The following is a 230686-nucleotide window of genomic DNA, read 5'->3' on the forward strand; positions in this document are numbered from 1 at the left end:
CATCGGCATCCACCGGGCGAGCTGAAGAAAACCCGATGGCGCGTACATGGGTTTTAAACCAGCTAAAAGAAGGCTTCGACTGGGAAACAACCGGCATATCCATAATATATTCCAGCGTTGAACGGGTACGCGACTGGGATAGTTCCATATTATGAAAATACGCATCTTTATCGTTGATGCCGGTACGCCATACGGTTGAGGTGTGGCCTTCAATACGAATTTCTTCAATATTCTCGATGTATTTCGGGTCGGTCATTATTTTCAGGTAACGGGGAATAAACTCATCAAGAATGGTTTTGAATTCAGGCTTCAGTTCCGCCGAGCTGGTGGTAAACAGAATATTCGGCTCCTGAAATCGTACCGTCAGATCCTGATCGATAGTGGCGTGCCATCGTTTTAAATCATCTTTAAACTCATGCTGCAAGGCTTGCCCTAACCCCTGTAGCGTATTTTTATACACCGAAGGGATTTTTACCATTTCCTGAACTTTTATCATGTATATCAGTGAAATGAGTAAGAAAATCATCATCAGTGAAGTCATTAAATCGCTGAGGCTTATCCAGAAATCTTCTTTGGCATGTTTCGGTCGTGCTAACAGGGGATTGGCCATCGTTTTATGCCCTCAGCGCTTCAGATAACCGCACCACCTCTTTTAACCGCTCGGTGAGTGGCGTGTAATCCTGCGTGAACTTACTGGAGAGCGAGGCCAATTGTTGCCCTAACGAATCAAGCGATTTTTTCAGCGCATCGGATAATGCCGCATCCAGTGCCGTGACTTGCTGCGCGGTTTTGTCGCTCATCTGGCTGATGTTCTCGGTAATCAATCCATTATGGCGTTGAATATATTGTGTCATCTCCTGTGACATGCTGGTCATTAATTGATGTAATTCGGAACCAGCTTTTTGTATTATTTCGCTGGTTTTTGCATTCTGCTCGCTGGCGCTTCGTGCCATATTGTCTGCGCTGAGAGTCATCTGCGCGGTGAAATGGCCGACCGATGATTGCAATGTTTGTGTGGTACTCAGTAAATGCTCAGTTATCAGATTCGCAGAGGTCTGGGCGCCATGCTGAATATGGGTAATCATATCTGCTACCCGGCGTTCAATTTCAGGAATACCGCTTTTGGTCACATCGATAACGTGTGCCAGCTCGCTGAGGTTCGCTTCCAATGCTTGCTCAAGCACAGAGAATGCGCCAATAGTGCGTTCAATATTTGTTGCTGTCTGACTGAATGACTCCGAATGCTCAACAACTTGTGAGAAGCTTTCGCTCGCCTTCTGCATATTGGCTGCCGTCTGGGTTTGTTGTGCAATCATCTCCTGCATTTGCTGGCGATATTGCTCTTGCCAGTCATTAATTTTCCCCACGGCGGCGTTGAGTTGTTTAAAATTTTCACCAAACTGGTCGCTGATTTTTTCATTGAAATCACGAATCACTACTTTTAGTGCATCGATCAGTGTATTAGAGTTATTTTCTGCCTGCGTTTTTGCAAATTCGACAAACGCTTTATGCAAATGGCCTAATTGGTCATTTTGGTCGCTACGAATTAATTTGAGTTGGGTTAACAGTGAGGCTTCTTCATTACCGACCAGCGAGTAATGTAGTTTATCCAGCGCTTTGCCAGAGAGTTGCAGTTGCCTGATGATATCGTCAATGGTGGCATCCTGCACCGGTGCATCGGCCGCATGGGCTTTAGCCCCCCAAAAGGTATAGCGGAATTTTATCGTCAACGCGAAGAAAACGCCGGTGACTGATGCCCAGAACGCAGTTTTTATGCCATTTATTAAATCAGGTAAACTTTTTTCAACATCATTAATATCAAATGCTAGTAAACCCATGGTTATGCCAAAGAATGTTGCACATATACCAATTGTTATCAAAATTCCTGGCGCTTCATTAGCGTTTTTATCTGTGAATTTGATGTGAAAAAAAATAGTAGAAATAATGATAAGTCCGATAAAAAATACAGTATCGTAAGGATGTATAGTAGTCATGACAATCAGCATTGTTGTGTTAGTTGCAGCATGGATAATTATTTAAAGCCATGTCATAAATTTTCATGGCTGATAGATATACCCAAATGGGGTTATCAATAATACTTATTGCAACGTAATTGAGTTACATAAATGATAACGTGATTGCTAGAAATATGAAAGTGTTTCTAAAATAGATTATTACCTTGTTAATGATTTTAATTTTAATAAATGAAGTGAATTTTTTAACAACATCACTGCTATTCCTGGTGGTGATGTTGTTAAGAGTTTATATTAAATTTATTTATAACTATTTTTTCATAATCTCAAAAATTACATTTTTTACCCAAGCAGATAGCGTGTACTGATGATAGATAGGTTCCGGTACGGGTTGGTAAGGGGTATGGATAAAACCTTGTGGAAGGTATCCATCCTGATCCAGCACACATACATTCTGTGGGTTATAAAAATCGTAGCTGGTGATGTGTGGATTCGTCGTAATCAACTTACGCTGATAAGCCATCGATTCATAGGCACGAAACGATAGCCCTGTCTGTTGGCCCTGAAGAATATCTAAAATTGCCCGCGAGTTGCTAATTTCATGGGCTAATTCAGCACCCAACAATAATTTATATGAGGTTTTTATTCTGTTATCTTTTATATATTTTGGTTTCCTGTAGTCCCCAAAATAGAAAATAATATTGGATTTGAGGTCAGGGTTTTTATCAAGGAAATGGGTGACTTGCTGGTATCTCTCCGGCGTGAAACTCATAATGGAGAAAATATCGTACTCACATGCTTGATAAGGAATCGTGCTTTTCCATTCAGAATCAATGTAATTGGTGATTTTGGTGAAGTGGAATTTTTCGCAATCTTCACTATCGAAACTGAGCACGTGATCGAATCGATGCAGGTACAAACCATTTTCTGGGGCTTTTTTCAAACCATCCCACAATGTGGCGACGAGCTTTCTCGCGTGTTGGCGTAATATTGCCAGGTGCTGTTCATTAAACAGCTTAGGTTCTGTCATAATAATGGCATCAAATGGTTCTCTGCCAATAAAGAAATTATGCAAACCTAATTTTATTTGGTTATCAAGAGCAAGGCGTTTGTAGTTTTTCCCGGTTAGCGTTTTATAGATCTTCGAAACGATTCGGTGAGGTGAGTCAAAGTAGCTAAACGTTGACAGATCACAATGATCGATATGGGTAACGTCGTGGCCCTGGCGTTTCATCTCCATCACGATAGGTGTAGCCAAATTAGCCCAATCCGGGCAAATAAATAACAATCGCATTATGCGTTAACCTCGGAATCGTTTTTATTATTCGTTCTGATGCAGTTGGCGTGGCCCTATTCTGCATAAGATTAATACTAAATTCATAAACTCTATGAAAATATAGCACTAAATGTCACGACGAATCTACCAGCCTTATTGGCTGCCGCCGCTTTCCCCTGATATGACTTCCCGCAAACCGTTGCCCTGTTGCGCCAGTCTGAATCCCATCGCCGGACGTCGTTAACGTCATTGCGCGTAAAAATACCCGGCTGACATGGGCCAGCCAGGTGAAGGACAAAATAACGATATCAGGCGTCAGCCGGTTCGATCACCATCAGTAACTGCCCGGCTTGCACCTGATGTCCTGCCTGACGGTGCAACGTATGAATGACACCGGCGACCGGTGCGGTAATGGGGATTTCCATTTTCATCGATTCCAGAATACCGACGATTTGCCCGGCGCTGACGCTGTCACCGGGGGCGGCAAGCCATTGCCACACACTCCCTGCCACCTGACTTTCCACCGCGTAACCGTTAGCCGGAATCACCTCATCGTCGCTGGCCGTCTCTTGCAGGCTGCTGTCGAAGGTGAACTGGCCGTCGGCGCGCCAGCGTGCCAGCTCTTCGTCGAAGGCCTGTTGGCGCTGTTGCTGGAAGGTATCGATAGAGGGTTGCTGTTCAACCAGCATGTGCTGGTAGTCGGCGAGGCGAAACTCCCCCTCTTCAATGCGCAACGGATAATCTCCCCACGGGAAGCGCTCGCGGATAGCCAGCAATTCCTGGGCGCTGACCGGATAAAAGCGAATCTGATCGAAAAAGCGCAGCAGCCATGGCTGGCGAAAGACATCGGTTTGCCGATCGCGATTCCACATCTGTAACGTGCGGCCCACAAACTGATAGCCGCCGGGGCCTTCCATACCGTATACACACAGATACGCGCCGCCGATGCCGACCGAGTTTTCCGCCGTCCAGGTGCGGGCCGGGTTGTACTTGGTGGTGACCAGCCGGTGGCGTGGGTCGAGTGGGGTGGCGACGGGTGCGCCGAGGTAGACATCGCCCAACCCCATCACCAGATAATGGGCGCTGAAGACAGTCTCTTTGACCTGCTCTACCGACGCCAGCCCGTTGATACGGCGAATGAATTCGATGTTGCTGGGGCACCAGGGCGCACCGGGTCTGACCGATTGGGTATAGCGGGTGATGGCTTCGCGGCAGGCGTCGTCATCCCAACTGAGTGGCAGCCAGACGGTACGGGAGGGCACGGCGGCGTGCTGCTGCAGGTCGCCGAGGGCGTCGTCCGCCTGTTGCAGGTGCCTCAGCAGCGCGTTGCGCGGGCAGCGCAGGCTGTCGAAATGGATTTGCAGCGAACGAATGCCCGGTGTCAGTTCCTGCACACCCGGTAACGGGTGCTGTTCCAGCCACTGCATCAGCGCGTGTACGCGAAAACGCAACGCGATATCCAGCCGGTGCTCGCCGTATTCCAGCAACAGGAAACGATCGCCTGCGGCGAGGCAGGTCACCGAAGGTCGCTCGTCCCGTGCCGCTCGGTGGTACAGCACCGGCGACGGGCAACAGGGGACGGGAGCGGGCTCTGCGGCAGGGAGACCGGCGGCGATGGCGCATTCCGCTGCGCGTGCCAGCTCGTCCGCCTGTTCCAGCGTGACCGGAATAAAATGAATGCTGTCGCCTGCTTTGAGCTGGCCCAGTTTCCACAAGTCAGCGTGGATCACCGTAGCCGGGCAGACGAAGCCGCCCAGTGACGGCCCATCCGGCCCCAGAATCACCGGCATATCGCCGGTAAAGTCGACGGTGCCGAAGGCATAGGCATTGTCGTGAATATTGGACGGGTGCATACCGGCTTCGCCGCCGTCGGTTCTCGCCCATTCGGGTTTGGGGCCAATCAGTCGGATACCGGTGCGGCTGGAATTGTAATGCACCTGCCAGTCAGCGGCGAAAAAGGTGTCGATGTCTTGCGCGGTAAAATAGTCCGGTGCGCCGTGGGGGCCATAAATCACTCGCAGCGACCAGTGGGTATTCCAGTCAGGCGCAGGCAATACGGCGTCTGACATGGGGAGCGCCGGCGCGGCCAGATGCAGTACGTCACCTGCGCGCAAGGCCCGTCCGGCATGGCCGCCGAACTTGCCGAGCGTGAAGGTGCTGCGGCTGCCCAGGTAGGTCGGGCAGGCCAGGCCGCCAGCCAGCAACAGGTAGCTGCGGCAACCGGCACCCTGAATATCACCGAGTGTGAGCGTTTGTCCGGCGCGGGCGTGATGAACGCGTCCGCCGTCGAGGGAGGCATTATCCAGCCGGATGTCGATGACAGCACCGGTCACCACGAACGCGCAGTCATGGTTGAAACGCAGGGTTGGCCCACGCAGGGTGATCTCCAGTCCGGCGGCATCGGGTGCGTTGCCCAGCAACTGATTGCCGAGCCGGAATGAGTGGGTATCGAAGGGGCCGGAAGGCGGTACACCGACGTGCCAATAGCCGATGCGGCCGGGGGCATCCTGCACGGTCGTCAGTGTGCCGCCGCTGAGCACATCCAGCGTCGCAGGCTGCCAGACCACGTCGCCCAGAGTCGCGGTGATGATTTCTCCGCGTCTGACCGCAGGCAGGGTCAGCAGGTGGCGTAGCCAGCCGAGGTTGGTTTCGATGCCGTACAGCGATGTGGCTGCCAGCGCCTGCGCCATACCGTCGAGGGCGGCATCCCGGTTGTCGCCGTGTACGAGGATTTTTGCCAGCATCGGGTCATAGAATGGCGATACTTCGCTGCCGCTGTCCAGCCAGTGGTCGATGCGCAGGGTAAGCCCGGGCAAGGCGTTTGGAAAATCGACATGACTGAGCAAGCCAGCACAGGGTTGGAACTGTTTGGCCGGGTCTTCGGCGTATAACCGCACCTGAATGGCGTGACCGCGAGGTGTGGTGATGAGCGTATCAAGCGGCGGCAGGCAACCTGCGCCCAGTTCTACCATCCACTGCACGATGTCGACGCCGTACACCAGTTCGGTGACGCCGTGCTCGACCTGCAGGCGGGTGTTGACTTCCAGAAACCAGAACTGCTTGCTGCCTTCGTCATACACATACTCGACCGTGCCTGCACTGCGGTAATTGACCGCCTGGCACAGCCGAATGGCGGTAGCCTGCAGTTCAGCGCGCACGCTGTCACTTAGATGGGGGGCCGGGGTTTCTTCAATCACTTTCTGGTTGCGGCGCTGGGCGGAGCAGTCGCGCTCGCCAAGGGCTATCACGTTGCCCTGACCGTCGCCGAAGACCTGCACTTCGATGTGGCGGGCCTGAGCGATGAATTTTTCCAGAAATACGCCGTCGTCGGCGAAATTGTTACCCGCCAGTCGCTTGACGCGGGTAAACGCATCAACCAGTTGGGCGTGGTCATTGCAGCGCTGCATGCCGATGCCGCCGCCGCCCGCGGTGCTCTTTAACATCACCGGATAACCGATGCGCTGTGCCTGTTCGCAGGCGCTGTCCAGCGAGGTGAGCAGGCCGCTGCCGGGCAGCAGGGGGACGTCGTTCTGTTGTGCCAGTGCCCGGGCCTGATGCTTGAGGCCGAACGCGGTCATCTGTGCCACGGTCGGGCCGAGGAACACCAGGCCTGCTTGTTCGCAGCGGGTCACAAAACCGGCGTTTTCACTCAGAAAACCATAACCGGGGTGGATCGCCTGCGCGCCACATTGGGCGGCGATATGCAGTAATTTGTCCTGATTCAGGTAGGTATCGCGCACCGGGCCGTCGCCCAGCGACCAGGCTTCATCAGCCTGACGCACATGCTGTGAATGGCGGTCCGCTTCGGCGTAAACCGCGATGGCTTTTACGCCCATTTTTTTCAGGGTGCGGATGATACGCACCGCAATAGCGCCACGGTTGGCAATCAATACACGCTCAAACATGACCGAGTCTCTTACGGGCAGGTCGTCCTGCGCTGTTCTGGACGCGTGTTGCGGGTCGTCCCGCGCGTCACTGTTCCCGATGTGTGCCGTGTCGCTCTGTTTACCAGATAGCGATATCGACAGGTGTGGGGTTGTAGCCATTGCAGGGGTTGTTCAACTGCGGACAATTGGAGATCAGCACCAGTACGTTCATTTTCGCTACCATTTCCACGTATTTTCCCGGTGCGGAGATACCGTCGGCAAAGGTCAGCCCACCGTCCGGTGTGACCGGCACGTTCATAAAGAAATTGATGTTGTGGGTGATGTCGCGTTTGGTCAGCTGGTACTCCGGGTGTTGCGCTACCGCCAGCATCCAGCTGTCGCGGCAGGCATGCATGTGGCGTTTTTCCAGATCGTAGCGCACTGTGTTGCTCTCGGTGGCGCACGCGCCACCGAGCGTGTCATGACGGCCGCAGGTATCCGCCACGATTTCCAGCATCGGGCGGTCTTCATTGGAACGCAGCACGCTGCCGGTAGTGAGGAAGACATTACCCTGGCCGCGCAGGGTGTCGCTCATGCTGTAGCGTTCAGCGGTATCGTCAGCATTGTAGAACAGGGTATCGGCGGCCTGATTGCCTTCGAGGTCGGTAATGCGCAGCGTCTGACCGGCTTCGAGGCGGTGTAACCAGTAGTCGCCAGCCTGAACGGTGGCGCGGTAAACCGCCGAGGCGGGGTCGCGTTGACTGGTCTTTATCATGTTCAGACTCCTTGTGGCTGTTCAGCCAGATAATAAAGTGTGTTGTTGCGAAGGCCACGCTGGTTTTCCGGGCGCTCCAGACAGATAGCCGGTAGCGGCGCGCGCTGATAATCCAGTGTCAGACGCACCGGGTGACGTGGATAATCGGTGGCGGTACTGAGCGGGTGCGGGCAGGTGTGCAGAATCACCAGCGTGTCCATGGCGAAGCGCAGCGTGACGCTGGCACCGGCTTTACCCTGTTGCTCAAGCCGCAGGTTTCCGTTGTCATCGCTGCCGACATGGGCGAAAAAGTTGACGCACGCTGCCATGTCGCGCTTGCCGAGACCGTATTTGGCCAGTTCCACCAGAAAACTGTCGTAGCCGTTTTGGTGACGTTCATTGCGGGCTTGCTGGTAGTTCAGCTCGCCAAACTGACGCGCCACCTGCTGGGCATTGGCGGTGCCGCACACGGTGTCATGCCAGCCGAAACCATCGGCTTCGATACCGCAGAAAATGCGGCCCATATCCGAATACAGGCAGTGCCCGGTCGTCAGGCGAAACGTGTGCTGGCATTTGAGCGTATCCGGGGCGTTGTAGCGCTCCAGCGTGTTTTCCGGGTTGTAGAACAGCATACCGACGTTGGCACCGCCTTCGATGTCGGTCAGACGCAGCGCGGTACCGCGGCGCATCAGCAGCGACCAGTGCGACCCGGCGGGCAGCTCAGTGAGATAATGTTCATTCATGGTGTTCATGGTGTTCATGGTGTTCATGGTGTTCATGGTGTTCATGGTGTTGTGCATAGTGTGATTCCTCCTGGTCAGGCGACATGCCGCTGCCTGTCAATCAGTTCTCCCACTGAAGCCCGCACACCGGCTGGTGCGCGCTCCAATGGCAGGTCATAGGTGATGCTGGCACCAAAGGCGTCTGGTGCTTGTGGGTCCTGACGGAGCTTGTCGAACACCCACAGGCGTGACCCGAGTGAGAATCCCTCTTTAAGGTCATGGGTGATCATGAAAATGGTCAGGCGGTGTTCCTGCCATAACTGGCTGATCAACTGGTGCATTTCGGCACGGATGCCGGGGTCGAGCGCACCGAACGGTTCATCCAACAGCAAAATGCGTGGGCGCTTAATCAACGCCTGCGCCAGCGCCAGCCGTTGTTGCATGCCACCGGATAACTGATGCGGATACTTCTGGGCGGATTGCTCCAGCCCGACCTGACGCAGCATTGCCATCGCCTGATCACGAAGCGCCTGGCGGCGCTTGCCCCATACCCGGCCGAGCCAACGCGCTTCGGCAAACTCCGCGCCAATCATCACGTTTTCTACCACCCGCAGATGAGGGAACACCGAGTAGCGCTGGAATACCACACCGCGATGTTCATCTGGCTCTTGCGGCATTGGCTCGCCGTCGAGTAGCAACTGACCGCTACTGGGGCTTTCGGTGCCGAGCAGCATCTTGAGAAACGTGGTTTTGCCGCAGCCGGAGGCACCGACAATAGAAACGAATTCACCCTCCTCAACGGAGATGTTGAGCCGTTCCAGCACCACCTGACCGTCGTACTCTTTTTTGAGGTTTTTTAGCGTTAATAACGACATAGGTTCTCCTGCATTCTGGCTGGTGGCTTATTTCGCGTAATACCAGGGCCAGCTGCGACGGCTGATGACCCGCAACAGCACATCAAGCAAAAACGCCAGCACGGTTATCCAGGCGACGTAGGGCAAAATGACGTCCATCGCCAGATAGCGGCGCATCAGGAAGATGCGGTAACCCAGCCCTTCGGTGGCGGCGATAGCTTCGGCGGCGATCAGAAACAGCCAGGCGGAGCTGAGCGACAGGCGCACCGCGTCCAGTAAGCGTGGCATCAGCTGTGGCAGGATCACCCGCCACAGGATTTGTCCGCTGTGGCCACCGAGGGTTTGCGCTTTTACCAGTTGTTCCTGCGGCAGGCTCTGGATATAGAGTTGCAGGTCCCGCACGATGAATGGCGTGATGCCCACCATGATCAGCACCACCTTGGATACCTCGCCCAGCCCGAAAACGATGAACAGGATCGGTAGCACCGCCAACGGTGGGATCAGCGCAAACAGGGTGATCAGCGGCGACAGGGTGGCGCGCACCGCCGGGAGTGCGCCACATAGCAGCCCGAAGACCAGCGCCAGCACGGCGCTTAAGCCCACGCCGGTCAACAACCGCAGCAGGCTGGCGGCGGTGTCGACCCATAGCAGGTATTCGCCGGTGCGCTCGTTGGGTTCAAACGCCATACGGTGCATGGCTTGCGCCATCGCTCCCAGGCCTGGCAGCAGTTTGTCAGCGGCGTTCACCGCCAGCCGGGCGTCGGACGCCATCAGGTAGACGAGCAACAGCGCCAGTAGCGGCAGAAACCCCATCATCCCGCGTGTCAGCGGCAACGGCTGGTAGTTAATCAATTTGCGCATCCGGCGTTCTCCTGTATTACAGCTTGTTGTCGACGGCCAGTTTCAGGAACTCGTCGCTAAAACGCAGTTTGACGTTGTTGGTATTACCCCACAGACCAGCCGGAGTTGAGACACCGACCACGTCTGCGCTGGGGGCGCTGTCACCCAGCAGGCCATGACGGAAGGAGAACTCCGCGACTGACTGCATGGTGGTTTTCAACTGCGGCTTCTGAACGAACTCCAGCGTCTGTTTCGGGGTAGCGAACAGGTGGGTAGCGGCCAGTTGGGCGTCAAACCCGGCCAGATCGGTACCGGCGGCTTGCCCCATGGCGGTGCGGGCTTCACGGGCGGTAGCGCTATCGCCTGACATGGTTTGCAGGGTTTCATACCATGCACCAGTCAGCGCTTTGCCTAACTCCGGGTGTTTTTTCAGCGTCGCGGTGTTGACCACCAGCAGATCGAGGATTTCGCCGGGGATTTGCGCGGAAGAAAACGCCAACTGGCTACCCGGCTGTTTTTTGGCTTCCGCCAGCAGTGGGTTCCAGGTGACGATGGCCTGTACGTCAGGCGTACCAAAGGCGGCGACGAGATCAGCATCGGCGGTGTTCACCACCTTGATGTCTTTCTCGCTCATACCGTTCTTTTCCAGCGCTCGTGCCAGCAGGTAGTGAGAGACCGACAGTTGCACCAGATTAATCGGTTTGCCTTTGAGCGACGCCAGGCTGTTGGTCCCTTTGATCAGAATGCCGTCGTTGCCGTTTGAGTAGTCGCCGACGATAAGTGCGGTGCTGTCCACGCCGCCTGCGGCAGGAATAGTCAGCGCGTCCATGTTGGTCATGGCGCAGCCGTCAAAACCACCAGAGGTGTATTGGTTAACGGATTCAATGTAATCGTTGACCTGTACAAACTGGATATCAATGCCGTACTTGTCGGCCCATTTTTTGATAATGCCGTGCTGTTGGGCGTAATCCCAAGGCATCCAGCCGGCATAAATAGACCAGCAGAGTTTAAACGCGGGTTTGTCCGCGGCCTGTACGCCGAGGCTGCACAGTGCCAGTGCGCAAACAAGGAGTAATCGTTGAATCGTTTTCATGGTGAATGTCCTCTGACGTTGGGCGCAATCATTAAAGAAAGAAAAAAGCAGGAGGGCGGCGAGCATGCATCTCGCTGTATCCTCCCGGGCTTTTTTCCCGCCGTGTAACCGCCAGAGGGCGGTCGGTAACTCTCGGACCTGCGCAGTAAAGCCGGAACCCTAGTCACCCATTTCCAAATTGTCTGGCGACACCGGTTGCCCGCTATCGCTCCTGCTGTCGATGATATAAAGCAAAATGCTTGCCAGCTTGTGTGGCAACCTGCGTACCTTTGAAGGGCAATAACCGTGTTTTGATTTATCTATCAAGCTATTAATGGGTGATGTCATCGGGCCAGATGGCAAGCCGGTAAGGGGAGGGATGAGCGATAATGGTTAGCGCGCCTTGTCGGGTTGCACTGTTTATGTGCAAGATGGCACGGTGTTGGTGTGAAAGAGACCAGTGGTGTGCAAGTTCATGCGTACACTGCCCGTTGCGGGAGCGTGCCTGGGTAACAGAACAGACAATTCTGCAGGTGGCATGGCATTTTTCCGGCGTAGAATAGCGATTCTTAACGGCTGAACTGGCGGTTGGGTGAAAAAAACAGGCGTGGTATGTGCCATGCGGCGGCTGGTTCGGTTACGCTTAGGGCGATATGACTGTCGGGTGACGGCTCGTTGGTGAGCCAACAAGGTCGCCGGGTCACGGTAGTGAAAATAAACAGGAGTAGTAATGATGTTGGCGGATTACCGTTCGCGCTGGCTGCTGCCAGTGGTTATGTTGGTTGTGGCATTGCAACTGTCGGCCTGCGGCGACAAGGATAAGGATGCTCGTCAGGCGTTCATCACTTTCCTGCAGGGAATTTCACAACAGGAAGGGCGTCAGTTGCCAGCGTTGACCGAACAGCAGAAACAGAGCTTCGGGCGCTTTACCCAGGATTACGCGGTGATGACCGATTTCAACCAGCAGTTGGATCAGGCATTAGCGGGCAGCCTGACACCGGTGCTGGATGTGATATCCCACATTCGTGTACCGCAGGATTACATGACGCAACGCGATAACCTACGTCAGACGCTTGGTGGCCTGAATATGCTAAGCCCACAGGTGCAGAATGCCAAAACACTGGCGGATAACGCCCGCCGGGCGCTCAAGCAGACGGAAGAATTGCAGTCGGTGTATGACAAGGTCTACAACCGCGCGGTTTCTTTGCCTGCAAACGCGATGGTGACCGTGGTGCCAGCCAGCACGTCATTTGCGCAGAGCGTTGTGCAGGTAGGGGAGTATCTCCAGGCACAGGGCAACCAGGTGGTATTTGGTAACAACGGCGTACAGTTCCACACCCAGCAGCAGGTGGATCAGTACAACAGCCTGATGACGGACATTGCTAACCAACAGCAAAAACTGTTCACCACCCTCAAGTCTCAGAATTTCCTGCCCCACTAAGGTGGTTCGCGATATGGGCCGGTTTTCGCGAAAAGGCCGGCCCACGGCGAAATTTATTGTGATTTAAATCACATTTTACATACAAAACCGATATGCAAAATTGTGATGCAAATCACTATTTTTTGCGGCCAGATTGTTTTTTTTCTAACCATTTCCCCATTTTTATTATTTTTTTGTGAATTATGTCACTCATTTGTGGCTTATTTTCGGGTGTTGTATGTGATTTTGATCACGTTTTTGTCGTGAGTTGCGGTCTGAAAACCACGTGCTAGAGTCCGCTGTGATAACGGAGTTTTTTGGGGCCACGCTATTGCGATTTTTCACCGTCACGCGGCGTCGTCATGGTGAAGCGCTGTAAGCGGCAATAGCAGTATGCACACGGTGCGGTACGCGACCTCATGATACCGACGGAAGTCATCACGCTGTCTAACAATCAATAATTACCGCGCACGCTTTCCGCCGCGCGTTTCAAAGGGGTGTATCTCTATGCTCTCACCAGATACCAAGGTCAAAGTGCAGAATTTTGGCCGTTTCCTGAGCAATATGGTGATGCCGAATATCGGCGCCTTTATTGCCTGGGGGATTATCACAGCACTGTTTATTCCTACCGGATGGATCCCTAACGCGACGCTGGCCAAACTGGTCGGCCCGATGATCACCTACCTGCTGCCGCTGCTGATTGGTTTTACCGGCGGACGTCTGGTCGGGGGAGAGCGTGGCGGCGTGGTCGGCGCGATTACCACCATGGGTGTGGTGGTCGGCTCCGATATTCCCATGTTCCTCGGTGCCATGATTGCCGGTCCGCTGGGTGGCTGGGCTATCAAACACTTTGACGCTGCCGTTGACGGCAAAATCAAAAGCGGCTTTGAGATGCTGGTTAACAACTTCTCCGCCGGTATCATCGGCATGCTGCTGGCGATTCTGTCTTTCCTGGCGATTGGTCCGCTGGTTGAGGCGTTGTCGCACGTTCTGGCTGCCGGTGTGCACCTGATGGTGCAAAACAATCTGTTGCCGCTGGCGTCGATTTTCGTTGAACCGGCGAAGATCCTGTTCCTGAATAACGCCATTAACCACGGTATCTTCTCGCCGCTGGGCATCCAGCAGGCGACAGAAGCCGGGAAATCTATCTTCTTCCTGATTGAAGCCAACCCTGGGCCGGGTATGGGTGTGCTGGTGGCCTACATGCTGTTTGGACGTGGCAACGCCAAACAGTCTGCACCGGGCGCGGCTATTATCCACTTCCTCGGCGGGATCCATGAAATCTACTTCCCGTATGTACTGATGAACCCGCGTTTGATCCTCGCTGTGATTCTCGGCGGGATGACCGGTGTGTTCACGCTGGGCGTGCTGAACGGCGGCCTGGTTTCTCCGGCATCACCGGGCTCTATCCTGGCAGTGCTGGCGATGACGCCGAAAGGCGCGTACTTCGCCAATATTACGGCGATCGCCGCCGCGTTTGCGGTCTCGTTTGTGGTGTCGTCTATCCTGCTGAAAAGCAGCAAGGTGAAGGATGATGAAGAACTGGAGCAGGCTACCCGTCGCATGCAGGAGATGAAATCGGCGTCCAAAGGTCAGGCTGTCGGCGGTGTGAGCGGCGATCTGAGCACTGTGCGTAAAATCATCGTCGCCTGTGACGCCGGTATGGGGTCCAGTGCTATGGGTGCCGGGGTGCTGCGCAAGAAAGTACAGGATGCGGGTTTGCAGACGATTTCTGTGACCAACTGCGCTATCAATAACTTGCCGGATGATGTGGATCTGGTGATTACGCACCGTGATCTGACCGAGCGCGCCATGCGTCACGCACCGCAGGCTCAGCATATTTCACTGACCAACTTCCTGGATAGCCATCTGTACAGCGACCTGGTCGCTCGTTTACAGGCAGCACAAGCGGGCAATGTTAAGCCGGTTCAGGCGGCTCCTGCTGCTGTGCAGGCGGCAGCCCCGCAGACACTGTTTCAACTGACGGAGAAAAACGTCTTTCTGAACCTGCAGGCGGCAGATAAAGAACAGGCTATCCGTTTTGCTGGTGAACAACTGGTAAAAGGGGGTTACGTTGAGCCTGCGTATGTCGATGCGATGCAGGAACGTGAGAAACTGACCTCGACGTATTTGGGTGAGTCTATCGCCGTACCGCACGGGACGATTGAAGCCAAAGACCGGGTACTGAAAACCGGCGTGGTGTTCTGCCAGTACCCGCAAGGGGTGCGTTTTGGCGACGATGAAGACGATGTGGCCCGTCTGGTGATTGGTATTGCCGCCCGTAATAACGAACATGTGCAGGTCATCACTAACCTCACCAGTGCGTTGGATGACGAGTCGGTGATAGAACGGCTGGCTCAAACGCAGAATGTGCAGGATGTCCTCGACCTGCTCGGTGGCAAGTCCCCTGCCTGACAGATAAAAAAGTAAGTGCCGCCTTCGGGCGGCGCTTTCTTTCACAGACAGTTTTTCACAGATAGTTTTTCACAGATTGTTAAATCTCAGTAGTAAGGTCATGCATGATGAAAGCATTACATTTTGGGGCCGGTAACATTGGCCGTGGTTTTATCGGCAAGCTGCTGGCGGATGCAGGCGTTGGCCTGACGTTTGCGGATGTGAACCAGCCGTTGCTGGATGCCATCAATCAGCACGGTAGTTATCCGGTGCGGATTGTCGGTGAACAGCAGCGTGTGGAAACGGTCAGCCAGGTTAGCGCGGTACACAGCGGTGGGACGCAGGCGGTCACGCTGATTGCCGAGGTGGATTTGGTGACAACGGCGGTGGGGCCGCAGATCCTGGCGAAGATTGCCGGTACTATTGCTCAGGGGTTGATAAAGCGTCAGGAAAACGGCAATACCGCGCCGCTGAATATCATCGCCTGTGAGAACATGGTGCGTGGTACCAGCCAGCTCAAACAGCATGTGCTGGCGCAACTGCCGGAAGAGACGCAGGCGTGGGTGGCACAGCACGTCGGCTTTGTGGATTCGGCGGTAGACCGTATTGTACCTCCTGCCGATGCGGGCGAATCCAACCCGCTGGCGGTGACGGTGGAAACCTTCAGTGAATGGATCGTGGATAAAACCCAGTTCAACGGTGAGCCACCGGCGATAACCGGTATGGAACTGACCGATAACCTGATGGCTTTTGTTGAGCGTAAGCTGTTCACCCTGAATACCGGCCATGCGATTACCGCCTATCTTGGTCAGCGTGCCGGGCACGGTACCATTCGTGACGCCATTCTGGACCCGGCCATCCGCCGTGTGGTGCAAGGGGCGATGGAAGAGAGCGGTGCCGTATTGATTCGCCGCTATGGTTTTGATGCCGAGAAACATCAGGCTTATATCCGCAAAATTCTTACCCGGTTCGAAAACCCGTGGTTGCACGATGAAGTCGAGCGTGTTGGCCGTCAGCCGCTGCGTAAACTCAGCGCAGGTGATCGCCTGATCAAGCCGTTGCTGGGTACGCTGGAATATGGCTTGCCCCATGACAACCTGATTCAGGGGATTGCCGCTGCGATGCATTACCGTAGCGAGCAGGACTCGCAGGCGCAGGAACTGGCGACGTTGATAGCCACACAAGGGCCACAGGTTGCGCTGGCGCAGATTTCTGGTCTGGATGCTGATAGCGAGGTTGTCGGAAAAGCGGTGAGTGTGTATAACGCCATGCAGTAATCGGCGCGTCTCGGCACAGGTCAGGCTGTGTCCCTGCTTTTCAATCGAGTGCGTTGGATAGGACGGGAGCGTTGACGATGAGAAGCCATGCTCCCGTGGAGTCAGCCGCTCCACCGCGCAGGGGCAGTACTGTGCGCAGAATTAATGTACGAGAAGCGACGATGGACGATACGCAGGCATTTGAAAACCGGGTACTGGAATCCCTGAATGCATCGAAAACGGTCAGAAGTTTTATGCTGATGGCCGTCGAGTTATTGTCGGAAGCGGTCAGCCTGTTGATGTTGCAGGTATTCCGCAAGGACGACTATGCCGTAAAGTACGCCGTCGAACCCTTGTTATCCGGTAGTGGGCCGCTGGGTGAGTTGTCCGTACGGCTGAAGCTGATTTACGGGCTGGGCATGATTAGCCGTAAAGAGTATGAAGACACCGAACTGTTGATGGCGTTGGGTGAGGAATTGACTCACGATGAGCATGAGTACCGGTTTACGGATGATGAAATCCTGGGGCCGGTTAGTGAATTGCACTGCGTGAGCAGCTTACCCCAGCCGATGCCGTCGCCGGGTGTTGAACCCGATGATGCATTACTGGCGGCGATGCAGCAGCAGCGTTACCAACAGATGGTGCGCTCCACACTGGTGCTATCGCTGACGGAACTTATCGCGGGCATCAGCCTGAAAAAAGCCTTCTGATTTCAGTGTGCGGTTGGCGTCTGCCATTACCATCCACCATAAACACCCGCCATAAAAAAGGGCAACCCAGCCGGGTAATGCCAGTCACTTAAGGTGACTGGCATTGTTTTTAAAAGGGTATTTGGGCTTTTTTTGCCTCACTTCTCTTTCATACTCCCGCTCCCGTCTCGGCGGCAGTTTCAGCATCGCGGCATTGCTGTAGAAGTGTTTCAGGTGTCCCGGTACTGCTCCCGGTGAGGACCATGGCAGCCCGATTAACAGCCGCATTATTTCTGCCACCGAACCGCTGAAGCTCAGCTGATACGGCAGATAATCTCCTTTCAGGCTGAACGCCATTTTCACCATCTGATACCGCACCAGGTTGTATGTCAGCAGTATCCCCCACAGCTCCTGTCTCACCATCTCCGGTAATTTACTTCTCAGCGTCCAGCGGTTGCCGCACAGGAACTGCTTCGCCTCACGATACCCCAGTTCGATTTCCCACCGGTGTTTGTAGAGTTCTGCTATGTCTGCCGCCGGGTAACGCATCGCGTCCGTCATCGATGTGACAACCTGACGTTCCACACCGTTAACCTTCCTGCTGATTAACCGGACAGTGAGCTCATCCGGCAGACCTTCCCACTGTTTTCTTGCCTGTGGCGAGGTCTTCAGCGTTATCAGTTCATCCTGCCTGCCCAGTCTGCGTATCACCTCATACTGCGTGCCCTTTTTCAGCGGCAACAACCAGTGGCGGTTCTCTCCTGCCCTGTGCCAGTCATGCAGCAGGCCTGTTGACCAGAAGCCCCTGTCAAACAACGTCACGCTATTATCCGGTGCCTGCTTTGCCAGTCCTGCCGCCAGCCGCATCTCATTAACGTCATACCGGCCCATCACGCTGGCGCGCAGCAGGTGACTGCTCAGTTCCATCAGACACACCATGCGGACCTGCGGGAAGCCTTTTTCACCGTACTGATTTTCCGCTTTCGCGAAGGCAGCGGCATTTTCCGGTGTGTCGGGCGTTCGCCAGACCACGCCATCAACGGCGTTCAGCGTCAGCCCGTTCCAGAGCGGATGCCGGGATTCCTCATGCCAGTGCTGTTGTGTCAGTTCGAACAGAACTCTAATGGCATCCTCACCCAGCGTTTTGCGGCGGGCAATGACGGAGCTGGGTGCGGTAAAAGGTCTGCCAGTCCGGTCAGCGATGTCCATCAGATTGACGATATGGGACACAGGCTTGTTGTTGAAAATAGCCATACCTATAACCAGCCAGACCATGGATTCGAGGGGAAGCTTACGCTTACGTAGCGTCACGGTATCCGTGAGGGTAAAGGCCTGCTGAATAAGGTCGGGGGAAAGGAGGTCGGCAAGACTCTGAACTTCATCGGGAGCAGTAAGATTGATAATGCCGAGGGCCTGTGAAAGTTCCATTAAAAAGGGTCCATGTGAAGACATGAACCCTTTTTACATCAGCCACCGGATCGGTCAACCGATCCTTAAACGATCGGCATTAACCCAGCCGGGTTGCCCTTTTCTGTGCTGCTTTATCGCTTCCCCTTTTTACCGGTTTTGCTGTGGTAAAAAGGGGCGGTCGTTTGATGACGGATTAACGCTTATAAGACAGCTGTTGTTGGTGACTGGCGAATGGCAAACCGTGACTCGCGGGTGCCAGCTCATGCGTGGATGAGAGGCGGAAAACCGATACGGCGTTGGAGAGCACCATAGCCTGTTCTTCCAGCGAGCTGGCGGCAGCGGACGACTGCTGCACCAGTGCGGCGTTTTGCTGGGTGGTGCTGTCCATCTCGACAATTGCCTGGTTCACCTGCGCGATGCCGCGACTTTGCTCATCGGACGCGACGGTAATTTCCCCCATGATGTCGTGTACATGCGTCACTGCTGTCACGATCTCCTGCATGGTTTTACCCGCCGAGTGGACCAGATGCGCCCCTTTCGATACCTGCTCGACCGAGGTGGAAATCAAGCCTTCAATCTCTTTGGCTGCCTGCGAACTGCGCTGTGCCAGGTTACGCACTTCATTGGCGACCACGGCGAAACCGCGACCCTGCTCACCTGCACGGGCCGCCTCTACCGCAGCGTTAAGCGCCAGAATATTCGTCTGGAACGCAATGCCGTTGATAACAGAGGTGATTTCCGCGATGCGTTTGGAACTGCCTTCGATATCGGACATGGTTTGCACCACATCGGCGACCAGTTTGCCGCCTTCCTGCGCGGTGTGCGTGGCGTCCAGCACCAGTTTGTTGGCCTGATGGGCGTTAGCGGCGTTCTGTTTCACAGTAGCGGTGAGCTGTTCCATGCTGGCGGCGGTTTCTTCTACCGATGCCGCCTGAGATTCGGTGCGGGCGGCCAGATCGTTATTGCCGGTGACGATTTCGCTGGCGGCAGTGGTTATCTGAGTGACCCCCATCCGAATATCATCGATCATGTTATGCAGGTTGGCCTTCATTTTTGCCATTGCACCAAACAGCATACCCAGCTCGTCATGGCGTGTGGTTTCAATCGCGACAGTCAGATCGCCAGTGGCGATACTTTCAGCAATAGCCACTGTACTGTTTAATGGACGGGTAATCAGGTGCGAGATATACCAGGCAATCAGCGCGCCGAGTATCAGGGTAATCAGCGAGGTAATGGCAATCTGCCATTCGGCACTGGTGATATCGCTCTGGGTAGCGGCGGTTTCCTCTGCGACCATCTTATCGACCGTGTCGAGCAATTGATTGGCGGTTTCGCCCAGCAGTTTGGCCTGTTCCATCTCTACCGTATAAGCCGGAAGGTAAGCCAGAATCTGTGTTTTATAGGTCGACAGCGTAGAGACAACCGGTGCCATGATCTCTTGCTGTTCCGGCGTCAGCGCCTGAATAAATTGGTTGAGCCCTTTTTGTGCATCGTCCAGAGCGGTAATCAGCGGTTTTTCCGCCTCGCTATTTAATGACAACAGCAAGCCACGCACCAGGTAGCGCACGTTCACCAGCTTTTGGTGCAATAAGGTGAGTTGTAACTGCAGTGGTATGTTGCCAGCGACCTGTTGTTCTATTTGTTTGAGCGGCTTTTCAGAGTCGGACAGGTTCCAGCTTTTTCTGACGGCATCTTTTTTGGCTACGGCGTCCGTGTAATTCTTCTGACGCTCTTTATATTGGGCAATCAGCTTGCTGATATTATCCAGACGCTCATTATAATCGCCACGCCAGGGTTTATCCTGAATAGAAGAAATTAATTTAACAATATTATCAATATGTTTACTATTCTCTTTGATACTATCTGGGCTATAGCTGGCACTATACAGTGCGCGATAATAACGGGCTTCAGTCACTTCATCATTGATTTGGTTGCTGAAGATAACTTTTTCAAAACGCCCTTTCAGTGTTTCAATATAGCGGACACTCACGGCCGCAATAACGACAGTCAGTAATAGGATCAAGGAGAAGCCTAATCCTAACTTCTTGCCTACTTTGATATTTTCGAATTTTATAGCCATTGGTTTTCTTCCATCATTAATAGGCTCTTAATCACCGGGGATTTAGCTGTTCACTATCAGGTTACCCTGCATCACCTGGCTTTTTCCGATGCGGGGAGCAGGGGTATTGCCCCTCGTGGTTGCGTACCCCATCTGATATCAGGAACGCTGCCTGGTTGTTGCTTTTCTTGCTGTGCCTTTAAATCTATTGGGTAATTGTGTGAATATAAAATTGCCATGCTGGCGGCCATATACCGACTATGACGAGAGCACGCTGAGTCTATCGGCGTACCCTACTAAAACTTTATACCCACCATACTTCAAGTTGCCGGTGTGTGAGGCTTTCCTGCAACCCCAATGATTTAAGGTATACACTGTTTTTCCTGTTCATGATTCGAAAAACACAATAAAAAAAACCCGGTATAACGAAAGTTATTCCGGGTTTGTGGGTTTAATTTCCTGTTCGGAAATTAATTGTTACTTTCTGTATTATTTCTTCGCTTCGGCAAAACGCTTAGCGGCTTCGTCCCAGTTTACAACGCTCCAGAAGGCTTTGATGTAATCCGGGCGACGGTTCTGATATTTCAGGTAGTAGGCGTGTTCCCACACGTCCAGCGCGATGAGCGGGTAGCCGGAGGCACCGGAAATCGCTTCACCCATCAGCGGGCTGTCCTGGTTGGCGGTGGAAACCACAGCCAGCTTGCCGTCATCTTTCAGTACCAGCCACGCCCAGCCTGAACCGAAACGGGTTGCGGCAGCCTGCTCGAATTTTGCTTTGAACTCGTCAACGCTGCCGAAATCACGCTCAATCGCAGCTTTCAGTTCACCTTCCAGCGTGGTGCCCAGTTTCAGCCCTTTCCAGAACAGGCTGTGGTTGGCATGGCCACCGGCGTTATTACGCAGCGGGCCTTTCTTGTCAGCAGGCAGTTGATCCAGCTTGGTGATCAACTCTTCGGCAGACAGGCTGGCAAATTCAGGCAGGGACTCCAGCGCTGCGTTAGCGTTATTGACGTAGGCCTGGTGGTGTTTGGAGTGATGGATTTCCATCGTCTGCGCGTCGAAATGCGGCTCCAGTGCGTCATAAGCATAAGGCAGGGATGGCAGTGAATAACTCATGTTTAGCATCTCCATTGTTGTGGTGCGCAAATTCTTGTCATGTACAAATCGTTATCATGCACAAGGCGTTTGTGTAACCGGTCTGTGCGGCACCGTCGTTTGTTAGCACCGCGTAAGCATTAAGTTCATTATAGTTAATTAAATGATCTTGAAAACGATTATTCGCGGTGAAAGCCAGATTAATGTGGGGTTTTATCCTATTATTACAATTGGTTATGCCGTAATTAGACTAGCTAACAACAAATCGATCTAAGCTATACCCGGCGCAGCCGTTATGGCCGCAACCGTTGCGGATGGGTATAGATGGTGGCGCGCCCGGGGCGGCAAAAGCCAACCAGCGTGAGATTGCAACGCTCAGCGACCTCTACGGCCAGTGAGGTGGCGGCAGAAACCGCAAACAGGATTTCCACACCACACATCGCGGATTTCTGCACCATTTCATAGCTGGCGCGACTGGAGACCAGCGCGGCACCTTGTTGCCAGGGCTGGCGTGCCCGTGTTCCCAATAGTTTATCCAGCGCTACGTGGCGACCGACGTCTTCACAACCGCCCAGTAACTCGCCTTGCGGCGATAGCCAGGCCGCCGCATGGGTCGCACCGGTCAGCGCGCCGGCCTGTTGCACGTTTTTTAGTGCCTGTAATGCGCCTTCCAGACAAGACAACGAGAAGTGCTGTGTAAATGGCAGTGGCGCTACCGGTTTACCAATTTCCGCCAGTTGCTCCACACCACACACACCACAGCCAGTGCGCCCATCCATCGCCCGCCGACGTGCTTTTAGCCCGGCAAAACGGCGGCTGGACAGTTCTATTTGTACTTCGATACCGTTACATACCGGCACAACATCCATGCCGTAAATATCCTGCGCTGACGCAATGATGCCTTCTGATAAAGAAAAGCCGAGCGCAAACGGTTCGAGATCTTTTGGCGATGCCATCATCACGACGTGTGAAATACCGTTGTAAACCAGCGCCACCGGCACTTCTTCCGCCAGCCAGTCCTGCTGCGGTAAATCCAGCGCACCCTGACGCCAGACATGACGCTGGCAGGCGCCAGAACGCGCTGCAACGTCCTGAGAATCATCACTGTTCACTGTGTTGTGCCTGTTGTTGGTGAATCTATTCCGACATTATTTCACCGCCGTGGCGACGATGCGAATTTTTATCCTGCCACAGTGCGGCTATCCCATTGAGTGTAAAAGCACTGGCATCAATGCGGGGATAACAAACTGTGCGCTGTGTCGAAGAGTGATATTTTTTACTGCTACAGGGCTTTTACAACCCGGCAACACTGTATACGATTTAATCATTACTTTCTGTGAGGACTAATCAGCCAGATAGGGTCTATCCTTGCCGACGTTTGCGCCGACGAGGTCTGGCTGCCGCACGCAGGGGCACCGGCATGAGGCCGCGTATCTTCCTGCAATGACACGTTGTGTTACCAAAGGAGAAAGGAATGGACATCGATAACGCAAGCCGGGTGAAACCTGGTGAATACGGCCCTGCCCTTACGCTGAAAAAGCGTTATGACAACTTTATCGGCGGCGCGTGGGTCCCGCCCTCCGGTGGAGAATATTATGTCAACCTGACGCCGGTGACCGGACAACCCCTGTGCGAAGTCGCCAGCTCCAGCAGCCGTGATGTTGATCATGCGCTGGATGCCGCTCACAAGGCCAGCGCGGAGTGGGGTGCCCTCTCTACCCGCGAGCGTGCGCAAATCCTCAACCGGATAGCCGATCGTATGGAGGCGAATCTGGAACTGTTAGCCAGCGCGGAAACCTGGGATAACGGAAAGCCGATCCGTGAAACCATGAATGCCGATGTGCCGTTGGGCATCGATCATTTCCGTTATTTTGCCGCCTGTATCCGCGCGCAGGAAGGGTCGATCAGCGAAATCGATCATGACACTGTCGCCTACCATTTCCATGAACCGCTGGGCGTTGTCGGGCAAATTATCCCCTGGAACTTCCCGCTGCTGATGGCGTGCTGGAAGCTGGCACCGGCGCTGGCTGCCGGTAACTGCATCGTACTGAAACCGGCCAAACTGACCCCGCTGTCGGTGCTGCTGCTGATGGAATTGATTCAGGATATTCTGCCGCCGGGCGTACTGAACGTGGTGAACGGGGCGGGCGGGCAGATTGGTGAATATCTGGCGACATCGCCGCGCATCGCCAAAGTCGCCTTTACCGGCTCGACCGAAGTGGGCCAGCAGATCATGGGGTATGCGGCGAAGAACGTTATCCCGGTTACGCTGGAACTGGGCGGCAAATCGCCGAACATTTTCTTTGCCGACGTAATGGACCAGGAAGACAGTTTCTTTGACAAAGTGCTCGAAGGGTTCGCGCTGTTTGCCTTCAACCAGGGCGAAGTCTGTACCTGCCCGAGCCGGGCATTGATTCAGGAGTCTATCTACGAGCGGTTTATGGAACGTGCCATCAAACGCGTCGAGTCTATTCGGGTCGGTAACCCGCTCGATAGCCAGACCATGATGGGTGCGCAGGTCTCAGCCGGTCAGTTGGATACCATCCTCAACTACATTGATATCGGTAAGAAAGAAGGGGCGGAAGTTCTGACGGGTGGGCACCGTAAAGTGCTGCCGGGAGAACTGGCGCAAGGCTACTATCTGGAACCGACTATCCTGTTCGGCCAGAATAGCATGCGCGTGTTCCAGGAAGAGATCTTTGGACCGGTACTGGCGGTCACCACCTTCAAAACACCGGAAGAAGCGCTGGCGATTGCCAACGATACGCCTTACGGTCTGGGGGCGGGTGTGTGGAGCCGCAATACTAACATTGCGTACCGTATGGGGCGCGGCATTCAGGCAGGCCGTGTCTGGACCAACTGTTACCATGCTTACCCGGCCCATGCCGCGTTCGGTGGTTATAAACAGTCCGGTATCGGGCGTGAAACCCACAAGATGATGCTGGAACATTACCAGCAGACCAAATGCTTGCTGGTGAGCTACTCCGAAAAACCGCTCGGTTTGTTCTAACCCGACAACCGTGCGTTATCACCTGACAGACGATACAGGGGCTGCATCTGCAGCCCCTTTCTTCTACTTTCTTCATAACGGCATAACGGCATAACGGCATAACGGCATGTCATGCCCGTAACCGGGTGAATGCAATTCAGGTCATCAGGGACGCTGGCGTAGCTGGGCCCGTCGAAGCTGACGACTGGAGGAGAAGCCAGCCATCAGCGCAGCTTTCTCTACCCCCAGGCCTTGCTGAAGACGTTGTTGCGCGACAGTAACGCGTAACTGCTCATGGAACTCGCGTACGCTGATACCCGCCTGCTCGCGAAACAGGCGGCTGAGGTGGCGACTGCTGACGTGAACGCGTTCGGCCAGTGCGGCTAATGACCAGTTTGCTTCCGGCTCCGCTGACATTAAATCCTGTGCCCGATGGACAACCGGGTGGATATGGTTGCGGTATTGCAGCCAGGGTGACAACTGCGGGTCACTCCCTGTTCGTCGGAAATACACCACCATCTCTCGCGCTACCTGTAATGAACAAGCGGTATCTAGCAGACGGGCGATGAGGTGCAGGGCCAGATCGATACCGGCGGTAATACCCGCACTGGTGTAAATTCCCCGGTCTTCTACAAAGATGTGGTTTTCTTTGACCTGCGCCAGCGGTGCCTGCTGTGTCAGCTGGTCGAGCACATCATGGTGTGTGGTGCACTGATAACCATCGAGTAGCCCGGCCTGTGCCGCCAGCAGACTACCGGAGCAGATGCAGGCCAGCGTTAATTGCTGTGCTCGCAACGCCGGTTGTAATCGGGACAACCAACGCCGAGCCTGTTGGGCAAGAGAGGTGGCAAACCCCTGCTGTGAATTCACCACGCCCGGAATAATCAGGAGGCTGCCTTGCGGCAGGTTCTCCGGCAAGGTCTCCAGGTGGCTTAAGCTCATGCCGGTTGAACAGGGCACCTCGGTCTGGGGGCTGATGTAATGCAGTGAAAACTGGCCGCTCAGACGCAAGGCTTCTGCCGGGCCTGCGACATCAAGCAACAATACGCCGGGAAGCATTAAGAAATAGGCTGACTGGCTCATGATTGTCGCACTCCTGGGCGGCAGGTAACTGTCAGGCGTCAGGTTAGGTGTTCCGGGCGACCCACACGCGATTATTGCGCCTCTGAGGCGGCGTTTCTGAGTTCTGCCAGACAGTCCTCGACACTTCGGATCGCCGCAAAACGATGAGTAAGCACGGTTTCCGTCCGATGTTTTAATTCGGCGCTGCTTAGTGTGATCCCGTTGTGTGTCATGGGGAACGTCAGGGTCGCTTCTGTAACAAACGTTACCTGATAGCCAAGATCGCTGGCAACCCGCGCGGTGGTTTCACAGCACTGTTCGGTGCGAATGCCCGAAATAATCAGGTGATCAATCCCTTGCTGCTGTAGCCAGTCCTGCAAGCCGGATTCCGTTAACGCATTGTGTACGTGCTTGACGAACTGAATGTCCGGCTGATGCGTCAGGAATGCCTGACGAGTGACATAACCGGACTCCAATGAGAATGCCCCTTGGGAGACATGAAAAATATCCACAATCGCGACGCCCTGTTGCCGACAGCCTTCAATCAACTGTAAGAGGGCACATTGAAAGGCTGGCACATCCGTTTCCTGCCAGAAAGGACGGTGCAAAAAAGAGTTTTGTACATCGATAACTAACAGGGCTGTTTTTGTCATGGCGGACTCCGATAAGTGGGCGTGACACCATCATGAAACAGCGTTCAGTGCCAATGAAGGCCAAATCGGGACATGATAGGGCGATATCTGGACGAGTTGCATTAACACCTCGTCCAGAGGGAAAGAGAAAAGATTAGGACATCAGCGGCAACAGAGACTGGTAAAGCTGGCGGAATACGGTGCGTTGTTGTGCGTACTGCGCATGGCGCGTGGCATCAGGCTGGTGAACCTGCTCCAGTGGTAAGGCGGGCAGTAACTGCGCCAGTGGTATGGTCGGATTTAGCGCGATTTGTGCCAGCCTTGCTGCACCCAGTGCTGGGCCCACATCGCCGCCGGTGCGGTATTCCAGCGTCTTGCCGCTGATATCGGCCAGCATTTGCCGCCAGTAAGCGCTGCGCGCACCGCCGCCAATCAGCGTGATCCGCTGAGGTTCCAGCCCGGTTGCGTGCAGGGCGTCCATACCGTCCGCCAGGGCAAATCCCACCCCTTCCAGCACCGCGCGTGCCAGCGCGGCACGCCCGTGCGAGTGCGTCAGCCCCCAGAAAGCGCCTTTGGCCTGTGGGTTGTTGTGCGGCGTGCGTTCACCAGACAGATAAGGTAGGAACCACACGGGCGTCGTGGTTTCTTCGGTGCTGGCCTGCTCAGCTTCGTTTAGCAGCGCCGCTACGCTGTCGGCATGGGTCAGTCGGGCGGCCCAGTCGAGGCAGGATGCCGCGCTCAGCATCACGGACATCAGATGCCAACTGTTAGGCAACGCATGGCAAAAGCTGTGAACCGCGCGTTGAGGATTGCTAAGAAAGCCGTTGCTAACCGCGAAATAGACCCCGGATGTACCGAGCGACAACATGGCCTGACCCGCCTGATAAAGACCGACGCCGATGGCACCGGCAGCGTTGTCGCCGCCACCCGCCACGACCGGCACTGATGTCATGCCCCAGCGCTCGGCGAGGTCGGCACGCAACTGCCCGGTAATCTGGTTACCTTCGAACAGTGCAGGCATCTGGTCGCGGTTAAGCCCGCAGGCCGCGAGCAAAGGATCGTTCCAGTCGCGCCGGGCGACATCCATCCACAGTGTACCGGCGGCATCGGACATGTCGCTGGCAAAATCCCCCGTCAGCCGCCAGCGCAGATAGTCTTTTGGCAACAACACCTTGTCGATACGTTGAAAAATATCCGGTTCGTATTGCTGTACCCATTTCAGCTTCGGTGCGGTAAAACCGGGCATCATCAGATTACCGGTGATGCGGCGGGCATCCGGCACTTGTTGTTCCAATTGCTGGCATTGTGCAGCGCTGCGCCCGTCATTCCACAAAATGGCTGGTCGCAGTACCCGTTGCTGTGCATCCAGTAGCGTTGCGCCGTGCATCTGGCCGGTGAGCCCAATGGCGCGAACCGTTTTTAGCGTCTGCTGTGCTGCCAGAGCACTTAAGGCAGCGTCGGTAGCCTGCCACCACATTTCTGGGGCCTGTTCTGACCAGAGCGGATGGGGGCGAGAGACACTCAACGGTGCGCTATGACTGGCGGCGACCTCGCCGTTTTCCCGCAATAAAATGGCTTTCACGCCGGATGTGCCAAGATCGATGCCGATGTACATAATGCCTCACTGTGACTCATGTGCGGTTATCAGGTTGCACCCTGATGCGGTGTACCCTGTGGTGATATCCGTACTGCTGGCGCAGAACCCAAAAACCGTGTGGGGTGATGGGGTGTGCGCCAGCTTACATCAATTCAACCGAGCAGATAGCGATTCAACCGAACAGATAACGATTCACCAGATTTTCCAGCCGTTCCTGTTGCCCGCTGTGGTGCTGCGGATTCAACTGGTGGCGGGTGGCGTAGCTTGCCAGCATGTCCAGCGAAGCGTTGCCTTGCAGGATTTGCTGGCCCAGCTCGCTATTCCAGCCTGCGTAGCGGTTGGCGACATGCTGATTGAGTTCGCCGTCTTCCACCATGCGGGCCGCCACTTTGAGCGACAGCGCCATCGTATCCATCGCGCCGATGTGGGCGTGGAACAGGTCGTAGCGATCGGTGCTTTGGCGGCGGACTTTGGCATCGAAATTGAGGCCACCGGTGGTGAAACCGCCTGCTTTGAGGATTTCATAAAGCACCAGCGCGTTTTCCTCTACGCTGTTGGGGAACTGGTCGGTATCCCAGCCGAGTTGTGCATCGCCACGGTTGGTGTCCACCGAGCCAAAGATACCGAGGGCAATCGCGGTGGCTATTTCATGATGGAAGGTATGCCCAGCCAGTGTGGCGTGATTGGCTTCGATATTGACCTTAATTTCCTTCTCCAGCCCAAATTGTTTGAGGAAGCCATAAACCGTGGCGACATCATAGTCGTACTGATGTTTGGTCGGCTCCTGGGGTTTGGGTTCGATCAGCAATGTACCGTTGAAGCCAATTTTGTGTTTGTGCTCCACCACCATTTGCATGAAGCGGCCAATTTGTTCGCGTTCCTGACGCAAGTCGGTGTTCAACAGGGTTTCATAACCTTCACGGCCACCCCATAACACGTAGTTTTCACCGCCCAGCGTTTTGGTGGCATTCATCGCGCTAAACACTTGTGTCGCCGCCCAGGCGAACACGTCCGGGTCGGGGTTGGTGGCGGCACCGGCGGCATAACGCGGGTTGGTAAAGCAGTTGGCGGTACCCCAGAGTAACTTCACCCCGGTTTCTTGCTGTTTGGCGGCCAGAATCTCGGTCATGGCGGCAAAATTGTTCAGATACTCCTGAAGAGAACCCCCTTCCGGTGCGACATCGATATCATGGAAGCAGTAGTAGGGTGCCCCCAGTTTGTGCAGGAATTCAAAGGCGATATCGGCTTTACGTTTTGCCAGCGCCAGTGCGTCGCCGGACTGCTGCCAGGGACGGGCAAAGGCACCCGCACCAAACATATCGGAACCGTTCCAGCAGAAGGTATGCCAATAGCAGACCGCAAAACGCAAGTGGTCAGCCATACGTTTGCCGAGGACGAGCTCGTCAGGGTTGTAATGGCGGAAGGCAAACGGATTGCGGCTGCCCTGACCTTCAAAGCGAACTTTTTCTATCTGATCAAAATAAGCGTGCATTGTTATCTCCTTGCAAACCACCGAAATAGCGGTATTCAGCCCTGTTTCAATATTCCGTTCGCCTTGCGATTTCCTCAATTACGTTATTTCACACTGAAATTCAGATAATTATTAAATGTGCGTTTGATCGCAAAAAATAACCGGAATAATCTGCAAAACCGCTCGCATGCTGATGTGTTAAGAAAAGGATTAACAAGATGAAAATATGACCGCTATCATAAAATAACAATTAAACCAAAAAACGTAAGTCAGAGATAAAAATCAGCAATTGCTGAGCCTGACTTTTCTTGTCAACAATTCCATGCAACGTAGCCGTAAGTGAAGTGACGTTTTTATCCCGCCTTCCTATAACAAAGGTACTCTACGATGAAAATGAAACACGTATTACTGTCAGTCTGTGCTGCACTGGCCATGCTAGGCCAGCCGGGGTTTGCCAAAGAAGTGAAAATCGGTATGGCTATCGATGACTTACGCCTTGAACGCTGGCAGAAAGACAGGGATATTTTTGTGAAAAATGCCGAAGAAAAAGGGGCGAAAGTGTTTGTGCAGTCCGCCAACGGCAATGAAGAAACACAGATTTCCCAGATAGAAAATATGATTAATCGCGGTGTCGATGTGCTGGTGATTATCCCTTATAACGGTCAGGTTTTAAGTAACGTGATTGCTGAAGCAAAACGAGAGGGAATAAAGGTACTGGCCTATGACCGTATGATTAATAATGCAGATATTGATTTTTACATTTCTTTTGATAATGAAAAGGTCGGAGAGCTTCAGGCACAATATCTGATAAATAAGGTGCCACAAGGAAATTATTTTTTGATGGGTGGTTCACCGGTTGATAATAATGCCAAGTTGTTCCGTCAGGGGCAGATGAAAGTGTTAAAACCCTTGATTGATAGCGGCAAAATTAAGGTTGTCGGTGACCAGTGGGTGGATGCCTGGTTACCGGAAAATGCGCTGAAAATCATGGAGAACGCGCTGACCGCCAACAACAACAAAATTGATGCGGTAGTGGCCTCGAACGATGCCACGGCCGGTGGTGCGATTCAGGCGCTTTCCGCTCAGGGGCTGGCGGGTAAGGTCGCTATCTCCGGTCAGGATGCCGACCTGGCGGCCATCAAACGGATTGTGGCTGGGACCCAGACCATGACCGTTTACAAACCTATCAGCAAACTGGCGCAAGAGGCGGCGACTATCGCGGTATCGCTGGGACAGGGGAAAAAACCGCAGTCCAACGCCACGCTCAATAACGGCAAGAAAGACGTTCCTGCCTTCCTGCTGACGCCGATTCCGGTCGACAAGATGAACATCGACAGTACGGTCGTCGCCGACGGGTTCCACAAGAAAGCGGATATCTATTGATTGACGCGTTCGCCTGCCGTCCGGCCGCCGCCACTGCGGTCGTGCCGGGCGAGCGGCATCGGCCAGGTGGAGGGGGTATGCCGTATCTGTTGGAAATGAAAAACATCACCAAGGCGTTTGGGGCGGTGAAGGCCGTGGACAATGTCAGTCTGCAACTGGAGGCAGGGCAGGTGTTGTCGCTGTGCGGTGAGAACGGCTCCGGCAAGTCGACGTTGATGAAAGTGCTGTGTGCGGTTTATCCGTACGGCAGTTATGAGGGCAGCATCAGCTTTGCGGGCGATGAGCTGCGGGCCGGACATATCCGCGACACCGAGCAAAAAGGGATCGCCATCATTCATCAGGAGCTGGCGCTGGTCAAAAACATGACGGTGCTGGAAAACATCTTTCTTGGCAATGAGTGGACGCGCGGTGGCGTCATGGATTACGACGCCATGTACCTGCGCTGTCAGACCATGCTGGAGCAGGTACGTTTGAGTATTGACCCGCATACCCGCGTCGGTGAACTGGGGTTAGGCCAACAGCAACTGGTGGAGATAGCCAAGGCACTGAACAAGCAGGTCAGGCTGCTGATTCTCGATGAGCCGACGGCATCGCTGACAGAAAAAGAAACCGCGGTATTACTGGATATCGTGCGTGACCTGCGTCATCACGGTATCGCTTGTATCTACATCTCCCACAAGCTCAACGAGGTCAAAGCGATTTCTGATGTGATCTGTGTTATCCGCGACGGCAGGCACATTGGCACCTGCCCGGCGGACTCGCTCAGCGAAGATCAGATTATCGCCATGATGGTGGGGCGCGAACTGACGGAGCTGTATCCAAACGAACCACATGAGATAGGCGAAGAGGTACTACGGGTCGAGCACCTGACCGCCTGGCATCCGGTTAATCGCCATATTCGTCGGGTGGATGATGTCTCGTTCAGCCTACGCCGGGGGGAAGTATTGGGGATTGCCGGGCTGGTGGGGGCGGGTCGTACCGAGACGGTTCAATGCTTGTTCGGTGCCTATCCGGGGCGCTGGCAAGGGGATATCCAGGTGGAAGGCAAACCAGTGACTATCCGCCATTGTCGACAGGCGATGGCGCTAGGGATCGCCATGGTGCCGGAAGACCGTAAAAAAGACGGCATTATTCCGGTGATGAGCGTAGCCCAGAACATCACACTGGCAGCGCTCGATCAGTTCACTGGCGCATTGTCAGTCCTGCGGGATGCCGACGAGCAGCACAGCCTGCGGGAGTCGATAGCTCATCTGAAAGTCAAAACCGCCTCGCCGGAACTGGCGATTGCCCGTCTTAGCGGCGGCAACCAGCAAAAGGCCATTCTAGCGAAGTGCCTGTTGTTGCGCCCGAAAATCCTGATTCTGGATGAACCGACTCGTGGGATAGATATCGGTGCAAAATACGAAATCTATAAATTGATCAATCAGTTGGTGAAGCAACAGATCGCCGTCATCGTGATTTCCTCTGAACTGCCTGAGGTTTTGGGCTTGAGTGACCGGGTGCTGGTGATGCATCAGGGGCGGCTCAAGGCGGATTTACCCAACCGTGGGCTAACGCAGGAGCAGGTGATGGAAGCTGCATTAAGGAGTGAGCATCATGCTGAAAACCTGGCTGTCTGACCGTGCGCCTGTACAGGCGGCGTCTTCCGGTGACGCCACGCGTCGCCGTTCTTTCAACTTACAGGTGTTGGTGATGATCGCGGCGATCATCGCGATCATGCTGTTTTTCACCGTTATGACCGAGGGGGCCTATCTTAGCGCCCGTAACATTTCCAACCTGCTGCGCCAGACCGCGATTACCGGCATTCTGGCGGTGGGCATGGTGTTTGTGATTATTTCCGCTGAAATTGACCTGTCGGTGGGGTCCATGATGGGGCTACTGGGCGGCGTGGCGGCGATTCTGGATGTCTGGTACGGCTGGCCGTTACCCCTGACGGTGGCGGTGACCTTGTTATTGGGGTTACTGCTCGGGGCCTGGAATGGCTGGTGGGTGGCGTATCGCCGTGTGCCGTCGTTCATTGTTACGTTGGCGGGCATGCTGGCGTTTCGCGGTGTACTGATTGGTATCACCAACGGTACCACGGTATCGCCTACCAGCCCGGCGATGTCGCAGATTGGTCAGAGTTATTTGCCGGACGGGGTGGGATTCTTATTCGGCGTTATTGGGTTGATGCTGTTTGTGGCGTGGCGCTGGCGTCAGCGGTGGCGTCGTCAGCATCTGGGATTGCCGGTGGCGTCGGCGTCAGGCGATGTGACTCGCCAGTCGCTCATGGCCGTCCTGGTGTTGGGTGCTATCTATCTGCTCAATGACTATCGCGGCGTGCCGACACCGGTGCTGTTGCTAACGCTCATCATGCTGGGCGGCATGTTTATGGCATTGCGCACCGCCTTTGGCCGACGTATCTACGCGGTAGGCGGTAATATCGACGCCGCCCGGCTGTCAGGGGTGAATGTCGAACGCACCAAACTGGTGGTGTTTGCCATCAACGGCCTGATGGTGGCGGTGGCAGGGCTGGTACTGAGCTCCCGACTGGGGGCCGGGTCGCCGTCTGCGGGGAATATCGCGGAACTGGATGCTATCGCCGCCTGTGTTATTGGCGGTACCAGTCTGGCCGGTGGTGTCGGTAGTGTGGCCGGTGCGGTGATGGGGGCGTTTATTATGGCATCGCTGGATAACGGTATGAGCATGCTCGATGTGCCGACCTTCTGGCAGTACATCGTCAAGGGCGGCATTTTGCTGCTGGCGGTGTGGATGGATACCGCCACTAAACACAAAGCCTGAAAAACGTACGCTCTGAAAAATATAAGCTCTGAACACTGTGGATAGCCGGGATGACGGCGCATCTTTGCAAAATGAGCGAGACAGTTCGCAAAGTCAGTAAACGGGTTTGGGGTTGTCGGCCGACCGTGCTATGTAGGCGGAAGGTCGGCTTTCCGCGCCGGATGTTGTCCAGAAAGCCATGATGCTGCCGCCGCACGTATCCGAAGAGAACATATCGCCATGTTTGAGAAACGCTACCGTATTACGTTGCTGTTTAATGCCAACAAAGTATACGACCGGCAGGTGGTTGAAGGCGTCGGAGAATACCTGCAGGCCTCTCAGTGTGACTGGGATATTTTCATCGAAGAGGATTTCCGTTGCCGTATCGATAATATTCGCGACTGGTTGGGGGATGGGGTTATCGCGGATTTTGATGACCCGGCGATTATCGCCTTGCTGGCCGGGGTGCGGGTGCCGTTGGTGGGGGTCGGTGGCTCTTATCACAATCCACAGGATTACCCGCCGGTGCACTACATTGCCACCGATAATTACGCACTGGTGGAAAGTGCGTTTTTGCATCTGAAGAACAAGGGGTTAAACCGGTTTGCGTTTTACGGCCTGCCGACATCGGTGGGCAAAGGGTGGGCGCAGGAGCGGGAGTACGCTTTTCGCCAACTGGTGGCGGCCGAGCAGTATCAGGGCGTGGTGTATCAGGGCATGGAGACATCACCGGACAACTGGCAGTATGCCCAGAATCGGCTGGCGGACTGGATTCAGACGCTGCCGCCCCAAACCGGCATTATCGCGGTGACGGATGCCCGCGCCCGTCATTTGTTGCAGGTTTGCGAGCACCTCAACATCGCGGTACCGGAAAAGCTGTGTGTGATTGGTATCGACAATGAAGAACTGACCCGTTATCTGTCACGTGTCGCGTTATCATCGGTGGCGCAGGGCACACGACAAATGGGGTATCGGGCCGCCAAACTGTTGCATCAGTTGTTGTTGACGCCCAATGCGCTGCCGTTGCAGCGTATTTTGGTGCCGCCGCTTCGGGTCGTGGAACGCAGCTCGACGGATTACCGTTCAGTGCGCGACCCGGCGGTGATTCAGGCAATGCATTTTATTCGCCATCACGCCTGCAAAGGCATCAAGGTTGAGCAGGTACTGGATGCGGTGGGGCTGTCACGTTCCAACCTTGAAAAGCGCTTCAAGGATGAAACCGGGCAGACGATTCATGGCATGATCCATGCCGAGAAGCTGGAGCGGGCAAGAAATCTGCTGGTCTCTACATCGTTGTCGATTAACGAGATTTCATCCATGTGCGGCTATCCCTCGTTACCGTATTTTTATTCGGTGTTTCGCAAGGATTATAATCTGACGCCGCGTGAGTATCGCGAGCGCTATGGCGAAGGGGGTTACGACGGTAATCGTTACGACAATCATCTCTGTGACAATCACCTTTACGACCATCATCAGGCGGTATTTTGTCGCTACCGATGACGGCACTGGTGCGCCGTCATCGTCGTCATGATGTGACTCAGGCAGGTACGCGCCAGTAGTCGTAATAGATATGCTCGACCTGGAAATTTACATCGTCTTTGTCGTCGCTCAGTTGATTGGCAAGGGTGAAGGCGAAGTCAAATGCGACGCCCAGCCCTTTGCCACTGATAAGGTTACCGTCCACCACGACTTTTTGGTCGACATACACACCGTCGGTAACATCCTTCCAGAGGTCGCCGGAGCAGACGTAATGGCGTCCTTTGAGCAAATGGTTACCGCCCAGCACTCTGGCTGCCGCTGAGCATAACGGGCAAATTAGCTTACCGGCGTCATCATGGCGGCGAATAAATTCTGTCACCATCGGGTTGGCGGCCAGATTCACCGTGCCTTGCGGCCCGCCTGGGATCACCACGGCGTCAAACAGCCGGTCCATATTTCTTTCCAGCAGGGCATCGGCAAACATGCGGATATTGTGGTAGCTATGCAGCTCCAGCCGGTCGTGACAGGAAAGCAGGGTGACGTTGATTTTTGTACGATGTAGCACATCGATCACCATAATTGCTTCCGCTTCTTCGAATCCGGGAGCCAACAGAATGGCGACGTTCTTCATGGTATCTCCAGCAGTCATCAAGGGGAGTAACATCTGTGCCGCCGAGAATAGCAAAGAAATGGATTTCAATTGAAACGTCGTTTTAATATTGAGCGGTGGGTCGCGTAATCGATGTTTACTCATCCGTGCAGGTGGTAATTAGCGTTATACTCGCTCCCTTCACGCTGTGATCACCACCCGACAAGGCAGGAATGTGATTCAGTGACGACGTTGCTTTATGCAACCGATTTTCGCGCCTGTTTTCCTTGGCGCGACTTCATCATACTGTTACTTCATATAGGAGCGAATCACCGTCACGATCGCTTCCAAATCGGTGGCGCGTTCTGCCGGGTCTGCGTCTTCATTCATCAGGTGGTCACGGATGTGGCCTTCCAGCACTTCGCCCATCAGCCCGTTCACCGCACCCCGAATGGCGGCAATTTGCTGCAGAATTTCCAGACATGAACGTCCTCCACCATCCAGGGCTTTTTCCAGTGCTTCTGCCTGACCTTTGATGCGTCTGACGCGAGTCAGCAGTTTCTTTTTTTCATGAATAGTATGCGGCATGGCGACTCCCGTCTTGTCTGACTCTATACTGGGGTATAGTATGATTATATCATTTTACCTTCAGGCTTACCCCTCGATCGCCTGATTCGGATGCTAACTATGACGGATTTTTCCTTACTTTTGCAGCAGGGCGTAACCAACGCCTGGTTGTTTATCCCTAGCGCCGTATTGTTAGGCGCGTTGCATGGCCTGGAGCCGGGGCATTCCAAGACGATGATGGCGGCATTTATCGTCGCGATCCGGGGAACGGTGAAGCAGGCTGTCATGCTGGGGATTGCTGCTACCTTGTCTCATACCGTTGTAGTCTGGTTGATTGCATTAGGGGGGATGTATTTGAGCCAGCAGTTTACCGCTGACTCCGCCGAACCCTGGTTGCAGTTTGTTTCCGGTGTGATCATCCTTGGGACGGCGAGCTGGATGTTTTGGCGCACCTGGCGTGATGAACGGGCGTGGAAACACCATCAGCATCACCATGATCACACGCATCACGACCATCATCATGACCATGATGAGCATGCCCATCATCACCATCATAGCCATCCCCACCACAGTCATCATGGCGTTGCTCATGAGGTTACTGAGTCTGGCCATTCGCATGACCCGCTACAGGAACAGGGTGAATATCAGGATGCGCATGAACGGGCGCATGCTAACGAGATACGTCAGCGTTTCGCCAACCGGGAAGCAACCAATGGACAGATCCTGCTGTTTGGGTTGACCGGCGGGTTGATTCCCTGTCCTGCCGCGATTACGGTATTACTACTGTGTATTCAGGTAAAAGCGTTTACGCTGGGTGCCGCACTGGTGGTGTGTTTCAGTAGCGGGCTTGCGTTAACGCTGGTGGCAGTGGGCGTGGGGGCCGCGTTGAGCGTGCAGCATGCCAGTCGTCGCTGGCCAGGGTTTGCGGCGCTGGCGCGTCGGGCTCCTTATTTTTCCAGCCTGCTGATCGCGGTGGTGGGGGGATATATGCTGCTGCATGGCTGGGTACGTTTGCCGCTATAACCGTATTCATACCGAAATTCATACCGACAGGATGCGCGGGTGGGGGTGAAAAATGGTGATTTTCTGGTCTTGTCTTGAGTCCGGCGGTTGCCGTAGTGAATTTTTTTCCTGAAAACCCGCCTCTTCTCTTCCGGTCTGCTGGAAAAGATGTTTAAATTATCAATCATAAATTTTGCATAAATATGCATTGATGCGCGGTGATTTAAGGGCATCGATTCTGAGGGTACCGCGTCGTGCGCGTTTCAATGCATAACCAGATATTGCGTAACCCGGCGGCAGGGCTGCTAAGCTTAACGCCATCGAAATCAAGCAGGGACTAATAGTTATGACGACGATTTTGAAACATCTTCCGGTGGGCCAGCGGATTGGGATTGCTTTCTCCGGTGGTCTGGATACCAGCGCCGCCTTATTGTGGATGCGTCAGAAAGGCGCGGTACCGTATGCCTATACCGCGAATCTGGGGCAGCCGGATGAAGACGACTACGACGCCATTCCGCGTCGCGCCAAAGAGTATGGTGCAGAAAATGCTCGTCTGATCGATTGCCGTAAGCAGCTGGTGGCAGAAGGGATTGCCGCGATTCAGTGCGGAGCGTTCCACAACACGACTGGCGGTATGACCTATTTCAATACGACCCCGCTGGGTCGTGCGGTGACCGGTACGATGCTGGTTGCAGCAATGAAAGAAGATGGCGTGAATATCTGGGGCGATGGCAGCACGTACAAAGGTAACGACATCGAGCGTTTCTATCGCTACGGTCTGCTGACCAATGCCGAATTGAAAATCTACAAACCCTGGCTGGATACCGATTTTATCGACGAACTGGGCGGCCGTCAGGAGATGTCCGAGTTTATGACGAAGTCGGGCTTTGACTACAAAATGTCGGCGGAAAAAGCTTACTCTACCGACTCCAACATGCTCGGTGCCACGCACGAAGCGAAGGACCTGGAGTTCCTGAATTCCAGCGTGAAAATCGTCAATCCGATCATGGGCGTGAAGTTTTGGGACGAAAACGTCCGCATTCCGGCAGAAGAAGTGACCGTGCGCTTTGAGCGCGGCCACCCGGTAGCGTTAAATGGCCAGACATTCTCTGATGACGTGGAACTGATGCTGGAAGCCAACCGCATTGGCGGTCGTCACGGTCTGGGCATGAGCGACCAGATCGAAAACCGTATCATTGAAGCGAAAAGTCGCGGTATTTATGAAGCACCGGGGATGGCGCTGTTGCATATCGCCTACGAGCGTCTGGTCACCGGTATTCATAACGAAGATACCATCGAGCAGTACCATGCTCATGGTCGCCAACTGGGACGTCTGTTGTATCAAGGCCGTTGGTTTGACCCGCAGGCACTGATGCTGCGTGATGCGTTGCAGCGTTGGGTTGCCAGCGAAATCACCGGTGAGGTGACGCTTGAACTGCGTCGCGGCAACGATTACTCGATTCTGAATACTGTTTCGAACAACCTGACATATAAACCGGAACGTCTGACGATGGAAAAAGGCGAATCCGTGTTCTCGCCGGATGATCGTATCGGTCAGTTGACGATGCGTAATCTGGATATTACCGATACCCGTGAGAAGCTGTTCAACTACGTTGAAAGTGGCCTGATTTCTTCCGGCAATGCCGGGCTGCCGCAAGTCGCGCCTCAGTCTCTGCCGGATAAGTCCGCGAAATAAGCGCGTCCTGAAGGCCATGTAATCTTTACAGCAATCATCTCTACAACATAACTTCTGCAACAACAAGGGCATCCTGTCGGATGCCCTTTTTTGTGTGTGTTATTTTTCGCTACTTATTCGTAATTGCATGTTCGTGCTTGCATCAGCGCATTAGCGGTTGTTCACTAAGTGTTTTTCAACGCGCCCGAGTAACGTACGCAGCTGATTTTTTTCTTCTTCGCTGAATGGAGAGAGGATGTCGCGTTCATTCTCCACGTGTTCTTCCACCACCCGATTGATGAGCGCGAGACCTTCGTCGGTCAGTTGGATGTTGACTGAACGGCGATCGCCTTCAATCGGCATCCGTCGCAACCAGCCCGCTTGTTCCAGCCTGTCCAGGCGGCTGGTCAGGGTGCTGTTGTTGATCATCAGTGCGCTGACAATTTGGGATGGGCTGATGGCATAGGGGGCACCGCGTCTACGCAGTGTCGCCAGAATGTCGAATTCGCGGGCGCTGAGTTTGTACTTACCAAAAACCTTATCCAACGCGCGGTCAATCAACAGACTGGCACGAGAAAGGGTGCCAATGACCAACATCGGCTCAACGTCGAGGTCGGGGCGTTCGTTGCGCCATTGCTGAACAATATCTGAGACTTCCAGGTAGCGTGCCATAGAGTAAATATCCTTAATTAATATAAAACCTATTCCTTTATTGAAGCGTAGGCCAATACCGTTACGCGATCAACACTACTGTAATATTCCTTAAGGAAATGTTCAATCACATATGTTGTTGACACGTTATTTACGGTTATGTATATTACGAAATCGTAATATACAGTGTTACTTATCAATATCACAGGATGTGATGTGTCAGGATACAGGAAGATCGCCAGTAAGTAAGTCAGGAGAACTGCACATGGATGTGCGCCTTCTGTACGGCCAGGGAGGCGGTACATGCCTCAGGCTGAGCCGGTTCAAACCGAATCGTGCTTTTTGACAGGAACAGTTTGAGGAAGGTCCATTCCGTGAAATTAAAAGATTTCGCCTTTTATGCTCCCTGTGTCTGGGGAACCACCTATTTTGTCACCACCCAGTTTCTTCCTGCCGACAAACCGTTGTTGGCTGCATTGATTCGTGCGTTACCTGCCGGTCTTATTCTTATTTTTGGTAAAAAACTGCCGCCAGTCAGTTGGTTATGGCGCTTGTTCGTGTTGGGCGCGCTCAATATCGGTGTGTTTTTTGTGATGTTGTTTTTCGCGGCCTATCGTCTGCCCGGCGGCGTTGTCGCTCTGGTGGGGTCGCTTCAGCCGCTGATCGTCATCCTGCTGTCTTTCCTGCTACTGATGCAGCCGGTGCTGAAGAAACAAATGGTGGCCGCCATTATCGGCGGCATTGGCATTGTGTTGCTGATTTCCTTACCGCAAGAACCGTTGGATCCGGCCGGGTTGGTGGCATCGGTAGTGGCGACGATAAGTATGGCGTCTGGTCTGGTGCTGACCAAGAAATGGGGTCGCCCGGCAGGGATGGCGATGCTGACATTTACCGGCTGGCAGCTGTTTTGCGGCGGGTTAGTGATTCTGCCGGTACAGATGTTTCTGGAGCCGCTGCCGCATGCCTTCACTTTGACCAATCTCGCTGGCTATTTCTATCTGGCGATCCCCGGTTCCCTGCTGGCCTATTTCATGTGGTTCTCTGGTCTTGAGGCCAATTCCCCGGTGATCATGTCCATGCTGGGTTTCCTCAGCCCAATGGTTGCTCTGTTACTGGGTTTTTTATTCCTTCATCAGGGGCTGTCCAGCCCACAATTAATTGGCGTGATATTAATTTTCTCAGCAATTATTATCGTGCAGGATATTTCATTCTTTGGCAGAAGAAAAAAATCGACACAATTAAAACAATCCAAACTGATTTCTAAATGACATAATGTCATCAGCAGGTAAAAGTAATTTGTGTTCATGACAATATGGCTGATGTGTTGAAAACGCAACACATCAGCCTTTTATAGCGTCTGCAACCTGCATAATGGAAAAATAGTGAGTTCATACATTTGAGTAATTGGATTAATCGTTTATATCTGGCAGACAAGAAAACATTTTTTTAATTTAATAAGTAGGTAATACGCCAATGGTTGAGCTTAACCACTGGTGATTAATATGAATCGATAGTAACTCAGGATGTATTATTATCGAAAATGCCATGTAACTAATGATTGCTATGTCATTGATGCCAGACGTGAGTCATACCTGCGTCTGCGGGAAAGACATCGTCCGGATATAACCTGACATAATCACCCCCAGGATGAGAGAATATTATGTCTAAAACGGATTTTGAGCATGAATTGCTGCGGTTTAGCGACGAAGTAAAAGACGCGCTGCATACCGGGAAACCGGTCGTAGCGTTGGAGTCGACCGTGATTGCTCACGGTCTGCCTTACCCTGACAATGTTGCTACCGCCAGAAATATTGAAGCGGCTGTTCGCGCTGAAGGGGCGATTCCTGCGACGATTGGCATCGAAAACGGTCGGTTTTTAATTGGCATGTCGGATGCCGACCTCGAGCGTTTTGGGGCGACGAAAGGAATTGTGAAAACCAGTAGCCGTGATATCCCGGTGATCCTGGCGCAAGGCGGCAAAGGTGCGACCACCGTGGCGTCATCGCTGGTGGCAGCGGACCTGGCGGGGATTCCTTTCTTCGCGTCGGCAGGGATTGGCGGTGTGCACCGGGGGGCGGAAAAGTCGATGGATATCTCCGCTGACTTGATCCAGTTCACCCGCTCCCGGGTGGCGGTGGTCTGCGCCGGTGCCAAGAGTATTCTCGACCTGGGTCTGACGCTCGAGTATCTGGAAACCCAGTGCGTACCTATCATTTCCTATCAATCTGACGATTTCCCTGCGTTTTACTGCCGCTCCAGCGGCTTCCCCAGCCCTCACCGGCTGGATGATCCGCACGTTGTTGCCCGCGCCATTGACATGCACTGGAAGCTGGGTAACCGCAGTTCGGTGTTGATTACCCACCCGATTCATGACAGCGACGCCATTGATAAGGACGAGGTCGAGTCGATTATCCGTGAGGCGGCAATTCAGGCAGAGCATGAAGGTATTCGCGGGCCGGGTGCCACGCCGTATCTGATGCGAGCCGTCGCCAAAGCGACGCAAGGACGAACAGTGAAAGCGAACATGTCGGTGTTGATCAGTACTGCGGTGCTGGCGGGCCGTCTGGCCTGCGCTCATACCGACTACCTGCGGCAGCAAAATCAGGCATAAGGATATGTCTCATGAAGCCTCTTATTATTTTTGATCTGGACGGTACGCTGGTTGATACACCGAGCGGCATTGTCAGTGCGTTTGTAACGGCATTACGTGACTTAGGTATGCCCGTTGAGGACCGCAGCGCCATTCGCGCCACTATTGGTTTGCCGCTGGAAAAGGCATTTAGTCAACTCTTGTCGCTACCGGTTGAGGATGAACGGATAGCGCAGGCCATCAGGCAATATCAGGCGGTTTTCCGTGAGCAGGTGTTGCCGCAGGCTCCGGGGCTGGTCTTTCCCGGCGTAGTGGATGGCCTGTCTTTGCTCAAGCGTCAGGGGTATATGCTGGCGGTCGCTACCAGCAAGGTGTTTGCCAGCGCCAGCGCGTTGCTGGATGCGGCAGGGCTGGCACCGTTCTTCGATCTGGTGCTGGGTGCTGACATGGTGACGCATCCTAAACCCCATCCTGAAATGGGGCTGCTGGCGATGTCGCGTCTGGGGGCTGAGGCTGCTACCACCGCGATGGTTGGGGATACCACCCATGATTTGTTAATGGCAAAACAGGCGGGCATTGCCGCCATCGCGGTCACCTGGGGTATTCACCATGCCGGTCAGCTTAAATCGGCGGAGCCACAGGTCATTGTCGATACATTTGGCGAGGTAGTCGGGGCTGCCCACGCGTTATTAAAGTCGTCTTCTTCCCCGGTGTCTTATTGTTGATATTGTCTGATTTTTTTAGTCGTTAATGTGTTCCGAACATGCACTTGGCCTGAGAACAGGAATCTGGGCCAGGTGCTTCGTACGGCGTCTCACCCCTGCAATAAAACCGCTCAATATATTTTTACTGATTCATAAATGAGGATTGTAATGGATAACATCTCGAATCACGCGCTCAATTATCCGGTGTTAGTATTAAATAAAGGATTATTACCGAATTATGACGATGTTTCTTTAGCTCGTTACCTCTTTTCTGCCATGACGCTGGCAATATCACGTATTAGCAGAAATGAAGAAATGGTAGTGGGTTTTCATTTGCATCCACAAGAAATAGCGGACTGGGAAAATGACCCACGTATTTGTAAAAATATTATTGCATTAAATATTCAACTTAATAGTGCGACGCCGATTGCCGGTTTTATTCAGAATATGATGGAGTGGATAAGACCGGATGCGATTCAGCAAGAAAATAACCGTGGTGTCAGAGTGCTTACGCTGGGGGCACAACAAACGCTCCATGATGTCTTTGACCTGGAATTAACGTGGCAGCCGCCAACCGATAATGAGCCGGTGCGGTCGCTGGTCTGCCATGTCGACAACCGGGACGAGACGGTGATGTTGACGCTGCGATTTAACCCGGACCGTTTCAGCGCCGCCTTGGTTCAAAAGCTCCCTGCGGTATGGCGTCAGATAACAGATTATGCCGGGAGTGATGGTGCTGAGACGCTGCGGGATATCGGTCTGCTTGATGAGGCCGAGAGCGAGCACGTATTGCATGTTTTTAACCAGACCGAACATGTCTGGTCGGGAGAGAAAAATGTCGTTGAGCGGCTGAAAAGCCAGGTGCTGAGTCAGCCGGAGCAGACTGCGGTAGTGTTTCGTGATCAGCGCTTGAGTTATCGGCAGCTCTACCATCAGGCAAGTACACTGGCGCATTACCTGAATGCGCAGAGTACGGAGCATGAGCGTTGTGTGGGGGTGTTTGTCGAGCCATCGTTAACGCTGATGGTAGGAGTGTGGGGGATTTTGCTGTCTGGCAATGCCTACCTGCCGTTATCGCCGGAGTACCCGGAAGATCGGCTGGCTTATATGCTGGAAAATAGCCAGACACGTATCGTGGTTACCCAACCTCATTTGCGTGAGCGGCTGCTGGCGCTGGCACCACCAGGCATACACGTGGTCACGCCGGATGACGTTGAGGCGTTTGTGCGCCAACACCCCTCGGCGCAGTCTGACGCGCCTGCCATCCATATCGCGCCGCATCACCTGGCTTATGTCATTTATACCTCCGGCAGCACCGGCAAGCCGAAAGGCGTGATGATAGAACATCATAGCGTGCTAAATCAGATGAACTGGCTGGCGCACACGTTCGCATTAAATAACGAAACGGTGATTTTGCAGAAAACGCCGATGAGCTTTGATGCGGCGCAGTGGGAGATTCTATCGCCCGCTTGTGGTTGCCAGGTCGTGATGGGCGAGCCGGGGGTGTATCGCAATCCGGAGCAACTGGTGGACATGCTGGCGGAATACCAGGTGACCACGTTGCAGTGCGTACCGACATTATTGCAGGCGTTGCTGGATACCGAGCGTCTGAGCGCGTGTCCGGCGCTGCGGCACGTGTTCAGCGGCGGCGAAGCGTTGCAAAAGCATCTGGCGCTGGAATGTCTGGAGACACTGCCTGATTGTGAGCTCGTCAATTTGTATGGCCCGACCGAGTGCACGATCAACAGCTCCGCGTTTCGTGTCGACTCAGCGGTGACCCGACAAGGGCCGGATACGCTGTCCATCGGCTCTCCTGTGGCGAATACCCGCTATTACATTCTGGATAACTGCCTGACGCCGGTGGCGGTGGGTGAAATTGGGGAGCTGTACATTGGTGGTGATGGGGTGGCGCGAGGGTACCTGAATCGCGATGACCTGACCGCTGAGCGTTTTATTGCCGATCCGTTCGCGCCAGCCGACGCGGGCCGACGTTTGTATAAAACCGGCGATATCGCCAGTTGGAATCCCGATGGTACGGTCCAGTATGTCGGCCGTGCTGACAATCAGGTGAAATTACGTGGTTACCGTGTTGAGCTGGATGAGATTCGTTCGGCTATCGAAACCCATGAATGGGTGAAAGCGGCGGCGGTGATCGTCAAGCATGATCCTTTCACCGGTTATCAGAACCTGATTTCGTTTATCGAACTGAATGCCCGCGAAGCGGCGCTGATGGATCAGGGTAACCACGGTTCGCATCATCAGTCCAAAGCCAATAAAGCGCAGGTGATGTTGCAGCTGGCCAACAAAGGGTGCCGGGAATTTCCGGAAGATAGCCCCCCCTATACCCTTGACCTGCCGGGCAAAGACGCCGATGAAAAACAGCGACGTACTGCGTTTTCCCGCAAAACCTACCGGTTTTACGACGGGGGGGCCGTCGGGCGCGACGATGTGTTGTCGCTGTTGCGCGAGCCGTTATTGACGGCCGCTTCCCGGCAGCCAGGCGACCTGACGCTGGACGAACTGGGGCACGGATTGCGTTATCTCGGCCAGTTCACCAGTGAAGAGCGGTTGTTGCCCAAATACACCTATGCTTCACCGGGGGCGCTGTACGCAACCCAGGTGTTTCTAGAGTTGAACGGCATAGCCGGATTAGCCGCGGGGTACTACTACTATCAGCCAGTTCACCACCAGTTGATCCGGGTCAGTGAGCTGACGTCGCTGCCGTCGGGTGGTTTGCGACTGCACTTTGTCGGCAAGCAAAGCGCGATCGAACCGATTTACAAGAACAATATCCGGGAAGTGCTGCAAATCGAAATGGGGCACATTATCGGTATGCTGGATAACGTCCTGCCGGATTATGGCTTGGGTGTGGCGTTGTGTGACGCCGCCGTGCCGGACCCAACACCACTGGCGATTGACCCGGATGATGATTATCTGGGGGCGTGCGATGTGCTGTGCGGGCCCCGTTTGCCTGCGGACGATGGTCTGGAGATTTACGTGCAGACCGCCGGGACGCGTATTGCCAATCTGCCCGTCGGGACCTACCGCTATATCCGTGGCGACCTGGAGCATATTGCCGATGAGGTGATCGATAAGAAACATGTTATCGCCATCAATCAGGCCGTTTATGAGCGTTCATCGTTTGGCATCAGTATCGCCAGCCTGACTGAAGGCTGGGAAGGGTATGTGCATGTGGGGCGCAAACTGCAGCATTTGCAAATGAACGACATGAACATTGGGCTGATGTCTTCCGGCTATAGCTCGGAAACCGGCCATGACCTGCCAGCCGCTCGTCGTTTCTGGCAGATACTCGGTCGCCGAACCGGGCCGTACTATTTCTTCATCGGTGGACGCATCAGCGATGAGCAGAAATACAGCGAAGGCATGAAAGAAGACGCGGTACACATGAAAGGGCCGGCGGAGATGATTCGTGATGATCTGGCGGCGTTCATGCCGGACTACATGATGCCGAACAAGGTGTTGATTCTGGATGCGTTACCGTTGACGGTAAACGGCAAAATCGACATGAAAGCGCTGGCGAACGTCGATGTTGAATTAAAGCATAAGACGATCGTGGCCCCCCGCACCCCGCTGGAGCAGCAAATTCTGGCTATCTGGCAGGCAAAGCTCAAGCGTGAGGAGATGTCGGTCGATGACAATTTCTTTGAATCGGGCGGCAATTCGCTGATCGCGGTCAGCCTGATTAATGAGTTGAACACCTCGCTAAATGCCAGCCTGCCGCTTCAGGTGCTGTTTCAGGCACCCACCGTTGAAAAGCTGGCGGCGTGGCTGAGCCGTGCGCGTCAGGAGCCGGTGTCCCGCCTTGTGCCGTTACAACCCAAAGGGCGTCAGGCCCCCATCTACTGCTGGCCTGGGCTGGGTGGCTACTGTATGAACCTGCGTTTACTGGCGCGCCAAATGGGGACGGCGCGACCGTTCTTTGGCATTCAGGCGCACGGCATCAATCCAGGTGAGGAACCTTACGCCACCATCAGCGAGATGGCCGCTAAAGATATTGAACTGATTCGTCAGCATCAGCCGCACGGTCCTTATACGCTGTGGGGATATTCTTTCGGCGCTCGTGTCGCGTTCGAAACGGCCTGGCAACTGGAGCAGGCGGGCGAGGTGGTGGAATGTCTGTATTTGCTGGCTCCCGGGTCGCCGAAATTACGCGATGAACGGGTCGTTGCCATGCACCGGACAGCAGATTTTGATAACCCCGGTTACCTGACCATTCTGTTTTCGGTATTTATCGGCAGCATTACCGACCCAGCGCTGACGCGTTGTCTGGAAACGGTACGCGACGAAGAGGGGTTTGTGGCGTTTATTACGGCGCTTAATCCGGCATTGGATGACGGTCTGGTCAGGCGGATTACCCGCATTGTGTCGCAGACCTTCGAGTTCAGCTACACCTTTAGCGAGTTACAACAGCGGCAACTGAAGGCACCTGTCACCATCATCAAGGCTCAGGGGGATGATTATTCGTTCATTGAGGACCACGGTGGGTTCTCTGCCCTGCCGCCGACCGTGATGGAACTGATGGCAGATCACTACAGCATGCTGAAAGCGGCGGGGATAGCCGAGCTGGCAAGCGTTATCCAGTATCAACAAGTGCCTTCCAGCCAGGTGGGGTGAGGCGACGACAGGCATAACACGCGCGGGAGCTTCCCGCGCGTTTTTTCCAGCCTTGTCCCGCTATTGAACCGACTTTTTCGCTATTTTGCGATGAAAATCCCATATTTTGGCGTGTAAATCCCATTTTTGAGACGAAAAGTGTGCTGAAACGTGGGGGGTGGCAACTGCGGACAAAAACAAAATTTGTTTGTTGGCAAAGTGTTCCATGCTGACTGCGATTGCAAGCAAGTCATGAGCGGTGCTGCTGGGACACAGCTTCACTCTGTGCATCTGTCTATGACGGGTCTGTACTTGAGCCTCGGTACGATAAGGGGACGATAGCCGTGCGAGCGTCATCAGAAACCGACATGTTTTGCCTGAATGCCATCCATCATGAGGCACCGGAGCGCATTCGACGTTTTCCTCTGGCGGAACTGGGCGACTCGCACCAGCTGCGGGAAGGGCAGCGTCGCATGATGGAAAAGCTATACCAGTTAAGGTCGGTACCGATGCGCCCGGACAGCCATCAGGCGATGCTGGAGTCTGTGGTGGCTGGCGTGGTTGATGACTGGCCGACATTGTCCTCGCGCGAGGGGCTGTTGATTTATGCCAAGACGCAGACGCATAACACCTTCTTTGATAGCCACTGGCTGGATGACATTCTGCAGCACCAGCGACTGGGGCACTGGGATGTCGCGACACTGAGTCTGAATCACTGCGCCAGCGCGTTATCGGCTTTACACCTGGTGCGCCGTAGTGCGGTCCGTGACAACAGACCGGTGTTGCTGTTGACGGGAGAAAAAGCGTTTCACCCCGAAATCAACCGTTTTACGGTCGGTGTACAAGGCGAGTTACCGGTAGCCGCGCTCTTTAATGCCGCGAGTAGCCCGTGGCAGGTGACATTTACGGCCGTCCGGCACCTGAGCCGTTTTTATAACAACCCAGATAATATGACCCGGCAGGAAAAAGCGGCGCTTAATGGCTGCCTGCTGGATGAGTTATGCCGTTTCATTGTTGATGCCGTGAGGGATAGCGGCATGAGCATGGACGATATGGACTATTTTGTTCCCTGCAACCTGAATGTTCCGTTATTACGTCAGATGGCGCAGTGCCTGAATATGGGCGAGCGCTTATTTAGCCAACAGGTTTCTGATTATGGGCATCTGTATTGTTCGGACGTGTTATTTAATTTTTCTTCACTCATGAAAACTACAACCGGCCGCGCGAAAAATTATTTTTGTTTTTCAATGGGAATGGGCGTCACCCTTTCCTGCGCGCTGATACAGCAAATTGATATGTAAAGGAGACAGACATGTCTGCGCTATTAATCACTATTCAACAGGCGTTACGTGAAGTCATGGAGAATGACGACATCGAGATTAATGAAAAAACGGACTTTGATAACGATCTCGATCTGGACTCAGTGATGTTTGTGCAATTTTTGTTGACGCTTGAAGATAGCATCGACGGACTGCTGTTCGATCCTGACCAAATCAATATGGATGCCTTCACCACGGTAGGAAGCCTGATAGGCTGGCTGAATGCCAATGTGTTGTCGGAGGTGCGACATGTCAGTTGAACGCATAAAACAGGTCTGGGAGGCCTTTCGCGAGCAACCGTTATCCGATGCGCTGACGGTGTTGTTGCAGCCGCCGTCAGAAGAGGCGCAATACGTTCATCCAATCCGATATCAGATTCAGGACATCAGCAGCCTGCCTGACGAGAGCCAGTCTCAGCGCCTGTTTGATCGGGTGCTGACCCATCTCGGTCTGGACGCGGTGCGTGGTACGCAGACCATCGTGCTGCCAGCCAGTTTTCCGATACTGGTCTGCGCCGCCCGCCTGGGGGTGCTGGCTCGCATACAAACCATGAGCTGGCAGCATTTATCCGGCCGTTACAGCTTTGGCGCTAAAACGACCCGCCATCAATTGATCAAAGCCAGTTTTGCCGATGTGGCGGGAAAGGCGTCGCTGTTGTTGGAGCAGCAGTATCAACGCATGCGGGATGGTGACGTCGTTGGGCTGGAGGATGACCACTACCAGATTACCCAGCTTAATAATGAAGCGGAAAAGATGATGGGTGGACACGGTTTCCTGTTAGGCAATACCCATAGTCTGTCCTATTTCTCCATGATGCTTTACAGCATTTATGGCAAGGCGAGCAGCCTGGCAGCGGCCTAAGACGATACGAGGGTGGGGAACCATGAGCCTGATCTCGCGTGTGATGTCCAGAGCTGCCCCGGCTGCGAGCGGGGATATACGGCAGATAGTGGCGTTAGCATGGCCGATGATGGTGACAGCGGTGGTGGTGTCGTTGTCTCAGAATATGCAGATTGCGATTTTGGGCAATGGCGCGGAAAGCCAGACGTTGCTGACGCTCTCTTTTTTACAGCCGTTCAACTTTCTGTTTATCGCTATTCTGGAATGTCTGGCTATCACTAATCAGGTGTTCAGTGCCCGCTCACGCCATGACTGGCCGCGACAGCGCATCTGGCATAGTACGTTGCTGTTAGGTGCGCTTGGCGTAGTGGTGACGGCACTGGCGGCGCTGGTATGCCGTGTGTTGGCGTTGCCCTTGTCTGACTGGATGAATAGCCCGGATATGGCGTTGATGCGAACCGCCGCACCGGCGTATCTGCTATCCATGATGCCATTTCTGGCGCTGGAGATGTGTAACGCCGCGTTGCGTGGGCAGGGGCGCACCGTGTCGGCCATGACGCTGATGTGCAGCTATGTGCTGCTGAGCGCGGCGGGATGCTATCTGGGATTTCATGTCTACCAGCTTGGTTTCGAGTCGGTATTACTGGCCAATAGCCTGCCGGCACTGGTGTTGCTGCCAGCGGCACTGTGGTCGTTGCGTCAGGCGGCGACACCGGTACCGGATGATCGGCCGCGGGCGTTTGCACCGCGTTTATTGGCGTTGCTGGCGAATGCGGGGCTGCCGGTCGGGTTTTCCATGCTGGTGGTATTCTTTAGCTCAATGGTTATCTTTCCGCTGGTGGCGGCACTGGGGGCGGGTTTTCTGCCAGCCTTCCTGATCGTGATAAAACTGCGGGCTTTTTTCATCATTCCTGCGGTGGCGACTGGATCCGCGATTGCGATTTTGCTCAATCAGCGCCGCCACACCCACCCGGCATCACAGTTGGTAGCGTTGCTGAATAATGGTGTCTGGCTGATTGTTTTGGCCTATCTGGCGCTGACCCTCGGTGTATGCTGGGCGCGCAACGGCATTCTGGCCGGTTTTTCCAACGACGAGGCCATTCGGCAATCCAGTCAAATACTGTTGTGGTTGCTATTGCCGACGTTTTTTCTCACCTCACTGGTGGCGGCATTACAGACGCTGTTGGAGCAGGTGGATAGGGGACGACGGGTATTGCTGTTCACGCTGGTGCTGGAGTTGCTGATGGTGGCGGTGGCGTTGGGTGCTCACCGTTATTTTAGCGATATACAGGCGATTGCCGGTTTGATCGTCGCGTTTAGCCTGGTGTATGCGGTGGTGTTCCTGCGTGAGTATCGGTTGCTGGCTTGCGCGCTGGGAGAACAGGATGCTGCTGTATAACCTGTGCTACCCGCTGATGTGGCTGGCGACGTTGGTGCAATACAATTATTACCGCGTGCTGGTGAGGCTAAAGCGCCGCCCGTCTCTGCTGCTTAAAGTGCACATCAAGCCGGAAACCCATTATGTCCGCCTGTGTCGTGCATTGCGTCTGGCGGATTTATGGCTGCTGGAGCGCTTGTCGTTGCACCTGGCGGCGCGCTATCTGTTGTGCTTGTTTGAGACGACGCGTTATATCGCCTACAAACAGGTCGATCATGAGTATCTGGCCGGTTTTCTGCAGGAAAAAATCGGTTTCCGGCACCAGACGGTGTATGTGTTTCGCTGGGTACCGCCCCCGATGGAGACGCCGACAAAAACCGTGCTGCTGGTGCACGGCTGGGAAGGGCGCGGCATCATGTTCCGACCGCTGTGCGAGGCGCTAAAAGCACAGGGATACGCGGTGATCATGCCGGATCTGCTGGCGCATGGGTTGTCTGACGGAAAGCGGGTGTCCAATTATGAGCTGGCCAGTCTGATCATTGAGATGGAGCGGCGTTATGGGCCGTTTTATGCGGTGGTTGGGCATTCCAGCGGTGGTTTGGTGTGTAGCCTGGCACTGGCACAAGGGCTGGCGGCGCAGCGCCTGGTGCTGCTGGCCAGTCCGGACAATTTTGGCAGCATGATCGACAGGTTTCTGGCGGGGGCATCGGTATCGGCATCGCTGGCCGCCCCCATGAAAGCCATTTATGCGCAGCGTTTTGGCTTTCATCCCGACTGGGTGGGTGACGCGTTGTACCGCACGCTGGATTGCCCGACGCTGATTTGTCATGACTGGCAGGACGCACGGGTTCGCCCTGATGTGGCTGATGCTATTCATCAGGCACTTGCCTACAGCGAACTTTTCTACACCCGCGGGCTGGGGCATTTGGGCATTTTACGCAGCCCGCTGGTACACCAGCGTATTCTGGCATTTTTCGCGGAAGCGAATGCTGGAACCGACACGCAGGTAAAGCCACTTATTGATCGCGTCGCGTCATAATGCGGTAACGCGCGGCATTGATGGTATCGAAGCCCGTGCTTTGCCGGTGTGAAAACGCGGGCCCGCCATGCGTCATCTCATGGCGGGCTTCGGGTTAATTACAGAGATTATGAATGTTGTCCAGCAGCACATGGCGAGAAAACAGATGACGCTGTTTGCCGAAAATGATGTCGAAGCTCATGTTTTGCAGGGTGCGCGGTGAATCGTTTTCCCGCTCCAGCGACACGGTTTTACGGTATTTCAGCGGTGCAATGTTGTACGTCTTGGTAAAGCAACGCGAGAAGTGTGGCAGCGAGGAAAATCCGCATGCATAACAAATATCGGTGAGCGACCAATTAGGCGAAATGTGAATAATCTCTTTGGCCAGTGTCAGCCTGACACGCCAAATCCAGCGCATCGGCGTAATGTTATACACCTGGTTGAAGAGACGACAGATATCGAATTTTGATTTACCGCTGACCGCTTCAAGATCTTCCAGCGTAATATTGTTGCCGATATTGTCGATGATATAGTCAATAATTCCCGCCAGGCTGGTCGCTTTATTGTTCGCTGCGAGTGTTTTGCGCAGGTTAGGGTGACGACGATACATGTCCTGAATCAGGTTATTGTTAAAAATATCGTTATCTACGGTATGGGCAAAGGTGTTCTGTAAGCTCATGGTGTCATCCCAAAAAAATAGATTCCCCGTGTCTGGTCCAGCTAAATCCAAAAATCCTTACAGCGGCGAATTCAGTGGTTGATTATTGTCCCTTGGTCAGACGTACGATCTGTCTAAGGCAAATTGTGTGCCATGTTGTTATTGCTTGTTTTTAAAGGGAAATGCTTACGCCTACCTATAATTGATCCCATTAATGGGACGATGACGTATCGAACATGGGATTTTTCGTCTCGCAATTGGTCTATAGGCAACGCGAGCCCGTGGTGTAGCGGGTGTATGGGTGTGGCAACGGCGAGAGAGTGGCTCCGGTAGCCGTGGATAGATATCCGTGGTTCGCCTGCCTGCCGGGATAAAGCGGGATAGAAATGGCGTTCGGGAACGGTGCCTGGGGAATAGTTGGTATGATTTGTGCTGCTAAATTCAGAAAAGGTGAAGTCAGTTTTGCGGATAACCTGTGTATTTTGGACGCATTTTTAAAACCAGAGATAAAAGTGAGTGGTCGACAGCCTGTAAGATACCCTCGGTCTCAGGAAGGCTGACTCTATTTATACACTGAGGATTTCCCATGACGGTGCTGGTTCAACTTGATAATGTGCATAAAATTTTTCTTACCGATGAAATTGAAACGCATGCCCTTAGCAAGATAAACCTTTCTATTCACTCGGGAGAGTACGTCTCCATCGCGGGGCCGTCCGGCTGCGGGAAATCGACACTGCTGTCCATCATGGGATTGTTGGATACGCCCACAGAGGGGCAGTACCGGTTGAATGGGACTGATGTTGAACGCATCAGCCGCCGGGAAATGGCCCGACTGCGCAATCGTGAAATTGGCTTCATTTTTCAGTCATTTAATCTGATAAGCGATTTGACCATCGCGGAAAACGTCGCGTTGCCGCTCACTTACCGTAATGACTTGTCGCGTGCGGAACAGAAAGCGCGGGTGATTCAGGCACTGGAGAAAGTCAACATGTCGCATCGGGTGCGGCATTATCCCTCGCAACTCTCCGGTGGTCAGCAACAGCGGGTTGCCGTAGCGCGGGCGATTGTTGGCAAACCGTCACTGCTGCTGGCGGATGAGCCCACCGGCAACCTGGATTCCGCCAATGCCGAGGCGGTGATGAATATTCTGGATGAATTGCATCGGGACGGCGCGACCATCTGCATTGTCACCCATGACCCCCGTTCAGCCATGCGCGCTCAGCGTACCATTGTCCTGTCTGACGGCCAGGTCGTGGCAGATGGTGAGAATGGACAATTGCGTCAGGCGGTATAGTACGATGAATTTCTGGTTTGATATCCGTTACGCCTTGCGCCTGCTGCTTAAAAGCCCGGGATTTAGTGTGCTGACCATTACCGTTATGGCTTGCGGGTTGGGGCTGGCGCTTTATATGTATTCCGTCATCAATACCATCATGTACAAGACGCTGCCGTACCCTAGAGGGGAAGGTATGGTGATGGTGACGCCGAACGTTGGTGGGGTCAGTCTGGATGACTCCGGCTTGAATTTTCTCGACTATACCGAGCTCTCCCATCAGTTAACCAAGATAAATGATATCGGCTATTTTTACGCCGAGTATTTAGATCTCAATGATGGAAAAAACTCTGCCCGTTATATAGGGATTCTTAGCACACCTCAGATGTTCAGTTATACGGGTGTGTCACCCTTGATGGGGCGTATTTTTAATGAAAACGATATGTTATCCGGTGCATTACCGGTAACGGTGATTAGCTATGATCTGTGGCAGAATTATTTTAACGGTAGGAATGATATTCTTAGCCAGTCAGTACAGATAAACGGTATACGCACTCATATTGTTGGCGTTATGCCTAAAGGCTTCGAGTTTCCATTTTTCCACGATCTCTGGCTGCCATCAAAAATAGAGCAACAATCATTTTCCCTGAGAAGTCAGGCACCTGAAGTTTATGTGTATGCACATGTAAACCCTCGCTATTCCCTGGATGAAGCCAATCAAGAAATTGCATCCGTCATGAAGCGGCTGGCTGATAAATATCCAGAGAGCAATAAAGGCGTATCGGCGATAGCCCTGTCTTTTCAGGTTAGCTTCATGGGAGATGATACCGCGCAGGTATTCTTAATAACCCTATCCGCCGTGGCTTTTGTCCTATTGTTAGCGTGTTGTAATGTGGGAAATCTGCTTTTAGCGCGCTCTCACCAGCGTACAAGAGAGATCGCTGTTCGTGTTGCGTTAGGCTCACCCATGATGCGTTTGATTATGCAGATGTTATGGGAAAGCCTGATCATCTGTATCCTGGCAGGGATTGTTGGGGTATTACTGGCTGCCTGGGGATTAGATCTGACAAATACCATCTTCCCCCGATTTGTTCCTAATCGTGTTCCATCCTGGTGGCATTTGTCACTTGATGCCAATATGATTTTTAATGCGAGTGTTCTGGTTGTCGTGACGGCATTTATTACGGGGGCGTTGCCTGCATGGAAGATTGCCAATGGGCAATTTTTTCAGGCATTGAGAGATGGCGCTCGCGGTATTCCCGGCTATCGAACCAGTAAGGCTGGGCGTTCGCTCGTCATTATAGAAGTAGCCCTTTCTTTCTCAATATTATGCATCAGCATTCTATTATTGATTTTAGTGACCAAGGCGAAAAATGCAGACTACGGGGTTGCCACTGATGGCTATCAGATATCCCGTCTTAATCTTAATAAAGATGTGTATCCCACGCCGCAAAGCAGACGTGATTTTTACCTGAGCTTATCCAGGCAATTACAGGCTATTCCAGATGTTACCGCCGAATCTATTACTACCAGTGCGCCGGGGGAGTTTACCGCTGCTCATCAGCTCATTATTGAAAACAGAGAGGACGGGAAGAATAGCGATGAATCTGATCCGATGGTGAATGATGTGCAGGTTATGCCCGGCAGTCTGGTTGGAATGGGCGCGACAATGATTTATGGCCGGGAATTTTCAGCGGCAGATAATGAAAAGTCCACCCCTGTTGCGGTAATCAGCGAGTCGCTGGCTAAAAAGTATTGGTCGGATGAAAAAAGTGCGATAGGGAAGCGCATCCGCTTCAGAAATGAGGAGGAATCAGGTTGGTATACCATTATTGGTGTGACCACGCATATTGTGCATGGCCGGCCGTTTAGTGCGTTTAAAAACCGTGCAACCGTGTATCGCTCGTTATTACAACGACCCACACCGATCATGACGATTATGCTCAAGTCTGGCAGGCCTTCTATGCTGCCTGAGCGGCTTAAACTCGCACTCTATAACGTCGACAGCATGATGCCGGTGGCACCCCCTCAAACACTAAATAACATGCTTGAAAAGAATACCCTCGGCGTCAGATTCGTTGCCAACCTGTTCATGTTGTTTGGGGTTATTGCGATTGTACTGTCATCTAGCGGCATTTATGCCGTGACGCAAAATGCAATCAGTCAGCGAACTCAGGAAATAGGCATTCGCCAGGTACTGGGGGCGACACCTAACCATTTACTTAGAATGCTGATGTTACAAGGGGCAAACCAACTCATTCTGGGTTTGATTCTGGGGTTGCCCTTGGCTTTATTAGCCGCACCCGGAATTAACCGCGCTTTAGGTGATGGCCGAGGCAATTTTGTTTTGCTATTCGTTTGTGTCGCGTTGTTTATCATGACCATTGTCGCACTTGCCACCTGGATCCCATCCCGACGTGTCATCATGATGAAACCGGGTGATGCGATACGCTATGAATAAACTGGGCAGGCGGTATGCTGCCTGTAGCACCGGCATGTGCGCTCGTGGCAGGATACCGGCTGGCACTCCAGTTTCCCGCAACAGAGCCGTTAATAGTTACCACAGATCGATTATGCTGTAAGGGCATCGCCGCAGGGGTTGCCTGCGGTGGTGACTGTCAGTGTAAATTTCAGTATGAACCAGAGTGATAAGGACCCGTATGGCGGATAAGCAACATATCCTCATTGTTGATGACGACGCACATATTCTGGCCAGCTTGCAGATGTTACTGTCCATGGAAGGGTATCAGGTCACACTGTGTTCTGCCGTTGAGCAGGTGCCTGTTCAGCTATCCCAGCATGATTTCGATTTGATCCTGATGGATATGAACTATCAGCGTGATACCACTTCCGGGCAGGAAGGGCTGGTATTGCTCGAAGAGATCAAGCGGTATGACGAGTATCTGCCGGTTGTCGCGATGACGGGCTGGGGAAGTGTCGATATTGCCGTCAGCGCCATGCGGGCGGGTGCGGTCGATTTCATCCAGAAACCCTGGGACAACGAGCGGCTGTTGAATGTTATTCGCCAGCAAATCTCTTTTAGCCTCAGCCAGCGTTCTGGTAAACGGCTGAAAGAAGAAAACAAACTGCTCAAGCTGGAGCTGGAAGACAATTTCAATGGCGAGTGGGTTGTGGAATCCGCGCCAATGAAGCAGTTAATGCGGGTGGTGGAGCAGGTGGCCGCAACCGAGACCAACATCCTGATTCTGGGCGAAAACGGTACAGGCAAAAGCCTGCTGGCTCGGGTGATTCATCAGCTGTCTTCACGCCGTGACGAGAACATGGTGTCGGTGAACATGGGGTGTATCAACGAGAACCTGTTCGAAAGCGAGATGTTCGGCCATGTGAAAGGCGCGTTTACCGATGCGCGGGAAAGTCGTGTCGGGCGCTTTGAGTTGGCGGACAAAGGAACACTGTTTCTGGATGAGGTAGGTAACCTGCCGCTGACCCAGCAAAGCAAGTTGTTACGTATTCTTGAGGAACGGTGCTTTGAACGGGTTGGGTCATCCCGCACACTGAAGACCAACTGCCGGATCATTGCCGCGACTAACGCCGACCTCGGTGCCAGAGTGGTTGAAGGAACGTTCCGACAGGATCTGTATTACCGTCTCAATACCATTGAGCTACGTGTGCCGTCACTGGCGGAACGGCAGCAAGACATCATGCCACTGGCGTTGAACTTCATTGACCGATATGCCAGAAAATACAATAAATCGGCGCCGGGACTCAGTTCGTCCGGACAGGCGGCGTTATATGGATACCACTGGCCGGGAAATATCCGTGAACTGAGTCATTTGCTGGAACGGGCGGTACTGCTGTGCGGATCGTCACGGCTAAACAGTGACGATATTTTTCCGTCACTCCCCACTGCGCCGCAAAAAATGGTGACAGCGGAGCCGGAGTTCTCTTCCGATGCGACGCTGGCCGATATTGAAGAACGTCTGCTATGTCAGCGTATGGCGAAATTTGACGGCAATGCCATCAAGGCGGCCCGCTCGCTGGGGCTGAGTCGCAGTGCGTTCTACCGACGACTGGAAAAGTACAAAATTAACCATGAGTAAACTCGACTCCTCTTTTGAGCCTCCTCACCTGTTGTCATTCAATGTCGCAGCGATTGCGGGTTTGCTGGGGTATTTTCTGCTATGGGTGTTCCCCGATCAGTCGGTATATCTTAAAGTACTGACGGTATTTATTATTTTTCTTTGCCTGATCTACAGCAGCTTTACGTTTTCCGAACGTCTGAATGGCAAAATTCATGTTGTGTCTAACCTGCTGGAAGCGCTGGAGCAGGAGAATTTCAGCCTGCGCGGTGTGACCAAGGGGAACGGAGGGTTTGATAATCTGATCCGCCAGATTAACCAGCTCTCTGGTGCAATGGCGCGCAGCCGTCAGCAGCAAAAAGAAACCTACTATGTGCTGCATAAGGTGATCTCCAATATCAACATCAGCGTCTTTGCGCTGGATGCCGAGCGCCGCATCATCTGGTGCAACGACGCGGCGGCGGCGTTGATCAACAAACCGTTGTCGTTATTGGTTGGGCAACCTGCGGCGGAGTTCGGTCTGGAGGGGTTGTTGCAGCAACCATCCGATGCCGAGCCTGTTGACTGGCGTTTTCCTGGTACTCGCGGCATGTTCCAGATTCGCCACGATTCCTTTATTGAGGATGGCCGACAAAACCACCTGCTATTTATCAGTGACGTGAGCAAACTGCTGCGTAACGAAGAGCAGAAAACCTGGCAGAACCTGTTGCGGGTGATTAGCCATGAGATTAATAACTCGCTGACGCCGATCGCCTCCATCAGTCAGACGTTGTTACAGGTATTCCGTAAGGATAACTCGCACCCGTCAGCGCCGGATCTGGTCAATGGGATGGAGATCATCAACAATCGTGCCCGCGAATTGATCACGTTTGTTGGCAGTTATCGTCAGTTAAATCGCCTGCCACCGGCGAACAAGCAGCCGTGTGATATCGCCGGGTTAATGATGCAAATGACGATGCTGTTCCCCCAGCGTAAGCTGGTTTTTGCCGGTGAAGCACCGCAGCAGGTGATGGTTGATGCCAACCAAATGCAGCAGATGTTCATCAACCTGTTAAAAAATGCCGATGAGGCGATGCCGCCGGGGCAGGGAGAAATTGTACTGCGCTGGAAAGCGGTCGCCCGACAGTTGCACATCGAGATTATCGATCAGGGCAAAGGGGTGGCGAATATCGAAAACCTGTTCGTACCGTTTTATACCACCAAGACGCATGGCAGCGGCATTGGTCTGATTTTGTGTCGGCAGATTGTTGAAGGGCATGACGGACACCTGACGTTGGAGAACCGTAAGGATGCAGAAGGCTGTGTCGTCAATATCTTCCTGCCATTGGGATGACCTGACGGCAAGAACATGGCCGTACCCCCATTGTGTGGTGGTATCGCGTGCGCGAGAACCGAACCCGATGATCGTGATGCAAGCGCGTCAGGCCTGCGGTCTCGCGACTGATGCGCCGTTAACATCGCGTCAACTGGCAGAAGGCATACTGCGTCTTTTGCTGGCGCCATTATGCCAGCAGGATGCTTCTGCACTGTGTTTTGCGCGCAACCAGTATGGCAAACCGTTCTTACCACAGTACCCGGCTATTCAGTTCAATCTATCCCATACCCATAGCGCCTTTGCGTTTGCTTTTGCGCGTTACAGTCAGGTCGGGGTGGATGTCGAACGTTGTCAGGGACAGGTGGACCGCAAACGGGCAGTCGCGAAACGCTTTTTTCACCCCGATGAAATCCGCTGGCTGGAGTCGCTTGATGACATGCAATTTTTGTCGGCGTTTACCCGTTTGTGGAGCCGTAAAGAAGCCTATATCAAAGCGCTGGGGATGGGGTTACACAAGTCGCTGGAATCATTTAGCTGCCTGACTGACCATCAGGGCGCACTCCAGGTGGTCGATTCCGGAAGTGTGGTCACGTGCCGATTGAGTGAGGAATGGGTCGAAGGGGAACCGGCGGTTGCGCTAAGCTGTTGCCTGTTACCCAACGCATCGACCGACGCAGATACGTGGCGCTTATTGCTCTTACAGGATGAAACAGTACAGGATGAAACACCACAAGATGAAGCGACCACAAGATAGCAGGGCTACAAGGTGAACTGAGCACTGGATGCGTGCAGGCACAGTCACAGGCACAGTGAGATGCTGTCGGTTACCTCAGTAGCTAGCAACCATCATGCTCGACCAGACCCGCGATACCGTTGTTGGTCTGAACCCGTGTGTCTGGCGCGACCCGGACTCTGGCTCCTGTCGTGATAGTGCCGCTTAACTGCCGTACGTGGCATAACCGAGCATCAACACCCATCGCGATATTCACGACAGCTTCCTGGGCTGAAAATGCCTTTTCATGGGATGCTTTTTCATGAGCGTTAAACGAGGCTCCCATCGCCAGCGACAGGTCGAGCCGACGCGTTGTCCCCGCAACGTTGACCGCTGTTCCCATACTCCCGTTGACCGCGAAGGCATCGGGTGAAACCGCACAGGCGGGAATGGACATCGTGACACCAGCCTGCGCTTTAACAACCGTGATCGGCGCGCTGACCGTTATCCTGACGGTCGCGTCATGATCACGCAGAATGCTGTCATCGCTGGCGTGGTTTTCTATGACTAAACTCTGACCCTGGGGGCGGATGACCAGCTTTTCCAGAACATCCTGTCTGGCGCTGGTCTCCACGCGGTATCCATTACCGCAAACCAGTGTGACATTCAGGCCACGGCTGACATCCAATGTCGTAAAGGAGGGCACATCCACATTTTGCTGATTCGTTGGTGAACAGGCCACCGTCAATGGCAGCAGTACCAACGCGGAACAAAGCAGCGCTTTCATTCCTCTCTCCTTTTCCGTCGCTATCCTTATCTGCCAGCCTGATATCCTTATCAGGAGGGAACCCGCGGCCAGCCAATCCTTGTCTGGCCAATCCGCCCGATGATGCATCCCTGGTACCGGGCGGTGCGGGGCAGTTACGTCCTTGTCTCTTATCGTTGGCAAGCCAACGAAAGCTTTCCCTGATTGCTATTATGCATAGCAGAATTATCCATTGTTGTCTGAGATTGAGAGTTTCCCTAATAAATAGGATTAAATGTTGTTCTAAGCCATCCGGCTAAAACCCGGCTAATAGCACCGGGCTAAATCGCAAGGCATTAAACCGGCGCGCTGGTATAGATTATCCGACAACTGCCGATCCAGGCTCCCAGACCGACGGATAGCATGACATGCGGTTTACCGCAACGGATGGCGGGCAGCGCCGCATCCAATAACAACAGCGGGTCGGTGGTGTAGCAATGGCCGATATCCGGCATGAGGCCCAGTGCGATATTTTCCAGCGGGTGGTGGTGACGACGGGAATAATTGAGCCAGCTTAATCGATTGATGTTGTGGGGGAGCAGATGAAAAGGCTCCGAACTACCGGAAGTGATTGGTTGTAGTGCGTCGAGAACCAGTTCATCGTGAGCCTGGAAAAACGCTTTTCTGGCCTGTTCACTGCCGTGGATCCCTTCATGAAACTCTGGTCGTTGCCCAAGATAAACTGGACCGATTTGAAGACCCGATGGCTGATTTTCCAGTAGCAAGGCTGCAAAGGCATCGCCTGCGAGCGTACAGCCGGGAAAGTAGCGCTCCTCAGTGGCTAATGCTGATAGGGTATCGCCAGCAATAATCACCACCCGCTCTGCTCGTTGTTGCGATAACAGCCGTTGTGCCAGATCCAGTGCCCAGAATAGCGTCGCGCAGTTTTGCTGGTCCAGTTCGTAGCAAGGCGCATGTGCATGAATAAACGGGTGTTCACGACCAAGCTGCGCCAGCCAGTGGGATTGTTCTGGCGACTGAACCGGCATGCCGTGCGCGTAAATCAGCACATCAGCCGGGCGTTCGGGGTGTGCAGACTGGTGTTGTAATTCACTGATCAGCCGATGGAATACCGACGCCAGCGGTATGTCATTATCGAGAGCGGCGACGTGTCGGAAGCCGAACAACTGCGAGAAGACCCGGGCTTCCGATGCGCTGGCACCCGCTGCCTGGATGATGTCGCTGGCACTGAGCCGACGCTCTGGTATCCAGGTAACAAAATGGGTCAGACGCACTATTCCAATCCTTGCAGAGCGACAGCGCTGAGCATGTTCTGATAGTGAACCAACAGCAGATAATCGCAGCCTGGCTGGTAATTTTCCGCCAACGCGACAAACGGTGCCGCACAGACCAAATGCGGATTGGTGGCGATGCCGTTCATGGATGGCGGTAAGGTCGCCAGCAATAGCGGCTCTGCCACCACGCATAAGCGGTTGCGCTGTAGATCAAAACGCTGGCATAAGGCCGTGACGGTTTGCGGTAATGTTTGCGCTGTGGGCTGGGGGTGACGACAGAAGCCCCGATAATGCAGCGCGCGCTCATGACAACAGACGGAAAACAGGCAGGCGTTATTTTCCGGGGCGATCGAGTCGAGCAAATCAGAATGGTATGGCAGGCTGCTTTGGTCGGCTACCAACAACAGCGAGTCGTGGTTATCTTCACGCTGACAGTTGGCAATGCTGGAGAGTGCAAACAGCGCCGCATCCGGTCCGCGATCGCTGATAGTCAGTGCCAGACAAGCCGGTAATCCTAGCGACTCAATAACATAGTTAATCACCGAACTGCCAAGGTGCAGGTCCGGCGTCCAGTGTGCCATCAGCACGCTATCAATATGCGATAGATCGTTTCTGGCCCGGTAAACCGGCAGCAACTGGTTGATCATACTGATAAACGCGGTCATGTCGCTGGTCTGGCTACGGTGTTGCAAATTGACCAGCCGTTCATGCCAGTCAAGGCCGTTGCTGGCGAAAAACCGGGAGGCATAGCTGTGCCAATAGTACTCCTGCGCCGGGCTTATCGCCTGTCGCGGCATACTGATGGGTGCCGTAAAGCTGCGGTGCAGTATTGACCGTGGGTCAAGATACGTGGGCACAGACGCCTCCCCTGGCGGTATAGCAGCGGAAACTGTTCATCAGGTGAATATTGGCGGTGCCTTCCATGTATTCAAATGCCAAGGCATCACGACAACGACGGCGTAACGGCGTGTCTTCCAGCCAGGCTTGTTCGCTCAACAGGTGTGGCATACGGTGTGCAACCGTTTCCACGAACAGCGTGCAGTGTCGTTTGAGCTGGCTGGTGGTGTGATAGTGCGACTGACCTGACTGGTAGCGCACGGCAATGTCCGACAATTGCCGACGCAGCAGGTGGTAAGTCCGCCACTGCTGGGCGTGCCAGCGCTGTTGGTCGGCCGTTAAAGGGGTGTTATCCAGCACCTGCAGCAATCCATAGGCGGTGCCGAGTGCCATTGCGCTGACCATCGGGCGGTGGCGTTCAAACACTTGTCCGAGTGCGGCCAACCCTTGATTGAGCCCTTTGCGGTCGTGACCCAGAATGCGGTCCGGCGTCACGGCGAGTCCGTTAATCTCGAGTTCTGTCAGATTGGAGCCCTGTAATCCGAACTGTTGCAGCGGCGTGATGGTCATATGGGGCGCAGCCTGTTCCGGCTCGACCATGACCAGCAGTTGGCGGTTATCTTCACGGGCGAAAACCAGCCCGACGGACGCCAGCTGCGCACCACCGATAAATTTCTTACGGGCATTCAGTAGATAACCGTTTTCTGTCGGCGTCAGTTGCGAGGCGATCGATTGTGTATCGGAGCCGACATCTGGCTCGGTAACGGCAAAAAACGCCCAGCAGGGCGGTTTATTAAAGCGGGAAAAGAAGAACGCCTGTTGCTCCGGCGTACCGAGAGTCGTCACCGCTCGCGCTGACAATGAAGCCCCAGGCAACATCATCAAACCGCTGGCATCAAAGCGGCTCAGGTATTCCAGCATATCGATGTGATCGCTGTAGTGGCAGGCCTGATAGTCCCACTGTCGAAAGGGAATAAACTCGGATGGGATGCCGATATAGGCGATGGTATAAAGCAGTTCATCCTCAAGACAGGACAGTGCCTGCTGACGATCGGATTCTACCTGACTGGCGGCGTGCCGTAATTTTTCGCCCAGTGCATCCAATTCTTTTAATACATTATTGAACGTAAGCGCTTTCATGAGCTGTCCTGTTAGTCGAGTCGCAAAACATACCATTCGCACGATAACTCTGTACCTTATCGGGAATAACGGCGTTGTATTGTCCGGTATTGCAATTAGGTCAAATTTCAATCAGTAGCGAGGAGTAGGTGGCACCCAACCCGACGCTGACCAGCAATACGGCATCGCCTTTGTGCAGACGTTGCTGTTGCTGCAACTGGTGCAAATTAATAAACGGATCCGCGCCAAAGCAGTGACCATATCGCGGGACATTTTCCAGAAAGATTTTTTCCCGTGGAAAATGCATTAATTGCGCCAGACGATGCCATGACGCCAGGTTGACGTTATGTGGCGCTATCCAGTCGACACGGTCCATGGTGATCCCAGCCTTGTCGAGTGCCGCCTGCAGGTGCTGGCGGGTAAAATCGACATAATGTTGCCCAAAGTCTGATGTTTCATGTTCATCAGCGCCTTGCTGGATACTGAAGCGGCCATCCTGCCCAGTGTAGCGGCTGAGGATGGCTGGTCCGTTACCGTTACGGGTCAGTAATACTGCACAGGCGGCTTCACCCATCAGCGTCGTGTCTTTGATCAGTTTGACCCTGGGGTGAAACGCTTTCTCGCCGATCAGCATCAAACCAAACGCACCAGGCGAGAGCTGTTTGAGTAACCATTCTGCCGCCGTTAGTGGGGTCGCGCAGTGGCCCATGGTCAGGCTGGCAAACTCGGTCTGGCGTGGGAAGCGCTTCAGCCATGAAGGGGTCAGGCTGGCGGTGTCGAACACCCGTACACAGGGAACGGTATGACAGTGCACAACATGGCTGATGGCGGCGAACGCCTGCGGTTGGTTATGTTGTATCTGGTCGACAACCGGTGTGAGCAGATCGTCCAGCGTGCCGGGGCCACCATGAAAACGGCGCAGTCCGTAAAAGCGGTCAAACATGCGGATATCAAGCCGACTCAGGCCGACTTCCTGTGCGACATCGTCCAGCGACTGAATGTCGGGGGGGAATGCGATTTCTATCGCTTCAATGTGTCCCAACACAAGTGCGCTCCTGACAGTGGGCAAGGAAGAGAAACGTGATCAGCGAGTCTGGTGTCGTGGTAACGGGAATTATCATGATAGCGGCTGATAACGTTAGTGCGGGTAAAACCGGCAGTAGCGATAGGTGACCGGTTGCGCGTCAGCGCATGGGCTGACACGACGCAACGGATCGCTCAGGTAGAGTACGGTGCCATCATGATCCAGCAATGTGCAGGCGAGGTCACGCTCGGCCAGTGTCCGCCCCTGAGCTTTGATCCCCAGACTGCGATGAAAGCCCGGTGCTGCATAAAGCAGGCTTTGCAACAGTGGTGTGCGAAACTGGGGCGGCACGCCATGATACTCATAGAGCAGGACGCTGTTGGCATGGTGGGCACAAAAATGGCGGCAGAGTGCGATCACCTCGGCGGCGTGCAGGCCGGATTCATCACGGTGAACCGGCTCATGCAGAAACCAGGGCATGTCAGGGTTGGCGTCATTCAGGGCAAACCAGGGTAACAACAAGGCATGTTGTTCAGCGCTAAGCGGTGTGGCGCGCGTCTCCACCGTCAGACTTCCGGCTTCCTGTGCTATCGCGTGGTTGATGGGGGAGATAACGGGAGACTCCACACTATGCCCCCCGATAACCGTGATTAATCAGGTGGATGAACGTGGTACCTTCGGTATATTCAAAGGCTTTCACATCGCGCCAGGCTTTTGCCAGACGAGGATACTCGCCCAGCGCGGCTGGTGGCGCATGATGAATCGCGGCCATCACCACGTGCTCGGCCACCCGGGTGGCGGTAATTTTGGCAAGCCCGGCGTCGCGCCCACAGTTTTCGCCTTGCTCAAAACGCTCACAGACCATGCGTACCTGCGCCATCGCGGCCTGCAACTGACGCCGGGCTTTCAGTAACCAGGCAGCACGTGGCGTAGACCAACGCTGTTGCAAGGTGAGATCAAGTACGGAACGGGCGACACCCAGCGCAATAGCACCGACACAAGGGCGTAATGAGTCGAACGTTACCATCGCGGAACGGGCAAAACGCTCGGTCGGTTTCAGGTGTTGTCCCAGCAATGCACTGTCCGGTACGAACACATCACGAAGCCTCAGATGCGATACGTTGCAGCCGGGTATACCGTTGATGGGGATGCGTTCGGCGAACACGCCATCCTGATGACGTGGTGAAAACGTGAAGACATTAATGCCAAGCGGACCGGATGCGGTACGGGCGAACAATACGCCGGTATCGGCGATGACACCGTTACCAATCAGATACTTCTCGCCGTTTATCAGCCAGCCGCCATCCACCTTGACGGCGCTGGTCTGGATTTGTTGTGCGTCGCTGCCAACTTCCGGTTCGGTCATGGCAAAACAGCTCCAGGTCAGTTCGCGATTAAACTGGGAGAAGAACGCATCTCGCTGCGCCTGGTCGCCCATATTATCGACGACCAACGCCGCCATACCGGGGCCAGGTGCTGCGAATAGCAGGTTAGGGTCGATATAACCGAACGACTCATAGGCCTCGCAGCGCAAAGGTAACGGCAATACCCGCAGGGCGTCGCCCTGTTCCTCTAGCCAGCTCGTTGGCTGGTAATCCGCGGGGACACCCAGTGTATTGAGCATGGGAGCCAGTGAGTACTGCGCCGTCAGGCGCGCTTTCTCTGGGGCAACGTCGATTTGCCCGCCAAGGTGGCGTCCTTCAGACACGGTGTCTTCAATCAGACGCTTTAAGGGCAAAAGGAAGCGAGCGTAATCATTCACGCGGTTTCTCCTTGCGCGATCAGGCTGGTACTGCCGGACATGATCTCCATGATGCCTGCCTCCGGTTTGTACAGATGACTGGCCAGCGGTCCTTGTGGGTAGGCATGGAATGGACGCGTCAGCGCCAGCCAGCCATCTGCACGTAACTGCTGGTATTTCTGGTTGAAGTCATCGACTTCAAAGCAAATATGGTACGGCAGGCAATCTTTGCGTTCTTTGTCCAGCATGCCGCTTAACAGCCGGTTTTCCGGCAGCGGTTCCACCAGTTCTATCTGCATATCCTGACGGGTGGTATTCATGAAGGTAACGTAAATCTGCTGGGCGCTGACTTTCTTGCGATACACCGTGATCTGGGGGAAAAAAGTTGCCATCGCAGCGATAGTCGCATCACTATCTTTGACGATATATCCAAGATGGCTGAATTTCATGACTTTTCTCCCATCAATGCCGTTTGTAACAGACTACCGGCAACAGCGGTTTTTTTTTATGCCTGCTTGCAGGTCGTACCGCTATTTTGGTGGGCTATAGAGCGTTGTGCTATTGCCCCGCTCTGGTAGCACATCGGTTTCGCATTGCTGCATCAATGCCTGACGGTCGGTCTTGCCATGTAGCGTCAGGGGAAACGGGCCGGTGAAGCGGATGATGCGCGGCATCATGTAAGCGGGGAGCCGTTGTGCCAGAGAGCGCCGAAAGCTATCGCGGTAGGCGGCGGTATCGAGACCGAGATGGACGCATAACACCAGTTCAGTCACAACATTGTTGCTTTTCTTGATAAGTACAACGGATTGTTTTACCTGCTCGCACTGACTGGCGGCCTTTTCAATTTCAGCCAGATCAATACGATTACCATGCCATTTTATTTGGCTATCGGTACGTCCCTGAATAAACAAGTGCCCTTGCTCATCCTGGTAACCAATATCGCCGGTACGGTAATAGCGTTCGTTGCCATCCCGAGTGCCAAATGCCCGGTTAGCCGGTAGATCATGTGGTAAGTAACCCGCACCAACCTGTGGTCCCAGAATGACGATTTCACCGTAATGGCCAGCCGGCAGCGGTTTTCCCTCCTCATCCCAAATCTCAATGTCGTTTGCACCATGCGGGCGTCCCAATGGTAAGGCGCCTGCCTTTTTGGCATCCACAGGGGGTAAACATAACGCATGGGTCACACAGGTAGTTTCGGTAGGGCCGTAGGCATGCCTTATTTCTGTTTGTGGGAAGCGGGTTTGGAGCGTTTGTACCAATAATGCAGACACCGGCTCTCCGCCGACGAAAAGCACGCGCAGCGCAGGCAGGTTCTTCGCGTTGAACTGACGGTCGATGCACATAATGTCCAAAAAGCTGGGTGTGGAAAACCAACTGCTGGCTTTTACAGCGGACTCGGTGAGTAACTGTAGGTTCTTACGGGGTCGGATATTATTAACGTGATTGAGCATCAACACCGGTTTACCTGCCGCCAGTGAAGGGAATAGATCCATGACGCCCATATCGAAAGACAAGCACGCGTGATTCACGTGGCCACCGGGAAATTCCTCCGCCTGAAGGCTGGGAATGTACCAGTCAGAAAAGGCCGCGAAATTCCCATAACTGATTTTGACCCCTTTCGGTTCGCCGGTGCTGCCGGAGGTGGTCAAAATATAAAATATCTGCTCAGGTGCCGCCCTGACCGGCACGGTGTGCGATGGGGTATCCGGCAGCGAGGCGGTAGTACAGAGCGGGATGGATAGCGACGGTAACGCGGTGCGTGGCGGGCAGGCCAGCAATAGCAAGTCCGCCTGTGTCACCGCGACAATATGTGCGATACGGGCAGACGGATTGGCGATATCGACAAAGGTGAACGTGATGGCCTCAAACGCGCAGGCCAGCATGGCGGCGGCGGCGTCCAGTTGCTTGTGGCCGTAAATCATCACGCAACGCGGTTGGTGCTGCTGTAGCGCCTGACGTATGGCTCCCACCCGCACGCCTAGCTGCGCAAAGGTATAGCTACCTTCATCGTTGACGATAGCGAGATGCTGTGGGGTTTCCCGTATCCGGGCCTGAATCGGATTAAGAACTGACGAAAACATAGCGTTTACCCTTATCAAGCGCCTGTTGCGCGATACGCTGGCGGTCTAGCTTGCTGTTGTGGTTGAGCGCGGCCTGGTCTACCGGATACCAGAATTTGGGCACCATATAGAGCGGAAAGTAGCGGCGTAAATAGTCCGCCAGCGCTGGCAAAATATCCGGCTGACTGGACAGGATAAACGCCTGTAGCCCCTGAGGGGTGTTGTGTAAGAGCCACGGGGTGACAATCACATCCTGCACGTGCGGGTGCTCCCGCAGTGCATTTTCGATGTCATCGAGGGCGATGCGGTAGCCCTGTATTTTTAACTCGCTGTCTTCCCGACCGTGAAAATAGAGCAGGTTATGGCGTAGTGAGCCCAGGTCGCCGGTGCGGTAGTGACGCGTACCGTCGGGATGAACAACAAAGCGTGATGCCTGAATCGGCGATGCGTTCAGGTAGCCTTCGCTCACTGCCGGGCCGCTGATAACGATCTCTCCACGTTCGCTGTCCGCCGGGGCATCAATGTGCACAATGACGCCCGGGCGGACATAGCCCAGCGGCAGCGGTGTATCGTCATTGAGCATATCGGGGGTGATGTCGCAGGCGGTAATGGCGACCGTGCACTCTGTCGGGCCGTAGGTATTGACGATGCGGCAACCGGGAAAGGTGTGCCACAGCGAGCTGACGACCTCTTTCGTCAGCACTTCGCCGCAAAAGATAAAGGTTTTCAGGTGCGGCAGATTGTCCTGACAAAATGCCCGATCCCGCAGATAGTTGCGGGTGAGCGACGGTGTGCTTACCCAGGTCTGGATACCTGCATCGGCATGGCGGGCGATCATTTTGCGGGTATTGATGAAATCGCGGTAATCCAGCACTGAAATTGGCTGGCGATAATGCCACGCCAGCCACAGCTCGTACTGGGCGACGTCAAAGCAGTAACGAATATTGCCGCTGATTGCGCCGGATAGGTGAAAGGCCTCGACTGCCCAGCGAACGAAGTGCGCCAGATTAGCGTAACTCACCTGAATGCCTTTGGGGGCGCCGGTGGTACCGGAAGAAAACATAATGTAGGCGATGCCGCTGACCGCGTGTTGGCCGAACGCCTGCCCCATCTGATGGCAAAAATCAGCCAGTTGGGCGGCGGGCTGACGGGGTGCGGCGTCTGTGGCGTCATCGCCTGCTGTCAGTGACACCGTCAGCGTCGGGATACCACTCTGCGGCGCGGCCTGACTGGTGGCGTTAAGTATCAGCCCGGCCTGAATACTGTTGGCGATAAAACGCAGGCGCTCGTCGGTGTTATCGGTTTCGACCGGGACCACCGGGTGGCCGGTTAACAGGCAGGCCCACCAGGCTACCAGACAGGCCGGGTGCTTGTGCCCGTAGAGGATAACCGGTGCCGGTTGCGGGCGGCCACTGGCGGCATGATGTGTGCGCAGGTGTTCCGCCAGCGCCAGCGCGCCGTGGTACAACTGGTGGTAGGTCAGCTCACCGTCAATGTGATGGCAGGCCGGGGTGTGGACACCATCGAAGCGCGCCAGCAGGGAAGTCAGGTATTGCCACGATGCGATCATACACAAGAGACGCCATGCTCCCGTTGTGAGTGAATGAAGCGGCTGAGCGAATCGATGGTGCTGAGCTGCTGGCTATCCAGTGTTACCGGGTCTATCGATAGCCCTTCGATCATCTCTTCCAGATACATCATCAGTTCGATGAAAATACCGCTCTCAAACCCTAAATCTCGCTCCAGATCGGTGTGCGGATGCAATTCCGACAGGTCATCGGTTTCCAGCACCATACCGATCGCCGTGACGATCTTCTGGTAATAAAAATCCGGGTTGTAGTCGGTGGTGGCGGGGCAATCAGTATCATGTGACATCGCGGTTACTCCATCAAACCGGGTTGTGGGCAGGCGGCTAGCGTTGTCCCTGCCATCAGTTGTTCCTGCAGCAACGTACGGTTGACCTTACCATTCTGATTCAGCGGTAATTGCGGCATTAGCAGGAAACGGTGCGGCACCATATACGATTCCATCTGGGTTTTGCTCCAGCGCGACAAGGCCTTTTCGTTCAGATCGCCACGGGTAACGACACAGGCGATGATTTCATCGCCGTAAATCGCATGCGGTATACCGACAACGGCTACCTGCACTACTTGCGGATGACGGTTGAGCACAGTTTCCACTTCTTTGGGCGCGACTTTCTCACCGCAGCTTTTCAGCATTTCGTCCCGACGGCCGATGAAATAGAGCAGGCCCTGATCATCCAGCCGACAGATATCGCCGGTGTAGAGGACGTTTTCGCCCGGCAACAGGCCGGGGCGCAGTTTCTCGGCGCTCTTCTCGTCATTGCGCCAGTAGCCACACATCACCGTCGCGCCGCGGATCACCAGTTCGCCGGTGGCATTGCGGGTATGGCGCTGACCATTGTCGTCCACCACCCACAGTTCGGTATTCGGAATCGCGATGCCGACGCTTTGCGGATGGGTGGCAAGGTACTCTGGTGGCAGATAGGTGCAGCGGTGGCACTCGGTCAGCCCGTACATCGAGTAGATGCGTGCGTGTGGAAAGATATGGCGTAATTGGTCGATATCGCCGGTATGCAGTGCGGCGGCGGTGTTGGTGACGGTACGAATCGAAGCGAAGTTGTAGCGCGAGGCCAACGGTGCTATCAGACGCAGCATGGTCGGCACGATAGGCAGCACTGTCGCGCGCAGGGTGACCATACGTTGCAGCGCTAACAGGGGCCGACGGAAATCCGGCTCCACGATTAACGTACACTGCGCCAGCGCAGACATAATGACCTGATATAACCCGTAGTCGAAGCTCATCGGAATGAACGACATGATGCGGTCATCGTCGCGCAGTTGCAGGTAACCGGCTACTGAGCTGGCGGCGGTAATCATATTGCGGCGGCTGAGCATCACCCCCTTGGGGTGACCGGTAGAACCGGACGTGTAGATAATGCACGCCAGATCAAGGTCAATACCTGTAGCGAGCCGCTCGCACTCAACGGAGATGCGGTACGGTTCGTTCGCCAGGGCCGCAGCCACCTCGTGGCTAAAACAGACCCGGGTGTGGCGATTAAACTGCTGCCAGTGCTCACTGACCTGAGCGATGGTGATTTCATCGTTAAGGGCTGGGTCGGCTATCAGCAGGCGACATCCGGCGTTATCTACCAGCCAGCTGAGTTTACCGGCCTTGGTTTCCGGGTTCAGCGGAATGAAGATCGCGCCCAGATATTGCAACGCCCAGAAATAGAGCACGAACGTCAGTGAGTTTGGCATGTAGACGATCACCCGGTCACCTTTCTCCACCCCTTTTTCCCGCAAATAATCCGCCAGTTGTCGGGCTTGCAGGCGCAACATAAACCAGCTGATTTCGCGATCGGTATCGATGACGGCGGTTTTATTGGCCGCTTCTTTGGCGGCCCGGTCAAGCCAGTGAGTCAGATGGGTAATGTTCGTCATGGAGCATCCTTAATGGGGACAGGAAGAGCGGGTGAACATTCCGGTGTGGTGCGGCTGATAACGCAACACACAGGTGGTGAGATGACGTGCTTCTGGCACCGCCAGCAAGTAACGGTGACCCGGTTGTGCCTGTTGTTTCAGGTAGACAAAGGGGGCTGCACACAGTAATGACTCTGGCACGCTTACCCGTTGGCAGTGAGGAACGCCGCCTTGCAGCGCCTCAATCAGCGCCGGGCTACCCAGTAGCGTCAGCGGTAGCGTCTCTTGCATCGGCAAGCGTGCGAGCAGGTGGCGCAGGGTCACCGTCAGGTCGCCGTTATCGGCGTAAGGCTGGCGATAGTAGCCTTCAAATACCAGTCCGCTGGCTTGCCCGGCTGGCCGTTTTTCTATCCGCATCAGGCAGCAGTTTTTCTGGGGTCGCAACTGTGCCAGTCGTTCGCTGGGATAAGGCGCGATCTCCTGATCGGCAATCATCAACAAGGCTTCATGCCGGTCATCTTCGCAGGCCAGATAATCATCGATGGCGTGCAGGGCGAACAACGGAGCCGCCAGGCCGCGATCCGAAATCGAAAACCCGAACGCATGGTGAGCCTCGCACGCGTTGATCAGGGCATTAGAAACGGCGCAGCCGAGGTCGCTATCCGGGGTCCAGTGGGCGAATACCACCACATCAAGCGGCTGTAATGTATGACGCGCCTGCAATTCAGGTAACAGCGCTTGCATCATCGCGGTAAAGGAGTGGCTGCTATTCAGCCAGCGGTTCAGCACCGCGCTGTCCGGCTCGGCTGTTTCGCCGTGAGAGCGAAAAAAAGCCCGCAGGTAATCCGCCATCAGTGCCTGACTCGGGTGCGGCACCCGTGATGCGTCATCACATTCAGGTGCGCTTGCCGATGAGAACGTACGCCAGACCAGGTCATCCGGCTGGATACACAACGTCATGATGCCTCTCCGTGCCAGAGCTCAACCGGCTGTTGGCGAGCCAGTAACTGTGCCGTGGTCTCCGGCTGGCGAATCTGAATCAGCCGGTGTCCATCCACCATCACTTCCGCCGGGTAACCGAAGCTCAGGAACAAACCGGGTGAGGCGGTTAACCCATAAGCGCCGGAATGAGTGATACCGATCAGGTCGTCGACCGCCAGCGTCGGCAGCAGCACGTTGTCGCCCAGCAGGTCGGTAGGGGTGCAAAGCGGTCCGCTGACCTGATAAGGCTGCACCGGCCGGGAGTGATTATCACCCAGTCGTAACAGCGGAAAGTTTTTACGCAACATGCTGTTCAACCCTGCCGCCGCACTGTGGCAATTGGCTCCGCCATCGCAAATGGCGAATGTCTTTCCACCCGCGGTTTTCAGGGTGTTGACTCGGGTGACGAACAGACCCGCTTCCGCTACCAGATAACGCCCCAGCTCAATGATGATTTGCGTATCGGCGGCCTGGCGGCGGAAATCCGCCACAATGGGGGCGATCGCATCACCCAGTGCCGGTAAATCCAGCGCTGTTTCTTTGGGGAAATAAGGAACGCCAAAACCACCACCGATATCGACAAAATCCAGCGTTAGCTGGTGTTGATCGCGCAGGTTTAGTGCCAGTTGCAGGATATTTTGAGTATTGTTGGCGATAGCCTGGGCGTTGAGGATTCGCGTTCCCAGATAGACATGAAAACCGCGCACGGCAAGCGAAGGCCAGCGGGACAGACAAGCCAGCACGGTTTGCAACGTATCCAGCGTCATCCCGAACTGGGTAGGTTTTCCGCTCATCACCAGTCTGGCGTGTTCACTGCTAAAATTCGGGTTGATGCGTAGCGCCACCGTCTGTACGGTGCCAGCCTGTGCCGCCAACTGGTTGATATTATCCAGCTCGGTGACGGATTCCACCACAATCGCCCGGATACCACAATTCATGGCGTGCGCCAGCGCCGGTAGCGACTTGCCCGGCCCGACATACAGAATATTTTGCGGTAAGACACCGGCTGCCAGCGCGGTATCCAGTTCCGCGGGTGAACACACCTCGCACCCCGTCCCTTGCTCCACCAGCGTTTTCACTACCGACAGGTTCGGGTTCGCCTTCAGAGAATAGTACACCGCTGTTCCGGCTGGCAGTTGCTGATAGAGCTGCTGAAGCTGGCGACGTAGCTGGCGGGCGCTGTAGACATAAAAAGGCGTGCCGACATGCCGGGCGATCGTCGCAACCGGTATCTCTTCTACATAGCCGTTGGCAAACAGACCATCGTTAGCAAACAGCGCGTCAGGCTGGGTGGCGGGGTGAGCAGGGTCAGCCATGATGAAGCCGCTCACGCAGGAACGTTGTCAGACTGGTCAGATTCTGGAAGGCATCGAACACGCGGTCGTCTGTCAGATCAAACAGGTCACCGGTCAGATGATAAGCCGCTTCGCAGTGATCGCTGAGTACGGCAATCAGGCTGACGATATTGATGGAATCCAGCAGCCCTTCGGCACCGAACAGCGCAGCGCCTTGAAAGATCTCGGTGATACGACCGTTATCGATGCCGATCGCGGTGAGTTTATCACGCAGAAGGGCATGCAATGTGTCATCATCGTGATGAGTCACTACCGTATAATCCATTCTACTCCCCCTTATCGTTGTTTTTTGGGAGTATAACCAGCGTTGTCTTCGGGCGTTTTGTTTGAGATTGCATGCCCGTTGATGTACCGGTAGGCATATCGTCAGTTAGGAGGCAAAAGGCCCATAATGTATTCGGATGGCGGTATTTCGCGGCGTTTACGGGTGATTTATGTCAGAAGCCTGCGGTGGGAAGAGAGTGGAATTGGCGTGATGGCATCATGGTGGCGGATAAAATGACCTTTCCCCCTCCTGCGAACGGTAACAGGAGGGAGAAGGGTTAAGAATAAAATAGCACTACTGACCCGCTATACTTCAGGTAACCAGCAAGATTGGCGACCACAATCATCACTCATTACTGGCTTAACGCCCGCTGTTGGCGATGAATCTGGCTGCGATCTTGCGGCAACTCGAATTATTTTGGGTATAATTAATAGACTAATAAATATTTCCCTGGTGTGCGCCAAATTGGCTTTCCGATCGCTAATAGTGATCAGAGTTTTTTATTTTCATATTTGATGTTATTTTTTGAAAATTCTAAGGATTTTGAACCGGGAAAGATAGTTAGACTTAGGTATAGGTTGATACTATACTTTCGTGCCGTCATGATCAGATTGCACTGTCGTACACGATTTTGGGAGAGTTAGATGTCTATATCATTCTCTAACGTTGACTTCATTAATAGCACAATACAAAACTATCTTAACCGAAAGTTAAAGAGCTATGGCGACCTGAAATACGCCTATTTGATCATGAATAAGAAAAAGCCGACGGATGTGGTCATTATTTCTAATTATCCATCGGAATGGGTTGAGATTTATCGAAGTAATAATTATCAACACATTGACCCGGTTATTCTGACGGCGATTAATAAAATCTCTCCCTTCTCCTGGGATGATGATCTGGTTATCAGCTCAAAATTAAAATTCTCCAGAATATTCAATCTCTCCAAAGAATACGACATTGTTAACGGTTATACCTTTGTGTTACATGATCCGGGCAATAATCTGGCTACATTGTCTTTCATGTTTGAAGAAAATCGCAGCGGAGAACTGGAAGAGATTGTTCAGAATAATAAAGAAAAACTGCAAATGCTGTTGATTTCCGCTCACGAAAAGCTCACCTCCCTTTACCGGGAGATGAGCAAAAACAAAAACAACAGCAAGTCGCAGGAACCTAATCTTTTCTCACAACGAGAAAATGAAATTCTCTACTGGGCAAGTATGGGAAAAACGTATCAGGAAATTGCACTTATTCTTGGTATTACCACCAGCACCGTTAAATTTCATATTGGCAATGTTGTCAAAAAGCTGGGTGTACTGAATGCTAAACACGCCATCCGGCTTGGGGTTGAAATGAACCTGATCAAGCCAGTGGAACCAGTAAAGGCAAGGTCTTAAGCTGCTCGGACTCGGCCTGTGTCATTTGGGTAATGCGCTCAATCAGCGCGTGTCGGCTGCCGTCATCTGTGGGTAGATGTAGCAAATAAATGCGCTCCTGTTTTTCCGAGAGCCCTTGCTGGATGATGGAAATGCGCCAGCCTGAACGTTTTAACAAGGTCAACATCGGGTGGCTGACAATCGTGAGGATACCGTCGTAATGGTATTTTCTGGCGTAATTAATCATAGCGAGGAATAACGTCAGACATGCCGGATTGCGGGTGCCAATTAAATTTCTTACCCGATCACGGTCAACAAAAAAACGGCTGGATTCAATATAGTTCCCTTCGGGGATCTTGAGGTTATCGAAATAAGAGTAAAACGTGCCGGTAATCATATTGGGGTATTTTATTTCTATAAACCGGACGCTACAAATCACCTTCCCCTCTTTGACGCCTAAAAGGTAGGTGGTGTGCTCATTATCATACTCGTCGAACTCCATCCCATTAATACAGTTGACGGCCCAGTCAAGACGGTCCTTAAATGTATCTTTGCGTAGTGTAAACACCTCATCCAGCTTGTTATTTGACATTAAGCTAAAACTCACATCAAATATTTCTAACATATTTCCCCCTGTCCTTAACTTCATGTCTTTTTTGCGCAGGAACTTACCTGGTGGGGAGATATTTTAACGTTTTTATTGCTTGATTTTCCAGCGTGATTATTTGAGGTCATTTAAGGAAAACTGATTTTAATTAGTTGACATATTATTTCCATATCCACGTTCATGGCGTACGCCAGAAGTGAGATAACTCCCGGTTAGCAGTGTGATAATACCCACAAATGAAATAATTATTATTTGGAATAATATGCAGGAGTATTTAACAACGCATGTACTTGCCTCTACAGAATGCGCTTGATGAATGGCGCAGAATAACGCCGTGAACTCGTCGTGAGAGAGGCTCGTACCCGGTGCCTGAGTCCCCATTCTGTATACCTGGCAGATTTTCTTTATTTCCCGACCGCTCAAAAAAACATCCGATCAGTTCTGGCAGTAATCGACTGAATACACGGTGGTTTCATATTTCTGACATAGGATTGTGATATGGATCGCACTTTTTGTGAAGTTGGGTATAGTTACCATAGTGATAATTGACTTGTCATTTACGAATACCCTTAACAACGAAGACGCAAAAAAGGAAACCATCATGAACATGAAAACTGTCTTTACTGCCATCGCATTGAGCACTCTGTCCGTCGGCGCTTTTGCTGCAACTGAAATCCAGTACCCACAAGGCCAGGAAGTCGGCAGCATCTCCGCCAGCGCCAACACGCTCGATGGTCTGCAGGCTAAACTTGCTGCCAAAGCGGATGCCGCTGGCGCTAAATCATTCCAGATCACGTCCGTTCAGGGTGACGACACGCTGCACGGCAACGCGGTTCTGTATAAATAATGTGATTGACGAGGTGGGAAGGGCTCGCTCTCCCCATCCTCACCTGTTGTGATAACCCCCTCCCCTCTTCTGTGTTTATTTTTTAGGTTTTTATTAACCGGGCTCTGCCCGGTTTTTTTATGGCTGATGGGGTGGGGTATAGGTTGTTTGACATACCCGTCGGCTGTTACAAGCGTTGTTTGCCAATAAATATCTGGCTCAAACACGTTATATATCAGTGGGGGATACTGTGGGGAAGATGAAGGACTCGGTAAGGATTGACATCGGCACCGCTCTGCACAAGCAGGAACCTCGATGGCGATTTCTATTGGTCTGCTTGGCAGGTTCGGCTAAGGCGGTAACTGTGAGTTCGGGTTTGTGCACCTGTGAACAGTTAACCAGGCTATTCCCATCGCGACAAACGGCGGTGTTTAGCGAGTTGGGATAAGGTTATCTACTAAATCTCGCAAAGACTGTGCTAACTGGTCAACGGTTTTCTCGCCTGTCGCTGCTTCTACCGTTAAGTTTTCCAGCGTATTGTCGGTATCACGAATGCGGATGCCGTTGCGGTAGAGAAACGTTATAGCTACAAAGAACGCCGTGCGTTTATTGCCATCATTAAAAATGTGCCCACGAGCAATAGCAACCCAGTAGGTAGAGGCGAGCTCAAAAATATCTGTAACGCCTTCGTCGTGCGTGCGGTTTTGTACCCGATAGATGAGTGCTTCGGCTCTATCCGGGTCGGGCATGCCAGCAACGCCGGGAAGTCGTTGTAAAATACGGGCATGGAAAGCGATAACTTCCTGTGCGCTGACCCATATCATCGGTTTGTCAGTGCCTCTACGGTATGCCCATGACGCTGCATAATCACATCAAACTCGGCATCGAGTTTAGCGTTTTGGTATGCCTCGAAGTCAGCCTTGCTGATAACCACCGCTGAACTGCCATCTCTACGAGTGATTTCAACCGGTTCACCTTGAGTAGCGGCATCCAATACTGCTGAGATATTGGCACGGGCTTGAGTTGAGGTGAATGTACGCATAATGTGTCTCCTGAAATGTACACTTAGATCGTACGTGTAATCTCATTTTGATTCAATCCCCAAAAAACAATATTAATTAGGTTGTTATGATCTCTTTCCTTTGCTCATTGTCGTAATAAAGCAGCGTTTTCGGTTCTTCTTTTCCTTACAAAACCATCCGGCATGAAAAATGTGGCGTTATAAAGAAGAGTAAACCGCTTGTGCCCTGAGGCAAGCGAAACGGAACACGGTGGAGTAAGTTTGCAGAAAAATTGAGGTTTCTGAGATCACCTTTATAACTATGTACACGGTAAATATGTGCTGTATTGGGATCGTTAGAGATTCTATGGCATCAAAAAGCCCGTTATTACACGGGCTTGGTAGTATGTATGAGATGTTGCCAGATTTGATGAGTTAGATTTGGACTTTACTCAATATTCTGAATCTGTTCCCGCATCTGCTCAATCAGCACTTTCAGTTCGATGGCGGAGGCGGTGACGTCGGCGTTGATGGATTTGGAACCCAGCGTGTTCGATTCGCGGTTGAATTCCTGCATCATAAAGTCCAGACGGCGGCCGACGGCTTCCTGCTTGTTGAGGATTTTGTAGGTTTCCCGCACGTGGGCTTCCAGCCGGTCGAGTTCTTCGGCCACGTCGATGCGTTGCGCCATCAGCACCAGCTCTTGTTCCAGCCGGTTGCCGTCGAGCTGCACCTGCGCTTCTTCCAGCTTGCTTTGCAGCTTTTCCCGTTGCCACTGCAGAATGTTCGGCATGTGGGCGCGGACTTTGGCGACTTCGGCGCTGACGCCGACCAGGCGCTGTTCAATCAACGCTTTAAGCGCGTTGCCTTCGCTTTCGCGGGCGAGGATAAAGTCGTCCAGCGCGGTTTCCAGCGCCTGCATTAGCTCTGTGCTGATGGCGTCCAGATCCTGCTCCTGTGCCGACATCACTCCCGGCCAGCGCAGCACGTCGAGTGGGTTGACCTCGCCTTCGTCGCTTTGCATTTTCACCCAATTCGCCGCCGCGACCAGTTGTTTGGCCAGTGGCTCATTGAGGATCAGTTGCCCCTGTGAGCGCGGGTCCAGATCAAAACGCAGGCCACACTCGATTTTGCCTCGGGTCAGACGGTTGCGGATGCGTTCGCGGATTACCGGCTCCAGGCTTCGGAATTGTTCGGGTAAACGGATGTAGGTTTCCAGATAACGCTGGTTTACGGAGCGCAGCTCCCAGGCGGCGCTGCCCCATTCACCCTTGATTTCTCGCCGGGCGTAAGCGGTCATGCTACGAATCATCGGTGCATACCTGTTAAGAAGTGATGAGGTAATTATAACGGGCGCTTTGCCAAAAGCGACAGCGGTAACGGGCTGACAAATCACGGCTTCCGGCCGGGCAGTGCCGTGGCCGGAAACGTAAGAAGGGAATCAGGCGGCGTCCAGCAGCGGCTGGCACTGGCTGGCGAGTTCACGGCACTTACTTTTCAGCACCTGTTTGAGTTGCAGGATCTCGCGGGATTGCGGGATATCGCGGCGGCTTATCAGCATCACTTCGAACGGCAGTGGCTGGCTGATGGGCACGATTTTGAGCTGGTCAGCGTAACGACGGGCGGTGAACAGGTCGACAATACCGGTGCCACCACCGGCCAGCACCATGTCGGCTATCACCGAATAGGTTTTGATGTATAGCGACGCGGCGGGTTTAAGGCGGCGATCATGCAGTGCGCGGTGTACCACCTGGCCCAGCGGGTCTTGCTGTTGCATCATCAACAGGTTGTTGTGGCACAGCCATTCCAGCGATACCGGCCCTTGTTGCGGGCTGTCTTTCGGCAGGATCGCCACCATCCGTGACTGGCACAGCGGTTCGGCCAGTAAATCCGGCGGCACCTGCTGGCCGAATACCAGTGCCAGGTCGAGCTGGTGCTGCTGGATGTTCTGGCACAGGGTGCTGAAGTGCTCGGTGACCAGTTCGATGTTCATGAGCGGCACCTGCTGCTGGAACTCGACCATCGCCGGGGCGACAATCATCTGGCCGAAGGCGTGAGCCGCACCCAGCCGCATGGTTTCACACTGGCCTTTGCGAATGTTCTCGGTCAGGCGGGAAATCGCCTGCAACTGGCTGTAAAGCTGTTCTATCTCCGGCATCAGCCGTTGCCCTTCCACCGTGGGGACCAGGCCTTGTGAACGCCGTTCGAACAGCGCGAATCCCAATTGCTGTTCGGCGTGATTCAGCACCCGGCTGACGTTGGGTTGGGAAACGTTGAGTAGCCGCGCTGCACCGCTGATGGTGCCGGCCTGAACGATCGCCTGAAAGACTTCGATGTGGCGTAAACGCATAACCTGAGTCCTGTATATGGTGTGTTCCCGACCGGCCCGATGGAGCACGATCCAACGTATAAACATGCAAAATTCACGCCAGATAATTGAAAAACGCGGTGCAACCGCCGCAGGCCGCGCCCGCTGGCTATTCGCCCCAGGTGGCTTCCAGCACGCGCAACCAGTTGCCGTAACAGATTTTCTCCAGAAGAGTGCGTGAGTAGCCCCGCCCGGCCAGTGCCTGCACCAAAATGGGGAAACCGGCCACGTCCTTCATGTCTCCGGGGATGGTGGTACCATCCAGATCGGAACCGAAGCCGACGCCATTTTCTCCCAGTTTTTCCAGCAGATACTCCACATGACGGACGATCTCCTGCACCGTGGCAGCCGGGTCTTTACGGCCGTCGGCACGCAGGAAGGAGGTACCAAAATTGACGCCGACAAACCCGTCGCGTTCGCGAATCGCCGCCAGTTGGCTGTCCGTCAGGTTGCGCGACTGGGCGCACAAGGCGTGGGCATTGGAGTGGCTGGCTACCAGTGGTGCATCGGAAACCGCTGCCGTTTGCCAGAAGCCTTTTTCATCCATGTGGGAGAGGTCCACCAGAATGCGTTTGGCGTTGCAGGCGCGTACCAGTCGCAGCCCGGCATCGGTCAGGCCGTCGCCGGTGTCCGGAGAGGAAGGAAAGCGAAAGGGGACCCCCTGACCGAAGATATTCGGCCTGCTCCACAACGGCCCCAGGCTGCGCAGCCCAGAGGCGTAGAGAATATCCAGCAGATCCAGGTCGGCATCCAGCATCTCGGCACCTTCAATGTGCATCACGGCGGCCACCACACCTTCTGCCATGCAGCGGCGGATATCCGCCACGCTGCGGCAGACTCGCAGTTGCCCGTTAGACGCCGCTTCAAGACGTAACAGGGTGGAGAGCATCCAGAAGCTGATGTCACGCGCTTGCGCCATCGACGGGGTCGTTAATGAAACGTTACCACCTGGTATGGATGTTGCATCACCGTTGGCAGAGGGAACGTAGGTGGCGAACAGGCCGCCAGCGAATCCACCCTGCCGGATCCGGGGCAGGTCAATGTGACCTTGCGACGGCCCGTTCAGAAAGGCATCGGTCGGATTATCGCGATGAAGCCGCCACAGACGTGATAACACGTCGTTGTGACCATCAAAGACAGGGAGTGCGGCGTGCTGTTCAAGCGGCTTGTCTGACACAGGCGAATCTGGCATGGATGAAGTACCGATACTGGATTGAAGGAAAATGATTTTCTGAGATGGAACCTGATGTGCACCTTCCTGGTGCAGGTCATTCAGGCGGAGAAATTTTGTTCGCCGCGTCACCATTTAAGCCAGCGCCCGTGATGTCTGTCAAGCCGCAAAAAGAAAAAATATCTTTTTTTATATTTTAAAATCAGACACTTGGGGGATTAATGGTTACCAGAAGACGTTTTCTTGCCGGTTGCGCTACCGTACCTTTCCTGTCCTGGCTTAATGTGAACACCGCGTTTGCCGATACGCCGCCCTCAATACTGGTGATGGCAATGCAGCTTGATAACATGACCAGTCTCGACCCGCAGGAAGGGTTCGAGGCAGTGGGAACGGAAATTATCGGCAATCTCTATCAGCGTTTGGTGATGCCGAACCCGGCCAATCCGCAAGAGGTGATTGGCGATCTGGCCGTCAGCTGGGAAGTGGCCAACGACAGTAAAACGTTCACTTTTCACCTCAACCCGAAAGCCCAATTCGCCGATGGCTCGCCGGTGACCGCCACCGATGCGGCCTTCTCGCTGCAACGTGCGGTGAAGCTGGATAAAAGCCCGGCGTTCATCATCAACCAGTTCGGCTTTACCAAAGACAATGTCGAGCAGCACATTACCGCACCAGATGACAGCACGCTGGTGATAAACCTCGACAAACCAGCGGCGGAAACCTTCCTGTTGTATTGCCTGTCAGCCCCGGTGGGCAGCATCGTGCAGAAAAAAGCCGCACTGGCGAATCAGCAAAACGACGATTTGGGCAACCAGTGGCTGAAGCAGAACAGCGCCGGTTCCGGCCCGTTCTCACTGGTGAGCTGGAAGGCCAGCGAAAGCATCATTTTGCAGAAGAACGATCACTTCCCGGCGAACAATGCCTTCAAACGTGTGCTGATTAAACACATTGTTGACCCGTCCGCCCAGTTGCTGATGCTGCAAAAAGGGGACGTGGATATCGCCCGCAACCTGACCACCGAGCAGATCCGTCCGCTGGTGAACGACAGCAACTACCATTTGGTGCGCCAGAGCATCGCCAGCGTGATGTTGCTGTCTTGCAATACCGCCAACGAGTTCCTGAAAAAGCCGCAGGTATGGCAGGCTATCAAGTGGGCGCTGGACTATGACAGCATCCAGAAAAACATTCTGCCGCTCACGCACAAAGTTCATCAGAGCTTCCTGCCGGGCGGCTTCCCGGCGGCGCTGGACGATAACCCGTTCCACCTGGATGTCGCTAAAGCCAAAGCGTTGCTGAAAGACGCCGGTTATCCCGATGGTTTTGACATTACCCTGGATCACTACTCCGCGCAGCCGTACCCGGATATCGCGCAGGCGATCCAGACCCAGTTGGGTGCTATCGGCATCCGCGTGAAACTGATCGCGGCGGAAAACCGTCAGGTGTTGACCAAAATGCGCGCCCGCCAGCAGCAACTGGCGCTGACCGCGTGGGGGGCCGACTATTTTGACCCGAACTCCAACGCCGAAGCGTTTTGCATCAACACCGACAACAGCGATGGGGCGCGCAACCGCACGCTGGCGTGGCGTTGCAACTGGTCGGATGAAAAATTCAATCAGTTGACCGAGCAGGCGCTGCATGAGCAGGACCCAGCCAAACGCATCGCGCTGTACGAAACCCTGCAACGTAACCACCGTGAGCAGAGCCCGTTCACACTGATGATGCAGGATGAAAAAACGCTGGCCTGTCGCAAGAATCTCAGCGACGTCACCATGACGGTCTTAAGCAAGGTGCCTTACCAGCAGGTGAAGAAAGCCTGATGCAGATACTGATTCGTTTTTGCAGTACGCTCGGCAGCCTGCTGTTGACCCTGTTGGGGCTTTCGGTACTGACCTTTTTCATCGGTCGGATTATGCCGACCGACCCGGTGCTGGCCGCCGTTGGGGACAACGCCCCGCAGGCGGTGGTGGAGCGTGTGCGTCAGGAAATGGGGCTGGATCAGCCCCTGTGGGTGCAATACGGTCACTACCTGAACCAACTGCTGCACGGCGATTTAGGTCGATCGGTCCTGACCTCTAACCCGGTCACCACCGATATTGCTCGCTATTTCCCTGCCACGCTGGAGCTGGCGACGGCGGCGATCATCGTCGCGGCGCTGGTCGGCATTCCGCTTGGGGTGTGGGCGGCAGTGCGCCAGGGGCGCTGGGTCGATCAGGTGATTCGCGTCATCTGTCTCGCGGGTCATTCACTGCCGGTGTTTGTGCTGGCGTTACTCAGCCTGCTGGTGTTCTATGCGGTGCTGGGCATTGCGCCGGGGCCGGGGCGGCAGGACATCCTCTTTCAGGACATGGTGCCGCATGTGACCGGGTTGCTGACGGTGGATTCGCTACTGGCGGGGGACTATGACGCACTGCGTGACGCGCTGGCGCACATGGTGCAGCCGGTGCTGATTCTGGCGTATTTCAGCATGGCGTATATCACCCGTATGACCCGCACCTTCATGCTTAATGCACTCAGCGGCGAGTTTGTGATCACCGCCCGCGCCAAAGGGTTATCGTCCCGTCGGGTGGTCTGGCGGCACGCGTTCCCCACGGTAGCGGTACAGTTGGTCACCGTACTGGCGTTGACCTACGCCGGGCTGCTCGAAGGCGCGGTGGTGACAGAAAACGTCTTCTCCTGGCCGGGGTTGGGCCAATACCTCACCACCGCGTTGCTCAACGCAGACATGAACCCCGTGGTGGGTGCCACGTTGCTGGTAGGCGCGGCCTATGTGCTGCTGAACCTGCTGGCTGACATTCTCTATCGACTTTTGGATCCCCGCGTAACATGAGTTTTTTGGTCTCACGAGCCTGGTTGCTCGACGAAGCGCCTGCCACACGCCGTCAGGCGGTGTGGGGGCAGCGTTACCGCCTGTGGCTGGGGTTTCGCACCAATCCGCTGGCGGTGATAGGGTTGATCATCATCGCGGTGGTGATGCTGCTGGCACTGGTGGCCCCCTGGCTGGCCCCTTACGACCCCGGTTTTCAGAATCTGTCTAACCGGCTGGCCGCGCCGTCTGCGGCGCACTGGTTCGGTACCGATGAGCTGGGGCGTGATGTGTTCAGCCGTATTGTCTACGGCGGGCGTACCACGTTGGGTATGGTGCTCGCGGTGGTGGCGCTAACCGCGCCCATCGGTCTGCTGGTTGGCTGTATCGCCGGTTATGCCGGTGGGTGGTTGGATAAAATCCTGATGCGGCTGACCGATATCTTTCTGGCCTTTCCTCGGCTGGTGCTGGCGCTGGCGTTTGTCGCGGCACTGAAACCGGGAGTGGAAAGCGCCATTCTGGCGATTGCGCTGACTGCCTGGCCGCCGTATGCCCGGCTGGCACGCGCGGAAACGCTGCAATTCCGTCATACCGATTTTATCGCCGCCAGCCGCCTGACCGGTGCCGCGCCGCTGCGCATCATTCTGCGCCACATTATGCCGTTGTGTGTACCGAGCCTGATTGTGCGGGTGACGTTGGACATGAGCTCCATCATCATCACCGCCGCCAGTCTGGGCTTTCTTGGTATGGGGGCACAGCCGCCGTCACCGGAGTGGGGCACGATGATCGCCACTGCGCGGCGTTTCCTGTTCAACGCCTGGTGGGTGCCGCTGGTGCCTTGCGTCGCCATTTTCCTGACCTCGCTGGCCTTCAACTTTTTGGGTGATGGCCTGCGTGATGTGCTGGACCCGAAGGAGCGCTAAATGCTGGTGGAAATTGAGAATCTCCGTATCGCGTTTGCCAATCGGACGGAAACGTTTGAGGCGGTACGTGGCGTTAGCTTCAGCGTTGGTAAGGAAAAATTCGCTATCGTCGGTGAAAGCGGTTCCGGTAAGTCGCTGACGGCCCGTAGCCTGATGCAACTGCTGCCCGGCAGCGCCCGTGTTCAGGCCGACAAACTGAGCTTTGACGGTATCGACCTGCGCGGTGCCAGTGAAAAAACGCTACGCCAGATTCGCGGTAAGCGGGTCGGTTTTATCCTGCAAGACCCGAAGTATTCGCTAAACCCGGTGATGACTATCGGCCAGCAGGTGGCGGAAGCCTGGCGCGAGCACAAGGGCGGCAGTCGCCGTGCGGCAATGGAGGCGGCTATCGACCTGTTGGATCAGGTGCGCATTCGCGACCCACAGCGGGTAGCAGGGCGTTATCCGCATGAGGTGTCGGGCGGTATGGGGCAACGGGTGATGATCGCCATGATGCTGGCACCGGACCCGGAATTACTGATTGCCGATGAACCGACCTCTGCGCTGGATGCTACCGTGCAGGCGGAGATCCTCTGCCTGATTAACGATCTGGTTTCGCAACGTGGCATGGGGCTTATCCTGATCAGTCACGATCTGCCGCTGGTGTCGCACTTTTGCGATCGCGTCGCGGTGATGTACGCCGGGCGGATCGTCGAACTGCTGCGGGCCAGCGAGCTGTTACAGGCGCAGCATCCCTATACGCAGGGGTTGCTGGCTTGCCTGCCGTCGTTGAAACACCCGCGCGCCCGGCTACCGGTGCTGCAACGCGACCCGGCCTGGAGGGACGCGTGATGGGGGAAAATGCATGATTAACGTAGAAAACCTGCGCATTGCCTTCGGTAACCTCGAGGTGGTGAAAGGGGTGTCCTTCGCACTGGAGAGTGGTGACAGTTTCGGTATGGTGGGCGAAAGCGGTTCCGGCAAATCCACCATTTTACGTGCGCTGGCCGGGCTCAATACCCACTGGCAAGGGCGCATCGAGTTTGGCGGCATGGCGCAATTAGCCCGACGGGATCGCAGCTTTTTTCGGCAGGTGCAGATGGTGTTTCAGGATCCCTACGGATCACTGCATCCACGCCAGACTATCGATCGTATTTTGCATGAGCCGCTGCTGGTGCACCGCTTCGATCGTGCTGAGCAGCGTATCACCCGGGCGCTGGATGAAGTCGGCCTGCCTGCCGCGGCGCGTTTTCGTTTTCCCCATCAGCTTTCCGGCGGCCAGCGCCAGCGGGTGGCGATTGCCCGCGCACTGATCGCCGAGCCGGAAGTGCTGCTGCTGGATGAACCGACCTCGGCGCTGGATGTCTCGGTGCAGGCGGAAATCCTCAACCTGCTGACAGACCTGCGTCAGGCGCGCAGGCTGACCTATATCATGGTCAGCCACAATCTGGCGGTGGTGTCGCATCTGTGCCAGCGCGTCGGTGTGATGCAGCATGGCGAAATGGTGGAACAGCTCAGTGTGGAAGACTTGCGGGCGCGTAACCTGTATCACCCCCACACGGCGGAACTGTACGATTTAAGCATGACGCTGGAGGAACCGGCATGACATTACACTGGCAGCGCGCCATTGATGAAGCGCGGGCGATTACGCAATCCTGGCATCAACCCGGTGAGCCGGGCGGTGCTATCACGTTATTCGATGGCGAACAGATCCGGGCTGCCTGTTGCGGTGGGCTGGCGGATTTGGCGCAGAACACCCCGTTTACCACCCAGAGCGTGGTACGTTTCGCCTCAGTCACCAAGCACCTGTTTGCTTCACTGGTGACGGGAGCGGCCAGTCAGACACTGGCGCTGACGGACAGTCTTGAGAGGCATCTGCCGCAACTGACTGGCGAAAACGGTCAGGTGACGGTCGGGCAGGCGCTGGATATGACATCCGGCCTGCCGGATGTGCGCGAAAGCCTGTCGCTGCTGGGGTTATCGGTGTACAACGCCACCTCGGCTGACAGCTTGCTGGCGTTTCTGGCGGAGAACGGCGAGCTGAATTACCCGGCGGGCAGCGAGATCTCCTATACCAACACCGGCTACCGGCTGGTGGAAGAAGCGTTGAAAGCCAAGGGCATTTATTTTGCCGACCTGCTGCGCCAGCACATTAGTCAGCCGCTGGGGATTGCTCTCAGCGCGCCGGAAACCTGGTTTGATATCGTGCCGGGGTTGGTGCCGGGCTACTGGCGAGCGCCGCAGGGCTGGCAGTTATCCTGCGCCGGGCTGCATCTGTCTACCTCGGGTTGTGTCACCGGCAGCGTGCACGACCTGACCGTCTGGCTGCAAGCGTTGCTAATGAATCAGGGGCCGGGTGAGGGCGTGCTGGCACGGTTGTCCCTGCCGCGCTACCTGCGTGATGGCCGCGTGACTGGCTACGGGCTCGGTGTGGCGCACAGCCGCATTGGGTCGGCACAACTGGTAGGGCACGGCGGCTCTCACGCCGGTTACAAGAGTTACTTCCTGCTCGACCCGGTATCACAGGCGGGGGTAGCGCTGGTCGCTAACCGCGAAGATGTCGCCACCTACGACAGTGTGCTGCGGGTGATGTCGGCGCTGCTGGGCCAGCCACTGCCCACGCGCGGCCACGACCTGACGCCGGGGCTGTATGTTGCAGAGCAGGGCGGGCACTGGCTCGACGTACAAGGCCCGGGTGCCTGCTGGCTGGGGGCGACGGAAACGCTGTACCGTGGCGAAGAGCCCGGCGTGGCGGTGTCATTATCCAGCCATCTGCCGATGAGATTACGGCAGGATGGCATGGCGATAGCCGGAGAAATCGGCCACGCACCGTGTCGTTTCTGGCCGGTGGAAGCCGACGATAGCGTGGCGCGGCTGCAAGGCCGATGGTACTGGCCGGATACCCGCAGCGAACTGGTGATCGACGGTGATCGTATCGTGATGGGGCTCGGCCCGGCGGAGATAGCCGGTTCTCTGCAATCGCTTGGCAACGGCCGTGCACTGGCGACTGTGCAAGACGGGCCGTGGGAAAAACGGTTCTCGTTGTTGATACAAGACGGCTACCTGACGCTGTTACTGAATCGCAGCCGGGTGGTGCGGTATCAGCGTGGGTGATCGTCGTCACGCCACCCATCGTTATCATTAGCGGAATCGCTAACTCATAAATAATTTTAAAGTTTCCAGTGTTCTGGCCGTTAACCTCTTCAGTGTTTTATTGCTGATGACGTAGAGCCTATCCCAGTAGGCGTTATTGGCGTAGCCAGTTTGGACACGGACAGCGCGGAGAACCCGCAGCGTACACGGAGTACGTGAGGCGTTCGAGCACTGCCCAGGGCCCAAATGGCAAGTGAAATAGCCCTAATGGGATAGGCTCTTAAAGGGACTTTGCGTGAGCTGAGGTGTTCTTCACGGAAGACAAGGGCTGCAAAGTGACCGGGAGAGGATTTACAGCATCTGCTGTAGACCGGACAGAGCAGGCGTGAGTGCCGCTCTGTGACAGAAATAATGTCAACACATGGAAACTATTAATATGTTAAGCAAAAAAAATATCCTGGGTGCCGCAATGACGGCGGTAATGATGTCTGCGGCTGGGGCTGCGTATGCTGGGCCAGCAGTAACTATTACGTTTAAGAATTTGGGCAATGAAACTGCAACTTACAAGCCGATCACCAACAACGAGATCAGCACCAATGCTATTGCCAGCCCAAAACCAGCTCTTCAGGTTGAAGCACTAGCTACCAGTTCTTATCGTGTACAAAATCTTATTAGCCCTGATGCTAATGCCGCTGTTGCGCGTTACACCATCGGTGGAAAGACCTGCGTATTTAGCACCACCTTTATCAACACCATCGTGCCGGGCAGTGCGTTAACCGGCAAAATTCTGAAGTCACCGAAGTGGACCAAAAATGCCGAGGCGAGTGGTGGGGCGGTGTGTAACGCTACCATTACTTCTCAGAATTTCTCCACTTATGCGTGGAGCGTCGAATTCACGATGAAGTAATCCCCAACTGGCGTTGCCTTTCTCCCCTGATGCGTGTAGCGGAGAGGGGCAACCCTATCCTGCCGATAATACCAAGCCAGGGGAGCCTGATGAAACGACACCTTGCGTTATTAACCGGAGCAGATTATGGCCAATATTAACACCCTGAATTCTTCCTCTGCCTATAGTGAAGCGTCGTCGCTAACGCGTTCATCAACAGCGGCACAGCCTGTGACAACCAGCACCGTGACTGACGCCGCGCAGGCAACCGGTAGCGGTGGTGTGCAACTCTCCGGCATGGCGCGATTACTGAGTGAGGCGGCGACACGTGCTGCGGCTCGCGATGCCAGCACGGACCGTAGTGGGCTAAAGGCGATAGCCGATGCGACTATCGAAAAACTGCTGGGGCCCAGTTATAACCAGAACAAGGCCGCCTACGATGCCGAAGTGCCGGACTCAACGGACCCGCAGCGACTGGCGCAGGCTACACAGGCGACTGATTTTTTGAACGGTAAAGGGACGAACCCGTTCAAGGGGATGTCACGCGATCAACTGGCGCTGATCACCTACGACGATAGCGGCGCATTTACCGTCAATGAGCGTCGAGCGGCCTGGAAAGAAGCGTATGATCAGGAAGAAACCTGGAAGCGAGCAGTGATTGCTAAAATGAATGAAGAAGACGCGCGCAAAGGCCGGGTATCGTCCAGCACCTATCAGTCGATTCTGGATCACTACCAGTCGCTGCCAGCGATAGAAGAAGCGCAGTTGCCGGATGGTTACGCGTCGCAGCTGATGACACTGATCCAGCAAGGCGGCAGTGATGATGCCCTGACCCGCCAGCAGGAGGCGCTGCGCCCGTTGCTGAATGCCCTGACACTGCGTGCCGGGCAGGCGCAGGCAGTCCAGTCCTGACAGGTGATAAGCACAACGATGGCGAACATCAATACCCTGAATTCTTCCTCTGCCTATAGTGAGGCAGCGTCGCTGACGCGTTCATCAACAGCGGCACAGCCTGCTACCACCAGCACCGTGACCGACACCGCGCAGGCAACCGATAGCGGTGGTGTGCAACTCTCCGGCATGGCGCGGTTACTGAGTGAGGCGGCGACACGTGCTGTGGCTCGCGATGCCAGCACGGACCGGCGCGGGCTGGCCGCTATAGCTAGTTCTGTTGCTGAAGAATTGTTTGGCCCCGGTTATAACCAAAACAAGGCGGCGTATGATGCCGAAGTGCCGGACTCAACAGACCCGCAGCGGCTGGCACAAGCCACACAGGCGACTGATTTTTTGAACGGTAAAGGGACGAACCCGTTCAAGGGGATGTCACGCGACCAACTGGCGCTGATCACCTACGACGACAGCGGCGCATTTACCGTCAATGAGCGTCGAGCGGCCTGGAAAGAAGCGTATGATCAGGAAGAGGCCTGGAGTGAAGCAATGGTTGCAAAAATGAATGAGGAAGACGCACGTAAAGGCCGGGTATCGTCCAGCACCTATCAGTCGATTCTGGATCACTACCAGTCGCTGCCAGCGATAGAAGAAGCGCAGTTGCCGGATGGTTACGGATCGCAACTGATGACGCAGATCCAGCAAGGCGGCAGTGATGATGCCCTGACCCGCCAGCAGGAGGCGCTGCGCCCGTTGCTGAATGCCCTGACGCTGCGGGCAGAGCAGGCGCAGGCGACATCCTGATGATAAGGGCTGAGGATAGCGCTGAATGCGTCGTCTATCTAATGGATATAGTGCAGAGCCACCCACGATAAAAACAGAAGGATAAAGGACAGGATGCCTGAGGCTGGCATAACGGATGCGCTTTGTTTAGAACACATTACTTATGCCTATGCGGCACAAACATCAGCGGTGCGACCAGTACTGCATGATGTCTCATTGTCTATCCCCAAAGGGCAATCCTGCGCGATTGTCGGTGCATCGGGGTCGGGTAAAAGCACCTTATTGAACATCGCTGGTTTGCTGGATAGACCCACTTCCGGCCGCCTGTGGCTGGCAGGTTATGAAATGACGCAGGCGAGCGCCGACGAGCGGGCTGTGATGCGTAATCAGGCCATCGGCTTTGTGTTTCAGAGCTTCAACCTGCTGCCTCGACTGAATATTCTGGACAATGTGGCATTGCCGCTGTGTTACCGGGGCATACCCTCCCATTCAGCCAGACAAAGAGCCAGGCACCAACTGGTGCGTGTCGGGTTGGCTGACCATCTTCATCATCGCCCTGCCAGTCTGTCAGGTGGGCAACGTCAGCGAGTTGCTATTGCCCGCGCGCTAGTGGGGGAACCGGCCCTGCTGTTGGCGGATGAACCTACTGGTAATCTCGATAGCGAAACCGCACGCGACATTATCGATTTGCTACTTACCCTGAATCGTGATCAGGCGGTGACACTGGTAATCGTGACACACGATAGGGCGATTGCCGGGTGCATGCAGCGGTGCATTCAGGTTCAGGATGGCCGGGTATGGGAGCGGTCTCATGCGTGAGATGATGCCTGTGGCTTACGGGCCTTCACTGCGCCAGCGATTAATAGAACCGCTTGAGAGCCTGCGGATGCTGGGACGCCGTGCGGTGCTGGCGTTGTTAGGGATTGCTATGGGTTGTGGAGCCGTGGTGGCGTTGATCAATGTTGGCTATAACGCCGAGGCACAGGCGATGTCGGTATTCAGGAATATGGGCAGCGATCTGCTAGTGGCGAATATCCAGCTACCTGCCGGTAATCAGACACGACGCTACACACCGGAAATACTGGACATCGCCGCGTTGTATCAGGTGATACCCGATATTCTGGGGGCCTCTGCGCTGACGATGACATCGGTTGAAGCCCGCGTGCAGGGGCGATCGTTCAATACGGTGGTGGTCGGGGTAAATCCTGCCCTGGCACGGGTGTTGGACTTACAAACGGCGCAAGGTCGTTTTCTGAGTCAGTATGATGCTCGCAGTACTTACGCCGTGTTTGGTGCTCATATCGCGGCTGAACTGCTCGCGAAAGGCATTTCCGTCACGCCCGGTGAGAGAGTGCAATTGGGCGATTATCTGTTTCAGGTGGTGGGGATCCTGCAACCCCGGGAGCAGAATCCGATGGTGGTGGTGTCGGTTGATGACAGCATTTTAGTGCCGGGAGAGAGTATGCGTCGTCTGGTTCCCTCGCCGCAAATCAATATGTTACTGGCCCGTAGCCATAGTAGCGATACGCTGGAACGCATCGCACCGCAACTACACGACTGGCTGCTGAGCGCACTGCCGGGTCGTCAGATAGAGGTACAAATACCCCAACAATTATTGTCGGGCATTGCGCAACAGTCGCGCATGTTTTCCTGGTTGCTGGCAGGCCTGGGGGGGATTTCTCTGCTGGCAGGCGGCGTTGGCGTGATGAACGTGATGCTGATGAATGTCTCGGAGCGTCGGCGTGAGATTGGTGTGCGTGTCGCGCTGGGGGCGCGTTCCCGTGATATTGCCAGCCTGTTTCTGCTGGAGGCCATCGCACTGGCGGTGGTGGGCGCGTTGGTGGGGGCTGTCGGTGGCATTGGTGCAGCCTGGTTATTTGTGATGGTTTCCGACTGGGCGAGCTTTGCCCTTTCTCCCCTCTCATTGCCATTGGGAATAGGCAGTTCGGTGCTCACCGGCCTGTTTTTTGGTCTGAATCCGGCGTTGTCAGCGGCGCGCCTTCAACCGGTACAGGCATTACGCGATGAATAAGGTGCTGTTCTGCTTGTGGTTACTCGTGTTGTTCGGTGCCTGCGCCAGGGCGGATACACAACTGACTCCCTCTCAGCCGACACGTTCCGGCGCGTCTTCACCGGCCACCGCCCGTGTGTCGCTCAATGAACAGACCATTGATCTGACGCTCAGCGATGCCATCTATCTGGGATTACGCGATAACCGGGCTATCCGCAGTGCTTATCTGTACCGGGTGGCTCAAAAGTTCGATCTGCGTGTGGCTGAAGATCGCTTTACACCCAAGTTGGTGCTCAGCAGTAGCTATTTGTCGACCCGAAACCAGTCGGATCGTTATCGCCAGGGTAACCTGACGCCGACGTCAACCTTGCTCACACCTTATGGTACGCGTGTGAGTCTGGGGTGGGCGTACCGGCGTACTGACGCGAATGTGGCAGGCGTGTCGCGTAATGACGGGGTAAATCTTTCAGTTATCCAGCCACTGCTGCGCGGTGCAGGAAAAGATGTCGCCACTGCACCGGTACGGCAGGCCCGTCTGGCTGAACAGATGAACCGGCTCAGCCTGAAATCTACGGTTTCACAGACCATTACCCAGATAATCACCGCCTATCGTGAGTTACTGCGTGCGCAGGAGCAGGTACAGATTGCGCGGGACGCGCTGGCGCGGGCCAGACAATTGGTTGAGGTTAACCGCGCCATGATAGCCGCTGGTCGTATGGCGGAGTTCGAGATAGTACAAACCGAGGCTGAAGTCGCCAATCAGGAACTGGGTTACGAAGATGCCCGTAATCAATTGGATACAACACGTCTGGCGCTGCTGCAATTACTGGCTTTGAATCTGGATACGCCGATTGTAGCGACAGAGGCCATGCAGGCATCGCGCGTTGACGTGAATGCTGCGCAGGCGTTGAGTCAGGCCGAGTCATTGCAACCGGCTTATCTGAGCCATCTGATTGCCAGCGAGCAGGCGCAAATCAATCTGACGGTCGCGCGTAATGACCAGTTGTGGGACGTATCGCTGGTCGGTGGGACTAACCAGGTTAATGACCGCAATACACAGAGCGGTAATGCGCGTACCTGGGAAAACTATGTTGGCGTCCAGGTGGATATTCCAATCGGCGATCTGAGCCGTCGGCAAGCCGAAGTGCAGGCGCAAGTCGGGGTGCGTGATCAGGCGCTGCAACTGGCTGAAGCCCGCCAGCAGCTTGAGCGTGATGTGACCAATGCGGTTCGGGATATTGGTGTGCGATGGCGGCAGTTTGAAATAGCGCAGCGTGCCCGTGACTTATCGCGTCGTAAGCTGGACATTGAGCGGGAAAAACTCGCGGTCGGCCGTTCCAGTAACTTTCAGGTGCTGAGTTTTGAAAACGATCTGCGCAATGCGGAAAATGCGCGGCTTAATGCCCTGATAGGTTACATGAATGCTCAGGCGGTACTGGATGAAGCACTGGGGACGACGCTGGAAAGTTGGGATATCGCGCTGAATGATTAATATCAAGACACGAAAACAACGTTTACTGGCGCTGGGCACGGTCGTATTGGTTCTGCTGGTCGCCGGGCTGTCTTTTCGTCATGCCGATACCGGGGCTGCCGATAGCGTACCAGCGCAATGGGTGCGTGTTGAACCGCAGCGTCTGGAAAACCAACTAGGTCTGGTCGGGCAAATTCAGGCGGCAACCAGGATAACGCTGGCGGCCCCCTTTGAAGGTGTTGTCCGTGATGTGCGGGTACGAGAAGGTCAGTCGGTTGTCAGGGATCAAATCCTGCTTTCCCTCGATCCTGCCTTGCTTGAAATCCAGATGCGTCAGGCTCAGGCCGATGTCCTCAAGGCTCAGCGTGAGGTACAGCAATACCGTCAATGGGAAAAAGGGGCTGAGGTTTCTCGTGCACGGCGCGCTGTAGCGAATGCCAGACAGGAGTTGAGCAATACCGAAGCCAGTTTACGCGATACGCAAACGCTGTTTGCGCGCGGTATTGTGGCGCGAATGGAAGTGGATGCGCTCACGCAACAAGTACGCACGCAGCGTCAGGAACTGCTCGCGGCACAGGAAGAACTTGCCACGGTGTTAGCGCGTGGGCAGGGCGAGGAGCGTAAGATTGCCGAGATGGAGCTGCTCAATGCACAGGCGCGTTATCAGGCGCTGGAAGTGATGTACGCGCACCGGGATATCACCGCACCGGTCGCGGGTTTTATTGTCCGTCCCACCACACCGGAAAACAGCCGACCGATAATGGTGCAGACCGGTGTTCAGGTGGCGCAGGGAACGCCGCTACTGACGCTGATTGGACAGGATCGTTTCCAGGTACTCGCGCGCGTGGAGGAAACCGACTTGCACTTATTGCAGGAAGGCATGCTGGTACAAATCACCGGAGACGGCTTTGCTGGTCAGGAACTGGTCGGGCACATTGCGTCTATCGCCGTTCAGGGTAGCGAAACGGATGTGCAGAGCACTGGCGCGCGCTACGACATTGTGGTCTCGGTCGATAGCGCGTTGTCGGACTTTACTCCCCCCATTCGCCTCGGGATGAGTGCGCGGCTGGCGGTTATCTTGTATCGCACTGAGCAGGGCATGGCCGTTGCGCCAGAGGCGATACAGACTGATGAACACGGCCAGCCCTACGTGTTTTATCGCCCGGCACCGGATGCACCGGTTTCCAGAGTGCCTGTCACGCCCGGTCGGTCTGTGGTGCAGGGGGTGGAGGTGCAAGGTCTGCAAGCCGGTTACGTTCAGGTGTTTTCCCGATAAATCCCCACCACGGCGTCCTCGCCGACGTAACCGTAGCCGCGGTACATGCCTTCGCTGTTGAACGGCAGTGCGATATTGCCCTGGTAGTCAACGGCGATAAGCCCGCCGCTACCGCCCAGCGCCAGCACTTTTTCCATCACGACTTTATCGGCGGCTTGCGACAGCGGCAGATTGGCGTATTCCATCAGCGCGGAGACATCATAGGCGGCGACGGTACGCATGAATACCTCGCCGGTGCCAGTGCAGGAGACCGCGACGGTGCGGTTGTTGGCGTAGCAGCCAGCGCCAATGATGGGTGAGTCGCCGACACGTCCGGCACGCTTGTTGGTCATGCCGCCGGTGGACGTGGCGGCCGCCAGATTTCCGGCAGCATCCAGCGCAACGGCACCCACCGTACCGAATTTGCGATCCGGATCGAGCGGATCAGCGCCCTGCGTTTGGCGTTCGCCGTCGTGATCCAGCAGGATCTTGTCATGACCTGCCTGCGCTTTTAGCAACTGCTGATAGCGTTCGTCGGTGGAGAAAAAATCTGGCTCGACCATCTCCAGCCCTTGCTCACGGGCGAAGGTTTCTGCGCCTTCTGCCGTGAACATCACGTGCGGGCTGCGTTCCAGCACGGTGCGAGCAGCCAGAATCGGGTTGCGGATATGGTTTACCCCGGCAATGGCACCGGCGTCCAGCGAGCGGCCATCCATAATACTGGCGTCCAGTTCGTGGGTGCCACGGTGGGTAAACACGGCACCTTTGCCAGCATTGAACAACGGGCACTCTTCCAGCAGACGTACGGCTTCGGTGACCGCATCCAGCGCGCTGCCGTTGGCAGCCAGAATTTCCTGCCCACGGGTGACAATCGCCTGCAACGCGGCGCGATAGCGCTGTTCTTTTTCACTGTCCATCGCCGTGCGGCTCAGCGCGCCTGCGCCGCCATGAATCACAATGACCGGTTTCATCTTGGATGTGCTTCCTTATGTTCAGGGCATTAATTCTGCGTGGTTGCCAGATAGGAAAAGGCACCCAGCAAGCTGACGATCGGCGCGATGGTGGGTGACTGGTAACCCACGGTGATGGCATCTTTGCGAACAACGCCTGGGATCAGGCAGAACAGGTCTGCCAGTACCGGTTTGGCGACCATCAGTTCCAGCTCATACGGTGGCTGCAAACGGGTGGTGGTTTCTTTATGCGCTTTTTGCACCGCCTGGGTTGCTGCCAGCCGGATAGCGTTGCGGGCGGCCTCCGGGCTGAGCGATTCTGCCGCGGTCTGGGAAATAGCGCGTTTCACGCAGGCATAATCGGCCGCCGGGTAGTAACGCGTGATCCAGCTTTGCAGCGTGTCGTCGCCGCTGACCAGCCACAACGGGGTGTTCAGTTCAGCACCTGCCGCCGCGTAGATGTCACTTTCGCCCATCACTTCGCCGTTGATTCGCACCCGATAAAACGCCCGGCCGTTAATGGTGTGCGCCAGTACGCCGTGCTCACCGGCAGCGCTGTGGTAACCGATGAACATCAAACCATCGAATTGCTGCTGTTGCAGCCCTTCCACCATCGACAAACCGCGTGGTTTGCCCTGCACCAGACGGGCGCGCGGGTCGATGTTTTCAGCGCGCAGGTTGGTCATGGCGGCATGACTGTCGGCCACCACCACCTCGCTGGCACCACCGGCGAACGCGCCTTCGATGGCGGCGTTCACTTCCTGTTCCATCAACCCGCGTGCTATCTGGTGTTCTGGTGTGCCGGGGCTGCACTGTTCCGGTCGCATCACACCCGCGATGCCTTCGATATCCGCAGAAATAAATACTTTCATGTCAGCGTCCTTATCGCCTGTTCTCAGGCGGTTATGCGAAATCTTGTGCCAGACGGTCCAGTACCTGAGTCAGGGCCGGGCGATGGTGGCCGCGAAAACCGGTGACGGCCTCGGCCTGTAACAACGCATCCAGCACCGCGTGTTCGGTGGCGTCGGCCGCGGCATTCAGTAGCGGCTCCAGTTGCGCGTCTTCCGGTGGCTGCGGTGTGGGTTGGGTGGAAAAGGCCACCGCGATATCGCCGGAACCGTGACCCCAATAGCTGCCGAGCCGACCGAGCCCGGCACCCGCGCGGCGGGCGATGCGGGTCAACTGACGGGCATCAAGCGCGGCGTCAGTCGCCATAATAATGATGATGGAACCGGCATCCTGCTGCGGTGTCAGTTCCGGCAGCAGAGGCGCAATGGCGTCGCCAACCTGCACGCCGTCCAGCGTCAGGGCGGGCAGTGTGCCGAAATTGGCCAGCACCAGTACCCCGAGGGTGGCGTCCAGTTCCGCAATCTGCCGCGAAGCGGTGCCGATGCCGCCTTTGAGCGCGAAGCAGCTCATGCCGCGCCCGGCACCCACGCTGCCACGAGCGAAATCCGCCGTGGCGCTATCCAACGCGGTGCGCGCCATCGCTTCGGTGACGGCCAGCGCCTGAATATCATTGAGCCAGCCGTCGTTGCACTCCAGCGCCAGCGGATTGACGGTCGGCAAACGGCGGCCCAGTTCGGGATTGCGACCAATCGCGTCGCGTACCAACGTGGTGAAGAGTGTGCCGACTGACAGGGTGTTGCCGAGCAGGATGGGAGTTTGTAATTGTCCCAGTTCTTCAATCTGCACCAGCCCTACCGGTTTGGCGAAACCGTTGAGCACCGCCGCACCGCAGGGCAGCGGTTGTATAAACAGGTTATCGCTGTTTGGCACAATGGCGGTCACGCCGGTCTGAATCTCGCCTTCGGCCAGCGTAGCATGGCCGACCCGCACGCCGGGTACGTCGCTCAGGCGATTATGCGGGCCGCAGGGCAGGCGCGGTGTGCCGAGTTGTCGCTCTGTCCGCCAGCGTTGCAGCAGCGGTACCAGTTGCGCCTGTTGATAAGGTGTCATGATCGGTTCGCTCAGCTTTTCAGTTTCGGGTCCAGCGTATCGCGCAGCGCATCGCCCAGCAGGTTAAAGGCCAGCACGGTGCAGAAAATCGCTAAACCGGGGAAGACGCTGACGTGCCACTGGCCTGCCATCATCATGCTACGGCTCATCGCCAGAATGTTGCCCCATTCCGGCACATCCGGTTCCGGCCCCAGGCCGATGAAACTCAGCCCGGCAGCGGTCAGAATACTGGTACCGATACGCATGGTGAAATACACAATCACGTTCGGCAAGGTACCCGGCAGGATATGGCGCAACAGAATGACCCGGTCCGGCGCACCGGCGCAGCGGACGGCTTCAACGTAGGCCGCCTGTTTGAGTGAGAGCGTGGAGGCGCGCACAATGCGGGCGAACACCGGCACGCTGAATACCGCTACCGCGATAATCACGTTATTCAGGCTGGGGCCGAGGATTGCCACCACGGCAATCGCCAGCAACATGCCGGGGAACGCGAACAGCACGTCGCAGCCGCGCATGATCAGCATGTCGATAGTGCGTCCATAGTAGCCCGCCAGCAAGCCGAGGGCGATGCCCGCCACCATACCCAGTGTGACGGAGACAATACCGATGTACAGCGAAATGCGTGCGCCGTAAATGATGCGGCTCATCACATCGCGGCCCAGATCGTCGGTGCCCATCCAGTGGCTGGCGGAAGGCGACGCGCCGAGCGCCATCCAGTCTGGCTCCATCGGGTTCCAGGGAGCCAGCCAGGGGGCGAACACCGCCACCAGCACCAGCAGTAACACAAAACCGCCGGAGGCCAGCGCCATCGGGTTGCGGATGAACGCATGCAGAAAATCGCGCCACGGTGAACGAATCGTACTGTCGTTCAGGGCGGAGGAGGGTGCCACGATCGGCTCTTGAGAGGTGTTCATCGCAGCTCCTAACGCAGACGAATGGCCGGGTTCACCACTGCGTACAGCAGGTCGACCAGCAGGTTGATCAGGATAAATTCAAATACGAACAGCATCACCAGTGCCTGAATCACCGGCTGATCCTGGCTCTTGATGGATTCAATCAACAGCCAGCCGAGCCCCGGCCAGTTGAACACGCTTTCCACCACAATCGAACCACCCAGCAGAAAGCCGAACTGCAACCCGAGCATGGTGATAACCGGGATCAGCGCGTTGCGCATCACGTGTTTCCAGACAATCAGCCGCTGGCGCAGCCCTTTGGCACGGGCGGTGCGCACGTAGTCTTCCTGCATCACTTCCAGAAACGCCGAGCGGGTGAAGCGCGCCATCACCGCCGCGACCGAAGCGCCCAACGTTAGCGCGGGCAGAATAATGTCGGCCGGTTTGTTGAAACCGCTGACTGAGAAAAGGCCGAACGGCATGGCGACAAACTGAATTAGCAACAGGCCGAGCCAGAACGGCGGCATCGAAATGCCGCCTACCGCCAGACTCATCAAAGACCAGTCCTGCCATTTGCCCCGTTTAAGCGCGGCAAACACGCCGATCAGCAGGCCGAGGATCACCGACCAGACGAAACCGGCCAGCGCCAGCCACAGCGTTGGCAGAAAACTTTTTTTGATGACGCTCAGCACCGGCTGTTGAGTACGGTAGGTGACGCCAAGGTCACCGTGAACCAACCCGGTCAGCCAGTGGAGGTACTGCTGCGGCAGTGGATCGTTCAACCCTAAATGCGCACGGGCGGCTTCCACTGCCTCAATGGGAGCGTCGGGGCCGGCATAGATCCGTGCCGGGTCACCCGGTAACAGTTTGATAAAACCGAACACCAACAGGGAGATCACCAGCAGGACCGGGATCATTTCCAGCAAACGTCGGACGATATAAGCAAACATGGTGATCCCCTGTGCGATTACTTGAACTCAGCCTGATCGAAGATCAGAGAACCGTCTGCCAGCATGTAAACGCCAGACAGATTTTTCACTTTACCGACCAGGTTGTCCGGTACACCCAGGAACACCACCGGCGCGTCTTTCCAGATCAGTTTCTGGGCATCGGCATACGCGGCAGCACGTTTGCTGTTATCTGAGGTAGCCAGACCCGCGACGATAGCTTTGTCCACATCCGGGTTGCTGTAGTAAGAGACGTTGTAGGCTTTCGGCACCCAGGATTCTGTCGCGAACAGCGGACGCAGTGCCCAGTCGGCATCGCCGGTAGACGGTGACCAGCCACCGTAGTACAAGTCGAATTCAGCCTGTTTCGGGTCTTTCACGCCGAACAGTTTTTCGTTGCGGGTACCGGAGTCCATCGGGGTCACGGTGACTTTGATGCCGACCTGCTCAAGCTGCTGTTTGAAGAACTGCGCACTGCGCACAGCGGAGGTGGCGTTGCTGACCCACAGTTTCAGTTCCAGCCCTTTTTCGTAACCGGCTTCTTTCAACAGATCCTTCGCTTTCGCAGGGCTGTAGGTATAGTTCGGCTCGCTCTGGCTGGAGAAGAACTGCACGCGCGGTGCCATGGCGGAGGCGGCAGGCAGACCCATACCGGCGAAACCCACTCTCAGCCACATAGTCCGGTTGATGGCAAAGTTCAGCGCCTGGCGTACCCGCACGTCACTCAGCGGGCCGTGCTGGGTGTTGATAGCCATGTAGTACAGATAGATGCTGGGGTCACGCTGGACAGCCAGCTTGGTGTCATCTTCAACGGTTTTCACCAGGTCGGACGGCAGCGGGTAGATAGCGTCAGACTGGCCGGATTTCAAGGCGGCGACGCGGGTGGCGTCTTCCGGCGACGGGTAGAAGGTCACGTTATCAACTTTCGGCCAGCCTTTCTGCCAGTAGTTGTCGTATTTAGTCAGTTTGACGTCTTTACCCTGCTGCCATTCGACAAACTTGAACGGACCGGTACCGACCGGGTGTACGCGCAACTGGGTTTCATCCGGGTACTGTTGCAACGCAGCCGGGCTGTGCATCACCGCAGACGGATGCGCCAGGGTGTTGATAAACGCACCGAAGGATTTATTCAGCTCGATTTTGACCTGTGTCGGCGATACGACCGTCACATTCTTGATCATATTAAACAGGCTGTTGCGCTTGAGCCCTTTGCTCTGGTCGGCCAGACGGTCAAGGTTGGCTTTGACTGCATCAGCGTTGAACGGTGTACCGTCCTGAAAGGTCACGCCCTCGCGCAGCGTGATGGTGTATTCGGTCGCATCGGCGTTGCCGGTGTAACCGGTTGCCAGTTGCGGCACCAGCTTCATCTGGTCATCGAACTGGAACAGACGCTCGAAGATCCCGCTCTGGATGGAGTAACTCAGGGTATCCGAGGTGTCATGCGGATCCAGCCCGGTGATGTCAGCGTACATGGAAATGCGCAGATCCTGAGCCTGGGCGGCAGCGGCGGCTAAACACAATGACAGCCCAAGTGCGACAGCGGAACGACGTGAAGTTACTGCGGGTAGTAACGATTTCATGGTGTCTCCTGTAAATGGTTTGTGTTGCTGGTTGTTGTGCTGCTTTCTATTATTGTTTGTTTTTATTACTGTTTAATTTTCACCGTGGTCAGTACGTTGCCGACGTGGTGACTGCTCTCAGGCAGTTAGGGTGTCCCTGGTGTTGGACGGTGCTACGGTTTACTACTGACGAGCAATAATGTCTTACGGTCAATAACGTCTTACGATCAATAACGTCAGGCCCCTGTTGATGGCGACCCGAACCCGGCTTCGCTGACCCAATGGTGCGGGGCGACTTCGCGGTAGCGGGCTTTTTCCACCACCTCGTTCGCCTTACGCAACGGTGAGGGGATTTCGCTGTCGTCCAGTTCACGGGTATAGCGACGCTCAGGGTCGGCGATCGGTACCGAGGCCAGCAGACGCCGGGTGTACGGATGCTGCGGGTTGTTGAACACCGACTGACGCGGGCCGATTTCCACTATTTGACCGAGGTACATCACGGCCACGCGGTTGGCGATGCGTTCCACCACCGCCATGTCATGGGAGATGAAAATCCATGACACGCCGGTCTTCTGTTGTAAGTCCATCATCAGGTTGACCACCTGTGCCTGAATCGACACATCGAGCGCCGACACAGCCTCGTCAGCAATGATCACCTGAGGGTGCAGCGCCATCGCACGGGCAATGGCGATACGTTGACGCTGGCCGCCGGAAAATTCGTGCGGATAGCGCTGTGCGTGTTCCGGTTGCAGGCCGACGCTTTTCAGTAGCGCCTGCACCTGCGGGGTGGCCTCTTCCAGCGACTTCACCAGCCCGTGCAGCAGCAACGGCTCGGCAATGGTGAAACCTACCGTCAGACGGGGGTTGAGCGAGGCGTAAGGGTCCTGAAACACCATCTGCATTTTGCGGCGCAACGGCTGGAAGTCGCGGTCATGTAAACCGGCAATCTCCTGACCGTCGAACAACAGGCTATCCGTCTGGCTTTCCACCAGACGCAGCAGCGCCCGCCCGGTGGTGGATTTGCCACAGCCGGATTCGCCGACGATCGCCAGCGTTTCCCCCGGCCAGACGGCGAAATCAATTTGCTCTACCGCATGTACCCGGTGGGTGACGGAAGAGAAAATGCCGCTGCGGATGGGGTAGTAGACTTTCAGGCCACGAATATCGAGCAACGGCGGGGCGTCATAACGCGCGGTCATGTGATCCGGTTCCGTCGTCGCGTTTTGCTGCCCTAGCAGCGGGAAGCGCCTGGGCCAGGCGCTGTCGCGCATATCGCCCAGTCGCGGTACTGCCGCCAGCAGTGCCTTGGTGTAGTCGTGCTGCGGGCGGTTGAAAATATCCTCGACCCGACCTTGTTCCACCACCTCACCGCGATACATGACCACCACACGGTCCGCGATTTCCGCCACCACGCCCATATCATGGGTAATGAACAACACTGACATGTTGCTCTGGCGTTGCAGGTTGCGCAGGATTTGCAGGATGCGTGCCTGTACCGTCACGTCCAGCGCGGTGGTGGGTTCGTCGGCGATCAGTAACTGCGGGTCGCAAACCAGCGCCTGGGCTATCATCACCCGCTGGCGCATCCCGCCGGACAGCGAATGCGGATAGCTGTTCATCACCCGGTCAATATCCGCGATCCGCACTTTGCGCAGCAGTTCGCGCGCTTTGCTATCGGCGCTGGCCGCGTCGCACATGTGGTGGTCGAGCAAGGCCTCGGTGAGTTGATCACCCACTTTCAGCACCGGGTTGAGGGAAGTCATCGGCTCCTGAAAGATCATCGCCATATCGCGACCGCGCAGGCGGCGACGGGCATCGTCCTTCAGGCTCAGCAGGTCATGGCGGCGACCGGTGCTATCGGTAAAGCGAATGCCGCCACGTTCAATTCGGGCGGATGCGGCCAGCAGCCCCATGACCGTCAGCGACGTGACGGATTTGCCGGAGCCGCTCTCGCCGACCACGGCGACCACTTCCCCTTTGTTGAGGCTGAAGGATACGCCCTTGAGCGCCAGATGGGTGCCGGAGCGACCGCTGAAGCTAACGCTCAGGTCGTCTATCTCCAGCACCGGCTGCGGTGTTGGGGCAGAGGCCGTCGCAGCAGGGATTGCGGTTAGGGTGGTATCCGTCATCGTCACTCCGGTAGGTTCTGTCACAGCCAGATGCGGCCAAGGTTATACGTCAGGTAAGGCGAGCTGTCGGCGGCCAGCCAAATCGGGCCATCCAGATCAACGTGTTCGGCCGCCAGCGCCACCGGCAGAGCGGCTTCCATCGCCAGCGAGGAGCCGAGCATGCAGCCAACCATGATGCGCAGGTCGTGCTGACGTGCCTGCGCCACCATCGCCAGTGCTTCGGTCAGTCCGCCGCATTTGTCCAGCTTGATGTTGATCATCTCGTAGCGGTCGCACAACGCGGCGATGTCGCCCCGGTGGTGGCAGCTTTCATCGGCGCATACTGCGATCGCGTGTTCAAACGTCGCCAGCGCGCTGTCCTGTCCGGCAGGTAACGGCTGCTCGACCATCGCGATGCGATGAGCGGCTAACTGGCGCAGCAACGATTCCAGATCCAACCCGCTCCAGGCCTCATTGGCATCGACAATCAACGTGACATTAGGAGCCGCCTGGCGGATTGCCGCCACTTTTTCCAGAATCTGATCCCGGTCGAGCTTGATCTTCAATAACAACGCGCCGCGCGACACCGCATCTTTGGCGGCGTTCGCCATGTTTTCCAGCGTGTCGAGGCTCAGGGTCTCGGCGGTAATGATCGACTGCGGTGGTGCGATGGCGAGGTGCTGCCACAGCGTTTGTCGGGCAAGCGCGGCATTCAGTCGCCACAAGGCGCAGTCCAGGGCGTTGCGTGCCGATCCCGGCGGCAACGACTGTTGCAGTGCTTCCAGACTGATACCGTTTTCCACTGCCTGACGCACGGTTTCCAACTGGCGGGTGACGCTGTCGGCCGTTTCCTGATAGTGCGCGGTGGGCGTGCATTCCCCACGGCCGATAAAACCGCGCTCTTCCAGTGTAACCCGCACCACGGTGACGGCGGTACGGGTGCCGCGGGATATAGCGAACGGACGGGCCAGCGGCAGCTCTACGGTTTCAATTTGCATCTGTCGCATCGGGTTATCCCTGGGTTTTCAGCAGCGTCGCAATGTCATCAATACCGAAGCGGATCGGGTCGGTGGCAGGAACACCGAAGCGTTCGCTCAGGCCACGGCAGTACTCACGCGCTTCCTGTTCGCCATAGTTGGAGGTGTTGATGGCGAAACCCGCCAACTGCACCTCCGGGTTGGTCACACGAGCAGCGCGCAGGCAGGCATCCACACACTCATCCAGTTCCACCATCGGTTGATGCGGCAGGTGGCGCATGTGCGGGCGACCCATTTCATGGCACATCACCAGCCAGTGCGGCTGAGCACCGTGGATAAGACCGGTGGTGACCCCAGCGTAGGACGGATGAAACAGCGACCCCTGACCTTCAACGATATCCCAGTGGTCATCGTCATTGGCAGGAGACAACGCTTCTGCCGCACCAGCGATAAAATCGGCGATCACGGCGTCAATGGCGATGCCGTCGCCGGCTACCAGCACCCCGGTTTGACCGGTGGCACGGAAATCCGCCTTCATCCCCTGTGCACGCATGGTGGCTTCCAGCGCCAGCGAGGTGTACATTTTGCCAACCGAGCAGTCGGTACCGACGGTCAGTACGCGTTTACCGCTGCGTTTCTTACCACTGCCGACGGTTAATTCCGGGCGCATGTGACGAATATCGAACAGCTCCACCTGATGCTGCTCTGCCAGCGCCTGTAAACCGGGGACATCAATCAGCCGCTGGTGCAGGCCATTGGCAATGTTCATACCGGCTTCGATGGCGGCACGCACGGTGTCCAGCCAGTGCGGCGGCAGAAAGCCACCGGCGTTGGCGGTACCCAGTACCAGCGTTTTAGCGCCACGTGCCACCGCGGTGGGGATATCCAGATCATCGAGCCCCAGCGACACCGTGCTGCCCGGCAGGCGTAACTGGCCTACACACTGTTCGGGGCGCCAGGTGTGAATGCCGCGTGCTGTTTTCACCGCCAGCGGGTCGGTCACATCGCCAAGAAAAAGCAGGTAAGGTTGTGGAATCAGCATGATGTCTTATCCGTGGTTGCATAGTGATGACATGAGAGAAGATGTCTATGACTATTCCACGATGCTTTTTTTCTGACGAATGCTTGTTTATGGGTAGGGTATAACCTGATGTTATGGGGTTGTTTTTAATTAGTTATTTGTTATTTAATGATTTTTTCTTTCAAATACCCGTAAGGTATACCGGCGGGTTATGCCAATACAGGCAGATCAAAATCTTTTGTATTGACGGAAAACCCGTAGAGGGATGGTGTCTAGCCGATCATAAACCCCACCAACAGGCTCAATGCCGTGACTACCACCATCAGCATCAGCGATTGCATCATCCGTATGGATTGCCGGGTACAAGGGTGACCATGGCGCTGCAGAGCGCGCAATCGCAGACGCGACCAGATATACGTGACCAGCGCCATCACCAGCAGGAACAACCCGGTGGCCAGCATCAGCGGCTCTGTGGTGATCGAACCAGCTTTGAGCAGTAAAAGGCTGTTGATCAGCAGCACAAAGGCGGTACGCGACCAGGCAAGCCGCGTGCGCTCCGGTTGCAGGCCAGGGTCGCGCGACGGGGTATCGGCAGGTGCGGTCATGGCGGTTACATCAGCAGGATAATCAGCGCCAGTGCCACTGACGTCAGGCTCACGACGCTGGCGACGGCGACGAGCAGACGGGTATACGGCAGCGCTTGCCCGGCACGCATCGCCCGCTCGTTATCGGCCCAGCGTTGGTAAGCCATCCACGCCAGCAGCGCCGCTGCCAGCGCCAGAAAGGCTGAAATACCGGCCCGGATGGTGGGTGACCCCAGCGTGGGGGCAAACTGGTCAATGGCGATGGCACCGGCCAGAAACGCCAGCGCGGTACGAATCCAGGCCAGAAAGGTGCGCTCGTTAGCCAGCGAAAAGCGATAATCCGGCGTTGTTCCCTGTTGCTGCCAGGGAATTTTCTTGCCTGACGGCGTGGGTGAAGGTGGTGAAGAGACGGAATCACTCATGAACATCAGCAGCCTGCGGATAAATAATGCCGGTATTCTACATGGCTGACTGACGGCTCTCCAGCCGATGGCACGGATGGCACCGGAAAAATTGATGAAATTTTAATCGTGACTGGCGGTAGGCAGGGCAGGGGGAAGACCGTATAATGCGCGCCAGTTTAATGAACCTGCCCGGAGACGAGCCATGCGCCCAACAGGCCGAAGTGCCCAGCAAATTCGCCCTCTCACATTAACCCGTCATTACACCAAACATGCTGAAGGATCGGTATTGGTGGAGTTTGGCGATACCAAAGTGCTGTGCAATGCCACGGTAGAAGAAGGGGTTCCGCGTTTCCTGAAAGGTCAGGGACAAGGCTGGATTACCGCTGAATACGGTATGCTGCCGCGAGCCACCCATAGCCGTAACGCCCGTGAAGCGGCAAAAGGCAAACAAGGTGGCCGCACGCTGGAAATTCAGCGTCTGATCGCACGCTCGCTGCGTGCCGCCGTAGACCTGAACAAATTGGGTGAATTCACCATTACGCTGGATTGCGACGTGTTGCAGGCTGATGGCGGCACCCGTACTGCCTCCATCACCGGTGCCTGTGTGGCGCTGGCGGATGCGCTAAATGGTATGGTGGCCAGCGGTAAGCTGAAAGCCAGTCCGTTGAAAGGCATGGTAGCGGCGGTATCGGTCGGGATTGTTAACGGCGAAGCGGTGTGCGACCTGGAATACGTGGAAGATTCCGCCGCAGAAACCGATATGAACGTCGTGATGACCGAAGATGGCCGCATGATAGAAGTGCAGGGCACCGCGGAAGGTGAGCCGTTCAGCCACGACGAATTGTTGTCGTTACTGGCGCTGGCGCGTCAGGGCATCGAAGATATTGTCAGAGCGCAGAAGGCCGCATTGGCCGATTGATTGTTAAAGCGACCCAGGTGGTCGCTTTTTTATGCCATCCATTTTTATGCTATGCAGTGGACGGTGGGAGCCCCACCGTCGTTACAGGAGAGGGAGTCATGAAAGCCTATCAGCGTCAGTTTATCGAATTCGCACTGAGCAAGCAGGTTCTGAAGTTCGGCGAATTTACCCTGAAATCCGGGCGCATCAGCCCCTATTTCTTTAATGCCGGGTTATTTAATACCGGGCGTGACCTGGCGTTGCTGGGGCGCTTTTACGCCGAGGCGCTGGTGGATGCCAATGTGGAGTTTGACGTGCTGTTCGGCCCGGCTTACAAGGGGATTCCGATTGCTACCACGACGGCGGTGGCGCTGGCGGAACACCATGACCGTGATGTGCCCTACTGCTTTAACCGTAAAGAAGCCAAGGATCATGGCGAAGGCGGCAATCTGGTCGGTAGCCCGCTGAAAGGCCGCATCATGCTGGTGGACGATGTGATTACCGCCGGTACGGCTATCCGCGAATCGATGGATATCATCGCCGCACAAGGGGCAACGCTGGCAGGGGTGCTGATTGCGCTCGACCGGCAGGAACGTGGTCGTGGCGAACTGTCCGCGATTCAGGAAGTGGAGCGCGACTATCAGTGCAACGTGACGTCCATCATCACGCTGGGCGACCTGATTAGCTGGCTGGCGGAAAAACCGGAAATGGCTGCGCATCTGGACGCGGTGAATGCTTACCGTGCGCAATTTGGCGTATAACTCAGCAGGTATGAAATAAGCGGCGTGGCGATGCGCCACGCGGTGCGTTTACTGAAGCTGGGCGGCCAGCAAGGGCCAGCGGGTTTCGAAATCCTGCGTGGGCAGGGTACGGAACTCGGAGCGGGTAAAGCGGGAGAGCATCCCTTCGCAGAACGCCAGTAACTGGCTTGCCAGCAACGTTTCGTCATGGCGAAACGCTTCCCCGCCGCGTAGTTTGTGTTCGCGCAGTACCTGACGCAATTGCGATTCAATGCGGTCAAACAGTTGGTTGATGCGGCCCTGCAACCGGTCCTGTTCGAACATCAGCGCATGACCGGTGAGAATGCGCGTCAGACCGGGGTTTTTCTCGGCAAAGCCGAGGATCAGCAACAAAATGAGCCGTAGCCGATTAAAGGTGTCTTTTTCATCCTGCAGGATCAGGTTGATACGGGTGGTCAGGCTGTCTTCAATAAATTCGATCAGGCTGTCAAACATGCGTGTTTTGCTGGGAAAATGCCGATAAAGAGCGGCTTCTGAAACACCAACGGTGGCGGCCAGCTTAGCGGTGGTGATGCGTTGACTGCCATCGCTGGATTCCAGCATCTGCGCCAGTGCCTGCAGAATTTCCTCGCGACGGTTCCTTTTCGTATTTTCTTTCTCTGCCATGTCAGAAAAGACCCTTGATAAAAATGTGACGGACAAACACCAGATAGCGCCACAGTCGCATCAACGCTGTGGCTTTATAATTTTCCTGGGAGGCAGGGATAACGCGTATCAGTGGCGACCGGAATGGCCGAAACCACCTTCTCCCCGCTCGCTGTCGACGAAATCGTTAACCAGATTGAATTCGGCCTGCACTACCGGTACGAACACCATCTGGGCGATGCGCTCGCCGGGTTCAATGGTGAAAGACTGACTGCCACGGTTCCATACCGACACCATCAACTGCCCCTGATAGTCGGAATCGATAAGCCCCACCAGATTACCCAGCACCACACCGTGTTTGTGACCGAGGCCGGAGCGAGGCAGAATCACCGCCGCCAATGCCGGGTCGGCGATATGGATAGCCAAACCGGTCGGTACCAGTGTGGTTTCGCCAGCGGCCAGCACGATGGCGCTGTCCAGACAGGCGCGTAAATCCAGCCCGGCAGAGCCTGGGGTCGCATAAGTTGGCAGCGGGAACTGTTGCCCGATACGCGCATCAAGAATTTTTACGTCGATTTTTTTCATCATAACGGCTGACAATCTCGTCAATTAACTGTTGGCCCAACAGGTGTTTGCTGCTGTGCGGCAGGCGTTTGTCCCCGCCCGGCCAGAAAAGGTGTAATGCATTATTTTCCGAGTTAAACCCTTGATCGGAAAGGGATACATCATTCGCGCAAATCAGATCCAGCTGTTTGCGGGCCAGCTTCTGGCGCGCATATTCTTCCACATTACTGGTTTCGGCAGCAAACCCGATGACGTAAGGCCTGTTTTCGCTCATTGCCGCCACATCCGCGATAATATCCGGATTTTTGACCAGAGTGACACTGATTTCATCACCCTGCTTTTTGATCTTTTCGTCAGCGACGGTGTGTGCCCGGTAATCCGCCACGGCGGCACACCCGATAACGATATGCTGCTGAGCGGCGCGTGACATCACTGCCTGATGCATATCCTGAGCGCTGATAACATCGATACGGGTGACATGGTCTGGTGTCGGTAAATTGACCGGGCCCGCTATCAGCGTGACCTGCGCCCCACGTGCGGCAGCAGCGGCGGCGATGGCAAAACCCATCTTCCCTGAGCTGTGATTGCTGATGAACCGTACCGGGTCCAGTGCTTCGCGCGTCGGCCCTGCCGTGATCATAACATTCAGGTGTTGCAGATCATTGACACGAGAAAAGTGTGCGTCGGCGTATGCCACAATGGTTAGCGGGTCAATCATGCGGCCCGGGCCGACATCACCGCACGCCTGGCTGCCGCTATCCGGACCCCAGATCAGCATGCCACGTGCTGCCAGCACACCCAGATTGTGCTGTGTGGCCGCAGCGCGGAACATCTGCTGATTCATGGCGGGCGCGATGGCGATGGGCGCGGCGGTCGCCAGACAGACGGTACTGAGCAGATCATTTGCCATACCCGCCGCCAGCCGGGCGATCAAATCCGCCGATGCCGGTGCCAGAATCACCAGGTCTGCCCATTTCCCCAGCTCAATGTGGCCCATCGCCGCCTCGGCAGCGGGATCCAGCAGATCGTCCGACACCGGGTGGCCGGAGACCGCCTGCAGCGTCAGTGGCGTGATAAACGCGCCAGCAGCGGGTGTCATCACCACTCGCACTTCAGCGCCCCTCTCACGCAGACGCCGCACCAGTTCCGGGCCTTTGTAGGCAGCAATGCCGCCGCTGATGCCCAGTACGATATGTTTTCCCGCAAGCGATGCGCCGGAAAGCCCGTGCAGACTGGAAGAATCTGTCATCGTTATATCCGTTTTTCAGCCCAAAAGAGCCAGCATTTTATCATAGTGTTGGCAATCCATCGTGGTGATGATGGTATGCCCGTCGGCACGGTTTTCGTGAGGCGATATTACCGCCACGCTCACAAAGAGGGGCGTGGCACAGACGAACAGGCATTATTGGCACTGTTTAAACGCGGGCAGGTGATTCTGTTGGGAAGCATCGCGCAGCCGCTGGAAAACTAACGTGATGTCCTGATGAGAACTGACGGCAGGCAGTAGTGTTTTGTCATATAACGCCTGATTAGCGATTTCTGCATCAACCCCCATTTTGCAGGCTTCCTTCAACGTCGCCGGCAGCGTGTTCTTCATTTCCGTACTGCCGGATAATGTGTTGGGCGGCACGGACATACCATGATTTTGCATCAGCTGCGCTAACGCATGGGCGTGATTCTGCTCAGCCCGCATGATGTTATTAAAAGGGGCAACCTGACCAAATTTCTCGATGGCCGCGGCATAGAGCGCTTCGGTGTGATATTCATGGTACAGCGCCGTCTGGAGGGCGTTTTTAGCCGCGTTATCCAACGGCTGCTGTGCATAAAGTGGGGTGATGGATAAGGTGACGAGTAATAGACAGGCTTTGCTAAGCAATTGGCTCTTCATCAAAAAAGATACTCCTGTGTGAGGTGTCACGATGATGCGTCAGTCACTTTTATCACTGCCGTGTGACGCAATAGCGTGAGCGGTATCTGGTTTATGAGCTTTTCTTCTGCTTGCAGAAATCATTGCGAGCGTTACCGCACTGGCGCAATACGGCTATCGAGCGCCGATTCCCCGCGTGGGATGATGGGGCCATTCTGAAAAGGAGTAGCTATGACATGGAATGACGGCGGCGCACCACGTGAGAAATTGATGTCCCTTGGCGTAGAGGCGCTCAGTGATGCTGAACTGCTGGCGATTTTTTTGCGCACGGGCGTGGAAGGGATACACGTGATGGAACTGGCGCAGAATCTGTTAGCGCAGTTTGGTTCGTTGTATCGGTTGATGACGGCTGACTGGGCCGCGTTTAATGCGGTGCGAGGGGTCGGCATTTCCAAATATGCCCAATTGCAGGCGGTGGCGGAACTGGCTCGTCGGTTGTTTTCTTCACATCTGGCGCGGGAGGATGCCATGCTGAATCCTGACGTCACGCAGCAATATCTGCAATTGCTGCTGGCTCATCAGGAGCGGGAAGTTTTTTTGGTCATGTTTCTGGATAATCAGCATCGGGTGATTTGTCACCAGGAGATGTTCGCGGGCACGATAAGCCGTGTGGAAGTGCATCCGCGAGAGATCGTGCGCGAAGCGCTCAAAGTCAATGCTGCCGCGCTGATTCTGGCGCACAATCACCCCTCTGGGCAGGCGGAGCCCAGTCAGGCCGATCGTTCCATTACCGAAAAAATCGTACAAGCCTGCCAGTTAATGGAGATTCGGGTGCTTGATCACCTGGTAATCGGGCGTGGCGAGTACGTTTCTTTTGCCGAGCGCGGGTGGCTTTAAGAGATATTTCCGCGATCCTGGGGGATCTTTAGTTGTTCGGGACTTGAGCGCATACGCTTCAGAGCGTATACTACGCCACCTTTGAGAATCTTGGGTGTGGCGTTAAGAGCCTATCTCAGCAGGTTTACCCTGATGACAGAGTCTTTTCAGTGAAGTTGCTGAGATGGGCTCTAGAGCCTGACGAGGCGGCCAACACCCTCTACGAAGCTCGAGCTGATTTGATTTTTGGAGAATAGACATGTCCCGAGTCTGCCAAGTTACTGGCAAGCGTCCGGTGACCGGTAATAACCGTTCCCACGCAATGAATGCGACTAAACGCCGTTTTCTGCCAAACCTGCATTCCCATCGTTTTTGGGTTGAAGGTGAGAAGCGTTTTGTAACGCTGCGCGTATCTGCTAAAGGTATGCGTGTTATCGATAAAAAGGGTATCGAAGCGGTTCTGGCCGATCTGCGTGCCCGTGGTGAAAAGTATTAAGGAACTGAATCATGGCTAAAGGTGTTCGCGAGAAGATCAAGCTGGTTTCTTCTGCTGGTACTGGTCACTACTATACCACTACGAAGAACAAGCGTACTAAGCCGGAAAAACTGGAACTGAAAAAATTCGATCCAGTTGTCCGTCAGCACGTTCTCTACAAAGAAGCTAAAATCAAGTAATTTTAGTGGATCTGAAAAACCCGGCTTTGGCCGGGTTTTTTTTCGCTTGAGCAAAACAGGGCTGGAGTAGCATCTTAGTTCCCTCTGTCATTTCTTATCGTTTACGCCATTTCCCGTCAGTCATTTCGCAGGAGGACGCATGCCTGAATTACCCGAGGTGGAAACCAGTCGTCGGGGCATTTCGCCCTGGCTGGTCGGCCGCACCATTTTGTATGCTGAGGTGCGCAACGAACGTCTGCGCTGGCCGGTCTCTCCTGAAATTCTGTCGCTGAGTGATACGCCGGTGTTGAGTGTGCAGCGCCGCGCCAAATATCTGCTGCTTGAGTTACCGACGGGCTGGATCATTATCCATTTGGGCATGTCCGGTAGTCTACGCGTGCTGCCCGAATACAGTGAACCGGATAAGCATGACCATGTCGATTTGGTGATGGATAGCGGCAAAGTGCTGCGTTATACCGATCCACGCCGTTTCGGTGCCTGGTTATGGTGTGACGATCTGGCAAACAGTTCCGTGCTGGCGCATTTGGGGCCGGAACCATTGAGCGATGACTTTTCAGGTGATTATCTGTTTAGCCGCTGCCATGGCCGTAAAACGCCAATCAAGCTGTGGATTATGGATAACAAACTGGTGGTGGGGGTTGGCAACATCTATGCCAGTGAGTCACTGTTTAATGCCGGTATTCTGCCGGAGCGGCCTGCCGGTTCCCTGTCGCAGCAAGAAGCGCATCAGTTGGTGCAGTCCATCAAGCAGGTATTGCAGCGCTCCATTGAACAGGGCGGGACCACGCTGCGTGATTTCCTGCAGTCTGATGGGAAACCGGGTTACTTCGCGCAGGAGTTGCAGGTCTATGGCCGCCATGGCAAGCCTTGTCATCACTGCGGCACATTGATCGACAGTATTAAGCAGGGACAGCGTAGCACCTTCTTTTGCAAGCGGTGCCAGCGTTAGGATCCGACTTCTAACAGTTGATGCCGACGTAACAGTTAATGTCGGCGGCTTTCTGCAGCCAGGATGTATTATCCCTTTAGGCTAATTTTTCCTGCAGAGCGGCAGCGATAGGGGGCGGTAAAAAGTGGGATACATCGCCGCCGTGACGGGCGACTTCTTTAACCAGCGATGATGAAATGAAAGACCACTGCTCTGATGGCATCAGGAATACGCTTTCCAGGGTCGGCATCAGGTGGTGGTTCATTTTGGCTAATTGCAGCTCGTATTCAAAATCAGAAACGGCGCGCAGTCCCCTCACCAGAATGGTCGCTTTCCGCTGCCGGGCGAATGTGGCCATCAGGTCGGTAAACCCCTCGACTTCCACATTCGGCAGATGTTGCGTGGCTTCTTTCGCCAGCGCGACGCGTTCTTCCAGTGTAAACAGCGTGTTTTTGCTGGGACTGGCGGCAATTGCCAGAATCAGGTGATCAAACATGCTGGTCGCACGCGTCAGCAGATCCAGATGGCCGTTGGTCATCGGGTCAAATGTACCGGGGTAGATAGCTCTAGTCTTCATGGTGCAGGTGCTCCTGGCGAGTCTCCCGCCGGTTATTTAAAGCCCATAATCCAGTATATTTGTTAAACGTGTACTGCGCATTCACGATAGCCAGTAGCCACCCTTGTTTTCCATCGAGGAAACCGGCGCGCAATAGCCAGGTTTTGATGAAAGCGCCAAGGGTGTGCAATACGATCGCGGTGAAACTGCAGCGCTTGCCCTGAAGGAAACGCTCGTTGGCCCAGCTTTCTGCATAAGCGAGCTGCTTTTTCTGAAAGCTGAACAAGTCGCGGCAGGTCAGGTGTTTCAGATCACCGTCCAGAGAGACCACCCGGGCTGAGCCATGATCAAGGGATTCATGCACGGCATTATTGTTGTAGTGGTAACGCTTGGGGTAGAGACGAATGACCTCATCGGGATACCAGCCGCTGTGACGCATGAAACGCCCCAGAAACAGATTTCGACGGGCACAACGGTAGACGACATCGCTCTCTGGGGATTCGAGCACCGCTTCGATGGCGTGCCGTAGCGCTGGTGTGACCCGCTCGTCGGTATCAATCATGAAGATATAATCGCCGCTGGCATACTGCTGCGCCAGCTGGCGCTGCTTGCCAAAGCCAGGCCAGTCGGTGTTCTGATAGACCTGCGCGCCATGGCGACGGGCGATATCCAGCGTGTCGTCACTGCTGCCGGAGTCCAGCACAATAATTTCATCAGCCCAGGCCACCGACGCCAGACAGTCAGGCAGCAATTCCGCTGCGTTATGGCTGATAAGAACGACGGACAGACGTTTTCGGCTCATTACTGGCTCCGTGGCGGCAGGTAAGGCTCCAGCAGGGTCAACAGGCTTTGCAGTGCGCCCTGATTTTTATGTAGTACGTCCACCGCATGGTGACCGTGGTAACGGCGATAGTCGTCATCCGACAGCAACGTGGTGACCTGTTCCACCAGTGAAGCAGTATCCCGCACGGTGATCAACCCATCGGATTGCTGTAAGCGGGCGCAGATATCTTTGAAGTTGAACGTATGTGGCCCCATCAACACCGGTATGGCGTGTGCGGCAGGTTCCAGCGGGTTATGTCCGCCTCGTTCAATCAGGCTGCCGCCGACAAATGCCAGATCAGCGATGCCGTACAGCAGCATCAATTCGCCCATGGTATCGCCAATCACCACGTGTGATGAGGCGGGGGGAACCGTGCCGGCGCTACGCAGGGTATATTCCAGTCCGGCTTTACGGACGATGGCTTTGGCATCGTCAAAGCGATCAGGATGACGCGGCACCAGGATCAGCAATAGTGTGGGAAACGCTTTCAGCAATTCGGTGTGGGCATCGACGATAATTTTTTCTTCGCCTTCGTGAGTACTGGCGGCAATCCACACCGGGCGCTGGGGCGCCCATTGACGACGCAACGTGACGGCGCGGGCGGCCAGTTCCGGCGTAACAGAAATATCGAATTTCAGGCTGCCGGTCACATTGAGCTGCGAGCGTTTCAGTCCCAGATGGATAAAGCGCTCACCGTCTTCCTCATTTTGCACCGCGATGAGGGTAATACGGCGCAGCAGAGTGCGCATAAAGCGGCCGAGTTTGCGATAACCGTTAGCGGAGCGTTCGGACAGACGGGCGTTGGCGATAATAAGCGGGATCTCGCGCTGGTGCAGCGCCGTTATCAGGTTCGGCCACAGCTCGGTTTCCATGATGATGACCAGACGGGGTTTGACATGATCAAGAAAACGCGACATCGCACCGGGCAGATCGTAAGGCAGATAAACGTGGTAAACATCTTTGCCGAATGCGGATAACGCACGCTCGGAACCTGTCGGCGTCATGGTGGTGACAGTAATCGGTAATGACGGGTAGCGATGGCGTAAGGCGCGGACCAACGGTACCGCTGCTAACGTTTCTCCGACAGAAACGGAGTGCAGCAGTATGCCTTCGGGTTTTACCTGGCTCTGGTAGAAGCCGTAGCGTTCCCCCCAGCGTTTGCGGTAAGCGGGGATTTTGCGACCCCGGAGCCATAGACGCAGCCAGATAAGCGGCTGGATCATGTAAAACAAAAAGGTGTACAGCGTTTGTAACATAATCATCGGTATTAGAGTCGGCGATAGCGAATTCTATATATTTATAGCGGCTAAATCTATCATTTTAACCGGGTATGGCCGGTGTACTCCTCTGTACCAGAAAATCAGAAATTGGTGTTGGAAATGGTATCGTCACGTGTTGGGTTAATGCTTGATGATAAAAAGATTATTCATCAGGTTGGGAATTTAACGCAGAATAAATACGGTGAAAAATAAAATATAAAAGCGGAATGAATAAATATTATGTCTGTTTTTTTATCCTGCTTTTTAATGTATTTTTGCGTTGCTTTTGCTGCGTAGAGAATAATGTTTTTATTGTGATGATTTATTTCCATGTGTGTGTTTTTAGCATGGACAGACGAAGCGCCGTCACCGAAAAATAGCAGGAAGTTGAACAGCCTGGCGACATTTCGTTTTGTGGTTTCTATCTTAAATAAATCCTCTCTATACGGTATAAAGAACGCATTTTGTACAGGATTCTTCGCTAACCTTCATGTATTATAGGCGGTTTATGATTTAAGTCTTATCTGATATAGGTATAAAAGATGTTAGACACATCTTTAAATATATTACATACCGAGTCCTCTTGTGGCTGGGGCGGACAGGAAATTCGTATTCTTACGGAATCTCAGGGAATGATGAAGCGTGGCCACAAGGTCACCATCCTGTGTTGCCCTCACTCGACTATTTATCGCGAAGCGCAAGCGCGCGGCATTGCGGTTGTCGGGTTACCGATTGAGAAAAAACGGTTGTCGTCGTTGACGGCGCTGGTGGGCTGGTTGCGTCAGTATGGTGGCGCGTTTGATATTATCAATACCCACAGTTCCACCGATGCCTGGCTGGTGGCGGTTGCAGGCGTGATACTGGGAAAACGGGTGCCGCCGATGGTGCGTACCCGCCATGTTTCTACCGATATCAACCGCTCGCTGACCACCCGCTGGTTGTATATGACGGCTACCCGCCATATCGCCACCACCGGTGAGCGGCTGCGTCAGCAACTGCACCGGGATAACCGTTACCCGCTGTCGCATATGACGTCGGTACCGACCGGCATTGACCTGAATTTTTATCGTCAATCTGACCGGCAGACTGCCCGTCAAACTATCGCCGTGCCGGACAGGCCGACGCTGGGAATTCTGGCGACCATGCGTTCCTGGAAAGGGCATACCTATCTGCTGGAAGCCTGGCAGACGTTGACGAAGGATTTCCCCCACTGGCAATTGCTGATGGTGGGCGATGGGCCGCAGCGTCAGGCTCTGGAACAGCAGGTCATGGCGATGGGGTTGGCTGACAACGTTATTTTCCTGGGCAACCGTGACGATGTACCGGATTGTCTGAACAGTATGGATCTGTTTGTGCTGCCTTCTTACGGTAATGAAGGTGTACCACAGAGTATCATGCAGGCGATGGCGTGTGGTTTGCCGGTGGTTTCGACCAACGTTGGTGCGATTGACGAAGCGGTGGTGAATGAGCAGACCGGGTACCTGATCGAGCCGAAAAACACCGCGCTGCTGGAGCAAAAACTGCGGCAACTGATGGGTGACGATGTATTGCGTGCCCGGTTTAGCGAAGCGGCGCTCAAGCGCGCATCCGAGCAGTTCGGTGCAGACATTATGCTCGACAAAATGACGACGATTTTTCGCAATAGTTTGCGCTCGGCACGTCCATGAGTAAATTCTCTGCCCGGTTGCGGATTTTTCCGCGTGCCTTGTTGGCGTTGTTGAAAAAGCCCTGGCGGCGGCCACCGTCGACGGTGACGCGTATCCTGATCGCCCATAATCTGCTTCTGGGCGACACGGTGATGCTGACGCCGTTGCTGGCCAAACTACGTCGTCATTACCCACAGGCAGAGATTGTGCTGTTGTGCAAACCGGCGTTTGTCGAGGTTTATCGCCTGAACCCCTATGGTGTGGTGCCCATGCCATATCAACCAGCGTCAGCAGCCTCGGTTGCTGCGATTGTTAACAGCGGGCCTTATGATCTGGCGTTGATCCCAGGTGATAACCGCTACAGCTGGTTAGCTCTGGCAGCGGGGAGTCGTTGGATAGTTGCTCATCGTCCCGCACTGCATAACGCCAAGAGCTGGCCCGTCAATGAATACCGTGACTATCCAGACGAACCGATGGCGTGGGGTGATGCGGTGGCGACGCTGACGGATGGCGAGTTGCCACCTCCCGAGCGTTGGGTCGCTCCCGCCTATGATTTCCCGCCACCTGCCTCGCCGTTTGTTGTATTGCATGTCGGGGCCAGTAATCCGGTGCGCTTCTGGTCACCGGAACAGTGGCTGGCGCTGGCTGACTGGCTGGCGACGCAAGGCTATACCCCGGTATGGAGCGGTGGGGGTAACGAGCGACATATCGTTGATTCGATTGACCCAACCCGGCGTTATCGTAGTTTTGCCGGCGAGTTATCGCTGTCGCAATTGCTGACGTTGCTGGCAGGGGCGAAAGCGCTTATCTGTGCTGATACCGGTGTGGCACATCTGGCGAAATGGGTCGATACCCCGACGATGACCCTCTATGGCCCAGGCAATCCACTTGCGTTTGGCCCCGGCCATTTCTGGCGCAATAACCCGATTATCAACGTCGGTTTTCACCCCATTGCCTGTCGTGATCAACACACCCTGTTTGGTCGCGAATTACGCTGGCTTGAACGGTGTAATAGGAATGAAACGCGCTGCCAGCAGTTCTGCAATGGACAGTCAGCGTGCATGCAACACATTACCCTTTCTGAAATTCAGACGGCTTTTATCCATTTGTTGAGAAAGATTCAATGACAACTCAGTTATCGTTTAGCCCCCGACGTACCGATAATCAAGGCCTGTATTTTCTCAGCGCACTGGCTATCTTTGTTAACCCGTTGGCTGAAGCGCCCAAGAATATTGCCATGGCGTTGTTGTTGCTGTGGGTCATTGTCCAGGCGGTGATGAAAAAGCAAACTCGCTCGTGGTCAGGGTGGGATCTGTTTTTTGCTCTCTACATGCTCTCGTTCCTGGTGGGGCTACCTTTTGCTGCCTATCACACCGAGGTCGGTTCACTGACTGATGTTGCCCGTTACAGTTTGTTTGGCTGGGTGATTTATCGCGCCAGTTTTAACGAGAAACAGAAAATCGGTCTGGTGTTCTGGGCCGTGATGGGCACGTTTGTGGGGTTGATTTATGGGGCGTGGGCGCACTTTTACACTGGCAGTGAGCAGTACTGGACGCTCAACTCAGTCGGCCACGTTAACCATGCCGCTATCTATAACGCCATTATTTGTGGGATGGCACTGGCATTTTTGTTCAGCTACTGGTCAACCCTGAGTGTGGGTAAGCGGCTGATGTGGATTGTGATGCTGGCATTGTCTCTGGTTTATGTGGCATTCGGTGAGAGCCGCGCTACGTTCGGTGCGGTTCTGGTCGTGGTACTGATATTGGGTATGGGGTTTGCCAAAAAAAGTAAAAAGTTCCTGCTGTTGCCTGCGGTGTTTATTGCCGGGCTAATTGCCGTGGCCGTTCTCAGTAACGCCCGCGTGGTGGTAAAACAGGAACAAAATGAGGCAGAGGATAACGTACTGAGTTATCGCGACGTTATCTGGAGTTCCGCGTTTGATGTCATCAAACAGCACCCTTTGTTTGGCATCGGGAAGGAAAACTTCAAGAAAATCGACATCGACAAATGGCCGGATAAGCCGCTGTTCACGCACGTTTCTCACGCCCATAACATCTTTATCAACGTACTGACAGAGAATGGTATCTGGGGGGCTTTCTGGATCTTTGGTCTGTTTGGTGCGATGGGGGTGACGCTGGTGCGCTATATACCGAAGAGACATGCGTCGCCGGTCTCCTGGTTGACATGGGGTACGGCGTGTTCCGCGTTGGTGGTCACGCTGGTGGTAGGGTTGGTGAATACCACGTTCCACCATGAACATGCCAACCTGAGTATGTTCTGTTTTGCGTTATGGCTTAGCCAGTATCGTTACGATAATCAGCGTTTTGTCTGAAACTGACAACGCATGGCAGGCGCATCACGGATGCGCCTGCCTACTGCGACTAAATCAACTGTTCATAAAGACTGAGCATGTTGTCGCTCAGAAAGCCCAGATCATAGCGTTCCACTTTCGCTCTGGCCTGCTTGCCGAAATCCTCAAATCCCGTCTCACACGCCAGCCGTACCGACTGACGCAACCCATCGTAATCCAGCGAATCACAGACGAACCCATTCACACCCGACTGGATAAACTCTTTTCCACCACACTGTTGTGATGTAATCACACCCAGCCCGCTGGCCATGGCTTCCAGCACCACGTTGGGAAATGGGTCATACAGTGTGGGCAACAGCAACATGTCCGCTGCGCCATAATAGGGGCGAGTATCCGGCTGCATGCCGACGAAATGCACCTGCCCGGCGACGCCTAGCCGTTGCGCCAGTTTCTGGTAACGGCGACTGTGCTTGTCTTTCCCCACCACAATCAGGTGCGGCTGTTGGGGAACCCCGCTTATCGCATGGATAGCACCCGCCAGCCCTTTGCGCTCGAAGCCAGAGCCGACAAACAACATGACTGGCGCATCGTTTTCCACACCCAGCTGCTGGCGCAGAGTCTGTCGGTAGGTGCTGCGCAGGTCGGGAGTAAACGTGCTGGTGTTCACCCCGTTATAAATTAGATGAATTTTGTCGGCAGGCACACCGAAGTGGTGGCGAATCTCATCAGCAACCATCTGCGAGTTGCAGATCACGGCCTTGAGCGAGGGATGCTGATACATCGCCTGTTCTTGCGCCATCACGTAACGATGAAAACCAGACCACCATAACAGCCGTCGTTGCAACGGGTTGAGCACCCGTGAACGCTGTGCCAGCCAGACTTGATGGACGCCATCACCAGCACGATAAATATGGCAACCTGGGATCCGTTCGTGGCTCTGCACCAGATCGAACCCGGCGAAATGTTGTTGGGCTGCCTGTGCAAAGGCCCTTTCGCGCTGAATCCGGCCGGTAATACGTGGGTTACAGATGATGACATTGCGGTTGGCCTGCTCAGCACCTTCCCAGCTACGGGTAATCACGCTGACATCCAGCGATCGATGATTGCTGAGTGCATCGAGTGCTCTGGAAACGAAGCGTTCTGCTCCACCGTCAGGGCGGTATTTCTGCCGTACGATGGCCAGTTTCATGCTTGTGCCTCCAGTAGTGCAGAATCAACCGCCAGTAGCACCTGTTGGACACTGATCTGTTGCAGACAGTCGCTCACCTTGCTGCCACCGCACCCATCTTTACCACAAGGGCGGCAAGGGTGGCGGTCAGACACGATCACCCGGTTGATGGTCATCCAGGGGGCCCATTCGGTTTCGCCACTGGGGCCAAACAGCGCCACCACGGGGGTTTGCATCGCAGACGCGATATGCATCGGTACGGAGTCTACACCCAGCAACAGTTGCGCTTTGCCGATAAGGCTCGACAGTTGTTTGAGCGTCAACTGACCGGCGAGGTCCAGTACCGGGTGGGTCAGTTGCGACTTGATATCGGCAATCATCGCCATCTCACTTTCCGCCGGTGAGGCGCTGAGAACGATGGTGTGCCCGCGTTCACTCAGGGTGTTGATGGCCTGCGCCATCGCGCTGCTTTTCCAGCATTTGAACAGCCAGCGGGATGTCGGGTGCACCACGATAAACGGCTGTCCCTGCCACTGCTGAGCTCGCAGTTTCTGGTCTACCGCCTGATCAGCTTCATCACCGGCAACCAGTTGTAACCGACGTTCTTCCAGCTCAGGCTGAATCCCCAGTACCCGTAGCGTGTCCAGATGGGATTCGACAGTGTGGCGGCGTGAGATACGCGGTACGCGGTGCTGGAAGGTCTTTTTCCAAAATGACAGTTTATCGCGTGAGCTGTTGCGGAAGGTCACACCGAGTGGAATACCCGCGAAACGGGCTATCCATAAACCACGCATGCTTTCGGTCAGGTGGATGATGATGTCATAACGTTGCGCCCGCAGTGTTTTTAGCAAGGCCCACTCTTTTGCCAGATGGCCGAACACCCCCAGTTTTTTCCATTTCTTGTCGACGGTATAAAGATGGTCGATGGCCGGATGCAACGACAGCATTTCCGCCGTATCGGCAAACACCAGCGCGTCGATTTGGGCGTCCGGGTAGCGCTGGCGCAGAATGGAAAATAGCGGTGATGTCAGCAGAACATCGCCATGATGGCGGAATTTGGTAATCAGGATTCGCCGGAGTTCAACCTTGCGCGGTGAGGTCACAGTAAAACCGCCTTATTCAGTCAATAAAGAAGCACAGTGTTGCCACACATCGACCGCCTGGAGATCGGCCAGATTGCGGCTATTCGCCGGACGGCAGACATGCTGGTTTTGGCCGTAGCCGCCAATCAATCCCGGATCGGTCGGGCCATAGAGCGTGATGTTGGGCCTGTCCAGCGCCGCGGCAAGATGGCTGAGCCCGGTATCGACCGAGACAATGGCTTTCGCACCTGCCAGCACGCCTGCGACTTGCTCCAGGCTCAGCCGCGGCAGTACCTCGACGTGAGAAAATCCTGCTGCCAGTCGCTGTGCTCGCTGGTGTTCGTGTTCAGCCCCCCAGGGCAGTTTAATGCGTAACCCACGTGTTTCTGCGAGTGCTATCAGTTCGCGCCAGTGCGCCTCAGGCCAGTGTTTTTCGTCTCGCGTCGTGGCGTGCAGAAAAACCAGGTACGGTTGGCTGTCGGCAGGCTGTGCCGACAAGAAGCGTGCGGCAATCGCATAGTCGCCTTGTTCTGTGGGCTTGCGGTAGTTCAGGCTGAAGGAAAACAGCTCCCTTATACGCTCTACCGCATGTTGCTGTTTGGCAATCGGGTGCCGATATTGATAAAACCAACTGGCCAGCGGCTCGCGGGCGCTTTTCCAGTCCAGACCGTGCTTGTTGCCGTAAGCCAGACGGGTCACCAGCACGGCGCTTTTCAGTAATCCCTGCGCATCGATAACCGCGTCGTAGCGTTTGTCTCGTAGCTGTGTTTTGAACGCTGCGCGCTCTGCACGGGTTTCCCGGCTGAACCAGCTTTTGCGCCAGCGGCGAAGCGCCACCGGAATGACGCGATCAACCGCCGGATGCCAACTGGGGATTTGAGCAAACCCTTCTTCGACTACCCAGTCGAACTGGATGCCATGAATGACCTGCATGGCATCAGTCAGAGCAGGTAGTGTGTGTAGCACATCCCCCATCGACGATGTTTTGACGATCAAGACCCTCATGCGAGCTCCCCTTTAACGGGCAGATAGCGTGACAGGGCATCCAGTACCTGTTGTGGCTGAATATCGATGAGACTCTGGTGATACCCTTGTTCGGCATCGCCTTTGCGTACCCGGTGATAACCGGTGATGAGCCGAATAACATTAGCCTGATGAGACAACGGCGGGGTAAAGTCCGGGCTGCTGGGGCCGTAGATCGCGACCAGTGGCCGGTTAAGTGCTGCCGCCACATGCATCAGACCCGAGTCGTTACTGACAACCGCCTGACAGGCGGCGATCAGCACCACGGCTTGATCTAACGTGGTCTGTCCGGCCAGATTAAGGCAGTGTTCCTTTGCGTCATCGCTGAGTGTTTGCCGGATATCGTCACCAGCCTGATGGTCGTTTTTCGAGCCGAACAACACCACCTGGCAGCCCTGGTCAATAAGCGATTGCGCCAGTGAACCGTAATGGTAATGCGGCCAGCGTTTGGCCGGGCCGAACTCGGCACCCGGGCAGAAACCGATAATCGGCCGGGTATCGGTAAGATTAAACGCAGCGGCGATATCGGCGATTTCCGCGTCGTCCACCGTAAGCTGGGGCCATAATAAAGGCTGTGGTAAATCAGCCGCGCTGTGGATACGTTGGCGATCATAAGCCAGCGCGACATAACGTTGCACCATCAAGGGGTACGCTGCTTTGTCCAGCACCCGCAGGTCGTTAAGCAAACCGTAACGCATTTCCCCACGCCAGCCAGTGCGGTGTGGGATAGCGGCAAAAAAAGGCACCAAGGCTGATTTGAAGGAGTTGGGCAGCACATAAGCGCGATCGTATTGCTGCTCACGCAGTGAAACACCCAGTCGCCGCCGCTCGCCGAGCGCCAGCATGCCGTGGCCAAGCGGCATGGACAATGCCTGACGTACTTCAGGCATGCGTGCCAGCAACGGACGACACCAGGCCGGTGCCATCACGTCAATGATAGCGTCCGGGTGTTCGGCCTTCAGGGTACGGTAAAGGCTGTGCGACATCATCATATCGCCCACCCATGAAGGACCGATAACCAGAATTTTCATACCGTTCGTGTTTCCTTACGGCAAAGTGAGTCAGGCTTTACGGTTCAGCCAGGCCATATAGTCGGCGACCCCTTCAGCGACCGTTTTGAACGGTTTGTCGTAACCCGCCGCGCGCAGGTTGGTCAGGTCTGCTTGCGTGTAGGCCTGATAACGACCTTTCAGTTTTTCCGGGAAGGGGATGTATTCCACCTGGTCTTTGTTGTGCCAGGCCAACACGGCGTCTGCTACCGCCTGGAAGGATTCGGCGTTGCCGGTACCGCAGTTGAAAATGCCGGAAACGTTGTGCTGCCAGAACCACAGATTGACGGCGGCGACGTCACCGACATAGATAAAGTCACGTTTGAAGTTTTCGCTGCCAGCGAACAATTTCGGGTTTTCGCCCTGATTGATTTGGTTGTTCAGGTGGAACGCGACGCTTGCCATGCTACCTTTGTGGCTTTCGCGTGGCCCGTAGACGTTAAAGTAGCGGAAGCCGCAAATCTGCGAATCAGCCTGCGGCAGAATATCACGCACATACTGATCGAACAGGAACTTGGAGTAACCGTAGACGTTGAGCGGTTGCTCGTACTGGCGGTCTTCCACAAAATTGTCGGTGCGACCACCGTAGGTGGCAGCGGAAGAGGCGTACAGGAACGGGATACCGCGTTCCAGACAGTAGTGCAGCACTTCTTTGGAGTACTGATAGTTGTTATCCATCATGTACTTGCCGTCCCACTCGGTGGTGGATGAGCAGGCTCCTTCATGGAAGATGGCGTCGATATCACCCAAGTCGTCACCGGCGACGATACTGGCAATGAAATCTTCTTTATCCATGTAGTCGGCGATGTCCAGATCGACCAGATTGACGAACTTGGTGCCATCCTTCAGGTTGTCGACCACCAGGATATCCCGGTGTCCGTTATCATTCAGCGCTTTTACGATGTTGCTGCCGATGAAACCGGCACCGCCAGTTACGATAATCATGGGAGTTACCTTGCTAAACGTGCTGGTGGGGCACCGTGCCCCACACCTGTTGAGCGCTATCATAACATTTCGGCGCACGACAGACATCCCACGCTGCTTTTCCCACCGTTTTCTTGCCAACCGCTTTGCATTTCCGGCGTGACCGCGGTGGCATTTTGTGGTCAACCCGCCAACCCGGTCCACGTTTCTCCACTACCTTTACCTTCATGAGTGTTGCCCCATTCAACCTGCCGTTATCCGGTGGGAATGCCCGTGATGGACAAAAAGGAGAGCCGTGCCATGCCTGACGCATTTTATCAACAACTGACCACTCAGCTTGCGGCGCTACGCGACGATGGGCTGTTTAAGGACGAACGGCTGATCACCTCGGCGCAACAGGCGCTGGTGACGGTGGCGGATGACGGCGAGCTGATTAATTTCTGCGCGAACAACTATCTGGGGCTCGCCAACCATCCGGCGTTGATAGACGCGGCGAAGGCCGGTCTGGATAGCCACGGCTTTGGTATGGCCTCGGTGCGTTTTATCTGTGGCACGCAGGATATCCACCAGACGCTGGAGCGGCAGTTGGCCGCGTTTCTCGGCATGGAGGACGCCATACTGTACTCCTCCTGCTTTGATGCTAACGGCGGGCTGTTTGAAACCCTGATGGGCGAGGAGGACGCGATTGTGTCGGACGCACTCAACCATGCGTCGATTATCGATGGTATTCGCCTGTCAAAAGCACGCCGTTATCGCTATGCCAACAACGATGTGTCTCAGCTGGAGGCGCAGCTCAAACTGGCGCGGGCAGAAGGGGCGCGCAATCTGATGGTCGCTACCGACGGCGTATTTTCGATGGATGGCGTGATTGCCAATCTGAGAGGGATTTGCGATCTGGCCGAGCGCTACGACGCGCTGGTGATGGTGGATGACTCTCATGCCGTGGGGTTTGTCGGTGAGAATGGGCGCGGTACCCATGAGTACTGTCAGGTGATGGGACGGGTCGACATTATTACAGGCACGCTGGGTAAGGCGCTGGGCGGTGCGTCCGGTGGTTATACCGCCGCGCGGCGTGATGTGGTGGCCTGGCTGCGCCAGCGATCCCGGCCCTATCTGTTTTCCAATTCGTTAGCGCCGTCCATTGTCAGCGCGTCGATCCGTGTGCTGGACTTGCTGCGTGACGGTCAGGCGCTACGTCGGCGATTGTGGCAGAACGCCAGCCTGTTTCGCCAGAGAATGACCGAAGCCGGTTTTACGCTCGCCGGTGCGGATCACGCCATTATTCCGGTGATGCTGGGCGATGCCCGACTGGCACAGACCTTTGCTGCCGAGTTACGGCAGGAAGGGATTTACGTCACCGGCTTTTGCTATCCGGTGGTGCCACACGGGCAGGCGCGCATTCGTACCCAGATGTCGGCAGCGCACACGATAGCGCAGATTGAACAGGCCGTGACGGCGTTTGTCCGGGTGGGACGTCGTCTGAACGTGGTGAAGTGAGGACACGACGATGAAAGCACTGGCGAAACTACGCCCGGAGCCGGGCATCTGGCTGACGGATGTTCCGGTACCGGAACCGGGCCACAACGATGTGATGATTAAAATTCGCAAAACCGCGATTTGCGGCACCGACGTGCATATTTACAACTGGGATGCGTGGTCGCAAAAAACCATTCCGGTGCCGATGGTGGTGGGTCATGAGTATGTCGGTGAAATTGTCGCGATTGGTCAGGAAGTCGAAGGATTCAGGATCGGTGATCGGGTCTCGGGAGAGGGGCATATTACCTGCGGTTACTGCCGTAACTGCCGGGCCGGGCGTCGCCATTTGTGTCGCAATACGTCGGGGGTCGGCGTGAACCGGCCGGGGGCATTCGCTGAGTATCTGGTGATCCCGGCGTATAACGCCTTTCGTCTTCCGGCGGCGATCCCGGATGAGATAGCCGCTATTTTCGATCCGTTCGGCAATGCCGTGCATACCGCGCTGGCGTTTGATTTGGTGGGGGAAGATGTCCTGGTGAGCGGTGCCGGGCCGATTGGTGTGATGGCAGCGGCGGTGTGCCGCCATGTCGGTGCTCGCCACGTGGTGATTACCGATGTTAACGATTACCGGCTGGCGCTGGCGAAACAGATGGGGGTGACCCGCACGGTGAATGTATCGCGGGAGTCGCTGACGGATGTAATGCGGGAATTGGGGATGACCGAAGGGTTTGACGTGGCACTGGAAATGTCCGGTTCACCCGCTGCTTTTCGCACCTTGTTATCGGTAATGAACCATGGCGGGCGTATTGCCATGCTGGGGATCCAACCGGAAGTGGTCGCGGTAGACTGGAGCGATATTATTTTTAAAGGGTTGGTCATCAAGGGGATTTATGGCCGGGAGATGTTCGAAACCTGGTACAAAATGGCGGCCCTGATCCAGTCAGGGCTGGATCTGTCACCCATGATTACCCACCGCTACGCGATTGATGACTTTCAGCAAGGTTTTGATGTGATGCGCTCCGGTCAATCCGGCAAAGTGGTATTGAGCTGGGAGGCGTAGTCATGCGCCGTTCGTTCATGGGGGAGAACGGCGCGTCTTGTTATCCCAGCCAGGTTTGCCAGTGTTGCTTCAGATAGCTGATGGCCGGGCTGGTCACGATATTGTGTCCAAGTTGCCGCCACAGTTCATGCTGAGAAATAGCCGGTAAAGGACGTTTGACGGCGCAGACCTGAATCGGGCGCAGGCGTTTTGGTGCCGGGGCGGTTGGCTGTGATGCGAGGTACGTCGGTACCGGCGCATAGCGTGGCTCCGGTTCGTTCAGCAACTGACTGGGACGGACCAGTACGATATCGGCAGGCAATGTCGGCAGCATCTGCTGCAATACCTGAATCGTGGTGGGATGTGGATGACCGATGGCGATGGCGTAACCGCTGCGTTGCGCTATCTCTACGGCACGGCTGAACTGGCGTCGAATATCGGCGACGTTCTGGGTGTCATCCAGAAACACCTTACGTTTGAGCACCTTGATACCGGTACCTGCCGCCGCCTGGCTGGCCTGACTGCTGCCGATGGTCATACTGTCGAGAAAGTAGAGGTGGTAGGCGCTCATCGCCTGCATCACCTTTTGCATGCCGGGCAGGCTGGCGGTCATAGCGCTGCCCATATGGTTGTTGAGCCCAACGGCATAAGGCACTTTGTTGACCGCATCACGCAGAATGCGCGCGATTTCCTCACTGCTCATGTCAGGGCGTAACGTATCCCGTTCCAGTGGCTGTTTGCTCATGGGAGCCATCGGCAGGTGAATCAACACTTCCCGGCCCTGGGCATGGGCTTTTGTGGCCATTTCCCGGGCGTATGGCGCATTTGGCAACACCGCCACGGAAATAGCTGTCGGCATCGCCAGCACCTGGTTTTCATTATGCGGACGGTAACCGAAATCATCGATCACCAACGCCAGTTTGCCTGCCCACACGGGCAGCGCCAGCAATACGCCAGTGAGAGTCAACAGACGAGGGAGTAATGGACGCACACCTACCTTCCTAGCCAGGGTAAGGGGTTGACCGCCTGTCCCTGACGCCGAATTTCAAAATAGAGAGCAGGCTGATTCTGCCCGCCGCTGGTGCCGACTAACGCTATCGGCTGACCGGCTTTCACCTGTGCACCCACCGACACCAGCGCGCTCTGGTTATAGCCATAAAGACTCATATCGCCTTTGCCGTGCTCCAGCACGACAACCTGACCGTACCCCTGTAGCCAGTCGGCCATCAGCACGGTACCGTCGGCGATGGCGTGTACTTCGGTGCCTTCGGCGGCACCGATGACCAGCCCCTTCCAATGCAGCTCGCCCTGCAACGTCTCGCCAAACCGGTGTAACGTACGACCACGTACCGGCCAGACATATTGACCGGCTGGCTGACCCAGGCCACCCGTCCGCGCCATTAATGAGCGCTCCTGTTCGCTGGGTTTATAACTCGATCCGCTGCGTTTGGCCTGTTCTTCTTTTTCACGCAACCGGGCGGCTTCTCGGGCTTCGCGTTCGGCCCGGGCTTTGGCTTCGCGTTCTGCACGAGCAATCTGATCGCGCAGATGGGTTTCGTTCTGGCGTAGCTCCGTCAGCTGTTGCTGGTCTTTTTCCAGCGCGTTTTCCAGCGCGCCCAGGGTTTTGTGGCGCTCGCTTTGGGCCTGCTCCAGTGTGTTTTGCTGCTGCTGCTGGTCACCGAGCAGACGTTTTTGTTGCGTCTGCTTTTGTTCCAGTTGCTGTTTCTGGGTAGCAAGCTGGGTGCGGGTTTGCTGAAGCTCGGTGATGGATTTTTCGCGGGCTTTATTCAGGTAGTTAAAGTAGGCGAGGATGCGTTCACGACGCTGGCTTTCTTCACCGCTGAGGATCAATTGCAACGCACCGTGCTGGCCCTGACGGAAGGCCGCATCAAGTTGCTGCGCCAACAGGGTTTCCTGTTTTTTCTGCCGGGTTTGCAGTGTCGCGATCGAGCTGTTCAGACCGCTGATATCCTGATTTAGCCGTTCAAGCGTTGCGCGGGTTTCACGTAACTGGCGGGTCGACTGGGCGATTGACTGCTCCTGCTTTTTCAGTTGCTCAAGCAGGGTACTGCGGCGTTGCTGCTGCTCCCGAACACTTTTTTCTTTCTCGGCGATGTCTTGTTGCAGCGATTTCAACTGCTGTTGGCTGTCGTCGCTCCAGGCGGAGCATGGCAATAGCAGCACGCCAACACAAAGCACACTGGCGCACCGGATTAACAGTTTGTCACGACCCGTTCGCAACGGTACAGAGAACGCTTTTCTGCTCATGGCGAAAGATTATTCCACGATGAACAGCGCCTTACCAGTTGTATGGTCAGGGATTTCTATTTCTATCCATGACAACCGCGCACGCACCCGCACCGCCGGATCACGCGGATAAATGCAAGCCGTCGCGCAGAATCATGATGCGATGTTGGCTTACAGGCTGTAATTGCAGTATCGCACAGGTATACTCAGACACCCTGTATTTGAATTGCTTAACTGATTTCGGAGTCGTTACACCCCATGCAAGAGATTATGCCATTCATCAGCCGACACCCGATTCTGAGCCTGGCCTGGATTGCCCTGCTGGTCGCGGTCATTGTGCTTACGGTGAAGAGTAAACTGTCCAAAGTAAAAGAAGTGGCTCGTGGTGAAGCGATCCAACTGATTAATAAAGAAGATGCGGTGGTGGTCGACACCCGTAATCGTGATGATTATCGTCGTGGCCATATCGCTGGCGCCATAAATTTGTTGCCGAACGACATCAAGAACGGCAGCGTGGGCGAGCTGGAAAAACATAAAGCACAGCCGGTGATCGTTGTGTGCGCTAACGGTATGTCGGCGCGCGAGTCAGCCGAACACCTGTTCAAAGCAGGGTTTGAGCGCGTTATGGTGCTGAAAGACGGGCTGGCTGGCTGGAGCGGTGAAAATCTCCCGCTGGTGCGCGGTAAGTAATGTGGCATCCCTGATAAGGGGTGCTAGTGTGTTTTATGGCGTGTCCTTCCTGGCGAAAGGAAGCGCGCAAGGAAATCTAACGAAAGGGTATTATTCACATGTCTGAACAAAACAACGTCGAACTGACTTTCCAGATCCAGCGTATTTACACCAAGGATATCTCTTTTGAAGCGCCGAATGCGCCTCAGGTGTTTCAGCAGGAATGGAACCCGGAAGTGAAACTGGATCTGGATACCGCCTCCACCCAGTTGGCTGATGATGTGTACGAAGTGGTGCTGCGTGTAACCGTGACATCCACCCTGGGCGAAGAAACGGCGTTCCTGTGCGAAGTACAGCAGGCAGGTATCTTTACGGTCGCAGGCATTGAAGGGACCCAGTTGGCTCACTGCCTGGGCGCTTACTGCCCGAACGTGCTGTTCCCGTATGCGCGTGAGTGCATCACCAGCCTGGTTTCTCGTGGTACCTTCCCGCAGTTGAACCTGGCTCCGGTTAACTTTGACGCGCTGTTCATGAATTATCTGGAACAGCAGGCTGGTCAGGACGGCGCCGCAGCACAGACGCTGAATGCCTGATGAGCCAGTCTGACGCTGCAATGACGGTGATCGGTGCCGGTTCTTACGGTACCGCACTGGCGATCACGGTGGCCCGCAACGGCCACCGCGTAGTGCTCTGGGGGCATGACCCAGTGCATATTCAGGCGTTACAGGTGGCACGTTGCAATCAGGCGTTTTTGCCTGATGTGCCGTTCCCGGATACGTTGCAACTGGAAGCCGACCTGTCTCAGGCACTGGCGGCCAGCCGCAACATTCTGGTGGTGGTGCCAAGCCATGTGTTTGGCGATGTACTGCGCCAGCTTAAGCCTTACCTGCGTTCAGATGCGCGTCTGGTGTGGGCGACCAAAGGGCTGGAAGCGGAGACCGGGCGTCTGTTACAGGATGTCGCCCGCGAAGCGTTGGGTGATAGCATCCCGCTGGCGGTACTTTCCGGGCCGACGTTTGCCAAAGAGCTGGCGGCTGGGTTACCTACCGCGATTGCGCTGGCCTCCACCGAACCGTCGTTTTCCGACGATTTGCAACATCTGCTGCATTGCGGCAAAAGTTTTCGCGTCTACAGCAACCCCGATTTTATCGGCGTACAGCTGGGTGGCGCAGTAAAAAACGTGATTGCCATCGGTGCCGGTATGTCTGACGGTATGGGGTTTGGTGCCAACGCGCGTACTGCGCTGATAACCCGTGGTCTGGCGGAAATGACGCGGCTGGGTGTCGCACTCGGTGCGGATCCCACCACATTTATGGGCATGGCAGGTCTGGGCGACCTGGTGCTGACGTGTACCGACAACCAGTCACGTAACCGCCGTTTTGGCATGATGCTGGGGCAAGGGATGGATGTGGTCAGCGCCCAGAATCAAATAGGTCAGGTGGTTGAAGGATATCGGAATACCAAGGAAGTGATGGCGCTGGCGCAGCGTTACGGTGTCGAGATGCCCATCACCGAGCAACTCTGGCAGGTGTTGTATTGCGCGAAAGACGCACGCGAGGCGGCGTTAAGCTTGCTTGGTCGTGCACGTAAAGACGAAAGCACCAGCCTGTGACGGTGAGTGATTGTTCGGGCCTTCCCACGGGAGGCCCGTTGTTGTTTTATTCTGATAGTGCATGGTGAAAGTAGTCGGTAATAGTCAGCATTAACGCGGTAGATTGACGGTTTTTCAAAGAGGTGTCGCGATGTCGAATGATGAGCTGGAGCTGGTTTGGAAACACATTAAGGAAGAAGCGCGCAGTCTGGCGGAGTGTGAACCGATGTTGGCCAGCTTCTTTCACGCGACGCTGCTAAAACATGAAAATCTGGGCAGCGCGTTGAGCTATATGCTGGCGAATAAACTGGCCAATGCCATTATGCCGGCCATTGCTATTCGTGAAGTGGTGGAAGAGGCTTACCGTGCTGAGCCTCAGATGATTGCGTCTGCGGCACGCGACATTATGGCGGTGCGACTGCGTGACCCGGCGGTGGATAAATATTCGACACCACTGCTTTACCTGAAAGGGTTTCATGCGTTGCAGGCTTATCGCATCGGACACTGGCTATGGCGTCAGGACCGTCAGGCACTGGCTATCTATCTGCAAAATCAGATTTCCGTGTCGTTTGGGGTCGATATTCACCCGGCGGCGCGCATCGGTTGTGGCATCATGCTCGACCATGCCACCGGCATCGTGATCGGTGAAACGGCGGTGGTAGAAAATGACGTGTCGATTTTGCAGTCGGTGACCCTGGGGGGAACCGGTAAAACCAATGGCGATCGTCACCCTAAAATCCGTGAGGGGGTGATGATAGGCGCAGGTGCCAAGATTCTGGGTAACATCGAAGTGGGCTGTGGTGCCAAGATTGGCGCAGGCTCGGTAGTATTGCAGCCAGTACCGCCGCACACCACTGCGGCAGGCGTACCGGCGCGGATTGTTGGCCGCCCGGAAACTGATAAACCCTCACTGGATATGGACCAGTATTTCAACGGCTCGCTGCGTGGTTTTGAGGACGGCGACGGTATTTAATATTTTTCGGTTTGCCGCACGGCAAGCCGAACCCCCACCCATAAACATCATCGTTTCCCTGCCGTTTACTCTCTGTTTTCGCTAAGAAACTTCTCAAAAACCCTGTATTAACCCGGCATTTCCGTTTTAGGGGTATTTAACCCGGTAAGAATCATTGTATATCAGTGTCTGGCCCATGGCGTGCGGTGGAAAACCCGCGGCAGACAACCCGAGCGGGTTGTGGGCGCTTGACTTTTGGGAATGTTGTTTATGCGATTAATACTGATATCACACAGCCGCCTCTTAGCGTTGTCTGCTCTGTTCTTGATTCCGACGTTTGACGCTCTGTCCGCTGAAAATACCCTGACCGATAGCACTACGCTTCTCGATCGTACTACTCGGAATGATAGTACTACCCAGAGTGACAGTACTACCCGGCGTGATCCGGCCCCGAGCTTCTGGCAACGCGCCAGTAATAACCTGTCGGAGACCTGGCAACACCCGCAGTCTCAGGACTTGTATGTGCCAGCGATTACCTGGCACAACCGCTGGACTTACGATAGGGCGAAGACCGATAAGTACAACGAGCGCCCCTGGGGAGCGGGGTACGGCGTATCGCGGTTGGATAGCGATGGCGACTGGCATGCCTTGTATGTCATGGCGTTTAAAGACTCGTTTAATAAGTGGGAACCGATTGGCGGTTATGGATATGAAAAACGCTGGCGGCCGCTGGAAGATCAGGATGTCCAGTTCGGGCTGGGGTTTACCGCAGGTGTCACCATGCGTGATAACTGGCACTATATTCCAATCCCGGTGCTCTTGCCGCTGGCATCGGTCAGCTATCAACGGCTGTCTTTTCAGGCTACCTATATTCCCGGCACCTATAACAACGGCAACGTATTTTTCGCCTGGCTACGCTGGCAATTCTGAGTAGTTGAGTGGCTATATTTTGTTCTTATGTAAACCATATTGAGGAAAATTCAGTCGCCTGACTCGACTACAATGCTTCATCTGTTTCGTGTTATAGAGCGAGTCACGCCGTGCCGTTATTAATCATTACCACCATTATCTGGTCGTTTTCGTTCAGCCTGATAGGCGAATACCTGGCCGGTCAGGTTGATAGCTGGTTTTCCGCCATGTTCCGACTGGTGCTGGCGGCGTTAGTCTTCCTGCCTTTCCTGCGCTGGCGCGGTTATTCCGCTAAAGCCCTGGGGTTGTATTTGCTGGTGGGGGTTTTCCAGCTTGGCGTCATGTACCTGTTCCTGTTCCGTAGTTACCTTTACCTGAATGTACCGACGATTCTGCTGTTTTCAGTCATGACGCCGCTGTATGTCACGCTGATTTACGACTTGCTGAGCGGGCACCGCTTGCGTTGGGGGTATGCATTCAGCGCATTGCTGGCGGTACTGGGCGCGGCGGTGATCCACTACCACGGCGTCAGCGATCATTTTTGGTGGGGATTGTTGCTGGTTCAGGCGGCAAATATCTGTTTTGCGTTGGGGCAAGTAGGGTATAAGCGGCTGATGGAAGTGTATCCGATGCCGCAGCACAGCGCCTTTTCCTGGTTCTATCTTGGTGCGGCGTTGGTGACCCTGGTGGCCTGGGCGCTGTTTGGTAATGTGACCAAACTGCCCACCGCGCCGGTACAGTGGGGGGTATTGGTGTTTCTCGGCGTGGTGGTTTCGGGCCTGGGCTATTTTATGTGGAACTATGGCGCAACGCAGGTGGATGCCGGTACGTTGAGTATTATGAATAACTTTCACGTCCCGGCCGGGTTGCTGGTCAATTTCGCGTTCTGGCAGAAAACGCCGAACTGGACCAGCTTTGCTATCGGGTCAGCGATTATTGCGCTGGCCTTGTGGGTGCACCAGCGTTGGGTCGTGAAGCGTCCCGCACAAACGGCAGATGTTCGCAGGCATGCTGACGCGCAGAACGAATAAATGCCTCGATAACCGGCTGACGCTGCTCACCATCGCGGACGGCGGCATAGAGTCGGCTCCATAAGCCGTCCCCCAGGGTTTTGGTGACCACCAGACCCTGGCGTTCAAAACTCTCCACCACCCAGTGCGGCAACGCGGCGATACCCATGCGTGCCGCCACCATTTGGATCAACAGCAGCGTATTGTCGACACTTTTTAGTGACGGGCTGACCCCAGCAGGTTGCAGGAAGTGACGCCATACATCCAGTCGTTGGCGTTGAACCGGGTAGATCATGAGCGTTTCCTGCGCCAAATCATCAGGCACGATGACAGCCTTGGCAGCCAGCGGATGATCCGGCGATAGCACCAGTCGTACCTCAAAATCAAACATCGGCGAATAGTGCAGACCGCTACGCGGCAGAATGTCAGAGGTCATCACCAAATCCAGCTCGCCTTGCTGCAAGGCGGGTTGTGGGTCAAAGGTGACGCCGGATTTGAAGTCCATGGCCACTTGCGGCCAGCTCTGGTGAAATTGTTCCAGCGCCGGTGTTAGCCACTGGATACAACTGTGGCATTCGATAGCCAGTCGCAGGGTAGTTTGATGCGGTTCGTTGCAGGCCTGAAGGGCTTGTTGAATCTGCGGCAGGATCTGCTCAGCCAGCTGCAGCAGAATTTCCCCCTGCGGCGTAAAGCGTAGCGGCTGGCTCTTACGGACGAACAAACGGAACCCCAACCGTTGTTCCAGATCGCTGAATTGATGCGACAAGGCCGATTGCGTCTGATGGAGCTGTGCAGCGGCGGCGGCTAACGAGCCCGTGGTGCGCAGTGCCTGTAGTGTCCGTAAGTGTTTGAGTTCGATCATGAGAGTCCTTCACAGTGACGGTGAATAAATTGCGCTTGTACTGACTACACTACCTGCGGATTATGGATGTGTAAACATCTGGACGGCTAAATGGGGATTCAAGCATGGCAATTCTAAATCACACTCTCGGTTTTCCGCGTGTCGGGCTGCGTCGTGAACTGAAAAAAGCGCAGGAAAGCTATTGGGCAGGGAACAGCACGCAGGAAGAACTGCTGAATGTGGGCCGTGAGTTGCGTGCCCGTCACTGGCAACAACAGAAAGACGCTGGCGTTGAATTGCTGCCAGTGGGCGATTTTGCCTGGTACGACCATGTGCTGACCACCAGCCTGTTGCTGGGGAACGTGCCAGCCCGTCACCAGAATGCGGATGGTTCCGTGAATCTGGATACCCTGTTCCGCATCGGCCGTGGCCGTGCGCCGACCGGTAATCCGGCAGCGGCGGCCGAAATGACCAAATGGTTTAACACCAACTATCACTATATGGTGCCGGAATTTACCAAAGGTCAGCAGTTCAAACTGACCTGGACCCAACTGCTGGATGAAGTCGATGAGGCATTAGCGTTGGGCCACAAGGTGAAACCCGTGCTGCTGGGCCCGGTAACCTATCTGTGGCTGGGGAAAGTCAAAGGGGAAGCCTTCGATCGTCTTGAGCTGTTGAGCGCGGTCTTGCCGGTGTATCAGCAGGTACTGGCTGAGCTGGCTAAACGCGACATCGAATGGGTGCAGATTGATGAGCCGGTGTTGGCGCTGGAACTGGATGCTGAATGGAAAGCGGCGTTTAAACCGGCTTACGCAGCGCTGCAAGGTCAGGTGAAGTTACTGCTGACCACCTATTTTGACAGCATCGGCCAGAATCTGGACGTGATCAAGGCACTGCCGGTGCAGGGGCTGCATGTCGATCTGGTTCACGGCAAAGACGATGCTGCCGCACTCAATGCACAGTTACCTGCCGACTGGGTGCTGTCGCTGGGGGTCATCAACGGTCGTAATGTGTGGCGAGCCGATCTGGCGAGCTGGTTCGAGCGTCTGCAACCGTTGCTGGGCAAGCGTACATTGTGGCTGGGTAGTTCCTGCTCTTTGTTGCACAGCCCGATTGATCTCAGCGTTGAAACTCGTCTGGACGAGGAAGTGAAGAGCTGGTTCGCCTTTGCGATACAGAAGTGCCAGGAGCTGGCGTTGCTGACCCGCGCGCTTAATAGCGGCAATGGCGACGAACTGGTGGCATACAGCGCACCGATCCGTGCCCGCCAGACATCGACCCGTGTGAATAACCCAGAAGTGGCGAAGCGTCTGGCCGCGATCACGGCACAAGACAGCCAGCGTCAGAATCCGTATCCGGTTCGTGCACAAGCGCAACGTGCACGTTTCCAGCTACCAGACTGGCCGACCACCACCATCGGTTCGTTCCCGCAAACCACCGAAATCCGTGGCTTGCGTCTGGATTTCAAACAAGGTCGCCTGGATGGACAGAACTACCGCATCGGCATTGCCGAGCACATCAAACAGGCGATTGTGGAACAGGAACGTCTGGAACTGGATGTACTGGTGCACGGCGAAGCTGAACGTAACGACATGGTGGAGTACTTCGGCGAGCATCTGGATGGCTTCGTGTTCACGCAAAACGGCTGGGTGCAAAGTTACGGTTCCCGTTGCGTTAAACCGCCGGTGGTGATTGGCGACATCAGCCGTCCTGAGCCGATCACGGTTGAGTGGGCGAAGTACGCTCAATCGCTCACCAGCAAGCCGGTAAAAGGCATGCTGACCGGTCCGGTTACGATTCTGTGCTGGTCCTTCCCGCGTGAAGACGTCAGCCGTGAAACTATCGCTAAGCAGATTGCGCTGGCGTTGCGCGACGAGGTGGCGGATCTGGAACAGGCTGGTATCGGCATCATCCAGATTGATGAACCGGCGCTGCGTGAAGGTTTGCCGTTGCATCGCTCCGACTGGGCGGCGTATCTGGAGTGGGCCGTCGATGCGTTCCGCCTGAATGCGGCGGTCGCGAAAGACGATACCCAGATTCATACCCACATGTGCTACTGCGAATTCAACGACATTATGGACTCTATCGCGGCACTGGATGCGGACGTGATCACCATCGAAACCTCGCGTTCTGATATGGAACTGCTGGAATCGTTCGAAGAGTTCGAGTACCCGAATGAAATTGGCCCAGGCGTGTACGACATTCATTCACCGAACGTACCGAGCGTCGAATGGATTGAAGCCCTGCTGCGTAAAGCGGCTCAGCGTATTCCGGCAGAACGCCTGTGGGTGAACCCGGACTGCGGCCTGAAAACGCGTGGCTGGCCGGAAACCCGTCAGTCACTGGCGAACATGGTGCAGGCAGCTAAGCGCCTGCGCGAAACAGCGGAATAAGTCAGCCGAAAATGGTGATGGGGAATGGCACAAAGGATGAAAGGACACGCGTGAACCACAGGATGTGACGCCCAGGCTGGGGCGTTGCGCATCACCGCCTGAAATAACAAGGGAGACGATAGTGTCTCCCTTTTTACATTCGTTGCGCCTGTTAAATGATGGCTTCCTGTTTTAGGCATCGGCGAAAACTCACCGTAGGGTAAGCTGCCTCAACGCGAAAGCGGGTTGGCCTAAGCGGCAAAGTGGATCAGCACGCCGGAAAACGTATGGCTTACTGCACCAGTGATGTCGTTGTCGGTAACCGTCGCGGTGCCGCTGCTGCCGTTGGCTGGGTCATAGGCATACAGGCCGCTGGCATCACGTACTATGGCGATCCAGTGGTTGCCTTCATCGACCAGAGCAAGGTAATAACCGTTGCTTCCCAGCAGATCCTGCAATTTATACGTTTCCTTCTCCTGTACGCTGGCCGTAGTACCGATAAGCGTGATCTCTGCTGGAATCAGCGGCGCTAGCGCTGCTGGAACGGCCGACGTATGTGTTACCTGAGCACAGGCAAATCCCCTGGCAATCCCCAGCGCGACAAGGGTTGACGGTAGAGATCGCGGGTCGCTTCCCTTAAATAGTGGGGGGTAGCCTACCGGTAGACTACTTTGTTTATGAATGACCTCACTGTAAATATTGCTTCCTGTCGGACTATTCAGTGGGCCAGCATTTCTTGCATTGATTAATGCCGCCAGTGAGAAAGCACCACAGGATTCGCTGCCAAACGGCTGTTTCTCTGTGTACTGGGCAAATACGTTAGGCATAGGGACTCCTCATGTTCTTGTGAGTCATGGCGCACCGGTGTGGTACGACATGTAGGGTGATGATGCAGACGCAAGCAGCAGATTGCTGTTGTCTCAATGAGGAGAGTAAAAATATGGCGGCTGTAGTGCGCGGGTGGAAAAACGATATCGCCTGTTTAAATACGGCTCTGTGTTAGTGAATAAATACAAAGATTAAGAAATGCAAAATGCCGGGAATCAACTGTGATACGCGCCATGCTCATTGCGTATTATGAGAGCGGATGAAAGCGAAATACTGAATTCCACTTTCATCCGAGAAGCTGATTACACCACGCCGTAGCGGGCGAACCACGCCAGCATACGTTGCCAGCCGTCTTTGGCTGAGGCTTCATGGTATGTCGCACGGTAGTCGGCATGGAAGGCGTGATCGGCATCGGGATAAACCACGATTTCCGCATCTGCATTGACCGCACGTAGTGCCTGACGCATGGTTTCCACCTGTGTTAGCGGAATACCTTTATCCTGCCCGCCGTATAGCCCAAGCACCGGGGCGCTCAGCTCTTTGGCGACATCTACCGGATGTTGGGGCGAGGTCAGTGTTTTTTCGGCGACCAGCTTGCCGTACCAGGCAACCGCGGCTTTTAACTGTGGGTTATGTGCGGCGTACAACCAACTGATGCGTCCACCCCAGCAGAAACCGGTAATTGCCAGACGTTTGGCATCCCCACCCTGGCGTACCGCCCAGTGTGCGGTGTGGTCAAGGTCAGATAAGATCTGATTGTCTGGCACCTTGCTGACCAGTTCACTCAGTAATGTGGGGATATCGCTGTATTGCTGCGGGTCGCCCTGCCGGAAATAGAGTTCCGGTGCGATGGCCAGATAGCCCTGTTTAGCCAGCCGCCGACAGACATCACGAATATGCTCATGTACACCGAAGATTTCCTGCACGACCAGTACAATCGGTAAGGGGCCGTCGGCCTGTTCGGGTTTGGCAAGATAGGCCGGCAGATTATCACCCTGTGAAGGTATCGTGGTTTCACCGGCCACCAGCCCGACGGCATCGGTGGTAATGGCGGAAGAAGCCAGCGGCATGACAGCTGGCGAAAATGCCCGTGTGGTCTCTCTGAGTGTCAGTAGCTCATCGGTTTTCATTGCCTTTCCTTTATCAAGACTGGAATCTGCCAGCGGGACATGTCGCACCCGCGTTAAGCAAGTGTAGGAACTTTGTAGTGTATTGCGAATTTCGGCAACCAGATAGGGCAATCGGTGCCACACGCTGTGCCACATTGTGTGGCGCAATAACGGGTGATTACAGTCTAAAATGTGATTAAAATCACATTATTAATGTAAATAGATGTTCGTTACTTTCCAATGAGCGACGTGCTTCACTTAACGGCGACAATCTGTGCGCTAAGATGGTGCTGTACCTGACGGCTTGCCTGGGAGGCGTTTATGTCCGATGTATTTCATCTCGGTTTAACAAAACAGGATTTACAAGGAGCCACGCTGGCGATAGTGCCCGGCGACCCGGCTCGCGTGGAAAAGATTGCTCGCTTGATGGAGAACCCGGTCTTTCTGGCGTCGCACCGGGAGTTCACCTCCTGGCGTGCGGAACTGGCGGGCAAACCGGTAATTGTCTGCTCCACCGGTATTGGCGGCCCCTCTACCTCGATTGCGGTAGAAGAACTGGCGCAATTGGGTGTGCGTACCTTCCTGCGTGTCGGCACGACCGGTGCTATCCAGCCGCATATCGCGGTGGGCGATGTGCTGGTCACCACCGCCGCGGTACGTCTGGACGGTGCCAGCCTGCATTTTGCACCGCTGGAGTTCCCGGCGGCGGCGGATTTTGCCTGTACCTGTGCACTGGCAGAATCGGCGCGTGAAGCAGGGGCGACGCTGCATGTCGGCATTACCGCCTCTTCAGATACCTTCTATCCGGGCCAGGAACGCTACGATACCTTTTCTGGTCGGGTCGTGCGGCGTTTTCAGGGGTCGATGGCGGAATGGCAGAGCATGGGTGTGCTGAACTATGAAATGGAATCCGCTACGCTGCTGACGATGTGTGCCAGTCAGGGGCTGCGTGCTGGTATGGTCGCGGGTGTGATCGTCAACCGCACCCAGCAGGAAATCCCCGATACCGCTACGATGCAAAAAGCGGAACACGCGTCCGTCAATGTGGTGTTGTCGGCGGCTCGCAAATTGCTGAGCGCCTGAGCGTTGTGAAACCATCAAGAGTTGTGATGTCACCAATAGTTATGATGTTATTACCGGGTCGCTAGCCCGGCAGGGCGGTACGAGCGTGTTCGTACCGCCTTTTGTCTTTCTGTACATCGACCCCACGAGCTGTTCATCGGTTTGTCTGCCTTCATGCTAATTTAATTGTCAGGCCGGATAATACCCGTCAGTAGCCGTCGTTCGACGATGGTGTAACCGTAATCATTCAGTACAGATAACGGATCCTTGATAGCTAACCCTTGATAATTCATTTTTGATAACGACAGGGAAAGGTATGACTTCATCCTCATTGTTACATCCCTCGTTGCTGCCGCTTGATGGCGGCGTCAATTTTCGTGATTTGGGCGGTATCCGCGTGGCGGATGGGCGGCAGATCAGGCGTGGCAAGCTGTTTCGTTCAGGTGCGCTGGATATGCTGAGCGAGCGGGATATCGACCATCTCGCCAGCGTGCCGGTGGCCCATGTGGTGGATTACCGTGATCAGGACGAAGCGGCGTTGCGACCCGATCGTCTGTGGTCTGGTGCGCGTTACCATCCGGTACCGGCTAATCCGTTGCGTCATGAGGTCACCGCCAGCCTGGAAACGCTAGGCTCGGAAAAACTCGAGGCATTCGACTCCCGTGCGTTCATGATGGAGCTGTATCGCCGTTTACCGTTTGGCAATCCGGCGTATCAGCATCTGGTGGCGTTGTTGCGTCAGCCGGATGACGGTGCCTTGGTGCAACATTGTGCGGTAGGCAAAGATCGTACCGGTATTGGTTCGGCGCTGGTGCTGTTCGCACTGGGGGCGGATGAGCAAACGGTGATGGAAGATTATCTGGTCACCGAATCCACGCTGATTCCGTTTCGCCGCCAGTTGTTGGAAGACCTGGCGTCCAGCCTGAGCGAGAAAGCGCTCAAGCGGTTTGATTTTGTGCTTTCGGCCCGTGAAGAATTTCTGGTGACGGCGCTGCACACCATCCGTGAGAAGCATGGGTCGGTGGATAACTGGCTGGCGCAGGATTACGGTCTGGATGCCTCATCGCGTGATGCGCTACGGGATAAATATCTGGCGTGAAGGTGTTAGCGATTAGCGCAAAACCGGGAGCTATCGCTCCCGGTTTGTGTTGATGGGTGGCTAGCCGGTATTGCGCATCCCGGCCGCGACGCCCGCGATGGTGACCATCAGCGCTTGTTCTACCTGTGGGTCCGTCGTGTCTTGCTGACGTGAGCGGTGCAGCAATTCCGCCTGCAATACGTTGAGTGGGTCGGTATAGACGTTACGCAACGCGATGGATTCGGCAATCCACGGCAGGTCGGCCATCAGATGGTCGTCGTTAGAGATAGTCAGCACCGCCTGGATGTCTTTTTCCAACTGTTCACGCAACTGTTTGCCAAGCGACCACAGTTTTTCGTCCACCAGCCGCTGGTCGTAGTATTCCGCCAGCCACAGGTCGGCCTTGGCAAATACCATCTCCAGCATGCCGATACGGGTGGAGAAGAACGGCCAGTCGCGGCACATGGTTTCCAACTGGCTCTGATGCCCTTTGTCGATCACGTCTTGCAACGCCGCACCAGCACCCAGCCAGGCAGGCAGCATTAAACGGTTCTGGGTCCAGGCGAAAATCCACGGAATAGCGCGCAGGCTTTCCACACCGCCGTTCGGCCGACGTTTGGCCGGGCGTGACCCCAGCGGCAGTTTGCCCAGTTCCAGTTCCGGCGTGGCGGCGCGGAAGTAGGGCACGAAGTCCGGATTTTCCCGCACGTAACCACGGTACATGTCGCAGGAGATACGCGACAACTCATCCATGATGTGATGCCACTCCGGCTTCGGTTCCGGTGGCGGCAGCAGGTTGGCTTCCAGAATGGCAGACGTGTAAAGCGACAGACTGCTGATGGTGACTTCCGGCAGACCGAACTTGAAGCGGATCATCTCGCCTTGCTCGGTTACACGCAGGCCACCTTTCAGGCTGCCCGGCGGTTGGGAGAGCAGTGCGGCGTGAGCTGGCGCACCGCCACGACCAATTGAACCGCCGCGACCGTGGAACAAGGTCAGTGCGATACCGTATTTTTCGCAGGTTTTAATCAGTGCGTCCTGTGCACGGTACTGTGCCCAGGAGGCCGCCATCACCCCGGCGTCTTTGGCTGAATCGGAATAGCCAATCATCACCATCTGTTTGCCCTGAATGAAGCCGCGATACCAGTCGATATTGAGCAACTGGATCATCACGCTGTCGGCGTTATTCAGGTCGTCCAGGGTTTCGAACAACGGGGCGACGGGCAGCGCGTACGGGCAACCGGCTTCTTTTAGCAACAGATGTACCGCCAGCACGTCGGACGGGGTACGCGCCATCGAGATAACATACGCGGCAATGGAGTCGCGTGGGGTTTCGGCAATCACCCGGCAGGTTTCCAGTACTTCTTGTGTGTCAGCACTCGGTTCCCACTGCCGCGGCAGCAACGGACGCTTGGAGTTCAGCTCGCGGATCAGGAACGCCTGCTTGTCGGATTCAGACCAGCTTTCATAATCCCCCAGCCCCAGATAGCGGGTGATTTCCGCCAGCGCGTCGGTGTGACGGGTACTTTCCTGACGCACGTCGATGCGCACCAGCGGTACACCAAAGCAGCGTACCCGGCGCAGCGTATCCAGCAATTGACCATCGGCGATGATCCCCATACCGCAGGCATGCAGTGACTGGTAACAGGCGTAAAGCGGTTCCCATAGCTGGTCGTTGGTGACCAGCAGATCGTTGGGCGGCACCCGCTGTTCGCCCTTCAGGCGCGCGTCCAGATAGTCCAGCGTGGTGGTTAACTGCGCACGCAAGTTTTTCATCAATTCGCGATAAGGTTCCTGCACCTCATCGCCGCCAGCCAGTTGCTGTAGTTTGGGCGTGCACGTCGTCATCGACAGTTCAGATACCAGCACCTGCACATCCCGCAGGAACAGGTCGGCGGCTTTCCAGCGGCTTAACAACAGCACACGACGGGTGATTTCAGAGGTCACGTTCGGGTTGCCATCGCGGTCGCCACCCATCCAGGACGTAAAGCGCACCGGCACTGAATCCACCGGCAGGCGGTAGCCCAGTTCCTTGTCCATCTGCTCGTCGAGTTCACGCAGGAACGCAGGCACCCCTTCCCACAGGCTGTTTTCCACCACCGCAAAGCCCCACTTGGCCTCGTCTACCGGCGTCGGGCGAATTTTACGGATTTCATCGGTATGCCAGTACTGGGCAATCAGCTGGCGCAGACGACGCATGATCTGATGGCGTTCGTAGTCGGCCAGGTCGTTGTGATCGAGCTGCTTGAGACAGGTATTGACCTCTACCAGCTTGTGAATCAGCGTGCGGCGGGTAATTTCCGTTGGGTGTGCGGTCAGTACCAGCTCGATAGACAGCGATTCCACCGCATTGCGGATGTCTTTGTCGCTCAGGTTGTCGCGGCTTTTCAGGTTGCGAAACACCGTCGCCAGCGCTTCCGGGTTACTGGCCGCTTCGCCGTGCGGAGAAATACTGTGGTACTGCTCGGCGGTGTTGGTCAGGTTAAGGAACTGGCTGAACGCACGGGCGACCGGCAGCAGTTCTTCGTTGGACAGGTTTTGCAGCGTGGTCAACAGTTCCTGACGGTGTGTTTCACTCCCCGCCCGCGACGCTTTAGATAGCTTGCGGATGGTTTCAACCCGCTCAAGGATATTGGCACCCAGCGCATCCTTGATGGTATCGCCGAGCAATTTACCCAGCATGCTGACATTGCTCCGCATGGCGGAATATTGTTCATTCATAGTTACCCTGACCCACCTCATGATTTTGTAAATTTATTACACATAATAATTGTGTGGTTACTGTCTTTTATCTAGCCATGTTCGCCATTGTTCGTCAATGAACGTCTTTTAATCACTACAGTTGTACCCGTTTAACCGGTACAAAGGCAATTTGTGAAATTTAATTACAAAAGCTTGCTGATAAGTGACACTTATCTTATGGCGCTGGAGAAAGCAAGCAGGCGGCGAGTCATTGGACGATAAAACGGCAATAAAAAGGCAGAAACGACGAGGGACGGCAGTGTTGAGACTAACGGTTCGGCTGTCAGGAGATTGCCCGGCAATCAATGCCGGGCAAATGATGAAAACACGCAGTACGTGAAATCGGCTGGCGAAATCAGTGCTGGCAGAAGTGGTGCACTAACTGGGTAATCAGGGTGCGCGTGGGTTTGATGAACGACATATCGATAAATTCATCTGGCTGATGCGCCTGATTGATAGAGCCGGGGCCGAGTACCAGTGTCGGGCACAACTCCTGAATGAATGGCGCTTCGGTACAGTAGTTCACCACATCGGTCGGTTGCCCCACCAGTTTTTCCACCACCTGTGCCAGTTGATGGTCCGCCGGGCATTCATAGCCGGGAATCGGCGGGTGCAGTTCGCTGATGGTCAGTCGGCCCGGCCAGCGCTCACTGACCGGTGCCAGCGCTTCGCTCAACAAGCCGTTGAGATCGCTGAGCGTCATGCCGGGCAGTGGGCGGATATCCATGTGCAGGTCGCAGCAGGCGCAAATGCGGTTAGCGGCGTCACCGCCATGAATATGGCCGAAATTCATGGTCGGGTAAGGAATGTGGAATGCCGGGTTGTGATAGCGCTCTTTGAGCGTGTTGCGCAGCCCCATCAGTTCAGAGATGGCCTCGTGCATCAGTTCGATGGCGTTAACACCGCGTGACGGGTCGCTGGAATGACCGGACTGGCCCTGAATACGAACGACATTCGACATGTGGCCTTTGTGGGCGCGTACCGGTTGTAGCGAGGTGGGTTCGCCGATAATAGCGCAATCCGGGCGGATACCAGTCGATTCGGAGAAGTATTTGGCACCCGCCATCGTCGTTTCTTCATCTGCGGTGGCCAGAATGTACAGCGGCTTGGTCAGCTTACTGGCATCCACATCACGCAGCGCATCAAGAATAAAGGCGAAAAAGCCTTTCATGTCGGCGGTACCGAGCCCGTAGAGCTTATTGTCATGCTCGGTGAGGGTAAAAGGGTCGCGCGTCCAGCGTCCGTCGTCGAACGGCACGGTATCGGTGTGACCGGCCAGCAGCAGCCCGCCGTTACCTTCACCCAGACGGGCCAACAAATTGAATTTATTAAACGTACCGGGAACCGGCTGTACATCGACATGAAAACCCAGATCGCTAAACCATCCCGCCAACAGATTGATTAAGGTCTCATTGCTTTGATCCAGTGCGCGCTCGGTGGCGCTGATGGACGGAGTGGCGATCAATGCCCGGTAGAGCTCCATAAAAGGGGGTAAATTCATCTTCACTGTTGACAGCCTCTGGGTTAGGATAGTATCAATATTCATGCATTTATTGTGAATAAAAATACAATAATGCCAGGCGAAATGAAATCACAAGCTGTGCGGCGCGGCGAGATTGTCGCATAATCGTTTCTTCTGGCTGTTGTGGGTGAACGGCGTGGCCACGCTGATGAGCCTGCTTACTGTTCCACCTATCTGGCAATAAAGGTATACCGAACTCATGCTGAACACGTTGATCGTTGGTGCAAGTGGCTATACTGGCGCTGAACTGGCCTTGTACCTGAACCGTCACCCACAGATGAACATAACCGCTTTAGCGGTCTCTGCGCAAAGCGTTGATGCGGGAAAACGCATTTCTGACCTGCACCCTCAGCTTAAAGGCATTATCGACTTACCGGTGCAGCCACTGATCGATGTGGCCGAGGCCGCAAAGGGTGTGGATGTGGTGTTTCTGGCCACTGACCACAAGGTGAGCCACGATCTTGCACCGCAATTCTTGAACGCCGGTTGTACCGTGTTCGACCTGTCTGGCGCATTCCGCGTGCAGGATCCTGAATTTTATACCCGTTACTACGGCTTCGAACACCAGCATACCGACTGGCTGGCGCAGGCGGTGTATGGCCTGGCGGAATGGCAGGCAGAGTCTATCAAGCAAGCGCGGCTTATCGCTGTGCCGGGGTGTTACCCCACCGCGTCTCAACTGGCACTGAAACCGCTGGTGGAAGGCGGTTTGCTGAACCCGAACCAGTGGCCGGTGATTGATGCCACCAGCGGCGTCAGCGGTGCGGGTCGTAAGGCGAGCATGACCAACAGTTTCTGTGAAGTCAGCCTGCAGCCGTATGGCATTTTCAATCATCGCCATCACCCGGAAATCGCCACCCATCTCGGTATTCCGGTGATTTTCACCCCGCATCTGGGCAATTTCCCGCGTGGTATTCTGGCGACGATTACCTGTCGTTTGCAGCCGGGCGTCACCGCGCAGGACGTGGCGGAAGCCTACCACAACGCTTATCACGACAAACCGCTGGTGCGGTTGTATGAAAAAGGCGTACCGGCACTGAAATCGGTAGTCGGACTGCCGTTCTGCGATATCGGCTTTGTGGTGCAAGACGAGCACCTGATCGTGGTCGCTACCGAAGATAACCTGCTCAAAGGTGCGGCGGCGCAGGCGGTACAGTGCATGAACATTCGCTTCGGTTTCCCTGAAACCCAATCCTTACTCTGATGACACCCTGAGGCGCAAAGACCGATGAATCCGTTAATTATCAAATTAGGTGGCGTATTACTGGATAGCGAAGAGGCGCTGGAGCGCCTGTTCACCGCGCTGGTCGCTTACCGTCAACAGCATCAGCGCCCGCTGGTGATCGTTCATGGCGGCGGCTGTCTGGTCGATGACCTGATGAAGAAACTGTCGCTGCCGGTGGTCAAGAAAAACGGCCTGCGTGTGACGCCAGCCGATCAAATCGACATTATTACCGGCGCGCTGGCCGGTTCTGCCAATAAAACCCTGCTGGCCTGGGCGATTCGTCACGGCATCAACGCTGTGGGCCTGAGTCTGGCAGATGGCGGCAGTACCGTGGTAACACAACTGAATGATGAACTGGGCCATGTGGGCAAAGCGGAAGCGGGTTCCCCGGCACTGCTCAACACCCTGCTGAGCGCCGGTTATCTGCCGGTCATCAGCTCCATCGGTATTACCGTTGGCGGTGAACTGATGAACGTTAACGCCGATCAGGCTGCCACCGCGCTGGCACAGACGCTGGGCGCGGATTTGATTCTGTTGTCCGATGTGAGCGGCATTCTGGACGGTAAAGGTCAGCGCATTGCGGAAATGACCGCTGGTAAAGCGCAAGAGCTGATCGCTCAGGGTATTATTACCGACGGTATGATCGTTAAAGTGAATGCGGCACTGGACGCGGCGCATGCGCTGGGTCGTCCGGTCGATATCGCCAGCTGGCGCCATGCCGAGCAGTTACCCATGCTGTTCAACGGCGTGTCTATCGGTACCCGCATTCTGGCGTAATCCGTCAGCATGTCGTACGTGTTCTTCCCGCGTTAGTCGCCGGAAGAACACGGCAGTTCAATCACGGGCTGAACGGGAGTCGGCCCGCTTTTATCAGAGAGACCGGGAGTGTAGTTATGGCTTTGTGGGGCGGACGGTTCACGCAGGCGGCAGATACGCGTTTTAAACAATTCAACGATTCACTGCGGTTTGATTACCGTCTGGCGGAGCAGGACATTATCGGGTCTATCGGCTGGTCTAAAGCCCTGGTGACGGTAAATGTACTGAGCGCTCAGGAGCAGCAGCAACTGGAGCAGGCACTCAATGCGTTGCTAACCGAGGTGCAGGCAGACCCGGAAGCTATCCTGCAAAGCGATGCGGAAGACATCCACAGCTGGGTAGAGCAGAAACTGATCGAGAAAGTCGGCGATCTGGGCAAAAAACTGCACACCGGGCGCAGCCGTAACGACCAGGTGGCGACGGACCTGAAACTGTGGTGCAAGGCGCAGGTGAGCGAGCTGGCGCAGGCGATTCGTCATCTGCGTGCGGCCTTGGTCGCTACCGCCGAAGCGAATCAGGATGCGGTGATGCCGGGCTATACCCACTTGCAACGCGCACAGCCGGTGACTTTCGCTCACTGGTGTCTGGCTTACCATGAAATGCTCGCACGTGATGAGAGCCGTCTTGAGGATACGCTCAAGCGTCTGGACGTCAGCCCACTGGGCTGCGGCGCGCTGGCGGGCACCGCTTATCCTATCGACCGCGAGCAGTTGGCTGGCTGGTTGGGCTTTGCCTCTGCTACCCGCAACAGTCTGGATACGGTCTCTGACCGTGATCACGTACTGGAACTGCTGTCCGATGCGTCTATCGGTATGGTGCATTTGTCGCGCTTTGCCGAAGATTTGATTTTCTTCAACAGCGGTGAAGCGGCATTTGTCGAATTGTCTGACCGCGTGACTTCCGGTTCTTCCCTGATGCCGCAGAAGAAAAACCCGGATGCACTGGAGCTTATCCGCGGAAAATGCGGCCGTGTTCAGGGCGCGCTGGCTGGTATGCTGGTTACGCTGAAAGGGCTGCCGCTGGCCTATAACAAAGATATGCAGGAAGACAAGGAAGGGCTGTTCGATGCGCTGGATACCTGGCACGACTGCCTGTTGATGGCGTCACTGGTGCTGGAAGGCATTCAGGTGAAACGTCCGCGCTGCCAGGAAGCGGCACAGCAGGGCTATGCCAACGCGACCGAACTGGCTGATTATCTGGTTGCCAAAGGTGTGCCGTTCCGCGAAGCGCACCACATCGTTGGTGAAGCGGTGGTGGAGGCGATTCGTCAGGGTAAAGCGCTGGAAGCGCTGTCACTGGTGGACCTCAAACAGTTCAGCGCAGTTATCGAAGACGATGTCTATCCGGTGCTGTCGTTGCAGTCCTGTCTGGATAAGCGCGCTGCACAGGGCGGGGTGTCGCCGCAGCAAGTCGCACGCGCGATTGCCGACGCGAAGCAACGTCTGGCGTAATCTCGGTTATCGTGATCAGAACCGGCCTGCGGGCCGGTTTTGTTTTTTCTATCTTCCTTCTCCTTTTCTGCCTTCGACCTTCTGCTTTCTGATGTCAGCTCGCATTTTCTCGCCGTTCGAGCGCTTTTCCGGCCGATTTCGCACAGAACCTCTGGACAGATATACAGCCTCACTTTACCTTGGCGTGCAGTGGTACTGATAACCTGGAGGCGGTGTGGATATCTCCTTGTTTTATGGCATCGGCGGTGGCGTCGTTGGTCTGTTGTTGGGCTGGCTGGCGGCCAGCTTGCTGCAACAGCAGCGTCAGGCGCGGCATGATACCGAGTTTCGGTTACAGCAGCAGGCGCTGGAGCAGACGCGCCAGCAACTGAGCGAAAACCAGCAAGCGCGGCAGCAAGACCAGCAGCGGTTGGATCAACAGGCGCAGGCGTTACATTCGCTACACGCACAACTGGCGGCGGGTGAGGAAAAACTGCGGCAACTGGCAGAGTTGCGTGAAGAGTGCGCCCAGCTCAATCAGGAACTGCGTGCATTGCGTGAGGCCAACGGTGCGCAGGAAGCAGAACTGCGTGAAGTCACCATTCGCCTTGAAGAAACCCGGCTGGCGGCGGAAGAGAAGCAGCGGTTGCTGATGAATAGCGAACAGCGTTTGTCTACTCAGTTTGAAAACCTCGCCAATCGTATCTTTGAGCAGACCGGGCATAAGGTGGACCAGCAAAACCAGCAGAGCATGGAGAGGTTGTTGACGCCGTTACGGGAGCAACTGGATGGTTTTCGCCGTCAGGTGCAAGAGAGCTTCGGGGCGGAATCGCGTGAGCGACATACGCTGGCGCATGAAATCCGCAATCTGCAACAACTCAACGCCCAGATGGCGCAGGAGGCTATCAACCTCACCAATGCGTTAAAAGGCGACAACAAAACCCAGGGTAACTGGGGGGAAGTGGTACTGAGCCGGGTACTGGAAAGTTCCGGGCTGCGTGAAGGGCATGAGTATGACACTCAGGTCAGCGTTCAGACCGCTAGCAATAGCCGCCTGCAACCGGATGTGATTGTGCGACTGCCGCATGGCAAAGATGTGGTTATCGACGCCAAAATGTCGCTGGTGGCTTATGAGCGCTATTTCAACAGCGATAATGAAGCTGAACGAGCGGCGGCCCTGAATGAACATCTGTTGTCTATCCGTAATCACATTCGGTTGCTGGGCAGCAAGGATTACCAACAACTACCGGGATTGCGTTCTCTCGACTATGTATTGATGTTTATTCCCGTCGAACCGGCGTTTCTGGTGGCTATCGATCGTCAGCCTGATCTGATCACCGAGGCATTACGCCACAATATTATGCTGGTCAGCCCCACGACTTTACTGGTAGCGTTACGGACGATTAACAATCTCTGGCGTTATGAGCAGCAAAGCCGCAATGCGCAGTTAATCGCCGAGCGCGCGTCACGGTTGTACGACAAACTGCGTTTGTTCGTTGATGATATGGCGTCGCTGGGGCAAGGGCTGGATAAAGCGCAGGCAGGTTACCGTCAGGCGATGAAGAAGCTGGCGTCCGGGCGTGGCAATTTGATAGGTCAGGCCGAAGGGTTCAGAGCATTGGGAGTGGCGATTAAGCGGCCAGTCAATGTACCGATGATGCAGGATGAACCTTTGGCACCTGATGCGTTGTTCGCATTGTCACAAAACGCGCATGATGATGAGACTGAACACAGTGTAGATGGCATGGATGATGTGCCGAATGGCACAGCGGTATGACGTTGATCAGGTTCAGCGCACAGGGTGGAAAGAAGGGCGGTCGCTTTTGAGCGGGGTCTGGTACACTCTCTATCCATTAATGCTACCCATTAATGGGTAATGCGATCCTGAAGTTGAAGAAGCAGGTGGATAACATGGTAGACGATTCGGATAAGACGACACATTTTGGTTTTCGCACGGTAGCGAAAGATGATAAGGAAGCCATGGTGGCGGATGTTTTTCATTCTGTGGCTGCCAAATATGACCTGATGAATGATCTGATGTCATTTGGCATTCACCGTATTTGGAAACGGTTTACCATTGAGTGCAGCGGTGTACGCCGTGGCCAGCGCGTGCTGGACCTGGCGGGTGGTACCGGCGATCTTACCGCCAAATTCTCCCGTCTGGTGGGGGATGAAGGTGAAGTGGTATTGGCGGATATCAATGCGTCAATGCTGAAAGTAGGACGCGAGAAGCTGCGTAATAACGGTGTGGTGGGCAATGTCAGTTATGTCCAGGCCAATGCGGAAGCGCTGCCGTTTCCAGAGAATTTTTTCGACTGCATCACCATTTCGTTCGGACTGCGTAACGTCACCGAAAAAGAGCGAGCACTGCGCTCTATGTACCGGGTGCTGAAACCCGGTGGTCGTTTGCTGGTGCTTGAGTTCTCGAAACCTACCGTGAAGGCGTTGAGCAAAGTCTACGACGTCTATTCTTTCCACGTGTTGCCCCGTATTGGCGAAATGGTTGCCAGTGATGCTGGTAGTTACCGCTATCTGGCGGAATCCATTCGTATGCATCCCGACCAGGAGACATTGAAAGGGATGATGGTCGATGCCGGTTTTGACAGTGTGGATTACTTCAATCTGACCAGCGGTATCGTGGCGCTGCATCGCGGATTTAAATTCTGAGTTGGATACTCCCATGTTGATAATGCCTGTGTTGACGGCGGCACTGGAAACAGCGCTCAACCAGCTTTTGTTCCGTGACCGGAGTCTGAAAGCCGCCCGTCAGCGTTTGCACGGAAAAACGTTGCGAGTGGATGTGGCGGAACTGGGTACGCCGTTGGTATTGGTTTTTTCCGAATATCGCCTTGATGTGGTGAGTCAGTGGGCAGAGCAGCCAGACTGTTGGTTGCAAACCCGCTTACCGGCATTGATGAAATTGCGTGACCGGCAGCAATTGTCTGCGCTGATGCGCAGTGGTGAATTGGTGCTGGAAGGGGATATACAGGTGGCGCAGCAGTTTGTCACCTTGCTGGATCTGGCGGAGTTTGACCCGGCAGAATGGCTGTCGCCCTGGCTGGGTGATGTGGTGGCCGAAGGGCTGAGTCAGGCGGCGGGTAAGGTTGCGGGGACGTTGATGCGTTCAGCATGCCGCCAGCAGCAAGCGCTGTCGGAAACCGTAACCGAGGAGTGGCGTCTGGCACCCGGCAAGCTGGAAGGGCTCTGGTTTGCTGACGAAGTAGAGGCGTTGGCGCAATCGGTGGAGGCACTGTCCGTCAGGCTGGCAAAACTGGAGGGAGCGCCATGACACCGGGAGAATTGTTGCGGTTATACCGGATTATCCGGGTATTGCTGAGCTACGGGCTGGATGAGTTGATCCCGCGTATTCCTCTCACCATGCCGCTACGCCTTTGGCGTTGTTTACTGTTCTGGTTACCGAATCGTCACAAAGGTCAGCCACTGGGCGAGCGTCTGCGACTGGCGTTACAGGAGCTTGGTCCTGTGTGGATCAAGTTTGGTCAGATGATGTCCACACGCCGTGATCTCTTTCCTCCGGCCATTGCCGATCAACTGGCGATGCTGCAAGACCAGGTTGAGCCGTTTGATGGCGAACTGGCCCGTTACCAGATTGAAACGTCGATGGGCGGCAAGCTGGAAACCTGGTTTGATGATTTTGACGCTAAGCCGCTGGCATCGGCGTCGATTGCTCAGGTGCATACCGCCAGACTGAAAACAACGGGTAAAGATATCGTCATCAAAGTCATTCGCCCGGATATATTGCCGGTCATCAAGGCGGACATGCGCCTGATGAATCGGCTGGCTGGCTGGTTACCGCTATTGCTGCCGGATGGCCGTCGCTTGCGGCCGCGTGAAGTGGTACGCGATTACGAAAAAACGCTATTGGATGAGCTGAACCTGCTGCGTGAAGCGGCTAACGCCATCCAGTTGCGGCGAAACTTTGAAAACAGCCCGATGTTGTATGTTCCGGAGGTGTACTCCGATTACTGCAACGAACAAGTGCTGGTCATGGAGCGTATCTACGGTATTCCGGTATCGGACATCGATGCGTTGAAGCGGCATGGTGTCAACATGCCGTTGCTGGCCGAGCGTGGCGTTCAGGTCTTTTTTACTCAGGTATTCCGCGACAGCTTTTTCCATGCCGATATGCACCCCGGCAATATCTTCATCAGTTATGAACATCCGGAAGATCCGCAGTATATCGGGATTGACTGCGGCATTGTCGGCTCTCTGAATAAAGAAGATAAGCGCTATCTGGCAGAGAACTTTATTGCTTTTTTCAACCGTGACTACCGTCGCGTCGCTGAATTGCACGTAGATTCTGGTTGGGTACCGGCTGATACCAACGTAGAAGAGTTCGAATTTGCTATCCGTACCGTTTGTGAGCCCATTTTTGAAAAGCCGTTAGCAGAAATTTCTTTCGGTCATGTATTATTGAACCTCTTTAATACGGCGCGTCGCTTCAATATGGAAGTGCAACCCCAGTTGGTGTTGCTCCAGAAGACGTTACTGTACATTGAGGGAGTCGGGCGTCAGCTCTACCCTCAGCTGGATTTGTGGAAGACGGCGAAGCCCTTTTTGGAGACCTGGCTGAAGGATCAAGTCGGCTTGCCTGCCATGTTGCGGGCATTTAAAGAGAAAGCGCCGTTTTGGGCAGAAAAGCTGCCCGAGATTCCCGAATTGTTCTACGACAGCTTACGTCAGCATAAAATGTTGAAGCAGAACATGGAGTTATTGACCGGCGAGTTGCGTTCGCAACGTACCCGTCATGGTCAGGCTCGCTACCTGCTGGGCGTGGGAGCGACGTTGCTGCTGAGCGGGACGATACTGCTGGTGAGTCAGGTCGAAGCGGATATTGTACCGGCTGGCCTGTTCGCTGCCGGTTTTGTGGCCTGGATTATCGGCTGGCGCAGTACTCGCTGAACCGTTGTAACCGTTGAATGAACGCCTCTTCAGTATCCCGATATAGACTGATGAGCGTGTTACATGAATTCCTTTGAGTAAAGAGGTAAGCACAGTATGGGCGGTATTAGTCTTCCTAGTTTGCTACTGATAGCGGTAATTGTCGTGTTGCTATTTGGTACGGGTAAACTCAAGTCACTTGGATCTGATCTTGGTGCGTCAATCAAAGGCTTCAAGAAAGCAATGAGTGACGATAAGCCTGCTGCCAACGATGACAAGCAACAAGACGCTGACTTTGCGACTAAATCCATTTCGGAGCACAAGCCGCAGACAAGTCAGGAAGAGAAAAGCCACCATAAAGAGCAGGTGTAACCGGTGTTTGATATCGGGTTTAGTGAACTGCTGTTGGTGATGGTGATAGGCCTGGTGGTGCTGGGACCTGAACGCTTGCCGATAGCGGTAAAAACGGTGGCTGGGTGGATACGGGCGCTGCGCTCGTTGGCATCGACGGTTCAAAATGAACTGGCGCAGGAGATGAAACTGCAGGAATTGCAGGAAAGCCTGAAGAAAGTGGAACAGGCCAGCCAGTTGCAAAATTTGTCGCCGGAGCTGAAAGCGTCGATGGATGAGCTGAAAGAGGCCGCCGAAGCGATGAAGCGTCCGCACAGTATCAAGCTGGATAACAGTGATGCGCCAGGGCATGTGCCGCTTGCCGATCCAGAAGCTGCGCATGATGGCGTGCTGGAAGTTGAGCTGAAAGCGCAAAGCCATGCGGAGCAGAATGTGAAGCCTGATGCGGCCTCCCCATCCCCTGTTGTGGCTGTTCCGGCTACTGAGCCGACTGCGCAGGCAGAAATACAGGCAGAGACAACGGTGCCGAACGTACCTGTATCGGCGGTGCCGGTATCGGAAAACGTCAGCCATAGCCATACTGCCAGCCATACTGAAAGCAAGGCCAAACCTGAGCCGGTGCCGCCCGCTTCTTCCTCTCAACCTTCTGGTGATCGTTAACCTATGGCTGTTGATCAAACTCAACCGCTGATAAGCCATCTGATCGAACTGCGTAAGCGGTTGTTAAATAGCATTATCAGCGTACTGGTCGTGTTTCTGGCACTGGTTTACTTTGCCAATGACATCTATCAGTTTGTCTCTGCGCCGCTCATTAAACAACTACCGGCTGGGGCTAGCATGATTGCGACCGATGTGGCCTCGCCGTTTTTCACCCCGATAAAGCTGACGCTGATCGTGTCGGTGTTTTTATCTGCGCCACTGGTGTTGTATCAGGTGTGGGCGTTTGTGGCTCCCGCCTTGTACAAGCACGAACGTCGTTTGATGATGCCGTTGCTGGTGTCCAGCAGCCTGTTGTTTTACATGGGAATGGCGTTTGCTTATTTCATCGTCTTTCCGTTAGCGTTCAGTTTCTTTGCCCAGACCGCGCCGAAGGGGGTATTGATTGCGACCGATATCAATAACTACCTTGATTTCGTCATGGCGTTGTTTATGGCATTCGGTGTGTCGTTCGAAGTGCCGGTAGCCATTGTGTTGCTGTGCTGGAGTGGGGTCGTTACGCCGGAAAGTCTGAAGCAGAAACGGCCTTATGTGCTGGTGGGTGCCTTTGTGGTGGGGATGCTGTTGACGCCACCGGATGTGTTCTCCCAGACGCTGTTGGCTATTCCGATGTATTTGCTGTTTGAAATCGGCGTGTTTTTCGCCCGGTTCTACGTTGGTAAACGGCGTCGGCCAGAGGAAGAAGAAGACGTTGATGAATCTGCGCCGTCTTCCTGAGTGGCGTTCGCCGTTAAACGGCGGCCTTCTTACTGTGACACCTCTTTCGGGAGGTGTTGTTTTTTGGGGGTGTCCACGGTGGTCACCATAACGGATTTTGGGATATCAGCGCATGTTCGATATTGGCGTTAATCTGACCAGCTCACAGTTTCGTTCAGACCAAGAGCAGGTGGTGAGCAGGGCGCGTCAGGCGGGGGTGACGGGTTTGTTATTAACCGGAACCAATGCAAGAGAGAGTGAGCAGGCATACCTGCTCGCCACGCAATATCCCGATTACTGTTGGTCAACCGCCGGTGTGCATCCACATGATGCGAGTAGCTGGAGTGATGACACGGCGGCGTTGATTCATCAACTGGCAGGACGTGAGCAGGTGCTGGCGATTGGCGAGTGCGGGTTAGATTTTAACCGTAACTTTTCCACTCCTGAAGAACAGGAACAGGCATTCAGCGCACAACTGGCGATTGCTGCTGAGCATGGAATGCCGGTTTTTTTGCACTGCCGCGATGCGCATGGGCGTTTTATGGCGCTGCTGACGCCATGGCTCGATAAACTGCCTGCGGTGGTGTTGCACTGCTTTACCGGCTCAGGCGACGAGCTGGATGAGTGCCTGCGTGCCGGATTGATGATCGGCATTACCGGCTGGGTGTGTGATGAACGTCGTGGGTTGGCGCTACGCGAGCTACTCCCCCGGATTCCGGACGATCGGTTGTTGCTGGAAACCGATGCGCCCTATCTGTTACCCCGGGATTTACATCCTAAGCCTGCATCCCGCCGTAACGAACCCTGTTTTCTGCCACATATCGTCCATCAGGTTGCGCTCTGGCGCAGCCAGGATGCGCAATGGCTTGGCAGAAATGTGGATGAAAACGCCCGTCGGATTTTCCGCCCGGGCCAGAAAGGAGAATAATGATGAGTAATGTTTTTCCCGGTGCGTTTCCAGGACGTCGCCTGCGCCGTCTGCGTCGCCATGATTTCAGCCGCCGTCTGGTGGCAGAACATCAGGTTACGGTTAACGACCTCATCTATCCGGTGTTTGTCATGGAAGGCAAGCAGGGACGTCAGGAAGTACCCTCCATGCCGGGCGTGTATCGCCTGACCATTGATGAGCTGGTAAGAGAAGCGGAAGTGATTGCTAAACTGGGTATCCCAGTGCTGTCGCTGTTCCCGGTGATCGAAGCGGATAAAAAGTCGTTGCTGGCTGAAGAGGCTTACAATCCGGATGGGTTGGTGCAGCGTGCGGTGCGTGCGCTGAAAGATGCCGTACCGGAGTTGGGGCTGCTGACCGATGTGGCGCTGGATCCTTACACGACTCACGGTCAGGATGGTGTCATTGATGAAGACGGCTATGTGGTCAACGACATTACCAAAGAGATTCTGGTGCGTCAGGCGCTGTCTCATGCGCAAGCCGGTGCAGAGATCGTGGCCCCCAGCGACATGATGGATGGCCGAATCGGTGCGATTCGCGAACAGCTGGAAGAGCAAGGGCTGGTGAATACCCAGATCATGGCGTATTCCGCCAAGTACGCGTCTTGTTACTACGGGCCGTTCCGCGATGCATTGGGCTCATCGGGCAACCTGAAAGGCGGCAACAAGAAAACCTACCAGATGGATCCGGCCAACACGAATGAGGCGTTGCAGGAGATCGCACAGGATCTGCAAGAAGGCGCTGATATGGTGATGGTGAAACCGGGTATGCCGTATCTGGACGTGGTCCGGCGGGTGAAGGACACCTTCGGCGTGCCGACCTTTGCTTATCAGGTGTCTGGCGAGTATGCAATGCAGATGGCGGCAATCCAGAATGGCTGGCTGCAAGAACAGCCGCTGGTGATGGAATCGCTGCTGTGCTTCAAGCGTGCCGGTGCGGATGGGGTGCTGACCTATTTCGCCAAACGCGTGGCCGAATGGTTGCGTGATGACGCGTTACGCCGCTGATGACCTCGCTGTCATCACTGTACTGTAATTACTGTCGATGACAGCATGCCGTCAGGGCCAGGCCCTGACGGTTCAGACTTTTCGAAACTGACGATTGTCGATACTCTGCCGCACCTGCTTATTCAGCAAATTGAGCAGTAGCATGGAGCGTGCCTCGCCATCCGGTTCGGTATAGATAGCCTCTAAGCCACTGAATACCCCTTCGGTGATGGTGACCTGATCGCCGGGTTGTGGTGTTTCCGGGTCGACATGGGTGGTGCACTGATGGTGTTGCAAATCCTCAATCACCTGCTGAGGGACCAACGCCGGCAGGTTGCCGAAACGGACAAAATGACTCACGCCACGTGTTGAACTGATGGTAGTGGTGTGTATGTGCTCCGGGTCGAATTCAACGAACAGATAATTGGGGAACAGCGGTTCGCTGACCTCGGTTCGTTTTCCTCGTACGATTTTCTCCAGCGCGATCATCGGGCTCAGGCAGACCACGTCCTGACGCTCCAGATGTTCTTTGGCCCGCAACAATTGGCCGCGCTTGCAATAAAGTAGGTACCAGGCTCGCATAGTTTCACTTTTTTCTGTGGCTTTTATCGCGGGAGAGGATAGCAAAAGCGTTATGCCTTGCGGGATAAAATTGTTGGGGGAAATTCCTAAATATAGGCAGTGTTGATTATCCGTATCAGCGAGGCTGGTGCCAGAAATAGCATGGTCGGTAAGCGACAGCATGACCAAGAGCCTTTATAATACCTCCACCACTGACCTTTCTGATGATCAGCATGAAATACCGTGACTTACGTGAATTTCTCGCACAGCTTGAAGTGAGAGGCGAGCTCAAACGCATCCATCAGCCGATAGATCCTTACCTGGAAATGACGGAAATTGCCGATCGCACCTTGCGTGCTGGTGGCCCGGCTTTGCTGTTTGAAAATCCCAAAGGTTACGCTATGCCGGTGCTGTGCAACCTGTTCGGTACGCCGAAACGCGTGGCGTTAGGCATGGGGCAGGAAGAGGTTAGCGCGTTGCGGGATGTTGGCCGTTTGCTGGCGTTTTTGAAAGAGCCTGAGCCGCCACGTGGTTTTCGCGATTTGGTGGATAAGCTGCCCAAGTTTCGCCAGGTGCTGAATATGCCAACTAAGCGCCTTTCGAACGCGCCCTGTCAGGAACAGGTGTGGGAAGGCGATGAGGTGGATCTGGGGCGGATTCCGATTATGCATTGCTGGCCGGGCGATGTCGCTCCGTTGGTCACCTGGGGACTGACGGTGACGCGCGGGCCTTTCAAAGAGCGCCAGAATCTGGGGATTTACCGCCAGCAGCTGATTGGTCGTAACAAACTGATTATGCGCTGGTTGTCACACCGTGGCGGTGCGTTGGATTTCCAGGAGTGGTGCCAGCAGCACCCGGGCGAGCGCTTCCCGGTGGCGGTGGCGTTGGGCGCTGATCCGGCGACGATCCTCGGGGCGGTAACGCCGGTGCCGGATACGCTGTCTGAATATGCTTTTGCCGGGTTATTGCGTGGTCACAAGACGGAAGTGGTCAAATGTGTGTCCTGCGATTTGGAAGTACCGGCCAGTGCTGAAATCGTGCTGGAGGGCTATATCGACGCGGATGAAATCGCGCCGGAAGGACCTTATGGCGATCATACTGGCTATTACAACGAAGTGGATCATTTTCCTGTCTTTACTGTCACTCATGTTACCCAGCGCCGTGATGCTATTTATCATTCGACTTATACTGGTCGTCCGCCTGATGAACCAGCAGTGCTGGGCGTGGCGCTGAACGAAGTGTTCGTGCCGCTGTTGCAAAAGCAGTTTCCGGAAATTGTCGACTTCTATTTGCCGCCGGAGGGCTGTTCTTACCGTCTGGCGGTCGTTACTATGAAAAAACAGTATGCCGGGCACGCTAAACGGGTAATGATGGGCGTCTGGTCTTTTTTACGCCAGTTCATGTATACCAAGTTTGTTATCGTCTGCGATGATGATATTAATGCTCGCGACTGGAAAGATGTGATCTGGGCTATCACCACGCGTATGGATCCGGCGCGTGATACGCTGCTGGTGGAGAATACGCCAATCGACTACCTGGATTTTGCTTCACCGGTTTCTGGACTCGGCTCCAAGATGGGTCTGGATGCAACCAATAAATGGCCGGGAGAAACACAGCGTGAATGGGGTCATCCTATTACCAAAGATCCGTCGGTTGTCGCCCGTGTGGATGCCATATGGGACGAGTTAGCCATATTGAATGACAGTGGTAAGCCGCGCTGACGTCGCTTATCCTGTTCCCCGTTTTGTTTTGACCCTACAGAGGGATCGCATGACAACGTTGAGCTGTACAGTAACGTCGGTGGACGCTATCACCGATACGGTTTACCGGGTGCGCTTATTGCCATCGGCACCTTTTTCCTTCCGTGCCGGGCAATACCTGATGGTAGTAATGGACGAACGTGACAAGCGCCCGTTCTCTATGGCTTCAACGCCTATTGAGCAAGAGTCTATTGAATTGCATATCGGCGCTTCCGAGATGAACCTGTATGCAATGGCGGTGATGGACCGCATCCTGAAGGAGAAGTCGCTGGTGGTTGATATTCCCCATGGCGACGCCTGGCTGCGCGAAGACAGCGACCGGCCGTTGATTTTGATCGCGGGTGGGACAGGTTTTTCTTACGTGCGTTCTATTTTACTGACGGTGCTGGCACGTCAGCCAGAGCGTCAGGTTTCCGTCTATTGGGGCGGACGTGAACTGCGTCATTTATACGATTTGGGCGAGTTGCAGTCGTTGGCGCAGGCGCATTCCAACCTGAACGTGATCCCGGTCGTTGAACAGCCGGACGAACAGTGGCATGGCCGTTCTGGTACCGTGTTAAGCGCTGTGCTCCAGGATTTCGGCACACTGGCCTCGCACGACATTTACATCGCAGGGCGTTTTGAAATGGCAAAAATCGCCCGTGAGCGTTTTTGTAATGAACGTGGCGCACAGCCTGCACATATGTACAGCGACGCGTTTTCTTTCATCTGATCTTGCCAGTTTGCTTGCTGTTCTGTCGTGGCCGGGTTGTTATCCCGGCCACGTTGTTTTGGCACCTACACATTGTTTTGGCACCTATAGGATGCCGGTGCGGGTGGCTTACTGCGCTATCTGTGTTCGCCCCCGCCGACGTAATAACGCCGACGGGGGGATGATAGCGATGAAGCGTAGCCAATGGGTAGCTGGTGGACATCAATACGGGCGGGTTATACCCGCTCCAGCACCGTGGCAATACCCTGACCTAACCCGATACACATGGTTGCCACACCGAATTCTACGTCTCGCTGCTCCATCAAATTGATGAGTGTGGTGATAATACGTGCACCGGAGCACCCCAACGGATGGCCCAACGCAATCGCCCCGCCATTCAGGTTGACCTTATCATCCAGGTTATCCATCAATCCTAATGCTTTGATACAAGGCAGCGTTTGGGCGGCAAACGCCTCATTGAGTTCAAACAGACCAATATCGCTCACAGCGAGTCCCGCCCGTTGTAGCGCTTTTTGGGTCGCGGGTACCGGACCGAATCCCATCACGGAAGGGTCACAGCCAACGACCGCCATCGCCCGCACACGTACCCGTGGCGTTAACCCCAACGCCAGCGCACGGGATTCGCTCATCACCAGTAGCGCGGCGGCACCATCTGACAATGCTGATGAGCTACCGGCTGTGACCGTACCGTTCACCGGGTCAAATGCCGGGCGCAGAGCTGCCAGAGCGTCGAGGCTGGTATCAGCCCTGACGACTTCATCGTAGTCAAAAGGATGTAGCGCGCCGTCGGCGTTATGACCGGTGGTGGGGATAATTTCATGGCGAAATGCCCCGGACTGGGTCGCAGCCCAGGCGCGCTGGTGTGAGCGGGCGGCGAAAGCGTCCTGCATTTCACGACTGATGTGGTGCTGGCGTGCCAGTAGCTCTGCCGTCAGCCCCATCATCGCCGCGGCTTTCGCGATGTTTTTGCCAAGGCCGGGGTGAAAATCAACACCGTGGCTCATCGGCACATGCCCCATATGCTCGACACCACCGACCAGACACACCTCGGCATCACCCGTCATGATGTTTCGTGCTGCGTCGTGCAACGCCTGCATGGATGAACCGCACAGACGGTTGACGGTGACGGCGGGTACCGAGTGGGGAATTTCAGCCAGCAATGCGGCATTACGCCCCACATTGAAGCCTTGCTCTAGCGTCTGTTGCACGCATCCCCAGTAGATGTCGTCGATTTTATCCGCTTCCAGCGCTGGGGTACGACTCAGCAGGCTGCGCATCAAGTGCGCGGACAGGGTTTCAGCCCGAACCTGACGAAACGCACCACCTTTGGATCGACCCATCGGGGTACGCACTGCATCAACAATCACTGCATTTTCCATCGTCGTGCGTCCTTATGCCGGTTGGTGAAGAGAAAGGTCTGCGAGCGGCTCAACCGCCGGGTAATAGCGCTGCTGGAACTTAGCCATCCGCAACAGGCTTTCCGGTATGGTGTAAAGCGGCCCCAGCGACGCCAGCGATTGGGCAATGTCCACGTAGTGCTGGCTACCCAGTGTGTCCAGATAACGGCAGGCACCGCCATGGAACGGTGGGAAACCCAGTCCGTAAAGCAGTGCCATATCGGCTTCCGCCGGTGTGGCGACGATCCCCTCTTCCAGACAACGTGCGACTTCGTTGAGCATCGGTACCATCAGGCGATGCGTGATCTCTTGTGCGCTGAAGGTCCGCTTCGGCCCGCAGGCGGCATCCAGCAGAATATCGGTCTGGTCGTCTTGTTCCCGGCGTGGTTTGCCTTTCGCATCCGGACTGTAATGGTAGAAGCCAGCACCGCTTTTCTGACCCAAACGCTGGTGTTCCACCAGGACATCGACCGCGTCGCGGTAGGTTTTTGCCATGCGCTGCGGAAAACCTGCCGACATTACCGCCTGAGCATGGTGGGCGGTATCCAGCCCGACCACGTCCAGCAGGTAAGCCGGTCCCATCGGCCAGCCGAACTGTTTTTCCATCACGGCATCAACATCGCGGAAATCCGCACCGTCACGCAATAGCAGACAGAACGCGGCGATATAAGGGAACAGCACACGGTTAACGAAAAATCCGGGGCAGTCATTCACTACAATCGGGGTTTTCCCTATTTTGGTGGCGTAAGCGACTACGCGAGCCAGCGTTTTCTCATCGGTCTGGGGGCCGCGAATCACTTCTACCAACGGCATCCGGTGTACCGGGTTGAAAAAATGCATGCCGCAGAAATTTTGTGGTCGTTGCAAGGCGGTGGCCAACTGCCCGATAGGAATGGTCGAGGTATTGGAAACGAGCAACGTCTGCTCACTGACGCAAGCCTCGACATCGGCCAGTACTCTGGCCTTTATTTGTGGGTTTTCCACCACCGCTTCGATAACCAGGTCCGCTTGCTCCAGCCCATTGTTATTCAATGTCGGGTGGATACGAGCCAGTATGCCCATCATGCTCAGGGCATCCAGCTTGCCGCGCTGTAGCTGTGCATTCAGTAGTTTGGCGGCCTCTTCCATCCCCAGCGTCAGCGCTTTCTCGTTGATATCTTTCATCCATACCGGCACGCCTTTACGTGCCGACTGACAGGCAATACCGCCACCCATGATCCCGGCACCGAGTACCGCAACGCGTGCTGGTGACGACGCGTCGCCAGCCCATTTTTTAGCCGTGCTTTTTACCGCTTGTTCGTTCAGGAAGACACCGACCAACGCGTACGCCGCTGTGGTTTGCGTCAGCGTAACGAAATTGTCGGTTTCCAGTTTCAGCGCGGCGTCACGATCTAATCTGGCGGCAGCTTCAATGGTTTTGAGCGCTGTCATTGGCGCAGGGTAGTGAGGACCGGCTGCTTGCTGCACCAGTGCGCTGGCGGTAGCAAAACTCATGGTTGCCTCGATGCGGTTAAGCCGTAGCGGCGTTTGTTTCTGGCGGCGACGGGCTCGCCAGTCAAGTTTATCCTCCGCCGCCAGACGCAACATATGCAACGCTGACGACAGCAGCTTATCGTTGCTGGTCACCGCATCGATCAACCCAACTTTCAGGGCCTCGTCGGCAGGGAGGTCTTTACCGGCGGTAATGATTTCCAGCGCGCTGTCGGCACCCAGCAGTCGCGGTAACCTAACTGTGCCGCCAAACCCTGGCATGATCCCCAGTTTCACTTCTGGCAGGCCAATGCGAACATCGGGTGTCGCCAGGCGGAAATCGGTCGCCAGCACACATTCGCATCCTCCGCCCAGCGCATAACCGTTGATGGCGGAGAGTGTCGGCACCGGCAAGTCTTCCAGTTGGCTGAAAATGGCGTTGGCGTCGGTCAGCCACTGATGAAGGGTTTCCGGCGGTGCAGCGAACAACGATAAAAATTCGGTGATGTCCGCTCCGGCAATAAACGCGGGTTTGTCCGAACGCAGTAGCAGGGCGCGGAGCGAAGGGTGTTCTTTCAGGTGATTCAGGGCTTCGCCAAGACTGGCCACCGTACGGGTGTCCAGTTTATTGACGCTGCCAGGCGCGGCAAAAACCAGTTCGGCAATGCCGTCTTCCAGCCAGTTGAGGTACAGCGTGTCGCCTTGATAGATCATGGTGTTCTCCACTGTTATCCGTTATCTGGTACGACCAGATAGTGAAGAAAATTGTGGGTTTGATGTTAATGAAATGCAAACAATGCGTGAGGGATTTGCCGGGAAGATCACAGGCTGAGCAACGCTGCCGTCATCGGGGGGCTGTGTTACACTGGAAAACAGGTGGTTATCAATGGGGATTATGATGGAAACGCTGGCTTCTTTGTATCATCAACATGTGGCGACCCTGCAGCAACGCACGCAGGCAGTTCTGGCTCGGCATAACCTGGATGCCTTATTAATACACTCCGGTGAGTTGATGATGGCGTTTTTGGATGACCATGCCTATCCGTTCAAGGTTAACCCGCAGTTTAAAGCCTGGCTGCCGGTGACACAGGTGCCGAATTGCTGGTTGTGGGTGGATGGGGTCAATACGCCGAAGCTGTGGTTCTATTCCCCCGTTGATTACTGGCATAACGTTGCGCCAGTGCCGGACAGTTTTTGGACGACGTCGTTGGATATCCAGGTGCTGCGCAAGGCCGATGATATTGCAGCGCAACTGCCTGCCCAGCGGCAGCGGGTTGCCTATATCGGTTCCGCTTCGCAGCGCGCGCTAAGTCTGGAGATTACGCCGGAGCACATCAACCCGAAAGGCGTACTGGATTATCTGCATTACCATCGTGCCTACAAAACGGATTATGAACTGGCTTGTATGCGCGAAGCGCAGAAAACAGCGGTAGTTGGTCATCGTGCTGCTTACGAAGCGTTCCAGTCCGGCATGAGCGAGTTTGATATTAATCTGGCGTACCTGACTGCCACGGGGCACCGTGATACCGATGTGCCTTATGACAATATTGTTGCCCTTAACGAGCATGCGGCGGTGCTGCACTACACCCAACTGGAACAGCGTGTGCCGACGGAAATGCGCAGTTTCCTGCTGGATGCCGGTGCGGAATATAACGGTTATGCGGCAGATATTACCCGCACTTATGCCGCGCAGCATGACAGTGAGTATGCGGCGCTGGTGAGGGACCTGAATCACGAGCAACTGGCGCTGATCGATACGATGAAAGCTGGTGTGCGTTATACCGATTACCATTTGCAGATGCATCACCGTGTTGCGTCGCTGCTTAAACGCCATCAGATCGTGACTGGGCTGAGTGAAGAAGCGATGGTAGAGCAGGGGGTAACCTCGCCGTTCCTGCCGCATGGCCTGGGCCATCCGCTTGGCTTGCAGGTACACGATGTCGGCGGGTTTATGCAGGATGACACTGGCACCACCTTGCCAGCGCCGTCTGCCTATCCCTATTTGCGCTGTACCCGTATTTTGGAACCGCGCATGGTGCTGACAATCGAACCGGGTATCTATTTCATCGATTCTCTGCTCGAACCCTGGCGTCAGGGTGAGTTGCGCCAGCATTTCAACTGGCAGAAGCTGGATGCGTTACGTCCGTTTGGTGGTATCCGTATTGAAGACAATATCGTGGTCCATGACAAACGCATCGAAAACTTAACGCGTGCGCTCGATCTGGCCTGATGCAGTCATATCCGGTGCCCGCGGCACCTGTCAGCGTCGATGAAGACATTAAAAAGAGTCGTTTTATTACCCTGCTCGCACCTGCCTGTGGGGTGGAAGCGGCTCGATACGTGATTCAGCAGGCTCGTGAGCAGCATCCCTCGGCGGCCCATCATTGCTGGGCCTATGTCGCAGGCTCCCCCGTCGATTCTCAACAGCTCGGCTTTTCTGATGACGGAGAACCTTCGGGAACCGCCGGTAAACCGATGCTGGCTCAATTGATGGGGAGTGGCATCGGTGAAATCGTGGCGGTAGTGATACGGTATTATGGTGGCATCAGGTTGGGCACCGGCGGGCTGGTCAAAGCCTATGGCGGTGGCGTCCAGCACGCGTTGAAACAACTGTCAGTACACCAGAAAGTGATGTATCAGAACTATCGATTGCAATGCGACTATGCGTTGTTGCCGCAGGTGGAGAGCGTGGTACTGGCATTACAGGGGAACATCGTCTCAACGGAATACGCGGGTGATGTTGCCCTCCAACTGGCGTTTCCTATAACGGCAGTGGAAGAAGCAGCGCGGCGACTACGCGATATTAGTCGTGGTGCGTTGCATTTGCAGTCAATTTCACAATAATCCAGCGCGTAATCTTGAACCATTAAAGGAAGGCTCCCTGATGCACCTGCGTGCCATAACCCGCATTGTCGGACTGCTGGTCATTCTGTTTTCCGGCACCATGTTCATTCCTGGCATGGTGGCGTTGATCTACCGTGACGGTGCCGGTCGTGCATTTATTCAGACATTTATTGTCGCGTTGGTGATGGGGTTGCTACTGTGGCTGCCCAACCGTAAGCACCGGCATGAGTTAAAAGCCCGCGAAGGGTTTTTAATCGTCGTGTTGTTCTGGACGGTGCTGGGCAGCGTTGGGGCGTTGCCTTTTTTGTTTGCTGAACGTCCTAATCTCTCGGTAACAGATGCGTTTTTTGAATCCTTTTCCGGCCTGACAACCACCGGTGCTACTACCCTGGTCGGGCTGGATGCTCTACCGAAGGCGATTCTGTTCTACCGACAGATGCTGCAATGGATGGGCGGTATGGGGATCATTGTGCTGGCGGTGGCGATTCTGCCGATTCTGGGCGTCGGGGGGATGCAGCTTTATCGTGCCGAAATGCCAGGGCCGCTGAAGGACAATAAAATGCGTCCCCGCATCGCAGAAACCGCCAAAACCCTCTGGCTGATTTATGTGTTGCTAACGGTGGTATGCGCCTTCTCTTTGTGGCTGGCGGGCATGTCGGTATTCGATGCGATTAGCCACAGTTTTTCAACTATCGCCATAGGTGGATTTTCCACCCATGACGCCAGCATTGGCTATTTCAACAGTCCGACCATCAATACCATTGTTGCGGTATTTCTGCTGATTTCCGGCTGTAATTTTGGTTTGCACTTTGCGGTGTTAAGCGGTCGCAGCTTACGGGTGTACTGGCGTGACCCCGAGTTTCGCATGTTTATCTTTGTGCAGATGTCGCTGGTTGTGATTTGTACCCTCGTTTTGTGGGTGCATGGTGTGTACAAAACGGGTATGGAAACGCTGAACCAGGCGTTTTTTCAGGTGGTGTCGATGGCAACGACAGCAGGCTTCACTACCGATAGCATTGCCTCCTGGCCGTTGTTCTTGCCGGTATTGCTGCTTTGCTCCGCGTTTATCGGTGGTTGTGCTGGTTCAACCGGTGGCGGTCTGAAAGTCATTCGTATCCTGTTACTGTTCTTACAGGGATCGCGTGAACTGAAGCGACTGGTTCACCCGAATGCGGTCTATACCATTAAACTCGGCCAGCGCGCGTTGCCGGAACGAATTCTGGAAGCGGTGTGGGGGTTTTTCTCAGCGTATGCGCTGGTGTTTATCATCAGTATGCTGGCAGTGATTGCGACAGGGGTCGACAATTTCTCTGCTTTTGCTGCTGTCGCTGCCACCCTCAACAATCTTGGCCCTGGGCTTGGGACAGTAGCCGACAATTTCACGTCCATGAATGACGCCGCCAAATGGATTCTGATTGTCACCATGTTATTTGGTCGCCTGGAAGTGTTCACCATGCTGGTGCTATTTACTCCCACTTTTTGGCGGGAATAACGGATAAAGGAAACGTGCTATGAAAGCATTGATATTGTTTTCCAGTCGGGATGGTCAAACACGGGCGATAGCGTCTTACATCGCCAATAACCTGAAAGGGACGCTGGAGTGTGATGTTGTCAATATTCTGAGCGCCCATGAAGTCGATCTCGATAAGTACGACAAGGTGATGATTGGTGCATCAGTGCGCTACGGACATTTTCACCCAGCGCTGGAAAAATTCATCCGTCAGCACCTTGCATTATTACAGCAAAAACCCAATGCGTTCTTTTCTGTCAATCTGACGGCCCGTAAACCTGAAAAGCGCTCGCTGCAAACCAACGCGTATACCCGCAAGTTTCTGCTGCGTTCTCCCTGGCAGCCCGATTTGGGGGCTGTGTTTGCTGGCGCGTTGCGCTATCCCCGTTATCGTTGGTTCGACCGCGTCATGATTCAACTGATTATGCGCATGACGGGCGGTGAAACTGACAGTACCAAAGAGATTGAGTATACCGATTGGGAGCAGGTGGCGCGTTTTGCCCAGTCGTTTGGTCAACTCAGCCAGAAAAAGGCGGTTTGACGGGGTGAAATCGACGTAGTGGTGAAAAAAGAGGCGTTCAGTAATTTTTTTGAAATTAGTGCTTGTCAGGCCGGAATAACTCCCTATAATGCGCCTCCACTGACACGGCAACGGCGAAACGCCAGCGCAGTTTCAGTAAGAAATCAGGCGCATATCGCTTGACTTCTTGTCGGGAAAGCATAATATATGCGACCCGCGGCCACGGTAAGTGGCGCTGCTCTTTAACAATCAATCAGACAATCTGTGTGGGCACTCGCAGGACACTTCACTAAAAAATTAGTGAAAGTCTTGAAGAGTGACAACAGTTAATTCATTACGAATAAACAGTAAATTCTTTGAGCACCGTTTTCTTCGGAAAACACATCAAACTTTAAATTGAAGAGTTTGATCATGGCTCAGATTGAACGCTGGCGGCAGGCCTAACACATGCAAGTCGGGCGGTAGCACAAAGGAGCTTGCTCCTTGGGTGACGAGCGGCGGACGGGTGAGTAATGTCTGGGAAACTGCCTGATGGAGGGGGATAACTACTGGAAACGGTAGCTAATACCGCATAACGTCGCAAGACCAAAGAGGGGGACCTTAGGGCCTCTTGCCATCGGATGTGCCCAGATGGGATTAGCTAGTAGGTGAGGTAAAGGCTCACCTAGGCGACGATCCCTAGCTGGTCTGAGAGGATGACCAGCCACACTGGAACTGAGACACGGTCCAGACTCCTACGGGAGGCAGCAGTGGGGAATATTGCACAATGGGCGCAAGCCTGATGCAGCCATGCCGCGTGTGTGAAGAAGGCCTTCGGGTTGTAAAGCACTTTCAGCGGGGAGGAAGGGAGCAGACTTAATACGTCTGTTCATTGACGTTACCCGCAGAAGAAGCACCGGCTAACTCCGTGCCAGCAGCCGCGGTAATACGGAGGGTGCAAGCGTTAATCGGAATGACTGGGCGTAAAGCGCACGCAGGCGGTCTGTTAAGTTGGATGTGAAATCCCCGGGCTTAACCTGGGAACTGCATTCAAAACTGACAGGCTAGAGTCTCGTAGAGGGGGGTAGAATTCCAGGTGTAGCGGTGAAATGCGTAGAGATCTGGAGGAATACCGGTGGCGAAGGCGGCCCCCTGGACGAAGACTGACGCTCAGGTGCGAAAGCGTGGGGAGCAAACAGGATTAGATACCCTGGTAGTCCACGCTGTAAACGATGTCGATTTGGAGGTTGTGGTCTTGAACCGTGGCTTCCGGAGCTAACGCGTTAAATCGACCGCCTGGGGAGTACGGCCGCAAGGTTAAAACTCAAATGAATTGACGGGGGCCCGCACAAGCGGTGGAGCATGTGGTTTAATTCGATGCAACGCGAAGAACCTTACCTACTCTTGACATCCAGCGAACCTTGTAGAGATACGAGGGTGCCTTCGGGAGCGCTGAGACAGGTGCTGCATGGCTGTCGTCAGCTCGTGTTGTGAAATGTTGGGTTAAGTCCCGCAACGAGCGCAACCCTTATCCTTTGTTGCCAGCACTTCGGGTGGGAACTCAAGGGAGACTGCCGGTGATAAACCGGAGGAAGGTGGGGATGACGTCAAGTCATCATGGCCCTTACGAGTAGGGCTACACACGTGCTACAATGGCGTATACAAAGAGAAGCGACCTCGCGAGAGCAAGCGGACCTCATAAAGTACGTCGTAGTCCGGATTGGAGTCTGCAACTCGACTCCATGAAGTCGGAATCGCTAGTAATCGTAGATCAGAATGCTACGGTGAATACGTTCCCGGGCCTTGTACACACCGCCCGTCACACCATGGGAGTGGGTTGCAAAAGAAGTAGGTAGCTTAACCTTCGGGAGGGCGCTTACCACTTTGTGATTCATGACTGGGGTGAAGTCGTAACAAGGTAACCGTAGGGGAACCTGCGGTTGGATCACCTCCTTACCGAGTAGAAGTGCCTGCGTGGTGTCCACACAGATTGTCTGATGATAAGAAAGAGTCAAAAGCGTCTTGCGAAGCTGACAAGTGATGTCCCCTTCGTCTAGAGGCCCAGGACACCGCCCTTTCACGGCGGTAACAGGGGTTCGAATCCCCTAGGGGACGCCAGTATGACTGACAGTGGGTGAAAGGCACGGTCAACGCTAACCTAAAACTGATTAGAGATAGTCAGGTTTATGTTATCTGCTCTTTAACAATCCGGAACAAGCTGAAAAATTGAAACGACAGCATGTGAGTGAGAATTCATGTGTTGTTCGAGTCTCTCAAAATACTCATATCCCGAGACACTTTCGGGTTGTGAGGTTAAGCGACTAAGCGTACACGGTGGATGCCTAGGCAGTCAGAGGCGATGAAGGGCGTGCTAATCTGCGAAAAGCGTCGGCAAGGTGATATGAACCGTTATACCCGACGATACCCGAATGGGGAAACCCAGTGTGACTCGTCACACTATCATTAACTGAATCCATAGGTTAATGAGGCGAACCGGGGGAACTGAAACATCTCAGTACCCCGAGGAAAAGAAATCAACCGAGATTCCCCCAGTAGCGGCGAGCGAACGGGGAGGAGCCCAGAACCTGAATCGGCTTGTGTGTCAGTGGAAGCGTCTGGAAAGGCGCACGATACAGGGTGACAGTCCCGTACACGAAGATGCACAGGTTGTGAGTTCGATGAGTAGGGCGGGACACGTGGTATCCTGTCTGAACATGGGGGGACCATCCTCCAAGGCTAAATACTCCTGACTGACCGATAGTGAACCAGTACCGTGAGGGAAAGGCGAAAAGAACCCCGGCGAGGGGAGTGAAATAGAACCTGAAACCGTGTACGTACAAGCAGTGGGAGCACCTTTAGGGTGTGACTGCGTACCTTTTGTATAATGGGTCAGCGACTTATATTCTGTAGCAAGGTTAACCGAATAGGGGAGCCGCAGGGAAACCGAGTCTTAACTGGGCGTCTAGTTGCAGGGTATAGACCCGAAACCCGGTGATCTAGCCATGGGCAGGTTGAAGGTTGGGTAACACTAACTGGAGGACCGAACCGACTAATGTTGAAAAATTAGCGGATGACTTGTGGCTGGGGGTGAAAGGCCAATCAAACCGGGAGATAGCTGGTTCTCCCCGAAAGCTATTTAGGTAGCGCCTCGTGAATTCATCTTCGGGGGTAGAGCACTGTTTCGGCTAGGGGGCCATCCCGGCTTACCAACCCGATGCAAACTGCGAATACCGAAGAATGTTATCACGGGAGACACACGGCGGGTGCTAACGTCCGTCGTGAAGAGGGAAACAACCCAGACCGCCAGCTAAGGTCCCAAAGTCATGGTTAAGTGGGAAACGATGTGGGAAGGCCCAGACAGCCAGGATGTTGGCTTAGAAGCAGCCATCATTTAAAGAAAGCGTAATAGCTCACTGGTCGAGTCGGCCTGCGCGGAAGATGTAACGGGGCTAAAACCATGCACCGAAGCTGCGGCAGCGACACTTAGGTGTTGTTGGGTAGGGGAGCGTTCTGTAAGCCTGTGAAGGTGGCCTGTGAGGGCTGCTGGAGGTATCAGAAGTGCGAATGCTGACATAAGTAACGATAATGCGGGTGAAAAACCCGCACGCCGGAAGACCAAGGGTTCCTGTCCAACGTTAATCGGGGCAGGGTGAGTCGACCCCTAAGGCGAGGCTGAAAAGCGTAGTCGATGGGAAACAGGTTAATATTCCTGTACTTGGTGTTACTGCGAAGGGGGGACGGAGAAGGCTATGTCATCCGGGCGACGGTTGTCCCGGTTTAAGCGTGCAGGTGGGTGGACCAGGTAAATCCGGTCTGCTGTTAACACTGAGGCGTGATGACGAGGCACTACGGTGCTGAAGTGACAGATGCCCGGCTTCCAGGAAAAGCCTCTAAGCATCAGGTAACATTGAATCGTACCCCAAACCGACACAGGTGGTCAGGTAGAGAATACTCAGGCGCTTGAGAGAACTCGGGTGAAGGAACTAGGCAAAATGGTGCCGTAACTTCGGGAGAAGGCACGCTCCTGTTGGTGAAGTCCCTTGCGGATGGAGCTGAGGGGAGTCGCAGATACCAGCTGGCTGCAACTGTTTAATAAAAACACAGCACTGTGCAAACACGAAAGTGGACGTATACGGTGTGACGCCTGCCCGGTGCCGGAAGGTTAATTGATGGGGTTATCCGTAAGGAGAAGCTCTTGATCGAAGCCCCGGTAAACGGCGGCCGTAACTATAACGGTCCTAAGGTAGCGAAATTCCTTGTCGGGTAAGTTCCGACCTGCACGAATGGCGTAATGATGGCCAGGCTGTCTCCACCCGAGACTCAGTGAAATTGAACTCGCTGTGAAGATGCAGTGTACCCGCGGCAAGACGGAAAGACCCCGTGAACCTTTACTATAGCTTGACACTGAACCTTGAGCCTTGATGTGTAGGATAGGTGGGAGGCTTTGAAGTGTGGACGCCAGTCTGCATGGAGCCAACCTTGAAATACCACCCTTTAATGTTTGATGTTCTAACCTGGGCCCGTAATCCGGGCTGGGGACAGTGTCTGGTGGGTAGTTTGACTGGGGCGGTCTCCTCCCAAAGAGTAACGGAGGAGCACGAAGGTTAGCTAATCCTGGTCGGACATCAGGAGGTTAGTGCAAAGGCATAAGCTAGCTTGACTGCGAGAGTGACGGCTCGAGCAGGTGCGAAAGCAGGTCTTAGTGATCCGGTGGTTCTGAATGGAAGGGCCATCGCTCAACGGATAAAAGGTACTCCGGGGATAACAGGCTGATACCGCCCAAGAGTTCATATCGACGGCGGTGTTTGGCACCTCGATGTCGGCTCATCACATCCTGGGGCTGAAGTAGGTCCCAAGGGTATGGCTGTTCGCCATTTAAAGTGGTACGCGAGCTGGGTTTAGAACGTCGTGAGACAGTTCGGTCCCTATCTGCCGTGGGCGTTGGAAGATTGAGGGGGGTTGCTCCTAGTACGAGAGGACCGGAGTGAACGCACCGCTGGTGTTCGGGTTGTCATGCCAATGGCACTGCCCGGTAGCTACGTGCGGAAGAGATAACCGCTGAAAGCATCTAAGCGGGAAACTTGCCCCGAGATGAGTCTTCCCTGGGAACTAGATTCCCCTGAAGGGACGTTCGAGACGAGGACGTTGATAGGCTGGGTGTGTAAGCGTAGCGATACGTTGAGCTAACCAGTACTAATGACCCGAGAGGCTTAACCTTACAACACCGAAGGTGTTTTGGTGAGAGAGACAGAGACGAGATTTTAGCTTGTTCGAGGATTGGATGGCGTGGTGTAGCGATACACGGCGACATGAAGAATCAGGACGTTGAACAGACGTCGAAAGAATTTGCCTGGCGGCGAGAGCGCGGTGGTCCCACCTGACCCCATGCCGAACTCAGAAGTGAAACGCCGTAGCGCCGATGGTAGTGTGGGGTCTCCCCATGCGAGAGTAGGGAACTGCCAGGCATCAAACAAAGCGAAGGGCCCGGTCGAAAGACTGGGCCTTTTGTTGTCTATAGAAAACCCCCAGCTAGGCTGGGGGTTCCGTAAAGCTTCCAGCTTTGGGGCGGATATAAAAACCCCTTTTGATTTGTTAAAACACCTTGCGGTCTGGCAACTGCAATGGTCAAACAAGAAATCAAAAGGGGGTCCCAATGGGGGACGAAAAGAGCTTAGCGCACACTCGCTGGAACTGTAAATATCACATAGTTTTCGCACCCAAATACCGAAGACAGGTCTTCTACGGTGAGAAACGGCGTGTAGTAGGGAGTATCTTAAGAAAGCTGTGTGAATGGAAAAATGTGCAGATTCTGGAAGCAGAGTGCTGTGCTGATCACATACATATGCTTGTGGAGATCCCGCCGAAGATGAGTGTATCGAGCTTCATGGGGTATCTGAAAGGCAAAAGTAGCCTGATGCTCTATGAACAATTTGGTGATCTGAAATTCAAATATAGGAACAGGGAGTTTTGGTGCCGAGGGTATTATGTAGATACGGTGGGTAAAAATACATCGAAGATCCGGGACTACATAAAGCACCAACTGGAGCAGGATAAACTGGGCGAGCAGTTATCAATCCCATATCCAGGTAGCCCGTTTACGGGCCGTAAGTAACGGATTTGGATGCAAATGTCAGATTGCGATGCGCCTGTTAGGGCGCGGCTGGTAACAGAGCCTTATAGGCGCATATGAAAAACCTCCGGCTATGCCGGAGGATATTTATTTCTGTCTGTTCTGCCAGTCTTGCCTGCTTTCAATCCTGTGGCGCTAATGTGGGCAGAGCGCATCATGTTTTGTTACGTGAACGTGCAGGAACTTTCTGAAAAATTTGGTAAATTAGCCCCGGTTGGCATAATTCGCAGTAGTATCATCAGGCACTGATAAGCGTGAATGAATCATGATGAGTGCTCAATTAGTCGCCGTATTCCTGTGCTCTTTCTTCTCCCTGCTGCTGGCGCGTCATGTAGCGAGAAAAACCGGTCTGGTCGACAGACCAAACCACCGTAAGCGCCATCGTGGCGCGGTGCCACTGGTTGGCGGAATTTCTGTCTACGCCGGTGTTTGCCTGTTGCCGTTCTTCATTCCCGAGTTGATTCCCCATTTCCTGATTTACCTGCTGTGTGCGGGGTTGCTGGTGCTGGTTGGCGCACTGGACGATCGCTTTGACATCAGCATTGCTATCCGGGCTACGGCACAGGCGGTTGTCGCCATAATAATGATGGCGCTGGCCGGGCTGATGTTGCTGCGTCTGGGGTATATTCTGGGGCCGAACTGGGATATCGGACTGGGGGTGATGCGGTATCCCATGACGCTATTGGTGGTGTGGACGGCTATCAATGCTTTTAACATGGTGGATGGCATCGATGGTTTACTGGGCGGGTTGTCTGGCGTGCTGTTTGTCGGCTTGGGCGTTTTATTCTATCTCCACGGCAGCAACGCGCTGGCGTTTTGGAGTTTTGCCATGATTGCTGCCATCTTGCCGTATAGTCTGTTGAACCTTGAATGCCTCGGCCGACGTTATAAGGTTTTCATGGGCGATGCGGGTAGTACCCTGATGGGGTTTACCGCCATCTGGCTACTGCTGCAAGGCTCTCAGGGGCCGGAGAGTGCTATCCGGCCGGTAACGGCATTGTGGGTTATTGCCATTCCACGGATGGATATGGTGGCGATTGTCTATCGCCGGTTGCGCAAAGGCTCAAATCTGTTTTCGCCGGATCGCCAGCATATCCATCATCTGCTGATGCGTGCCGGATTGACTTCCCGTCAGGCGTGTCTGTTGATTACACTGGCCGCCGCGTTACTGGCGGGCATGGGGATTGCCGGTGAATGGTTAGCGATTCCCGAGTACATGATGTTTGTGCTGTTTTTGCTGGTATTTGGTGGTTATGGCTACTGCATTAAGAGAGCGTGGCGAGTGGCGCGCGTTGTCCGGCGTATTCAGCGTTACTGGCGCAATCATCGCTATTGTTGATAAATCAAGTGTTGATAAATCAAGTGTTGATAAATCGAATCGGGAAACACAATGAAACCGGAAAGCTCACCCCAGGCGGTGTCGTTGGATAATGAACTGGATATTCGCCAGCTCTGCCGGGTGTTATGGCAGGGTAAGGGCTGGATTGTTGGCTCAGCAGCGTTACTGGCACTGCTGGCGCTGGTGTATTCCTGGTTGGCTCAACCGGTGTGGCGCGCGATGGCAGTAACGGATAAACCGGCGGTTGCGATGCTATCGACGTTTTTTGAACAGCAGCAGTGGCTGCGCTCGCTGGATGCATCGTCAACGGTGGTGCCGGATGGCAGTACTATCGTGGCGGATGCCTATACCGAGTTTACTCTGCAGGCCGCCGCCTACGACACCCGGCGCGAGTTTTGGCTACAGTCGCCGTATTACCGTGAGCGTCGAAAAGACGACAACAAGGCAGATGCCGTCCTGCTGGATACGCTTATCAACGATATCCAGTTTATACCGCACGATGAGGCTAAAAAAACCAACGATACCCTTAAGCTGGCGGCTGACAATCCGCAAGACGCCAGTAACCTGTTGCGACAATATATACAGTTTGCCAACCAGCGTGCCGTCAATCATCTGAATCAAAACCTGGCGGGAAACTGGGAAGCACGTATTCGGTTTGAGCGTAGCTGGCTGCAACGCGAGGACGCGGTTGCCCGTGTGGCGTATGACCAGGAGCTACGGCGCGTGACGCAGGCACTGGCTATCGCCCGCCAGCAGGGCATCACGCAGCCGAAGCATGATGCGCCCTCCGATTCGGTATTATTTCTACAAGGCTCGGCCTGGTTACAGGCACGTCTGGAGATGCTGAAGGTCAATGGCCCGGCATTCGATGCGGATTACGCACCGCGTCAGGCCGTACTGGCGATGCTGGAAAGCGGTCCGGCGCTGGCGGACAGGTTTCATACTTACCGCTATCTGCATACGCCGCAAGAGCCTGTGCATCGCGACAGTCCACGCCGTAATCTTCTGCTACTGATGTGGGGCAGCATCGGGCTGGTGATGGGTGCCGGACTGGCGCTGGCGCGGCGTCGGCGTGATTAAATGTTCAGCGTGTTGATAGCGCGGTGGGCCAGTCACCCCTGTTTTACCGTGGCGGCAGACCGTAACTCAGGCCGGAATAAAGAGAGTCATCAGTGAAAGTTTTGACGGTCTTTGGCACTCGCCCTGAAGCGATAAAGATGGCACCGATAATACGAGCGATGGCTCAGGATGCCTGCTTTGAATCTTACGTCTGCGTGACGGCGCAGCATCGTGACATGCTGGATCAGGTACTGCGTCTGTTTGAGATTACGCCTGACTATGATCTCAATATTATGCAGCCGGATCAGGGGCTGGTGGAGATTTCCTCTCGTATTCTTGCAGGATTAGGGCCGGTATTGACCCAACTTCAGCCCGACCTGATGCTGGTGCACGGTGATACCACCACAACGCTGATGGCAAGCCTGGCAGGGTTTTATCACCGTATCCCGGTCGCTCATGTCGAGGCCGGGCTGCGTACCGGCACATTGTCTGCTCCATGGCCTGAAGAAGCGAATCGCCTGCTGACGGGTAGCCTGGCGACCTACCACTTTGCGCCGACGGCTAACGCACGGCAGAACCTGCGACGTGAACACGTGCCGTCTTCACGCATCTGGGTGACAGGGAATTCTGTGATTGATGCATTATTCTGGGTACGGGATCGCATCCTCCATGATGCGGCATTGTGTGCTCAGTTGCAGGAGAAGTACGCTTTTCTCACGCCGGAGCGAAAAATAGTGCTGGTCACCAGCCATCGGCGCGAGAGCTTTGGTGAGGGGATGGAGCGGATTTGTCATGCGCTGGCGACGCTTGCCCACCATCATTCGAATATTCAGATTGTGTATCCGGTGCACCGTAACCCACATGTGCGGGAGCCGGTCCAGCGTATTCTGGGCGATATCGATAATGTGCATCTGATAACGCCGCAGGACTATTTGCCTTTCGTTTATTTGATGCACCGTGCCTGGCTGATCCTGACCGATTCAGGCGGGATCCAGGAAGAAGCCCCTTCGCTCGGAAAACCGGTACTGGTGATGCGGGAAACCACTGAGAGACCGGAAGCGTTGGCGGCGGGTACGGTACGGCTGGTGGGCACCGATACCGCGACGATTGTTCGTGAAGTTTCCCGACTGCTGACGGATACGTCTGCGTATCAGGCGATGAGCTATGCCCATAACCCTTACGGCGATGGGTTAGCCAGTCAGCGCATTCTTTCTGTTTTGAAACAACACCGGGTGACTGCATGAGTTTTAACCGTATCTGTGTGCTGGGGCTGGGATACATCGGCCTGCCGACTGCCGCCGTGTTGGCGGCGCGACAACAGTCTGTTTTTGGCGTGGATGTGAACCCGCACGTGGTGGAGACGGTCAGGCAAGGCCATACTCATATTGCGGAGCCGGGGCTGGCGCAGACGCTGCAACAGGCGGTAGCGCAAGGCTATCTACAGGTTGGCAGTCGTCCGGTACCGGCGCAGGTGTTTATCATCGCGGTGCCGACACCGCTAAAGGCTGACCATCAACCCGATGTGTCGCTGGTGCAAGCCGCTGCGTTATCGTTGGCACCGGTATTGAAGCCGGGGGATGTGGTGATTCTGGAGTCCACCTCGCCGGTCGGCACCACGGAGCACATGGCGGAGTGGCTGGCGCAGGCACGCCCGGACCTGAGCTTTCCTCAACAGGCTGGTGTTGCGTCGGACATCCGTATTGCTTATTGCCCTGAGCGGGTATTGCCCGGCCGCATTATGGAGGAGTTGCTCAGCCACGAGCGGGTGATTGGTGGTATGACGCCGCGTTGCTCGGCACGAGCCAGCGAGCTGTATCGCCTTTTCCTCAAGGGGGAGTGTGTGATGACGGACTCACGTACCGCAGAGATGTGCAAACTGACGGAAAACAGCTTTCGTGATGTGAATATTGCCTTTGCCAATGAGTTATCGCGGATTTGTGCTGAGCAACAGATCAATGTCTGGGAGCTGATCCGACTGGCCAACCGTCACCCGCGGGTCACTATTTTGCAGCCGGGGCCGGGGGTTGGCGGCCACTGTATCGCGGTTGACCCTTGGTTTATCGTGGCGCAGCACCCACAGCAGGCACGCCTGATTCGTACCGCGCGTGAAGTGAATGACGACAAACCGCGTTGGGTGGTGGATCAGGTCAAAATCAGGGTGGCGGATGCGCTGGTTCAGGGAGGGAAATCGGCCCGAGATCTGTGCATCGCCTGTCTGGGGCTGGCATTTAAGCCGGATGTGGAGGACCTTCGCGAGAGCCCTGCACTGGCGATTGCGGAGCAGATTGCACAATGGCATGTCGGCCCAACCTGGGTGGTTGAGCCTTATATCCGGCAGTTACCACCGGGTTTACTGGGAAAAGCGGCGCTGGTGGATAGCGATCGCGCGCTAAAGGAAGCGGATATGCTGGTGTTACTGGTTGATCACCGGCAGTTCAGGGCGATTGCCCCTGAGCAGGTAGCGCAACGTTGGGTGGTGGACACCAAAGGCGTCTGGCGGTAAAGCGGCGTTGGTGGCCTCTGTTGATTCTGCGTTAACCGGAGTGGCCTATGCCTGTTTGTGCTGAAATTGAACCGCTGGTTTGGGAAAGTGAGTTTTTCCAACGTATCTGTGGGCGCTTAAGTTTCACCGACATCGCGCCGCCGTTAGTGCCCGCTGATCTCGATCGCTATGAGCTATGCCAGGCGAAACTGGCGGCAGGTGATTTGCCGACGGCCGATGCCCTGTCAGAACTGGGATTTCGGCTGGCAGAAGGTGAAGTAGATTTCAGTATGCCGGTCGTCCCTGCCGCCCGCGCGGTGTTTGCCGTGGGCGTGCGCGATGCCGACGTCGGCGATATCCCAGCGTTGCGGGCGGCGGCGGCAAAAAGTTTTGTGCTGAGCCGTTTTCGCTCGCCGTGGTATCGACCGGATGACTGCGGGCGTTTTTACGCCCGTTGGGTGGAAAAGGCAGTCTACGGTACCTTTGATGATGCTTGTCTGGTACTGGGGGCGCAAGGCGGGCCGTTACAAGGTTTTGTGACGTTACGCCAGACATCACCCACTGCGGCGCGCATTGGCGTGTTATCCGCCTGGCCAGGCATGACCGGGCAAGGGATTGGCCAGCGATTGATGCAGGTCGCGCGGGTCTGGTGCCAGCAGCGCGGGATTCGTCGGCTGACGGTGGCGACCCAGACCAGCAACCTGGCGGCATTACGGCTCTATCTGCGCAGTGGCGCACGGGTGGAGAGCACCGCCTACTGGTTTTATCGATGAAGGTTCGACGGATGAAGACCCTGCGGGTGACGAGATGATTCCTTTTAACGCCCCCCCAGTAGTGGGATCGGAGCTGGAGTATATGCAGGCGGCGATGCGCAGCGGCAAGCTCAGTGGCGACGGCGCGTTTACCCACCGTTGTCAGCAGTGGCTGGAGGACTACTCCGGCAGTGACAAGGTTCTGTTGACGCCTTCTTGTACCGCGTCGCTGGAAATGGCGGCGTTATTGCTGAATATCCAGCCCGGCGATGAAGTCATCATGCCGAGCTATACCTTCGTTTCCACCGCCAATGCGTTTGTGTTGCGTGGTGCGACCATTGTGTTTGTCGATATCCGACCGGATACCCTCAATCTGGATGAAAACGGCCTTGAAGCGGCGATCACCGCGAAGACACGCGCTATCGTTGTGGTGCATTACGCGGGGGTCGGTTGCGATATGAACGCTATCATGGCGCTGGCGCAGCGGTATGGATTGTTTGTGGTGGAGGATGCCGCGCAGGGGATGATGTCGCACTATCAGGACCGGCCACTGGGCGCTATCGGCCATATCGGTTGCTTTAGTTTCCATGAAACCAAGAATTACACCGCCGGTGGTGAAGGCGGGGCGACGCTGATTAATGATCCTGAACTGTCGGCACGTGCCGAGATTATCCGTGAGAAAGGCACCAACCGCAGCCAATTCTTTCGTGGTCAGGCAGATAAGTACACCTGGCGCGATATCGGCTCCAGCTATCTGATGGCGGAGATTCAGGCGGCGTACCTGTGGGGGCAGTTGGAGGCAGCACAGCGCATCCATGAACGGCGTGTGTTGTTATGGCAGCGCTATGCCCATGCGTTCGCGCCGCTGGCGGCATCAGGCCGTGTGACATTGCCGGTGATCCCGCCAGCGTGCCGCCACAACGGCCATCTGTTTTTCCTGCGTTTGCGGGATGAAGCGGAGCGCTCGGCATTTATCAGCCATATGAAAGCCGCGGACATACTGGCGGTCTTCCATTACATTCCGTTGCACTCCAGCCCTGCAGGGCGTCAGTTTGGCCGCTTTGTCGGTGACGATCGGCATACAACGCGAGAAAGCGAACGGCTGGTGCGTTTGCCGCTGTTCTACAACTTGTCTGATGCTGATCAGCGCACCGTCATCCATGCCGCGCTGAGTTTCTTTTCCTGATGTCACTGGCGCGAGCATCGCTGTGGACGGCAGCTTCCACGCTGGTCAAAATCGGCACAGGGCTGGTGATTATCAAACTGCTGGCGGTGGCATTTGGCACGGAAGGTGTCGGGCTTGCTGGTAACTATCGGCAGTTGATTACCGTGCTGGGGGTGATGGCGGGCGCGGGGATTGTCAACGGCGTTACCCGTGCGGTGGCTGCCGCGCCGCCTGATTCTGACCGCGCCAGCCCGCTGCTGGGAACGGCGGTATCGCTGTCGATGGGTTTCTCATTGTTGCTGGCGTTGTCGCTATGGTTGCTGTCTGCGCCGCTATCGCGCTTGTTGTTTGGCGATGACACCTATCAGCCGGTCATTCGTGCACTGGCTTGTCTGCAACTGGGGATCGCGCTGGCCAGCCTGCTGCTGGCGATACTGAAAGGGTATCAGGATGCGCCAGGCAACGCGCTGGCGGTGATAGCGGGTAGCCTGCTGGGTGTGGTCGCCTACGGTATAAGTTTCTGGCTGGGGGCCTATACCGGGGCGTTGGTCGGACTGGCGTTGGTACCGGCATTAGCCTGTTTACCCGCATTGCTGTTGTTACTTCGGCGCACGCCATTACGTTTGCGAGCACTTACTCCATGCTGGTCGTGGCCGCTGGCTGGTCAGTTAACCCGGTTTAGCTTAATGACGTTGATAACCGCGGTGACGATGCCGGTAGGCTATGTGATGATGCGAAACCTGCTGGCCGCTCATTACACCTGGCAGGAGGTCGGGCTATGGCAGGGGATGACGACCATTTCCGATGCCTGGCTGCAGTTTATTACCGCATCCTTTAGCGTTTATCTGTTGCCGACGCTGGCGCGTTTGCAGGATAAACACGCCGTCCGGCATGAGATTTTTAGTACCTTGCGATTTGTACTGCCGGTCGCGGTATTCGTGGCTTTGGTTATCTGGTTGATGCGTGATGTGGCGATTCACATCCTGTTCTCGGGGGCATTTTCGACCATGCGTAGCCTGTTTGCATGGCAACTGGCGGGCGATGTTTTGAAAGTGGGCGCTTACGTCTTTGGGTATCTGGTGGTGGCCAGAGCGTCGCTGCGGTTTTATGTGCTGGCTGAACTTAGTCAGTTTTTGTTGTTGACCGGATTTGCCCGCTGGCTGATTCCATTGCATGGCGCGTTGGGTGCCGCACAGGCGTATCTGGCAACCTATGCGCTCTATTTTTTGTTGTGTTGCGGCGTTTTCATGCTGTATTGCAGGCGTGCATGACCACACTTATTCATGTCCTGGGGGCGGATATTCCCCACCATAACCACACGGTGCTGCGTTTCTTTAATGATACGCTCGCGCCGTCGTTGCCATTGCACCAGTCCCACCGGTTTATGGTGGTGTCGACGAAGGCGCTCTCTGAGTCTGATTACCCCATGTTGTATATCACTCGGTTTTCCAGCCAGAGAGCGCTGGCGCGAGCAGTGGTCGCGCAGGCGCGGGCAGAGAGCTCCGTCCGTTTCTTTTTTCACGGCCAGTTTAACCCGTGGGTGTGGCTGGCGTTGCTGTTCGGCGCTATCCGCCCGGCGCAAGCCTACTGGCATATCTGGGGGGCGGATATGTATGAAGAGGCCCAGGGCTGGCGTTATCGCTGGTTTTACCGCCTGCGGCGGCTGGCGCAACGGCGGGTCGCCCGGGTGTTCGCCACACGCGGCGATATCGACTATTTTCGGCAGCGTTATCCGGCTGCGGCGACGTCACTGCTCTATTTCCCCACCCGGATGGGTCAACAGGTTGCGCTGGCACATGAGAACGTGCCGGGTACGCCGCTGACCATTCTGGTCGGTAATTCTGGTGACCGCAGTAACCGTCATCTGGCGGCGCTTGATGCTATTCATCGCCAGTTTGGCTCGCAGGTGCGAGTGATCGTACCGATGGGGTATCCGGCCGGAAATCATCGCTGGATTGAGCAGGTCGAACAGCATGGGGTGGCGCTGTTCGGTGCAGACCGTTGCCGGGTGCTGCGTGAATCACTGGCGTTTGATGAGTATCTGGCGCTACTGAAAACCTGCAGTCTGGGCTACTTTCTGTTTCATCGTCAGCAGGGGATTGGCACCCTGTGTTTGCTCATCCAACTGGGGGTGCCGTTTGTTATCAGCCGCCACAATCCATTTCGGCAGGATTTGGCGGAGCAGCATCTGCCGGTATTGCTGGATGATGAACCACTGAGCGAAGCCCGCGTGCGCGAGGCGCGCGAACAGCTAAAACGGGTGGATACCCGGCAGATTGCATTTTTCAGTCCTGGCTATGAACAGGGGTGGCGACAGGCGCTGGCGTTAGCCGCGGGGGACAGCCATGACTGAGTGGGCGTTTTTCGGGTTGTGGCTGGTCTGGCTGGGAGGCGGTGGCATGGTGCTCTGGCTCTGTGGGCGAGAGTTCCGCCGCTGGCGCTTTAACTTCAATGTGTTGTTTTCGCTGCTGTACTTACTGACGTTCTATTTTGGCTTTCCGTTGACGGCCGTGTTGGCGTTTCGCTTCGGTGTGGAAACGGCGTCACCGCTGAATTTATTGCAGGCGCAACTGTCCGCGACAGCGTTTTATGCCATTTATTATGTCAGTTATAAAACCCGGCTGTGGCCTGCTTCGCCGGTATCTCGTCCTTCGCCGTTAACCATGACACGTCTGGAGGTGGGGTTGACCAGTGGGCTGCTGGCGCTGGTCGCGCTATCAACCGCTGCCGTGTTCTTTGCCAACAACGGCCTGCTGCTGTTCAAACTCAGTTCGTATAGCCAGATTTTCTCGCGCGATGTTATCGGCGTCGCCCTGAAACGCTTCTTCTATTTTTTTATTCCCGCCATGCTGATGTGGTATTTCCTGCACCAGACCCGACGCGCCTGGCTGATTTTTCTGTTGGCGACGGTGACATTTGGTGGGCTGACGTACCTGCTGGTGGGCGGGACTCGCGCCAATATCATTATTGCCTTCGCCCTGTTTTTGTTTATCGGCCTGCAACGTGGCTGGATTACGGTGTGGATGCTGATAGCCGCAGGCGGTAGCGGGATAGTGGCGATGTTTTGGCTGGCACTGAAACGCTACGGGCTGGATGTGCACGGTGACGAGGCGTTTTACACCTTCTTGTATCTGACGCGTGACACCTTCTCCCCCTGGGAAAATCTGGCCACATTGTGGCAGCACCTCGACGAGATTACCTTGCAGGGGCTGGCACCCATCGTGCGGGATTTTTATGTTTTTATTCCCACCTGGTTGTGGCCGGAGCGACCGGCACTGGTGTTGAACAGTGCCAACTATTTCACCTGGGAAGTGCTGAATTACCACGCCGGTCTGGCGATATCGCCGACGCTGCTCGGCTCCTTGTTGATCATGGGAGGGCCGCTGCTGATCCCGCCAGGTGCCGTCGCCATCGGGCTGCTCATCAAGGGATTTGACCGTCTTTACCATTACGGCAGACAGGCCGAAAATCGCTATCTGTCCGCCGTATCGCAGGCATTTTGTTTTGGCGCGGTGTTTAATCTGATTGTGCTGGTGCGTGAGGGGGTTGATGCCTTTGTCTCACGGGTGGTGTTTTTCTGCCTGATTTTTGCCGCCAGCCTGTTTGTTGCCAAGTTGCTGTATTGGCTGCTGCTGCGTGCTGGTGCGGTGGTGAGTCGCCCCCTGTTTGAAGGAGACGTGGAATGAATGATGTGCCGCACTATGTTATTCGCGGCATCCCGGTGCATGGGTTTCGGGATAAGGCGCAGTGTGTCTCGATACTGTTTGCGGGTGGTTCACCGCAAGCAGGCACGCTGATTGCCATTAATGCCGAGAAGGTACTGGCGGCGGATCGCGAGGCGACATTGCGTGAGCTGATGTTGCAGGAAGGGCATTGTAACTATGCCGATGGTATCAGCGTGGTGCGTTCTATTCGCCGCAAGTATCCGCTTGCGCAAGTGGAACGTATCGCCGGTGCCGATCTCTGGGAGGCACTGATGCAGCGTGCCGGTGAGTTGGGTACACCGGTGTTTTTGCTGGGAGGAAAGCCGTCGGTGCTGGCTGCAACCGAGCGCAAGTTGCGAGAGCAGTGGCAAGTTAACATCGTGGGTACGCAGGATGGCTATTTTGCGCCGCAGCAGCGACAGGCAGTACTGGAACGTGTGCGTGATAGTGGCGCCCAACTGGTGACGGTAGCACTGGGGTCTCCCCGCCAGGAATTATTGATACGCGATTGCCGCCAGTTATACCCCACAGCCCTCTATATGGGCGTCGGCGGCACTTATGATGTGTTTACCGGTCTGGTCAAACGAGCCCCGCTGGTGTGGCAACGCCATGGGGTGGAGTGGTTGTATCGTTTATTGACGCAACCCAGCCGCTTTCGCCGTCAGCTCAAGCTGTTGCGCTATCTGGCCTGGCATATCAGCGGTAGACTGTAGACGCGGCTTATCGCGGTATCAGTCTGGCGTTTTCTGTGAGTCATCCCACTTTTTTCCCAGCTTTATCGTTGCGATCAAGGTCTGGCCGCGCTGTTTATTTCATCATGTCTGGGTACAGGAAAGGTAGGAATCCGGTTTGCATTGCGGTATCTTCTCGGCCGTTTTTCCGGTCGGGAGACTGTCGTGCCTTGCCGGGAGCGTGTCGGTATCCCCTTTAAAGCATGGCGGGTATAAAACAATAACGCTTTTGATACCGGCGTAAAAAGGATCTATTGAAGACAGAGGTTATATGGCAAATACAGAAAAACAGGACAAGCTCCACCGTGGGCTGGAAGCGCGACATATCGAGCTTATCGCGCTGGGTGGCACCATCGGTGTGGGGTTGTTCATGGGGGCGGCAAGCGCCCTGAAATGGGCTGGGCCGTCCGTGCTGTTGGCCTATATCGTGGCGGGCGTGTTTGTATTCTTCATCATGCGCTCAATGGGCGAGATGTTGTTTCTGGAACCGGTAACCGGTTCGTTTGCGGTTTATGCGCATAATTACCTGCATCCGTTCTTTGGCTATCTCACGGCCTGGGGATACTGGTTTATGTGGATGGCGGTGGGGATTTCAGAAATTACCGCCGTCGGCGTCTACGTGCAGTACTGGTTCCCGACGTTGCCGCAGTGGATACCGGCGATCGGCGCGGTGGCGCTGGTGGCAGCCGCGAATCTGGCGGCGGTGCGGCTGTATGGTGAGCTTGAGTTCTGGTTCTCGATGATCAAGATAACTACCATTGTGGTGATGATAGTGGTGGGTGTCGGGATTATTTTCTTTGGGATTGGCAACCACGGCCAGTCTATCGGATTGACTAATCTGACCGAACACGGCGGCTTCCTGGCTGGCGGCTGGAAAGGCGTGTTGTTTGCGCTCTGTCTGGTGGTGGCATCCTATCAGGGGGTTGAGCTGGTCGGGATTACCGCTGGCGAAGCGCGTAATCCGCAGGTGACGCTGAAACGGGCTATCAATAACATCCTGTGGCGTATCCTGATTTTCTATGTCGGTGCCATTTTCGTGATCGTCACGATTTTCCCGTGGAATGAAATCGGCACATCCGGTAGCCCGTTTGTGCTGACCTTCTCCAAGATCGGCATTACCGCTGCCGCGGGTATTATCAACTTTGTGGTGCTGACCGCGGCGTTGTCTGGTTGCAACAGCGGTATGTATAGCTGTGGGCGTATGCTGTATTCGCTGTCTAACAACCGTCAGTTACCGGCGGCGTTAGGGCGGGTAACCGCAGGTGGTGTGCCTGCTGTTGGGGTGCTGGTGTCGATTCTGTGTCTGGTGGCGGGGTCTGCGCTGAATTACATTATCCCTAACCCGGAAAAAGTGTTCGTGTATGTCTATAGCGCCAGCGTACTGCCGGGTATGATCCCCTGGTTTGTGGTGCTGATTAGCCAGTTACGTTTCCGTCAGCAGCATCAGGCGGCGATCGCTGGTCACCCGTTTAAGTCTATTTTGTTCCCGTGGGTGAATTACCTGACGATGGCATTCCTTCTCTGTGTGCTGGTTGGGATGTACATTAACGAAGACACGCGGATGTCGCTGGTGGTCGGTGGTATTTTCCTGGCGGCGGTCAGTGTGCTTTACGTTGTGTTGGGGCTGGGTAAAAAACAGCCGCAAATGCAGGCACAAGCGGAGTAATCGCAGCGAACAGCGGGTGGTGACGGTGGATGAACCGGGTTTTGACCGTAAATGAGCAAAGCATAAGCAAACGCATCATTTCTGTGAAAAAAGCACTGGACAGCCCCCTATTAAATCCGTACTATCCCCACCCGCAACGGCGCTACGCGCCCGTAGCTCAGCTGGATAGAGCGCTGCCCTCCGGAGGCAGAGGTCTCAGGTTCGAATCCTGTCGGGCGCGCCATTAGATTGGGCGCGGGAGCTGCGGAGGTACTTATTACCCCGTAAATCGAGTACCGGAATACGTAGTAAAGCAGTGGTATATGGTGGCTATAGCTCAGTTGGTAGAGCCCTGGATTGTGATTCCAGTTGTCGTGGGTTCGAGTCCCATTAGCCACCCCAAATTTTAAGTTTGTGACGCGCGAAGGTGGCGGAATTGGTAGACGCGCTAGCTTCAGGTGTTAGTGTCCTCAGGACGTGAGGGTTCAAGTCCCTCTCTTCGCACCACACAAACGAAAATAGCAGTACCGTGTTAGACCATGATCGGCGAGTAGCGCAGCTTGGTAGCGCAACTGGTTTGGGACCAGTGGGTCGGAGGTTCGAATCCTCTCTCGCCGACCATCCTATTCTAAAGAAGCGGCAGTCCAGACGGACTGCCGTTTTTTTTGCTTTTAACACTGAGAATGCTATAAAAAACGTCGTGGTCGGGGTGACAAGTCACTTATTCCGCTTTACTGCTTTCCAGCACCTTATCGCTGCCGAAATATTTCTCTGCCAACGCTTTTAGCTGACCGTTCTGACGCAGTTCCTGCAGCTGTTGGTTAAATTCCGCCAGTAATTTATTACCCTCCGGAGTCTTGGCAAACGGGAAGGAGACTTGTTCGTTGGAGATGGGGTTACCGACCAGTTTTAGCGGCAAGTGACGTTTGTTAATTTCTGCCAGCAGGATAGGGCGTGAGTTGACGTAGCCCTGGACACGGTTATTGATAACATCACTCATCGCACCATCGCGAGTTTCGTAGGTGCGAATGGTGACGTCATTATTGGGGAACGCGTTGCGCAGATTGGTGACATGGGTAGACCCCAGCACGCCAGACACCGTTTTACCTTTTAGGTCGTCCAGAGATTGAATGTCTTTGTTGTTAATGCTGGTGACGATTTGCGATGCGTAGTTGAGATACGTGTTGGTGAAGTCGTACTTTTTCTGGCGCTCGGTTGTTTTCACAAAATTATTGGCGACCGTATCCAGTTTTCCTGCTTCCAACTGGCCCAGCAATCCGCTGAAATCAGCGGTGGTCCAGGCTATCTGATAACCCAGTTTGTGAGCGATGGTTTCTGCTACTTCCACATCATAACCCACTAACGTGCCGTTCTCTTTATAAGAACCCGGGTAACTTTGCCCCGTGGTACCCACGCGTAGCACGTTGTTCTGTGTCTGTGTGCTCGTGTTGTTATCACAGCCGTTCAACAGCACGGCTGCAAGGGCAGGGAATAGCGCGGCGCTGAGGTAGCGAGTCAGTCGGGTTCTCATTATGAATTCCTGTATGAATATTCCTGGTTTGGATCAGGTCTGATAGCGGTATATGTCGCAACGTACTCATCAACTCTGGGGGGGTATGACAGACGAAAAAAGCGGGATAAGGAGTAACAGCGGTGATGAATCGTTGGTTGCGGGGAATACTATATCATTCAAAATAAAGGGAAATTTATACCATCACGTTATATCTTATCATTATTTGAACGGTTACACCGTACAGGCAGCATTTTACTATTATGTTCTGCAAGCTGTGCTTATGGGTTGGTACAGCATAGGGACATCAAGGAATTACCGTGTTTGCCATAAAATCTCCCGGGGTCTATCACCATCAGTCAGGTTTACTGTCACGCATTGGTGAGCTCATTGCGCCGTTTTCGCATCGCATCGCTGTATTAACCAGCCCGCGAGCCTGGGACGCCGTGCGAAGCTCGCTGTCCGAGAGTTTGGCGAAGGCTGACGTACAATGTGTTGTGCATCTGTTGGAAGGTGAATGCACGCGCGATGCTATCGCATACCATCGGCATCAAATTGCTCAACAGGGTGTTCATTTTGTGTTGGGTGTTGGTGGTGGCCGAGTAATGGACTGCGCCAAAGCGGTTGCTGATGGGTTAGACAATGGTCAGGTTGCGACGTTGCCGACGATTGCTGCCACCTGTGCTGCCTGGTCTCCTATCAGTATTTTGTATGATGAGCAGGGCAGGCATCAGGGAACACTGGTATTACAGCGTATACCCGAGATGGTGCTGGTGGACAGCGATGTGATTGCCCGTAGCGATGTGCGCTACCTGAAAGCTGGGATCGTGGATGCCCTTGCCAAATGGTACGAATTTCAACCCTATCTGGCGAAAAACAGCGATAATCTGGCGTTGAACCTTAAAATACAGGCAGCGGCGCTGGCGAAGGACACCTTTGAACAATGGGGAGAACAGGCTTTGTATGACAATGCAGAGCAGCGTGTCACGCGAGCCTTACAAAAGGTGATCGATGCCAATATTGCCTTGGCAGGTCTGGCTAACAGTATGCGTGATGATTCACCATCACCTGGCGTAGCCCACGCGATTCATAATCGCATGACACACGTTCCTGAGCTGCATGACTGGCTACACGGCGAGAAAGTAGGATTCGGATTACGTGTACAGTCCCTGTTGGCGCGTGGTGACGGCTCGGTTGAACCCGATTTGCTGGCACACTTACAGCGTTATGATGCTCCTGCGCATTTGCCGGTAGCGGAGGCACGCTATGCCGAACTGGCAGAGACGTTGTCTGAAACATTTAAATTCCCCAAAGACAGTGCCGTGTTACTGCCATTTTCGCTCGCACCAGAGGCGATTCGGCACGCTGTGCTTGCGACGCAGTACCGCGTCTGATTTGCTTTTTATACCTGACTGCTGTATCTCTTTGTGTGAATTTTTATTCATTAAATTTGCATTTAAATGGAGTTAAGCATGTCAATTGTCGAACCGGTCGAAAAACAGTTTGCCGCTTATAACGCCCATGATTTAGCCGCCTTTTCTGCCTGTTTCCATGCGCATTTCCGGGCGTACCGTATGCCATCGGAAAGCCCGTCCATGGTAGGGAAAGCGGCATTGGAGGCGTTTTATCGCGACCACCGTTTTAATAACCCCGCGCTGCGTGCTGAACTGGTTTCTCGTACTGTACTGGGTAATCAAGTTTTTGATCATGAAAAGATTTACGGCCTGGGTCCTGATGCGCTCGAAAGTATCGCCGTGTTTGAAGTTAGCGATGGTTTGATTACGACCGCATGGTTCTATTTCGCGTCGTAGCCGTTTTTGTTGTTGTTTTTGTCACCATCCCCGCAGAACCACGCCTCTCGGTGTGTTTATGCGGGTGTCATGCTCCGCTCTGGTGAGCCAATGAATGACGATCGCGAACACATCGTTATGTCACAACGCGCGCCCGCCCTGCTCTCCACCCATCTGATTTGTTCTTAAGACGATTTATTTGCAAGACAAATAATCACCAAAGAAATCATAAAACAATAAAGAATATGTTAGATCGATCGCGTATATAGGCACGAATATTGCCAGTGATATAGTTTTCGACAAATGACAGCGTCGTCTCGACCCGCCTCTCTTTCCCCCATTATTACAATGTAAACGAGTGAGTTATGGCATCACATCTGATTGATTTTCTTCTTATTGGAAATAACTTTGGCACACCAGAAATGCGCGCCGTATGGTCAGAGCAAAACCGGCTGACCCGCCAGGTTGACGTGGAAATTGCGTTAGCACTGGCAGAGGGCGAGCTGGGTGTCATTCCGCAGGATGCAGCCGACACCATTGCTGCCCACGCTGACGCCAGCGCCCTGAATATTGAAGAAATAGCTCAGGATGCGGTGCGTATGAAACACTCTCTGATGCCGACGATCACGGCTATCCAAAAGCAGTGCGGCGAGGCGGGCGAGTACATTCATTACGGCGTGACCACGCAGGACATCGTAGATACCGCCACGGTGCTGCAATTGCGTCAGGCATTCGACATTGTGGTGCGCGATACCCGTCTGGTCGCTATCGAATTGAAACGGCTGGCGAAGAAGCACCAGCATACGTTGATGACCGGCCGTACCCACGGCATGCAGGCCATGCCAACCACTTTCGGCTTCAAGCTGGCGGTATGGCTGGACGAATTCGTCCGTCACCTGCAGCGCCTGAATGAGATTCGTGAGCGCGTGCTGGTCGGCAACATTAACGGTGCTATCGGTACCTACGCCTCTTTTGGCGAGTTGGGGCCGGAAATCGAGCACCATACCCTTGCCCGTCTGGGCCTGAATACCCCCAATATTGGCTGGCAGTCTGCCCGCGACCGTTTCTCGGAATACGCGTCGGTGGCGGTACTGATCAGCGGTACGCTCGGTAAAATCGGCAACGAGCTATATAACCTGATGCGTACCGAAATCAACGAAATCGAAGAGCCTTTCTCCGAAGGGAAGATCGGTTCTACCACCATGCCGCACAAACGTAATCCGGCCGCGCTGGAAGGACTGGCCAGCCTGACGGCACCACTGTTCAAGAGTGCCGCGCTGATCCACGAGTCAATGAAGGTTGAACACGAGCGTGACGCCATGAGCTGGCGTGCGGAGTGGATAGCCCTGCCGGAAATCAACATCTATCTGTCGGCACAACTGCAAAACGCGCTCGGTATCCTGCGCGGTATGTCGGTGAATGAAAAACAGATGCGTGCCAATCTGGATTTGCAAAATGGCCTGCTGCTCTCGGAAAAGGTGATGTTTGAAATCGGCAAACTGCTCGGTAAGCAAACGGCTCATCATCTGGTGTACGAGTGCTCTATGGCGGCATTTGAGCAGAACCGTGAATTTAAAGCGTTACTGCTGGAACACCCGGTACTGTCGCAGCACCTGACGGCCGGGACGATTGATACCTGGCTGGACCCGGCGAATTACGTGGGCAGCGCCCCGCAGAAAGTGGATGAGGTGATCCAGTACGCCGATAACACCGGCTTGCTGGCCGAATGACGGGAGGTGCCATGAGTACCGTATTTCGTCAGGCGACGCTTGCCGATGATGACGAGTTTCTGGCGTTGGCGTTGGCCGCTTACGCGCCGGTGCGTGAGCTGGGCATCAAGTTTGACGCCGCCTATGCGGACATTGACATGGTGCGCCGCCATCTACGTAGCAACGGCGTGTATGTGATGGAAAAAGACGGTCGTCTGGCGGCGTCCGTCACCCTTCGTTATCCGTGGGGGCCGAATCCCGGTCCTTATGGTTTACCGCATATCGGCTGGTTAGCGACCCACCCTGACTTCAAACAGCAAGGGCTGGGTAAACAGATGCTGGACTGGCTGGAACAGGCGGTGTTGAAAGATCAGTTAAAAGCGCCTGCTGTAACGCTGGGTACCGCTAAGCAACATCCCTGGTTGCTGGATATGTACCGGAAGTATGGCTTTCAGGAAGTCGGCCAGGCAGACTTAGGGAAAGGACACCTCACGATTTATATGCGAAAAGTCCTGGATCAGGACCTTTATCACCACTGGGAAAAGAAACACTCCTAAGAGGCGTTATCCAATGACAATGAAAAAAATTATCCTCCCTGTTTTAGCCTTGTCGGCCGCTATTCTGGTCGCTGGCTGCGATTCTCAGAACAGTAACGAAAAAGTGTTGCGTATCGGTGCCACCGGGCAGAGTTACCCGAGCTCCTTCAAACAGGACAACAAGCTGGTGGGGTTTGACGTAGAAGTCGCGGAAACCATCGCGAAAGATCTGAACTACAAAGTAGAGTGGGTGACGGCGGATTTCAGCGGCCTGATGGGGCAACTGGAAGCCAATAAGCTGGACACGATTGCTAACGTAGTGGCGATTACCCCGGCACGTCAGGATAAATACAACTTCTCCACGCCTTATAGCTATTACGGCAGCCAGATTGTCACGCACAAAGACAATACCAACATCAATACGCTGGATGATCTGAAAGGGAAAACCGTGGCGGGCGTGCTGGGTTCCAACCATGTCAACAACCTGAAAAAGGCCTTTGCCGACGGCAGCGTGACGATTCGCACCTATGAAACTCGCGATGGCGCGATGAGTGATGCGCTGGCCAAGCGTGTTGAAGGTTACATCAACTCCCGTCCCATCCTGCTGGCGGAAATCAACAAACGCAACCTGCCGTTCAAGATGGTCGGTGAGCCGCTGGTGGTCGAGCAGGTCGGCTTCCCGTTCCATAAAGATCAGAAGGGTGACGAACTGCGCAAGAAGTTCGATGACGAGCTGACCAAAATGCGTAACGACGGCCGTCTGAAAGCCCTGTCGGTTAAATACTTCGGTGAGGACATTACGGCGGGCAAATAACCTCGTCGGCTCACTCAACTTCTGCGACGCCAGCTCGATTGCGGGCTGGCGTTCGCTGTAATGGTATGGCTCATGAATATCGATCTTTCCTACCTGTTGAAGGTTTTTCCCCAGGTACTGATGTACTTGCCCACCACGCTGCTGCTGGCGGTGGTGTCGATGCTGGTTGCCATCGTTTTAGGCTTGATGCTGGCACTGGTTCGTGAGAGCCGCTTTATGGTGGTCTCAAAACTGGTGGAACTCTATATTTCGCTGTTTCGCGGCATCCCGTCGCTGGTTCAGTTGTTCATTATCTATTTCGGCCTGCCCCAGCTGTTTCCATCATTGAATGGTTTATCAGCCATGACAGCGGCCATTATCGGATTCAGCCTGAAGAACTCGGCGTACATGGCGGAAATTTTCCGTGCGGCGCTGGCGTCGGTGGATTTCGGTCAAACCGAAGCCGGTCTGTCGGTGGGAATGAACAAAGTACAGATTTACCGCCGTATTGTGCTGCCGCAGGCGATGCTCAATGCACTGCCGGCGACCGGCAACACCTTTATTTCACTGATTAAAGACACCTCGGTGGCCTTTGCGCTTGGTGTGTCGGAGCTGTTTGCCGAAGGCAAGATGATCGCCGCCGAGTCGCTGCGTTTCTTCGAAACCTTCCTGGTGGTGGGGCTGATTTACTGGATGCTCATCGTGGTCTACTCCTGGCTGCAATCTCAGTTGGAGAAAAAGCTCAGCCACTCACGGCAGCGTTAAGGAGCCGATATGATTAGCGTAAAAAACCTGACTAAACGTTTTGGTGACCAGGTCGTGCTGGACAATATCAGTCTGGATATCGCCGAGGGCGAAGTGGTTGCGATCATCGGGCCTTCCGGTTCAGGGAAATCCACCCTGCTGCGGTGCCTGAATTTGCTGGAAAAGCCCGAGTCCGGTGTGATTACTATTGGCGAACAATCGCTGGATACCCGCCGCTATAGCAGCAAGGACGCGTATGCGCTCCGACGCCAGACGGCGATGGTATTCCAGAACTACAACCTGTTCAAAAACAAGACCGCGCTGGAGAACATCACCGAAGCGCTAATTGTGGTGAAGAAGATAGCGAAAAAGCAGGCGGACGAGATAGGGCTGTCACTGCTGGAAATGGTCGGGCTGTTGCCACAAGCGCATCAATACCCGGTGACGCTCTCTGGAGGTCAGCAGCAGCGTGTTAGTATCGCCCGTGCGTTGGCGGTAGACCCGAAGGCGATTCTGTTTGACGAGCCGACCTCGGCGCTTGACCCGGAACGGGTACATGAGGTGCTACAGGTTATCCAGAAACTGGCAGGGCAGAACACCACTATGGTGATCGTGACCCATGAGATGCAGTTCGCTAAAGACGTGGCGGACCGGGTGATCTTTATGGCTGACGGGCACATCGTTGAACAAGGCCCGGCGGAGAAGGTGATCAGCTTCTCCGATAATCCGCAGACCCGTCGCTTCCTGCGGCAACTCACTACGATTCAGGAACCTTCAGAGTTCGACATCTGATCGATAACCTATTCACCTGCGGGCACGCTCCGTGATGACGGGGCAGAAGAAGAGGAGTCACCCAACATGAAAGAACATGCGCAGCATGCGCCGTTGGCGCAGTTTATTCAGGCGTTTCGGCATGAACTGCATCAGCATCCGGAACTGTCCAATCAAGAGTTTGAAACGACGAAAAAAATCCGTGCTGTACTGGAAAAAGAAGGCATTCGCATCCTTGAGTTGCCGTTGAAAACCGGTCTGGTAGCGGAAGTGGGTGGCCTGCAAGAGGGGCCACTGGTCGTTGTGCGTTCCGATATTGATGCCCTGCCGATTGAAGAAGAGTCCGGCGTTGAGTTCAGCTCAAAAAATGCCGGGGTGATGCACGCCTGTGGACACGATTTTCACTCATCGGCAGCGCTGGGGGCTGCTGTCCTGCTCAAGCGTATTGAGCCGGAGCTGAAGGGTACCGTGCGTATTCTGTTTCAGGCTGCGGAAGAAACCGGATTGGGTGCGCCGGAAGTGATTGCTGTTGGCGCGCTTGACGGTGCCAGTGCCATTTTTGGCATTCATAACGACCCAACGTTACCGGTTGGCGTGATTGGTGGTAAAGACGGTGCACTGACTGCCGGGGTTGACCGTTTCGAAATCAAGATTGCTGCCAAGGGCTGCCATGCCGCCAAACCGCACGAAGGTAATGATCCGATCATTATTCTGGGACAGTTGATTTCCGCGGTGCAAACTATCATCAGTCGTACCGTACCGTCAGACAACAATGCGGTGGTGTCGATTACCCAGGTACACAGCGGCAGCACCTGGAACGTTATCCCTGATACCGCCTATGTGGAAGGTACTGTGCGTACGTTCAGTCAAGCGGCCCGTGACTTGATAGAACAGCGTTTCCGTCAGATTGTCGCCGGTATCGCCAGCACCTTCGGTGCCGAAATCGAATTTATCTGGCACGCGGGGCCACCATCGGTGGTGAACACACCGCACTGGGTAGATTTTGCGTTGCAGGTGGCGGATGCCGAAGGGTTTGAGGCTCGTCGTGTTGATGCCAGCCCGATCGGTGAGGATTTTGCGTTCTACCAGCAGAAACTGCCGGGCACCTTCATGATGGTTGGGTCGGGCGGCCCTTACGCGCTGCACCACCCGAAATTCAGGGTGGATGACCGGGCGCTGTTTCCTACCGCACACTATCTGTATCAACTGGCGAAGCAGAGTCTGGAACAGTTGTCGCAGACAGCCTGATTCCGTCGTTATTCCCGTCTTATCCTTATTAATGACAGCGGCCACGGTTACCGTGGCCGTTTTGTTGTCAGTGTTAAACCACCTCCTCGGGAGGGGGTGATTGTTTTTGTGCTATCCCTGCCCGGTATCGGTTGTGGTTTTTTAGCGACAGAATGGGGGTTGCGGTGTCGCCAATGAGAGACATGTAAACATTTGAATTTTAAAGAGTATAAAAGTCAGTGCTTGTGGTGTCTCTGTTTAACGACAGTTCTGACCCAGAATGCTTGATTTTTCAGCACGTTAATCATTTTGGTGTTTGGTGGCTCACTACTTTTAATGTTTTATTTATCAATGAGTAATGATTTTTATCCGGTGAGGTTTGAAAAGTTGGCATCATTCATGCTTAATTAGAGACGTAGATGCTCATTCCACCTTCTATGCTTGCTTCGGCTTCATAAACCTGGGAATGACGCAGAGCCATTTACGGTGCCTGACGTCCGGTTATTGATGAAGTGCTGTTTCATCGCGGTTGGACGTAATGTTGAGTGGGGCACCTTAAAGTTGTCTTTCAGACCTGATTTTTATTGCACGCTTGTCGCTGGTCGGCAAGCGTTTTTTTTCGCCGTTATTTTTCTAAATCAGGTGGTTATCAGAAAGGTGGGGAAGAAAACCGAGTGGAAGAAAACAAGCGAAACAAAACCGGCGCGGGGTCGCGCCGGTGTGGGCTTCAGGCGTCGTGAGATGTCTGTAACGTCAGCAGCAGGCCGTCGCGCCGCATGCGGGCGGCGTCTTCAGGGCGTTTGAGTCGGTCAAAGGCATCAGCACACCAGGCGTAGTCATAAGCGTCTGGTCGCAGTGCCAGCGCGGCGGAGAAAGCATCGCTGGCCTGTTGCCATTCGCCATGCTTCATCAGCAATTGCCCCAGCGTGCTGTGTAACAGTGCATCGTTATTGTGCTGTTTCAGCCGCTGACGCAGTAGTTTCTCCAGTGGCTCCGGTTGACCACTATTGAGACGGGGGATCAACTGCACCAGTCGGTAGTCAAACTGCTGCTTCAGCCCGTCAATAATGATGTCTTGTGCGGTCACCGGGTCATCACACACGATCAGGCGTTCAGCCATTGCCACCTGCATCGCCAGTGACTGGCGGGCTTTACGCGGCTGGTTTTTCCACCACTGTTTCAATCCTTCGCTGCCGCCTTCCGACATTGCCTGATCCATCAGACCGATGGTGGCGCGCTGCTGCAATTCATCCAGTGAGGGTTCATCATGCAGCCGGGTTTTACGCATGGCAGGCAGAATATCCAACAAGGCGCTGTAGGCGTGGGTACGCAAAAACGCCTGTTCCGCCAGACGCAACACTTCCGGGTGGCGTGGTGCCACTTCCAGCAGACGATCGACGCCATGACGAGCGGCGTGGTCTTCGTTACGCGCCAGTTGAATGCGAACGCGGGTGATATCGACCGGCAACTGGTCGCCGTCAGCGATTTCCGCCGCCCGCTCAAGATACTGACGGGTACGGAATTCATCGCCGCGTTGCTGGGCGGCTTCTGCCGCCAGCAGGTAATTCACTACCGGTTGCTCGGCGTGATCGGCGTTACGGGTGAGCAGTTTTTCTACCTGCAGATAGTCGCCTTCGGTCAGTTTCAGCAACGCGGCTTTAGTTTGCTGGCGCGCCCGGGTGCGTTTGCGTCCGATGAACCAGCCGCGTGTGCGCGCCCCGGTGCGGAATACTCGCCGCAGTAGCCATTCCACCGCCAGAAAGGCCAGCAGAAACAGGACCAGCATAATCACCAACCCGGTGACGCTGGTTTCAACGTTGTAATTGTCGGTTTGGATCAGTACGTAACCCTGATGACCAGCCAGCATGGGCCCGACCACGATGCCTGCCAGCAGCACCACAAATAGCAGCAGTACCTTCAGCATAATCAGCCCTCCTGTGGGGTGGCGGACGGCTGCGCCAGCAGGTTGCGAACCCGGGTTTGCATCAGTTTATCCAGCAGTGGCTGGCTTTGCAGTTCGTTCGGCACGTCCATCGCCACCGACTGTTGGCTTAGCGCATCCAACTGGTCGAGAAACGCTTTGGTGGTCGGATCGTTTTCGTCAAAGTAGGCGCGCACCCAGGTCGCGGCGGTTTCGAGCGACTGACGGTAGGTTTCATTCTGATGGCGCGGCACCGCTTGTGCGGCGATTAACAGGCGAGAACGGATATTTTCACGCAGATAGACATCCTGATTCGGTGCCAGCAGCGGTTCAGCGCTGTCGTCACGACGGCGGATGGTGATGAAATCCGACAGGAAATTGTGCCAGCTCTTGCTCAGGTTTTGCCGCCATTCACTCACCGAGGCCGACAAGGTGGAGTCGTTTTCTTCCATCGGCGCTTCATCGGTATCGGTATCCGCCAGACGCAGGTTGTCTACCTGATCGGCCAGTTGATTCACTTTCAGGATGATGCCGTCGAAATCCACCTGACTGACGCCCGCCAACATGCTGATGTCGTGGGTAATGGCGCGTCGTACTTCCAGCAAACTCGGATCGTTCATGTCGGCCAGGCTGGCATCCGCGCTTTTCAGTAATGCACCGGCGGTGGTGACATCTTTATCGCTCCACAGTTTACGGCCTGCCTGTTTTACCAGGAAATCAGCCTGCGCCAGCAACCAGGTTTTCGAGTCGCTGTTATCGAGTGTCGCCAGTTTTTCCTGCATTTCGCTGGCTTGTCGCGTCAGCGTCGCCAGCCGTTGCTCATCGGCACTTAGGGTTTTCGCCTGTTGGTCCAGCGTCTGCTGCCATTGTTGCTGCGCTTGTGATTGTTGTTTTTGCAGCGCCGCAATCTGGCCTTGCAGTTGGCTGAGCATGGCATTCTGGCGGACCATCTGCTGGTGGGTGTAATAGTACACACCGCCGCTTAGCGCCAGCGATACCACGATGGCGATAGCACCCAGTACCAGACCGTGGCGTAGTGCGCCGGGCGTTTGCGGCGAGGAGGGTTCAGCCCGTTCGACCACCTCTTCGGAGGACGTTGAGGAGGTAATGTGTTCCGTCATATGAGTACATCCTATGATCAGGGTAATGGTAAGTGTCCGGGTTCTTCTTTCGCCGCGTGACGACCGCAGCGTAACAGTCTATTTGGTATCACTAGCTATTCGGTATCACTGTAGCGCGCGCATCAATGCATCGTTATCTGCGTTATCGGCGATCCGAATGTCGTGCCAGCCCAACTCATGGGCCACGCCAGCCAGGCGTTCGCTAACCACCACGACCCGACAATCAAGCAGCCAGGTCGTTCGATAATAGTCAGGTATCAGGGTATAGAACTGCTGCAACATTTCTCCACTGGTGATCACCAGTGTGTTGATGCCCAGGCGTTGCCAGCGCTGGCACTGTTCCGCGCCGTCGTAGACCACCGGGTTACGTTGATAACATTCGCAGTAGCGTACGTGCGCCCCGCGTTGCTGCAATGTGTCGCCCAACAATTCTCGTCCGCCGTTGCCGCGCAGTAACAACGCCTGCTTACCCGTGACGTGCTGTAACGCCGGGGACTGCAACAGGGTTTCGCTGGTCGCGCGTTCCGGCGGGTAGTGCACCGCTAAGCCGCTGACGGTATGCAGCGCCAGTCCGGTGGAGCGCCCTACGGCGAAGTAGGTAAGTGACTCAGGCCAGCCCATTCCGGCACGGGATAGCGCCGGATCGGCGTATTCCACTACCTGCTGCGACAGGGCGAACACCAAATCGCCGGGGCGCAGCGCCTGTAGCAGGGTGGGCAATTGTGATAATTCGCTACCCGGAGAAAATTCAATTAACGGGCTATGGTAGGCTTGCAAGCCAGCCATTCTTAAACGGGCTACCAGCTGCTCACCCGCAGGAGAGGGACGGGTAACCAGAATCGTCATGACGAGGCTCCTCCATAAACCGATTGCAGAATGTCGCGCGCGCCGCGTTCGAGCAGCTCATCTGCCAGGTCGATACCCAGCGCTTCGGCATCCTGACGCGGGCCACGGCGTTCAGCGTAAATAATGCGGCTACCGTCTGGAGCCCCCACCAACGCCCGCAGATACAGCGTGTCGTCCTGCAGTTCGGCATAGCTGCCGATGGGGACCTGACATCCGCCTTCCAGCCGGGTGTTCATGGCGCGCTCGGCCAGCACCCGTGTGGCGGTATCATCATGGTTAAGCGGTGCCAGCAGCGCGCGGGTACGTGCGTCGTCCAGTCGGCATTCCACACCCACCGCACCCTGACCGACCGCCGGTAACGACTGCTCCGGGCTGAGGGCGGTACGGATACGGTTTTCCAGACCAAGGCGTTTAAGCCCTGCGACGGCCAGAATGATCGCATCGTAGTCACCGTTATCCAGCTTGGATAACCGGGTGCCGACGTTGCCACGCAGGTCGCGGACCACCAGATCCGGGCGATGGGCGCGTAACTGGCACTGACGACGCAGGCTGGAGGTACCGACGCAGGCGCCTTCAGGTAGCTCATCCAGCGTGGCATAGTGGTTGGAGACAAAGGCGTCGCGCGGGTCGTCACGCTCGCAAATGGTCACCAGACCTAACCCTTCAGGAAACTCGACGGGGACATCCTTCATCGAATGTACCGCGATATCAGCACGGTTTTCCAGCAACGCCAGTTCCAGTTCCTTGACGAATAATCCCTTGCCCCCCACTTTGGCCAGTGGTGTATCCAGCAGGACATCGCCGCGGGTGACCATCGGAACCAGTTCTACCCGTAAACCGGGATGACAGGCTTCCAGCCGTTGCTGCACAAAGTGGGCCTGCCATAGTGCCAGCGGGCTCTGTCGGGTGGCGATCCTGAGAATAGTGTCTACCATGCTTAATACCGTATTGATCCTTTTTTTCCATCGTACCATTGAAGGCAAGCCGGTGTCAGTTGCCCGGCCGTCGCAATGACGAGCGAGAAGCGATCGAAAACCCTTACCGGAGATAGCCGCACATGGCAAAAGCGGCGATAATATGTGCAATGCTGAAGCATCAATAAACAAATCCGACTTTCTTTAGTTTCTTTACGCCCTTTCAGCAAGGTGTTAAATTGATCACGTTTCCAGCAATATTCTGCCCACCATTCTTCCAATATCTATCCAGGGCAGTCTGGAAAACAACGGCTTCTTTATAGGCACTGGGATAAGCAGGCGAAACGTCTTGTACTTCTACATCGAGACACTGAAGCAAAGACTGGATGCGATCAACCAACTGCGTGTGGATCGTGCTCTGGAAGCAATGAAACCGGCTTTTAAGCAGGTTTACAGTCTTTTGCCAGTTTTATTACATCATCATCATCCGTTGATGCCTGGCTATCTGGAAGGCAAGGTTCCGCACGGCATTTGTCTTTTTTTCCCCGATGAAAAACAGCAACACTACCTCGATAGCGTGGAGTTACGCTGGGGTGAGTTGTCCGCGCCGGATCGCAAAGGCGAATTGCCGATCACCGGTGTCTATTCGATGGGCAGCACCTCGTCCATCGGGCAGAGTTGCAGTTCCGATCTCGATATTTGGGTGTGCCACCAATCCTGGCTGGATAGCGAAGAGCGCCAGCGGTTACAGCAAAAATGCCTGTTGTTGGAAAAATGGGCGGCAGGCCAGGGGGTGGATGTCAGTTTCTTCCTGATGGATGAAAACCGTTTCCGCCACAACGAGAGCGGTAGCCTGGGTGGCGAAGACTGCGGTTCTACCCAACACATTTTGTTGTTGGATGAGTTTTATCGCACGGCGGTGCGCATGGCGGGCAAGCGCATCCTGTGGAACATGGTGCCGGTAGAAGAAGAGGAGCACTACGATGAGTATGTGCTGTCTTTGTATGCCCGTGGCGCGCTGGCACCAAACGAATGGCTGGATCTTGGCGGCCTGAGCGCACTGTCGGCGGAAGAATACTTTGGTGCCAGCTTGTGGCAGTTGTATAAGAGCATTGATTCGCCTTACAAAGCGGTGCTGAAAACGCTGCTGCTGGAAGCCTACTCCTGGGAATATCCCAATACCCGTTTGCTGTCGAGCGAGATCAAATCGCGTTTGCATAACGGCGAGATCGTGTCTTTCGGGCTGGATCCGTATTGCATGATGCTGGAGCGTGTGACCCAGTATCTGACGGCGATTGATGATCAGACCCGGCTGGACCTGGTGCGTCGCTGTTTCTATCTTAAAGTGTGCGAAAAGCTCTCCCGTGAGCGCGCGTGTACCGCCTGGCGTCGCCAGATCCTGACACAACTGGTGCAGGCATGGGGATGGAGCGATGAGCGGCTGGTGATGTTAGACAACCGGGCGAACTGGAAAATTGGGCAGGTGCGCGAAGCGCACAACGAATTGCTCGATGCCATGATGCAAAGCTATCGCAACCTGATCCGTTTCGCCCGCCGCAACAACCTGAGTGTCAGCGCCAGTCCGCAGGATATCGGCGTACTGACCCGTAAGTTGTACGCGGCGTTTGAAGCCTTGCCGGGTAAGGTGACGCTGGTGAACCCACAGATTTCGCCTGACCTGTCGGAACCGAATCTGACCTTTATTTATGTGCCTGCCGGGCGTGCCAATCGCTCTGGCTGGTATCTGTACAATCAGGCACCGTCGATGGACGCCATCATCAGCCATCAGCCGCTGGAATATAACCGCTATCTCAACAAGCTGGTGGCCTGGGCGTACTTTAACGGCCTGCTGACATCGTCTACGCGTCTGCACATTAAAGGCCATGAACTGTGCGACATCGCCCGGCTGCAGGAACTGGTATCGGATGTGTCCAGTCACTTCCCGTTGCGGGTGGCGGCACCCACGCCGAAAGCGCTGTATAGCCCGTGTGAAATTCGCCATCTGGCGATTATCGTCAACCTGGAACATGACCCGACGGCGACATTCCGCAATCAGGTGGTGCATTTCGATTTCCGCCAGTTGGATGTCTTTAGCTTCGGTCAGCAGCAGCAATGTCTGGTCGGCAGCATTGACTTGCTGTACCGCAATTCCTGGAATGAAGTGCGAACCCTGCACTTCAGCGGTGAGCAGGCGATGCTGGAAGCGCTGAAAACCATTCTTGGCAAAATGCATCAGGACGCTGCGCTGCCGGAGTCGCTGGAAGTCTTCTGTTATAGCCAGCATTTACGCGGGCTTATCCGTACCCGTGTGCAGCAACTGGTGTCAGAGTGCATTGAACTGCGCTTATCCAGCACGCGTCAGGAACCGGGCCGTTTCAAGGCAGTCAAAGTCGCCGGCGAAACCTGGGGGTTGTTCTTCGAGCGTCTGAGCGTGTCAGCGCAGAAACTGGAAAATGCGGTGGAGTTTTACGGCGCGATTTCCAACAACAAGCTACAAGGGCTGCCTGTTCAGGTCGAAACCAACCATATTCATCTGCCACCGGTGGTGGATGGTGTCGCCAGTGAAGGTATTATCCAATTCTTCTTTGAAGATCAGTCTGATAATCAGGGTTTCAATATCTATATTTTGGATGAGTCGAACCGGGTGGAAGTCTATCATCACTGTGAAGGCAGCAAAGAGGAGTTGGTGCGTGATGTCAGTCGCTTCTATTCCTCATCGCATGATCGCTTTACCTACGGCTCCAGCTTCATCAATTTCAACTTGCCGCAGTTCTACCAGATTGTTCAGCTGGATGGCCGCACACAGGTGATCCCGTTCCGTAGCAGCGCCTTGTCGCATTTGTGCGTGACGCCGTCATCTGAGGAAAAGAAGAATCTGGTGTTGAACCAGCGCTTGCAGATGCTGTAGTACCACGCGGGCAGTGTCGCGTAGGGCATTCGGGGTGAACTGACAGAGCGAGTAAAATGGGGTGCGAATGCGCCCCATTTTAGTGTCGGTGACTACCTGCCCGGGGTTAGTCGAAATCAATCGCTTCGCCGCTCTGTTCTGAGCACGCCTGCGCCAGCAACGTCATGAAATCGCTGCCACTGCGGTCGCAAATCCAACGGTTGTTCTGATAATCGAAGTGGTAGCCGCCGCCTTTGGTCGCCAGCCAGAGCTGATGCATCGGCTCTTGCCGGTTAATCACAATCTTGCTGCCGTTTTCAAAACTCAGGGTCATCACGCCACCATTGGTTTCGTAATCGATATCCGCATCGCCATCAAACTGATCCAGCGTTTCTTCTACTTTCAGCATCAGCGCGTCGGCCAATTGATGAAACTCGCTATCGTTCATATTCGATTCCTATTGATTTTCATGATCCACCTGCGATTATAGAGAGCATAGGTATCCGAATGACAGGTTTTAACGAAATGAAAACTTTTTTTCGTCAGGGCGCACTGGCATTGCTGGTGTTGTCGCTGGCGGGTTGTGGTTTAAAAGGCCCGCTTTATTTTCCGCCGGAGCAGCCAGCACCGGTTAAAAAAACGCAGCAACAAAACACCCAGGCTCCGCAAGCATCATCCGCCCGGCAGCAATAGCCGCCGTAATACGTAGGGTGATTGAGGGTAATCTCACGGGTTGCGACAGTATGGCTGCCGCGCCCGTTTAACGCAGCGGGGTCAGGAAATGCAGTTCTCCAAAATGCACGGTCTGGGCAATGATTTCATGGTTGTCGATGCCGTGACGCAGAATGTCTACTTTTCACCGGATCTGATCCGTCGTTTATCGGATCGGCATTGCGGAGTGGGGTTCGATCAACTATTGATCGTCGAACCGCCTTACGATCCTGAGCTGGATTTTCACTATCGCATCTTCAACGCCGATGGCAGTGAAGTGGCGCAGTGCGGTAATGGCGCGCGCTGTTTTGCGCGTTTTGTCCGCCTGAAAGGGTTGACCAGTAAACGTGAGATCAACGTCAGTACGCATAACGGTCGCATGGTACTGTCGGTGACGGAAGATGAACTGGTGCGGGTCAATATGGGCGAACCCAACTTTGAACCCCAACAGGTGCCGTTTCGGGCGACCAAGCCGGAAAAAACCTATATTTTGCGCGCCGCTGAACACACGGTGTTGTGCGGTGTGGTGTCGATGGGTAACCCGCATTGCGTACTTCAGGTGGATAATGTGGATACCGCGCCGGTAGAGGAACAAGGCCCGTTGCTGGAAAACCATGAGCGTTTTCCTGAGCGCGCTAATGTCGGCTTTATGCAGGTGGTCAATCCCCATCTTATCCGGTTGCGTGTCTTTGAGCGCGGTGCGGGGGAAACGCAAGCCTGCGGTAGCGGTGCCTGCGCCGCCGTGGCGGTCGGCATTCAACAGGGGCTGCTGGCAGCGGATGTCAAAGTCCAGCTGCCTGGCGGTGAACTGGACATTCACTGGGACGGCCCCGGTCATCCGTTGTTTATGACCGGCCCGGCAACCCATGTTTATGATGGATTTATTCATCTATGAAAAATGTGGAAGAGCAGGCTGAACGTCAGGCGTTGACTGACGAACTGGTGTTACAGCATCTGCACCAGCACCCTGACTTTTTCATTCGTCATGCCCACCAGGTTGAGAGCCTGCGCATTCCACACCCGGTACGGGGCAGCGTATCGCTGGTTGAGTGGCAACTGGCCCGTCAGCGTAACCGCATCCAGTTCCTGGAAGAGGAGATCGCCTTGCTGATGGAGCAGGCGACCCGCAACGAGGCACTGTTCAGTCAGCTGTTAGCGTTGCAGATGGCACTGTCGACCGCCGATTCTTTGCAGGACTTGCTCGACCGGCTGCACCGTTGGGCGCGCCAATTAGGGTTAGCGGGGGCGGCTATCCGGCTGTTTACCGATCGCTGGCGTATCGGCGCGCCTTCCGATTTTACCCATCTGGCCCTTAACCGGACACTGTTTGAGCCTTTGCGCATCCAGCGGTTGGGCGAACGACATCACTACCTTGGTACCCTCAACGGCCCCGAACTGCTGCTCCTGTTACCGCAGGCGCGCCATGTCGGTTCGGTCGCGCTGTCGCTGATGGGAAAACAGGGCGACCTGGGGCTGTTGATTTTCAGCAGCCGTGACAGCCACCATTATCAGGACGGCATGGGTACCGAGCTGCTGCAACATCTGGCGACGATCGTGCCAGTGTTGCTGGAGCGATGGATTGAACGCCTATGAACCCCGATTCCCCTTTGTCAGCCCCGGCAGACGCCTTTCTGCGTTACCTGCGGGTTGAACGACAACTGAGTCCGCTGACACAACGCAGCTACGCCCATCAGTTACAGGTAATTATCGAGATGCTGTCGGCATCTGGCGTGACGGACTGGTCATCGCTGGATGCGGCGGGAGTCCGTGCCGTGGTTGCCCGCAGCAAGCGTGATGGCCTGAATGCGGCCAGTCTGGCACAACGGTTGTCTGCGTTACGCAGCTTTCTTGACTGGCTGGTGGGCCGTGGCGAGCTCAAGGCCAACCCTGCCCGCGGTGTGCCCGCACCGAAAGCCGGGCGGCATCTGCCCAAAAACATGGATGTGGATGAAATGGACCGCCTGCTGGATATCGATCTCAATGATCCGCTGGCGGTGCGTGACCGTGCCATGCTGGAAGTGATGTATGGTGCCGGGCTGCGTCTGGCGGAGCTGGTTGGGCTGGATTGCGGACACGTCAATCTGGAGAGCGGCGAAGTATGGGTGATGGGAAAAGGCAGCAAAGAGCGTAAATTGCCTATCGGCGCGACGGCGGTAACCTGGTTGACGCACTGGCTGGCTATCCGCGAGATTTATGCGCCAGAGGATGACGCGGTGTTTGTCTCCAGTCTGGGTAAGCGTATTTCGATGCGCAACGTGCAGAAACGTTTTGCCGAATGGGGCGTCAAACAGGGGGTGAACAGCCATGTTCATCCGCATAAACTGCGACATTCATTTGCTACCCATATGCTGGAATCCAGTGGTGACCTGCGCGCTGTGCAGGAATTGTTGGGCCATGCTAACCTCTCCACCACCCAGATCTATACCCATCTGGACTTTCAGCATCTGGCATCGGTGTACGATGCCGCGCACCCACGCGCTAAACGAGGTAAATCCTGATGTATTTTTATCGCCCGCTCGATCGGATTGATGCCATGACATTCGATTTGGACGATACCCTGTACGATAACCATGATGTTATCCGGCGTACGGAACAGGAGTCGTTGCGGTTTTTGCAGAACTACCACCCCGGGTTACAGGCGTTCACCAGCGAAGGGTTGCGGCAGTTGCGCCAGGAACTGCTGGCGCAAGAGCCAGAGATTTATCACGATGTGACCCACTGGCGCTGGCGCTCCGTACACCTGGCAATGACCCGGGTGGGCATGTCGCCAAACGAGGCTAAAACCGGTGCGGATGCGGTCATGGCGGAGTTTGCCCGCTGGCGCAGTGACATCACGGTGCCGCAGGAAACCCACGACACACTACGTGCGTTGGGGCAGCGTTGGCCACTGGTGGCGATCACCAACGGCAATGCGGATCCCCATGCCTGCGGCCTTGGCGACTATTTTCAGTTTATTCTGCGTGCCGGCCCGGATGGCCGTTCCAAACCGTCTCATGATATGTATCAGCTCGCCGCCGGGCGGCTGAATTTACCGTTGCACAACCTGCTACATGTGGGGGATGATCTGACCACCGACGTAGCAGGAGCGATCCGCAGCGGCGTGCAATCCTGCTGGATTAACCTGCGTGACGGCAACCTGATGCAGATTCACGATTCCCGACTGTTGCCGCATGTGGAAATTTTCAGTTTGGCATCGCTGACCACGTTGCTATAATTCTGCTATTTTTACTGTATATATAATCAGTGGAATTTGTCTCCGATCCGGAGGCCGGGTTCCCTTTTGACGGATAACCGACGCCTATGGACGTTTCTGACCTGCTCGACAGTCTGAATGATAAACAGCGTGACGCCGTGGCGGCGCCGCGCAGCAATATGCTGGTACTGGCTGGCGCAGGCAGTGGCAAAACCCGCGTACTGGTGCACCGTATCGCCTGGTTGCTGACGGTGGAAAACTGCTCGCCGTATTCGATCATGGCGGTGACCTTTACCAACAAGGCGGCGGCGGAAATGCGCCACCGTATCGATCAACTGCTCGGCACCAGCCAGGGGGGAATGTGGATCGGTACTTTCCACGGTCTGGCACATCGCTTACTGCGTGCGCACCATCTGGATGCCGGGTTACCGCAGGATTTCCAGATTCTGGACAGCGAAGATCAACTGCGGTTGCTCAAACGACTGATTAAAGCGTTGAATCTGGACGAGAAACAATGGCCGCCCCGTCAGGCGATGTGGTACATCAACGGCAAAAAAGACGAAGGCCTGCGGCCACAGCATATCGATAGCTACGGCAATCCGGTGGAGCAGACCTGGTTGCGCATCTATCAGGCTTATCAGGAAGCCTGTGATCGCGCAGGGTTGGTGGATTTTGCCGAACTGCTGTTGCGTGCCCATGAGTTGTGGCTCAACAAACCGCATATTCTTCAGCATTATCGCGATCGCTTTAACAACATTCTGGTGGATGAGTTTCAGGATACCAACCGCATCCAGTATGCCTGGATCCGCCTGTTGGCTGGCGATAGCGCCAAAGTGATGATTGTCGGCGACGACGACCAGTCAATCTACGGCTGGCGTGGGGCGCAGGTGGAGAACATCCAGCATTTCCTGCGTGACTTCAACGACGTGGCGACTATCCGTCTGGAGCAGAATTACCGTTCCACCGCCAATATTCTTAACGCTGCCAACGCGTTGATTGCCCACAACGGCGATCGACTGGGTAAAAACCTGTGGACTGACGGTATTGAAGGCGAGCCGATTTCGCTCTACTGCGCCTTTAACGAACTGGATGAAGCACGGTTTGTGGTCAGCCGCATCAAGGTGTGGCAGGAAGCGGGCGGTGCGCTCAGCGAATGCGCTATTTTGTATCGCAGCAACGCCCAATCCCGTGTACTGGAGGAGGCGTTGTTGCAGCAAAGCCTGCCGTACCGGATTTATGGCGGTATGCGCTTCTTCGAACGACAGGAAATCAAAGACGCGTTGTCTTATTTGCGCTTGATGACCAATCGCAACGATGACGCCGCTTTTGAGCGTGTGGTCAACACCCCGACGCGCGGTATCGGCGATCGCACCCTGGATGTGGTGCGACAGACCGCCCGCGACCGTCAGTTGACACTGTGGCAGGCCACGCGTGCGTTGCTACAGGAAAAGGTGCTAGCCGGGCGTGCGGCGGCAGCATTACAGCGTTTTCTGGAACTGGTGGATGCGCTTGCCAGCGATACCGCTGACTTACCCTTGCATGTGCAGACCGACCGGGTGATTCGCGATTCCGGCTTGTGGAGCATGTACGAGCAGGAGAAAGGCGAAAAAGGCCAGGCGAGGGTAGAGAACCTGGAAGAACTGGTGACGGCGACCCGGCAATTCAGCTATCAGGATGAAGATCAGGATTTGCTGCCACTACAGGCGTTTTTGTCTCACGCGGCGCTGGAAGCTGGCGAGGGGCAGGCGGATGCCTATCAGGACGCGGTGCAATTGATGACACTGCACTCCGCCAAAGGGCTGGAGTTCCCGCAGGTGTTTGTCGTCGGTATGGAAGAGGGGATGTTCCCCAGCCAGATGTCGCTGGACGAAGGCGGTCGTCTGGAAGAAGAGCGTCGGCTGGCGTATGTCGGCGTGACGCGGGCCATGCAGAAACTGACGCTGACTTACGCCGAAAGCCGCCGGTTATACGGTAAGGAGACCTACCACCGTCCGTCACGCTTTATTGGCGAGTTGCCGCCTGAATGTGTGGAAGAGGTACGGCTGCGCGCCAGTGTCTCGCGTCCGGTCAATCATCAGCGCCTGGGGACGCCAATCAGCCAGAGCGACACCGGCTATAAGCTGGGGCAGCGCGTGCGCCACGCCAAGTTCGGCGAAGGCACCATTGTTAACGTAGAAGGCAGCGGTGAGCATTGTCGTATCCAGGTCGCTTTTGTGGGTCAGGGTATCAAGTGGCTGGTGGCTGCTTATGCCCGTCTGGAGGCGGTATAGCGTCGTCGAGGGATGAGGGCGTATGGTGTTCAGTCTGTGCTCATCGGATGTGACGGGTGGACACAGACTAATCATCTGATTGTCTGTTGACAGTCTTTTTCATCTCAGCGTAACATGCGCCCATCATTATTCCCGGAGGACCCACGCCTTGGACACACCCAGTCGATACTGGCTCAATAACCTACTGATTAGGTATAACTTCTAAGGCTATCTTCCCTGTGCTGATAGCCTTTAAGGTTATCAGCGACACCGTTTGTCGCATCGAGTCAGCACCGTCTCACGGCCTGAAACCTGATGGTGACGTTTCCCACCCAGTTTCTGTGTTTCAATCGCGTTTTGTCCCTCTTTGTTACATTTTGGGAGCATGGCTTATGCTGAGCGCATTTAAACTCGATAACTGCCGTTTAACTCGCCTGGAACTGGATGAAAGTGACGACCTGACTACCTCGTTATGGGTGGATTTGGTCGAGCCGGATGCCGAAGAGCGAGAGTGCGTGCAGAGTCAGCTGGGACAAAGCCTGGCGACCCGACCGGAACTGGAAGACATCGAAGCATCAGCCCGTTTTTTCGAAGATGAGGATGGGCTGCATATTCACTCCTTTTTCTTTTTTGAAGACACGGACGATCACGCCGGTAACTCCACGGTGGCGTTTACTATTCGTGATGGCCGCCTGTATACGTTGCGTGAGCGCGAGTTGCCTGCTTTCCGTCTTTACCGCATGCGCGCCCGCGCGCAAACACTGGTCGATGGCAATGCGTACGAACTGCTGCTCGACCTGTTTGAAACCAAGATAGAACAGCTGGCGGATGAAATTGAAAATATCTACAGCGACCTGGAATCTCTGAGCCGGGTGATCATGGATGGCCGCCAGGGTGATGAATATGACGACGCGCTGTCGACGCTGGCGGAGCTGGAGGATGTGGGCTGGAAAGTGCGCCTGTGTCTGATGGATACCCAGCGGGCGCTGAACTTTTTGGTGCGTCGTGCCCGCCTGCCAAGTGGTCAATTAGAGCAGGCGCGCGAAATTCTGCGAGATATCGAGTCGCTGTTGCCGCATAACGAATCGCTGTTTCAGAAGGTCAACTTCCTGATGCAGGCCGCGATGGGGTTTATCAACATCGAACAAAACCGCATCATCAAAATCTTCTCGGTGGTATCGGTGGTGTTCCTGCCGCCAACACTGGTGGCATCCAGCTATGGGATGAACTTCGAATTCATGCCGGAACTGAAGTGGGCCTACGGCTATCCCGGCGCACTGGTGCTGATGCTGCTGGCCGGTCTGGCTCCTTACCTGTACTTCAAACGCCGTAACTGGCTCTAACGCCTCCCCCCTTTTCTCCCGACAGATGACTCGTTGACCGCAAGGCTGACGAGTCTCTGCTACGCTTATCATTGATAATTATTGATAACGGACAGATTTAGCACCGATAGATGCCCGTCAATTGGGCTGGCAGGGTAAAATAACCGCTCTTGTTTTGATGCTGTAACAGGTACTGTGCATGGAGAAGTTTTCCGCATCGACACAATGGTTCATGCTGCTGGCAGTATCGTTGGTGTTGGGATTTGGTTTACAGTTTTATCATGTTCCGGCGGCACTGTTGCTCGGGCCGATGCTGGTCGGTGTGGTCATGGGCCTGAACGGTGCGGCCATTCGTATTCCCCGTACGTTCTTTTATGCCAGTAATGCCGTGCTGGGCTGTCTGGTCGCGCAAAGTCTCTCCCTGTCTATCCTGACGCCACTGATGAAAGAGTGGCCGTTGGTGGTCTTCATTCTGTTATCGACACTGATTGCCAGCGGCTTGTCCGGTTGGCTGTTGATGCGTTACAGCGAACTGCCGGGAACGACCGGCACCTGGGGGGCATCACCGGGTGGTGCATCAGCCATGGTGGCTATGGCGAGTGATTTTGGCGCGGATGTTCGTCTGGTGGCGTTCATGCAGTACCTGCGGGTATTGATGGTGACTGCGTCGGCGGCGTTTGTGGCGCGAGCCAGTCTCGGGCCGGGTGCCGAAGCCAATAATGCGTTACTGGTTTGGTTCCCCACGCTGGACTGGCGCTTCCCCGGTACGCTGGCGATGGCGTTTAGTTGTGCCTGGGTGGGTCGATTGTTGCGTATTCCTTCCGGCCAACTGTTGGTGCCCATGATCGTCGGGTCACTATTACATTCTTCCGGCATCATGACATTGCAAACACCGGAATGGTTACTGGCGGTGGCTTATGCCTTGATTGGCTGGAGTGTTGGGCTGTCATTTACCCGGCCGGTGTTTTTGCTGGCGCTGCGTACGCTGCCAAAAATGATGCTTTCGATTATTACGCTCATGCTGCTGTGTGGTGGGATGGCGTTGATGCTGATGCATCTGCTATCGGTGGATATGCTGACCGCCTATCTGGCAACCAGCCCCGGCGGGCTGGATTCTATCGCCATTATTGCCGCCGGTAGCCGGGTGGATATCGCATTTGTGATGGCGCTGCAGACGATGCGCCTGTTCACTACCCTGATTTTCAGCCCGATCTTATCGCGTTACATCTCGCGTCACGCGGTGGCTGGTGCGGCGTAACCGCCGCTGCGTATAGAGCGCATCGAGCGTAAACACGCCGAGTGCCAGCCAGATGAACGAAAAGGTGACCAGCCTGTCTGGTGTGATGGTTTCACCGTAGACCAGTATCGCCAGCAGGAAGGTCAGCGTCGGTGCCAGATACTGAAAAAAGCCCAGTGTAGACAACCGCAAGCGTACGGCGGCGGCGGTAAACAGCAGCAGCGGCACCGTAGTCACCACGCCTGACGCCATCAACAGCAGATTGAGCGATAACGGGTTTTGACTGAATTGGCTGGTGGGTGAATCGGCCAGCCATTCCAGATAAACCAGTGCCGCAGGCAACAGCCACAGCGTTTCAAACAGCATCCCGGTCTGGCCGTCGATGGCGATCTTTTTACGCAACAAGCCGTAAACGCCGAAGCTGAAGGCCAGGGTGAGCGCAATCACCGGCAGTGAGCCGAGCACCCACAACTGTACCAGTACGCCACACACCGCCAGCAGCATCGCCAGCCATTGTGTCGGACGAAAGCGCTCGCCAAGAAATAGCATTCCCAGTAGCACGCTGACCAACGGGTTGATGAAATAGCCCAAACTCGCTTCCAGCATGTGGTTATGGTTGACTGCCCAGATATACGTCAGCCAGTTACAGGCGACCAGTATGGCGGTAATCGCCAGCAGCAATAGCTGGCGCGGCTGACGGCAGGCATTACGCACCGCCCCCCAGTTACGGCACAGGGTCAGCAGCAACAGCATGAAAAAGAATGACCAGATAATCCGGTGGCCCAGAATTTCATTAGCCGGTACTTGCCTGATTTGTTTGAAATAAATTGGGGCAATCCCCCAGAGGATATAGGCACCAAGGGCGAACAGAACCCCCTGGCGGTGTTGTGGCATGCTCATTGATAAGAAACCAGTCACCCGCGAATGAAAAATCCAGTGTACCGGAGCACAACGCGGGTGTCTTGTTACCGATCGCTGATAAGTCCTCTGCCACGGTGCGTGTTAGCCAACGATATAGGTGGCGATGGCACTGGCGATATGCGAGTGTTTTTCATTGTGCAGCTCGGCCCGCGCGACGGCGATTTTATTTCCGCCACGTAGCAAATGACTGGTCAGGGTAAAGTGTTCGCCGCGACCAGGCCGCAGGTAATCCACCCGCAGGTCGATGGTGCCCATGCGTGAGAGCCGATGCTGTAACTCCTGTTCGCTCAGGGTGTCGTGGCGCAATAACGCGCTGCCCACGCACACCAACCCTGCCGCCACATCCAGACCGGCGGCGATCACGCCACCGTGCAGGATCTGCTGCAACGCGTTACCCACCAGCTTGTTCTGATGGTTAAAACGCAGTGTTACCGAGTCCGGTGAAAAGGCATCCAGCGTGAGGCCCAGTTCCTGATTGAACGGCATCTGATAGATAAAAATATCGCTGACACGCTGACGTATCCTATCCTGAGTGAGCGGTGTAGTAGGCATGTGCGAGTCCTTAATAATAATAACGCCGGTAGGGTAGTTAATTTTTATGTTTTTATTGGTTAATGAGTTGTTATTTTAGGCGGCGTTATAGTTTCTTGCTACTGGTGGTAGTGATAAGAACAGGATAACTGCGTAAACCGGATGCGCTGTGTACACTATCCGCCGCGACTTCAGTTCGTTATTGGGGCCACTTATCTATCACGATCCTTTGGGAGATGACGTACATGTATAAATCAGGCGGGGTAGCGATTGCGCTGATGCTGGCGGCGACGGCGCAGGCGCAAGAGGCTCACGTTCAGGAAATTCATGATGCACCAGCCGTACCGGGCAGTATTATCGCTGGTCTGCTGCAACAGCATGATACGCCGTTTATTCTCTACCCGTATGAAAGCAACTACCTGCTTTATACCTACACCAGCGATATCAATAAGCAGGCGATTGAGAGTTACAGCTGGGCTGATCATGCCCGCAAAGATGAAGTGAACTTTCAGATAAGCCTGGGTTTTCCGCTGTGGCGCGGCATCGCCGGTGATAACTCACTGTTGGGCGCATCCTATACCCAGCGTTCCTGGTGGCAGATGTCCAATAAAAGTGAGTCTTCTCCGTTTCGTGAAACCAACTACGAACCGCAATTGTTTCTTGGCTGGGCGACCGATTATCGCTTTGCCGGCTGGACGCTGCGCGATGTGGAATGGGGATTTAATCATCAGTCGAATGGACGTGCCGACCCGACCTCGCGGAGCTGGAACCGGGTCTATGCCCGCCTGATGGCGCAAAACGGCAACTGGCAGGTTGACGTGAAACCCTGGATTCGCTTGCACGACAGTGAAGATGATAACCCGGACATTATCCGCTACATGGGCCATTACCGGGTGCGTGTCGGTTATCGTTGGGGTGATAGCGTTTTTAGTGCCGAAGGGCGTTATAACTGGAACAGCGGTTACGGCAGCGGCGAGATAGGCTGGAGTTATCCGATCACCGACCATGTGCGTTTTTATACCAAGGTATTCAGTGGTTACGGCGAGTCGCTGATCGATTACAACCACCGCCAGACCCGCTACGGCATTGGTGTGACGCTCAATGACATGCTGTAGTCATTGCGTTCTGCTTACGGGTATCGCTGCGGGCCGTTACAGAAAACCCGGCAACAAACATTGCAGTTTTAGCGGGTGGCGCTGAAAATAGCGGCGGTTTGTTTTTCCCGGCTTGTTTTCCAGCCTGTGTTTTTCCCAAAGCAGTGACTAACTTTTTTCAAGGCAGTGAATAACGGTGAAGGCGTGTCTACGGCAGACGTATTGAATGCGGACGTATTGAGTAAAGAAATGCTGGTGATGCAGGTACTGCGCGAAACCTTCGGCTACCAGCAATTCCGGCCGGGCCAGCAGGACATTATCAATGCCGCCATCAACGGGCGCGATTGCCTGGTGATCATGCCGACCGGCGGTGGGAAATCCCTGTGTTATCAGATCCCGGCGCTGGTGCTGGATGGGCTGACGCTGGTGGTATCGCCGTTGATTTCCCTGATGAAAGATCAGGTCGATCAATTGCAGGCCTACGGTGTGGCGGCGGCGTGCCTCAATTCGACCCAGAGTCGTGAACAGCAACAGGCGGTGTTTAACGCCTGTCGTTGTGGTGAGCTGAAGCTGTTGTACATTGCGCCGGAACGCCTCTCGACCGACGGTTTTCTGGAGCAACTGGCGCACTGGAATACGTCGCTTATCGCCATTGACGAAGCGCACTGTATTTCCCAGTGGGGGCACGATTTCCGCCCCGAATACCGCGCACTGGGGCAGATTAAGCAGCAGTGTCCTACTCTGCCGATTGTGGCGCTGACCGCGACTGCTGACGACACCACCCGTCAGGATATCGCGCGGTTGCTGGATTTACGCGACCCGCTGGTCAATATCAGCAGTTTTGACCGCCCCAATATCCGTTACACGCTGGTGGAAAAATTCAAACCGCTCGATCAACTGTGGCTATTTATACATGGGCAGCGTGGTAAGAGCGGCATCGTGTATTGCAACAGTCGGGCGAAAGTCGAAGACCTGTGCGCCCGGTTGCAAAACCGTGGGCTGAGTGTTGGAGCCTACCACGCCGGGCTGGAGAACGAGCGCCGCGCACAAGTGCAGGAGGCGTTTTTGCGCGACGACCTGCAGGTGGTGGTGGCGACCGTTGCGTTCGGGATGGGGATCAATAAACCGAACGTCCGTTTTGTGGTGCATTTTGATATCCCACGTAATATCGAATCCTATTATCAGGAAACCGGCCGTGCGGGGCGCGATGGGTTGCCCGCCGAAGCGGCGCTGTTTTATGATCCGGCGGATATGGCCTGGTTGCGTCGTTGTCTGGAAGAGAAACCGGCGGGGATGCAACTGGATATTGAACGGCACAAGCTGAATGCGATGGGCGCGTTTGCCGAAGCGCAAACCTGCCGTCGTCTGGTGCTGCTCAATTACTTTGGCGAAAACCGCCAGCAGCCGTGCGGTAACTGCGATATTTGCCTTGATCCGCCACGGCGTTATGACGGACTGGTGGACGCGCAGAAAGCCTTGTCCTGTGTTTACCGCGTGGGGCAACGGTTTGGGATTGGCTACATCGCTGAAGTGCTGCGTGGTGCCAATAATCAGCGCATCCGCGAATTCGGTCACGACAAATTGCCGGTGTACGGCCTGGGTAAGGACAAAACTCAGGAGCAGTGGGTCAGTATTTTGCGTCAGTTGATTCATCTGGGCCTGCTGGCGCAAAACATTGCCCATCATTCCGCACTGCAACTGACCGAGTCGGCGCGGCCGGTACTGCGCGGCGAAGTGCCGTTGCAACTGGCGGTACCGCGTGTGGCCAGTTTGAGTAAGCCGCGTGCCAGTCAGAAGAGCTACGGCGGCAATTACGACCGTAAGCTGTTCGCCAAGCTGCGTAAATTGCGTAAATCCATTGCGGACGAAGACAATATTCCGCCATACGTGGTGTTTAGTGATGCCACGCTGTTGGAAATGGCTGAACTGTTGCCGGTGACCGCCAGTGAGTTGCTGGCGGTCAATGGCGTCGGTCAGCGGAAACTGGAGCGATTTGGCGTCCCCTTTATGACGTTGATTCGTGATCATCTCGATAGCGGCGACGACTGAAGCGTGCTTAGTCTGTTAGTCGGGGCCATAGCCCTTTCTGACTCGTAAAAAAAGGAATAAATATGTTGATACTGTTTCTTACCGTGGCGTTGGTGCATTTGATTGCACTGATGAGCCCAGGGCCGGATTTCTTTTTTGTTTCCCAGACGGCGATTAGTCGTTCTCGTCGCGAAGCGCTGATGGGGGTGTTGGGGATTACACTGGGCGTACTGGTGTGGGCCGCTATCGCCTTGCTGGGGTTGCACCTGTTACTCGAGCGCATGGCGTGGCTGCACCGCATTGTCACCGTCGGCGGCGGTTTGTATCTGTGCTGGATGGGCTGGCAACTGCTGCGCTCGGCGTTGCGTAAGCGTGCTCATCAGGAGGATGGCTCTGTTGAGGTGGTATTGCCGCAGCGGGGTAAGACCTTTATGCGCGGGCTGTTAACCAACTTGTCTAACCCTAAAGCGCTGATTTATTTCGGTAGTGTGTTTTCGCTGTTTGTCGGTGATGACGTGGGGGCGGCGGCACGCTGGGGCCTGTTCACGCTCATCTCACTGGAAACCTTGCTGTGGTTTAGCGTGGTAGCGCTGGTGTTTGCCTTGCCAGTCATGCGTCGTGGTTATCAGCGGCTGGCGAAATGGGTGGATGGTCTGGCGGGCGCGCTGTTTACCGGCTTTGGTATCCATCTGATTATTTCGCGTTGATGCACACTTACGGGGAGACACTCGCCGCAGCATGCGCGGCGAGTCGGTAATACGGGATTCAGGCTTTACGCGCTGTAGCCAGCAGCGCGCCGACCAGAATGAACAGTGAGCCAAAGGTGCGGTTGAGCTGCTTGAGCTGGCGCGGGCCTTTCAGCCACCGTGCGATGCGTCGCGCCAGTGTGGCATAACCAATCATCACGACCACATCCACGACCACGGTGGTGACGCCCAGCACCAGATACTGCATCGCCTGGGGCTGGTGCGGAATAATAAACTGGGGGAACAGTGCTGCCAGAAACACGATGCTTTTCGGGTTGGTCAGGTTGACCAGGATCGCCCGTTTAAACAGTCGGCGGCGCGGCATACTGTTCGCCAGCGTCTGCAAATCCAGTGACCCGGCGCTACGCCATTGTTGAATACCCAGCCAGATCAGGTAAGCGGCACCGAGCCATTTCAGGGCATCAAATGCCAGTACCGACTGCGATAACAGCGCCCCAAGACCAATCCCCACCAGCACGATGTGAATAGTCAGACCCAGTTGCAGCCCGGCGATAGAGGCAACCGCGCCCCGGTAGCCGTGGCTGATGCTGGTGCTCATGGTGTTGATAGCGCCGGAACCGGGCGACAGACTTAAAATAAGCGTGGTGAGAAGGTAGGTTAGCCACCAGTCTTGGGTCATGGGTGAATGCTCCCTGATTGCGGTTTTTTATGCCACAATACGCTAACGCCTGTCTTTGTGCTACCGCTCACAAAAATCACACTGCTCGGCATGATTGACCTCGGGAGAGCCTGATGAATCCGTATCCGGAATGCCTGCTGACCAGAGAGTGGCAGTACGCCGCATTTGTTACTGGTCCCTTGCTGGATTTCTGGCGACAGCGTCAGGAGGGTATGTTCATCGGGGTGGATGACGTGCCTGTACGTTTCGTGCGTTTTACCTCATCGTTGCATCGCCATTTGGTGGTGGTATTGCCCGGCCGTACCGACAGCTATGTAAAATACGCCGAGGTGGCCTATGACCTGTTCCAGTGCGGCTATGACGTTCTGATGATGGACCACCGTGGTCAGGGGCGTTCCGGTCGGTTGCTAAGAGACGGCCATCGTGGGCATGTTAACCGCTTTAGCGATTATGTGGACGACGTAGCGACGCTGTGGCAGCAACAGGTCGCGCCGGGGCCGTATACCCGGCGGTTTGCGCTGGCCCATTCAATGGGTGGCGCGATTCTGGCGCAGTTTCTGGCGCGTCAGCCACAGGCGTTTGATGCGGCGGCGTTGTGCGCGCCGATGTGCGGCATCCTGTTGCCGATGCCGCGCTGGCTTGCCTGGCGCATTCTGGAGTGGGCTGAACGTCGCCCGGGGATCAGGGACTACTATGCGATTGGTACCCGTCCGTGGCGGCCGTTGCCGTTTATGGCCAACGAGCTAACGCACAGCCGTGAGCGCTACCGCCGTCATGTCCGTTTTTATGCCGATGACCCGGATTTACGCATCGGCGGCCCGACCTATCATTGGGTACGGGAAGCGTTACTGGTAGAAGAACAGTTACTGCAACAAGCACCCGCCATCACCACACCGTTACTGCTGTTGCAGGCGCAAGAGGAGCAGGTGGTGGATAACCGCAGCCAGGACGCCTTTTGTCAGGCACTGGCGGCAGCCGGTCACCCGTGTGTGGGAGGCCGTCCTTACGTCGTTCGCGGTGCCCGTCACGACATTCTGTCAGAAAAGGATGCGATGCGGGCCGATGCCTTCGGGCAGATTCTGCAACATTTCAGCGATTATGATTAATACGTCTGTGCGGCCCGGCCGCCCGGCACCAGCGGAGGTTGAATTTCAACGTATGTACCCGATTGTTGCTTCCGATCTGGATGGCACACTGCTGTCACCCGATCACACCCTGTCACCCTATGCCAAGGAAACCCTGCGTCTGATGACGGAACAGGGGATTCATTTTGTGTTTGCCACCGGTCGCCACCATATGGATGTGGCGCAGCTTCGCGATAATCTGGCGATTAGCGCTTACATGATTACGTCGAATGGCGCTCGGGTACATAACACCGACGGTGAGCTGATTTTCAGCCATAATCTGGACCGCGACATCGCCCAGGAGCTGTATGGCATGGTGTATCACCACCCGGAAATCATGACGCATGTTTATCGCGATGATGAGTGGTTCCTGTGCCGCTCTCGTCCTGAGGAAGAGCGCTTTTTTACCGAGACGGTGTTCCGCTACAAACTGTTCGACCCGGATACACTGGGTACGGACGGTGTCGGCAAGGTGTTCTTCACCTGTGAGGATCACGACAAACTGCTGCCGCTGGAAGAAGCGCTTAACGCTCGCTGGGGTGATCGGGTGAATGTCAGTTTCTCCACCCTGAGCTGTCTGGAAGTGATGGCGGGCGGCGTTTCCAAAGGCCATGCGCTGGAACAGGTCGCTAAAATTCTCGGTCACACCATCAAGGACTGTATCGCCTTCGGTGATGGCATGAACGATTATGAAATGTTGTCGATGGCGGGCAAGGGCTGCATCATGAACAATGCCCACCAGCGACTAAAAGACATGCTGCCGGATAACGAAGTGATCGGCACCAACATCGAACAGGCGGTGCCTCGGTATCTGCGTCGTCTTTATCTCGGTGATGGGGCCTGAATCACCGGTTGCTCGTTATGCAAGAACGCGACGGCCTTGTCCGGGAAGTCGGTGAACAGGCCGTCGACATCGGCTTGCCGGTAAAGCAGGGCGTAGAGTGCGTTGACGTCGCTTGCGTATTTCGGCAGCCGGTCGGCGCGCACGGTGTAAGGATGTACCACCATGCCGCTGGCGTGCGCCTCTTTTACCAGCGGGCTGATAGCGACCTTGCCTGTGTCGCCGCTTAGCAACATGTGATAGTCGGGACCAACGCCATCGGCATAACGAGCGATTTTTTGCATGGCACCCGGCTTGAGCATCCAGTCGTAGTCATAGTTGACCCAGCGCCCGTCCGGTTGTTGCTGTTGGGTTTCCTGCCAGCGGGTTTCGGCGATCAGTTGCACCAGCTTCAGGTTCATCCCCAGCGCGGGCTCCAGTTCCGTTTTGATGCGCTGTAGCTCGTTGGCGTCAAAGCATTGCAGATAAACCCGATCGCTTTTTTGGGTGTAGCCGTACTGCTTCAGCACCTCCAGCACTGCGCGTGAAATATCCTTCCCTTCCTGACGGTGAAACCACGGTGCTTTGATCTCTGGATAAATCCCGATGTTTTTGCCGGTCGAGTGATTCAGCCCCTGAATAAACTCGATTTCGTCCTGAAAGGTGTGAACACGAAAATCCGATTTACCCATTGGGAAGCGGTTGGGGTAGCTCTGCACCGGTTTGCCGTCTTTCAGGTCAAACCCTTCGGTGAATTTAAGTGAGCGTATTTCTGCCAGCGTAAAATCGATGGCGTAGTAGCGGCCGTCGGCGCGAGCCCGGTCGGGGAAGCGACTGGCTACGTCGGTCACCCGGTCAAGGTAGTGATCGTGCAACACCACCAGCGCATTATCTTTGGTCATCACCAGATCCTGCTCCAGATAGTCCGCACCTTGTGCATACGCCATCGCTTTGGCGGGCAAGGTGTGTTCCGGCAGGTAACCGCTGGCCCCCCGGTGAGCAATCACGATTTTATCGCCGGTTTGCGCCAGTGCGCCGAGGGATATCGCCAGCGCGACACCGGCCAATAACGGTTTGAACAGAGGAATCATGTCAGCGTCCTTTTTCAGTGGAAGAAAGATAGGCTGTGTGTATTGCTGCGTTTCACATGAGCAGGTTGTTTCATATGAATGCGTGTTGATAACCCCCCACCGGGCCAGTTCGACCCGGTGGGGGGAAGGCTCATGGTTTCACCGTCAATGAGGTTTCAGTGAGTAAACCATGGCGTGATGACAGAATCAGGCGCGTTTCGCCAGTTCTGCTTTGTGTTTGGTCTCGTTGATCATAGTCAGCACCAGCAGCAATACCGCCAGCACACTACCGCCGATCATGACCAGGAAGCCGCCGTTCCAGCCGAAGAAATCGACGGTGTAGCCGACGATGGCGCTGGCAGCGACCGAACCGCCCAGATAACCGAACAGGCCGGTGAAGCCCGCAGCGGTACCGGCGGCTTTCTTCGGTGCCAGTTCCAGCGCGTGCAGGCCAATCAGCATAACCGGGCCGTAAATCAGGAAGCCGATGACGATCATGCAGATCATATCCACGTTGGGGTTGCCGGCCGGGTTCAGCCAGTACACCACGGTGGCGATGGTCACCAGTGTCATGAAGAACACCCCGGTCGCGCCACGGTTACCTTTGAACACTTTGTCGGACATCCAGCCGCACAACAAGGTGCCTGGAATACCGGCGTATTCGTACAGGAAGTAAGCGATGGACGATTTATCCAGCGCGAAGTGCTTCACTTCTTTAAGGTAGGTTGGCGACCAATCGAGAATGCCGTAACGCAGCAGGTAGACGAACACGTTGGCGAAAGCGATGTACCACAACAGTTTGTTGGGGAACACATACTGCATGAAGATTTCTTTCGCGGTCAGTTCCTGTTCATCTTTCTCACTGTAATCTACCGGGTAATCGTTTTTGTATTCTTCGATCGGCGGCAGACCGCAGGATTGCGGGGTGTCACGCATCATGGCGAAAGCGAACAGCGCGACCAGAATGGCGGCGAAGGCCGGCATATAGAGTGCGGCTTTCCAGTCGTTGAACCAGGCCATCCCCAGCAGGAACAGTAACGGTGGAATGCCGCCACCCACGTTATGGGCGCAGTTCCAGATAGACACGATGCCGCCACGCTCTTTCTGTGACCACCAGTGCACCATAGTACGGCCACACGGCGGCCAGCCCATGCCCTGGAACCACCCACAGACGAACAACAGCACAAACATCACCATGATGCTGGATGTCGCCCACGGCACGAAGCCCATAAACAGCATGACTGCGGCAGCCAGAATCAAACCGGCAGGTAGAAAGACTCGCGGATTGGAGCGGTCTGATACCGACCCCATGATAAATTTGGAAAACCCGTAGGCGATGGAAATACCGGACAAGGCAAACCCGAGATCACCTTTGGAAAAACCCTGTTCGACCAGATAGGGCATCGCCAGCGCGAAGTTCTTTCTGACCAGATAGTAGGCGGCGTAGCCAAAAAAGATCCCCAGAAAAATCTGCCAGCGTAACCGGCGGTAGAGTGGGTCTACCTGATGTTCCGCCACGCGCGGGCGATGTGCCGCAGGCTTGAAAATACTCAGCATAAATAAACGATCCCCGATAGTTATTTTCTATAACGCTCGTCAGCGTAGCGAATGCGCGCCATCGTCAATGTGAGTCAGTACGCAATTGTTACACTTTTATGACGTCGGGCGCTATTTTGAGCTTTAAGTAACACAAATGAAATAATGATTTTCCATTTTCGGGTGATTTGAATCACATATCTGCCGTTTTCTCTAGATTTTATTTTCGTTTTTTGAGTGTTTTTGTTCTTTATCAATCATTGTGGCGTTGATTTATGTCCCACTACAGACAGGCATGATCCGGACTGAGGTAAAACGGCAATGGCAAACAACGGTTTGCGGCGAGAAACGGATGTAGTGATTATCGGCGGCGGCGCCACGGGGGCGGGAACAGCCCGCGACTGCGCGTTGCGCGGGTTGCGCTGCCTGTTGCTGGAACGGCATGACATCGCTACCGGTGCCACTGGTCGCAATCATGGATTGCTACACAGCGGTGCGCGCTATGCAGTTACCGATGCGGAGTCTGCCCGTGAATGTATTGAGGAAAACCAGATTCTGCGGCGCATCGCCCGTCACTGTATCGAGCCGACCGATGGGCTGTTTCTGACCTTGCCGCAGGATGATATCGACTATCAAACCCGGTTTATCGCCGCTTGTCAGCGCGCGGGTATCAGGGCGCAGGCCATCGACCCGCAGGAAGCTTTGCGGCTGGAGCCCGCTGCGAATCCGGCGTTGATCGGAGCTGTGCGCGTGCCGGACGGTACAGTTGATCCCTTCCGGTTAACCGCCGCCAATATGATCGATGCCTGTGAACACGGTGCGGAAGTGCTGACTTACCACGAGGTCATTGGGTTACTCCGTCAGGGCGAACGTGTCGTTGGCGTGCGCGTTTTCGACCATAAACGTCAGGTGGCCAGTGAAATTTATGCACAAGTGGTGGTGAATGCGGGCGGCATCTGGGGGCAACGTATCGCCGAATATGCCGACCTGAATGTGCGTATGTTCCCCGCCAAAGGCGCGTTGCTGATTTTGGGGCACCGCATCAATAACCGGGTGATTAACCGCTGCCGCCCACCGGCTGACGCCGACATTCTGGTACCTGGCGATACTATCTCGCTGATTGGTACCACCTCGACCCGCATCGACTACGACCAGATTGACCACATGACGGTGACGCCGGAGGAAGTGGATACGCTAATTCGCGAAGGCAGCATGCTGGCACCGCAATTGGCTCAGACCCGTATTTTACGTGCTTACGCTGGGGTGCGACCGCTGGTGGCGAGTGATAACGACCCCTCCGGGCGTAGTGTCAGTCGCGGCATCGTGTTGCTGGACCATGCCAGCCGTGACGGACTGGAAGGCTTTGTGACCATTACTGGCGGCAAGCTGATGACCTACCGGCTGATGGCGGAATGGGTAACCAACAAAGTCTGCGAAAAGCTTGGTCACCGCGCCGAATGTACGACGGCGTCTCGCCCGTTGCCGGGGTCGGAAACCACGGAACCTGACAGACCGCAGGCAGCTTCGTCGCTTTCAGCACCGCTGCGTGGTTCGGCGATTTACCGTCACGGGCATCGTGCCGCGCCGCTGGTTTCCGGTCACCGGGTGGACAGCAGTCTGGTGTGTGAATGTGAAGCCGTGACGGCAGGCGAGGTGCGTTACGCGGTTGAGTCGCTGCAGGTGAACAACCTTACTGACCTGCGCCGACGTACCCGTGTCGGCATGGGGACCTGTCAGGGGGAATTATGCGCCTGCCGCGCCGCAGGCCTGTTGTGCCGATTGGGGCAATCCACACCGCAACAGGCGGTGTCGCAATTGAGCCAGTTCCTTAACGAGCGCTGGAAAGGCATGCGGCCCATCGCCTGGGGAAACACGTTGCGGGAAAGCGAATTTACCAGTTGGATTTATCAGGGCTTGTGCGGACTGACCGAACGCCCGGAGCAGGAGAACGGCGATGCATTATGACGTAGTGATCATTGGCGGTGGGCTGGCGGGGTTAACCTGCGGCATTCGCCTGCAAGAGCAGGGTAAACGCTGCGCTGTGGTCAGCGTCGGGCAGAGTGCGTTGACCTTCGCCTCCGGCGCACTGGATCTGCTGGCGACATTGCCGGACGGCACTGCGGTCGAGCAGCCGCTGACCGCGCTGGATGAACTGGCCGCGCAGGCACCCTACCACCCTTATACCCTGATGGGCAAAGCACGAGTCAGCCAGCTGGCGGTGGATGCCGAAGCCTTGCTGGCGCGCTGTGGTTTGTGGTTGCGCGGCGATAGTGGCAGCAACCACCAGCGCCTGACCCCGTTGGGCAAATGGCACCCCTGCTGGTTAAGCCCGTCAGATAGCGTTACGCGTGGCTTGTCGGGGTCACCCGCGTGGCGGCAGCCGTTGGTTGCTGGCATTGAAGGGTTTATGGATTTTCAGTCCCGACTGGTCGCCGGAGAATTGCAGGCACAGGGGATTGCGGCACGCGCCGATGATCTGCGCTTACCGCTGCTGGATGCGCAGCGGCAGAACGCCAGTGAGTTCCGTTCACTGGCTATCGCTCGTGTGCTGGATACCCCGGCTGGTATCGCGGCGTTGGCGGAAGAGCTGATGACGCGGGCGAGCGGCAATGATGCCGTTATATTGCCTGCCTGTCTGGGGCTGGAAGCCCAGGGGCAATTGAATGCTGCATTGGGTAAACCGGTCGGGCTGCTGGCGACGTTGCCTCCTTCGTTGCCGGGCATGCGCTTGCATCAGGCGCTGCTGGGGCGTTTTCGCCAGACCGGCGGGACGCTGATGCCGGGAGATAAAGTGTTGTCAGCGCAAGCGCGCGAAGCGGGGGTCGCCTTGTATACCCGCAGCCACGGCGAAGTGCCGCTGCGTGCCGAGCACGTGGTACTGGCAAGCGGGAGTTTTTTCAGCAACGGTCTGGTGGCGGAACGCGATCGGGTGGTGGAGCCGGTGTTTGGCCTGGATGTCGATTTCCTGCCGACCCACGAGGACTGGAGTCAGTCCAACCTGTTTGCTGCTCAGCCTTATCTGCAATTTGGGGTCATCGCGGACGAGCAGTTACACCCGTCTATCGACGGCCACACCCAACACCGCTTGTATGCGATTGGCTCGGTATTGCGGGGGTATGACCCGTTACGGCAGGGGTGTGGCGGCGGGGTTTCACTGCTGAGCGCGCTATACGCCGCTGAGATGATCATAAGGGGGAACCGATGATGAGCCGGTCTGACACCAGTTTTGAGAATTGCATCAAATGTACCGTTTGTACTACTGCCTGCCCGGTCGCACGCGTCAATCCGTTCTACCCAGGGCCAAAACAAGCTGGGCCAGATGGTGAGCGGTTACGGCGTAAAGACCCGGCATTATTTGACGAGGCGTTGAAGTATTGCACCAACTGCAAACGCTGCGAGGTGGCGTGCCCATCGGATGTCAAAATTGGCGACATCATCCAGCGTGCCAAAGCCAGCCATAGCCAGCATCGTCCGACATTGCGTGACGCTATCCTCAGCCACACGGATTTGATGGGGTCTGTCGCGACGCCGTTTGCGCCACTGGTGAATACGCTGACCGGGCTGAAACCCATGCGTCAGTTGCTGGATAAAGCACTGAAAATTGACCATCGCCGCCAGTTGCCGCGCTATTCCCACGGTACTTTCCGCAGTTGGTACCGTCGGCAGGCGGCACAGCAGTTGCAGTTTGCCGATCAAGTGGCTTATTTCCACGGGTGCTACGTTAACTACAATCATCCACAACTGGGCCGTGACCTGATCCGTGTGTTTAACGCGATGGGCGTCGGGGTTCAGTTGCTCACCAAAGAGAAGTGCTGCGGTGTGGCGCTTATCGCCAACCGTTTTCTCGATAAAGCCCGCAAGCAGGCGAACTTCAATCTGGCTTCGCTGGATGAGGCTATCAACAATCGCGGTCTGCCGGTTATTGCAACATCGTCCAGTTGTACCTTTACGCTACGCGATGAATACCCCCATCTGTTGGGGCTGGACAACCACCACGTGCGTGATGGCATAGAGCTGGCGACTCGCCACCTTTATCGCTTGCTGGATCAAGGTCGAACATTGCCGTTGCAACCGTTGCCGCTACGGGTGGTGTATCACACGCCCTGTCATCTGGAACGAATGGGGTGGACGGCGTATACCCTGGAATTACTGCGACGCATTCCGGGTCTGGAGTTGCAGGTACTGGATTCTCAGTGCTGCGGTATCGCCGGAACTTACGGTTTTAAAAAGGAAAACTATGACACCGCGCAGGGGATTGGCGCGCCGTTGTTCCGACAGATCGAAGCCAGTGGTGCTGATCTGGTAATTACCGATTGTGAGACCTGCAAATGGCAGATTGAAATGTCGACCAGTAAAGCCTGCGAACACCCCTTCAGCTTGCTGGCCAGAGCGCTGCCCGCGTAAAGCCCTGCTCACGTAAAGCCCCCATGTTGAACCTCGCCTTCCCGGTTATTTGCTCCGGGAGGGCACACCGCGCTATTTCCCTTCCTTTTTCAATGGTTAGACATCAACCACTTGATTCTGAAAAATAATTTTTTGGGATACTGGCAGGAATAACGGGCACGTCAGCCGGAACAGGCTGCCCGGCGAACATTTTCTTTAGATTGAACAAAAAATCGCTTTACAGATGCAAATGATAATGATTATTATTGTCATGCGTTCCGGGAAAGCCTAATG

The 230686-nt window shown here is 55.1% G+C and carries 202 protein-coding genes, 5 tRNA genes, 3 rRNA genes and 1 riboswitch (1 of these 211 running past the window's edge); of the genes, 123 read left to right on the plus strand and 87 right to left on the minus strand.

Annotated elements, in window-relative coordinates:
- The 9 genes from LF929_RS00275 to LF929_RS00315 form a co-directional block, all read right to left on the minus strand.
- On the minus strand, window positions 1–478 hold the 5' portion of the coding sequence (locus tag LF929_RS00275; RefSeq protein WP_226092795.1) for an OmpA family protein. The gene continues 122 nt to the left of window position 1, outside the view; only the first 478 of its 600 coding nucleotides appear in the window; it begins with the start codon at window positions 476–478; its stop codon lies off the left edge, out of view.
- Between the two features lie 136 nt (window positions 479–614).
- Window positions 615–1994 carry a hypothetical protein gene (locus tag LF929_RS00280; RefSeq protein ID WP_152490354.1) on the minus strand — a complete coding sequence of 460 codons (1380 nt, stop codon included), beginning with the start codon at window positions 1992–1994 and terminating at the stop codon, window positions 615–617.
- A gap of 289 nt (window positions 1995–2283) precedes the next feature.
- Entirely contained in the window at window positions 2284–3267 is a 984-nt protein-coding gene (locus LF929_RS00285) for a hypothetical protein (RefSeq protein WP_226092796.1), read from the minus strand.
- Between the two features lie 290 nt (window positions 3268–3557).
- Window positions 3558–7154, minus strand: a complete 3597-nt coding sequence (gene uca, locus LF929_RS00290; protein ID WP_226092801.1) for an urea carboxylase — start codon at window positions 7152–7154, stop codon at window positions 3558–3560.
- Between the two features lie 100 nt (window positions 7155–7254).
- A complete protein-coding gene (locus LF929_RS00295; RefSeq protein ID WP_210176836.1) occupies window positions 7255–7890 on the minus strand; it encodes an urea amidolyase associated protein UAAP2 in 636 nt (211 codons plus the stop codon).
- A 2-nt stretch (window positions 7891–7892) separates the two neighbouring features.
- The gene (locus LF929_RS00300) at window positions 7893–8612 is read right to left on the minus strand and encodes an urea amidolyase associated protein UAAP1 (protein WP_023638586.1); all 720 of its coding nucleotides are present in this window, start codon (window positions 8610–8612) and stop codon (window positions 7893–7895) included.
- A gap of 74 nt (window positions 8613–8686) precedes the next feature.
- A complete protein-coding gene (locus LF929_RS00305; protein ID WP_038902911.1) occupies window positions 8687–9466 on the minus strand; it encodes an ABC transporter ATP-binding protein in 780 nt (259 codons plus the stop codon).
- A 27-nt stretch (window positions 9467–9493) separates the two neighbouring features.
- Window positions 9494–10306 carry an ABC transporter permease gene (locus LF929_RS00310; RefSeq protein ID WP_038902912.1) on the minus strand — a complete coding sequence of 271 codons (813 nt, stop codon included), beginning with the start codon at window positions 10304–10306 and terminating at the stop codon, window positions 9494–9496.
- 16 nt (window positions 10307–10322) lie between these two features.
- On the minus strand, window positions 10323–11378 hold the full coding sequence (locus tag LF929_RS00315) for a putative urea ABC transporter substrate-binding protein (RefSeq protein WP_210174821.1): 1056 nt from the start codon (window positions 11376–11378) through the stop codon (window positions 10323–10325).
- A gap of 79 nt (window positions 11379–11457) precedes the next feature.
- Window positions 11458–11552: riboswitch (guanidine-I (ykkC/yxkD leader) on the minus strand.
- A 535-nt stretch (window positions 11553–12087) separates the two neighbouring features.
- On the opposite strand from LF929_RS00315, the gene LF929_RS00320 reads away from it, so the two are divergent.
- The 4 genes from LF929_RS00320 to LF929_RS00335 all read left to right on the plus strand — a co-directional run bounded on the left by LF929_RS00320 (window position 12088) and on the right by LF929_RS00335 (window position 17137).
- Window positions 12088–12798: a DUF3053 domain-containing protein gene (locus LF929_RS00320; RefSeq protein WP_028085539.1), complete on the plus strand. Its 711-nt coding sequence runs from the start codon at window positions 12088–12090 to the stop codon at window positions 12796–12798.
- Window positions 12799–13284: 486 nt separating this feature from the next.
- Window positions 13285–15192, plus strand: a complete 1908-nt coding sequence (locus tag LF929_RS00325) for a PTS mannitol transporter subunit IICBA (protein WP_226092797.1) — start codon at window positions 13285–13287, stop codon at window positions 15190–15192.
- Window positions 15193–15299: 107 nt separating this feature from the next.
- Window positions 15300–16448, plus strand: coding sequence for a mannitol-1-phosphate 5-dehydrogenase (locus tag LF929_RS00330; RefSeq protein WP_210176883.1), 1149 nt, complete (start codon window positions 15300–15302; stop codon window positions 16446–16448).
- Window positions 16449–16525: 77 nt separating this feature from the next.
- Window positions 16526–17137: an MltR family transcriptional regulator gene (locus tag LF929_RS00335; protein ID WP_226092798.1), complete on the plus strand. Its 612-nt coding sequence runs from the start codon at window positions 16526–16528 to the stop codon at window positions 17135–17137.
- 84 nt (window positions 17138–17221) lie between these two features.
- Here LF929_RS00335 and LF929_RS00340 read toward each other — a convergent pair whose 3' ends face one another.
- From LF929_RS00340 to fdhD, 4 genes are all read right to left on the minus strand, one after another.
- The gene (locus LF929_RS00340) at window positions 17222–18544 is read right to left on the minus strand and encodes an IS4 family transposase (RefSeq protein WP_102800868.1); all 1323 of its coding nucleotides are present in this window, start codon (window positions 18542–18544) and stop codon (window positions 17222–17224) included.
- 175 nt (window positions 18545–18719) lie between these two features.
- Window positions 18720–20606 (minus strand): methyl-accepting chemotaxis protein, encoded by a 1887-nt coding sequence (locus tag LF929_RS00345; protein WP_226093378.1) that lies wholly within the window; start codon window positions 20604–20606, stop codon window positions 18720–18722.
- A 468-nt stretch (window positions 20607–21074) separates the two neighbouring features.
- Complete coding sequence (gene sodA / locus LF929_RS00350; protein ID WP_016941577.1) at window positions 21075–21701, minus strand: superoxide dismutase [Mn]; 627 nt, start codon at window positions 21699–21701, stop codon at window positions 21075–21077.
- Between the two features lie 272 nt (window positions 21702–21973).
- Complete coding sequence (fdhD, locus tag LF929_RS00355) at window positions 21974–22792, minus strand: formate dehydrogenase accessory sulfurtransferase FdhD (RefSeq protein ID WP_038906643.1); 819 nt, start codon at window positions 22790–22792, stop codon at window positions 21974–21976.
- A gap of 362 nt (window positions 22793–23154) precedes the next feature.
- On the opposite strand from fdhD, the gene LF929_RS00360 reads away from it, so the two are divergent.
- Window positions 23155–24690: an aldehyde dehydrogenase family protein gene (locus LF929_RS00360; protein ID WP_210176831.1), complete on the plus strand. Its 1536-nt coding sequence runs from the start codon at window positions 23155–23157 to the stop codon at window positions 24688–24690.
- A gap of 144 nt (window positions 24691–24834) precedes the next feature.
- Here the strand turns inward: LF929_RS00360 and LF929_RS00365 are convergent, their stop codons facing one another.
- The 4 genes from LF929_RS00365 to xylA all read right to left on the minus strand — a co-directional run bounded on the left by LF929_RS00365 (window position 24835) and on the right by xylA (window position 29452).
- Window positions 24835–25752 (minus strand): GlxA family transcriptional regulator, encoded by a 918-nt coding sequence (locus LF929_RS00365; RefSeq protein ID WP_210176830.1) that lies wholly within the window; start codon window positions 25750–25752, stop codon window positions 24835–24837.
- A 71-nt stretch (window positions 25753–25823) separates the two neighbouring features.
- Window positions 25824–26384: an isochorismatase family protein gene (locus LF929_RS00370; protein WP_210176829.1), complete on the minus strand. Its 561-nt coding sequence runs from the start codon at window positions 26382–26384 to the stop codon at window positions 25824–25826.
- Between the two features lie 133 nt (window positions 26385–26517).
- On the minus strand, window positions 26518–27978 hold the full coding sequence (xylB, locus tag LF929_RS00375) for a xylulokinase (protein ID WP_226093377.1): 1461 nt from the start codon (window positions 27976–27978) through the stop codon (window positions 26518–26520).
- 154 nt (window positions 27979–28132) lie between these two features.
- Window positions 28133–29452 (minus strand): xylose isomerase, encoded by a 1320-nt coding sequence (gene xylA, locus LF929_RS00380; RefSeq protein ID WP_012882822.1) that lies wholly within the window; start codon window positions 29450–29452, stop codon window positions 28133–28135.
- Window positions 29453–29818: 366 nt separating this feature from the next.
- On the opposite strand from xylA, the gene xylF reads away from it, so the two are divergent.
- The 4 genes from xylF (at window position 29819) to xylR (ending at window position 35074) form a co-directional block, all read left to right on the plus strand.
- Window positions 29819–30814, plus strand: a complete 996-nt coding sequence (gene xylF / locus LF929_RS00385; protein WP_038902923.1) for a D-xylose ABC transporter substrate-binding protein — start codon at window positions 29819–29821, stop codon at window positions 30812–30814.
- Between the two features lie 77 nt (window positions 30815–30891).
- On the plus strand, window positions 30892–32433 hold the full coding sequence (locus LF929_RS00390; protein ID WP_038902924.1) for a xylose ABC transporter ATP-binding protein: 1542 nt from the start codon (window positions 30892–30894) through the stop codon (window positions 32431–32433).
- On the plus strand, window positions 32411–33595 hold the full coding sequence (gene xylH / locus LF929_RS00395) for a xylose ABC transporter permease XylH (protein ID WP_038906652.1): 1185 nt from the start codon (window positions 32411–32413) through the stop codon (window positions 33593–33595). Before LF929_RS00390 ends, xylH begins: the two co-directional genes overlap by 23 nt.
- Window positions 33596–33814: 219 nt before the next feature.
- Window positions 33815–35074, plus strand: a complete 1260-nt coding sequence (gene xylR / locus LF929_RS00400; RefSeq protein WP_016941569.1) for a D-xylose utilization transcriptional activator XylR — start codon at window positions 33815–33817, stop codon at window positions 35072–35074.
- 37 nt (window positions 35075–35111) lie between these two features.
- On the opposite strand, the gene LF929_RS00405 is transcribed toward xylR, so the two are convergent.
- Together LF929_RS00405 and LF929_RS00410 are read right to left on the minus strand one after the other, a co-directional pair.
- A complete protein-coding gene (locus LF929_RS00405) occupies window positions 35112–35684 on the minus strand; it encodes a DJ-1/PfpI family protein (protein ID WP_226093376.1) in 573 nt (190 codons plus the stop codon).
- 267 nt (window positions 35685–35951) lie between these two features.
- Window positions 35952–36230 carry a metal/formaldehyde-sensitive transcriptional repressor gene (locus LF929_RS00410; protein ID WP_016941567.1) on the minus strand — a complete coding sequence of 93 codons (279 nt, stop codon included), beginning with the start codon at window positions 36228–36230 and terminating at the stop codon, window positions 35952–35954.
- Window positions 36231–36329: 99 nt separating this feature from the next.
- Between LF929_RS00410 and LF929_RS00415 the strand changes: the two genes are divergently transcribed.
- Window positions 36330–37232 carry a nickel/cobalt efflux protein RcnA gene (locus LF929_RS00415; protein WP_226093375.1) on the plus strand — a complete coding sequence of 301 codons (903 nt, stop codon included), beginning with the start codon at window positions 36330–36332 and terminating at the stop codon, window positions 37230–37232.
- 325 nt (window positions 37233–37557) lie between these two features.
- Window positions 37558–38907 carry an argininosuccinate synthase gene (gene argG / locus LF929_RS00420; protein WP_226093374.1) on the plus strand — a complete coding sequence of 450 codons (1350 nt, stop codon included), beginning with the start codon at window positions 37558–37560 and terminating at the stop codon, window positions 38905–38907.
- Window positions 38908–39057: 150 nt separating this feature from the next.
- Here the strand turns inward: argG and LF929_RS00425 are convergent, their stop codons facing one another.
- Window positions 39058–39558 (minus strand): MarR family winged helix-turn-helix transcriptional regulator, encoded by a 501-nt coding sequence (locus LF929_RS00425; protein WP_012882831.1) that lies wholly within the window; start codon window positions 39556–39558, stop codon window positions 39058–39060.
- Window positions 39559–39911: 353 nt separating this feature from the next.
- On the opposite strand from LF929_RS00425, the gene LF929_RS00430 reads away from it, so the two are divergent.
- The 9 genes from LF929_RS00430 to LF929_RS00470 all read left to right on the plus strand — a co-directional run bounded on the left by LF929_RS00430 (window position 39912) and on the right by LF929_RS00470 (window position 52021).
- On the plus strand, window positions 39912–40805 hold the full coding sequence (locus tag LF929_RS00430) for a carboxylate/amino acid/amine transporter (protein WP_210175078.1): 894 nt from the start codon (window positions 39912–39914) through the stop codon (window positions 40803–40805).
- Between the two features lie 392 nt (window positions 40806–41197).
- A complete protein-coding gene (locus LF929_RS00435) occupies window positions 41198–42148 on the plus strand; it encodes a pseudouridine-5'-phosphate glycosidase (RefSeq protein ID WP_038906656.1) in 951 nt (316 codons plus the stop codon).
- 11 nt (window positions 42149–42159) lie between these two features.
- The gene (locus LF929_RS00440; protein WP_038902930.1) at window positions 42160–42852 is read left to right on the plus strand and encodes an HAD family hydrolase; all 693 of its coding nucleotides are present in this window, start codon (window positions 42160–42162) and stop codon (window positions 42850–42852) included.
- Window positions 42853–42999: 147 nt separating this feature from the next.
- Window positions 43000–47466 carry an amino acid adenylation domain-containing protein gene (locus LF929_RS00445; RefSeq protein ID WP_226093373.1) on the plus strand — a complete coding sequence of 1489 codons (4467 nt, stop codon included), beginning with the start codon at window positions 43000–43002 and terminating at the stop codon, window positions 47464–47466.
- A gap of 347 nt (window positions 47467–47813) precedes the next feature.
- A complete protein-coding gene (locus LF929_RS00450) occupies window positions 47814–48746 on the plus strand; it encodes a 3-oxoacyl-[acyl-carrier-protein] synthase III C-terminal domain-containing protein (protein ID WP_264085025.1) in 933 nt (310 codons plus the stop codon).
- Window positions 48747–48757: 11 nt separating this feature from the next.
- Window positions 48758–49024 carry an acyl carrier protein gene (locus LF929_RS00455; protein WP_023638599.1) on the plus strand — a complete coding sequence of 89 codons (267 nt, stop codon included), beginning with the start codon at window positions 48758–48760 and terminating at the stop codon, window positions 49022–49024.
- Window positions 49014–49625 carry an acyl-CoA dehydrogenase family protein gene (locus LF929_RS00460; protein ID WP_226093371.1) on the plus strand — a complete coding sequence of 204 codons (612 nt, stop codon included), beginning with the start codon at window positions 49014–49016 and terminating at the stop codon, window positions 49623–49625. The genes LF929_RS00455 and LF929_RS00460 overlap by 11 nt, the downstream gene beginning before the upstream one ends.
- Before the next feature lie 22 nt (window positions 49626–49647).
- Entirely contained in the window at window positions 49648–51003 is a 1356-nt protein-coding gene (locus LF929_RS00465; protein ID WP_226093370.1) for an MATE family efflux transporter, read from the plus strand.
- Window positions 50990–52021: an alpha/beta hydrolase gene (locus tag LF929_RS00470; protein ID WP_226093369.1), complete on the plus strand. Its 1032-nt coding sequence runs from the start codon at window positions 50990–50992 to the stop codon at window positions 52019–52021. Before LF929_RS00465 ends, LF929_RS00470 begins: the two co-directional genes overlap by 14 nt.
- A gap of 94 nt (window positions 52022–52115) precedes the next feature.
- On the opposite strand, the gene vfmE is transcribed toward LF929_RS00470, so the two are convergent.
- Window positions 52116–52679 (minus strand): AraC family transcriptional regulator VfmE, encoded by a 564-nt coding sequence (gene vfmE / locus LF929_RS00475; RefSeq protein WP_012882841.1) that lies wholly within the window; start codon window positions 52677–52679, stop codon window positions 52116–52118.
- Between the two features lie 565 nt (window positions 52680–53244).
- Here vfmE and LF929_RS00480 point away from each other — a divergent pair.
- The 5 genes from LF929_RS00480 (at window position 53245) to LF929_RS00500 (ending at window position 60040) form a co-directional block, all read left to right on the plus strand.
- Window positions 53245–53952, plus strand: coding sequence for an ABC transporter ATP-binding protein (locus tag LF929_RS00480; RefSeq protein ID WP_019844156.1), 708 nt, complete (start codon window positions 53245–53247; stop codon window positions 53950–53952).
- Between the two features lie 4 nt (window positions 53953–53956).
- Complete coding sequence (locus LF929_RS00485) at window positions 53957–56392, plus strand: ADOP family duplicated permease (protein WP_210176819.1); 2436 nt, start codon at window positions 53957–53959, stop codon at window positions 56390–56392.
- Window positions 56393–56591: 199 nt separating this feature from the next.
- Window positions 56592–57992 (plus strand): two-component system response regulator VfmH, encoded by a 1401-nt coding sequence (gene vfmH / locus LF929_RS00490; RefSeq protein ID WP_038906664.1) that lies wholly within the window; start codon window positions 56592–56594, stop codon window positions 57990–57992.
- A complete protein-coding gene (gene vfmI, locus LF929_RS00495) occupies window positions 57985–59304 on the plus strand; it encodes a two-component system sensor histidine kinase VfmI (protein WP_038902941.1) in 1320 nt (439 codons plus the stop codon). Before vfmH ends, vfmI begins: the two co-directional genes overlap by 8 nt.
- A complete protein-coding gene (locus LF929_RS00500) occupies window positions 59273–60040 on the plus strand; it encodes a 4'-phosphopantetheinyl transferase superfamily protein (RefSeq protein ID WP_226093368.1) in 768 nt (255 codons plus the stop codon). The genes vfmI and LF929_RS00500 overlap by 32 nt, the downstream gene beginning before the upstream one ends.
- Before the next feature lie 82 nt (window positions 60041–60122).
- Here the strand turns inward: LF929_RS00500 and LF929_RS00505 are convergent, their stop codons facing one another.
- The 15 genes from LF929_RS00505 to LF929_RS00575 form a co-directional block, all read right to left on the minus strand.
- Entirely contained in the window at window positions 60123–60785 is a 663-nt protein-coding gene (locus tag LF929_RS00505) for a DUF2807 domain-containing protein (protein WP_038906666.1), read from the minus strand.
- A gap of 314 nt (window positions 60786–61099) precedes the next feature.
- A complete protein-coding gene (locus LF929_RS00510; protein WP_226093367.1) occupies window positions 61100–62038 on the minus strand; it encodes a 3-oxoacyl-ACP synthase in 939 nt (312 codons plus the stop codon).
- Window positions 62038–62895 (minus strand): hypothetical protein, encoded by an 858-nt coding sequence (locus tag LF929_RS00515; RefSeq protein WP_226093366.1) that lies wholly within the window; start codon window positions 62893–62895, stop codon window positions 62038–62040. Before LF929_RS00515 ends, LF929_RS00510 begins: the two co-directional genes overlap by 1 nt.
- The gene (locus LF929_RS00520; protein WP_210175088.1) at window positions 62879–64015 is read right to left on the minus strand and encodes an acyl-CoA dehydrogenase family protein; all 1137 of its coding nucleotides are present in this window, start codon (window positions 64013–64015) and stop codon (window positions 62879–62881) included. The genes LF929_RS00515 and LF929_RS00520 overlap by 17 nt, the downstream gene beginning before the upstream one ends.
- A gap of 100 nt (window positions 64016–64115) precedes the next feature.
- Complete coding sequence (locus tag LF929_RS00525) at window positions 64116–65039, minus strand: 3-oxoacyl-[acyl-carrier-protein] synthase III C-terminal domain-containing protein (protein ID WP_226093365.1); 924 nt, start codon at window positions 65037–65039, stop codon at window positions 64116–64118.
- Window positions 65040–65132: 93 nt separating this feature from the next.
- Window positions 65133–65645 carry a hypothetical protein gene (locus tag LF929_RS00530; RefSeq protein WP_226093364.1) on the minus strand — a complete coding sequence of 171 codons (513 nt, stop codon included), beginning with the start codon at window positions 65643–65645 and terminating at the stop codon, window positions 65133–65135.
- Window position 65646: 1 nt separating this feature from the next.
- Window positions 65647–66780 (minus strand): acyl-CoA dehydrogenase family protein, encoded by a 1134-nt coding sequence (locus LF929_RS00535; protein ID WP_226093363.1) that lies wholly within the window; start codon window positions 66778–66780, stop codon window positions 65647–65649.
- Window positions 66777–67208, minus strand: coding sequence for a VOC family protein (locus tag LF929_RS00540; RefSeq protein WP_038902949.1), 432 nt, complete (start codon window positions 67206–67208; stop codon window positions 66777–66779). Before LF929_RS00540 ends, LF929_RS00535 begins: the two co-directional genes overlap by 4 nt.
- An 81-nt stretch (window positions 67209–67289) precedes the next feature.
- Window positions 67290–68843: an AMP-binding protein gene (locus LF929_RS00545; protein ID WP_226093362.1), complete on the minus strand. Its 1554-nt coding sequence runs from the start codon at window positions 68841–68843 to the stop codon at window positions 67290–67292.
- Window positions 68824–70392, minus strand: coding sequence for an AMP-binding protein (locus LF929_RS00550; protein ID WP_226093361.1), 1569 nt, complete (start codon window positions 70390–70392; stop codon window positions 68824–68826). Before LF929_RS00550 ends, LF929_RS00545 begins: the two co-directional genes overlap by 20 nt.
- Complete coding sequence (locus tag LF929_RS00555) at window positions 70389–70697, minus strand: acyl carrier protein (protein WP_012882857.1); 309 nt, start codon at window positions 70695–70697, stop codon at window positions 70389–70391. Before LF929_RS00555 ends, LF929_RS00550 begins: the two co-directional genes overlap by 4 nt.
- A 5-nt stretch (window positions 70698–70702) precedes the next feature.
- Window positions 70703–72286, minus strand: coding sequence for a class I adenylate-forming enzyme family protein (locus tag LF929_RS00560; protein WP_038902953.1), 1584 nt, complete (start codon window positions 72284–72286; stop codon window positions 70703–70705).
- A gap of 9 nt (window positions 72287–72295) precedes the next feature.
- Entirely contained in the window at window positions 72296–73225 is a 930-nt protein-coding gene (locus LF929_RS00565; protein WP_210175094.1) for a hypothetical protein, read from the minus strand.
- Window positions 73222–74562 (minus strand): type III PLP-dependent enzyme, encoded by a 1341-nt coding sequence (locus LF929_RS00570; RefSeq protein WP_210176813.1) that lies wholly within the window; start codon window positions 74560–74562, stop codon window positions 73222–73224. Before LF929_RS00570 ends, LF929_RS00565 begins: the two co-directional genes overlap by 4 nt.
- Window positions 74555–74866: a hypothetical protein gene (locus tag LF929_RS00575; protein WP_038906678.1), complete on the minus strand. Its 312-nt coding sequence runs from the start codon at window positions 74864–74866 to the stop codon at window positions 74555–74557. Before LF929_RS00575 ends, LF929_RS00570 begins: the two co-directional genes overlap by 8 nt.
- A gap of 644 nt (window positions 74867–75510) precedes the next feature.
- On the opposite strand from LF929_RS00575, the gene LF929_RS00580 reads away from it, so the two are divergent.
- The gene (locus tag LF929_RS00580; RefSeq protein ID WP_038902957.1) at window positions 75511–76263 is read left to right on the plus strand and encodes a LuxR family transcriptional regulator; all 753 of its coding nucleotides are present in this window, start codon (window positions 75511–75513) and stop codon (window positions 76261–76263) included.
- Here the strand turns inward: LF929_RS00580 and LF929_RS00585 are convergent.
- The gene (locus LF929_RS00585) at window positions 76229–76867 is read right to left on the minus strand and encodes an acyl-homoserine-lactone synthase (protein WP_226093360.1); all 639 of its coding nucleotides are present in this window, start codon (window positions 76865–76867) and stop codon (window positions 76229–76231) included. The genes LF929_RS00580 and LF929_RS00585 overlap by 35 nt on opposite strands.
- Before the next feature lie 583 nt (window positions 76868–77450).
- On the opposite strand from LF929_RS00585, the gene LF929_RS00590 reads away from it, so the two are divergent.
- Complete coding sequence (locus LF929_RS00590; RefSeq protein WP_038906679.1) at window positions 77451–77696, plus strand: YdgH/BhsA/McbA-like domain containing protein; 246 nt, start codon at window positions 77451–77453, stop codon at window positions 77694–77696.
- A 410-nt stretch (window positions 77697–78106) separates the two neighbouring features.
- Here LF929_RS00590 and LF929_RS00595 read toward each other — a convergent pair whose 3' ends face one another.
- The 5 genes from LF929_RS00595 to LF929_RS00615 form a co-directional block, all read right to left on the minus strand.
- Window positions 78107–78499 carry a type II toxin-antitoxin system death-on-curing family toxin gene (locus tag LF929_RS00595; protein ID WP_210175096.1) on the minus strand — a complete coding sequence of 131 codons (393 nt, stop codon included), beginning with the start codon at window positions 78497–78499 and terminating at the stop codon, window positions 78107–78109.
- Window positions 78496–78717 (minus strand): type II toxin-antitoxin system Phd/YefM family antitoxin, encoded by a 222-nt coding sequence (locus LF929_RS00600; RefSeq protein WP_016941532.1) that lies wholly within the window; start codon window positions 78715–78717, stop codon window positions 78496–78498. Before LF929_RS00600 ends, LF929_RS00595 begins: the two co-directional genes overlap by 4 nt.
- A 406-nt stretch (window positions 78718–79123) precedes the next feature.
- The gene (locus tag LF929_RS00605; protein ID WP_210175097.1) at window positions 79124–79987 is read right to left on the minus strand and encodes a YicC/YloC family endoribonuclease; all 864 of its coding nucleotides are present in this window, start codon (window positions 79985–79987) and stop codon (window positions 79124–79126) included.
- Window positions 79988–80116: 129 nt separating this feature from the next.
- On the minus strand, window positions 80117–81025 hold the full coding sequence (locus LF929_RS00610; RefSeq protein ID WP_012882866.1) for a LysR family transcriptional regulator: 909 nt from the start codon (window positions 81023–81025) through the stop codon (window positions 80117–80119).
- Window positions 81026–81152: 127 nt separating this feature from the next.
- Window positions 81153–82235 (minus strand): dipeptidase, encoded by a 1083-nt coding sequence (locus tag LF929_RS00615; protein ID WP_226093359.1) that lies wholly within the window; start codon window positions 82233–82235, stop codon window positions 81153–81155.
- Between the two features lie 200 nt (window positions 82236–82435).
- Here LF929_RS00615 and LF929_RS00620 point away from each other — a divergent pair, with 200 nt between their 5' ends.
- The 13 genes from LF929_RS00620 to LF929_RS00680 all read left to right on the plus strand — a co-directional run bounded on the left by LF929_RS00620 (window position 82436) and on the right by LF929_RS00680 (window position 96327).
- Window positions 82436–84031, plus strand: coding sequence for an ABC transporter substrate-binding protein (locus LF929_RS00620; protein WP_168364642.1), 1596 nt, complete (start codon window positions 82436–82438; stop codon window positions 84029–84031).
- Window positions 84031–85041, plus strand: coding sequence for an ABC transporter permease (locus LF929_RS00625; protein WP_016943495.1), 1011 nt, complete (start codon window positions 84031–84033; stop codon window positions 85039–85041). Before LF929_RS00620 ends, LF929_RS00625 begins: the two co-directional genes overlap by 1 nt.
- Window positions 85038–85940: a nickel transporter permease gene (gene nikC, locus LF929_RS00630; RefSeq protein WP_226093358.1), complete on the plus strand. Its 903-nt coding sequence runs from the start codon at window positions 85038–85040 to the stop codon at window positions 85938–85940. Before LF929_RS00625 ends, nikC begins: the two co-directional genes overlap by 4 nt.
- Window positions 85941–86771 carry an ABC transporter ATP-binding protein gene (locus LF929_RS00635; protein WP_016943493.1) on the plus strand — a complete coding sequence of 277 codons (831 nt, stop codon included), beginning with the start codon at window positions 85941–85943 and terminating at the stop codon, window positions 86769–86771.
- 13 nt (window positions 86772–86784) lie between these two features.
- Window positions 86785–87525: an ABC transporter ATP-binding protein gene (locus LF929_RS00640; protein WP_029456594.1), complete on the plus strand. Its 741-nt coding sequence runs from the start codon at window positions 86785–86787 to the stop codon at window positions 87523–87525.
- Complete coding sequence (locus LF929_RS00645) at window positions 87522–89033, plus strand: serine hydrolase (protein ID WP_226093357.1); 1512 nt, start codon at window positions 87522–87524, stop codon at window positions 89031–89033. Before LF929_RS00640 ends, LF929_RS00645 begins: the two co-directional genes overlap by 4 nt.
- 415 nt (window positions 89034–89448) lie before the next feature.
- Window positions 89449–89919: a hypothetical protein gene (locus LF929_RS00650; RefSeq protein WP_038909426.1), complete on the plus strand. Its 471-nt coding sequence runs from the start codon at window positions 89449–89451 to the stop codon at window positions 89917–89919.
- A 126-nt stretch (window positions 89920–90045) separates the two neighbouring features.
- Window positions 90046–90810, plus strand: coding sequence for a hypothetical protein (locus tag LF929_RS00655; protein ID WP_368678957.1), 765 nt, complete (start codon window positions 90046–90048; stop codon window positions 90808–90810).
- Window positions 90811–90828: 18 nt separating this feature from the next.
- On the plus strand, window positions 90829–91590 hold the full coding sequence (locus tag LF929_RS00660) for a hypothetical protein (RefSeq protein WP_226093355.1): 762 nt from the start codon (window positions 90829–90831) through the stop codon (window positions 91588–91590).
- A 93-nt stretch (window positions 91591–91683) separates the two neighbouring features.
- A complete protein-coding gene (locus tag LF929_RS00665; RefSeq protein ID WP_226093354.1) occupies window positions 91684–92388 on the plus strand; it encodes an ABC transporter ATP-binding protein in 705 nt (234 codons plus the stop codon).
- Window positions 92381–93601: an ABC transporter permease gene (locus LF929_RS00670; protein WP_226093353.1), complete on the plus strand. Its 1221-nt coding sequence runs from the start codon at window positions 92381–92383 to the stop codon at window positions 93599–93601. Before LF929_RS00665 ends, LF929_RS00670 begins: the two co-directional genes overlap by 8 nt.
- Window positions 93594–95072: a TolC family protein gene (locus LF929_RS00675; RefSeq protein WP_038906689.1), complete on the plus strand. Its 1479-nt coding sequence runs from the start codon at window positions 93594–93596 to the stop codon at window positions 95070–95072. The genes LF929_RS00670 and LF929_RS00675 overlap by 8 nt, the downstream gene beginning before the upstream one ends.
- Entirely contained in the window at window positions 95065–96327 is a 1263-nt protein-coding gene (locus LF929_RS00680) for an HlyD family secretion protein (RefSeq protein WP_210175105.1), read from the plus strand. The genes LF929_RS00675 and LF929_RS00680 overlap by 8 nt, the downstream gene beginning before the upstream one ends.
- Here LF929_RS00680 and LF929_RS00685 read toward each other — a convergent pair.
- The 11 genes from LF929_RS00685 to LF929_RS00735 form a co-directional block, all read right to left on the minus strand.
- On the minus strand, window positions 96309–97277 hold the full coding sequence (locus LF929_RS00685) for an isoaspartyl peptidase/L-asparaginase family protein (protein WP_038906691.1): 969 nt from the start codon (window positions 97275–97277) through the stop codon (window positions 96309–96311). The genes LF929_RS00680 and LF929_RS00685 overlap by 19 nt on opposite strands.
- Before the next feature lie 29 nt (window positions 97278–97306).
- On the minus strand, window positions 97307–98128 hold the full coding sequence (locus LF929_RS00690; RefSeq protein WP_016943480.1) for a M55 family metallopeptidase: 822 nt from the start codon (window positions 98126–98128) through the stop codon (window positions 97307–97309).
- A 31-nt stretch (window positions 98129–98159) separates the two neighbouring features.
- A complete protein-coding gene (locus LF929_RS00695) occupies window positions 98160–99215 on the minus strand; it encodes a P1 family peptidase (RefSeq protein ID WP_210175106.1) in 1056 nt (351 codons plus the stop codon).
- 11 nt (window positions 99216–99226) lie between these two features.
- Complete coding sequence (locus LF929_RS00700) at window positions 99227–100129, minus strand: ABC transporter permease subunit (protein ID WP_226093352.1); 903 nt, start codon at window positions 100127–100129, stop codon at window positions 99227–99229.
- An 8-nt stretch (window positions 100130–100137) separates the two neighbouring features.
- Complete coding sequence (locus tag LF929_RS00705; RefSeq protein WP_038902970.1) at window positions 100138–101058, minus strand: ABC transporter permease; 921 nt, start codon at window positions 101056–101058, stop codon at window positions 100138–100140.
- Window positions 101059–101075: 17 nt separating this feature from the next.
- The gene (locus tag LF929_RS00710; protein WP_038902971.1) at window positions 101076–102635 is read right to left on the minus strand and encodes a glutathione ABC transporter substrate-binding protein; all 1560 of its coding nucleotides are present in this window, start codon (window positions 102633–102635) and stop codon (window positions 101076–101078) included.
- A gap of 215 nt (window positions 102636–102850) precedes the next feature.
- Window positions 102851–104743, minus strand: coding sequence for an ABC transporter ATP-binding protein (locus LF929_RS00715; RefSeq protein ID WP_210175107.1), 1893 nt, complete (start codon window positions 104741–104743; stop codon window positions 102851–102853).
- Window positions 104744–104763: 20 nt separating this feature from the next.
- On the minus strand, window positions 104764–105729 hold the full coding sequence (dgcA, locus tag LF929_RS00720) for an N-acetyl-D-Glu racemase DgcA (protein ID WP_038902974.1): 966 nt from the start codon (window positions 105727–105729) through the stop codon (window positions 104764–104766).
- A gap of 4 nt (window positions 105730–105733) precedes the next feature.
- The gene (gene dgcN / locus LF929_RS00725; RefSeq protein ID WP_210175108.1) at window positions 105734–106741 is read right to left on the minus strand and encodes an N-acetyltransferase DgcN; all 1008 of its coding nucleotides are present in this window, start codon (window positions 106739–106741) and stop codon (window positions 105734–105736) included.
- Window positions 106742–106992: 251 nt separating this feature from the next.
- Window positions 106993–107325 carry a DUF202 domain-containing protein gene (locus tag LF929_RS00730; protein ID WP_016943473.1) on the minus strand — a complete coding sequence of 111 codons (333 nt, stop codon included), beginning with the start codon at window positions 107323–107325 and terminating at the stop codon, window positions 106993–106995.
- 5 nt (window positions 107326–107330) lie between these two features.
- Window positions 107331–107732 (minus strand): YidH family protein, encoded by a 402-nt coding sequence (locus tag LF929_RS00735; RefSeq protein WP_050570758.1) that lies wholly within the window; start codon window positions 107730–107732, stop codon window positions 107331–107333.
- 178 nt (window positions 107733–107910) lie between these two features.
- On the opposite strand from LF929_RS00735, the gene rph reads away from it, so the two are divergent.
- Together rph and pyrE are read left to right on the plus strand one after the other, a co-directional pair.
- Window positions 107911–108627, plus strand: a complete 717-nt coding sequence (gene rph, locus LF929_RS00740; protein ID WP_016943471.1) for a ribonuclease PH — start codon at window positions 107911–107913, stop codon at window positions 108625–108627.
- A gap of 98 nt (window positions 108628–108725) precedes the next feature.
- A complete protein-coding gene (gene pyrE, locus LF929_RS00745; protein ID WP_038902976.1) occupies window positions 108726–109367 on the plus strand; it encodes an orotate phosphoribosyltransferase in 642 nt (213 codons plus the stop codon).
- Between the two features lie 48 nt (window positions 109368–109415).
- On the opposite strand, the gene slmA is transcribed toward pyrE, so the two are convergent.
- The 4 genes from slmA to LF929_RS00765 all read right to left on the minus strand — a co-directional run bounded on the left by slmA (window position 109416) and on the right by LF929_RS00765 (window position 112443).
- Window positions 109416–110012: a nucleoid occlusion factor SlmA gene (gene slmA, locus LF929_RS00750; protein WP_012882897.1), complete on the minus strand. Its 597-nt coding sequence runs from the start codon at window positions 110010–110012 to the stop codon at window positions 109416–109418.
- A gap of 108 nt (window positions 110013–110120) precedes the next feature.
- On the minus strand, window positions 110121–110579 hold the full coding sequence (gene dut / locus LF929_RS00755; RefSeq protein WP_038902977.1) for a dUTP diphosphatase: 459 nt from the start codon (window positions 110577–110579) through the stop codon (window positions 110121–110123).
- The gene (gene coaBC / locus LF929_RS00760; RefSeq protein WP_226093351.1) at window positions 110548–111804 is read right to left on the minus strand and encodes a bifunctional phosphopantothenoylcysteine decarboxylase/phosphopantothenate--cysteine ligase CoaBC; all 1257 of its coding nucleotides are present in this window, start codon (window positions 111802–111804) and stop codon (window positions 110548–110550) included. Before coaBC ends, dut begins: the two co-directional genes overlap by 32 nt.
- A 153-nt stretch (window positions 111805–111957) precedes the next feature.
- Complete coding sequence (locus tag LF929_RS00765; RefSeq protein ID WP_038902978.1) at window positions 111958–112443, minus strand: DUF2202 domain-containing protein; 486 nt, start codon at window positions 112441–112443, stop codon at window positions 111958–111960.
- Between the two features lie 210 nt (window positions 112444–112653).
- On the opposite strand from LF929_RS00765, the gene radC reads away from it, so the two are divergent.
- From radC to mutM, 4 genes are all read left to right on the plus strand, one after another.
- Window positions 112654–113319: a DNA repair protein RadC gene (gene radC, locus LF929_RS00770; protein WP_023638639.1), complete on the plus strand. Its 666-nt coding sequence runs from the start codon at window positions 112654–112656 to the stop codon at window positions 113317–113319.
- Between the two features lie 238 nt (window positions 113320–113557).
- Window positions 113558–113794, plus strand: a complete 237-nt coding sequence (gene rpmB / locus LF929_RS00775; RefSeq protein WP_012763801.1) for a 50S ribosomal protein L28 — start codon at window positions 113558–113560, stop codon at window positions 113792–113794.
- Between the two features lie 11 nt (window positions 113795–113805).
- Window positions 113806–113973, plus strand: coding sequence for a 50S ribosomal protein L33 (gene rpmG, locus LF929_RS00780; protein ID WP_012882902.1), 168 nt, complete (start codon window positions 113806–113808; stop codon window positions 113971–113973).
- A gap of 139 nt (window positions 113974–114112) precedes the next feature.
- Complete coding sequence (gene mutM, locus LF929_RS00785; RefSeq protein ID WP_038906698.1) at window positions 114113–114922, plus strand: bifunctional DNA-formamidopyrimidine glycosylase/DNA-(apurinic or apyrimidinic site) lyase; 810 nt, start codon at window positions 114113–114115, stop codon at window positions 114920–114922.
- 76 nt (window positions 114923–114998) lie between these two features.
- Here the strand turns inward: mutM and coaD are convergent, their stop codons facing one another.
- Genes coaD through waaA form a run of 3 tightly spaced genes read right to left on the minus strand, consistent with a single transcriptional unit; the run spans window position 114999 to window position 117536 of the window.
- Window positions 114999–115478: a pantetheine-phosphate adenylyltransferase gene (gene coaD, locus LF929_RS00790; protein WP_016943464.1), complete on the minus strand. Its 480-nt coding sequence runs from the start codon at window positions 115476–115478 to the stop codon at window positions 114999–115001.
- Window positions 115468–116259: a glycosyltransferase family 2 protein gene (locus tag LF929_RS00795; RefSeq protein WP_226093350.1), complete on the minus strand. Its 792-nt coding sequence runs from the start codon at window positions 116257–116259 to the stop codon at window positions 115468–115470. The genes coaD and LF929_RS00795 overlap by 11 nt, the downstream gene beginning before the upstream one ends.
- Window positions 116259–117536, minus strand: coding sequence for a lipid IV(A) 3-deoxy-D-manno-octulosonic acid transferase (gene waaA, locus LF929_RS00800; RefSeq protein ID WP_038906167.1), 1278 nt, complete (start codon window positions 117534–117536; stop codon window positions 116259–116261). The genes LF929_RS00795 and waaA overlap by 1 nt, the downstream gene beginning before the upstream one ends.
- Before the next feature lie 545 nt (window positions 117537–118081).
- On the opposite strand from waaA, the gene LF929_RS00805 reads away from it, so the two are divergent.
- Genes LF929_RS00805 through LF929_RS00815 form a run of 3 tightly spaced genes read left to right on the plus strand, consistent with a single transcriptional unit; the run spans window position 118082 to window position 121517 of the window.
- Window positions 118082–119206 carry a glycosyltransferase family 4 protein gene (locus LF929_RS00805; RefSeq protein WP_038906700.1) on the plus strand — a complete coding sequence of 375 codons (1125 nt, stop codon included), beginning with the start codon at window positions 118082–118084 and terminating at the stop codon, window positions 119204–119206.
- Window positions 119203–120312, plus strand: coding sequence for a glycosyltransferase family 9 protein (locus LF929_RS00810; RefSeq protein WP_038906702.1), 1110 nt, complete (start codon window positions 119203–119205; stop codon window positions 120310–120312). Before LF929_RS00805 ends, LF929_RS00810 begins: the two co-directional genes overlap by 4 nt.
- Window positions 120309–121517, plus strand: a complete 1209-nt coding sequence (locus LF929_RS00815) for an O-antigen ligase (RefSeq protein WP_210175112.1) — start codon at window positions 120309–120311, stop codon at window positions 121515–121517. Before LF929_RS00810 ends, LF929_RS00815 begins: the two co-directional genes overlap by 4 nt.
- 49 nt (window positions 121518–121566) lie before the next feature.
- Here the strand turns inward: LF929_RS00815 and LF929_RS00820 are convergent, their stop codons facing one another.
- The 5 genes from LF929_RS00820 to rfaD are packed head-to-tail and all read right to left on the minus strand — an operon-like array spanning window position 121567 to window position 126763.
- Entirely contained in the window at window positions 121567–122685 is a 1119-nt protein-coding gene (locus LF929_RS00820; protein WP_210175113.1) for a glycosyltransferase family 4 protein, read from the minus strand.
- Window positions 122682–123767, minus strand: a complete 1086-nt coding sequence (gene rfaQ, locus LF929_RS00825; protein WP_210175114.1) for a putative lipopolysaccharide heptosyltransferase III — start codon at window positions 123765–123767, stop codon at window positions 122682–122684. Before rfaQ ends, LF929_RS00820 begins: the two co-directional genes overlap by 4 nt.
- 12 nt (window positions 123768–123779) lie before the next feature.
- Window positions 123780–124751 carry a lipopolysaccharide heptosyltransferase RfaC gene (gene rfaC, locus LF929_RS00830; protein WP_226093349.1) on the minus strand — a complete coding sequence of 324 codons (972 nt, stop codon included), beginning with the start codon at window positions 124749–124751 and terminating at the stop codon, window positions 123780–123782.
- Window positions 124748–125800, minus strand: coding sequence for an ADP-heptose--LPS heptosyltransferase RfaF (rfaF, locus tag LF929_RS00835; RefSeq protein WP_226093348.1), 1053 nt, complete (start codon window positions 125798–125800; stop codon window positions 124748–124750). The genes rfaC and rfaF overlap by 4 nt, the downstream gene beginning before the upstream one ends.
- Before the next feature lie 30 nt (window positions 125801–125830).
- Window positions 125831–126763: an ADP-glyceromanno-heptose 6-epimerase gene (rfaD, locus tag LF929_RS00840; RefSeq protein ID WP_038902993.1), complete on the minus strand. Its 933-nt coding sequence runs from the start codon at window positions 126761–126763 to the stop codon at window positions 125831–125833.
- 279 nt (window positions 126764–127042) lie between these two features.
- Between rfaD and LF929_RS00845 the strand changes: the two genes are divergently transcribed.
- Together LF929_RS00845 and tdh are read left to right on the plus strand one after the other, a co-directional pair.
- Window positions 127043–128239, plus strand: a complete 1197-nt coding sequence (locus LF929_RS00845; protein ID WP_226093347.1) for a glycine C-acetyltransferase — start codon at window positions 127043–127045, stop codon at window positions 128237–128239.
- A 10-nt stretch (window positions 128240–128249) separates the two neighbouring features.
- Window positions 128250–129278, plus strand: coding sequence for an L-threonine 3-dehydrogenase (gene tdh, locus LF929_RS00850; protein ID WP_210175117.1), 1029 nt, complete (start codon window positions 128250–128252; stop codon window positions 129276–129278).
- 40 nt (window positions 129279–129318) lie between these two features.
- Here tdh and LF929_RS00855 read toward each other — a convergent pair whose 3' ends face one another.
- Together LF929_RS00855 and envC are read right to left on the minus strand one after the other, a co-directional pair.
- Complete coding sequence (locus LF929_RS00855) at window positions 129319–130227, minus strand: divergent polysaccharide deacetylase family protein (RefSeq protein WP_226093380.1); 909 nt, start codon at window positions 130225–130227, stop codon at window positions 129319–129321.
- Between the two features lie 23 nt (window positions 130228–130250).
- Window positions 130251–131525, minus strand: a complete 1275-nt coding sequence (gene envC, locus LF929_RS00860; protein ID WP_038906709.1) for a murein hydrolase activator EnvC — start codon at window positions 131523–131525, stop codon at window positions 130251–130253.
- A gap of 237 nt (window positions 131526–131762) precedes the next feature.
- Here envC and LF929_RS00865 point away from each other — a divergent pair, with 237 nt between their 5' ends.
- The 6 genes from LF929_RS00865 to LF929_RS00890 all read left to right on the plus strand — a co-directional run bounded on the left by LF929_RS00865 (window position 131763) and on the right by LF929_RS00890 (window position 136656).
- Window positions 131763–132194 carry a rhodanese-like domain-containing protein gene (locus LF929_RS00865; protein ID WP_012882919.1) on the plus strand — a complete coding sequence of 144 codons (432 nt, stop codon included), beginning with the start codon at window positions 131763–131765 and terminating at the stop codon, window positions 132192–132194.
- A 98-nt stretch (window positions 132195–132292) separates the two neighbouring features.
- Window positions 132293–132766 carry a protein-export chaperone SecB gene (secB, locus tag LF929_RS00870; RefSeq protein ID WP_012882920.1) on the plus strand — a complete coding sequence of 158 codons (474 nt, stop codon included), beginning with the start codon at window positions 132293–132295 and terminating at the stop codon, window positions 132764–132766.
- Window positions 132766–133785 carry an NAD(P)H-dependent glycerol-3-phosphate dehydrogenase gene (gene gpsA / locus LF929_RS00875; protein WP_226093346.1) on the plus strand — a complete coding sequence of 340 codons (1020 nt, stop codon included), beginning with the start codon at window positions 132766–132768 and terminating at the stop codon, window positions 133783–133785. The genes secB and gpsA overlap by 1 nt, the downstream gene beginning before the upstream one ends.
- A 130-nt stretch (window positions 133786–133915) precedes the next feature.
- Window positions 133916–134737, plus strand: coding sequence for a serine O-acetyltransferase (gene cysE / locus LF929_RS00880; RefSeq protein ID WP_012882922.1), 822 nt, complete (start codon window positions 133916–133918; stop codon window positions 134735–134737).
- Between the two features lie 249 nt (window positions 134738–134986).
- Window positions 134987–135646 (plus strand): lipid IV(A) palmitoyltransferase PagP, encoded by a 660-nt coding sequence (gene pagP, locus LF929_RS00885; protein ID WP_226093345.1) that lies wholly within the window; start codon window positions 134987–134989, stop codon window positions 135644–135646.
- Between the two features lie 110 nt (window positions 135647–135756).
- On the plus strand, window positions 135757–136656 hold the full coding sequence (locus LF929_RS00890; protein WP_226093344.1) for a carboxylate/amino acid/amine transporter: 900 nt from the start codon (window positions 135757–135759) through the stop codon (window positions 136654–136656).
- Here LF929_RS00890 and metR read toward each other — a convergent pair.
- Window positions 136559–137497 (minus strand): HTH-type transcriptional regulator MetR, encoded by a 939-nt coding sequence (gene metR, locus LF929_RS00895; RefSeq protein ID WP_016943444.1) that lies wholly within the window; start codon window positions 137495–137497, stop codon window positions 136559–136561. The two genes, LF929_RS00890 and metR, sit on opposite strands and share 98 nt — an antisense overlap.
- Window positions 137498–137601: 104 nt before the next feature.
- On the opposite strand from metR, the gene metE reads away from it, so the two are divergent.
- On the plus strand, window positions 137602–139869 hold the full coding sequence (metE, locus tag LF929_RS00900; protein ID WP_210175119.1) for a 5-methyltetrahydropteroyltriglutamate--homocysteine S-methyltransferase: 2268 nt from the start codon (window positions 137602–137604) through the stop codon (window positions 139867–139869).
- Window positions 139870–140099: 230 nt separating this feature from the next.
- Here the strand turns inward: metE and LF929_RS00905 are convergent, their stop codons facing one another.
- Window positions 140100–140675: a hypothetical protein gene (locus tag LF929_RS00905; RefSeq protein WP_038903002.1), complete on the minus strand. Its 576-nt coding sequence runs from the start codon at window positions 140673–140675 to the stop codon at window positions 140100–140102.
- 303 nt (window positions 140676–140978) lie between these two features.
- Window positions 140979–141806 (minus strand): dienelactone hydrolase family protein, encoded by an 828-nt coding sequence (locus LF929_RS00910; protein WP_226093343.1) that lies wholly within the window; start codon window positions 141804–141806, stop codon window positions 140979–140981.
- A 300-nt stretch (window positions 141807–142106) separates the two neighbouring features.
- Between LF929_RS00910 and udp the strand changes: the two genes are divergently transcribed.
- Window positions 142107–142868, plus strand: coding sequence for a uridine phosphorylase (udp, locus tag LF929_RS00915; protein ID WP_038903005.1), 762 nt, complete (start codon window positions 142107–142109; stop codon window positions 142866–142868).
- Between the two features lie 161 nt (window positions 142869–143029).
- Here the strand turns inward: udp and LF929_RS00920 are convergent, their stop codons facing one another.
- Window positions 143030–143173, minus strand: a complete 144-nt coding sequence (locus LF929_RS00920; RefSeq protein ID WP_210177390.1) for a hypothetical protein — start codon at window positions 143171–143173, stop codon at window positions 143030–143032.
- Here LF929_RS00920 and LF929_RS00925 point away from each other — a divergent pair.
- Complete coding sequence (locus LF929_RS00925; protein ID WP_012882929.1) at window positions 143164–143946, plus strand: tyrosine-protein phosphatase; 783 nt, start codon at window positions 143164–143166, stop codon at window positions 143944–143946. The two genes, LF929_RS00920 and LF929_RS00925, sit on opposite strands and share 10 nt — an antisense overlap.
- Window positions 143947–144006: 60 nt before the next feature.
- Here the strand turns inward: LF929_RS00925 and ppc are convergent, their stop codons facing one another.
- Window positions 144007–146646, minus strand: a complete 2640-nt coding sequence (gene ppc, locus LF929_RS00930) for a phosphoenolpyruvate carboxylase (protein WP_038903006.1) — start codon at window positions 146644–146646, stop codon at window positions 144007–144009.
- A gap of 376 nt (window positions 146647–147022) precedes the next feature.
- Window positions 147023–148174 carry an acetylornithine deacetylase gene (argE, locus tag LF929_RS00935; protein WP_016943436.1) on the minus strand — a complete coding sequence of 384 codons (1152 nt, stop codon included), beginning with the start codon at window positions 148172–148174 and terminating at the stop codon, window positions 147023–147025.
- Window positions 148175–148388: 214 nt separating this feature from the next.
- Between argE and argC the strand changes: the two genes are divergently transcribed.
- From argC to hemB, 12 genes are all read left to right on the plus strand, one after another.
- Window positions 148389–149393, plus strand: coding sequence for an N-acetyl-gamma-glutamyl-phosphate reductase (gene argC, locus LF929_RS00940; protein WP_226093342.1), 1005 nt, complete (start codon window positions 148389–148391; stop codon window positions 149391–149393).
- A 24-nt stretch (window positions 149394–149417) separates the two neighbouring features.
- The gene (gene argB / locus LF929_RS00945) at window positions 149418–150191 is read left to right on the plus strand and encodes an acetylglutamate kinase (RefSeq protein ID WP_226093341.1); all 774 of its coding nucleotides are present in this window, start codon (window positions 149418–149420) and stop codon (window positions 150189–150191) included.
- A gap of 116 nt (window positions 150192–150307) precedes the next feature.
- Window positions 150308–151681 (plus strand): argininosuccinate lyase, encoded by a 1374-nt coding sequence (gene argH / locus LF929_RS00950; protein WP_038903007.1) that lies wholly within the window; start codon window positions 150308–150310, stop codon window positions 151679–151681.
- A 214-nt stretch (window positions 151682–151895) separates the two neighbouring features.
- Window positions 151896–153437 (plus strand): DNA recombination protein RmuC, encoded by a 1542-nt coding sequence (rmuC, locus tag LF929_RS00955; protein ID WP_226093340.1) that lies wholly within the window; start codon window positions 151896–151898, stop codon window positions 153435–153437.
- Between the two features lie 134 nt (window positions 153438–153571).
- Complete coding sequence (gene ubiE, locus LF929_RS00960) at window positions 153572–154327, plus strand: bifunctional demethylmenaquinone methyltransferase/2-methoxy-6-polyprenyl-1,4-benzoquinol methylase UbiE (RefSeq protein ID WP_210175125.1); 756 nt, start codon at window positions 153572–153574, stop codon at window positions 154325–154327.
- Window positions 154328–154340: 13 nt separating this feature from the next.
- Window positions 154341–154949: an SCP2 domain-containing protein gene (locus tag LF929_RS00965; protein WP_038903009.1), complete on the plus strand. Its 609-nt coding sequence runs from the start codon at window positions 154341–154343 to the stop codon at window positions 154947–154949.
- Complete coding sequence (gene ubiB, locus LF929_RS00970; protein WP_210175126.1) at window positions 154946–156583, plus strand: ubiquinone biosynthesis regulatory protein kinase UbiB; 1638 nt, start codon at window positions 154946–154948, stop codon at window positions 156581–156583. Before LF929_RS00965 ends, ubiB begins: the two co-directional genes overlap by 4 nt.
- Before the next feature lie 96 nt (window positions 156584–156679).
- Complete coding sequence (gene tatA / locus LF929_RS00975; protein ID WP_038903011.1) at window positions 156680–156934, plus strand: twin-arginine translocase TatA/TatE family subunit; 255 nt, start codon at window positions 156680–156682, stop codon at window positions 156932–156934.
- Between the two features lie 3 nt (window positions 156935–156937).
- The gene (tatB, locus tag LF929_RS00980; RefSeq protein ID WP_210177382.1) at window positions 156938–157573 is read left to right on the plus strand and encodes a Sec-independent protein translocase protein TatB; all 636 of its coding nucleotides are present in this window, start codon (window positions 156938–156940) and stop codon (window positions 157571–157573) included.
- Between the two features lie 3 nt (window positions 157574–157576).
- Entirely contained in the window at window positions 157577–158347 is a 771-nt protein-coding gene (gene tatC / locus LF929_RS00985; protein ID WP_012882942.1) for a Sec-independent protein translocase subunit TatC, read from the plus strand.
- 112 nt (window positions 158348–158459) lie between these two features.
- A complete protein-coding gene (tatD, locus tag LF929_RS00990) occupies window positions 158460–159254 on the plus strand; it encodes a 3'-5' ssDNA/RNA exonuclease TatD (RefSeq protein ID WP_226093339.1) in 795 nt (264 codons plus the stop codon).
- 2 nt (window positions 159255–159256) lie between these two features.
- Window positions 159257–160279, plus strand: a complete 1023-nt coding sequence (gene hemB, locus LF929_RS00995; protein ID WP_012882944.1) for a porphobilinogen synthase — start codon at window positions 159257–159259, stop codon at window positions 160277–160279.
- 72 nt (window positions 160280–160351) lie between these two features.
- Here hemB and rfaH read toward each other — a convergent pair whose 3' ends face one another.
- A complete protein-coding gene (rfaH, locus tag LF929_RS01000; RefSeq protein ID WP_012882945.1) occupies window positions 160352–160840 on the minus strand; it encodes a transcription/translation regulatory transformer protein RfaH in 489 nt (162 codons plus the stop codon).
- Between the two features lie 203 nt (window positions 160841–161043).
- On the opposite strand from rfaH, the gene ubiD reads away from it, so the two are divergent.
- Together ubiD and fre are read left to right on the plus strand one after the other, a co-directional pair.
- Window positions 161044–162540: a 4-hydroxy-3-polyprenylbenzoate decarboxylase gene (gene ubiD / locus LF929_RS01005; protein ID WP_210175129.1), complete on the plus strand. Its 1497-nt coding sequence runs from the start codon at window positions 161044–161046 to the stop codon at window positions 162538–162540.
- A gap of 49 nt (window positions 162541–162589) precedes the next feature.
- Window positions 162590–163291 carry an NAD(P)H-flavin reductase gene (fre, locus tag LF929_RS01010; protein WP_038903017.1) on the plus strand — a complete coding sequence of 234 codons (702 nt, stop codon included), beginning with the start codon at window positions 162590–162592 and terminating at the stop codon, window positions 163289–163291.
- Between the two features lie 215 nt (window positions 163292–163506).
- Here the strand turns inward: fre and fadA are convergent, their stop codons facing one another.
- Together fadA and fadB are read right to left on the minus strand one after the other, a co-directional pair.
- Window positions 163507–164670 carry an acetyl-CoA C-acyltransferase FadA gene (fadA, locus tag LF929_RS01015; protein WP_226093338.1) on the minus strand — a complete coding sequence of 388 codons (1164 nt, stop codon included), beginning with the start codon at window positions 164668–164670 and terminating at the stop codon, window positions 163507–163509.
- 12 nt (window positions 164671–164682) lie between these two features.
- Window positions 164683–166872, minus strand: coding sequence for a fatty acid oxidation complex subunit alpha FadB (gene fadB / locus LF929_RS01020; protein ID WP_226093337.1), 2190 nt, complete (start codon window positions 166870–166872; stop codon window positions 164683–164685).
- 184 nt (window positions 166873–167056) lie between these two features.
- Between fadB and pepQ the strand changes: the two genes are divergently transcribed.
- The 24 genes from pepQ to LF929_RS01140 all read left to right on the plus strand — a co-directional run bounded on the left by pepQ (window position 167057) and on the right by LF929_RS01140 (window position 190639).
- Window positions 167057–168388, plus strand: a complete 1332-nt coding sequence (gene pepQ / locus LF929_RS01025; protein WP_226093379.1) for a Xaa-Pro dipeptidase — start codon at window positions 167057–167059, stop codon at window positions 168386–168388.
- On the plus strand, window positions 168388–169002 hold the full coding sequence (locus tag LF929_RS01030) for an IMPACT family protein (RefSeq protein WP_038906739.1): 615 nt from the start codon (window positions 168388–168390) through the stop codon (window positions 169000–169002). The genes pepQ and LF929_RS01030 overlap by 1 nt, the downstream gene beginning before the upstream one ends.
- A gap of 40 nt (window positions 169003–169042) precedes the next feature.
- Window positions 169043–170494 (plus strand): Trk system potassium transporter TrkH, encoded by a 1452-nt coding sequence (gene trkH, locus LF929_RS01035; RefSeq protein ID WP_016943417.1) that lies wholly within the window; start codon window positions 169043–169045, stop codon window positions 170492–170494.
- A 19-nt stretch (window positions 170495–170513) separates the two neighbouring features.
- Window positions 170514–171053, plus strand: a complete 540-nt coding sequence (gene hemG / locus LF929_RS01040; protein WP_038906740.1) for a menaquinone-dependent protoporphyrinogen IX dehydrogenase — start codon at window positions 170514–170516, stop codon at window positions 171051–171053.
- A gap of 372 nt (window positions 171054–171425) precedes the next feature.
- Window positions 171426–172967, plus strand: a 16S ribosomal RNA gene (locus tag LF929_RS01045).
- Window positions 172968–173053: 86 nt separating this feature from the next.
- Window positions 173054–173129 (plus strand) — tRNA-Glu (locus LF929_RS01050).
- Between the two features lie 193 nt (window positions 173130–173322).
- Window positions 173323–176229: ribosomal RNA gene (locus LF929_RS01055) — 23S ribosomal RNA — on the plus strand.
- A gap of 131 nt (window positions 176230–176360) precedes the next feature.
- A 5S ribosomal RNA gene (rrf, locus tag LF929_RS01060) occupies window positions 176361–176476 on the plus strand.
- The 16S, 23S and 5S rRNA genes sit together here with 1 tRNA gene alongside, the layout of an rRNA operon.
- Before the next feature lie 188 nt (window positions 176477–176664).
- Window positions 176665–177123, plus strand: a complete 459-nt coding sequence (gene tnpA, locus LF929_RS01065; protein WP_033570971.1) for an IS200/IS605-like element IS1541D family transposase — start codon at window positions 176665–176667, stop codon at window positions 177121–177123.
- Window positions 177124–177409: 286 nt separating this feature from the next.
- Window positions 177410–178480 (plus strand): UDP-N-acetylglucosamine--undecaprenyl-phosphate N-acetylglucosaminephosphotransferase, encoded by a 1071-nt coding sequence (wecA, locus tag LF929_RS01070; RefSeq protein ID WP_226092834.1) that lies wholly within the window; start codon window positions 177410–177412, stop codon window positions 178478–178480.
- 51 nt (window positions 178481–178531) lie between these two features.
- Window positions 178532–179560: an ECA polysaccharide chain length modulation protein gene (gene wzzE / locus LF929_RS01075; RefSeq protein WP_226092830.1), complete on the plus strand. Its 1029-nt coding sequence runs from the start codon at window positions 178532–178534 to the stop codon at window positions 179558–179560.
- 92 nt (window positions 179561–179652) lie between these two features.
- A complete protein-coding gene (wecB, locus tag LF929_RS01080) occupies window positions 179653–180783 on the plus strand; it encodes a non-hydrolyzing UDP-N-acetylglucosamine 2-epimerase (RefSeq protein ID WP_226092829.1) in 1131 nt (376 codons plus the stop codon).
- Window positions 180780–182042 (plus strand): UDP-N-acetyl-D-mannosamine dehydrogenase, encoded by a 1263-nt coding sequence (gene wecC, locus LF929_RS01085; RefSeq protein WP_038905936.1) that lies wholly within the window; start codon window positions 180780–180782, stop codon window positions 182040–182042. The genes wecB and wecC overlap by 4 nt, the downstream gene beginning before the upstream one ends.
- A 47-nt stretch (window positions 182043–182089) precedes the next feature.
- A complete protein-coding gene (rffC, locus tag LF929_RS01090) occupies window positions 182090–182794 on the plus strand; it encodes a dTDP-4-amino-4,6-dideoxy-D-galactose acyltransferase (protein WP_019845865.1) in 705 nt (234 codons plus the stop codon).
- A 34-nt stretch (window positions 182795–182828) separates the two neighbouring features.
- On the plus strand, window positions 182829–183959 hold the full coding sequence (gene rffA / locus LF929_RS01095) for a dTDP-4-amino-4,6-dideoxygalactose transaminase (RefSeq protein WP_038909254.1): 1131 nt from the start codon (window positions 182829–182831) through the stop codon (window positions 183957–183959).
- Window positions 183959–185209, plus strand: a complete 1251-nt coding sequence (gene wzxE, locus LF929_RS01100; protein WP_226092828.1) for a lipid III flippase WzxE — start codon at window positions 183959–183961, stop codon at window positions 185207–185209. The genes rffA and wzxE overlap by 1 nt, the downstream gene beginning before the upstream one ends.
- A complete protein-coding gene (locus LF929_RS01105; RefSeq protein WP_226092827.1) occupies window positions 185206–186291 on the plus strand; it encodes a TDP-N-acetylfucosamine:lipid II N-acetylfucosaminyltransferase in 1086 nt (361 codons plus the stop codon). Before wzxE ends, LF929_RS01105 begins: the two co-directional genes overlap by 4 nt.
- Complete coding sequence (gene wzyE / locus LF929_RS01110; RefSeq protein ID WP_226092826.1) at window positions 186284–187624, plus strand: ECA oligosaccharide polymerase; 1341 nt, start codon at window positions 186284–186286, stop codon at window positions 187622–187624. Before LF929_RS01105 ends, wzyE begins: the two co-directional genes overlap by 8 nt.
- Entirely contained in the window at window positions 187621–188355 is a 735-nt protein-coding gene (gene wecG / locus LF929_RS01115) for a lipopolysaccharide N-acetylmannosaminouronosyltransferase (protein WP_038909251.1), read from the plus strand. Before wzyE ends, wecG begins: the two co-directional genes overlap by 4 nt.
- A 289-nt stretch (window positions 188356–188644) precedes the next feature.
- On the plus strand, window positions 188645–190039 hold the full coding sequence (locus LF929_RS01120) for an amino acid permease (RefSeq protein WP_038909250.1): 1395 nt from the start codon (window positions 188645–188647) through the stop codon (window positions 190037–190039).
- Window positions 190040–190185: 146 nt separating this feature from the next.
- A tRNA-Arg gene (locus LF929_RS01125) sits at window positions 190186–190262 on the plus strand.
- 82 nt (window positions 190263–190344) lie between these two features.
- Window positions 190345–190420: transfer RNA gene (locus LF929_RS01130), tRNA-His, on the plus strand.
- Window positions 190421–190439: 19 nt separating this feature from the next.
- Window positions 190440–190525: transfer RNA gene (locus tag LF929_RS01135), tRNA-Leu, on the plus strand.
- A 37-nt stretch (window positions 190526–190562) separates the two neighbouring features.
- Window positions 190563–190639, plus strand: a tRNA-Pro gene (locus LF929_RS01140).
- A 100-nt stretch (window positions 190640–190739) separates the two neighbouring features.
- Here LF929_RS01140 and LF929_RS01145 read toward each other — a convergent pair.
- Window positions 190740–191549 (minus strand): amino acid ABC transporter substrate-binding protein, encoded by an 810-nt coding sequence (locus LF929_RS01145; RefSeq protein WP_226092825.1) that lies wholly within the window; start codon window positions 191547–191549, stop codon window positions 190740–190742.
- 299 nt (window positions 191550–191848) lie between these two features.
- Between LF929_RS01145 and LF929_RS01150 the strand changes: the two genes are divergently transcribed.
- The 8 genes from LF929_RS01150 (at window position 191849) to LF929_RS01185 (ending at window position 199119) form a co-directional block, all read left to right on the plus strand.
- Window positions 191849–192922, plus strand: a complete 1074-nt coding sequence (locus LF929_RS01150; protein WP_038909249.1) for an iron-containing alcohol dehydrogenase family protein — start codon at window positions 191849–191851, stop codon at window positions 192920–192922.
- A 78-nt stretch (window positions 192923–193000) separates the two neighbouring features.
- Window positions 193001–193339: a nuclear transport factor 2 family protein gene (locus LF929_RS01155; protein WP_038909248.1), complete on the plus strand. Its 339-nt coding sequence runs from the start codon at window positions 193001–193003 to the stop codon at window positions 193337–193339.
- Between the two features lie 344 nt (window positions 193340–193683).
- Window positions 193684–195048, plus strand: a complete 1365-nt coding sequence (gene purB, locus LF929_RS01160) for an adenylosuccinate lyase (protein ID WP_226092824.1) — start codon at window positions 193684–193686, stop codon at window positions 195046–195048.
- 11 nt (window positions 195049–195059) lie between these two features.
- Complete coding sequence (locus LF929_RS01165) at window positions 195060–195584, plus strand: GNAT family N-acetyltransferase (RefSeq protein WP_016942876.1); 525 nt, start codon at window positions 195060–195062, stop codon at window positions 195582–195584.
- Between the two features lie 13 nt (window positions 195585–195597).
- Window positions 195598–196377, plus strand: coding sequence for an amino acid ABC transporter substrate-binding protein (locus LF929_RS01170; RefSeq protein WP_019845856.1), 780 nt, complete (start codon window positions 195598–195600; stop codon window positions 196375–196377).
- Window positions 196378–196449: 72 nt separating this feature from the next.
- Window positions 196450–197121, plus strand: a complete 672-nt coding sequence (locus LF929_RS01175) for an amino acid ABC transporter permease (RefSeq protein ID WP_016942878.1) — start codon at window positions 196450–196452, stop codon at window positions 197119–197121.
- A gap of 9 nt (window positions 197122–197130) precedes the next feature.
- Entirely contained in the window at window positions 197131–197892 is a 762-nt protein-coding gene (locus LF929_RS01180; RefSeq protein ID WP_016942879.1) for an amino acid ABC transporter ATP-binding protein, read from the plus strand.
- Between the two features lie 66 nt (window positions 197893–197958).
- Window positions 197959–199119 carry a M20 peptidase aminoacylase family protein gene (locus LF929_RS01185; protein ID WP_210175198.1) on the plus strand — a complete coding sequence of 387 codons (1161 nt, stop codon included), beginning with the start codon at window positions 197959–197961 and terminating at the stop codon, window positions 199117–199119.
- A 706-nt stretch (window positions 199120–199825) separates the two neighbouring features.
- Here LF929_RS01185 and hemY read toward each other — a convergent pair.
- From hemY to hemC, 4 genes are all read right to left on the minus strand, one after another.
- Complete coding sequence (gene hemY / locus LF929_RS01190) at window positions 199826–201022, minus strand: protoheme IX biogenesis protein HemY (RefSeq protein WP_226092823.1); 1197 nt, start codon at window positions 201020–201022, stop codon at window positions 199826–199828.
- Between the two features lie 2 nt (window positions 201023–201024).
- Window positions 201025–202140 (minus strand): uroporphyrinogen-III C-methyltransferase, encoded by a 1116-nt coding sequence (gene hemX, locus LF929_RS01195; protein WP_226092822.1) that lies wholly within the window; start codon window positions 202138–202140, stop codon window positions 201025–201027.
- A gap of 105 nt (window positions 202141–202245) precedes the next feature.
- On the minus strand, window positions 202246–202986 hold the full coding sequence (gene hemD, locus LF929_RS01200) for a uroporphyrinogen-III synthase (RefSeq protein ID WP_038909244.1): 741 nt from the start codon (window positions 202984–202986) through the stop codon (window positions 202246–202248).
- Window positions 202983–203921 carry a hydroxymethylbilane synthase gene (gene hemC / locus LF929_RS01205; RefSeq protein ID WP_016942884.1) on the minus strand — a complete coding sequence of 313 codons (939 nt, stop codon included), beginning with the start codon at window positions 203919–203921 and terminating at the stop codon, window positions 202983–202985. The genes hemD and hemC overlap by 4 nt, the downstream gene beginning before the upstream one ends.
- Before the next feature lie 328 nt (window positions 203922–204249).
- Here hemC and LF929_RS01210 point away from each other — a divergent pair, with 328 nt between their 5' ends.
- Window positions 204250–206808: a class I adenylate cyclase gene (locus LF929_RS01210; RefSeq protein ID WP_038914787.1), complete on the plus strand. Its 2559-nt coding sequence runs from the start codon at window positions 204250–204252 to the stop codon at window positions 206806–206808.
- Between the two features lie 106 nt (window positions 206809–206914).
- Here the strand turns inward: LF929_RS01210 and cyaY are convergent, their stop codons facing one another.
- Window positions 206915–207235, minus strand: a complete 321-nt coding sequence (gene cyaY / locus LF929_RS01215) for an iron donor protein CyaY (protein ID WP_210175195.1) — start codon at window positions 207233–207235, stop codon at window positions 206915–206917.
- Between the two features lie 77 nt (window positions 207236–207312).
- Here cyaY and LF929_RS01220 point away from each other — a divergent pair, with 77 nt between their 5' ends.
- From LF929_RS01220 to LF929_RS01255, 8 genes are all read left to right on the plus strand, one after another.
- Window positions 207313–207480, plus strand: coding sequence for a lipoprotein (locus tag LF929_RS01220; RefSeq protein WP_020477063.1), 168 nt, complete (start codon window positions 207313–207315; stop codon window positions 207478–207480).
- An 88-nt stretch (window positions 207481–207568) separates the two neighbouring features.
- Window positions 207569–208393, plus strand: a complete 825-nt coding sequence (gene dapF, locus LF929_RS01225; protein ID WP_016942887.1) for a diaminopimelate epimerase — start codon at window positions 207569–207571, stop codon at window positions 208391–208393.
- On the plus strand, window positions 208390–209091 hold the full coding sequence (locus LF929_RS01230; RefSeq protein WP_153508897.1) for a DUF484 domain-containing protein: 702 nt from the start codon (window positions 208390–208392) through the stop codon (window positions 209089–209091). Before dapF ends, LF929_RS01230 begins: the two co-directional genes overlap by 4 nt.
- Window positions 209088–209996, plus strand: a complete 909-nt coding sequence (gene xerC / locus LF929_RS01235; protein ID WP_210177430.1) for a tyrosine recombinase XerC — start codon at window positions 209088–209090, stop codon at window positions 209994–209996. Before LF929_RS01230 ends, xerC begins: the two co-directional genes overlap by 4 nt.
- Entirely contained in the window at window positions 209996–210712 is a 717-nt protein-coding gene (gene yigB / locus LF929_RS01240) for a 5-amino-6-(5-phospho-D-ribitylamino)uracil phosphatase YigB (protein WP_019845845.1), read from the plus strand. Before xerC ends, yigB begins: the two co-directional genes overlap by 1 nt.
- An 86-nt stretch (window positions 210713–210798) precedes the next feature.
- Window positions 210799–212961, plus strand: coding sequence for a DNA helicase II (uvrD, locus tag LF929_RS01245; protein ID WP_038905913.1), 2163 nt, complete (start codon window positions 210799–210801; stop codon window positions 212959–212961).
- Window positions 212962–213332: 371 nt separating this feature from the next.
- Window positions 213333–214283: a magnesium/cobalt transporter CorA gene (gene corA, locus LF929_RS01250; protein ID WP_038905912.1), complete on the plus strand. Its 951-nt coding sequence runs from the start codon at window positions 213333–213335 to the stop codon at window positions 214281–214283.
- Window positions 214284–214461: 178 nt separating this feature from the next.
- Window positions 214462–215520 carry an AbrB family transcriptional regulator gene (locus tag LF929_RS01255; protein WP_038905911.1) on the plus strand — a complete coding sequence of 353 codons (1059 nt, stop codon included), beginning with the start codon at window positions 214462–214464 and terminating at the stop codon, window positions 215518–215520.
- Here LF929_RS01255 and rarD read toward each other — a convergent pair.
- Both rarD and LF929_RS01265 read right to left on the minus strand, forming a co-directional pair.
- Window positions 215476–216399 carry an EamA family transporter RarD gene (gene rarD, locus LF929_RS01260; RefSeq protein WP_226092821.1) on the minus strand — a complete coding sequence of 308 codons (924 nt, stop codon included), beginning with the start codon at window positions 216397–216399 and terminating at the stop codon, window positions 215476–215478. The genes LF929_RS01255 and rarD overlap by 45 nt on opposite strands.
- A 102-nt stretch (window positions 216400–216501) precedes the next feature.
- The gene (locus LF929_RS01265; RefSeq protein WP_023640956.1) at window positions 216502–216972 is read right to left on the minus strand and encodes a thioesterase family protein; all 471 of its coding nucleotides are present in this window, start codon (window positions 216970–216972) and stop codon (window positions 216502–216504) included.
- Window positions 216973–217196: 224 nt separating this feature from the next.
- Here LF929_RS01265 and pldA point away from each other — a divergent pair, with 224 nt between their 5' ends.
- The 3 genes from pldA to rhtC all read left to right on the plus strand — a co-directional run bounded on the left by pldA (window position 217197) and on the right by rhtC (window position 220780).
- Window positions 217197–218066, plus strand: coding sequence for a phospholipase A (gene pldA, locus LF929_RS01270; protein WP_038905909.1), 870 nt, complete (start codon window positions 217197–217199; stop codon window positions 218064–218066).
- A gap of 183 nt (window positions 218067–218249) precedes the next feature.
- Window positions 218250–220094, plus strand: coding sequence for an ATP-dependent DNA helicase RecQ (gene recQ / locus LF929_RS01275; RefSeq protein ID WP_226092820.1), 1845 nt, complete (start codon window positions 218250–218252; stop codon window positions 220092–220094).
- Between the two features lie 62 nt (window positions 220095–220156).
- Window positions 220157–220780: a threonine export protein RhtC gene (rhtC, locus tag LF929_RS01280; RefSeq protein ID WP_226092819.1), complete on the plus strand. Its 624-nt coding sequence runs from the start codon at window positions 220157–220159 to the stop codon at window positions 220778–220780.
- 58 nt (window positions 220781–220838) lie between these two features.
- Here the strand turns inward: rhtC and rhtB are convergent, their stop codons facing one another.
- Window positions 220839–221459 (minus strand): homoserine/homoserine lactone efflux protein, encoded by a 621-nt coding sequence (rhtB, locus tag LF929_RS01285; RefSeq protein ID WP_038905907.1) that lies wholly within the window; start codon window positions 221457–221459, stop codon window positions 220839–220841.
- 113 nt (window positions 221460–221572) lie between these two features.
- Between rhtB and pldB the strand changes: the two genes are divergently transcribed.
- Window positions 221573–222565, plus strand: a complete 993-nt coding sequence (gene pldB / locus LF929_RS01290) for a lysophospholipase L2 (protein ID WP_210175191.1) — start codon at window positions 221573–221575, stop codon at window positions 222563–222565.
- A gap of 52 nt (window positions 222566–222617) precedes the next feature.
- Window positions 222618–223427, plus strand: a complete 810-nt coding sequence (gene yigL / locus LF929_RS01295; RefSeq protein ID WP_038906482.1) for a sugar/pyridoxal phosphate phosphatase YigL — start codon at window positions 222618–222620, stop codon at window positions 223425–223427.
- Here the strand turns inward: yigL and glpQ are convergent.
- Both glpQ and glpT read right to left on the minus strand, forming a co-directional pair.
- Window positions 223406–224494 (minus strand): glycerophosphodiester phosphodiesterase, encoded by a 1089-nt coding sequence (gene glpQ / locus LF929_RS01300; RefSeq protein ID WP_226092818.1) that lies wholly within the window; start codon window positions 224492–224494, stop codon window positions 223406–223408. The two genes, yigL and glpQ, sit on opposite strands and share 22 nt — an antisense overlap.
- 186 nt (window positions 224495–224680) lie before the next feature.
- The gene (glpT, locus tag LF929_RS01305; protein ID WP_038909231.1) at window positions 224681–226030 is read right to left on the minus strand and encodes a glycerol-3-phosphate transporter; all 1350 of its coding nucleotides are present in this window, start codon (window positions 226028–226030) and stop codon (window positions 224681–224683) included.
- Window positions 226031–226330: 300 nt separating this feature from the next.
- On the opposite strand from glpT, the gene glpA reads away from it, so the two are divergent.
- Genes glpA through glpC form a run of 3 tightly spaced genes read left to right on the plus strand, consistent with a single transcriptional unit; the run spans window position 226331 to window position 230413 of the window.
- Window positions 226331–227974, plus strand: coding sequence for an anaerobic glycerol-3-phosphate dehydrogenase subunit A (gene glpA / locus LF929_RS01310; RefSeq protein ID WP_226092817.1), 1644 nt, complete (start codon window positions 226331–226333; stop codon window positions 227972–227974).
- On the plus strand, window positions 227964–229214 hold the full coding sequence (glpB, locus tag LF929_RS01315) for a glycerol-3-phosphate dehydrogenase subunit GlpB (RefSeq protein WP_226092816.1): 1251 nt from the start codon (window positions 227964–227966) through the stop codon (window positions 229212–229214). Before glpA ends, glpB begins: the two co-directional genes overlap by 11 nt.
- Window positions 229211–230413 carry an anaerobic glycerol-3-phosphate dehydrogenase subunit GlpC gene (glpC, locus tag LF929_RS01320; protein WP_038905901.1) on the plus strand — a complete coding sequence of 401 codons (1203 nt, stop codon included), beginning with the start codon at window positions 229211–229213 and terminating at the stop codon, window positions 230411–230413. Before glpB ends, glpC begins: the two co-directional genes overlap by 4 nt.
- Window positions 230414–230686: the final 273 nt, after the last annotated feature.

It is taken from the genome of Dickeya oryzae (assembly GCF_020406815.2).
In the GTDB taxonomy this organism is placed as follows: Bacteria; Pseudomonadota; Gammaproteobacteria; order Enterobacterales; family Enterobacteriaceae; genus Dickeya; species Dickeya oryzae.

Coding starts and splice junctions, on each gene's coding strand:
- LF929_RS00280 (WP_152490354.1), bottom strand. CDS start 1,994: ATGACTACTATACATCCTTACGATACTGTATTTTTTATCGGACTTATC.
- LF929_RS00285 (WP_226092796.1), bottom strand. CDS start 3,267: ATGCGATTGTTATTTATTTGCCCGGATTGGGCTAATTTGGCTACACCT.
- uca (WP_226092801.1), bottom strand. CDS start 7,154: ATGTTTGAGCGTGTATTGATTGCCAACCGTGGCGCTATTGCGGTGCGT.
- LF929_RS00295 (WP_210176836.1), bottom strand. CDS start 7,890: ATGATAAAGACCAGTCAACGCGACCCCGCCTCGGCGGTTTACCGCGCC.
- LF929_RS00300 (WP_023638586.1), bottom strand. CDS start 8,612: ATGAATGAACATTATCTCACTGAGCTGCCCGCCGGGTCGCACTGGTCG.
- LF929_RS00305 (WP_038902911.1), bottom strand. CDS start 9,466: ATGTCGTTATTAACGCTAAAAAACCTCAAAAAAGAGTACGACGGTCAG.
- LF929_RS00310 (WP_038902912.1), bottom strand. CDS start 10,306: ATGCGCAAATTGATTAACTACCAGCCGTTGCCGCTGACACGCGGGATG.
- LF929_RS00315 (WP_210174821.1), bottom strand. CDS start 11,378: ATGAAAACGATTCAACGATTACTCCTTGTTTGCGCACTGGCACTGTGC.
- LF929_RS00320 (WP_028085539.1), top strand. CDS start 12,088: ATGATGTTGGCGGATTACCGTTCGCGCTGGCTGCTGCCAGTGGTTATG.
- LF929_RS00325 (WP_226092797.1), top strand. CDS start 13,285: ATGCTCTCACCAGATACCAAGGTCAAAGTGCAGAATTTTGGCCGTTTC.
- LF929_RS00330 (WP_210176883.1), top strand. CDS start 15,300: ATGAAAGCATTACATTTTGGGGCCGGTAACATTGGCCGTGGTTTTATC.
- LF929_RS00335 (WP_226092798.1), top strand. CDS start 16,526: ATGAGAAGCCATGCTCCCGTGGAGTCAGCCGCTCCACCGCGCAGGGGC.
- LF929_RS00340 (WP_102800868.1), bottom strand. CDS start 18,544: ATGGAACTTTCACAGGCCCTCGGCATTATCAATCTTACTGCTCCCGAT.
- LF929_RS00345 (WP_226093378.1), bottom strand. CDS start 20,606: ATGGCTATAAAATTCGAAAATATCAAAGTAGGCAAGAAGTTAGGATTA.
- sodA (WP_016941577.1), bottom strand. CDS start 21,701: ATGAGTTATTCACTGCCATCCCTGCCTTATGCTTATGACGCACTGGAG.
- LF929_RS00360 (WP_210176831.1), top strand. CDS start 23,155: ATGGACATCGATAACGCAAGCCGGGTGAAACCTGGTGAATACGGCCCT.
- LF929_RS00365 (WP_210176830.1), bottom strand. CDS start 25,752: ATGAGCCAGTCAGCCTATTTCTTAATGCTTCCCGGCGTATTGTTGCTT.
- LF929_RS00370 (WP_210176829.1), bottom strand. CDS start 26,384: ATGACAAAAACAGCCCTGTTAGTTATCGATGTACAAAACTCTTTTTTG.
- xylB (WP_226093377.1), bottom strand. CDS start 27,978: ATGTACATCGGCATCGATCTTGGCACATCCGGCGTGAAAGCCATTTTA.
- xylA (WP_012882822.1), bottom strand. CDS start 29,452: ATGCACGCTTATTTTGATCAGATAGAAAAAGTTCGCTTTGAAGGTCAG.
- xylF (WP_038902923.1), top strand. CDS start 29,819: ATGAAAATGAAACACGTATTACTGTCAGTCTGTGCTGCACTGGCCATG.
- LF929_RS00390 (WP_038902924.1), top strand. CDS start 30,892: ATGCCGTATCTGTTGGAAATGAAAAACATCACCAAGGCGTTTGGGGCG.
- xylH (WP_038906652.1), top strand. CDS start 32,411: ATGCTGAAAACCTGGCTGTCTGACCGTGCGCCTGTACAGGCGGCGTCT.
- xylR (WP_016941569.1), top strand. CDS start 33,815: ATGTTTGAGAAACGCTACCGTATTACGTTGCTGTTTAATGCCAACAAA.
- LF929_RS00405 (WP_226093376.1), bottom strand. CDS start 35,684: ATGAAGAACGTCGCCATTCTGTTGGCTCCCGGATTCGAAGAAGCGGAA.
- LF929_RS00410 (WP_016941567.1), bottom strand. CDS start 36,230: ATGCCGCATACTATTCATGAAAAAAAGAAACTGCTGACTCGCGTCAGA.
- LF929_RS00415 (WP_226093375.1), top strand. CDS start 36,330: ATGACGGATTTTTCCTTACTTTTGCAGCAGGGCGTAACCAACGCCTGG.
- argG (WP_226093374.1), top strand. CDS start 37,558: ATGACGACGATTTTGAAACATCTTCCGGTGGGCCAGCGGATTGGGATT.
- LF929_RS00425 (WP_012882831.1), bottom strand. CDS start 39,558: ATGGCACGCTACCTGGAAGTCTCAGATATTGTTCAGCAATGGCGCAAC.
- LF929_RS00435 (WP_038906656.1), top strand. CDS start 41,198: ATGTCTAAAACGGATTTTGAGCATGAATTGCTGCGGTTTAGCGACGAA.
- LF929_RS00440 (WP_038902930.1), top strand. CDS start 42,160: ATGAAGCCTCTTATTATTTTTGATCTGGACGGTACGCTGGTTGATACA.
- LF929_RS00445 (WP_226093373.1), top strand. CDS start 43,000: ATGGATAACATCTCGAATCACGCGCTCAATTATCCGGTGTTAGTATTA.
- LF929_RS00450 (WP_264085025.1), top strand. CDS start 47,814: ATGTTTTGCCTGAATGCCATCCATCATGAGGCACCGGAGCGCATTCGA.
- LF929_RS00455 (WP_023638599.1), top strand. CDS start 48,758: ATGTCTGCGCTATTAATCACTATTCAACAGGCGTTACGTGAAGTCATG.
- LF929_RS00460 (WP_226093371.1), top strand. CDS start 49,014: ATGTCAGTTGAACGCATAAAACAGGTCTGGGAGGCCTTTCGCGAGCAA.
- LF929_RS00465 (WP_226093370.1), top strand. CDS start 49,648: ATGAGCCTGATCTCGCGTGTGATGTCCAGAGCTGCCCCGGCTGCGAGC.
- LF929_RS00470 (WP_226093369.1), top strand. CDS start 50,990: ATGCTGCTGTATAACCTGTGCTACCCGCTGATGTGGCTGGCGACGTTG.
- vfmE (WP_012882841.1), bottom strand. CDS start 52,679: ATGAGCTTACAGAACACCTTTGCCCATACCGTAGATAACGATATTTTT.
- LF929_RS00480 (WP_019844156.1), top strand. CDS start 53,245: ATGACGGTGCTGGTTCAACTTGATAATGTGCATAAAATTTTTCTTACC.
- LF929_RS00485 (WP_210176819.1), top strand. CDS start 53,957: ATGAATTTCTGGTTTGATATCCGTTACGCCTTGCGCCTGCTGCTTAAA.
- vfmH (WP_038906664.1), top strand. CDS start 56,592: ATGGCGGATAAGCAACATATCCTCATTGTTGATGACGACGCACATATT.
- vfmI (WP_038902941.1), top strand. CDS start 57,985: ATGAGTAAACTCGACTCCTCTTTTGAGCCTCCTCACCTGTTGTCATTC.
- LF929_RS00505 (WP_038906666.1), bottom strand. CDS start 60,785: ATGAAAGCGCTGCTTTGTTCCGCGTTGGTACTGCTGCCATTGACGGTG.
- LF929_RS00520 (WP_210175088.1), bottom strand. CDS start 64,015: ATGAAAGCGCTTACGTTCAATAATGTATTAAAAGAATTGGATGCACTG.
- LF929_RS00540 (WP_038902949.1), bottom strand. CDS start 67,208: ATGAAATTCAGCCATCTTGGATATATCGTCAAAGATAGTGATGCGACT.
- LF929_RS00545 (WP_226093362.1), bottom strand. CDS start 68,843: ATGTTTTCGTCAGTTCTTAATCCGATTCAGGCCCGGATACGGGAAACC.
- LF929_RS00550 (WP_226093361.1), bottom strand. CDS start 70,392: ATGATCGCATCGTGGCAATACCTGACTTCCCTGCTGGCGCGCTTCGAT.
- LF929_RS00555 (WP_012882857.1), bottom strand. CDS start 70,697: ATGTCACATGATACTGATTGCCCCGCCACCACCGACTACAACCCGGAT.
- LF929_RS00560 (WP_038902953.1), bottom strand. CDS start 72,286: ATGACGAACATTACCCATCTGACTCACTGGCTTGACCGGGCCGCCAAA.
- LF929_RS00565 (WP_210175094.1), bottom strand. CDS start 73,225: ATGACGTTGTGTATCCAGCCGGATGACCTGGTCTGGCGTACGTTCTCA.
- LF929_RS00570 (WP_210176813.1), bottom strand. CDS start 74,562: ATGGCTGACCCTGCTCACCCCGCCACCCAGCCTGACGCGCTGTTTGCT.
- LF929_RS00575 (WP_038906678.1), bottom strand. CDS start 74,866: ATGGATTATACGGTAGTGACTCATCACGATGATGACACATTGCATGCC.
- LF929_RS00580 (WP_038902957.1), top strand. CDS start 75,511: ATGTCTATATCATTCTCTAACGTTGACTTCATTAATAGCACAATACAA.
- LF929_RS00585 (WP_226093360.1), bottom strand. CDS start 76,867: ATGTTAGAAATATTTGATGTGAGTTTTAGCTTAATGTCAAATAACAAG.
- LF929_RS00590 (WP_038906679.1), top strand. CDS start 77,451: ATGAACATGAAAACTGTCTTTACTGCCATCGCATTGAGCACTCTGTCC.
- LF929_RS00595 (WP_210175096.1), bottom strand. CDS start 78,499: ATGATATGGGTCAGCGCACAGGAAGTTATCGCTTTCCATGCCCGTATT.
- LF929_RS00600 (WP_016941532.1), bottom strand. CDS start 78,717: ATGCGTACATTCACCTCAACTCAAGCCCGTGCCAATATCTCAGCAGTA.
- LF929_RS00605 (WP_210175097.1), bottom strand. CDS start 79,987: ATGATTCGTAGCATGACCGCTTACGCCCGGCGAGAAATCAAGGGTGAA.
- LF929_RS00610 (WP_012882866.1), bottom strand. CDS start 81,025: ATGCGTTTACGCCACATCGAAGTCTTTCAGGCGATCGTTCAGGCCGGC.
- LF929_RS00615 (WP_226093359.1), bottom strand. CDS start 82,235: ATGCCAGATTCGCCTGTGTCAGACAAGCCGCTTGAACAGCACGCCGCA.
- LF929_RS00620 (WP_168364642.1), top strand. CDS start 82,436: ATGGTTACCAGAAGACGTTTTCTTGCCGGTTGCGCTACCGTACCTTTC.
- LF929_RS00625 (WP_016943495.1), top strand. CDS start 84,031: ATGCAGATACTGATTCGTTTTTGCAGTACGCTCGGCAGCCTGCTGTTG.
- nikC (WP_226093358.1), top strand. CDS start 85,038: ATGAGTTTTTTGGTCTCACGAGCCTGGTTGCTCGACGAAGCGCCTGCC.
- LF929_RS00635 (WP_016943493.1), top strand. CDS start 85,941: ATGCTGGTGGAAATTGAGAATCTCCGTATCGCGTTTGCCAATCGGACG.
- LF929_RS00640 (WP_029456594.1), top strand. CDS start 86,785: ATGATTAACGTAGAAAACCTGCGCATTGCCTTCGGTAACCTCGAGGTG.
- LF929_RS00645 (WP_226093357.1), top strand. CDS start 87,522: ATGACATTACACTGGCAGCGCGCCATTGATGAAGCGCGGGCGATTACG.
- LF929_RS00650 (WP_038909426.1), top strand. CDS start 89,449: ATGTTAAGCAAAAAAAATATCCTGGGTGCCGCAATGACGGCGGTAATG.
- LF929_RS00655 (WP_368678957.1), top strand. CDS start 90,046: ATGGCCAATATTAACACCCTGAATTCTTCCTCTGCCTATAGTGAAGCG.
- LF929_RS00660 (WP_226093355.1), top strand. CDS start 90,829: ATGGCGAACATCAATACCCTGAATTCTTCCTCTGCCTATAGTGAGGCA.
- LF929_RS00665 (WP_226093354.1), top strand. CDS start 91,684: ATGCCTGAGGCTGGCATAACGGATGCGCTTTGTTTAGAACACATTACT.
- LF929_RS00670 (WP_226093353.1), top strand. CDS start 92,381: ATGCGTGAGATGATGCCTGTGGCTTACGGGCCTTCACTGCGCCAGCGA.
- LF929_RS00675 (WP_038906689.1), top strand. CDS start 93,594: ATGAATAAGGTGCTGTTCTGCTTGTGGTTACTCGTGTTGTTCGGTGCC.
- LF929_RS00680 (WP_210175105.1), top strand. CDS start 95,065: ATGATTAATATCAAGACACGAAAACAACGTTTACTGGCGCTGGGCACG.
- LF929_RS00685 (WP_038906691.1), bottom strand. CDS start 97,277: ATGAAACCGGTCATTGTGATTCATGGCGGCGCAGGCGCGCTGAGCCGC.
- LF929_RS00690 (WP_016943480.1), bottom strand. CDS start 98,128: ATGAAAGTATTTATTTCTGCGGATATCGAAGGCATCGCGGGTGTGATG.
- LF929_RS00695 (WP_210175106.1), bottom strand. CDS start 99,215: ATGACACCTTATCAACAGGCGCAACTGGTACCGCTGCTGCAACGCTGG.
- LF929_RS00700 (WP_226093352.1), bottom strand. CDS start 100,129: ATGAACACCTCTCAAGAGCCGATCGTGGCACCCTCCTCCGCCCTGAAC.
- LF929_RS00705 (WP_038902970.1), bottom strand. CDS start 101,058: ATGTTTGCTTATATCGTCCGACGTTTGCTGGAAATGATCCCGGTCCTG.
- LF929_RS00710 (WP_038902971.1), bottom strand. CDS start 102,635: ATGAAATCGTTACTACCCGCAGTAACTTCACGTCGTTCCGCTGTCGCA.
- LF929_RS00715 (WP_210175107.1), bottom strand. CDS start 104,743: ATGACGGATACCACCCTAACCGCAATCCCTGCTGCGACGGCCTCTGCC.
- dgcA (WP_038902974.1), bottom strand. CDS start 105,729: ATGCGACAGATGCAAATTGAAACCGTAGAGCTGCCGCTGGCCCGTCCG.
- dgcN (WP_210175108.1), bottom strand. CDS start 106,741: ATGCTGATTCCACAACCTTACCTGCTTTTTCTTGGCGATGTGACCGAC.
- LF929_RS00730 (WP_016943473.1), bottom strand. CDS start 107,325: ATGACCGCACCTGCCGATACCCCGTCGCGCGACCCTGGCCTGCAACCG.
- LF929_RS00735 (WP_050570758.1), bottom strand. CDS start 107,732: ATGTTCATGAGTGATTCCGTCTCTTCACCACCTTCACCCACGCCGTCA.
- rph (WP_016943471.1), top strand. CDS start 107,911: ATGCGCCCAACAGGCCGAAGTGCCCAGCAAATTCGCCCTCTCACATTA.
- pyrE (WP_038902976.1), top strand. CDS start 108,726: ATGAAAGCCTATCAGCGTCAGTTTATCGAATTCGCACTGAGCAAGCAG.
- slmA (WP_012882897.1), bottom strand. CDS start 110,012: ATGGCAGAGAAAGAAAATACGAAAAGGAACCGTCGCGAGGAAATTCTG.
- dut (WP_038902977.1), bottom strand. CDS start 110,579: ATGATGAAAAAAATCGACGTAAAAATTCTTGATGCGCGTATCGGGCAA.
- coaBC (WP_226093351.1), bottom strand. CDS start 111,804: ATGACAGATTCTTCCAGTCTGCACGGGCTTTCCGGCGCATCGCTTGCG.
- LF929_RS00765 (WP_038902978.1), bottom strand. CDS start 112,443: ATGAAGAGCCAATTGCTTAGCAAAGCCTGTCTATTACTCGTCACCTTA.
- radC (WP_023638639.1), top strand. CDS start 112,654: ATGACATGGAATGACGGCGGCGCACCACGTGAGAAATTGATGTCCCTT.
- rpmB (WP_012763801.1), top strand. CDS start 113,558: ATGTCCCGAGTCTGCCAAGTTACTGGCAAGCGTCCGGTGACCGGTAAT.
- rpmG (WP_012882902.1), top strand. CDS start 113,806: ATGGCTAAAGGTGTTCGCGAGAAGATCAAGCTGGTTTCTTCTGCTGGT.
- mutM (WP_038906698.1), top strand. CDS start 114,113: ATGCCTGAATTACCCGAGGTGGAAACCAGTCGTCGGGGCATTTCGCCC.
- coaD (WP_016943464.1), bottom strand. CDS start 115,478: ATGAAGACTAGAGCTATCTACCCCGGTACATTTGACCCGATGACCAAC.
- LF929_RS00795 (WP_226093350.1), bottom strand. CDS start 116,259: ATGAGCCGAAAACGTCTGTCCGTCGTTCTTATCAGCCATAACGCAGCG.
- waaA (WP_038906167.1), bottom strand. CDS start 117,536: ATGTTACAAACGCTGTACACCTTTTTGTTTTACATGATCCAGCCGCTT.
- LF929_RS00805 (WP_038906700.1), top strand. CDS start 118,082: ATGTTAGACACATCTTTAAATATATTACATACCGAGTCCTCTTGTGGC.
- LF929_RS00810 (WP_038906702.1), top strand. CDS start 119,203: ATGAGTAAATTCTCTGCCCGGTTGCGGATTTTTCCGCGTGCCTTGTTG.
- LF929_RS00815 (WP_210175112.1), top strand. CDS start 120,309: ATGACAACTCAGTTATCGTTTAGCCCCCGACGTACCGATAATCAAGGC.
- LF929_RS00820 (WP_210175113.1), bottom strand. CDS start 122,685: ATGAAACTGGCCATCGTACGGCAGAAATACCGCCCTGACGGTGGAGCA.
- rfaC (WP_226093349.1), bottom strand. CDS start 124,751: ATGAGGGTCTTGATCGTCAAAACATCGTCGATGGGGGATGTGCTACAC.
- rfaF (WP_226093348.1), bottom strand. CDS start 125,800: ATGAAAATTCTGGTTATCGGTCCTTCATGGGTGGGCGATATGATGATG.
- rfaD (WP_038902993.1), bottom strand. CDS start 126,763: ATGATTATCGTAACTGGCGGTGCCGGTTTCATCGGCAGCAACATCGTA.
- LF929_RS00845 (WP_226093347.1), top strand. CDS start 127,043: ATGCCTGACGCATTTTATCAACAACTGACCACTCAGCTTGCGGCGCTA.
- tdh (WP_210175117.1), top strand. CDS start 128,250: ATGAAAGCACTGGCGAAACTACGCCCGGAGCCGGGCATCTGGCTGACG.
- envC (WP_038906709.1), bottom strand. CDS start 131,525: ATGAGCAGAAAAGCGTTCTCTGTACCGTTGCGAACGGGTCGTGACAAA.
- LF929_RS00865 (WP_012882919.1), top strand. CDS start 131,763: ATGCAAGAGATTATGCCATTCATCAGCCGACACCCGATTCTGAGCCTG.
- secB (WP_012882920.1), top strand. CDS start 132,293: ATGTCTGAACAAAACAACGTCGAACTGACTTTCCAGATCCAGCGTATT.
- gpsA (WP_226093346.1), top strand. CDS start 132,766: ATGAGCCAGTCTGACGCTGCAATGACGGTGATCGGTGCCGGTTCTTAC.
- cysE (WP_012882922.1), top strand. CDS start 133,916: ATGTCGAATGATGAGCTGGAGCTGGTTTGGAAACACATTAAGGAAGAA.
- pagP (WP_226093345.1), top strand. CDS start 134,987: ATGCGATTAATACTGATATCACACAGCCGCCTCTTAGCGTTGTCTGCT.
- metR (WP_016943444.1), bottom strand. CDS start 137,497: ATGATCGAACTCAAACACTTACGGACACTACAGGCACTGCGCACCACG.
- metE (WP_210175119.1), top strand. CDS start 137,602: ATGGCAATTCTAAATCACACTCTCGGTTTTCCGCGTGTCGGGCTGCGT.
- LF929_RS00905 (WP_038903002.1), bottom strand. CDS start 140,675: ATGCCTAACGTATTTGCCCAGTACACAGAGAAACAGCCGTTTGGCAGC.
- LF929_RS00910 (WP_226093343.1), bottom strand. CDS start 141,806: ATGAAAACCGATGAGCTACTGACACTCAGAGAGACCACACGGGCATTT.
- udp (WP_038903005.1), top strand. CDS start 142,107: ATGTCCGATGTATTTCATCTCGGTTTAACAAAACAGGATTTACAAGGA.
- LF929_RS00925 (WP_012882929.1), top strand. CDS start 143,164: ATGACTTCATCCTCATTGTTACATCCCTCGTTGCTGCCGCTTGATGGC.
- LF929_RS00920 (WP_210177390.1), bottom strand. CDS start 143,173: ATGAAGTCATACCTTTCCCTGTCGTTATCAAAAATGAATTATCAAGGG.
- ppc (WP_038903006.1), bottom strand. CDS start 146,646: ATGAATGAACAATATTCCGCCATGCGGAGCAATGTCAGCATGCTGGGT.
- argC (WP_226093342.1), top strand. CDS start 148,389: ATGCTGAACACGTTGATCGTTGGTGCAAGTGGCTATACTGGCGCTGAA.
- argB (WP_226093341.1), top strand. CDS start 149,418: ATGAATCCGTTAATTATCAAATTAGGTGGCGTATTACTGGATAGCGAA.
- argH (WP_038903007.1), top strand. CDS start 150,308: ATGGCTTTGTGGGGCGGACGGTTCACGCAGGCGGCAGATACGCGTTTT.
- ubiE (WP_210175125.1), top strand. CDS start 153,572: ATGGTAGACGATTCGGATAAGACGACACATTTTGGTTTTCGCACGGTA.
- LF929_RS00965 (WP_038903009.1), top strand. CDS start 154,341: ATGTTGATAATGCCTGTGTTGACGGCGGCACTGGAAACAGCGCTCAAC.
- ubiB (WP_210175126.1), top strand. CDS start 154,946: ATGACACCGGGAGAATTGTTGCGGTTATACCGGATTATCCGGGTATTG.
- tatA (WP_038903011.1), top strand. CDS start 156,680: ATGGGCGGTATTAGTCTTCCTAGTTTGCTACTGATAGCGGTAATTGTC.
- tatC (WP_012882942.1), top strand. CDS start 157,577: ATGGCTGTTGATCAAACTCAACCGCTGATAAGCCATCTGATCGAACTG.
- tatD (WP_226093339.1), top strand. CDS start 158,460: ATGTTCGATATTGGCGTTAATCTGACCAGCTCACAGTTTCGTTCAGAC.
- hemB (WP_012882944.1), top strand. CDS start 159,257: ATGAGTAATGTTTTTCCCGGTGCGTTTCCAGGACGTCGCCTGCGCCGT.
- rfaH (WP_012882945.1), bottom strand. CDS start 160,840: ATGCGAGCCTGGTACCTACTTTATTGCAAGCGCGGCCAATTGTTGCGG.
- ubiD (WP_210175129.1), top strand. CDS start 161,044: ATGATCAGCATGAAATACCGTGACTTACGTGAATTTCTCGCACAGCTT.
- fre (WP_038903017.1), top strand. CDS start 162,590: ATGACAACGTTGAGCTGTACAGTAACGTCGGTGGACGCTATCACCGAT.
- fadA (WP_226093338.1), bottom strand. CDS start 164,670: ATGGAAAATGCAGTGATTGTTGATGCAGTGCGTACCCCGATGGGTCGA.
- fadB (WP_226093337.1), bottom strand. CDS start 166,872: ATGATCTATCAAGGCGACACGCTGTACCTCAACTGGCTGGAAGACGGC.
- pepQ (WP_226093379.1), top strand. CDS start 167,057: ATGGAAACGCTGGCTTCTTTGTATCATCAACATGTGGCGACCCTGCAG.
- LF929_RS01030 (WP_038906739.1), top strand. CDS start 168,388: ATGCAGTCATATCCGGTGCCCGCGGCACCTGTCAGCGTCGATGAAGAC.
- trkH (WP_016943417.1), top strand. CDS start 169,043: ATGCACCTGCGTGCCATAACCCGCATTGTCGGACTGCTGGTCATTCTG.
- hemG (WP_038906740.1), top strand. CDS start 170,514: ATGAAAGCATTGATATTGTTTTCCAGTCGGGATGGTCAAACACGGGCG.
- tnpA (WP_033570971.1), top strand. CDS start 176,665: ATGGGGGACGAAAAGAGCTTAGCGCACACTCGCTGGAACTGTAAATAT.
- wecA (WP_226092834.1), top strand. CDS start 177,410: ATGAGTGCTCAATTAGTCGCCGTATTCCTGTGCTCTTTCTTCTCCCTG.
- wzzE (WP_226092830.1), top strand. CDS start 178,532: ATGAAACCGGAAAGCTCACCCCAGGCGGTGTCGTTGGATAATGAACTG.
- wecC (WP_038905936.1), top strand. CDS start 180,780: ATGAGTTTTAACCGTATCTGTGTGCTGGGGCTGGGATACATCGGCCTG.
- rffC (WP_019845865.1), top strand. CDS start 182,090: ATGCCTGTTTGTGCTGAAATTGAACCGCTGGTTTGGGAAAGTGAGTTT.
- rffA (WP_038909254.1), top strand. CDS start 182,829: ATGATTCCTTTTAACGCCCCCCCAGTAGTGGGATCGGAGCTGGAGTAT.
- wzxE (WP_226092828.1), top strand. CDS start 183,959: ATGTCACTGGCGCGAGCATCGCTGTGGACGGCAGCTTCCACGCTGGTC.
- LF929_RS01105 (WP_226092827.1), top strand. CDS start 185,206: ATGACCACACTTATTCATGTCCTGGGGGCGGATATTCCCCACCATAAC.
- wzyE (WP_226092826.1), top strand. CDS start 186,284: ATGACTGAGTGGGCGTTTTTCGGGTTGTGGCTGGTCTGGCTGGGAGGC.
- wecG (WP_038909251.1), top strand. CDS start 187,621: ATGAATGATGTGCCGCACTATGTTATTCGCGGCATCCCGGTGCATGGG.
- LF929_RS01120 (WP_038909250.1), top strand. CDS start 188,645: ATGGCAAATACAGAAAAACAGGACAAGCTCCACCGTGGGCTGGAAGCG.
- LF929_RS01145 (WP_226092825.1), bottom strand. CDS start 191,549: ATGAGAACCCGACTGACTCGCTACCTCAGCGCCGCGCTATTCCCTGCC.
- LF929_RS01155 (WP_038909248.1), top strand. CDS start 193,001: ATGTCAATTGTCGAACCGGTCGAAAAACAGTTTGCCGCTTATAACGCC.
- purB (WP_226092824.1), top strand. CDS start 193,684: ATGGCATCACATCTGATTGATTTTCTTCTTATTGGAAATAACTTTGGC.
- LF929_RS01165 (WP_016942876.1), top strand. CDS start 195,060: ATGAGTACCGTATTTCGTCAGGCGACGCTTGCCGATGATGACGAGTTT.
- LF929_RS01170 (WP_019845856.1), top strand. CDS start 195,598: ATGACAATGAAAAAAATTATCCTCCCTGTTTTAGCCTTGTCGGCCGCT.
- LF929_RS01175 (WP_016942878.1), top strand. CDS start 196,450: ATGAATATCGATCTTTCCTACCTGTTGAAGGTTTTTCCCCAGGTACTG.
- LF929_RS01180 (WP_016942879.1), top strand. CDS start 197,131: ATGATTAGCGTAAAAAACCTGACTAAACGTTTTGGTGACCAGGTCGTG.
- LF929_RS01185 (WP_210175198.1), top strand. CDS start 197,959: ATGAAAGAACATGCGCAGCATGCGCCGTTGGCGCAGTTTATTCAGGCG.
- hemY (WP_226092823.1), bottom strand. CDS start 201,022: ATGCTGAAGGTACTGCTGCTATTTGTGGTGCTGCTGGCAGGCATCGTG.
- hemX (WP_226092822.1), bottom strand. CDS start 202,140: ATGACGGAACACATTACCTCCTCAACGTCCTCCGAAGAGGTGGTCGAA.
- hemD (WP_038909244.1), bottom strand. CDS start 202,986: ATGACGATTCTGGTTACCCGTCCCTCTCCTGCGGGTGAGCAGCTGGTA.
- hemC (WP_016942884.1), bottom strand. CDS start 203,921: ATGGTAGACACTATTCTCAGGATCGCCACCCGACAGAGCCCGCTGGCA.
- cyaY (WP_210175195.1), bottom strand. CDS start 207,235: ATGAACGATAGCGAGTTTCATCAATTGGCCGACGCGCTGATGCTGAAA.
- LF929_RS01220 (WP_020477063.1), top strand. CDS start 207,313: ATGAAAACTTTTTTTCGTCAGGGCGCACTGGCATTGCTGGTGTTGTCG.
- dapF (WP_016942887.1), top strand. CDS start 207,569: ATGCAGTTCTCCAAAATGCACGGTCTGGGCAATGATTTCATGGTTGTC.
- LF929_RS01230 (WP_153508897.1), top strand. CDS start 208,390: ATGAAAAATGTGGAAGAGCAGGCTGAACGTCAGGCGTTGACTGACGAA.
- xerC (WP_210177430.1), top strand. CDS start 209,088: ATGAACCCCGATTCCCCTTTGTCAGCCCCGGCAGACGCCTTTCTGCGT.
- yigB (WP_019845845.1), top strand. CDS start 209,996: ATGTATTTTTATCGCCCGCTCGATCGGATTGATGCCATGACATTCGAT.
- uvrD (WP_038905913.1), top strand. CDS start 210,799: ATGGACGTTTCTGACCTGCTCGACAGTCTGAATGATAAACAGCGTGAC.
- corA (WP_038905912.1), top strand. CDS start 213,333: ATGCTGAGCGCATTTAAACTCGATAACTGCCGTTTAACTCGCCTGGAA.
- LF929_RS01255 (WP_038905911.1), top strand. CDS start 214,462: ATGGAGAAGTTTTCCGCATCGACACAATGGTTCATGCTGCTGGCAGTA.
- rarD (WP_226092821.1), bottom strand. CDS start 216,399: ATGAGCATGCCACAACACCGCCAGGGGGTTCTGTTCGCCCTTGGTGCC.
- LF929_RS01265 (WP_023640956.1), bottom strand. CDS start 216,972: ATGCCTACTACACCGCTCACTCAGGATAGGATACGTCAGCGTGTCAGC.
- pldA (WP_038905909.1), top strand. CDS start 217,197: ATGTATAAATCAGGCGGGGTAGCGATTGCGCTGATGCTGGCGGCGACG.
- rhtC (WP_226092819.1), top strand. CDS start 220,157: ATGTTGATACTGTTTCTTACCGTGGCGTTGGTGCATTTGATTGCACTG.
- rhtB (WP_038905907.1), bottom strand. CDS start 221,459: ATGACCCAAGACTGGTGGCTAACCTACCTTCTCACCACGCTTATTTTA.
- pldB (WP_210175191.1), top strand. CDS start 221,573: ATGAATCCGTATCCGGAATGCCTGCTGACCAGAGAGTGGCAGTACGCC.
- yigL (WP_038906482.1), top strand. CDS start 222,618: ATGTACCCGATTGTTGCTTCCGATCTGGATGGCACACTGCTGTCACCC.
- glpQ (WP_226092818.1), bottom strand. CDS start 224,494: ATGATTCCTCTGTTCAAACCGTTATTGGCCGGTGTCGCGCTGGCGATA.
- glpT (WP_038909231.1), bottom strand. CDS start 226,030: ATGCTGAGTATTTTCAAGCCTGCGGCACATCGCCCGCGCGTGGCGGAA.
- glpA (WP_226092817.1), top strand. CDS start 226,331: ATGGCAAACAACGGTTTGCGGCGAGAAACGGATGTAGTGATTATCGGC.
- glpB (WP_226092816.1), top strand. CDS start 227,964: ATGCATTATGACGTAGTGATCATTGGCGGTGGGCTGGCGGGGTTAACC.
- glpC (WP_038905901.1), top strand. CDS start 229,211: ATGATGAGCCGGTCTGACACCAGTTTTGAGAATTGCATCAAATGTACC.